The 227,125-nt window shown below is 72.8% G+C and carries 212 protein-coding genes, 4 tRNA genes and 1 riboswitch (1 of these 217 running past the window's edge); of the genes, 128 read left to right on the forward strand and 88 right to left on the reverse strand.

Going from position 1 to position 227,125, the window contains the following annotated elements:
* Positions 1 to 105 precede the first annotated feature (105 nt).
* Positions 106 to 888 carry a deoxyribonuclease IV gene (locus OG767_RS01050; RefSeq protein ID WP_405091766.1) on the forward strand — a complete coding sequence of 261 codons (783 nt, stop codon included), beginning with the start codon at positions 106 to 108 and terminating at the stop codon, positions 886 to 888.
* Positions 885 to 3,116 carry a hypothetical protein gene (locus tag OG767_RS01055; protein ID WP_405091767.1) on the forward strand — a complete coding sequence of 744 codons (2,232 nt, stop codon included), beginning with the start codon at positions 885 to 887 and terminating at the stop codon, positions 3,114 to 3,116. The genes OG767_RS01050 and OG767_RS01055 overlap by 4 nt, the downstream gene beginning before the upstream one ends.
* Positions 3,117 to 3,132: 16 nt before the next feature.
* Here the strand turns inward: OG767_RS01055 and OG767_RS01060 are convergent, their stop codons facing one another.
* From OG767_RS01060 to OG767_RS01070, 3 genes are all read right to left on the reverse strand, one after another.
* Positions 3,133 to 4,698 (reverse strand): glycosyltransferase family 87 protein, encoded by a 1,566-nt coding sequence (locus OG767_RS01060; protein WP_405091768.1) that lies wholly within the window; start codon positions 4,696 to 4,698, stop codon positions 3,133 to 3,135.
* 121 nt (positions 4,699 to 4,819) lie between these two features.
* Positions 4,820 to 7,645 (reverse strand): transglycosylase domain-containing protein, encoded by a 2,826-nt coding sequence (locus OG767_RS01065; protein WP_405091769.1) that lies wholly within the window; start codon positions 7,643 to 7,645, stop codon positions 4,820 to 4,822.
* Positions 7,646 to 7,839: 194 nt separating this feature from the next.
* Positions 7,840 to 8,286, reverse strand: coding sequence for a DUF5318 domain-containing protein (locus OG767_RS01070; RefSeq protein ID WP_107162012.1), 447 nt, complete (start codon positions 8,284 to 8,286; stop codon positions 7,840 to 7,842).
* Between the two features lie 176 nt (positions 8,287 to 8,462).
* Here OG767_RS01070 and OG767_RS01075 point away from each other — a divergent pair, with 176 nt between their 5' ends.
* Complete coding sequence (locus tag OG767_RS01075) at positions 8,463 to 9,101, forward strand: PadR family transcriptional regulator (protein ID WP_281934636.1); 639 nt, start codon at positions 8,463 to 8,465, stop codon at positions 9,099 to 9,101.
* A gap of 23 nt (positions 9,102 to 9,124) precedes the next feature.
* Positions 9,125 to 10,204: an inositol-3-phosphate synthase gene (locus OG767_RS01080; protein WP_107162010.1), complete on the forward strand. Its 1,080-nt coding sequence runs from the start codon at positions 9,125 to 9,127 to the stop codon at positions 10,202 to 10,204.
* A gap of 61 nt (positions 10,205 to 10,265) precedes the next feature.
* On the opposite strand, the gene OG767_RS01085 is transcribed toward OG767_RS01080, so the two are convergent.
* Together OG767_RS01085 and OG767_RS01090 are read right to left on the reverse strand one after the other, a co-directional pair.
* A complete protein-coding gene (locus OG767_RS01085; RefSeq protein WP_405091770.1) occupies positions 10,266 to 10,454 on the reverse strand; it encodes a hypothetical protein in 189 nt (62 codons plus the stop codon).
* Between the two features lie 258 nt (positions 10,455 to 10,712).
* Positions 10,713 to 11,192 (reverse strand): methylated-DNA--[protein]-cysteine S-methyltransferase, encoded by a 480-nt coding sequence (locus tag OG767_RS01090; RefSeq protein WP_107162008.1) that lies wholly within the window; start codon positions 11,190 to 11,192, stop codon positions 10,713 to 10,715.
* Positions 11,193 to 11,259: 67 nt separating this feature from the next.
* On the opposite strand from OG767_RS01090, the gene OG767_RS01095 reads away from it, so the two are divergent.
* Genes OG767_RS01095 through OG767_RS01110 form a run of 4 tightly spaced genes read left to right on the forward strand, consistent with a single transcriptional unit; the run spans position 11,260 to position 14,941 of the window.
* Complete coding sequence (locus OG767_RS01095) at positions 11,260 to 11,769, forward strand: SigE family RNA polymerase sigma factor (protein ID WP_107162006.1); 510 nt, start codon at positions 11,260 to 11,262, stop codon at positions 11,767 to 11,769.
* Complete coding sequence (locus OG767_RS01100) at positions 11,766 to 12,857, forward strand: TolB family protein (RefSeq protein ID WP_405091771.1); 1,092 nt, start codon at positions 11,766 to 11,768, stop codon at positions 12,855 to 12,857. The genes OG767_RS01095 and OG767_RS01100 overlap by 4 nt, the downstream gene beginning before the upstream one ends.
* A gap of 31 nt (positions 12,858 to 12,888) precedes the next feature.
* Positions 12,889 to 13,410, forward strand: a complete 522-nt coding sequence (locus tag OG767_RS01105; RefSeq protein WP_281933951.1) for an NfeD family protein — start codon at positions 12,889 to 12,891, stop codon at positions 13,408 to 13,410.
* A gap of 25 nt (positions 13,411 to 13,435) precedes the next feature.
* Positions 13,436 to 14,941, forward strand: a complete 1,506-nt coding sequence (locus tag OG767_RS01110; RefSeq protein ID WP_107162002.1) for a flotillin family protein — start codon at positions 13,436 to 13,438, stop codon at positions 14,939 to 14,941.
* A gap of 58 nt (positions 14,942 to 14,999) precedes the next feature.
* Here OG767_RS01110 and OG767_RS01115 read toward each other — a convergent pair whose 3' ends face one another.
* The gene (locus tag OG767_RS01115; protein WP_405091772.1) at positions 15,000 to 17,039 is read right to left on the reverse strand and encodes a S8 family serine peptidase; all 2,040 of its coding nucleotides are present in this window, start codon (positions 17,037 to 17,039) and stop codon (positions 15,000 to 15,002) included.
* Positions 17,040 to 17,221: 182 nt separating this feature from the next.
* The gene (locus tag OG767_RS01120) at positions 17,222 to 18,679 is read right to left on the reverse strand and encodes a CCA tRNA nucleotidyltransferase (RefSeq protein WP_405091773.1); all 1,458 of its coding nucleotides are present in this window, start codon (positions 18,677 to 18,679) and stop codon (positions 17,222 to 17,224) included.
* A gap of 132 nt (positions 18,680 to 18,811) precedes the next feature.
* On the opposite strand from OG767_RS01120, the gene murJ reads away from it, so the two are divergent.
* From murJ to OG767_RS01155, 7 genes are all read left to right on the forward strand, one after another.
* Entirely contained in the window at positions 18,812 to 20,557 is a 1,746-nt protein-coding gene (gene murJ, locus OG767_RS01125) for a murein biosynthesis integral membrane protein MurJ (protein ID WP_405091774.1), read from the forward strand.
* 373 nt (positions 20,558 to 20,930) lie between these two features.
* Positions 20,931 to 22,550 (forward strand): protein kinase family protein, encoded by a 1,620-nt coding sequence (locus OG767_RS01130; protein ID WP_405091775.1) that lies wholly within the window; start codon positions 20,931 to 20,933, stop codon positions 22,548 to 22,550.
* On the forward strand, positions 22,547 to 23,257 hold the full coding sequence (gene sigM, locus OG767_RS01135) for an RNA polymerase sigma factor SigM (RefSeq protein WP_405091776.1): 711 nt from the start codon (positions 22,547 to 22,549) through the stop codon (positions 23,255 to 23,257). Before OG767_RS01130 ends, sigM begins: the two co-directional genes overlap by 4 nt.
* Complete coding sequence (locus OG767_RS01140) at positions 23,254 to 24,222, forward strand: hypothetical protein (protein WP_405091777.1); 969 nt, start codon at positions 23,254 to 23,256, stop codon at positions 24,220 to 24,222. The genes sigM and OG767_RS01140 overlap by 4 nt, the downstream gene beginning before the upstream one ends.
* Positions 24,223 to 24,399: 177 nt before the next feature.
* Positions 24,400 to 25,353, forward strand: coding sequence for a thioredoxin-disulfide reductase (trxB, locus tag OG767_RS01145; RefSeq protein ID WP_405091778.1), 954 nt, complete (start codon positions 24,400 to 24,402; stop codon positions 25,351 to 25,353).
* 30 nt (positions 25,354 to 25,383) lie between these two features.
* Positions 25,384 to 25,707: a thioredoxin gene (gene trxA, locus OG767_RS01150; RefSeq protein WP_281933936.1), complete on the forward strand. Its 324-nt coding sequence runs from the start codon at positions 25,384 to 25,386 to the stop codon at positions 25,705 to 25,707.
* A gap of 165 nt (positions 25,708 to 25,872) precedes the next feature.
* Positions 25,873 to 27,033, forward strand: a complete 1,161-nt coding sequence (locus tag OG767_RS01155) for an N-acetylmuramoyl-L-alanine amidase (protein WP_405091779.1) — start codon at positions 25,873 to 25,875, stop codon at positions 27,031 to 27,033.
* 5 nt (positions 27,034 to 27,038) lie between these two features.
* On the opposite strand, the gene OG767_RS01160 is transcribed toward OG767_RS01155, so the two are convergent.
* Entirely contained in the window at positions 27,039 to 27,704 is a 666-nt protein-coding gene (locus tag OG767_RS01160; protein WP_405091780.1) for a GNAT family N-acetyltransferase, read from the reverse strand.
* Positions 27,705 to 27,995: 291 nt separating this feature from the next.
* Here OG767_RS01160 and OG767_RS01165 point away from each other — a divergent pair, with 291 nt between their 5' ends.
* Together OG767_RS01165 and OG767_RS01170 are read left to right on the forward strand one after the other, a co-directional pair.
* Positions 27,996 to 29,309: a PLP-dependent aminotransferase family protein gene (locus OG767_RS01165; protein ID WP_405091781.1), complete on the forward strand. Its 1,314-nt coding sequence runs from the start codon at positions 27,996 to 27,998 to the stop codon at positions 29,307 to 29,309.
* A 7-nt stretch (positions 29,310 to 29,316) separates the two neighbouring features.
* Positions 29,317 to 30,309, forward strand: a complete 993-nt coding sequence (locus OG767_RS01170) for a D-alanine--D-alanine ligase (protein ID WP_405091782.1) — start codon at positions 29,317 to 29,319, stop codon at positions 30,307 to 30,309.
* A gap of 25 nt (positions 30,310 to 30,334) precedes the next feature.
* On the opposite strand, the gene OG767_RS01175 is transcribed toward OG767_RS01170, so the two are convergent.
* The 9 genes from OG767_RS01175 to rpmH all read right to left on the reverse strand — a co-directional run bounded on the left by OG767_RS01175 (position 30,335) and on the right by rpmH (position 39,520).
* Positions 30,335 to 31,186 (reverse strand): hypothetical protein, encoded by an 852-nt coding sequence (locus OG767_RS01175; protein ID WP_405091783.1) that lies wholly within the window; start codon positions 31,184 to 31,186, stop codon positions 30,335 to 30,337.
* Between the two features lie 1,890 nt (positions 31,187 to 33,076).
* Positions 33,077 to 34,117 (reverse strand): ParB/RepB/Spo0J family partition protein, encoded by a 1,041-nt coding sequence (locus OG767_RS01180; protein WP_405091784.1) that lies wholly within the window; start codon positions 34,115 to 34,117, stop codon positions 33,077 to 33,079.
* Positions 34,118 to 34,144: 27 nt separating this feature from the next.
* Positions 34,145 to 35,476, reverse strand: a complete 1,332-nt coding sequence (locus tag OG767_RS01185; protein WP_405091785.1) for an AAA family ATPase — start codon at positions 35,474 to 35,476, stop codon at positions 34,145 to 34,147.
* Between the two features lie 242 nt (positions 35,477 to 35,718).
* The gene (gene rsmG, locus OG767_RS01190; RefSeq protein ID WP_405094100.1) at positions 35,719 to 36,492 is read right to left on the reverse strand and encodes a 16S rRNA (guanine(527)-N(7))-methyltransferase RsmG; all 774 of its coding nucleotides are present in this window, start codon (positions 36,490 to 36,492) and stop codon (positions 35,719 to 35,721) included.
* 374 nt (positions 36,493 to 36,866) lie between these two features.
* On the reverse strand, positions 36,867 to 37,457 hold the full coding sequence (locus OG767_RS01195; RefSeq protein ID WP_405091786.1) for a protein jag: 591 nt from the start codon (positions 37,455 to 37,457) through the stop codon (positions 36,867 to 36,869).
* Between the two features lie 208 nt (positions 37,458 to 37,665).
* On the reverse strand, positions 37,666 to 38,655 hold the full coding sequence (yidC, locus tag OG767_RS01200) for a membrane protein insertase YidC (protein ID WP_405091787.1): 990 nt from the start codon (positions 38,653 to 38,655) through the stop codon (positions 37,666 to 37,668).
* A 3-nt stretch (positions 38,656 to 38,658) separates the two neighbouring features.
* A complete protein-coding gene (yidD, locus tag OG767_RS01205) occupies positions 38,659 to 38,898 on the reverse strand; it encodes a membrane protein insertion efficiency factor YidD (RefSeq protein WP_233220212.1) in 240 nt (79 codons plus the stop codon).
* Positions 38,899 to 38,939: 41 nt separating this feature from the next.
* Positions 38,940 to 39,353, reverse strand: coding sequence for a ribonuclease P protein component (gene rnpA, locus OG767_RS01210; RefSeq protein WP_405091788.1), 414 nt, complete (start codon positions 39,351 to 39,353; stop codon positions 38,940 to 38,942).
* Between the two features lie 29 nt (positions 39,354 to 39,382).
* The gene (rpmH, locus tag OG767_RS01215; protein WP_091061882.1) at positions 39,383 to 39,520 is read right to left on the reverse strand and encodes a 50S ribosomal protein L34; all 138 of its coding nucleotides are present in this window, start codon (positions 39,518 to 39,520) and stop codon (positions 39,383 to 39,385) included.
* 575 nt (positions 39,521 to 40,095) lie between these two features.
* Here rpmH and dnaA point away from each other — a divergent pair.
* The 5 genes from dnaA (at position 40,096) to OG767_RS01240 (ending at position 46,597) form a co-directional block, all read left to right on the forward strand.
* Positions 40,096 to 41,964, forward strand: coding sequence for a chromosomal replication initiator protein DnaA (gene dnaA / locus OG767_RS01220; protein WP_405091789.1), 1,869 nt, complete (start codon positions 40,096 to 40,098; stop codon positions 41,962 to 41,964).
* Between the two features lie 805 nt (positions 41,965 to 42,769).
* The gene (gene dnaN, locus OG767_RS01225; RefSeq protein ID WP_396772397.1) at positions 42,770 to 43,903 is read left to right on the forward strand and encodes a DNA polymerase III subunit beta; all 1,134 of its coding nucleotides are present in this window, start codon (positions 42,770 to 42,772) and stop codon (positions 43,901 to 43,903) included.
* Positions 43,904 to 43,943: 40 nt separating this feature from the next.
* Positions 43,944 to 44,816, forward strand: coding sequence for a phosphogluconate dehydrogenase (NAD(+)-dependent, decarboxylating) (gene gnd, locus OG767_RS01230; protein ID WP_405091790.1), 873 nt, complete (start codon positions 43,944 to 43,946; stop codon positions 44,814 to 44,816).
* 16 nt (positions 44,817 to 44,832) lie between these two features.
* A complete protein-coding gene (recF, locus tag OG767_RS01235; protein WP_405091791.1) occupies positions 44,833 to 45,966 on the forward strand; it encodes a DNA replication/repair protein RecF in 1,134 nt (377 codons plus the stop codon).
* The gene (locus OG767_RS01240; RefSeq protein ID WP_405091792.1) at positions 45,956 to 46,597 is read left to right on the forward strand and encodes a DUF721 domain-containing protein; all 642 of its coding nucleotides are present in this window, start codon (positions 45,956 to 45,958) and stop codon (positions 46,595 to 46,597) included. The genes recF and OG767_RS01240 overlap by 11 nt, the downstream gene beginning before the upstream one ends.
* Before the next feature lie 13 nt (positions 46,598 to 46,610).
* Here the strand turns inward: OG767_RS01240 and OG767_RS01245 are convergent, their stop codons facing one another.
* Positions 46,611 to 47,165 (reverse strand): hypothetical protein, encoded by a 555-nt coding sequence (locus OG767_RS01245; protein ID WP_281933903.1) that lies wholly within the window; start codon positions 47,163 to 47,165, stop codon positions 46,611 to 46,613.
* 547 nt (positions 47,166 to 47,712) lie between these two features.
* Here OG767_RS01245 and gyrB point away from each other — a divergent pair.
* The 9 genes from gyrB to OG767_RS01290 all read left to right on the forward strand — a co-directional run bounded on the left by gyrB (position 47,713) and on the right by OG767_RS01290 (position 57,341).
* A complete protein-coding gene (gyrB, locus tag OG767_RS01250; protein WP_405091793.1) occupies positions 47,713 to 49,659 on the forward strand; it encodes a DNA topoisomerase (ATP-hydrolyzing) subunit B in 1,947 nt (648 codons plus the stop codon).
* A 132-nt stretch (positions 49,660 to 49,791) separates the two neighbouring features.
* A complete protein-coding gene (gene gyrA / locus OG767_RS01255; protein WP_405091794.1) occupies positions 49,792 to 53,571 on the forward strand; it encodes an intein-containing DNA gyrase subunit A in 3,780 nt (1,259 codons plus the stop codon).
* A 3-nt stretch (positions 53,572 to 53,574) separates the two neighbouring features.
* On the forward strand, positions 53,575 to 54,489 hold the full coding sequence (locus OG767_RS01260) for a DUF3566 domain-containing protein (RefSeq protein WP_405091795.1): 915 nt from the start codon (positions 53,575 to 53,577) through the stop codon (positions 54,487 to 54,489).
* Between the two features lie 145 nt (positions 54,490 to 54,634).
* Positions 54,635 to 54,708, forward strand: a tRNA-Ile gene (locus tag OG767_RS01265).
* 43 nt (positions 54,709 to 54,751) lie between these two features.
* Positions 54,752 to 54,880, forward strand: a complete 129-nt coding sequence (locus OG767_RS01270) for a DLW-39 family protein (RefSeq protein WP_013283222.1) — start codon at positions 54,752 to 54,754, stop codon at positions 54,878 to 54,880.
* Between the two features lie 10 nt (positions 54,881 to 54,890).
* A tRNA-Ala gene (locus OG767_RS01275) sits at positions 54,891 to 54,966 on the forward strand.
* A 785-nt stretch (positions 54,967 to 55,751) separates the two neighbouring features.
* Complete coding sequence (locus OG767_RS01280) at positions 55,752 to 56,441, forward strand: hypothetical protein (protein WP_405091796.1); 690 nt, start codon at positions 55,752 to 55,754, stop codon at positions 56,439 to 56,441.
* 214 nt (positions 56,442 to 56,655) lie between these two features.
* On the forward strand, positions 56,656 to 56,958 hold the full coding sequence (locus OG767_RS01285) for an ArsR/SmtB family transcription factor (RefSeq protein ID WP_405091797.1): 303 nt from the start codon (positions 56,656 to 56,658) through the stop codon (positions 56,956 to 56,958).
* Positions 56,955 to 57,341: a VOC family protein gene (locus OG767_RS01290; protein ID WP_405091798.1), complete on the forward strand. Its 387-nt coding sequence runs from the start codon at positions 56,955 to 56,957 to the stop codon at positions 57,339 to 57,341. The genes OG767_RS01285 and OG767_RS01290 overlap by 4 nt, the downstream gene beginning before the upstream one ends.
* 11 nt (positions 57,342 to 57,352) lie before the next feature.
* Here OG767_RS01290 and OG767_RS01295 read toward each other — a convergent pair whose 3' ends face one another.
* Positions 57,353 to 57,943, reverse strand: coding sequence for a dienelactone hydrolase family protein (locus tag OG767_RS01295; protein ID WP_405091799.1), 591 nt, complete (start codon positions 57,941 to 57,943; stop codon positions 57,353 to 57,355).
* A 64-nt stretch (positions 57,944 to 58,007) separates the two neighbouring features.
* Between OG767_RS01295 and OG767_RS01300 the strand changes: the two genes are divergently transcribed.
* Both OG767_RS01300 and OG767_RS01305 read left to right on the forward strand, forming a co-directional pair.
* Positions 58,008 to 58,589, forward strand: a complete 582-nt coding sequence (locus OG767_RS01300) for a helix-turn-helix domain-containing protein (RefSeq protein ID WP_405091800.1) — start codon at positions 58,008 to 58,010, stop codon at positions 58,587 to 58,589.
* 161 nt (positions 58,590 to 58,750) lie between these two features.
* Positions 58,751 to 59,698, forward strand: coding sequence for an L-threonylcarbamoyladenylate synthase (locus OG767_RS01305; protein ID WP_405094101.1), 948 nt, complete (start codon positions 58,751 to 58,753; stop codon positions 59,696 to 59,698).
* Positions 59,699 to 59,705: 7 nt separating this feature from the next.
* Here the strand turns inward: OG767_RS01305 and OG767_RS01310 are convergent, their stop codons facing one another.
* Positions 59,706 to 64,178, reverse strand: a complete 4,473-nt coding sequence (locus OG767_RS01310; protein WP_405091801.1) for an HAD-IC family P-type ATPase — start codon at positions 64,176 to 64,178, stop codon at positions 59,706 to 59,708.
* Positions 64,179 to 64,335: 157 nt separating this feature from the next.
* Here OG767_RS01310 and OG767_RS01315 point away from each other — a divergent pair, with 157 nt between their 5' ends.
* The 4 genes from OG767_RS01315 (at position 64,336) to OG767_RS01330 (ending at position 66,890) form a co-directional block, all read left to right on the forward strand.
* Positions 64,336 to 64,596 (forward strand): hypothetical protein, encoded by a 261-nt coding sequence (locus tag OG767_RS01315; protein ID WP_405091802.1) that lies wholly within the window; start codon positions 64,336 to 64,338, stop codon positions 64,594 to 64,596.
* Between the two features lie 54 nt (positions 64,597 to 64,650).
* On the forward strand, positions 64,651 to 66,024 hold the full coding sequence (locus OG767_RS01320; protein ID WP_405091803.1) for an MFS transporter: 1,374 nt from the start codon (positions 64,651 to 64,653) through the stop codon (positions 66,022 to 66,024).
* Positions 66,025 to 66,094: 70 nt separating this feature from the next.
* Positions 66,095 to 66,244: a hypothetical protein gene (locus OG767_RS01325; RefSeq protein ID WP_396772583.1), complete on the forward strand. Its 150-nt coding sequence runs from the start codon at positions 66,095 to 66,097 to the stop codon at positions 66,242 to 66,244.
* Between the two features lie 97 nt (positions 66,245 to 66,341).
* Positions 66,342 to 66,890: a YbaK/EbsC family protein gene (locus OG767_RS01330; RefSeq protein ID WP_396772569.1), complete on the forward strand. Its 549-nt coding sequence runs from the start codon at positions 66,342 to 66,344 to the stop codon at positions 66,888 to 66,890.
* A gap of 36 nt (positions 66,891 to 66,926) precedes the next feature.
* On the opposite strand, the gene OG767_RS01335 is transcribed toward OG767_RS01330, so the two are convergent.
* The 4 genes from OG767_RS01335 to OG767_RS01350 form a co-directional block, all read right to left on the reverse strand.
* Positions 66,927 to 67,559, reverse strand: coding sequence for a DsbA family protein (locus tag OG767_RS01335; RefSeq protein WP_405091804.1), 633 nt, complete (start codon positions 67,557 to 67,559; stop codon positions 66,927 to 66,929).
* Between the two features lie 20 nt (positions 67,560 to 67,579).
* Positions 67,580 to 68,005 carry a SufE family protein gene (locus tag OG767_RS01340; RefSeq protein WP_405091805.1) on the reverse strand — a complete coding sequence of 142 codons (426 nt, stop codon included), beginning with the start codon at positions 68,003 to 68,005 and terminating at the stop codon, positions 67,580 to 67,582.
* Between the two features lie 78 nt (positions 68,006 to 68,083).
* On the reverse strand, positions 68,084 to 68,503 hold the full coding sequence (locus tag OG767_RS01345; protein WP_405091806.1) for a CBS domain-containing protein: 420 nt from the start codon (positions 68,501 to 68,503) through the stop codon (positions 68,084 to 68,086).
* Positions 68,504 to 68,558: 55 nt separating this feature from the next.
* The gene (locus tag OG767_RS01350; protein ID WP_405091807.1) at positions 68,559 to 70,328 is read right to left on the reverse strand and encodes a proline--tRNA ligase; all 1,770 of its coding nucleotides are present in this window, start codon (positions 70,326 to 70,328) and stop codon (positions 68,559 to 68,561) included.
* Between the two features lie 107 nt (positions 70,329 to 70,435).
* Between OG767_RS01350 and OG767_RS01355 the strand changes: the two genes are divergently transcribed.
* Positions 70,436 to 70,810 (forward strand): VOC family protein, encoded by a 375-nt coding sequence (locus OG767_RS01355; RefSeq protein WP_281933871.1) that lies wholly within the window; start codon positions 70,436 to 70,438, stop codon positions 70,808 to 70,810.
* On the forward strand, positions 70,807 to 71,013 hold the full coding sequence (locus OG767_RS01360; protein WP_405091808.1) for a hypothetical protein: 207 nt from the start codon (positions 70,807 to 70,809) through the stop codon (positions 71,011 to 71,013). The genes OG767_RS01355 and OG767_RS01360 overlap by 4 nt, the downstream gene beginning before the upstream one ends.
* A 78-nt stretch (positions 71,014 to 71,091) precedes the next feature.
* On the opposite strand, the gene OG767_RS01365 is transcribed toward OG767_RS01360, so the two are convergent.
* The 3 genes from OG767_RS01365 to OG767_RS01375 form a co-directional block, all read right to left on the reverse strand.
* Complete coding sequence (locus tag OG767_RS01365; RefSeq protein ID WP_405091809.1) at positions 71,092 to 71,286, reverse strand: DUF397 domain-containing protein; 195 nt, start codon at positions 71,284 to 71,286, stop codon at positions 71,092 to 71,094.
* Between the two features lie 61 nt (positions 71,287 to 71,347).
* Entirely contained in the window at positions 71,348 to 71,554 is a 207-nt protein-coding gene (locus tag OG767_RS01370) for a DUF397 domain-containing protein (RefSeq protein ID WP_405091810.1), read from the reverse strand.
* A complete protein-coding gene (locus OG767_RS01375) occupies positions 71,545 to 72,348 on the reverse strand; it encodes a helix-turn-helix transcriptional regulator (RefSeq protein WP_405091811.1) in 804 nt (267 codons plus the stop codon). The genes OG767_RS01370 and OG767_RS01375 overlap by 10 nt, the downstream gene beginning before the upstream one ends.
* A gap of 95 nt (positions 72,349 to 72,443) precedes the next feature.
* On the opposite strand from OG767_RS01375, the gene OG767_RS01380 reads away from it, so the two are divergent.
* From OG767_RS01380 to OG767_RS01415, 8 genes are all read left to right on the forward strand, one after another.
* On the forward strand, positions 72,444 to 72,794 hold the full coding sequence (locus OG767_RS01380; protein ID WP_405091812.1) for a hypothetical protein: 351 nt from the start codon (positions 72,444 to 72,446) through the stop codon (positions 72,792 to 72,794).
* On the forward strand, positions 72,791 to 73,357 hold the full coding sequence (locus tag OG767_RS01385; protein ID WP_405091813.1) for a putative immunity protein: 567 nt from the start codon (positions 72,791 to 72,793) through the stop codon (positions 73,355 to 73,357). The genes OG767_RS01380 and OG767_RS01385 overlap by 4 nt, the downstream gene beginning before the upstream one ends.
* Positions 73,354 to 73,869, forward strand: coding sequence for a putative immunity protein (locus OG767_RS01390; RefSeq protein ID WP_405091814.1), 516 nt, complete (start codon positions 73,354 to 73,356; stop codon positions 73,867 to 73,869). Before OG767_RS01385 ends, OG767_RS01390 begins: the two co-directional genes overlap by 4 nt.
* Positions 73,870 to 73,971: 102 nt before the next feature.
* Positions 73,972 to 74,502: a SigE family RNA polymerase sigma factor gene (locus tag OG767_RS01395; protein ID WP_107158158.1), complete on the forward strand. Its 531-nt coding sequence runs from the start codon at positions 73,972 to 73,974 to the stop codon at positions 74,500 to 74,502.
* The gene (locus tag OG767_RS01400) at positions 74,499 to 75,629 is read left to right on the forward strand and encodes a TolB family protein (protein ID WP_405091815.1); all 1,131 of its coding nucleotides are present in this window, start codon (positions 74,499 to 74,501) and stop codon (positions 75,627 to 75,629) included. The genes OG767_RS01395 and OG767_RS01400 overlap by 4 nt, the downstream gene beginning before the upstream one ends.
* A 105-nt stretch (positions 75,630 to 75,734) precedes the next feature.
* Positions 75,735 to 76,751: a hypothetical protein gene (locus OG767_RS01405; protein ID WP_405091816.1), complete on the forward strand. Its 1,017-nt coding sequence runs from the start codon at positions 75,735 to 75,737 to the stop codon at positions 76,749 to 76,751.
* Positions 76,752 to 76,896: 145 nt separating this feature from the next.
* The gene (locus tag OG767_RS01410) at positions 76,897 to 77,667 is read left to right on the forward strand and encodes an SGNH/GDSL hydrolase family protein (protein WP_405091817.1); all 771 of its coding nucleotides are present in this window, start codon (positions 76,897 to 76,899) and stop codon (positions 77,665 to 77,667) included.
* Between the two features lie 3 nt (positions 77,668 to 77,670).
* A complete protein-coding gene (locus OG767_RS01415) occupies positions 77,671 to 78,117 on the forward strand; it encodes a hypothetical protein (protein WP_405091818.1) in 447 nt (148 codons plus the stop codon).
* Between the two features lie 23 nt (positions 78,118 to 78,140).
* Here OG767_RS01415 and OG767_RS01420 read toward each other — a convergent pair whose 3' ends face one another.
* Positions 78,141 to 79,346: a WD40/YVTN/BNR-like repeat-containing protein gene (locus tag OG767_RS01420; protein ID WP_405091819.1), complete on the reverse strand. Its 1,206-nt coding sequence runs from the start codon at positions 79,344 to 79,346 to the stop codon at positions 78,141 to 78,143.
* Complete coding sequence (locus tag OG767_RS01425) at positions 79,339 to 79,869, reverse strand: RNA polymerase sigma factor (RefSeq protein WP_107158163.1); 531 nt, start codon at positions 79,867 to 79,869, stop codon at positions 79,339 to 79,341. Before OG767_RS01425 ends, OG767_RS01420 begins: the two co-directional genes overlap by 8 nt.
* 242 nt (positions 79,870 to 80,111) lie before the next feature.
* Here OG767_RS01425 and OG767_RS01430 point away from each other — a divergent pair, with 242 nt between their 5' ends.
* Together OG767_RS01430 and OG767_RS01435 are read left to right on the forward strand one after the other, a co-directional pair.
* The gene (locus OG767_RS01430) at positions 80,112 to 83,051 is read left to right on the forward strand and encodes a hypothetical protein (protein WP_405091820.1); all 2,940 of its coding nucleotides are present in this window, start codon (positions 80,112 to 80,114) and stop codon (positions 83,049 to 83,051) included.
* A gap of 94 nt (positions 83,052 to 83,145) precedes the next feature.
* Positions 83,146 to 84,048: a sulfurtransferase gene (locus tag OG767_RS01435; RefSeq protein ID WP_107158164.1), complete on the forward strand. Its 903-nt coding sequence runs from the start codon at positions 83,146 to 83,148 to the stop codon at positions 84,046 to 84,048.
* 34 nt (positions 84,049 to 84,082) lie between these two features.
* Here OG767_RS01435 and OG767_RS01440 read toward each other — a convergent pair whose 3' ends face one another.
* Positions 84,083 to 84,670 carry a TetR family transcriptional regulator gene (locus OG767_RS01440; RefSeq protein ID WP_405091821.1) on the reverse strand — a complete coding sequence of 196 codons (588 nt, stop codon included), beginning with the start codon at positions 84,668 to 84,670 and terminating at the stop codon, positions 84,083 to 84,085.
* A gap of 93 nt (positions 84,671 to 84,763) precedes the next feature.
* Between OG767_RS01440 and OG767_RS01445 the strand changes: the two genes are divergently transcribed.
* From OG767_RS01445 to OG767_RS01475, 7 genes are all read left to right on the forward strand, one after another.
* Positions 84,764 to 85,942, forward strand: coding sequence for an FAD-dependent monooxygenase (locus OG767_RS01445; protein ID WP_405091822.1), 1,179 nt, complete (start codon positions 84,764 to 84,766; stop codon positions 85,940 to 85,942).
* Positions 85,943 to 86,085: 143 nt separating this feature from the next.
* The gene (locus OG767_RS01450; RefSeq protein WP_357298874.1) at positions 86,086 to 86,727 is read left to right on the forward strand and encodes a TetR/AcrR family transcriptional regulator; all 642 of its coding nucleotides are present in this window, start codon (positions 86,086 to 86,088) and stop codon (positions 86,725 to 86,727) included.
* A 59-nt stretch (positions 86,728 to 86,786) separates the two neighbouring features.
* Positions 86,787 to 88,124, forward strand: coding sequence for an acetyl/propionyl/methylcrotonyl-CoA carboxylase subunit alpha (locus OG767_RS01455; RefSeq protein WP_405091823.1), 1,338 nt, complete (start codon positions 86,787 to 86,789; stop codon positions 88,122 to 88,124).
* Positions 88,125 to 88,159: 35 nt separating this feature from the next.
* Positions 88,160 to 89,071 (forward strand): hydroxymethylglutaryl-CoA lyase, encoded by a 912-nt coding sequence (locus tag OG767_RS01460; protein ID WP_405094102.1) that lies wholly within the window; start codon positions 88,160 to 88,162, stop codon positions 89,069 to 89,071.
* A gap of 221 nt (positions 89,072 to 89,292) precedes the next feature.
* Complete coding sequence (locus OG767_RS01465; RefSeq protein WP_405091824.1) at positions 89,293 to 90,825, forward strand: acyl-CoA carboxylase subunit beta; 1,533 nt, start codon at positions 89,293 to 89,295, stop codon at positions 90,823 to 90,825.
* 118 nt (positions 90,826 to 90,943) lie between these two features.
* Entirely contained in the window at positions 90,944 to 92,092 is a 1,149-nt protein-coding gene (locus OG767_RS01470; RefSeq protein WP_281933805.1) for an acyl-CoA dehydrogenase family protein, read from the forward strand.
* A 101-nt stretch (positions 92,093 to 92,193) separates the two neighbouring features.
* A complete protein-coding gene (locus OG767_RS01475) occupies positions 92,194 to 94,749 on the forward strand; it encodes an ATP-binding protein (protein WP_405091825.1) in 2,556 nt (851 codons plus the stop codon).
* A gap of 221 nt (positions 94,750 to 94,970) precedes the next feature.
* Here the strand turns inward: OG767_RS01475 and OG767_RS01480 are convergent, their stop codons facing one another.
* Positions 94,971 to 95,465 (reverse strand): MarR family winged helix-turn-helix transcriptional regulator, encoded by a 495-nt coding sequence (locus tag OG767_RS01480; RefSeq protein WP_107158170.1) that lies wholly within the window; start codon positions 95,463 to 95,465, stop codon positions 94,971 to 94,973.
* Positions 95,466 to 95,566: 101 nt separating this feature from the next.
* Here OG767_RS01480 and OG767_RS01485 point away from each other — a divergent pair, with 101 nt between their 5' ends.
* Together OG767_RS01485 and OG767_RS01490 are read left to right on the forward strand one after the other, a co-directional pair.
* A complete protein-coding gene (locus OG767_RS01485; RefSeq protein WP_107158171.1) occupies positions 95,567 to 96,148 on the forward strand; it encodes a YceI family protein in 582 nt (193 codons plus the stop codon).
* Between the two features lie 261 nt (positions 96,149 to 96,409).
* On the forward strand, positions 96,410 to 97,888 hold the full coding sequence (locus tag OG767_RS01490) for a glutamate--cysteine ligase (RefSeq protein ID WP_405091826.1): 1,479 nt from the start codon (positions 96,410 to 96,412) through the stop codon (positions 97,886 to 97,888).
* A 195-nt stretch (positions 97,889 to 98,083) separates the two neighbouring features.
* Here the strand turns inward: OG767_RS01490 and OG767_RS01495 are convergent, their stop codons facing one another.
* A complete protein-coding gene (locus tag OG767_RS01495) occupies positions 98,084 to 99,388 on the reverse strand; it encodes a hypothetical protein (protein ID WP_405091827.1) in 1,305 nt (434 codons plus the stop codon).
* A 114-nt stretch (positions 99,389 to 99,502) separates the two neighbouring features.
* Here OG767_RS01495 and OG767_RS01500 point away from each other — a divergent pair, with 114 nt between their 5' ends.
* Together OG767_RS01500 and OG767_RS01505 are read left to right on the forward strand one after the other, a co-directional pair.
* Positions 99,503 to 100,183: a PASTA domain-containing protein gene (locus tag OG767_RS01500; RefSeq protein WP_405091828.1), complete on the forward strand. Its 681-nt coding sequence runs from the start codon at positions 99,503 to 99,505 to the stop codon at positions 100,181 to 100,183.
* A gap of 100 nt (positions 100,184 to 100,283) precedes the next feature.
* Positions 100,284 to 101,081, forward strand: a complete 798-nt coding sequence (locus OG767_RS01505; protein ID WP_405091829.1) for a PASTA domain-containing protein — start codon at positions 100,284 to 100,286, stop codon at positions 101,079 to 101,081.
* A gap of 7 nt (positions 101,082 to 101,088) precedes the next feature.
* On the opposite strand, the gene OG767_RS01510 is transcribed toward OG767_RS01505, so the two are convergent.
* Positions 101,089 to 101,517, reverse strand: a complete 429-nt coding sequence (locus OG767_RS01510; RefSeq protein WP_405091830.1) for a hypothetical protein — start codon at positions 101,515 to 101,517, stop codon at positions 101,089 to 101,091.
* A 103-nt stretch (positions 101,518 to 101,620) separates the two neighbouring features.
* Complete coding sequence (locus OG767_RS01515; protein ID WP_405091831.1) at positions 101,621 to 101,908, reverse strand: hypothetical protein; 288 nt, start codon at positions 101,906 to 101,908, stop codon at positions 101,621 to 101,623.
* Between the two features lie 595 nt (positions 101,909 to 102,503).
* Here OG767_RS01515 and OG767_RS01520 point away from each other — a divergent pair.
* From OG767_RS01520 to OG767_RS01530, 3 genes are all read left to right on the forward strand, one after another.
* On the forward strand, positions 102,504 to 103,385 hold the full coding sequence (locus tag OG767_RS01520) for a helix-turn-helix transcriptional regulator (protein ID WP_107158177.1): 882 nt from the start codon (positions 102,504 to 102,506) through the stop codon (positions 103,383 to 103,385).
* Positions 103,355 to 103,576, forward strand: a complete 222-nt coding sequence (locus OG767_RS01525; RefSeq protein WP_107158178.1) for a DUF397 domain-containing protein — start codon at positions 103,355 to 103,357, stop codon at positions 103,574 to 103,576. Before OG767_RS01520 ends, OG767_RS01525 begins: the two co-directional genes overlap by 31 nt.
* 151 nt (positions 103,577 to 103,727) lie before the next feature.
* Positions 103,728 to 104,132, forward strand: a complete 405-nt coding sequence (locus OG767_RS01530; protein WP_405091832.1) for a hypothetical protein — start codon at positions 103,728 to 103,730, stop codon at positions 104,130 to 104,132.
* Here the strand turns inward: OG767_RS01530 and OG767_RS01535 are convergent.
* The 4 genes from OG767_RS01535 to OG767_RS01550 form a co-directional block, all read right to left on the reverse strand.
* A complete protein-coding gene (locus OG767_RS01535) occupies positions 104,100 to 104,702 on the reverse strand; it encodes a hypothetical protein (protein ID WP_405091833.1) in 603 nt (200 codons plus the stop codon). The two genes, OG767_RS01530 and OG767_RS01535, sit on opposite strands and share 33 nt — an antisense overlap.
* Before the next feature lie 89 nt (positions 104,703 to 104,791).
* The gene (locus OG767_RS01540; protein WP_405091834.1) at positions 104,792 to 105,598 is read right to left on the reverse strand and encodes a WecB/TagA/CpsF family glycosyltransferase; all 807 of its coding nucleotides are present in this window, start codon (positions 105,596 to 105,598) and stop codon (positions 104,792 to 104,794) included.
* Complete coding sequence (locus tag OG767_RS01545) at positions 105,595 to 106,704, reverse strand: NAD-dependent epimerase/dehydratase family protein (protein WP_405091835.1); 1,110 nt, start codon at positions 106,702 to 106,704, stop codon at positions 105,595 to 105,597. The genes OG767_RS01540 and OG767_RS01545 overlap by 4 nt, the downstream gene beginning before the upstream one ends.
* Before the next feature lie 71 nt (positions 106,705 to 106,775).
* Positions 106,776 to 106,861, reverse strand: a tRNA-Leu gene (locus tag OG767_RS01550).
* Positions 106,862 to 107,070: 209 nt separating this feature from the next.
* On the opposite strand from OG767_RS01550, the gene OG767_RS01555 reads away from it, so the two are divergent.
* From OG767_RS01555 to pknB, 7 genes are read left to right on the forward strand one after another with little or no spacing between them, the layout of a single operon-like run.
* Complete coding sequence (locus OG767_RS01555; RefSeq protein WP_107158181.1) at positions 107,071 to 107,874, forward strand: DUF3662 and FHA domain-containing protein; 804 nt, start codon at positions 107,071 to 107,073, stop codon at positions 107,872 to 107,874.
* A 6-nt stretch (positions 107,875 to 107,880) separates the two neighbouring features.
* Entirely contained in the window at positions 107,881 to 108,375 is a 495-nt protein-coding gene (locus OG767_RS01560; RefSeq protein WP_107158182.1) for an FHA domain-containing protein, read from the forward strand.
* On the forward strand, positions 108,372 to 109,817 hold the full coding sequence (locus OG767_RS01565) for a PP2C family protein-serine/threonine phosphatase (RefSeq protein ID WP_405091836.1): 1,446 nt from the start codon (positions 108,372 to 108,374) through the stop codon (positions 109,815 to 109,817). Before OG767_RS01560 ends, OG767_RS01565 begins: the two co-directional genes overlap by 4 nt.
* 28 nt (positions 109,818 to 109,845) lie before the next feature.
* The gene (locus OG767_RS01570) at positions 109,846 to 111,336 is read left to right on the forward strand and encodes an FtsW/RodA/SpoVE family cell cycle protein (protein WP_405091837.1); all 1,491 of its coding nucleotides are present in this window, start codon (positions 109,846 to 109,848) and stop codon (positions 111,334 to 111,336) included.
* Positions 111,333 to 112,838: a peptidoglycan D,D-transpeptidase FtsI family protein gene (locus OG767_RS01575; RefSeq protein ID WP_405091838.1), complete on the forward strand. Its 1,506-nt coding sequence runs from the start codon at positions 111,333 to 111,335 to the stop codon at positions 112,836 to 112,838. Before OG767_RS01570 ends, OG767_RS01575 begins: the two co-directional genes overlap by 4 nt.
* Position 112,839: 1 nt before the next feature.
* Complete coding sequence (locus OG767_RS01580) at positions 112,840 to 114,216, forward strand: serine/threonine-protein kinase (RefSeq protein ID WP_405091839.1); 1,377 nt, start codon at positions 112,840 to 112,842, stop codon at positions 114,214 to 114,216.
* On the forward strand, positions 114,213 to 116,030 hold the full coding sequence (pknB, locus tag OG767_RS01585) for a Stk1 family PASTA domain-containing Ser/Thr kinase (RefSeq protein ID WP_405091840.1): 1,818 nt from the start codon (positions 114,213 to 114,215) through the stop codon (positions 116,028 to 116,030). The genes OG767_RS01580 and pknB overlap by 4 nt, the downstream gene beginning before the upstream one ends.
* A gap of 89 nt (positions 116,031 to 116,119) precedes the next feature.
* Here pknB and OG767_RS01590 read toward each other — a convergent pair whose 3' ends face one another.
* Genes OG767_RS01590 through OG767_RS01605 form a run of 4 tightly spaced genes read right to left on the reverse strand, consistent with a single transcriptional unit; the run spans position 116,120 to position 119,657 of the window.
* Entirely contained in the window at positions 116,120 to 116,770 is a 651-nt protein-coding gene (locus OG767_RS01590) for an aminodeoxychorismate/anthranilate synthase component II (protein ID WP_405091841.1), read from the reverse strand.
* Between the two features lie 5 nt (positions 116,771 to 116,775).
* The gene (locus OG767_RS01595) at positions 116,776 to 117,060 is read right to left on the reverse strand and encodes a hypothetical protein (protein WP_405091842.1); all 285 of its coding nucleotides are present in this window, start codon (positions 117,058 to 117,060) and stop codon (positions 116,776 to 116,778) included.
* 3 nt (positions 117,061 to 117,063) lie between these two features.
* On the reverse strand, positions 117,064 to 118,854 hold the full coding sequence (locus OG767_RS01600; protein ID WP_405091843.1) for a class E sortase: 1,791 nt from the start codon (positions 118,852 to 118,854) through the stop codon (positions 117,064 to 117,066).
* Positions 118,851 to 119,657, reverse strand: coding sequence for a DUF881 domain-containing protein (locus tag OG767_RS01605; RefSeq protein WP_405091844.1), 807 nt, complete (start codon positions 119,655 to 119,657; stop codon positions 118,851 to 118,853). The genes OG767_RS01600 and OG767_RS01605 overlap by 4 nt, the downstream gene beginning before the upstream one ends.
* 231 nt (positions 119,658 to 119,888) lie before the next feature.
* Here OG767_RS01605 and OG767_RS01610 point away from each other — a divergent pair, with 231 nt between their 5' ends.
* Together OG767_RS01610 and OG767_RS01615 are read left to right on the forward strand one after the other, a co-directional pair.
* Positions 119,889 to 120,152, forward strand: coding sequence for a cell division protein CrgA (locus tag OG767_RS01610; RefSeq protein WP_405091845.1), 264 nt, complete (start codon positions 119,889 to 119,891; stop codon positions 120,150 to 120,152).
* A gap of 176 nt (positions 120,153 to 120,328) precedes the next feature.
* Entirely contained in the window at positions 120,329 to 122,527 is a 2,199-nt protein-coding gene (locus OG767_RS01615) for a (Fe-S)-binding protein (RefSeq protein ID WP_405091846.1), read from the forward strand.
* Positions 122,528 to 122,592: 65 nt separating this feature from the next.
* Here the strand turns inward: OG767_RS01615 and OG767_RS01620 are convergent, their stop codons facing one another.
* Entirely contained in the window at positions 122,593 to 123,264 is a 672-nt protein-coding gene (locus OG767_RS01620; protein WP_405091847.1) for a GPP34 family phosphoprotein, read from the reverse strand.
* 82 nt (positions 123,265 to 123,346) lie between these two features.
* On the opposite strand from OG767_RS01620, the gene OG767_RS01625 reads away from it, so the two are divergent.
* The 3 genes from OG767_RS01625 (at position 123,347) to OG767_RS01635 (ending at position 126,832) form a co-directional block, all read left to right on the forward strand.
* Positions 123,347 to 124,654, forward strand: a complete 1,308-nt coding sequence (locus OG767_RS01625) for a hemolysin family protein (protein ID WP_405094103.1) — start codon at positions 123,347 to 123,349, stop codon at positions 124,652 to 124,654.
* Positions 124,647 to 125,651: a hemolysin family protein gene (locus OG767_RS01630; protein ID WP_281933732.1), complete on the forward strand. Its 1,005-nt coding sequence runs from the start codon at positions 124,647 to 124,649 to the stop codon at positions 125,649 to 125,651. Before OG767_RS01625 ends, OG767_RS01630 begins: the two co-directional genes overlap by 8 nt.
* A 179-nt stretch (positions 125,652 to 125,830) precedes the next feature.
* On the forward strand, positions 125,831 to 126,832 hold the full coding sequence (locus tag OG767_RS01635) for an NlpC/P60 family protein (RefSeq protein ID WP_405091848.1): 1,002 nt from the start codon (positions 125,831 to 125,833) through the stop codon (positions 126,830 to 126,832).
* Between the two features lie 65 nt (positions 126,833 to 126,897).
* Here the strand turns inward: OG767_RS01635 and OG767_RS01640 are convergent, their stop codons facing one another.
* Positions 126,898 to 128,931 (reverse strand): N-acetylmuramoyl-L-alanine amidase, encoded by a 2,034-nt coding sequence (locus OG767_RS01640; protein ID WP_405091849.1) that lies wholly within the window; start codon positions 128,929 to 128,931, stop codon positions 126,898 to 126,900.
* 231 nt (positions 128,932 to 129,162) lie between these two features.
* A riboswitch (cyclic di-AMP (ydaO/yuaA leader) is annotated at positions 129,163 to 129,298 on the forward strand.
* Between the two features lie 13 nt (positions 129,299 to 129,311).
* Here OG767_RS01640 and OG767_RS01645 point away from each other — a divergent pair.
* Positions 129,312 to 130,346, forward strand: coding sequence for an NlpC/P60 family protein (locus OG767_RS01645; protein ID WP_405091850.1), 1,035 nt, complete (start codon positions 129,312 to 129,314; stop codon positions 130,344 to 130,346).
* A 71-nt stretch (positions 130,347 to 130,417) separates the two neighbouring features.
* On the opposite strand, the gene dcd is transcribed toward OG767_RS01645, so the two are convergent.
* The gene (gene dcd, locus OG767_RS01650; RefSeq protein ID WP_278108718.1) at positions 130,418 to 130,996 is read right to left on the reverse strand and encodes a dCTP deaminase; all 579 of its coding nucleotides are present in this window, start codon (positions 130,994 to 130,996) and stop codon (positions 130,418 to 130,420) included.
* Between the two features lie 78 nt (positions 130,997 to 131,074).
* Between dcd and OG767_RS01655 the strand changes: the two genes are divergently transcribed.
* Positions 131,075 to 131,656 (forward strand): pyridoxamine 5'-phosphate oxidase family protein, encoded by a 582-nt coding sequence (locus OG767_RS01655; RefSeq protein WP_405091851.1) that lies wholly within the window; start codon positions 131,075 to 131,077, stop codon positions 131,654 to 131,656.
* 72 nt (positions 131,657 to 131,728) lie between these two features.
* Here OG767_RS01655 and OG767_RS01660 read toward each other — a convergent pair whose 3' ends face one another.
* Complete coding sequence (locus tag OG767_RS01660) at positions 131,729 to 132,709, reverse strand: zinc metalloprotease (protein WP_281933720.1); 981 nt, start codon at positions 132,707 to 132,709, stop codon at positions 131,729 to 131,731.
* Positions 132,710 to 132,911: 202 nt separating this feature from the next.
* On the opposite strand from OG767_RS01660, the gene OG767_RS01665 reads away from it, so the two are divergent.
* Both OG767_RS01665 and OG767_RS01670 read left to right on the forward strand, forming a co-directional pair.
* Positions 132,912 to 132,985: transfer RNA gene (locus OG767_RS01665), tRNA-Gly, on the forward strand.
* Positions 132,986 to 133,112: 127 nt separating this feature from the next.
* The gene (locus OG767_RS01670) at positions 133,113 to 133,778 is read left to right on the forward strand and encodes a Type 1 glutamine amidotransferase-like domain-containing protein (RefSeq protein ID WP_405094104.1); all 666 of its coding nucleotides are present in this window, start codon (positions 133,113 to 133,115) and stop codon (positions 133,776 to 133,778) included.
* Positions 133,779 to 133,817: 39 nt separating this feature from the next.
* Here the strand turns inward: OG767_RS01670 and OG767_RS01675 are convergent, their stop codons facing one another.
* Both OG767_RS01675 and OG767_RS01680 read right to left on the reverse strand, forming a co-directional pair.
* On the reverse strand, positions 133,818 to 134,144 hold the full coding sequence (locus OG767_RS01675; RefSeq protein ID WP_405091852.1) for a DUF6331 family protein: 327 nt from the start codon (positions 134,142 to 134,144) through the stop codon (positions 133,818 to 133,820).
* Positions 134,141 to 134,677 carry a GNAT family N-acetyltransferase gene (locus OG767_RS01680; RefSeq protein WP_405091853.1) on the reverse strand — a complete coding sequence of 179 codons (537 nt, stop codon included), beginning with the start codon at positions 134,675 to 134,677 and terminating at the stop codon, positions 134,141 to 134,143. The genes OG767_RS01675 and OG767_RS01680 overlap by 4 nt, the downstream gene beginning before the upstream one ends.
* A 52-nt stretch (positions 134,678 to 134,729) precedes the next feature.
* Between OG767_RS01680 and OG767_RS01685 the strand changes: the two genes are divergently transcribed.
* Complete coding sequence (locus OG767_RS01685) at positions 134,730 to 135,290, forward strand: NUDIX hydrolase (protein WP_405091854.1); 561 nt, start codon at positions 134,730 to 134,732, stop codon at positions 135,288 to 135,290.
* Here OG767_RS01685 and OG767_RS01690 read toward each other — a convergent pair.
* Together OG767_RS01690 and OG767_RS01695 are read right to left on the reverse strand one after the other, a co-directional pair.
* Positions 135,277 to 136,350 carry a hypothetical protein gene (locus tag OG767_RS01690; protein ID WP_405091855.1) on the reverse strand — a complete coding sequence of 358 codons (1,074 nt, stop codon included), beginning with the start codon at positions 136,348 to 136,350 and terminating at the stop codon, positions 135,277 to 135,279. The two genes, OG767_RS01685 and OG767_RS01690, sit on opposite strands and share 14 nt — an antisense overlap.
* 39 nt (positions 136,351 to 136,389) lie before the next feature.
* The gene (locus OG767_RS01695) at positions 136,390 to 136,710 is read right to left on the reverse strand and encodes a PadR family transcriptional regulator (RefSeq protein ID WP_281934620.1); all 321 of its coding nucleotides are present in this window, start codon (positions 136,708 to 136,710) and stop codon (positions 136,390 to 136,392) included.
* A gap of 125 nt (positions 136,711 to 136,835) precedes the next feature.
* On the opposite strand from OG767_RS01695, the gene OG767_RS01700 reads away from it, so the two are divergent.
* Both OG767_RS01700 and OG767_RS01705 read left to right on the forward strand, forming a co-directional pair.
* Positions 136,836 to 137,891: a MerR family transcriptional regulator gene (locus OG767_RS01700; protein WP_405091856.1), complete on the forward strand. Its 1,056-nt coding sequence runs from the start codon at positions 136,836 to 136,838 to the stop codon at positions 137,889 to 137,891.
* 30 nt (positions 137,892 to 137,921) lie between these two features.
* Entirely contained in the window at positions 137,922 to 138,803 is an 882-nt protein-coding gene (locus OG767_RS01705; RefSeq protein ID WP_405091857.1) for an LLM class flavin-dependent oxidoreductase, read from the forward strand.
* 67 nt (positions 138,804 to 138,870) lie between these two features.
* On the opposite strand, the gene OG767_RS01710 is transcribed toward OG767_RS01705, so the two are convergent.
* Both OG767_RS01710 and OG767_RS01715 read right to left on the reverse strand, forming a co-directional pair.
* Complete coding sequence (locus OG767_RS01710) at positions 138,871 to 139,893, reverse strand: questin oxidase family protein (RefSeq protein WP_405091858.1); 1,023 nt, start codon at positions 139,891 to 139,893, stop codon at positions 138,871 to 138,873.
* Positions 139,894 to 139,935: 42 nt separating this feature from the next.
* Complete coding sequence (locus tag OG767_RS01715; protein ID WP_405091859.1) at positions 139,936 to 140,475, reverse strand: phosphoribosyltransferase family protein; 540 nt, start codon at positions 140,473 to 140,475, stop codon at positions 139,936 to 139,938.
* Positions 140,476 to 140,642: 167 nt separating this feature from the next.
* Here OG767_RS01715 and OG767_RS01720 point away from each other — a divergent pair, with 167 nt between their 5' ends.
* From OG767_RS01720 to OG767_RS01735, 4 genes are all read left to right on the forward strand, one after another.
* On the forward strand, positions 140,643 to 141,278 hold the full coding sequence (locus tag OG767_RS01720) for a septal ring lytic transglycosylase RlpA family protein (protein ID WP_281933705.1): 636 nt from the start codon (positions 140,643 to 140,645) through the stop codon (positions 141,276 to 141,278).
* Between the two features lie 67 nt (positions 141,279 to 141,345).
* A complete protein-coding gene (locus tag OG767_RS01725; protein WP_405091860.1) occupies positions 141,346 to 142,473 on the forward strand; it encodes a PP2C family protein-serine/threonine phosphatase in 1,128 nt (375 codons plus the stop codon).
* Positions 142,474 to 142,589: 116 nt separating this feature from the next.
* Positions 142,590 to 144,446: an acyl-CoA dehydrogenase gene (locus OG767_RS01730; RefSeq protein ID WP_107158210.1), complete on the forward strand. Its 1,857-nt coding sequence runs from the start codon at positions 142,590 to 142,592 to the stop codon at positions 144,444 to 144,446.
* 170 nt (positions 144,447 to 144,616) lie between these two features.
* Positions 144,617 to 144,886 carry a DUF6458 family protein gene (locus OG767_RS01735; protein ID WP_013283345.1) on the forward strand — a complete coding sequence of 90 codons (270 nt, stop codon included), beginning with the start codon at positions 144,617 to 144,619 and terminating at the stop codon, positions 144,884 to 144,886.
* Positions 144,887 to 144,960: 74 nt separating this feature from the next.
* Here the strand turns inward: OG767_RS01735 and OG767_RS01740 are convergent, their stop codons facing one another.
* Complete coding sequence (locus OG767_RS01740) at positions 144,961 to 145,491, reverse strand: SixA phosphatase family protein (RefSeq protein ID WP_405091861.1); 531 nt, start codon at positions 145,489 to 145,491, stop codon at positions 144,961 to 144,963.
* 115 nt (positions 145,492 to 145,606) lie between these two features.
* Here OG767_RS01740 and OG767_RS01745 point away from each other — a divergent pair, with 115 nt between their 5' ends.
* Positions 145,607 to 145,897, forward strand: a complete 291-nt coding sequence (locus OG767_RS01745) for a DUF6458 family protein (RefSeq protein ID WP_396855788.1) — start codon at positions 145,607 to 145,609, stop codon at positions 145,895 to 145,897.
* A gap of 91 nt (positions 145,898 to 145,988) precedes the next feature.
* Here the strand turns inward: OG767_RS01745 and OG767_RS01750 are convergent, their stop codons facing one another.
* Entirely contained in the window at positions 145,989 to 146,666 is a 678-nt protein-coding gene (locus OG767_RS01750; protein ID WP_107158213.1) for a hemolysin III family protein, read from the reverse strand.
* 75 nt (positions 146,667 to 146,741) lie between these two features.
* On the opposite strand from OG767_RS01750, the gene OG767_RS01755 reads away from it, so the two are divergent.
* From OG767_RS01755 to OG767_RS01765, 3 genes are read left to right on the forward strand one after another with little or no spacing between them, the layout of a single operon-like run.
* The gene (locus tag OG767_RS01755; RefSeq protein WP_405091862.1) at positions 146,742 to 147,356 is read left to right on the forward strand and encodes an allophanate hydrolase subunit 1; all 615 of its coding nucleotides are present in this window, start codon (positions 146,742 to 146,744) and stop codon (positions 147,354 to 147,356) included.
* On the forward strand, positions 147,353 to 148,282 hold the full coding sequence (locus OG767_RS01760) for a biotin-dependent carboxyltransferase family protein (RefSeq protein WP_405091863.1): 930 nt from the start codon (positions 147,353 to 147,355) through the stop codon (positions 148,280 to 148,282). The genes OG767_RS01755 and OG767_RS01760 overlap by 4 nt, the downstream gene beginning before the upstream one ends.
* Positions 148,257 to 149,006 carry a LamB/YcsF family protein gene (locus OG767_RS01765; RefSeq protein ID WP_281933690.1) on the forward strand — a complete coding sequence of 250 codons (750 nt, stop codon included), beginning with the start codon at positions 148,257 to 148,259 and terminating at the stop codon, positions 149,004 to 149,006. The genes OG767_RS01760 and OG767_RS01765 overlap by 26 nt, the downstream gene beginning before the upstream one ends.
* A 62-nt stretch (positions 149,007 to 149,068) precedes the next feature.
* On the opposite strand, the gene OG767_RS01770 is transcribed toward OG767_RS01765, so the two are convergent.
* Positions 149,069 to 150,904 carry a thioredoxin-like domain-containing protein gene (locus tag OG767_RS01770; protein WP_405091864.1) on the reverse strand — a complete coding sequence of 612 codons (1,836 nt, stop codon included), beginning with the start codon at positions 150,902 to 150,904 and terminating at the stop codon, positions 149,069 to 149,071.
* Positions 150,905 to 151,248: 344 nt separating this feature from the next.
* Positions 151,249 to 151,566 (reverse strand): hypothetical protein, encoded by a 318-nt coding sequence (locus tag OG767_RS01775; RefSeq protein ID WP_405091865.1) that lies wholly within the window; start codon positions 151,564 to 151,566, stop codon positions 151,249 to 151,251.
* 463 nt (positions 151,567 to 152,029) lie between these two features.
* Here OG767_RS01775 and OG767_RS01780 point away from each other — a divergent pair, with 463 nt between their 5' ends.
* Entirely contained in the window at positions 152,030 to 152,776 is a 747-nt protein-coding gene (locus tag OG767_RS01780; protein WP_405091866.1) for a Scr1 family TA system antitoxin-like transcriptional regulator, read from the forward strand.
* Positions 152,764 to 152,958, forward strand: coding sequence for a DUF397 domain-containing protein (locus OG767_RS01785; RefSeq protein WP_405091867.1), 195 nt, complete (start codon positions 152,764 to 152,766; stop codon positions 152,956 to 152,958). The genes OG767_RS01780 and OG767_RS01785 overlap by 13 nt, the downstream gene beginning before the upstream one ends.
* Before the next feature lie 383 nt (positions 152,959 to 153,341).
* Here OG767_RS01785 and OG767_RS01790 read toward each other — a convergent pair whose 3' ends face one another.
* The 5 genes from OG767_RS01790 to pdhA all read right to left on the reverse strand — a co-directional run bounded on the left by OG767_RS01790 (position 153,342) and on the right by pdhA (position 161,158).
* Entirely contained in the window at positions 153,342 to 156,752 is a 3,411-nt protein-coding gene (locus OG767_RS01790; RefSeq protein ID WP_405091868.1) for a hypothetical protein, read from the reverse strand.
* 345 nt (positions 156,753 to 157,097) lie between these two features.
* A complete protein-coding gene (locus OG767_RS01795) occupies positions 157,098 to 157,235 on the reverse strand; it encodes a hypothetical protein (RefSeq protein ID WP_405091869.1) in 138 nt (45 codons plus the stop codon).
* A 220-nt stretch (positions 157,236 to 157,455) separates the two neighbouring features.
* Positions 157,456 to 158,985 (reverse strand): dihydrolipoamide acetyltransferase family protein, encoded by a 1,530-nt coding sequence (locus OG767_RS01800; RefSeq protein WP_405094105.1) that lies wholly within the window; start codon positions 158,983 to 158,985, stop codon positions 157,456 to 157,458.
* Positions 158,986 to 158,990: 5 nt separating this feature from the next.
* On the reverse strand, positions 158,991 to 159,980 hold the full coding sequence (locus tag OG767_RS01805; protein ID WP_405091870.1) for an alpha-ketoacid dehydrogenase subunit beta: 990 nt from the start codon (positions 159,978 to 159,980) through the stop codon (positions 158,991 to 158,993).
* Positions 159,980 to 161,158, reverse strand: coding sequence for a pyruvate dehydrogenase (acetyl-transferring) E1 component subunit alpha (gene pdhA, locus OG767_RS01810; RefSeq protein ID WP_405091871.1), 1,179 nt, complete (start codon positions 161,156 to 161,158; stop codon positions 159,980 to 159,982). The genes OG767_RS01805 and pdhA overlap by 1 nt, the downstream gene beginning before the upstream one ends.
* A 484-nt stretch (positions 161,159 to 161,642) precedes the next feature.
* On the opposite strand from pdhA, the gene OG767_RS01815 reads away from it, so the two are divergent.
* Positions 161,643 to 162,425 carry a hypothetical protein gene (locus OG767_RS01815; RefSeq protein ID WP_405091872.1) on the forward strand — a complete coding sequence of 261 codons (783 nt, stop codon included), beginning with the start codon at positions 161,643 to 161,645 and terminating at the stop codon, positions 162,423 to 162,425.
* On the opposite strand, the gene OG767_RS01820 is transcribed toward OG767_RS01815, so the two are convergent.
* Genes OG767_RS01820 through OG767_RS01830 form a run of 3 tightly spaced genes read right to left on the reverse strand, consistent with a single transcriptional unit; the run spans position 162,406 to position 167,267 of the window.
* Positions 162,406 to 163,632 carry a hypothetical protein gene (locus OG767_RS01820; protein WP_405091873.1) on the reverse strand — a complete coding sequence of 409 codons (1,227 nt, stop codon included), beginning with the start codon at positions 163,630 to 163,632 and terminating at the stop codon, positions 162,406 to 162,408. The genes OG767_RS01815 and OG767_RS01820 overlap by 20 nt on opposite strands.
* Positions 163,633 to 163,684: 52 nt before the next feature.
* On the reverse strand, positions 163,685 to 165,364 hold the full coding sequence (locus OG767_RS01825) for a GTPase (protein WP_405091874.1): 1,680 nt from the start codon (positions 165,362 to 165,364) through the stop codon (positions 163,685 to 163,687).
* A gap of 55 nt (positions 165,365 to 165,419) precedes the next feature.
* The gene (locus tag OG767_RS01830) at positions 165,420 to 167,267 is read right to left on the reverse strand and encodes an ABC transporter (protein WP_405091875.1); all 1,848 of its coding nucleotides are present in this window, start codon (positions 167,265 to 167,267) and stop codon (positions 165,420 to 165,422) included.
* Between the two features lie 212 nt (positions 167,268 to 167,479).
* Here OG767_RS01830 and dnaK point away from each other — a divergent pair, with 212 nt between their 5' ends.
* The 5 genes from dnaK (at position 167,480) to OG767_RS01855 (ending at position 172,354) form a co-directional block, all read left to right on the forward strand.
* Positions 167,480 to 169,348, forward strand: a complete 1,869-nt coding sequence (gene dnaK / locus OG767_RS01835) for a molecular chaperone DnaK (protein ID WP_405091876.1) — start codon at positions 167,480 to 167,482, stop codon at positions 169,346 to 169,348.
* Positions 169,349 to 169,396: 48 nt separating this feature from the next.
* Entirely contained in the window at positions 169,397 to 170,143 is a 747-nt protein-coding gene (gene grpE, locus OG767_RS01840; protein ID WP_281933660.1) for a nucleotide exchange factor GrpE, read from the forward strand.
* Between the two features lie 79 nt (positions 170,144 to 170,222).
* Positions 170,223 to 171,413 (forward strand): molecular chaperone DnaJ, encoded by a 1,191-nt coding sequence (gene dnaJ, locus OG767_RS01845; RefSeq protein ID WP_405091877.1) that lies wholly within the window; start codon positions 170,223 to 170,225, stop codon positions 171,411 to 171,413.
* Between the two features lie 24 nt (positions 171,414 to 171,437).
* Positions 171,438 to 171,878 carry a heat shock protein transcriptional repressor HspR gene (locus OG767_RS01850; protein WP_107158228.1) on the forward strand — a complete coding sequence of 147 codons (441 nt, stop codon included), beginning with the start codon at positions 171,438 to 171,440 and terminating at the stop codon, positions 171,876 to 171,878.
* Positions 171,879 to 172,147: 269 nt separating this feature from the next.
* Positions 172,148 to 172,354 carry a hypothetical protein gene (locus OG767_RS01855; RefSeq protein ID WP_107158247.1) on the forward strand — a complete coding sequence of 69 codons (207 nt, stop codon included), beginning with the start codon at positions 172,148 to 172,150 and terminating at the stop codon, positions 172,352 to 172,354.
* A 193-nt stretch (positions 172,355 to 172,547) separates the two neighbouring features.
* Here OG767_RS01855 and OG767_RS01860 read toward each other — a convergent pair whose 3' ends face one another.
* From OG767_RS01860 to OG767_RS01875, 4 genes are all read right to left on the reverse strand, one after another.
* Positions 172,548 to 172,976 (reverse strand): hypothetical protein, encoded by a 429-nt coding sequence (locus tag OG767_RS01860; RefSeq protein ID WP_107158229.1) that lies wholly within the window; start codon positions 172,974 to 172,976, stop codon positions 172,548 to 172,550.
* A gap of 171 nt (positions 172,977 to 173,147) precedes the next feature.
* A complete protein-coding gene (locus tag OG767_RS01865; protein WP_405091878.1) occupies positions 173,148 to 174,356 on the reverse strand; it encodes a cation:proton antiporter in 1,209 nt (402 codons plus the stop codon).
* A gap of 5 nt (positions 174,357 to 174,361) precedes the next feature.
* Positions 174,362 to 174,862 (reverse strand): cation:proton antiporter regulatory subunit, encoded by a 501-nt coding sequence (locus OG767_RS01870; protein ID WP_107158231.1) that lies wholly within the window; start codon positions 174,860 to 174,862, stop codon positions 174,362 to 174,364.
* 70 nt (positions 174,863 to 174,932) lie between these two features.
* The gene (locus tag OG767_RS01875; RefSeq protein ID WP_405091879.1) at positions 174,933 to 175,163 is read right to left on the reverse strand and encodes a winged helix-turn-helix domain-containing protein; all 231 of its coding nucleotides are present in this window, start codon (positions 175,161 to 175,163) and stop codon (positions 174,933 to 174,935) included.
* 250 nt (positions 175,164 to 175,413) lie between these two features.
* On the opposite strand from OG767_RS01875, the gene OG767_RS01880 reads away from it, so the two are divergent.
* The 15 genes from OG767_RS01880 (at position 175,414) to OG767_RS01950 (ending at position 188,156) form a co-directional block, all read left to right on the forward strand.
* On the forward strand, positions 175,414 to 175,677 hold the full coding sequence (locus OG767_RS01880; protein WP_405091880.1) for a hypothetical protein: 264 nt from the start codon (positions 175,414 to 175,416) through the stop codon (positions 175,675 to 175,677).
* A gap of 104 nt (positions 175,678 to 175,781) precedes the next feature.
* Complete coding sequence (gene clpB, locus OG767_RS01885; protein WP_405091881.1) at positions 175,782 to 178,373, forward strand: ATP-dependent chaperone ClpB; 2,592 nt, start codon at positions 175,782 to 175,784, stop codon at positions 178,371 to 178,373.
* Between the two features lie 201 nt (positions 178,374 to 178,574).
* The gene (locus tag OG767_RS01890; protein ID WP_405091882.1) at positions 178,575 to 178,952 is read left to right on the forward strand and encodes a hypothetical protein; all 378 of its coding nucleotides are present in this window, start codon (positions 178,575 to 178,577) and stop codon (positions 178,950 to 178,952) included.
* A gap of 83 nt (positions 178,953 to 179,035) precedes the next feature.
* Positions 179,036 to 179,668, forward strand: coding sequence for a DUF4178 domain-containing protein (locus tag OG767_RS01895; protein ID WP_405091883.1), 633 nt, complete (start codon positions 179,036 to 179,038; stop codon positions 179,666 to 179,668).
* Positions 179,669 to 179,670: 2 nt separating this feature from the next.
* Positions 179,671 to 180,165: a DUF2617 family protein gene (locus tag OG767_RS01900; RefSeq protein WP_107162655.1), complete on the forward strand. Its 495-nt coding sequence runs from the start codon at positions 179,671 to 179,673 to the stop codon at positions 180,163 to 180,165.
* On the forward strand, positions 180,162 to 180,587 hold the full coding sequence (locus tag OG767_RS01905) for a DUF4247 domain-containing protein (RefSeq protein ID WP_281933638.1): 426 nt from the start codon (positions 180,162 to 180,164) through the stop codon (positions 180,585 to 180,587). Before OG767_RS01900 ends, OG767_RS01905 begins: the two co-directional genes overlap by 4 nt.
* 33 nt (positions 180,588 to 180,620) lie before the next feature.
* Positions 180,621 to 181,043: a DUF350 domain-containing protein gene (locus OG767_RS01910; protein WP_405091884.1), complete on the forward strand. Its 423-nt coding sequence runs from the start codon at positions 180,621 to 180,623 to the stop codon at positions 181,041 to 181,043.
* Complete coding sequence (locus OG767_RS01915; protein WP_405091885.1) at positions 181,043 to 181,819, forward strand: hypothetical protein; 777 nt, start codon at positions 181,043 to 181,045, stop codon at positions 181,817 to 181,819. Before OG767_RS01910 ends, OG767_RS01915 begins: the two co-directional genes overlap by 1 nt.
* The gene (locus OG767_RS01920; RefSeq protein ID WP_405091886.1) at positions 181,816 to 183,384 is read left to right on the forward strand and encodes a polyamine aminopropyltransferase; all 1,569 of its coding nucleotides are present in this window, start codon (positions 181,816 to 181,818) and stop codon (positions 183,382 to 183,384) included. Before OG767_RS01915 ends, OG767_RS01920 begins: the two co-directional genes overlap by 4 nt.
* A 40-nt stretch (positions 183,385 to 183,424) precedes the next feature.
* Complete coding sequence (locus OG767_RS01925; protein WP_405094106.1) at positions 183,425 to 184,423, forward strand: hypothetical protein; 999 nt, start codon at positions 183,425 to 183,427, stop codon at positions 184,421 to 184,423.
* A 67-nt stretch (positions 184,424 to 184,490) separates the two neighbouring features.
* Positions 184,491 to 185,273, forward strand: a complete 783-nt coding sequence (locus OG767_RS01930; protein ID WP_405091887.1) for a hypothetical protein — start codon at positions 184,491 to 184,493, stop codon at positions 185,271 to 185,273.
* 72 nt (positions 185,274 to 185,345) lie between these two features.
* Positions 185,346 to 186,218: a hypothetical protein gene (locus OG767_RS01935; protein ID WP_405091888.1), complete on the forward strand. Its 873-nt coding sequence runs from the start codon at positions 185,346 to 185,348 to the stop codon at positions 186,216 to 186,218.
* Positions 186,215 to 187,024 carry an SDR family NAD(P)-dependent oxidoreductase gene (locus OG767_RS01940; RefSeq protein WP_405091889.1) on the forward strand — a complete coding sequence of 270 codons (810 nt, stop codon included), beginning with the start codon at positions 186,215 to 186,217 and terminating at the stop codon, positions 187,022 to 187,024. Before OG767_RS01935 ends, OG767_RS01940 begins: the two co-directional genes overlap by 4 nt.
* A gap of 157 nt (positions 187,025 to 187,181) precedes the next feature.
* On the forward strand, positions 187,182 to 187,721 hold the full coding sequence (pyrE, locus tag OG767_RS01945; RefSeq protein WP_107162644.1) for an orotate phosphoribosyltransferase: 540 nt from the start codon (positions 187,182 to 187,184) through the stop codon (positions 187,719 to 187,721).
* Between the two features lie 57 nt (positions 187,722 to 187,778).
* Complete coding sequence (locus tag OG767_RS01950; protein ID WP_007073957.1) at positions 187,779 to 188,156, forward strand: helix-turn-helix transcriptional regulator; 378 nt, start codon at positions 187,779 to 187,781, stop codon at positions 188,154 to 188,156.
* A gap of 229 nt (positions 188,157 to 188,385) precedes the next feature.
* Here OG767_RS01950 and OG767_RS01955 read toward each other — a convergent pair whose 3' ends face one another.
* The 4 genes from OG767_RS01955 to OG767_RS01970 all read right to left on the reverse strand — a co-directional run bounded on the left by OG767_RS01955 (position 188,386) and on the right by OG767_RS01970 (position 195,075).
* Positions 188,386 to 189,168, reverse strand: coding sequence for a DedA family protein (locus OG767_RS01955; protein ID WP_405094107.1), 783 nt, complete (start codon positions 189,166 to 189,168; stop codon positions 188,386 to 188,388).
* A gap of 134 nt (positions 189,169 to 189,302) precedes the next feature.
* Positions 189,303 to 191,819 carry a polynucleotide kinase-phosphatase gene (locus tag OG767_RS01960; RefSeq protein WP_405091890.1) on the reverse strand — a complete coding sequence of 839 codons (2,517 nt, stop codon included), beginning with the start codon at positions 191,817 to 191,819 and terminating at the stop codon, positions 189,303 to 189,305.
* Positions 191,816 to 193,273 carry a 3' terminal RNA ribose 2'-O-methyltransferase Hen1 gene (locus OG767_RS01965; RefSeq protein ID WP_405091891.1) on the reverse strand — a complete coding sequence of 486 codons (1,458 nt, stop codon included), beginning with the start codon at positions 193,271 to 193,273 and terminating at the stop codon, positions 191,816 to 191,818. Before OG767_RS01965 ends, OG767_RS01960 begins: the two co-directional genes overlap by 4 nt.
* 230 nt (positions 193,274 to 193,503) lie before the next feature.
* Entirely contained in the window at positions 193,504 to 195,075 is a 1,572-nt protein-coding gene (locus OG767_RS01970; protein ID WP_405091892.1) for an LPXTG cell wall anchor domain-containing protein, read from the reverse strand.
* 168 nt (positions 195,076 to 195,243) lie between these two features.
* On the opposite strand from OG767_RS01970, the gene OG767_RS01975 reads away from it, so the two are divergent.
* Both OG767_RS01975 and OG767_RS01980 read left to right on the forward strand, forming a co-directional pair.
* Complete coding sequence (locus OG767_RS01975; RefSeq protein WP_281933618.1) at positions 195,244 to 195,729, forward strand: SigE family RNA polymerase sigma factor; 486 nt, start codon at positions 195,244 to 195,246, stop codon at positions 195,727 to 195,729.
* Complete coding sequence (locus OG767_RS01980; RefSeq protein ID WP_405091893.1) at positions 195,726 to 196,772, forward strand: LCP family protein; 1,047 nt, start codon at positions 195,726 to 195,728, stop codon at positions 196,770 to 196,772. Before OG767_RS01975 ends, OG767_RS01980 begins: the two co-directional genes overlap by 4 nt.
* Before the next feature lie 6 nt (positions 196,773 to 196,778).
* Here OG767_RS01980 and OG767_RS01985 read toward each other — a convergent pair whose 3' ends face one another.
* Positions 196,779 to 196,991, reverse strand: a complete 213-nt coding sequence (locus OG767_RS01985; protein WP_405091894.1) for a hypothetical protein — start codon at positions 196,989 to 196,991, stop codon at positions 196,779 to 196,781.
* Between the two features lie 136 nt (positions 196,992 to 197,127).
* On the opposite strand from OG767_RS01985, the gene OG767_RS01990 reads away from it, so the two are divergent.
* Together OG767_RS01990 and fbaA are read left to right on the forward strand one after the other, a co-directional pair.
* Positions 197,128 to 197,511 (forward strand): phage holin family protein, encoded by a 384-nt coding sequence (locus OG767_RS01990; protein ID WP_396855825.1) that lies wholly within the window; start codon positions 197,128 to 197,130, stop codon positions 197,509 to 197,511.
* Between the two features lie 132 nt (positions 197,512 to 197,643).
* Positions 197,644 to 198,666: a class II fructose-bisphosphate aldolase gene (fbaA, locus tag OG767_RS01995; protein ID WP_107162635.1), complete on the forward strand. Its 1,023-nt coding sequence runs from the start codon at positions 197,644 to 197,646 to the stop codon at positions 198,664 to 198,666.
* Between the two features lie 99 nt (positions 198,667 to 198,765).
* Here the strand turns inward: fbaA and OG767_RS02000 are convergent, their stop codons facing one another.
* The gene (locus OG767_RS02000) at positions 198,766 to 199,977 is read right to left on the reverse strand and encodes an LOG family protein (RefSeq protein ID WP_405091895.1); all 1,212 of its coding nucleotides are present in this window, start codon (positions 199,975 to 199,977) and stop codon (positions 198,766 to 198,768) included.
* A 259-nt stretch (positions 199,978 to 200,236) separates the two neighbouring features.
* On the opposite strand from OG767_RS02000, the gene OG767_RS02005 reads away from it, so the two are divergent.
* The gene (locus tag OG767_RS02005) at positions 200,237 to 200,665 is read left to right on the forward strand and encodes a DUF3151 domain-containing protein (RefSeq protein WP_107162633.1); all 429 of its coding nucleotides are present in this window, start codon (positions 200,237 to 200,239) and stop codon (positions 200,663 to 200,665) included.
* Positions 200,666 to 200,714: 49 nt separating this feature from the next.
* Here the strand turns inward: OG767_RS02005 and OG767_RS02010 are convergent, their stop codons facing one another.
* Together OG767_RS02010 and OG767_RS02015 are read right to left on the reverse strand one after the other, a co-directional pair.
* The gene (locus tag OG767_RS02010; protein ID WP_405091896.1) at positions 200,715 to 202,916 is read right to left on the reverse strand and encodes a chromosome partitioning protein; all 2,202 of its coding nucleotides are present in this window, start codon (positions 202,914 to 202,916) and stop codon (positions 200,715 to 200,717) included.
* Positions 202,917 to 202,993: 77 nt separating this feature from the next.
* Entirely contained in the window at positions 202,994 to 203,992 is a 999-nt protein-coding gene (locus OG767_RS02015) for a diacylglycerol kinase family protein (protein ID WP_405091897.1), read from the reverse strand.
* A 122-nt stretch (positions 203,993 to 204,114) separates the two neighbouring features.
* Here OG767_RS02015 and OG767_RS02020 point away from each other — a divergent pair, with 122 nt between their 5' ends.
* The 3 genes from OG767_RS02020 to purD all read left to right on the forward strand — a co-directional run bounded on the left by OG767_RS02020 (position 204,115) and on the right by purD (position 207,888).
* Positions 204,115 to 205,404: an adenylosuccinate synthase gene (locus tag OG767_RS02020; RefSeq protein ID WP_405091898.1), complete on the forward strand. Its 1,290-nt coding sequence runs from the start codon at positions 204,115 to 204,117 to the stop codon at positions 205,402 to 205,404.
* 213 nt (positions 205,405 to 205,617) lie between these two features.
* The gene (locus tag OG767_RS02025) at positions 205,618 to 206,556 is read left to right on the forward strand and encodes a type IV toxin-antitoxin system AbiEi family antitoxin domain-containing protein (RefSeq protein ID WP_405091899.1); all 939 of its coding nucleotides are present in this window, start codon (positions 205,618 to 205,620) and stop codon (positions 206,554 to 206,556) included.
* 84 nt (positions 206,557 to 206,640) lie between these two features.
* The gene (gene purD, locus OG767_RS02030; RefSeq protein ID WP_405091900.1) at positions 206,641 to 207,888 is read left to right on the forward strand and encodes a phosphoribosylamine--glycine ligase; all 1,248 of its coding nucleotides are present in this window, start codon (positions 206,641 to 206,643) and stop codon (positions 207,886 to 207,888) included.
* A gap of 84 nt (positions 207,889 to 207,972) precedes the next feature.
* On the opposite strand, the gene OG767_RS02035 is transcribed toward purD, so the two are convergent.
* The 4 genes from OG767_RS02035 to OG767_RS02050 form a co-directional block, all read right to left on the reverse strand.
* Positions 207,973 to 209,466: a N,N-dimethylformamidase beta subunit family domain-containing protein gene (locus OG767_RS02035; RefSeq protein ID WP_405091901.1), complete on the reverse strand. Its 1,494-nt coding sequence runs from the start codon at positions 209,464 to 209,466 to the stop codon at positions 207,973 to 207,975.
* Positions 209,467 to 209,539: 73 nt separating this feature from the next.
* Complete coding sequence (locus OG767_RS02040) at positions 209,540 to 211,105, reverse strand: AMP-binding protein (RefSeq protein ID WP_405091902.1); 1,566 nt, start codon at positions 211,103 to 211,105, stop codon at positions 209,540 to 209,542.
* A gap of 165 nt (positions 211,106 to 211,270) precedes the next feature.
* A complete protein-coding gene (locus OG767_RS02045; protein ID WP_281933594.1) occupies positions 211,271 to 212,485 on the reverse strand; it encodes an acyl-CoA dehydrogenase family protein in 1,215 nt (404 codons plus the stop codon).
* 2 nt (positions 212,486 to 212,487) lie between these two features.
* A complete protein-coding gene (locus OG767_RS02050) occupies positions 212,488 to 212,940 on the reverse strand; it encodes an SCP2 sterol-binding domain-containing protein (protein WP_343444160.1) in 453 nt (150 codons plus the stop codon).
* Positions 212,941 to 213,006: 66 nt separating this feature from the next.
* Here OG767_RS02050 and OG767_RS02055 point away from each other — a divergent pair, with 66 nt between their 5' ends.
* Positions 213,007 to 213,645, forward strand: a complete 639-nt coding sequence (locus OG767_RS02055; RefSeq protein ID WP_357304213.1) for a TetR/AcrR family transcriptional regulator — start codon at positions 213,007 to 213,009, stop codon at positions 213,643 to 213,645.
* Between the two features lie 45 nt (positions 213,646 to 213,690).
* Here OG767_RS02055 and OG767_RS02060 read toward each other — a convergent pair whose 3' ends face one another.
* From OG767_RS02060 to OG767_RS02090, 7 genes are all read right to left on the reverse strand, one after another.
* A complete protein-coding gene (locus OG767_RS02060) occupies positions 213,691 to 214,317 on the reverse strand; it encodes a DedA family protein (RefSeq protein ID WP_405091903.1) in 627 nt (208 codons plus the stop codon).
* A gap of 23 nt (positions 214,318 to 214,340) precedes the next feature.
* On the reverse strand, positions 214,341 to 215,603 hold the full coding sequence (locus OG767_RS02065; protein ID WP_405091904.1) for an adenylosuccinate synthetase: 1,263 nt from the start codon (positions 215,601 to 215,603) through the stop codon (positions 214,341 to 214,343).
* Positions 215,600 to 216,559, reverse strand: a complete 960-nt coding sequence (locus tag OG767_RS02070) for a hypothetical protein (protein ID WP_281933589.1) — start codon at positions 216,557 to 216,559, stop codon at positions 215,600 to 215,602. The genes OG767_RS02065 and OG767_RS02070 overlap by 4 nt, the downstream gene beginning before the upstream one ends.
* A gap of 10 nt (positions 216,560 to 216,569) precedes the next feature.
* Positions 216,570 to 217,220 carry a serine/threonine protein kinase gene (locus OG767_RS02075; protein WP_405091905.1) on the reverse strand — a complete coding sequence of 217 codons (651 nt, stop codon included), beginning with the start codon at positions 217,218 to 217,220 and terminating at the stop codon, positions 216,570 to 216,572.
* A gap of 98 nt (positions 217,221 to 217,318) precedes the next feature.
* Complete coding sequence (locus OG767_RS02080) at positions 217,319 to 218,071, reverse strand: NUDIX domain-containing protein (RefSeq protein ID WP_405094108.1); 753 nt, start codon at positions 218,069 to 218,071, stop codon at positions 217,319 to 217,321.
* Between the two features lie 83 nt (positions 218,072 to 218,154).
* On the reverse strand, positions 218,155 to 219,237 hold the full coding sequence (locus tag OG767_RS02085) for a MaoC/PaaZ C-terminal domain-containing protein (RefSeq protein WP_405094109.1): 1,083 nt from the start codon (positions 219,235 to 219,237) through the stop codon (positions 218,155 to 218,157).
* Entirely contained in the window at positions 219,237 to 220,592 is a 1,356-nt protein-coding gene (locus tag OG767_RS02090) for a 3-oxoacyl-ACP reductase (RefSeq protein ID WP_405091907.1), read from the reverse strand. The genes OG767_RS02085 and OG767_RS02090 overlap by 1 nt, the downstream gene beginning before the upstream one ends.
* A gap of 53 nt (positions 220,593 to 220,645) precedes the next feature.
* Between OG767_RS02090 and OG767_RS02095 the strand changes: the two genes are divergently transcribed.
* From OG767_RS02095 to OG767_RS02120, 6 genes are all read left to right on the forward strand, one after another.
* Positions 220,646 to 221,938, forward strand: coding sequence for an acetyl-CoA C-acetyltransferase (locus OG767_RS02095; RefSeq protein WP_405091908.1), 1,293 nt, complete (start codon positions 220,646 to 220,648; stop codon positions 221,936 to 221,938).
* Positions 221,939 to 222,062: 124 nt separating this feature from the next.
* Positions 222,063 to 223,061, forward strand: a complete 999-nt coding sequence (locus OG767_RS02100; protein WP_405094110.1) for an IS481 family transposase — start codon at positions 222,063 to 222,065, stop codon at positions 223,059 to 223,061.
* Between the two features lie 94 nt (positions 223,062 to 223,155).
* On the forward strand, positions 223,156 to 223,917 hold the full coding sequence (locus OG767_RS02105) for a TNT domain-containing protein (protein WP_405091909.1): 762 nt from the start codon (positions 223,156 to 223,158) through the stop codon (positions 223,915 to 223,917).
* 44 nt (positions 223,918 to 223,961) lie between these two features.
* The gene (locus OG767_RS02110; RefSeq protein ID WP_405091910.1) at positions 223,962 to 224,210 is read left to right on the forward strand and encodes a hypothetical protein; all 249 of its coding nucleotides are present in this window, start codon (positions 223,962 to 223,964) and stop codon (positions 224,208 to 224,210) included.
* Between the two features lie 99 nt (positions 224,211 to 224,309).
* The gene (locus OG767_RS02115; protein ID WP_405091911.1) at positions 224,310 to 224,825 is read left to right on the forward strand and encodes a SigE family RNA polymerase sigma factor; all 516 of its coding nucleotides are present in this window, start codon (positions 224,310 to 224,312) and stop codon (positions 224,823 to 224,825) included.
* The gene (locus OG767_RS02120) at positions 224,822 to 225,574 is read left to right on the forward strand and encodes a hypothetical protein (protein ID WP_405091912.1); all 753 of its coding nucleotides are present in this window, start codon (positions 224,822 to 224,824) and stop codon (positions 225,572 to 225,574) included. The genes OG767_RS02115 and OG767_RS02120 overlap by 4 nt, the downstream gene beginning before the upstream one ends.
* A gap of 99 nt (positions 225,575 to 225,673) precedes the next feature.
* Here OG767_RS02120 and OG767_RS02125 read toward each other — a convergent pair whose 3' ends face one another.
* Positions 225,674 to 227,125, reverse strand: the 3' end of a protein-coding gene (locus OG767_RS02125; protein WP_405091913.1) for a caspase family protein. The gene runs 3,387 nt beyond the window's last position; only the last 1,452 of its 4,839 coding nucleotides appear in the window; the start codon falls outside the window, past its right edge; the stop codon is at positions 225,674 to 225,676.

Here is a 227,125-nt window from a genome sequence, read left to right on the forward strand (position 1 = left end):
TCCCACCTCGGACAACGACCGCCGGGCCGGGCGGTGACGCGCCCGCCCGTCGGAACCCGCGCGCGTGCGCACCACGCGTCGTAGGCGCGACGTAGGCTGCCCTGCATGCGAATCGGAGCCCACGTCGACGCGACCGACCCACTGGCTGAGGCGGCCACCCGGGAGGCCGAGGCGGTGCAGTTCTTCCTCGCCGACCCGCAGGGTTGGAAGGCCCCGAAGCCGCGGGAGGACGCCGAGCGCCTGCGCGCCGCCGACGTCGACCTCTACGTCCACGCGCCCTACGTGATCAACGTGGCCACGCCCAACAACCGGATCCGCATCCCGAGCCGCAAGCTGCTGCTCGCCCACGCCACCGCCGCGGCGGCTGTCGGGGCCCGCGGGCTGATCGTGCACGGCGGCCACGTCAACGCCGGGGGCGACCTCGCCGCCGGCTTCGACAACTGGCGCAAGACCTTCGCGTACGCGGCGGACTCCGGCGGCTTCCCGCTGCCGGTGCTGATCGAGAACACCGCCGGCGGTGACAACGCCTGCGCCCGGCACCTGGACGCGCTGGCCCGGCTCTGGGACGCGCTCGGCGACCACGAGGTCGGCTTCTGCCTCGACACCTGTCACGCCCACGCCGGCGGCGAGGAGCTGCTGGGTCTGGTCGACCGGGTCAAGGCGATCACCGGCCGGATCGACCTGATCCACGCGAACAACTCGAAGGGCGCCTTCAACTCCGGCCAGGACCGCCACGACAACCTCACCGGCGGCACCATCGAGCCGGAGTTGCTGGTGGCGGTGATCCGGGCGGCCGGAGCACCGGTGATCGTCGAGACCCCGGGCGGCGTCGAGGGGCAGGCCGCCGACATCGCGTTCCTGCGCGCCCAGTTGGGCGCCACGGCATGACCACGGAGCAGTCCGGCGCGACCGGTCGTTCCGGCACCGACCCGCGACCGGCCCCGAAGGGCTCCCCGGCCGACGGGGCAGAGCCCGCACCGGGCCGAGCCACCGGTGAGGTGGAGAGCACGGGCGCGTCGGCCGGCACGAGCGGGTCCCGGGCCGACAGCGACGCATCCGCCGACGCGGGGGACGGCGACGGCAAGGACAGCGCCGGCGACGGCGGCAAGAGCTGGCGCAGGTCCGGCCGGAGCAGGCGCGACGGCAGGCGCAAGACCGCCGACGCCGGCAAGAACGGGCGCGGTGCCACCGGGCCGGACCAGACCACCGGCCCGGACCAGACCGGCGACCCGGGGTCGGACCAGACCGCCGGCACGAACAAGACCACCGACACGGACCCGACCGGCAGCGCCGGCACGAACAAGACCTCGAACACGGACCAGACCGCCGGTACGGACGGTGCGGAGCCGGCGGATCCCTGGACCGCGTTCGGGCCGGCACCCGAGCCGGTGCTCGGCCGGGCCCGCCGGACGGTCCGCGCGGTGGGCCGGTTCCTGGTGCACGAGTGGACGCTCGCCGCCGTCGCCGCGCTGGCCCTGGCCGCGGCGATGACCTGGCCCACGCTGCGCTATCCGCGCTACACCCTGCCGCAGGACTACTGGGACCCGAGCCTCCAGGCGTGGCAGATGGCGTGGTCCGGCCACATCCTGCGTACCGACCCGGCGATGCTCTGGCACTCCAACACGTTCTTCCCGGAGAACTGGAGCTTCGCGTTCTCCGACACGCTGCTCGGGTACGCGCCGGCCGGCCTGATCGGCGTCGGTCCGGAGCACGCCGTGCTGCGCTACAACATCATGTTCGTGCTGGCCCACGCGCTCGCCGCGTTCGGGGCGTACGCGCTGGCCCGGCAGCTCGGCGCGGGCCGGATCGGCGGCGCGGTGGCCGGGGCGGGCTTCGCGTACGCGCCGTGGCTGCTGGCCCAGGCCGGGCACCTGCACATCATCTCCAACGGGGGCATCCCGTTGGCGCTGGCCATGCTCGCCCGCGGTCACGGCTGGTCGCTGCGGTACGGCTACCGCCCGCGCCGCCGGCACGCGGGCTGGGCGCTCGCCGGTTGGCTGGTGGCCGCCTGGCAGCTCAGTCTCGGCTTCGGCATCGGGCTGCCGTTCGCGTACCTGCTGGCCGGGGTGGTGCTGGTCTCGGCGGTGCTGTGGTTCGTCAGGCGCCGGCGGGTGAAGCGCCCGTTCGGCCGCCGGCTGTTCCTGGCCGACCTGTTCGGCGGGCTGGTGTTCGCCGCGGTGGGTGGCCTGCTGGCGATTCCCTTCTTCAAGGTCGCCGAGCTGCACCCCAACGCGGCCCGCACGCTCGCCGAGATCCAGCTCTACTCGCCGCCGGCCAGTGGCCTGTTCACCGCGCCGGGTGAGTCCCGGGTCTGGGGCGAGCTGCACGAGGGGGCGCGGGCGGCACTGCCCTGGCCTCCGGAGATGACGCTGCTGCCGGGTTTCGCGCTCTACGCGCTGGCCGCCGGCGGGTTGTTCTTCTCGGTCTGGCGGGTCCGCCACCGGCTCTTCCTGCTCGCCGGCGTGCTGGTGACGATGGCGTTGGCGATGGGCACCCGGTTCCTCGACGGCCGGTTCACCTACGTGCCGCTCTTCGACTACCTGCCGGGCTGGAACGGGCTGCGTACGCCGGGTCGGATGATGCTCTGGGCCACGCTGCTGCTCGGCCTGCTCGCGGCCGGCGCGGTCACCGCGTTCTGCGCCCGGGTGCGGGAGCTCGCCGCCGAGCGGGTGCCGCCGTGGCCCGGCCCGTGGCTGCGGCTGGCCACGCTGCTGCCGTTGGCGCTGGTGCTGGCCGAGGGGTTGAATGTCACCCCGCATCCGGTGGTGCCGCAGCAGCCGGCCGTGATGCGGACCGTCGACGGGCCGTTGCTGGTGCTGCCCAGCAGCCAGAACCTGGACCAGCCGGTGATGCTCTGGTCGACCGACCGGTTCCAGCAGATGGTCAACGGCGGCAGCGGCTTCACCCCGGCGTCCCAGGCGCGGACCCGCGAGGCCACGGTCAGCTTCCCCGACTACGCCAGCGTCGACTACCTACGGCAGATCGGCGTCCGGAACGTGGTGGTGCTCCGGGACCAGTTGGACGGCACCCCGTGGGAGGGGATGCTGGACCGGCCGGTCGAGGGGCTGGGGGTGACCCGGGAGCAGGTCGGCGACGCGGTCGTCTACCGACTGTGACGTCCGCCGCCCGGTCTCAGGCGGGCACGGGTTCGACGGGGTGGTCGGTGGCGCCGGAGCGGGCGCGCCAGCGCTGGTGCCAGAGCGCGTCCGGCGCGCCGTCGAGCACTCCGCCGTCGGGGTCGTCGGCGTAGGTCTGGCGCACCGCGTCCTGATCGGATCGCAGGATGTCCCGGACGATGAAGCCGCAGAGCACCGCCACGGTGATCAGGCGGAGGCTGGAGGCCAGCACGAACACGCCCTCCGGGAAGACCGGCCGCGAGGTGGCGGTGCCGAGCAGTTCGCCGTAGAACGCGACGAAGTAGCAGACCTCGGCGAACTGCCAGGCCAGGAACGCGCCCCACCGGGGCCGGGCGAGCACCGCGAGCGGCAGCAGCCAGAGCACGAACTGCTGCGACCAGACCTTGCTGAAGATCAGGAAGGCGGCGACCACCAGGAACGCGACGGACGCGAGGCGGGGCCGGCGCGGGGCGAGCAGCGCGAGCGCGGCCACGCCGAGGCAGGCCAGCCCGAACAGCAGGTACGACACCCAGTTGAGGGTGGGGATGTTCGCGTTGAGCCACTCGAACGGGCCGAGTTCGCCGGGCGCAGACGGGCTGATCCGGCCGTCCAGGTAGCGGCCGATGTACCAGAGCGTGCCCCAGTCGATGGGACGGGTGGTGTTCAGGTCGAAGAACCGGCCCCAGCTCTCCCGGTACGGGATCGCCACCGGCAGGTTGACCGCGACCAGCGTCACCAGCGCGGTGGCCGTGGCGACGAGCCCGGCGAGCAGCCGGCCGGCGCGCAGCGTGAGGATCAGGATCGGGCCGAGCAGGAACAGCGGCCACATCTTCGCCGCGCCGCCGAGGCCGATCAGCAGGCCCGCCAGCCCGGGCATCAGCATGCCGAGCCGGTCGGGTCGGCTGCGCGCCCAGGCCAGCAGCCCGAACGCGGCGAGGCCGACGGCGAGCAGGTCCCAGTTGACGGTGGCGGTGAGCACCAGCGCCGGCGAGAGGGCGAACAGCGCCGCGTCCCAGGGTCGTCGTCGGCGCAGGCTGAGGATGACCGCGACGGTGGCGACCGCGAGCGCGCCGAGCACCAGCGCGTTGAGGTTGTAGAACCACTGCCCCTGGTTGATGGCGGGGTTGTCCACGCCGAGGGCGTGCACCGGGAGGCCGAGCGCGCCCATGAAGTAGCCGGTCAGCACCGGGTACTCCACCGGGTGGTCGGCGTAGGGCACCTTGCCCTCGTTGAGGCCCTCGGCGTAGTAGAGCGCCAGCACGTCGGTGTAGCACATCCGGGTGTACTGGACGTTGTTCTGCCAGGCGCCGTCCTGGCAGGGGGACTTCTGCACCCAGTGCAGCGCGAGTGTGAGGCAGATCAGGGCCAGCACGATCCGCGCCGCGCTCCAGAACCGGCTGTCGCGGCCGGCCGGCCGGTCCAGGGCGGCGGCGTGGTCACCGAGCGGTCCGCCGATCAGGCCGGACGTGCCCCGGACGAACCAGTCCGAGCGGGACGGGTGGTCCTCGGTCGCTCCGGGCCGGGGCGTCTGCTCCCCGGACGTGCCGGGTTCATCGATGCCTGCGGTCGACTGGGTGCTCATGGAGAGGCATCCTGCCGTACGTCGGGGCCGTCCGTCCCGCCGCGCGCGCAGAAATTCCGGTACGCGAAACGCGGCGGCGGCCGGACCGCTCGGTCCGGCCGCCGCCGTCGGGTGGTACGCGTCAGTTGGTCTGGCGGGTGGGTGGGGTGCTGGGCAGCACGCCGCCGCCTCGACCACCACCGCCGGGGAGGCCGCCGCCGGGGTTGCCGCCGCCCTGGTCGCCGCCGCCGGGGTTACCGCCGCCGCCCGGGTTGCCACCGCCGGGGTTGTTGCCGCCGGGGCAGAACAGGCCGAGCGGGTCACAGGCCGGCCCGCCGGGCTCGTTCGGGGCCGGCGGCGGGGGTGCGGGCATCTCGCCGTTGCCGGTGTCGTCCTTGCCGACGTTCGCGGCCGGCGGGAAGTCTTCCTTGTCCTTGCCCTTGAGCGCGTCGTTCATGAAGCGCTGGAAGATCTCGCCGGGCATCTTGGCGCCGCTGATGTCCGCGCCGCCCTTGTACTTGATCGCCTTGCGGGCACCCTTGTTGCCGACCCAGACGGCGGTGGCGAGTTGCGGCGTGTAGCCGATCATCCAGGCGTCGCCGTTGCGGGTGCTGCCGTCGCCGAGTTCCCAGGTGCCGGTCTTCTCGGCGGCCTTGCGGCCGTCGTCGAGCCGGCGGTTCACCTGGCCCGGGTACTGCTCGAGCACGGAGGTGACGTCGGCGACGATGTCCTTGTCGATCCGCCGCTGCGGCTTGAGCTTCTCGCCGCCGACCGTGTCCCACTTGCCGGTGCTCGGGTTCTGCTTCTCGACCTTCCGGATGAAGTGCGCCTTGTTGTAGACGCCCTCGTTGGCGAAGGTGGCCACGCCGTTGGCGTGGTCGAGCACCGTGATCGGGTACTGGCCGTAGCCGATCACGTGGAAGAACGGATTCGGCGCGAGGTCCTTCGGGTCGGCCTTGGTCAGGTCGTGCGGCTTGGCCGGGTTGGTGTCGGTCTGCCACATGGTGGTGACGCCGGCCTGCTTGGCCATGTCGAGGACCTTGTCCGGGCCGATCTTCTCGGTGATGTAGTAGAACGGCACGTTGAGCGACTTGAGCGTGGACAGCTCCAGCGTGCAGGAGTCGCCACAGGAGACCTTGTCGGCGCCGGCGTTGCTGACCTTGAACTTCGTGTCCTTCGGTGTGAACGCCGAGCCCTTCCAGCGGGACTTGATGGAGATGCCCTCCTTCAGCGCCGCCGCCAGCGTGTAGATCTTGAAACTCGAACCCGGCGAGTGGCCACCGCTGACCACGCCGTTCTCGATGTTCTTGCCGGCGTAGTCGGTGCCGGTGCCGTTGTCACCGCCGTAGTAGGCGAGCACCCGGCCGGTCTTCGGTTCGACGGACACCATGGCGGCCATCAGGTTCGACGGCTGCCCGGCGAGCGCGGAGCCCTTCTTGGCCCGCTGGGCGGCATCGAGCGCCGCCTCCTGCATCTTGGCGTTGATGGTCGTGGTGATCTTGTAACCACCACGGCTGAGCGCCTTCGAGCAGAGCGGCTTCGCGTCGGTCGCCTCGGCCTCGTTGTCGGTGCAGAGGTTCATCTCGCGCAGTTCCTGCGAGACGTAGTTGACGACGTTGCCGTACGGCGTGTCGATGCCGAAGCCGCCGGCGCTGTTCTTCGTCGGCTTCGCGATGTTCTTCGGGTATTCGGTGGGGTGATCCGGCATGTTCGGCGCGTCCAGCCACTTCTCGGTGATCATGCCGTTGATGACGTAGTTCCACCGGTCCAGCGCGGCCTGCGGGTTGATCGCCGGGTCGTAGCCCTGGTGCGTGGAGCTCGGCTCGGGCTGCTTGATCAGCGCGGCCAGCACCGCCGCCTCGGCGACGGTCAGCTTGTTGACGTCCTTGCCGAAGTACGTCCGCGCCGCCGACTGGATGCCGTACGCGCCCCGGCCGAAGTAGATCACGTTCAGGTAGTGCTGCATGATCGTCCGCTTGTCGTAGCGGTCGTTCAGCTTGGAGGCGAGGACCGCTTCCTTCACCTTGCGGCCGTACGTGTCCTGGTTCAGGTTCTCGAACGCGTTGCGGGCGTACTGCTGGGTGATCGTCGAGGCGCCCTGCTTGTCGCCGCCGCTGATGTTGTTCCAGGCGGCCCGCGCGATGCCCTTGTAGTCCACGCCGGAGTGACGGTAGAAGTTGCGGTCCTCCGCCGCCGCGACCGCGTGCTGGACGTGTTCCGGGATCTGGTCGATGGTGACCAACTGCCGGTTCTGGTCGCCGATCCGGGCGATGGGGGTCTTGCCGGTGGAGTCGTAGATGGTGGTCGACAGCGGCGGGATGGTGTCCTCCGGGAGCACCACCTTGGTGGAGTACCAGGTGAAGCTGACCACGCCGATGCCGGCGAGCATGATGAACACGGCGAAGCCGGCGATCAGCATGTTGAGCCGGCGCCGCTTCTTCGCCCGGCCCGGATCCCCACCGCGGCCGGCGCGACCGGGGCCGGTCGGACCACCCGGGCCACCCGGACCGCCGGGTCCGCCGCTGAAGCCGGGCACCCCGGCCCGGGCCACCGCGGCACGGCCGCCGACGGGTGCCGCGCCGACGCTCGCCCGTCCGGAGCCGCCCACGCTCGCCGCGCCGACCGGGGCACGCCCGGCCGGTCCGGCCGGGGAGACCGGGACGGACGCCCGGCCCGCGCCCGCGCGCCCGGCGACACCGGGTGCCGGCGAGACCGGCACCGAGGCGCGTCCCGCGCCGGCGCGGCCCACCGAGGCCGAGCCCGAGGCCCCACGGGGCACCGGGGCGACGCCGCCGACCGGGGCCCGGCCGCCGACACCGCCCGGGGTGACCGAGGCACGCGCCGAGGCGCCACCCTCGGGGGCGCCGGACCAACCGTTCCCGCGCGAGCTCCGCTCGGAGCCGGGGTCGCCGTTCGGGCCCGGGATCTGGGCCCGCCCACGCGAAGAACTGGAATCGCCGTAGTTCATTCCTCACACCCTGCCGGTCGCGGTGGGGCGCGGGGGCGCCGCCACCGGGTTGCCGTGAGCTGGAACACGGAAGATTACCGGCCCGCCGCGCCGGTCCGTGTCCGTCAAATCCGACCTAATCGGACTAATTACGCTTACCGGCTGTCGCGCGTGCCGCCCGGGTAACGGGCCGGCAGTGGTCGGGACAGCCGAGTTCACCGTTGCGCCTCTCGCCTTCGCCGGGCGGTGGAGCCGTCGGCCGCGGCCGACGCGGTCGCATCCGTCGCCTCGCCCGCGAGACCGTCCCGGCCGAGCAGGAACTGCTCGACGAGGTGGTTCCAGTCACAGCCGGGGCAGACCTCCACCACGAACACCTGGAACTCACGCAGCGTCATGGCCAGCACGGGCAACTCGGCCCGGGTACGCGCCTGACCCGCCGACTGCTTGAGTTCGTCACCGTAAATGTAGTGGACGTGGGTGAGGTTCTCGCTGCGGCAGATGGGGCAGCGGTGATCGGTCGGCTCGCCGTGGAAACGGGCGGCGTTCTTCAGGTACGGCGAGGCGTCGCAGACGTCGTACGTGCCGATCCGCCCGGCGAGGAGTTCACGCAGCACCGCTCGCTTCTGGAGCGAGTAGTCGACGACCTGGCGCTGCGTACGCATGCGGCAAAGGGTACGCGCTCCGAGGAACCGAGGCGACCATGGTCACGATCAGTGAGGATCGCGTCGCGTAACCAGAGGTTTGCCCTGGCCACCCGTCTCGGCTACCGTTCGATGTATCGGCCCGATACATCGCGGCGGTTAAGCCCTCCGCGCAGGGGGAAAGAAGGGATGGCGCCGTGCTCGAGTTCGCCATCCTGGGCCTCCTGCAGGAGGCTCCGATGCACGGTTACGAGCTGCGCAAGGAGTTGACCGCCAAGCTCGGCGCCATCCGGGCGGCGATCAGCTACGGCTCGCTCTACCCGACCCTGCGACGGTTGCAGGCGGCGGGGTGGATCACCGAAGCCGCCGAGACACCCGCGACCGCCGAGGAGGTTCCCGCGCTGACCAGCCGACGCGGTCGGGTGGTCTACACCATTACCGCGGAGGGCAAGGAACGCTTCGCCCAGCTCATAGCGCAGGCTGGACCCGAGACGTACGACGACACGGGCTTCGGCGTGCACTTCGCGTTCTTCGCCCGGACCGACCAGGCCACCCGGCTCCGGATCCTGGAAGGTCGCCGTCGCAAGATCGAGGAGCGCCGCGAAGGTCTTCGTGACGTGCTCGGCCGGGCAGCCGAGCGCCTCGACGCGTACACCCTGGAACTGCAGCGCCACGGGCTCGACGCCTGCGAGCGCGAGGTCCGCTGGCTGGAGGAGCTCATCGCCAACGAGCGCTCCGGCCGGGCCCCGACCGCCCCGGATTCCCGGACGGTCGGCGGCCGAGGAGACAACGACAGCCCGCCCACGCCTGGAAAGTCCAGGACAGAGCGGCCGTGATGAAGAAGAAGGAGGCAGACGCTATGGGCTCCGTCCGCGTCGCCATCGTCGGTGTGGGTAACTGCGCCTCGTCCCTCGTACAGGGCGTGGAGTATTACCGGAACGCCGACCCGAACGACCGCGTCCCGGGTCTCATGCACGTCACCTTCGGCGACTACCACGTCTCGGACGTGGAGTTTGTCGCGGCGTTCGACGTGGACGCCAAGAAGGTGGGCATGGACCTCGCGGAGGCGATCGTCGCCAGCGAGAACAACACGATCAAGCTCTGCGACGTGCCGCCGACCGGCGTCAGCGTGCAGCGCGGCCCGACCTTCGACGGCCTGGGCCAGTACTACCGCGAGATCGTCGAGGAGTCGGACGCCACGCCGGTCGACGTGGCCCAGGCGCTGCGCGACGCGCAGGTCGACGTGGTGGTCTCCTACCTGCCGGTGGGCTCCGAGCAGGCCGACAAGTTCTACGCCCAGGCCGCGATCGACGCCGGTTGCGCGTTCGTCAACGCCCTCCCGGTCTTCATCGCCTCCGACCCGGAGTGGGCCAAGAAGTTCGAGGACGCGGGCCTGCCGATCGTCGGTGACGACATCAAGAGCCAGGTCGGCGCCACCATCGTGCACCGCGCGCTGGCGAAGCTCTTCGAGGACCGCGGGGTGGAGCTGCTGCGCACGTACCAGCTCAACTTCGGCGGCAACATGGACTTCATGAACATGCTGGAGCGCAACCGCCTGGTCTCGAAGAAGATCTCGAAGACCCAGTCGGTGACCTCCCAGATCCCGCACGAGATGCAGAAGAGCGACGTGCACATCGGCCCGTCCGACCACGTGCCGTGGCTGGACGACCGCAAGTGGGCGTACATCCGCCTGGAGGGCCGCTCCTTCGGCGACACCCCGCTCAACGCGGAGCTGAAGCTCGAGGTGTGGGACTCGCCGAACTCGGCCGGTGTCATCATCGACGCCGTCCGCGCCGCGAAGATCGCGCTGGACCGGAAGATCGGTGGCCCGATCCTCTCCGCCTCCTCGTACTTCATGAAGTCCCCGCCGCAGCAGTACGCCGACCACGACGCGCACGCCGCCGTCGAGTCCTTCATCAAGGGCGAGATCGAGCGCTGACACGCTGACCTCAGCACATCGCGAGGGCCGGGTCCGTCGGGACCCGGCCCTCCGTGGCCGTTCAGGCCGTCGCCCGCAAGCCCGCCGGGCGTACGACGATCGTCCGCCGGTCGACCGCGTCGCCCCTCGCGTCGAGCTGGTAGACGTCGAGCCAGCACCAGCCGTCATGGGTAACGAGGTCGTCCCGCACCCGGATGACCCGCGCCATGATCGATCGGCTGACGAACTGGACGCTGGCCGTTCCGGTCACGTGAACCACGTCCCCGGCCCTGACTCGACGCTCACGAGCCGAACCGCCGCCAAGCCGTGATCCGGGCCCGCGCCACCTTGACGGCCGGACAACTCCTCCCGACGTGACACACCCGACAACGCCACAAACCCCTTGATCACACCCAAGAGGCGTCCGAGGAGCGGGATAGGGAACGATCATGAGGTTGGCGGCGACAAATCGGACGGCGAGCGCCGCCAACTTCATGATCACCGCACCAGGGGTGGGGTGGGGTGGAGGTCAGGACCAGGCGCGGCGCAGGGCGACGCCCGCCTCCAACTCCAGCAGCGTCACCTTGCGCGGCAGCCCGCCGCCGAAGCCGACCAGCTTGCCGCCCGCGCCGACGATCCGGTGACAGGGCACGATCACCGGCACCGGGTTGCGGTTGCACGCCACCCCCACCGCCCGGGCCGCGCCCGGGTCACCGAGCGCGCGGGCCACCTCGCCGTAGGTGGTCGTCTCGCCGTAGGGGATGCGGGTCATCTCCCGCCAGACCGCGCGCTCGAACTCCGAGCCGCGCGGCGCCGCCACCGGCACGCCGAACTCGGTCAGCTCGCCGGCGAAGTAGGCCCGCAACTCGGCCACCGCCCGCCGGGCCAGGTCGTCGCCGGGTTCGTCGGACGCCGACGCCACCCGGCCGAAGTGTGCGCCGCGTACGGCGTCGGCGTCGGTGCCGACGGAGAACTCCCCGATCGGCGAGTCGAGCACGGTCCAGCGCATGCCACCCATTGTCGCGCGGCGGGCAAAGTTTCCCCCGCCCCGGGCGTCTGAGACACGGAGGTGGACGGTGGCGGAGGTCGACGGGGAGTTCACCGCGTTCGTCAACGAACGAGGGCCGGTCCTGCTGCGGGTCGCGTACGCGCTCGCCGGCAACCAGCACGCGGCCGAGGACCTGCTCCAGAACGCGCTGGCCAAGGCGTACGCCCGGTGGCCCCGGATCCGCGGCGACGCGGAGCCGTACGTGAAACGGATCCTCTACCACGACCAGGTCTCCGGCTGGCGGCGGCGGGCGCGGCGCGCGGAGGTGCCGGTGGCGGACGTGCCGGAGCGGCCGGCGGTCGGGGACGACAGTGACCTGCGGATGCTGCTGCGGGACGCGCTCCGGGCACTGCCACCCCGGCAGCGCGCGGTGCTGACGCTGCGCTACCTGGAGGACCTGAGCGTCGAGCAGACGGCCGCGCTGCTCGGCTGCCGGCCGGGCACGGTGGCCAGCCAGAGCGCCAAGGCACTGGCCCGGCTGCGGCAACTGGTGCCGGCCCTCGACGAGCTGACCACCCGGGCGGAGGTGACCCGATGAGCACGTCGCTGGAGGAGACGCTCCGGACGGCCGTACGCGATCTGGCCGACGGCGTCGCGCCCGCGCCGGACCTGGCGCTGCGGGCGCTCGGGCGGGGCCGACGGCTGCGTCGCCGCCGACGGGTCGCCGCGACCGCCGCCGCGCTGGTCGCGGTGGTGGCGGTGACGCTGCCGTTCGTGCTGTTGCGTCCCCGTTCCGCCCCGCCGCCCACGACCCCACCGGTCACCGTCTCCCCCTCGCCGGCGCTCCGGGCCGAACCCGGCGCGAACTGGGCGGACCGGCCGCTGGTGCTGCCCGGTGAGTGGGTGGTCACCCGCGCCCAGGTGATGGGCGGCTCCGGCAGCGGGTTCCTGCTCGACCGCGGGCGCGGGCGCTACTTCGCCACCGACAAGTACGACGGCATCTTTCCGGCGCCGACCGGCTCCCTCGTCGCGGTCCGCGACGACGGTCGTCCCCGGGACGTCGGTCTGTTCGATCTGGCCACCGGAAAGACCCGCTGGTACGAGGTGGGCCGGGCGCTCTCCACGCCGAGCTGGTCCCCGGACGGACGGCGGCTGCTGTTCACCACCAGCCAGCTCGACCACTTCGGTTTCATCGTGCTGGATCTGAACGGGACGAAGAAGACCCATCCGGTGGGGCGGCTCGGCTGGCCCTGCGCCGACGCGTGCGAATTCACCTGGATGCCGGACGGCCGATCGGTCGCGTTGACGTTGAGCAGGCAGAAGTCGGAGTCGTGGCCCCGGGACCTCGCCAAGGGGGTGCAACTCCTGTCGGTCGACGACGGCCGGCCCATCCGACTGGTCGAGCTGCCGGGCGGGCCGGTCGGCCCGGACGCCTGGTCGCCGGACGGCACGTTGGTGGTCGTCCAGGGGCATCAGGAGCCGCTGCTGGTGGAGACCGCGACCGGCCGGGTGGTGAACCCGCTGCCCAGCGCCGACGTCGCCTGGGTCACCGGCGACCGGTTGCTCTACCGCCGGCCGTTCGGCGCGGGGGACTTCGTGCTCGCCGACCGCACCGGCCGGGAACTGGTCCGTCAGCCGCTGCCGAAGCAACTTGTCGACCTGGCGGTGACGATCGCGCCGTACTGAGCGCCTGTGGACCTTGCACCCTCTCGATACCGTGCAGGTCGTGGCCACGGGGACGCTCATTTTCCTGATCATCGGCGGAGTGGGCGTCGGCGTGCTGACGCTGGCCCTGCTCGGCTCGGGAGTACTGCACCTCGGTCACCCGGACGTCGACGGCCCGGTGTCGCTGGAGGCGGTCGCCGGGTTCATCGGCGCGTTCGGGTTCGGCGGCGCGATCGTCAACGAGATGCTCGGGGCGCGTACCCCCGGCATGATCGCGGCGGCGGTGGCCGGCGGCGCGCTCGCCGCCGTGCCCACCGGCTGGCTGGCGGCCCGGTTGAGCCGCGCGGCCCGCGACATGCGCACCGACCCCACCCCCACCCGGGACCACCTGGCCGGCGCGATCGGTCTGGTGGTGACCCCGATCCCCAGCGACGGCTACGGCGAGGTCCGGGTCCGCCTCGCCGGCCAGCCGGTCAAACTCAACGCCCGGTCCGACCGGCCGATCCCGGTCGGCGCCCGGATCTTCGTGGTCGAAGCGCTCAGCGAGACCAGCGTGCACGTCGAGACCTACTGATCCCTCCGCACAGACGGGAACCCCCATGCCCCTGCTCGTCGCCATCGGCGGCGCGGTCCTCCTCGCCGTCCTGCTCGTCTTCTTCGTGCTCTCCCGGATCAAGGTGGCCGGGCCCAACGAGGCGTTCATCGTCACCGGCCGCAAGGGCCGCACCACCCAGACCGCCGACGGCATCCGGTCCACCGACATGTCCGGGCAGAAGGTCGTGCTCGGCGCCTCGGTGTTCGTGCTGCCGGTGGTGCAGAAGCTCCAGTCGCTCGACCTGTCCAGCCGGCGCATCGACGTCGGCATCCGGGGCGCGGTGAGCAAGCAGGGCATCCGCGCCGACCTGCACGGCGTCGCGATCGTCAAGGTCGGCGGCACCGAGGACGCCATCCGGGCCGCCGCCCAGCGCTTCCTGCACCAGCAGGACGAGATCGACAACTTCACCCGTGAGGTGCTGGCCGGCGCGCTGCGTTCGATCGTCGGCCGGCTCACCGTCGAGGAGGTCATCCGGGACCGGGCCGCGTTCGCCAGCGCGGTGGCCGAGGAGGCCGAGCACTCGATGACCAACCAGGGCCTGGTGCTGGACACGTTCCAGCTCCAGGACATCCTGGCCGAGGGGTCCTACCTGGCCGACCTGGGCCGGCCCGAGGCCGCCCGGGTGCTCAAGGACGCCGCCATCGCCGAGGCCCGCGCCCGGCAGGCCGCCGAGCAGGAGCGGCTGCTCGCCGAGGAGGCGATCGCCGAGGCGAACCGGAACCTGTCGCTCAAGCAGGCCGGCATCCAGGCCGAGATCGACGCGGCGAAGGCGAAGTCAGCCGCGGCCGGGCCGCTCGCCCAGGCCGAGCGGGACCAGGCGATCCTCTCCGAGCAGCAGAAGGTGGCCGAGCGCAACGCCGAGCTGAAGCAGCGCCAGCTCGACACCGAGGTCCGCAAGCCGGCCGACGCGCAGCGGTACAAGGTGGAGCAGGAGGCCGAGGCGGCCCGCAACGCGGCGGTGCTGCGCGCCGACGCCGAGCGGCAGGCCACCATCGCCGCCGCCCAGGCCATCGCCGAGCAGTCCCGGCTCACCGGTGAGGGTGAGCGGGCCCGCCGCGCCGCGCTGGCCGAGGCGAACGCGATCGAGGGCGCCAAGGAAGGTGAGGCGGAGCAGCGCCGGCGGTCCGCGATCGCCGAGGCGGTCGAGCGGGAGGGCCAGGCCGAGGCCGCGGCCATCCTGGCCAAGGGACAGGCGGAGGCCGACGCGATGGCCCGCAAGGCCGAGGCGTTCGCCGCGTACGGCGAGGCGGCCGTGCTGGACCTGCTGGTGAAGGTGCTGCCCGAGGTGGTCGGTGCGGCGAGCGCCCCGATCGGCGCGATCGACAAGATGACCGTCATCTCCACCGACGGCGCCTCGTCGCTGACCAAGTCGGTGGCCGGCAACGTCGCCCAGGGCCTCCAGCTCGGCAGCGACCTGACCGGCATCGACCTGGCCGGCCTGCTCGCCCGGCTGGGCAGCGCGCACACCAACGGCAAGAACGCGGTGGACGGCAGCACCGTCACCCCGTGAACGACGGCGCCCGCCGGTTCCCCTCGGGGAGCCGGCGGGCGCCGTGCGGTGGTACGGGTCAGAGCACGGCGAGGACGAACTTCTCGCCGGCGCCCAGGCCGAGGGTGTCGCTGTCCCAGTCGATGACGCGGCTCGCGACGAGCTGGCTGGTGCCGGCGCTGCCGGCGGTGACCGCCTTGCCGTTGGCGTTGGCGTAGAGGCTCACCGAGCCGTCACCGTAGTAGTCGAGGAAGACGAACGCCTCCCACGCGCCGATCGAGGTGCTGCGCGCGATCAGCGGCTTCGCCCCGGCGCTCTCCGCCGCCACGAACTTGCCGTTGGCCAGCGCCTTCAGGCCGAAGAAGCCGTCGCCGTCGCTGACCACCTCGTACTTCTCCCAGGCGCCGACCGTCGTCGAGCGGGGGATCAGCGGCTTCGCGCCGCCGCTCTCCGCCGTGACGTACCGGCCGCCGGCCACCGCCTTGATGCCGACGATCGGGGCCGGCGCGTCGAAGTCGAACTTCTCCGCGGCGCCGATCGAGGTCTTGCTGGCGATCAGCGGGGAGGTGGCGCTCGGCGCGGTGACGTACCGGCCGTTGACCGTGGCCTTCAGGCTGACCGTGCCGTCGGTGTTGTCGACGATCTGGAACTTCTCCCAGGCGCCGATGGTGGTGCCGCGCGCGATCAACGGCTTCGCGCCGGCGCTCTCCGCGGTGACGAACTTGTTGGTGACCCGGGCGCGCAGGCCGTACAGGCCACCGCCGGCGTCGACCACGTCGAACTTCTCCCAGGCGCCGATGGTGGTGCCGCGCGCGATCAGCGGCTTCGTCCCGGCGCTCTCCGCCACGACGTAGCGGCCGTTGGCCCGGGCCTTGAGCCCGTACGAGCCCCGGGCGGTGGGCACCGCGCCGAGGTGCAGGAGCCGGTCCAGCGAGCCCATGCTGTCGTGCACCGCGCCGCCGATGCCGGTGGTGACGACGGAGTCGCGCACCTGCTGCGGCGTCCAGGTCGGGTGTGCCTCCAGCAGCAGCGCGGCGGCGCCCGCCACGTGCGGGGACGCCATCGAGGTGCCGCTCATCGCCACCGAACCGTCGGTGGTGCCCTGCTCCGCCGAGACGATGCCGGCGCCCGGCGCGAACGTGTCCAGGCAGGAGCCGTAGTTGGAGAACCGGGCCCGGAAGTCGAGCCGGTCGGTGGCCCCGACCGTGATCGCCGTCGGCACGCTCGCCGGCGAGACCGTGCAGGCGTCCGCCGACTCGTTGCCGGCCGCGACCGCGTACGTGACGCCGGCGGCGATCGAACGGGCGACCGCGTCGTTGATCGCCTGGTCGACCCGGTCGGAACCCAGGCTCATGTTGGCCACCGCCGGCTTGACCGCGTTGGCGGTGACCCACTCGATGCCGGCCAGCACCTGGTCGGTACGACCGCTGCCGTCGCAGTCGAGCACCCGCACGGCGACGAGCTCGACGTCCTTGGCCACGCCGTACTTCGTTCCGCCGAGCGTGCCGGCCACGTGCGTGCCGTGGCCGTTGCAGTCCTGCGCGACGTCGTCGCCGTCGACGGCGTCGTAGCCGTAGCTCGCCCGCCCGCCGAAGTCGTCGTGGTCGATGTCGATGCCGGTGTCGATGACGTAGGCGGTGACCCCGGCGCCGGTCGCCGGATACGTGTACCGGCCGTCGGTCTTCGGCTTGAGCTGGTCGATCCGGTCCAGCCCCCAGGGCGGCGTGGTCTGGCTGCCGGAGGTCTTCCAACGCTGGACCTGCTGGACGTACGCGACGGCCGGGTCGGCGGCGAGCCGCTCCGCCTGCCGGCGGTCCATGGCGGCGGAGTAGCCGTGCAGGGCCCGGCTGTACACGTGTCGGACGGATCCGCCGTGCTCGCCGGCGAGGGCCGACGCGGTGGACCGCACCTTGGCCGGGCTGGCCTTGCCGTCCTTCAGGACGACGATGTAGCTGCCCGGCACGGCGCTGGCCGTGCCGGCGCCCCGGATGTCGCCACGTGGCGGGGCGACCGGATCGGCCAGGGCGGCGCCGCCGGTGGCGGCGCAGATGATCGAGGTGGCGGAGGTGAGGGCGAGCCCCACCAGCGCGGAGCGGCGCAGCGCGCCGGGACGTGACACCGAATTGTCTCCCCGTGTCCAGCGACCGTCCGGACCGGACGGGCGGATGAGATCAGGACAGCCGCGCCCGTCGAGCGGGGGGCTGGCGATGACCAACATCATGCGGCAGAGATCGATCGGAACGCGTCAACCGTTCGGTCGACACGCCGGCGTATCGTCGTCGCTTTTTCCCGGCCGGCGGATCAGCCGACGATGCCCTCGCCGCGGGCCCAGCGCAGTAGCTCCGCCTCGGCCTCGTCCCGGTCCAGCGGGCCACGCTCCAAACGCAGCTCCTTGAGGTGCGCCCAGGCGCGGCCGACCACCGGGCCCGGCGGCACGCCGAGCAGCTCCATGATCGCGTTGCCGTCCAGGTCGGGCCGGACCCGGGCCAGGTCCTCCTCGGCGGCGATCCGGGCGATCCGCTCCTCCAACGCGTCATAGTCGGCCGCGAGCTGGGCCGCCTTGCGCCGGTTGCGGGTGGTGCAGTCGGAACGGGTCAGCTTGTGCAGCCGGGACAGCAGGTCACCGGCGTCGGTGACGTACCGGCGGACCGCCGAGTCGGTCCACTCGCCCCGGCCGTACCCGTAGAAGCGCAGGTGCAGCCCGACCAGCTTGACCACCTGGGAGGTGACGTCCTTGGGGTAGCGCATCGCCTTCATCCGGGCCTTGGTCAGCCGCGCACCGACCACCTCGTGGTGGTGGAAGCTGACCCGGCCGTCCGCGCCGACCGCCTTGGTGCCGGGCTTGCCGACGTCGTGCATCAGCGCGGCCATCCGCAGCACGAAGTCGCAGCCCTCCTCCTCCATCGACATGGCGTTGAGGACCACGGTGAGGGTGTGCTCGTAGACGTCCTTGTGCTGGGCGTGCTCGTCGATGGTGAGCTTCAGCCCGGTCAGCTCCGGCAGGAAGCGCTCGGCCAGGCCGGTGTCGACAAGCAGGCGCAGCCCGGTCACCGGGTCGACGCCGCACAGCAGCTTGGTGAACTCGTCCCGGATCCGCTCGGCGGTGATCCGGTCGAGGTCGGACGCCATCCGGGTCATCGCGTCCCGGACGTCGGGGTGGACGGCGAAGCGGAGCTGGGCGGCGAACCGGGCCGCCCGCAGCATCCGCAGCGGATCGTCGCGGAACGACTCCTGCGGCGTCCCGGGGGTACGGATGACCTTGGCGCCGAGGTCGGCCAGGCCGCCGTACGGGTCGGTGAACCGGTGGTCCGGGAGGCTCACCGCCATCGCGTTGACGGTGAAGTCGCGACGCTTCAGGTCATCGGCCAGGTTGGTGCCGTACTGCACCACCGGGTTGCGGCTCATCTGGTCGTAGACCTCGGCCCGGAAGGTGGTGATCTCCAGGGTGAGCCCGTCGCGCTGGCAGGCGATGGTGCCGAACTCCCGCCCGGTCTCCCAGATCGACTCGGCCCAGCCCCGGATGACCTTGACGGTCTCGTCCGGGTGGGCGTCGGTGCAGAAGTCGAGGTCGTTGCCGAGCCGGCCGAGCAACGCGTCCCGCACCGATCCGCCCACCAGGTGCAGTTCGTGACCGGCACGGGCGAAGCGCCGACCCAGCTCGTCGGCGACCGGGGACACGCGGAGCAGCTCGGCGACGGCGTTGCGCTGCGCGGCGGTCAGCTCACGGCGATCGGCGGCGGAGGCGGAGGCTTCGGACATGGGATCGCCAGCCTAGCGGGCCGAGGGTGGATCGACCGCGCCGGGCGTGGGTAACCGGGCGAGGTTGACTAAGGTTCCGGTGGTGCGGGGCCGTCGGGGCCCGGTTCCGACATCCCCCTGGGAGGCTGGAAGATGAGCGGCGGCGGGCTCTACCGCAGCGCGAACGCGCATGGCGGCGGCCTGCCGCCGGACGACGGCGCGACCTTCATCTCGGCGGAGCCGCTGAACCAGCCGGGCGTCGAGTCGGTGGCGCCGCCGCAGGAGGTGGTCGCCGAGACCAGCGCCGCGGCGAACAGCGCGGTGATGGCGATCGGCAGCCTGGTCAGCCGCGGCACCGGCTTCATCCGCAACCTGATGATCGGCGCGGCGCTGGGCGGCGCGCTTGTCGGTGACGCGTTCACCACCGCGATCTTCCTGCCGAACCAGGTGTACGAGTTCCTGCTCGGCGGCGTGCTCACCAGCGTGCTGATCCCGGTGCTGGTCCGGCGGCGCAAGTCCGACCCGGACCGGGGCGAGGCGTACTCCCAGCGGCTGCTCACGCTCGCGGTGCTGGCGCTGGCCGCCACCGTGCTGCTCGCCCTCATCGCGGCGCCGGTGCTGACCGCCATCTACGCCGGCGGCAAGGACGCCGACTACCGCGGTCTGGTCACCAGCCTGTCGTACCTGATGCTGCCGATGCTGTTCTTCACCGGCGTCAGCGCGCTGATCGCCGCGGTGCTGAACACCCGCGGGCACTTCGCCGCGCCGATGTGGGCGCCCATCCTCAACAACCTGGTGGTCATCGGCGTCTGCGCGCTCTACATCGCGGTCTTCGGCGCCAACATCGTCCAGCCCGGCGAGATGAGCTGGGAACGGATCCTGCTGATCGGCGGCGGCACGCTGCTCGGTGTCGCGGTGCAGACCGCCGGCCTGCTGCCGGCGCTGCGCAAGGTGGGCTTCCGGTGGAGGTGGCGGTTCGACTTCCGGGCGCTCGGCCTGGCCGAGCTGGCCCGGCTCGGTGGCTGGATGTTCTGCTACGTCGGGGTGAACCAGCTCGGTCTCTTCGTGGTGGTCAACCTGCTCACCCGCGCCGCCGGCGGCAACAACGCCGGTCTGCTGATCTACAACAACGTCTTCCTGCTGCTGATGATGGCGCACGGCATCATCGCGGTCTCGATCATCACCGCGCTGATGCCCCGGATGAGCGCCGCTGCCGCCGAGGGCCGGTTCGACGAGGTCACCGCCGACCTGTCCCGGGGCACCCGGATGGTCACCGCGGTGCTGGCCCCGATCGCGGTCTGCTACGCGGTGCTGGCCGCGCCGATCTCCGTGGTGGTGTTCCGGTACGGCGCGTTCACCGGCGACAACGCGGTGGCCACCTCGACCGTGCTGCTGGTCGCGGCGCTCGGCCTGGTGCCGTTCGCGGTCAGCCAGCTCTTCACGTTCGCGTTCTACGCGCTGCCCGACACGCGCACCCCGGCGCTGATCAACATTCCGGTGGTGATCCTGCGGGTGCTGCTCCAGGTCGGCCTCTTCCTGATCTTCTCGAACACGTTCGCGGCGGCCGGGATGATGCTCGGCAACGCGGTGTCGTACCTGGCCGCGGCCATCATCTCGGCGATGCTGCTGCGCCCCCGGGTGGGCCGGATCGGGTTGGGCCGGATCATGCGCACGCTCGGCCGGGTCGTGGTGGCCGCGCTCGGCGCCGCGCTGGTCGGGCTGCTCGTGCTCGCGGTGCTCCCGGGCGACCCGGCGAAGCTGAGCTGGTTCGCCGCCGCGGTGCAACTGGTGGTCGGCGGCTCGGCGATCGGCGGCACGTACCTCGGGCTGGCCATGCTGCTGCGGATCGGGGAGATCACCGAGGTGGTCGGCATGGTGCGACGGCGGCTCGGGCGCTGAACGCCCACCCGTGACCGACGGTGAACGAGGATCACCAGGCTGGGGATACGGCTGTGGATAACTCGGGATTCCGCCGTCCAGTGGGCCTCTCGGCCTGTGGACAACCAACCGTACGGACGAGGGTGCCCAGGCCGGGACGGGGAAAGCACCGGCACGCCACACCGGTACGCCCCTGCGCCGATCACTTGCCGTCAACCTCTAGATTGGCGGTGCGTGTTCGCTGCGACTGGCTTCCCGCCCGCCGCAGCGGGAAGATGACATGTCGGAGAACCGGGCATCCCGGGTAAGGTCGCTCTCGACGGGTACGTCCGGCGTCGACGTGGGCGTCGACGCCGACCGTGCCGGTTCCACCGAAGCCAGAGCGGGAAGCCACATGCCCAGCAGCACGGGTCCATCGATCGACACGATCACCGAGGGAGGACGGGTGACCCAGGTCGGCGAGGGTCAGGAAGCGGAGGAAAGTTCTCCCGCGGTCGTGACCCTCGGTGCTCCCACGGTCGGTGAGCTCCTCGCCGAGCGCTACGAACTGGTCGAGCACATCAACAACGACAGTGCCGGCCGGCTGGTCTGGCGCGGGGTCGACGTGGTGCTGCGCCGGCCCGTCGCGGTGGTCCTCCGCTACCCCGGCGGCGACTCCGCCACCGAGATGCTCCAGGCCGCGGTCGCGGCCAGTCGGGTCATCCACCCCAACCTGGTCGGCGTCTACGACGCCATCGACGAGGACGACCGGGCCTACGTGGTCCGCGAGTGGGTGGACGGCCAGTCGCTGCGGGAGATGGTCGCCGCCGACGGGCCGCTGGACCCGGCCCGCGCGACCGCGATCGGCAACGCCGTCGCCAGCGCCCTGGCCGCGGTGCACGCCACCGGCATGGTGCACGGCAACCTCCACCCCGGCACCGTGATGATCAGCGACGACGGCCGGGTGGTGCTGGCCGACGCGCGCACCGACGGGGCGGACAGCCAGGAGAACGACCTGCGGGCCGTCGGCGGGGTGCTCTACTTCGCGCTGACCGGGCACTGGCCGCACGGTGAGGCCCCGCTGCACGGCGCCACCGCCGGGCACGGCCGGGCCGCCCTGCCGGACGCCGTCCGGGACGCCAGCGGCAGCATCGCCGCGCCCCGGCAGGTCCGCGCCGGGGTGCCGGCGTACCTCGACGACCTCACCATGGACCTGCTCGACCCGGAGATCGCCCCGCCCTCGTCGGACGTGCTGTCCGCCGAGCTGAGCCGGCTCGACATCCCGGCCGACGAGCAGTTCCTGGAGCAGGCCGGCCCGCTGCGCTTCACCGCCGACCCCGGCGAGGAGCCGTCGTCCCCGCTGGCCGCGGCCGGCGGGCGCAAGGTCGCCCTGGGCATCGCCGGCCTGCTGGTGGTGGCGCTTGTCGGTCTGCTCGTCGGGATCAGCGTGCTCGGGGGCGGTGACGACGACACCAAGGAGCCGGTGGCCCAGCCCACCAACAGCGCCCCCGCCGCGGGCGGCAGCACCGAGGCGGCCGCGCCGGTCCGCAAGCTCACCGTCTCCGACGTCCGGATCATCGACCCGGAGAGCGGGGACCGCGCCGAGGTGCGGAACGCCGAGAAGGTCATCGACGGCAGCGACGACGAGGGCTGGGAGACCCAGACCTACCGGAACAACGGCAAGTTCGGCGGCCTGAAGAAGGGCATGGGCGTCTGGATCGACCTGGGCGCCCCGCACACGGTCAAGTCGCTCCAGGCCACGCTCTCGTCCACCGGCGCCTCGGCCGAGCTGCGCGCCGGCACCAACGGTGAGTTCCCCTCCACCTCCAAGGGCGACAAGGACCTCGTCGCGGCGTACCCCACCGTGATCGGGCAGCCGTTCGAGGACCACGACGGCACCAAGATGACGTTCAACGGGTTCGACCCCGCCCAGAAGTACCAGTACCTCCTCTTCTGGATCACCGAGCTGCCGAAGAAGGACGACGGCAGCGGCTGGAAGATCGGGGTCCAGGAGATCACGGTCCAGGGCTCGTGAGCCGCTGGTCGGCGCCCGGTGACGGCCCGCCGGCCGGCTCCGACCTGGAGCTGCTCCGGGCCCACGTCGCGGGTGACCGGGACGCCTTCACCGAGCTGTTCCACCGGCACCGCGACCGCCTCTGGGCGGTGGCGCTGCGGACCATCGGGGACCGCGAGGAGGCGGCCGACGCGCTCCAGGACGCGATGCTGTCGGCGCACCGCGCCGCGGCCCGTTTCCGGGGCGACTCGGCGGTCACCACCTGGCTGCACCGGATCGTGGTGAACGCGTGCCTGGACCGGATGCGGCGACGCCAGACCCACGCCACCGTCCCGCTGCCCGACGGGGTGCACACCGACGGGGAGCCGGGACGCCACACCGGCGGCGTCGAACCGGCCGCGCCCGCCCCCGACCACGACACCGCGCTGGTGGTCCGGCAGGCGCTCGCGGCCTTGCCGGCGGAGCAGCGGGCCGCGCTGGTCCTGGTGGACGTGCAGGGCTACCCGGTGGCCGAGGTGGCCCGGATCCTCGACGTCGCCGAGGGGACGGTGAAGAGCCGGTGCGCCCGGGGTCGGGCGCGGCTCGCCGTGCTGCTGGGGCACCTGCGCACCGGCGCCGACGACGCCGTGCACGTGCCGCGGGTCACCGCAGGGAACCGCCGGCGGCCCGAGGGCGTCGGATCCTCGTCGGGACTTCCCCGGCCGGACGCCAGCCAGGAGGAGCCGTGAGTTCGCGGGAGTTCAGCGAGGTCGACCACGACCTCCTCGCCGACTACCTCGGCGGGGCGCTGGACGGCACCTCCGAGCAGGCCACCGTGGCCCGGCTGGTCGAGCAGGACCCGGCCTGGCGCGCGGCGTACGCGGCCCTGGCCGGCGCGCTCGACCTGGTGCACGCCGACCTGGCCGACTGGGCGTCGTCGCCCGCGCCGGAGCTGCCGGTGGCGGTCTCCGACCGGATCACGGCCGCGCTCGCCGGCGCCGGTCCCGCCCCGGCCGCCGACCACGTGCCCGAGCACGCCGGTCGGGATGCGACGCCGGTCACCGTGCCGGCGCAGCCCGGCCGGACGACCCGCCCACCCGGCACGGTCGCCCGTCCCGACCGGCACACCGGGCCGGGGCGACGTTCCCGGCGCTGGGCCCGGGTCGCCGGGCCGGTGGCGCTGGCCGCCGCCTCGGTCGCCGCGGTCAGTCTCGGCGTCGGCCGGCTGGCGGACACGGGTGGGGACAGCAGCACCGTCGGTCGACCGGCCGGGGAGGCGGCGCCGGCGGCGGGCGCGCCGTACCGGACCACCGGGCCGGCCGTACGCAGCGGCACGGACTGGACCCCGGAGCGCCTCGGCCGGGGCGCCAAGGCGGCGTCGGTCCGACCGGACATGGCCGGGCCGTCGGGCGCGGCGGGTAGCGGCCGGGAGACACCCCTGGCTGCCGACAAGAACCGCCTCGGCGCCGTGGGCGGGTTGGACCGGCTCGCCCGCCCGGAGGCGCTGGCCGCCTGCCTGACCGCGATCGGCGCCGAGCACGGCGCGGCACCGCTCACCGTCGAACTGGTCGACTACGCCCGGTTCCAGGGCAGCCCGGCGCTGGTGGTGACGTTCTCGGACGCCGGCGGCGCCCGCTGGGGCTGGGTGAGCGGGCCGGAATGCGGCGTACCCGGGTCCGGAGCGGACACCCGGTTCCGCACGCGGGTAGGGTGAAACCGCGGTCAGGGGTCCTGTCCCGCCACGTGACGTGACCCACCGGATGACCGGCTCGGGAATCCCCGCTTCGTACGATGACGTTCTGGAAGTCAGGCGCCGGCGCCTCTGCGCGGTCGGCACTCGAGATCGACATCGGTGCGTACCGGTGACGAACACACACATCGGGAGACGGCAGTGGACGAGGTCCGCAACCTGATCATCATCGGCTCCGGGCCGGCCGGCTACACCGCGGCGGTCTACGCCGCGCGCGCCAACCTCAAGCCGCTGGTGATCGAGGGCGTGCAGTCCGGTGGCGCGCTGATGACCACCACCGAGGTGGAGAACTTCCCCGGTTTCGCGGACGGGATCCTCGGCCCCGAGCTGATGGACAACATGCGCAAGCAGGCCGAGCGGTTCGGCGCGGAGTTCCTCACCGACGACGTGACCCGGGTCGAGCTGAAGGACACCGGCGAGATCGGTTCGGACGCGGTGAGCACGGTCTGGGTGGGCGAGACCGCCTACCGGGCCCGCGCCGTCATCCTCTCCACGGGTTCGGCGTGGCGTCCGCTGGGCGTGCCGGGCGAGCAGGAATACCTCGGCCACGGCGTGTCGTCCTGCGCCACCTGTGACGGCTTCTTCTTCCGTAACCAGCACATCGTGGTGGTCGGCGGCGGCGACTCGGCCATGGAGGAGGCGAGCTTCCTCACCCGTTTCGCCGAGTCGGTGACGATCATCCACCGCCGCGACTCGTTCCGGGCCAGCAAGATCATGGCGGAGCGGGCGCTGGGCAACGAGAAGATCAAGGTGGAGTGGAACACCACGGTCGAGGAGATCATCGGCGAGGACGGCAAGGTCACCGGCGTACGGGTGCGCGACGTGCACACCGGCCAGACCAAGATGCTCGACGTCACCGGCGTGTTCGTGGCGATCGGCCACGACCCGCGCAGCGAGCTGTTCCGCGACCAGGTGGAGCTGGACGACGAGGGTTACGTGAAGGTGCAGGCGCCGAGCACCCGCACCAACGTGCCGGGCGTGTTCGCCGCCGGCGACGTGGTCGACCACACCTACCGGCAGGCCATCACGGCGGCCGGCACCGGATGTGCGGCCGCGCTGGACGCCGAGCGGTTCATCGCCACCCTGCAGGGCTGAGAATTTCACCAAAGGGAGAAGGGGTTCATCGTGGGAGCAACCAAGGCGGTCACGGACGCGAGCTTCGCGAGCGACGTGCTGAAGTCCGACAAGCCGGTCCTGGTCGACTTCTGGGCGGAGTGGTGCAGTCCGTGCCGCAAGGTCTCGCCGCTCCTGGAGGAGATCGCGGGCGAGATGAGTGACCAGGTCACCATCGTCAAGCTCAACATCGACGAGAACCCCGAGACGGCGCGCGCCTACCGGGTGATGTCCGTGCCGACGCTGACCATCTTCAAGAACGGCGAGCCGGTGCAGTCGATCGCCGGCGCCAAGCCGAAGGGCGAGCTGCTCAAGCTCATCGAGTCGGCGCTCTGACCGACCCGACACCGCCGGAGCCCCCGTCACCCCACCCGGGTGTCGGGGGCTCCGGCGTTCCTGACCTGCGCGAACCCGAACCCGCCAGGTAACCGGCCACGGTACGCTCCGTAAGCGTCCGTCGGAGCTACCGCCTCCGCCAGCGCCCGTGCAGAGGGGGTCGTCGTGCGTCCGATCCGACCCGGTGACCGGGGCCCCGCGGTGGCCGAGATCCGAACCGTGCTCGCCGGCCTGGAACTGCTGCCCACCGACGGTCGCGCCGACGACTACGACGCCGCGACGGAACGCGCGGTCCGCGCCTTCCAGCAGTCCCGCGGCCTGAGCGTCGACGGGCGGGTGGGCGCGGAGACCTGGCGGGCGCTGGACGCGGCCCGCTGGCGGTTCGGCGCCCGCGCGCTCTACCACTCGGTGCCCGAGCCACTGATTGGCGAGGACGTCCGTTCGCTCCAGGAACGCCTGCTGGAGATGGGGTACGACGTGGGCCGCGCCGATGCCATCTACGGCATCCGCACCTCCCGCGCGGTGGCCCAGTTCCAACGCGAGATGGGGCTGAAGCCGGACGGGTCGTGCGGCCCGCACACCGTCAACGCGCTGCGCCGGCTCGGCCGCAAGGTGGTCGGCGGGCGCCCGCAGTGGCTACGCGAGTCCGACGCCATCCGGCAGGCCGGGCCGACGCTCGTCGGCCGGACCGTGGTGATCGATCCGGGCCACGGCGGCACCGACAGCGGCGTGGTGGTGCCCGACGGCTCGCTGCGCTGGACCGAGGCGGACCTCGTGCACGACCTCGCCAGCCGGCTGGAGGGGCGGCTCGCGGCGGCCGGCGTACGGGTGCAGCTCACCCGGGGCCCGTCGTCCCCGACCTGCCTGCCGGACGCGGACCGGGCCCAGCTCGCCAACTCGCTCGGCGCGGACGTGTTCATCTCGCTGCACACCGACGGGCACGCCAACCCGGCGGCCGACGGCGTCGCCACCTACCACTACGGCACCGACAACGGCGTCACCTCGGCCACCGGGGAGCGCCTGGCCGGGCTGGTGCAGCGGGAGATCGTGGCCCGCACCGGGCTTCGTGACTGCCGCACCCACGCCAAGGCGTGGGACCTGCTCCGGCTCACCCGGATGCCGGCGGTCCGCGTCGAGGTGGGCTACCTGACCTCCCCCACCGACCGGGGCCGGCTGATCGGCCCGCGCTTCCGCGACCGGGTGGTCGAGGCGATCGTGGCCGGGGTGCAGCGGATGTACCTGCCGATCGAACGGGACGTGCCGACCGGCTCGATCGACGTCAGCGAGCTGCGGGCGATCGTGGCCGCCGGCACCGTGGTCGACTGAGCCGGTCAGCTCGTCGAGCGGGTGGCCGGCGCCGGCCGTACCGGCCGCAGCAGCGTCTCCGGGCTCATCGAGCCGAGCAGCTTCTCCAACGCGTACTCGACGTCGGACTTCCAGCTCAGCGCCGTGCGCAGCTCCAGCCGCAGGCGCGGGTAGCGGGGGTGCGGGCGGACCGTCTTGAAGCCCACCGAGAGGAAGAAGTCGGCCGGCGCGACACACGCCCGGGTGGGGCCGTCCGGCTCGTCACCGAACTTGGCGTCGCCGAACGCCTCGATGGCCTTGATGCCGCGCTTGGTGAGGTCCCGCGCCACGCCCTGCACCAGCATCCGGCCCAGACCGCCGTCGGCGAACGCGGGCACCACGTGCGCGGTCATCAGCAGCGCCGCGTCCGCCGAGACCGGCGACGTCGGAAACGCCATCGAACGCGGGACGTACGCCGGCGGGGCGTACATGACGAAACCGGCCGGCATGCCGTCGACGTAGACCAACTTGCCGCAGGAGCCCCACTCCAGCAGCGTCTGGGAGACCCACGCCTCCTTCTCCAGGCCCGGGTCGCCGGCCGCGCAGGCCTGCTCCGCGGAGACCGGATCCAGCTCCCAGTAGACGCACCGCCGGCAGGATCGGGGAAGGTCCTCCAGGGTGTCAAGCGTCAGGCTGACCAGACGTCGCGACATGAGCGCACCCCACCAACAGTCTCGGAGCGTCGGTCACCGCGGTGTCCCGCCGCCTCCTGCTCCCGACGAGCGATCGTACGCTTCCGCCCGCCGGCGCGGGAGGGGACGCGCGAACGCCCACCCGGGCGACGGACCCGGCAGTCCGGGATGTGGACGTGTCCACACGGCGGGTTCCGCGCCGGTCACCAGGGACTACGATCGACCAATCGGCCGCGCGCCGCCATTGGATGCCGGCATCGCGGGTACCACACCGGGCGGCAGCCCCGCCGACACCCCGACCGAGGTGATGTCATGACCGGCACGACGCTCGACGACTACACCGACCGGTACGCCCGCCGCGTCCGGGGGATGACCGCCTCCGAGATCCGGGCGCTCTTCGCGGTCGCCAGCCGGCCGGAGGTCGTCTCGCTCGCCGGCGGAGCGCCCTACATCGCCGCGCTGCCGCTCGACGCGGTGGGCGAGATGCTCGGCCGGCTCGGCGCCGAGCACGGCGCCACCACCCTCCAGTACGGCATCGGCCAGGGCACCCTGGAACTGCGCGAGCGGATCTGCGAGGTGATGGCCCTCTCCGGGATCGACGCCTCCTGCGGGGCCTCCCCGGAGGACGTGGTGGTGACCGTCGGCGGGCAGCAGGCGCTCGACCTGGTGGCCCGCCTCTTCCTGGACCCGGGTGACGTGGTGCTCGCCGAGGGCCCGACCTACGTCGGCGCGCTCGGGGTGTTCCAGGCCGCCCAGGCGCAGGTGACCCACGTGCCGATGGACGACCAGGGCCTGATCCCGGAGGCGCTGGAGGTGGCCATCGCCGATATGGCCCGGGCCGGCCGGCGGGTGAAGTTCCTCTACACCATCCCGACGTACCAGAACCCGGCCGGCGTGACGTTGAGCGAGGAGCGGCGCGAACGGGTGCTCGACATCTGCGAGCGCGCCGGCCTGCTGGTGGTGGAGGACGACCCGTACGGTCAGCTCGGTTTCGAGGGGGAGGCGCCGGCGCCGCTGCGGGCCCGGCGGCGCGACGGGGTCTTCTACCTGAGCACGTTCTCCAAGACGTTCGCCCCCGGCCTGCGGGTGGGCTGGATCCTCGCCCCGCACGCGGTGCGCGACAAGCTGGTCATCGCCAGCGAGGCGCAGATCCTCTGCCCCAGCGTCTTCGCGCAGTCCGCCGTCTCGACGTACCTCGGCACCATGCCGTGGCGGGAGCAGCTCAAGACCTACCGGGAGGTCTACCGCGAGCGGCGGGACGCGCTCCTCGGCGCGCTGACCGACCTGATGCCGGCCGGCACCACCTGGACCACCCCGACCGGCGGCCTCTTCGTGTGGGCCACCCTGCCGGAGGGGCTGGACGCCAAGGCGATGATGCCGCGGGCCGTCTCCGCCCGGGTCGCGTACGTGCCCGGCACCGGCTTCTACGCCGACGGGACGGGCACGTCCAACATGCGGCTCAACTACTCCTTCCCGCCGCCGGAGCGGATCCGGGAGGGCGTGCGCCGGCTGGCCGGCGTGATGGAGCAGGAGATCGCCATGCGGAAGGTCTTCGGAGCGGTCGGCAACGCCGGGCCACGCCGACGCCAGGGCGGCTCCGACGCGCCCGGCCCCGACTTGGCATGATGCCGGCATGGCCGTCACCCCCGCCGAACCGACACCCGTGACCGGATCCTCCGCCGACGAGCTGCACGTGCTCGTGCTCGCCGGCGGTCTCTCCTACGAGCGGGACGTCTCCCTGCGGTCCGGCCGTCGCGTGCTGGACGCGCTGCGCGCGGTCGGTGTACAGGCGGAGCTGCGGGATGCCGACGTCGCGCTGCTGCCCGCGCTGGCCGCCGACCCGCCGGACGCGGTGGTGATCGCCCTGCACGGCGCCACCGGCGAGGACGGCTCCTTGCGCGGCGTGCTCGACCTGTGTGACGTGCCCTACGTCGGCTGCGACGCCCGCTCCTCCCGGCTGGCCTGGGACAAGCCATCCGCCAAGGCCGTCCTGCGCGAGGCCGGCATTCCCACGCCCGACTGGGTGGCGCTGCCGCACGACCGCTTCTCCGAGCTGGGCGCGGTCGCCGTCCTGGACCGGATCGTCGACCGCCTCGGGCTGCCGTTGATGGTCAAGCCGGCGCAGGGCGGCTCCGGGCTGGGCGCCGCCGTGGTCCGGGACGCCGCGTCGCTGCCGGCCGCGATGGTCGGCTGTTTCGCGTACGACCAGACGGCGCTGGTGGAGCGCTACGTGCCCGGAATGGACGTGGCAGTGTCCGTGCTCGACCTGGGCGACGGCCCGCAGGCCCTGCCGCCGGTCGAGATCGTGCCCCGCAACGGCGTCTACGACTACGCGGCCCGCTACACGGCGGGGCGTACCACCTGGCACGCGCCCGCCCGGCTCGACGCCGCCACGACCGCGCAGGTGACCGACGTGGCGCTCGCCGCGCACACGGCGCTCGGGCTGCGGGACGTGTCCCGCGTCGACCTGATCGTCGACGCGGAGGGCCGGCCGCACGTGCTGGAGGTCAACGTCTCGCCGGGCATGACGGAGACGTCACTGCTGCCGCTGGCGATCCAGGCGGCCGGGCTCGACTTCGGTCGCGTCCTGGGCTCGCTGGTGGGCCGGGCCGCCGCCCGCCGCTGAGCTGACCCGGCCGGCCCCACCACTTTCACTCCCGGTTCGGACCGGCCGATCCTGTCGCCGGCTCCGCGCCGCCGTCCAACGCCGTGGGCCCGGCGTCGCCGGTCGCGGGCTCGCCATCCCCGTCGCGGGGGCCGCCGTCCGGCGTGCGCACGGAAGGCGTGTCATCGTCGGCGTCGTCGGCCGGCCCGACCGGCTCGGCCTCCGGGATCTCGTCCGCCGCTTCGATCACCGACGCCGTCTCCTCGTCGGGTTCCTCGGTGGTGTCCGCCGGCGCCGGCGAGGAGAGACTCGACGGCGCCTGCCACCGGATGCGCGGCGGCTCGGCGAGCGGTCGGCCACCGAACTCGGCCAGCCACGCCGCCACCATGGCGAGGTTCTCCCGCCACTGCTCCTCGGAGATCGGCGGCAGGATCGAGTCCCACAGCGACAGGAACGTGCCCCGCAGTTGCAGCCGCCCGTACGGGCGGGCCAGGAACCACATGTGCAGGTGCGCCGACCCGTCGCCCCAGCGGTTGACGTGCACCCGGGCGACCCCGTCCAGCGAGCGGATGGCCCGTTCCAGCCGGACGGTCATCACCCCCAGCTCGGCGGCGAGCAGGTTCGGCAGGTCACCGAGGTCCAGGTGGGAGCGGGACTCCAGGATCAGCACCATCGGCAGGCCGGTGGGTCGGTCCATGGTGCGGACCCGCCACCGCTCACCAACCCAGATGTACGCCTCGTCAGGCGCGTTGCAGGCGGTGCACTCCCGGTCCTCCTCGCCCCGACGGGGAGGTTCGACCGGCACGGGATCGTCGAGCTGCTTGACGCGAAGATCGCCCTCGAAGGGGAAGGAGGGCCACTGGGTGAAGTCCGGGACTGAGGGAGGGGTGTCCTGCACGACGCTGACCCTAACGGAGTTGGCGACGCCTGTCCCTCCCCGTTCCCACCGGAGTCGAGCCCGCTTCGACGATCCACAGCACGTTGTCCACCACGTTGTCCACAGGCCGCCGAGATCACCACCACAGTGCGTCATCCACAGCTCAGCAAGGGTTTCCGGGTGTTGTTTCACGTGAAACGGAGTGAGCCTGTGGACAACGGCTGTGGATAACTTCCGCGGTCGTGAGGCCTCCCGTCGACCCTTCCATTCAACGAGCGGAGGGCTCCGACGCAGCGGCTCAAAGAGGGCTCAGTCCCGCCGCGTGGGTTGGCTCGTTTCACGTGAAACGGAGCGCTCCATGATTCCTGGCTGCGCGGGGCACCCGTCGCGGTTCAGCCTGGAGGAGGCACGCGCTCGATTGGGCGCGGCCCTCTTCTCCGTTTCACGTGAAACGGGCTACGGAATCCCGCAGGGGGCGGGACGCCGCCACGAACATGCTCGCCCGATTGCCGTGAGGACCGAACTCATCCACTCGAACGAGGAAGCCCTTCCATCGCCGCTCAGGGATCCATTCCGGACATGGGTGCCCGCTGGCGTATACCCGGCGATGGGCTGCGGGGGGCGGTCGCACCGACGGTCCTCCCGGGACGGCACTACCGGGCATCGTTGTCGAGTCCCAGTGGCTACCTCCAGGACGCGGCTCGGACTGCGCGCGGCGGGACCCCACGGGCGGCGACAATCGGCGCGCCGGAGCGCTGCGAGCGGACTCGCGCTGCCCCAGACCACGACCTCGACGACGAACTCGTCCCACCGGTGTCGGCTCACGCCTGAAGCGCCCCGGCCCGGCCGCGCCGCGCGGTCGGATCCGCTCGGTCCCTCTCAGCGGTCCGTGGGAACGGCACCGCATCTGCGCCGGGTGGAGACCTCATTCCGGAGCCGCTGCCCGATGCCGGCCCAAGCACGAGTGCGGCGGGCAGGATGTGCGGCTTGAGCGCGACGCTCGCCTCCGTCGTCGCGCGACACCGGAGTCCGCTGGGTTTGCTGCGCCGGTGACTCGGCCGGGCTGAGTCGGTGACCGGGCCAGGATGTGGTGGGGATCGCCGCGAGGGCTGCGGGATGACTGCCTTTAGCCGCGCGCCGTGCCCGAAGCCGTGCACGCGTACCGCGCACCCCGTCTGTCGCGCCGTGCATGCCGTCATGGGCAGCATCGCGAGGCCCGCCCGGTGATCGATCGGGTGAGGGCCCGGGCTCACCGCGCATGCCGTGACGGGACAGCACGGCGGGCAAGGCCGACGACCAGCCGGGTCGAGGCAGCTCGGCTCAGCGGCACGGCGAGCCTGTGTCGGGGAGAGGAGCCGACCGAACAACTCCGGCGACAGACAAGCCGCCCGTCGCCACGGCTCAATCGCATGCGACGAGCAAGCGCAAGGACACCGCTCCCGCCCCGCAGGCCGAACACCCGCCTATCCGGGTCGAGATGCTCAAGGCTTATGGGGAACCTCTTGCGGGCCCCTGGCAAGCCCAGGCCGTTTCACGTGAAACCGCACCGCCAGCCCTACCGCCTCACGGCCCACGCGCCGCCCCGGCCCGGCGCGTCCCACGGTAGGGGGTGCCGGCGGCCGACGGTCCTCGCGTCGAACGCGGTACGACCAGCGAACGGCAAACGGTGGCAGCGCGGCACGCCCGGGTGATCCGCACGGTCGGGGCGCGTCACGTCCGACGAACAACAACGGGAGCGAGGCACCGCACGTCGGGCGTAACGACAACGGGAGCGAGGCACAGCACGTCGGGCGAGTGACAACGGGGCGCGAGGCACGGCACCGTGGGCGAACCGCAGCGGTGGACGGGTGCCGGAATGCCACCGGCCGCACCCCCTCAACGGGAATGCGGCCGGTCGGGTCGAGCAGTGAGTCACTCCTCGGGCTGCTCCTCCTGGCCCACGCCGATGATGCCGACGATCCGCTCCAGGTCGTCGACGGTCGCGAACTCGATCGTGATCTTGCCCTTGCTCCGGCCGATGTCGACCTTCACCCGGGTGTCGAAGCGGTCCGAGAGCCGGTCGGCGAGATCGGAGAGCGCGGGAGCATGCGCCTTGGTCCGGCGCTTGGCCGCAGGGGGCTTCGCCGGACCCTCAGCCAGCGCCAGAGCCACCAACTCCTCGGTGCCGCGTACTGATATGCCCTCGGCGACGATCCGCGTGGCGAGCTTCTCCTGGGCCTCACCGTCGTCGAGGCTGAGCAGCGCCCGGGCATGGCCGGCGGAGAGCACCCCGGCGGCGACCCGCCGCTGCACGGCGCCGGGGAGGTTCATCAGGCGAATGGTGTTGGAGATCTGCGGTCGGCTGCGGCCGATCCGGCGTGCCAGTTCCTCGTGGGTGGCACCGAACTCCTCCAGCAACTGCTGGTAGGCCGCGGCCTCTTCGAGCGGGTTCAGGTTGGCGCGGTGGATGTTCTCCAGCAGCGCGTCCCGGAGCATCGCATCGTCCTTGGTCTCCCGGACGATGGCGGGAATGCTCTCCCGCCCGACCGCCTGGGCGGCACGCCAGCGCCGCTCACCCATGACGAGTTCGTACTTCTCGCCGTCGAGCTGCCGCACGACGATCGGCTGGAGGAAGCCGACCTCCTGGATCGAGGTCTTCAGCTCCTCCAACGCCTCCTCGTCGAAGACGTGCCGCGGCTGCTTCGGGTTCGGCACGATGGTGTCGACCGGGATCTCGGCGAAGCGGGCACCCGGCACCGGGCTCAGCTCGAACTCCGGCTCGGCGACCGGCGTTCCACGGTCGAGGACCGCGCCGGGCCCGGCAGGGGGCGGGTCCGCGACGGGAGAAGCCGGGGTGGCCACCGTCGGGACGGATGCCTCATCGGCCTCCGGCGGGGCGACGCCCGGCGCCGGCCCGGTGGGAATGAGGGCGCCGAGCCCTCGGCCCAGACCGCCGCGGGGACGGTTCTTCATGCGACGCCTCCCAGCGACTTCTCCGCACTACGCATTCCGGCTCACCGGCTCCTTGACCCCTCGTTCGGCGATCTCCTGGGCGGCCTCGAAGTAGCTCGTGGCCCCCCGCGAACCGGGATCGTAGGTCATGACCGACTGGCCGTAGCTCGGTGCCTCGGAGACACGCACGTTGCGGGGGATGACGGCCTGGAGCACCTTGTCCCCGAAGTGGTTCCGGACGTCCTGCTCCACCGCGTCGGCCAGCCGGGTACGCCGGTCGTACATGGTCAACAGGATGGTGGAGACGTCGAGCTTCGGGTTGAGGTGCTGGCGTACCAGGTTGATGTTGTTGATCAGCTGGTTGAGCCCTTCCAGCGCGTAGTACTCGCACTGGATGGGGATCAGCACCTCCTGCGCGGCCACCAACGCGTTGACGGTCAGCAGGCCGAGCGAGGGCGGGCAGTCGATGAAGACGTAGTCGAAGTGGCCCGGGTACGCCTCGATGGCGCGTGACAGGCGGGACTCCCGGGCGACCACCGAGACCAGCTCGATCTCGGCGCCGGCCAGGTCGATGGTCGCCGGCACGCACCACAGGTTGGGGATGCCTTCGACCGCCTGGGCCACCTCCTCCAGCGGCACGCTGTCGATGAGGCAGTCGTAGACGTCCGGCACACCGGTGTGGTGTGGCACGTTCAGCCCGGTGGACGCGTTGCCCTGCGGGTCGAGGTCGACCACGAGCACGCGGTTGCCGTGCAGCGCGAGCGCCACCGCCAGGTTCACGGTGGTGGTGGTCTTGCCCACGCCACCCTTCTGGTTGGCGACGCACATCACCCGGGTCCGGTCGGGGCGGGGCATGTTGACCTCGCCACTGGGATTCAGGATCTGCACGGCGCGCATCGCCTCCATAGCCAACGGTGGGTCATCCTCTTCGCGCGTCGGGGTTTCACGTGAAACGTACGTGTCGGCCGCGGCCTCGGCCCCGTATCCGGCGACCGGTGGCGTGTCGGCCGACACCGGGTCCGGGACAGGCTGGTGCGGTACGGCGGAGACCGGCGGTTGCGGTTCGTAACGGGCGGGGATCGCGACGTTCGCCCGCACCGATGCCGGTCGCGGGGACGGGGCGTTCACCGGGCCGTCGCTCGGGTCGTGCGGTTCGCGGGCCGGGGGGACGTTGGCCGGTGCGGACGAGACCGGCCGGAGAGCGCCCGCCACCGACGCCTCCGGCCGGTGGGCCGGGTCGACCGGAGAAGGCGGTGAGGCGTCACGGGAATCGTTCACCGCCCACTCCTGGTAGCTGGTTTCACGTGAAACGGAACCGTCCGGGGCTCGCCCGCCGGCGCCGGTCAGCCGTGGCTCGTCGTACCTGCCGTCGTCATGCACCTGTCATCCCTACCCGCTCCGGATGGTCGGTTCGCACCGTCGATCGGGCCTCCGCTGTGCGCGGCGTCACCGGCCGGCGGAAACGGTCGGGTCGGGTGCCGCCCGGCACCGCCGCTCCACACTATCGACGCGCGGTCAGCCTACGGCCGACGGGCGTGGCGGGTCCATGTCGGGTTGTGATCGATCCGGTCACGCCCCACCGGTCCAACGACCCGGTGGGGCATCCGGAAAGCCTGCTCCACTCAGCGATCCCGGTTACGGTCGCCACGTCGGCGACCGCCACGCGAGCGCTTGGGCCCCTTCGGCTTCTTCGGGTTGACCACCCGTTCCCGGACCACCTCGACCACAGTTGCCGCCGGTTCGATCAATCCGGTCCCGCACCGGTGCAGCATGGGCTCCCCGCCGCCGAGACGAGTCACCGCATCGGCGTGCTCGGCGATCTCCTCGGCGGCGGAGGCGCCCTTGAGCGCCAGCAACCGGCCGCCCGGCACGGTCAGCGGGAGACACCAGCCGGCGAGCCGGTCCAGCGGGGCCACGGCCCGTGCGGTGACGATGTCGGCGGAGAGCGGCTCGCGGTCCCGGGAACCGGCCGCCGCCTCGTCGGCCCGCCCCCGGAACACCCGGACGGACCGGGTCAGGCCGAGGCGCTGCACCGCTTCCACCAGGAAGGCGACCCGCCGGGCGAGCGGCTCGACAAGGGTCACGGTGAGATCCGGCCGGGCGATCGCCAACACCAGGCCGGGGAGCCCGGCACCGGAACCGACGTCGATCACGCGGGCGTCCGCCGGGATCCGCTCCGCCACCACGGCGCAGTTGAGCAGATGCCGGTCCCAGAGCCGGGGCGTCTCGCGGGGCCCGATCAGGCCCCGGAGCACACCCTCGGTGGCCAGGAGTTCGGCGTACGCGGCGGCGAGGTCGAGCCGGTCGCCGAAGAGTGCACGCGCGGCCTCCGCCAGCTCCGGCGGCAACGTGGCGTCGGCCGGGTCGGGTGCGGCACCCGCGACGGGCCCGTCCACCGTGGATGGCTCGGAAACGGCTGCCGGATCCGCGAAGGCCGGCACCGCCACCACGTCCGGTTCGGCGAAGAACGGGTCGACCGTCCCGGCCGGAGCGTCGGTGTCGACGGGCTCGGCCGCTGCCGGCACGTCACCGGAGAAGGCCGGTGTCACCTCGGTGTCGGCGGGAGGCTCGACGCCGTCCACCGTCGTGGTGTCGCCGGAGAACTCGGGATCGACCGCAGCCCCGGGCGCGTACGCCGGATCAGCCGGCCGGTCCTCGTCGGAGCGGAACGGGTCGGGGGTCGTTTCGGGCCGCACAGCCGGCGGCCCGGGTGGCGTACCACCCGGGCCGGCCACGGCGTCCGCCGTCGTGTCGTCGGAGGCCACTGACCTCAGTCCGCAACCGGCCGGACGACGATGCGGCGGTTCGGCTCCACGCCTTCGGACTCGCTCTCCACGCCGCTCATCGCGTTGACCACGTCGTGCACGCACTTGCGCTCGAACGCCGACATCGGCTCCAGGCGCACCGGCTCGCCGTGCTCCTTGACCTTCTCGACCGCGTTCTTGGCGACCGCGGCCAGTTCCTTGCGCCGGGCGGCCCGGTAGCCGCCGACGTCCAGCAGCAGGCGGCTCGGCGTGCCGGTCTGCCGGAACACCGCCAGGCGGGCCAACTCCTGGAGCGCCTCCAGGGTGGCGCCCCGCTGGCCGACCAGGCTCTGCAGTCGGCCGCCGACCACCTCGACGACCGGCCGGCCACCGGAGACCAACTCGTCGATGTCGCCGTCGTAGTCGAGGATGTCCAGCAGGCCCTCGACGTAGTCGGCGGCGATCTCGCTCTGCCGGAACAGGTCGCTGTCGGCCGGGGCCTTCTTCTCCCGGGTTACGGCCGTGCCCTCGTCGGTCTCGGTGGCGGCAGCCGCAGGGGTCTCCTCGTCCACGGACTGGTCAGCGCTGGGGATGCTGGTGTCGGTCACGGGTCTCATCTCCGTACTCGCTCGGCCGGACCGTCGAGGTCCGCTTGTCTCCCGGGGGCCGGCGGGAGGTTCGCCGGATGCCCCTCGGGCACGTCCGTACGGGCCAGTGTCGCCCGTGACCGCGCGTCGCGCGGCGGTTCCGGCCCGGCGCCGACTCCTCGGGTGCTGCTCGGGTCCGGAAGGGCCGCCACCGGTCGCGGCGACGGCCCGGTGCGGCTCAGCCCTGCCGCTTGGCGGGGCGGCTGCCGCCCTTCTTCGGGTTGGTGGGCTTGGCGCCCGGCTTCGGACCGGCCACCTTCGGCGCGGCGGCCGGGGCCTTGGCCACCGGCGGGGCGGCCTTGCGACCGAACAGGCCACTCGTCCTGGCCGGCTGGGCGGCGGTCTTGCCGGCGGTGGCGGTGGCCTTCTTCGGCGGCACCAGCGGCGGGAACTTCCGCAGCACCCACTGCTGCTGGCCGAGCGTGAAGAGGTTGTTGGTGACCCAGTAGATGATCACACCGATCGGGAAGATCGAGCCCGAGACCAGCAGCGAGACCGGGATGCCGTAGAGCATCAGCCGCTGCACCATGCGCTGCTGCGGGTCCTCCGCCCAACCGGTCTTGAGGATCATCTGCCGGCTGGTGAGGTAGGTCGTGGCGATCATGATGAGCACCAGGATGCCGGCGATCAGCTTCACGGTGCCGGTGTTCGCGCCCAGCGGCGCCAGGTCGGCGGCGGTGGAGCCGAACCGGCCGGAGATCGGGGCGGTGAAGAGCTTCGCGCTGGAGGCGCTGTTGAACTGGTCGGCCGTCCAGCCGTAGAGCGTCTTGCCGGGGTTCGTCGGGTTGAGCCGCTTGAGGGTGTGGAACAGGCCCAGGAAGACCGGGATCTGGAGGAACATCGGAAGGCAGCCCATCAGGGGGTTGGCCTTTTCCTTCCGGTAGAGCTCCATCATCTCCTTCTGGAGCGTCTCCCGGTCACCCTTGTGCTTCTCCTGGAGCTCCTTCACCTTCGGCTGGAGCGCCTGCATGGCCCGTTGCGACTTGATCTGCTTGACGAAGACCGGGAACAGGATCACCCGGACCGTCACCACCAGGAAGATGATGGCGAGGATCCAGGCCCAGTTCGTGCCGATGACCGCGCCGACCGGCACCCCGATGGCGTCCCAGGCCGAGTGCCAGGTCAGCAGGATCCACGAGATCGCGTAGTAGATCCAGTCGAGACTCAATTCTCAGGCTCCAGTCACGTCGGCACGGCGGCGACCGCCCGGCTCCGGCACCGGGTCGTGTCCACCTGGGTGAAAGGGGTGGCAGCGCGACAGCCGCCGGACCGTCAGCCAGGCTCCCCGCAACGCGCCGTGCCGGGACACCGCCTCCACGGCGTAGGCACTGCACGACGGGTAGAACCGGCAGCGGGCCGGCAGTGCCGGACTTATCCACCGACGGTACGCGATGATGGGTACCAGCAGCATGCGGGCACCGGTTGTCGGCGAGGGGGGCGTGGGGCCGCCGTTCATCGCGACCGCCGTCCCCGGGGGGCCCGTGCGGCGGCGAGCGCGGCGTCCAGGTCGGCCCCGAGTCGGGCGTACGCCGCGTCGGCGGCCGGAGGCAGGGCGCGTACCACCAGGGTGGTGCCGGCGGGCAGCTCGGCCAGGCGTTCCCGGACCAGGTGCCGCAGCCGGCGGCGGACCTTGTTGCGCACCACCGCGCCGCCGACGGCCTTGGACACGACGAAGCCGGCGCGGCGCGGTGCGGAGATCTCCGCACCGCTGCTCCGCGCCGGCTCCGGCGAAGGTGTCGCGGTGGACCCGGTCGGCTCGGGGAGCGTCAGGTGGACCACGACGGCGCCACGGCCGACGCGTCGGCCACCACGAACCGCTACGGCGAAGTCGCTACTGCGCCGCAGTCGCTGTGCGGCGGCCAGCACGACTGCCCACGTCCCCGGACCGGTCGGCCTCAGGCCGCCAGGCGGGTGCGGCCCTTGGCGCGACGGGTCGAAAGGATGGCGCGGCCGGCACGGGTGCGCATGCGCAGCCGGAAGCCGTGGGTCTTCGCGCGCCGGCGGTTGTTCGGCTGGTAGGTGCGCTTGCTCACGTCAGGCTCTCCGTTGTCGTACGCCCCGCGCGGCGGATCGCCCGGGGTCCTGTGCGGGTCCCGATCACCTGGACGGTGACCGCTGATCGACGCTGCCCGGCGAGCCGGCCTCCGGTGGTGCTGGGGAGGTGGCCGCAGGCAACGAGCATCCATCACCCTAGCAGAGGGCGAGAGAGCATCCGCTCCAGCCTACGCAGCACCGCAATGACCGTCAAACCCTTCCCGCCCGGCCCCGACCTGCGCCGCGACGGCAGCCGACGGGGTCGTTTCCGGTGCGGTCGTCACCGCCTCAAGGGTGTCGGCGGTTGATGGCGCGGGGTCCGCGCTGTTAGCGTGCGCGATTGCGGTCGGCGTCGGGTGCCCGGGTTTGTCGCCGACCGGCAAGACCGGACAAGCTGTTGAATCGTTCGGCACGGTGAACCCGCTTCAGCGCCTCCGCCAATCAGGGGGCAGGTCCGACCCGCGTCCGGTGGGCGGCCACAATCGGTCGGTACACAGGCTGTGGATAACTTGTGGATGACGACCGGTCAGCCGTCCGGGCGGGCGTGAGGATCAGGCGAGGGGGTGGCACGACGGTGACCGGAGCGACAGACCTTGCCGCGGTGTGGGCGGCGGCCACCGAGGAACTCGCCGACGAGATCATCTCCGCCCAGCAGCGGGCGTACCTCCGGCTCACCCGGCTCCGCGCGATCGTCGAGGACACCGCGCTGCTCTCCGTGCCGGACGCGTTCACCCGCGACGTGATCGAGTCCCGGCTCCGCCCGGCCATCACCGAGGCGTTGAGCCGCAGGCTCGGCCGACCGATCCAGGTGGCCGTCACCGTACGGGTCCCCGACGACCCGAGCGGGCGACCGGCCGGCACGGTGTACCGCAGCGGCCCGGAACCGCTCTCCGACCGGGACGGCGCGGTCGGTCTGCTCCCCGGATTCGACCGGGCGGGTCCGCCGCCCGAGTCCGCCTACCCCGCGTCCCGCCCGGATCCCCAGTACGCGGCGGACGCCCGGCCGGAGCATCCGATGGAGGAGCCCGCGCCACGGCAGCGGAACGCGGACGGCGGCCGGCCGCACCTGATCCCCGCCGGCCGGGACGGACAGGACACGCTCTTCGGCGCCGCGTTCGCCGAGCCGCTGCGCGCCGCGCCCGACCGCCGGTCCTTCGACGACCGCCACGGCCTGGAGCCGCCCGCCCCGGAGCAGGGATACGAGCCCCGCTACCGGGAGGCTCCGGGGCCGGTCGACTCCCCGCCGCTGCGCGGACTGCCCCGCGACGGTGTCACCGACAACGGTCCGGGGCGCGGCGCCACCGACAACGGTCCGGGCCGTGGTGCCACCGACAACGGCCCCGGCCGCAGTGCACCCGATCACCACCGGCCGGGCGGGCAGGCCGACCGCCGGCTGCCCGGCGTGGAGAGCGGCGGCAACCGGCTCAACCCGAAGTACATGTTCGAGACGTTCGTCATCGGCTCGTCCAACCGCTTCGCGCACGCGGCGAGCGTCGCGGTGGCCGAGTCGCCGGCCAAGGCGTACAACCCGCTGTTCATCTACGGCAGCTCCGGGCTGGGCAAGACCCACCTGCTGCACGCCATCGGGCACTACGCCACCACGTTGGGCAACGCCCGCTCGGTCCGGTACGTCTCGACCGAGGAGTTCACCAACGACTTCATCAACTCGTTGCGGGACGACAAGACCAGCGCGTTCCAGCGCCGCTACCGGGACGTGGACATCCTCCTGATCGACGACATCCAGTTCCTGGAGAACCGGGAACGGACGCAGGAGGAGTTCTTCCACACGTTCAACACGCTGCACAACGCCAACAAGCAGATCGTGATCACCTCCGACCGCTCGCCAAAGCAGCTGGCGACGTTGGAGGACCGGCTCCGGACCCGGTTCGAGTGGGGCCTGCTCGCCGACATCCAGCCGCCCGACCTGGAGACCCGGATCGCGATCCTTCAGAAGAAGGCGGCGCAGGAGCGGCTCTACGCCCCGCCGGACGTGCTGGAGTTCATCGCCTCCCGGGTGTCGAACTCGATCCGGGAACTCGAGGGCGCGTTGATCCGGGTCACCGCGTTCGCCAGCCTCACCCGGTCCTCGGTCGAGCTGTCCCTGGCCGAGGAGGTGCTGCGCGACTTCATCCCGGACGGCGCCGGCCCGGAGATCACCGCGGACCAGATCATGGTCTCGACCTCCGAGTACTTCGGCGTGAGCCTGGAGGACCTGCGCGGTCATTCCCGGTCCCGGGTGCTCGTCAATGCCCGCCAGGTGGCCATGTACCTGTGCCGCGAGCTGACCGACCTGTCGCTGCCCCGGATCGGCCAGGCGTTCGGCGGACGCGACCACACCACGGTGATGCACGCCGACCGGAAGATCCGGCAGCAGATGGCGGAGCGGCGCTCGCTCTACAACCAGATCGCCGAGCTGACGAACCGGATCAAGCAGAACACCTGAGACGCTCGTCTCGTACCCGACACGACAGCCCGGCCGGACGACGTTCCCGGCCGGGCTTCTTCGTGCCCGTCGGGCACCGCGTGGACGCCGCCGGGCCACCCGAGGACGCCGCCGGTTGACCCTCGACCCGGTGGAGGGCCCAGAATCGGCGTCGTGGTTGTCCACAGCTCGTACCGGTTGTCCACATCCCCTGTGTCACAGGCGGTGGAAAACCACCCTGTGCACCCGACCGGTTACCCACAGACTGTGGACAACTCCTGGGGACGAGCCTGTGGACGCCTGGGGACAACGGTCACGTTGTCCACCGACGACGGCCCGCCTGTGGGGATCCTGTTGAAGGTTCTGGGGACGACGGGGGTTCGGACCGTCGGCGTTGTCCACAGCGCTGGGGAGAAAACCGGTGGATTACCGGTGGACAACCGGTGGACAGCGGTGGAAAACCCGGCGGCCGACGGGGCCTGTGGACCGGGACCCGGGTTGTACCCCGGGTTATCCACCGGAAACCCACCTGTGGAAAACGTGATTGACCTGCGCAAACGCCGGTTCTCCACAGTTTGCACAGGTGCGATGAAGACGATGAGTTATCTCTTCTAAACAACAAAAACCAATCATCACCGTTGGACTTCCTGTGGATCGGGCCGCAGCGCTGCCGTCGGCAGTCGGCCGGGCACCTGGATCCACGGGGTCGGGCGCACAGCCGATGCCCACGCGCCCTAAGGTGCGATGGGTACCCGCACGGTCGGGCGGGACGGGTGGCAGCGGTCGGCATGAGAGAGTTGTCGCTGACGTCGACGCGGAGGCATTGATGAAGTTCCGAGTGGAGCGCGACGCGCTCGCCGAGGCGGTCGCGTGGACCGCCAAGAGCCTGCCCAACCGACCCTCCGTGCCGGTGCTGGCCGGGGTGATGCTCCGGGTGACCGACGGCAACCTCCAGGTCTCCGGCTTCGACTACGAGGTCTCCAGCCAGGTGACCGTCGAGGTGCAGGGTGACGCGGACGGCGCGGCACTGGTCTCCGGTCGACTGCTCGCCGAGATCACCAAGGCGCTGCCGGCCAAGCCGGTGGACATCGCCGCCGTCGGCTCCCACCTGGAGCTGGTCTGCGGCAGCGCCCGGTTCACGCTGCCCACCATGCCGGTGGAGGACTACCCGACCCTGCCGGAGATGCCGGAGAGCGCCGGCACCGTCGACGCCGCCGCCTTCGCCGCCGCCGTGGCCCAGGTGGCCGTGGCCGCCGGCCGCGACGAGACGCTGCCGATGATGACCGGCGTCCGGATCGAGCTGTCCGGCGGCACCATGGCCATGCTCGCCACCGACCGCTACCGTCTCGCACTGCGCGAGATGGAGTGGCACCCGGACGACCCGGAGATCAGCCTCAACGCGCTGGTGCCGGCCCGCACGCTCAACGACACCGCGAAGGCGCTCGGCCCGCTCGGCGGGCACGTCACCATGGCGCTCTCCGCCGGCGGCGCCGGCGAGGGCATGATCGGCTTCTCCGGCGGCACCCGCCGGACCACCAGCCGCCTGCTCGACGGCGCCAACTACCCGCCGGTGCGCTCGCTGTTCCCGGCCGCCCACAACGCCGAGGCCCGGGTCGCGGTCGCCACCCTCATCGAGGTGGTCAAGCGGGTGGCGCTGGTCGCCGAGCGCACCACCCCGGTGCTGCTCAGCTTCAGCGCCGACGGCTTGGTCGTGGAGGCCGGCGGCACCGAGGAGGCCCGGGCCAGCGAGGCCATGGAGGCCACCTTCAGCGGTGACCCGCTCACCATCGGCTTCAACCCGCAGTACCTGATCGACGGCCTGTCCAACCTGGGTGCCCAGCACGTCCTGCTGCGGTTCGTCGACGCCTTCAAGCCCGCGGTCCTTTCTCCGGCCGGCGAGGATGGCGAGGTCATTCCGGGGTACCGGTACCTCATCATGCCGATCCGCGTCTCCCGCTGATCGCCGGCAGCACCACCCTGACGTACGGAGGTAGCAGCACATGCAGCTCGGCCTGGTAGGACTCGGCCGGATGGGCGGCAACATGCGCGAACGGCTGCGCGCCGCCGGGCACGAGGTGGTCGGCTACGACCGCAACCCGGAGCTCAGCGACGCCGCGAGCCTCGCGGAGCTGGCCGAGAAGCTCGACGCACCGCGCGCCATCTGGGTCATGGTCCCGGCCGGTGTCACCGACGCCACCATCGACGAACTCGCCGGCGTGCTCGGCGAGGGCGACATCATCATCGACGGCGGCAACTCGCGGTTCAGCGACGACGCCCCGCGCGCCGAGCGGCTCAACGAGCACGGCATCGGCTACGTCGACGTCGGCGTCTCCGGCGGCGTCTGGGGCCGGCAGAACGGCTACGGCCTGATGGTCGGCGGCGCGCAGGAGCACGTCGAACGGCTCATGCCGATCTTCGACGCGCTCCGGCCCGAGGGCGAGTTCGGCTTCGTGCACGCCGGCCCGGTCGGCGCCGGCCACTACGCCAAGATGGTGCACAACGGCATCGAGTACGGCCTGATGCACGCCTACGCGGAGGGCTTCGAGCTGCTCTCGGCGTCCGAGCTGGTGACGAACGTCCCCGGCGTGGTCAAGTCGTGGCGCAAGGGCACCGTCGTCCAGTCCTGGCTGCTCGACCTGCTCGACCGGGCCCTCGACGAGGACCCGGAGCTGGCCGAGCTGAGCGACTACACCGAGGACACCGGCGAGGGCCGGTGGACGGTCGACGAGGCGGTCCGGCTCGCCGTGCCGCTCAACGTGATCACCGCCGCGCTGTTCGCCCGGTTCGCCTCCCGGCAGGACGAATCACCCGCCCTGAAGGCCGTCTCCGCGCTGCGCCAGCAGTTCGGCGGGCACGCCGTCCACAAGCGCTGACCGGCGTCCACAGCCTGTGTACGTCCGCCGGCTCGAACTGGTCGACTTCCGCTCGTACGAGCGGGTCGGCGTCGACCTGGAGCCGGGTCCGAGCGTGCTCGTCGGCGCCAACGGCGTCGGCAAGACGAACCTGGTCGAGGCGTTGGGCTACGTGGCGACCCTGGACTCGCACCGGGTCGCCACGGACGCCCCGCTGGTCCGGATGGGTGCCACCTCGGCGGTGATCCGGTGCGCGGTGGTGCACGACGGCCGGGAACTGCTCGTCGAGCTGGAGATCGTGCCGGGCAAGGCGAACCGGGCCCGGCTCGGCCGTTCCCCGGCCCGCCGCGCCCGGGACGTGCTCGGCGCGCTGCGGCTGGTGCTCTTCGCGCCGGAGGACCTGGAACTCGTCCGCGGGGACCCGGCCGAACGCCGCCGCTACCTGGACGACCTGCTGGTCAGCCGCCAACCCCGCTACGCCGGTGTCCGCGCCGACTACGAGCGGGTGGTGAAGCAGCGCAACGCGCTGCTGCGTTCCGCGTACCTGGCCCGCAAGACCGGCGGCTCCCGTGGCGGTGACCTGTCCACGCTCACCGTCTGGGACGCCCACCTCGCGCAGCACGGGGCCGACCTGCTCGCCGGCCGGCTGGAACTGGTCGCCGCGCTCACCCCGCACGTGGCCAAGGCGTACGACGCGGTGGCGGCCGGCCGGGGTGCGGCCGGGATCACCTACCGGCCGTCGGTCGACCTGCCCGAACCGGCCGTCGACCGACCGGCGCTGGCCGAGGCGTTGACCGCCGCGCTCGCCGCGGGCCGCGCCGCCGAGATCGAACGCGGCACCACGCTGGTCGGTCCGCACCGCGACGACCTGGCCCTCACCCTGGGCCCGTTGCCGGTCAAGGGGTACGCCAGCCACGGCGAGTCCTGGTCCTACGCGCTGGCGCTGCGGCTGGCCGGGTACGACCTGCTGCGCGCCGACGGGATCGAGCCGGTGCTGGTGCTCGACGACGTCTTCGCCGAGCTGGACACCGGCCGGCGGGAACGCCTGGCCGAGCTGGTCGGCGGCGCCAGCCAGCTCCTGGTCACCTGCGCGGTGGACGACGACGTGCCGGTGACGCTGCGCGGTGCTCGTTACACGGTTGGCGAGGGGACGGTGCGACGTGCCGGATGACGACGAGGTCCGGCTCCCGCCCGCACGGCTGGGGCCGGGGCGAGACGGGGGAACGTCTGGCCGGGGTGGGCCCGCCGCGCGTACCCCGGGGAAGCCGGCGGACGGCGAGCCGGGCGCGGCGGCGACGGAGGGCGCGGCCGGGCCGGAGCTGGCCCGGGCGGTGCTGGACGCGGCGAAGGCCCGGCGCCAGGCCGCGGCCGGCCCTCGACGACGCAGCGCGGTCCGTGGCGACGGTGAGAAGCGGCTGCGCGGCTACTCCGGGCCCGGCCCGGATCCGCGTGACCCGCAGCCGCTCGGCGCGGTGCTCGACAAGTTGGTCAAGGCGCGCGGCTGGCAGCAGCCGGCGGCCGAGGCGACCGTCTTCGGCGCGTGGGAGAAGGTGGTCGGCGCGGAGGTCGCCCAGCACAGCCGCCCGGTGAAGCTGGAGAACGGCGAGCTGACCGTGGAGGCCCGCTCGACGGCCTGGGCCACCCAGTTGCGGCTGCTGGCCGGCTCGCTGCTCAAGCAGATCGCCAGCGAGGTCGGCCACAACGTGGTGCGCAAGCTGCACATCCACGGCCCGGCCGCGCCGTCCTGGTCGCGCGGCCCCCGGCGGGTACGCGGCCGTGGCCCCCGGGACACCTACGGCTGACCCTGAGCGGCTGCTACACGTCGGCGTAGACCGCGAAGCCCCGCTCCGCGCAGCGCCGGTAGAACGCGGCCAGCACGCTCAGCTCGGCGCAGGTGAAGTTCCACTGCGGCGGATCGCCGCTGTCGTCGCGCAGCTTGTCGAGCCGGCTCTCCAGCCAGCGGAGCTGCTGCTCGGCCAGCCGCCCGTCGCCGAGCAGCGCGCGCAGCACCTCGCTGACCGACTCGAACGTGACCGCCTCGCCGTACGGCCGGTGCCGGGCGATGAACTTCTCCACGCCCTCGGCGATCCAGGCGCAGCCGTCCGGGTCGATCACCGGGTCCTCGTCCTCGGCCGCGTTCTCCGTGGCGTAGAGCACATTCTCCAGCCCGAGGATCAGGTCGACCAGCTCGGTGTACGCGGTCGCCCGCACCGTGCCGGTCTTCGCGATCAACTCGGCGAGCGCGGCGGTCGGGGCGGAGATGCGTGGCATGTCCACGATTTCGCCGAAGTCCACGAACTCAGCCGGCGCTACCGGATCGTAGAAGCGGCCGGTACGCGGCCAGTGCACCGCGACGTTGTCCAGCCCCATCTGGCGTCACCTCTCACCAAGCGTCTGTCGGACCATCCCAGGCGATGGTCCCCGGTCCGAGCGCGAAAGATCAAGACCGCAACGGCGGCGCCGCAAAAGGTACGGCACGTCGCGTTCCACCGCGACCCCCGGCCCGCGAACCGTCGGTTACCGGCCCGGCGGCCCGGACCGGTCGCGGTGGCCGATGGCACGGCGGGTGCCGGTGGCGTGTAGGGGGAGTCGCGGGCAGCGAGGTTCGTCCGGCTACGGCATTCTCAGCCGCCTCTCCAGGGGTGCCGAGTGGCGGTTTGGTCGGCTGCGCACAGTAAGATTGGGGGCGAGACGAAAGACCCGGCACGGAGCGATCGACATGGGCCCCCAGGGCCCTTGATCATTGTGCCGCATCGGGTCCGAGCCGATCGCGATCCGCGGGCAACCGCGGCGCCCGGCGTACCCGATCCGTTACCTGGTGATCCCGGGGAGCGGCCCGGGCACGCCGACGTCGCGTCCTGTCCGCCGAACCCGCGCCCCGCGCCCACGCGCGGCCGGTGCGAGAAAGTGGCCGAGCGTGGCAGCGGAGGACAACAAGAAGTACGGCGCCGAGTCCATCACCGTGCTGGAGGGCCTGGAAGCGGTCCGGAAGCGGCCCGGTATGTACATCGGGTCCACCGGCGAGCGCGGTCTGCACCACCTGGTGTGGGAGGTCGTCGACAACGCGGTGGACGAGGCCATGGCCGGTTACTGCGACACCATCGACGTGGTGCTGCTGGCCGACGGGGGCGTCCGGGTCACCGACAACGGCCGGGGCTTCCCGGTCGACCTGCACCCCAAGCTGAAGAAGCCGGGCGTCGAGGTGGCGCTGACCGTGCTGCACGCGGGCGGCAAGTTCGACGGCAAGGCGTACGCGGTCTCCGGCGGCCTGCACGGTGTCGGCGTCTCGGTGGTCAACGCGCTCTCCACCCGGATGGCCGTGGAGATCCACAAGGACGGCTTCGTCTGGCGGCAGCGCTACAACCAGTCGAAGCCGACGCCGCTGGAGAAGGGCGAGCCGACCGACCGGACCGGCTCCGCGGTCTCCTTCTGGCCCGACCCGGACGTCTTCGAGACCGTCGACTTCGACTTCCACACCATCTACCGGCGCCTCCAGGAGATGGCCTTCCTCACCCGCGGCCTCACCATCCACCTGCTGGACGAGCGGGTGCCGGAGGACGAGGAGGGCAAGCCCCGCGAGGTCACGTTCCACTACGACGGCGGCATCGCCGACTTCGTCCGGCACCTCAACGCCTCGAAGAGCCCGATCCACAAGACGGTGGTCGAGTTCGGGGCCGAGGAGACCGGCATGTCGGCCGAGATCGCCATGCAGTGGAACGAGTCGTACGGCGAGTCGGTCTACACCTTCGCCAACAACATCAACACCCACGAGGGCGGCACCCACGAGGAGGGCTTCCGGGCCGCGTTGACCAGCGTGGTCAACCGCTACGGCGCGGAGAAGAAGCTGCTCAAGGGCGACGAGCGGCTCTCCGGGGAGGACATCCGTGAGGGTCTGGCCGCGATCATCTCGGTCAAGCTGACCGACCCGCAGTTCGAGGGGCAGACCAAGACCAAACTGGGCAACACCCCGGTGAAGGGCTTCGTCCAGCGGGTCTGCAACGAGTCGCTTGTCGACTGGTTCGACCGCAACCCCGCCGAGGCGAAGATCATCATCACCAAGGCGTCCCAGGCCGCCCGGGCCCGCATCGCCGCGCAGCAGGCGCGCAAGCTGGCCCGGCGCAAGTCGCTGCTGGAGTCCGGCTCGATGCCGGGCAAGCTGGCCGACTGCCAGTCCACCGACCCGCGCGAGTCCGAGGTCTTCATCGTCGAGGGCGACTCGGCCGGCGGCTCGGCCAAGCAGGGCCGTGACCCGCGTACCCAGGCGATCCTGCCGATCCGCGGCAAGATCCTGAACGTGGAGAAGGCCCGGATCGACCGGGTGCTGAAGAACAACGAGGTGCAGGCGCTGATCACCGCGCTCGGCACCGGCATCCACGACGACTTCGACATGGAGAAGTTGCGGTACCACAAGGTGGTGCTGATGGCCGACGCCGACGTCGACGGCCAGCACATCCAGACGCTGCTGCTCACCTTGCTGTTCCGCTTCATGCGACCGCTCGTCGAGCTGGGCCACGTCTACCTGGCCGCCCCGCCGCTCTACAAGATCAAGTGGAACAAGAAGGGCGACGACGCCCAGTACGCGTACTCCGACCGGGAGCGGGACGGGCTGATCGCGCTGCGCCAGCAGAAGAAGGCCAATGCCAAGCCGGATGACATCCAGCGGTTCAAGGGCCTCGGCGAGATGAACTACCCGGAGCTGTGGGAGACCACGATGAACCCGGCCACCCGTACGCTGCGCCAGGTCACGCTCGACGACGCCGCCACCGCGGACGAGCTGTTCAGCGTCCTGATGGGTGAAGACGTCGAGGCGCGCCGGTCGTTCATCCAGCGCAACGCCAAGGACGTGCGGTTCCTGGACATCTGACGGACGCGTGCCCGGGCCGGCCGGAGATCCACCGACCGGCCCGGCAGTCCACAGAGTTATCCACAGCCTGGCCGCTTTCCACAGCCGTTATCCACAGCTAGATCACGACTCTGAGTCTGATAAGGGTTAACAGTGACCGATCTTCCCGAGTCCACCCCGAACGAGCCGGAGGCCCCGGAGACACTGGCCGCGGTCGTCCAGCACGACCGCATCGAGCCGGTCGGCCTCGAGGTCGAGATGCAGCGCTCGTACCTCGACTACGCGATGAGCGTCATCGTCGGGCGCGCCCTGCCGGACGTGCGGGACGGGCTCAAGCCGGTCCACCGCAAGATCCTTTACGCCATGTTCGACTCCGGCTACCGGCCGGACCGTGGCTACGTGAAGTGCTCCCGCGTCGTCGGCGACGTGATGGGCCAGTTCCACCCGCACGGTGACTCGGCCATCTACGACGCGCTGGTCCGGATGGCGCAGCCGTGGTCGCTGCGTTACCCGCTTGTCGACGGCAACGGCAACTTCGGCTCGCCCGGAAACGACCCGGCCGCCGCGATGCGCTACTGCCTTACCGCAGATGTCCGTATTCGCACCGTCGAGGGCAGTGTTCGGATCGGCGACATCGTCCCTGGTGCCGCGCCGAGCAGCGAGACCGACATTGAGCTCAAGGTCCGCGATCGCAACGGCGACCTGGTTCGCGCCTCGAAGTTCTTCCACTCCGGTGAGCACCCCACGCTGCGGCTGCGCACCCGCGAGGGGTACGAGCTGACCGGCACCCACAACCACCCGGTGCTCTGCCTGGTGAACGTGGCCGGCGTGCCGACCCTGCTGTGGAAGCTGCTCGCCGAGGTTTCCCCCGGTGACCGCGTGGTCCTCCAGCGCACCGTGCCGGACGAGATCGGCTACCCGATGCTGGAGCACGTCGAGGCGGCCGTCCTCGCCGGCGCGTTCGTGTCCGAGGGCTGGGTGTCCGAGGGCCGGGCCGGCTTCAACAACGTGGATCGGGAGTTCTTCGTCCGGGTCCTCGCCGCCTACGATCTCGCGGTCGGCGGCCCTCGGTATGTTTCCGAGCGGGTCATCGCGTCCGGCAGCACGCTGCACGAACTCGACGTGCAGAACCTTTCCGCGCTTCGGGCGAGCGTGCTCGGTGAACTGACCGGGGCGCGCAGCGCCGCCAAGTTCGTACCGGAGTTCGTCTGGCGCGGAACGGCGGCGGTCAAACGGGCCTTCCTCCAGGCGCTGTTCGAGGGCGACGGTTCGTCGTCGCTACTGCCGCGCCACACCATCCAGGTCTCGTACTCCACCCGCAGCGAGCGCCTGGCCCGCGAGGTGCAGCAGCTCCTGCTGGAGTTCGGCGTCATCAGCCGGCAGTGCCGGTACGAGGACGGCGAGATCAAGGTCGTGATCACCAACCGCCGGGACGCCCGGATCTTCGCCGCTCACGTCGGCTTCCTCGGCCGCAAGCAGGCCAAGCTGAAGTCCGAGCTGGCCCAGGTGCCGGCGAGCAGCACGGCGCTCTCCGGCGACATGGTGCCGTTCGTCGGCGACTTCATTTGGGAGCACGGCGCCACGCGGTGGACCGAACGCGACTGGCTGCGCCGGCACAACGTGGACCGGGTCGAGCGGTGGGAGCGGGATCGCGACGAGATCGCGGCCCGGATCACCGAGCCGGGAATCCTCGACGTGGTCGAGCCGTTGGTCGACGGCCGGTTCTACTACGCCGAAGTGACCGAGGTCACCGATTCGGGTACGCGCCCGGTCTACAGCATTCGGGTCGACACCGACGACCACTCCTTCATCTCTGACGGCTTCGTCAGCCACAACACCGAGTGCAAGCTCGATCCGCTGGCCATGGAGATGCTGCGGGACATCGACGAGGACACCGTCGACCTCCAGGACAACTACGACGGCCGGGCCAAGGAGCCCACCATCCTGCCGTCGCGGATCCCGAACCTGTTGATCAACGGCTCCGAGGGCATCGCGGTCGGCATGGCCACCAAGATCCCGCCGCACAACCTGCGGGAGATCGGCGCGGCGGTGCAGTGGTGCCTGGAGCACCCGGAGGCCGACGAGGCGACCACGCTGGAAGCGCTGCTGGAGATCGTCAAGGGCCCGGACTTCCCGACCTACGGTCTGATCGTCGGGCAGCAGGCCATTCAGGACGCGTACCGGACCGGGCGCGGCTCGATCCGGATGCGCGCCGTGGTCGAGGTGGAGGAGGACAAGCGGGGCCGGCCGGCGCTCGTGGTCAGCGAGCTGCCCTACCAGGTCAACCCGGACAACCTCGCCGAGCGGATCGCCGAGCTGATCAAGGAGGGCAAGCTCGCCGGCATCGCCGACATCCGGGACGAGTCCTCCGGGCGTACCGGCATGCGGATCGTGCTGGTGCTCAAGCGCGACGCGGTCGCCAAGGTGGTGCTGAACAACCTCTACAAGCACACCCAGCTCCAGGAGACGTTCGGCGCCAACATGCTGGCGTTGGTTGACGGCGTGCCGCGCACGCTGAACCTGGCGCAGTTCATCCGCTACTACGTCGAGCACCAGATCGAGGTGATCCGCCGGCGGACCGCGTTCCGGCTGCGCAAGGCGGAGGAGCGGGCGCACATCCTGCGCGGCCTGAGCAAGGCGCTGGACGCGCTGGACGAGGTGATCGCGCTGATCCGGCGTTCGCCGACGGTGGAGGACGCCCGACAGGGGCTGATCCGGCTGCTGGAGATCGACGAGGTTCAGGCGACCGCGATCCTGGACATGCAGCTGCGCCGGCTGGCCGCGCTGGAGCGGCAGCGGATCCTGGACGACCTGGCCAAGCTCGAGGTGGAGATCGCCGACCTCAAGGACATCCTGGCGAAGCCGGAGCGGCAGCGGAAGATCGTCTCCGACGAGCTGGGCGAGATCGTCGCGAAGTGGGGCGACGAGCGGCGCACCAAGATCGTGCCGTTCGACGGCGAGGTCTCGATGGAGGACCTCATCGCCCGCGAGGACGTGGTCGTGACGATCACCCGCACCGGGTACGCGAAGCGGACCAAGGTCGACCTGTACCGGTCGCAGCGGCGTGGCGGCAAGGGCGTGAGCGGGGCGACGCTCCGGCAGGACGACATCGTGAGCCACTTCTTCGTATGCTCTACCCACGACTGGATCCTGTTCTTCACGAACAAGGGTCGGGTCTACCGGGCGAAGGCGTACGAGCTTCCCGAGGCCAGTAGGGTGGCCAAGGGCCAGCACGTGGCCAACCTGCTCGCGTTCCAACCGGACGAGCAGATCGCGCAGATCATCGAAATCCCGAACTACCAGGTGGCGCCCTACCTGGTACTGGCCACGAAGAACGGCCTGGTGAAGAAGACGCGGCTCGAGGAGTTCGACTCCAACCGTTCCGGCGGCATCATCGCGGTCAACCTGCGCGATGAGGACGAGCTGGTCGGTGCGGTGCTGGTGGCGCCGGAGGACGACCTGTTGCTGGTTTCCAAGAACGCGCAGGCGATCCGCTTCAACGCCACCGACGAGGCGCTGCGTCCGATGGGCCGGGCCACCTCGGGGGTGATCGGCATGCGCTTCAGCGGTGAGGACGAGCTGCTCGCCGTCGAGGTCGTCCGGGAGGGCCTGGACGTGCTGGTGGCGACGAACGGGGGGTTCGCGAAACGTACCCCGATCGAGGAATACCCGGTCCAGGGCCGGGGAGGTAAGGGCGTGTTGACTGCGAAGATCACCGAGCGACGCGGTGGTCTGGTCGGCGCGGTCGTGATCGATCCGGAGGACGAGCTGTTCGCCATCACGAGCAACGGCGGCGTCATCCGGACTCCGGTGAAGCCTGTACGCCGTACGCGTGACCGGAACACAATGGGGGTCAAGCTGATGGACCTCCCGGACGGCGTGACTATCGTGGCGATTGCTCGCAATGCCGACGAGCCTGACGAACAGGACTAGTTGATGACGGAGACACAGGCGAAGTCGGGGAACAAGGGGACCTCGGCCACCCCGGTCGACGAGGAGGCCGCGCAGGGCGGCACACCAGCGACCGGCCGCGCGGCCGTGGGTCGGGCCACGGTCCCCGCCGACGCGCCTGCCCCGAAGTTCACCCGGGCCCCCGGCATGGCTCCGCCTCCCGACAAGCCGACCGACGGTTCGGAATCCCGCGACTCGACCGAGACCAAGGTCGACGCGCCGACGTCGGCCGAGGGCTTCGCGGCTCTCGGCGCGCCGAAACCCGCCACGAGCACACCGCCGGCCAGGCCGACAGCGACCGCCCGGGCCTCCACCGGCACCACCGGCACGCAGCCGCGCATCGGCGCCGGCCTGGGCACCGCCCCGAAGGGGGCACCCGAGGCCACCGGTCCGGCCGGCGGCAACCCGGGGCGTCCCGCCAACGGGGGCGGCCTGCCGCCGGGCATCAGCGGCGCGGCGGCGGTCGGCGCCGCGCGCGTGGGTGAGGCGGTACGCGCCGCGCGTACCTCGGTCGGTTCGGCCGCTTCGCGCGGGCCGCGCCGGGCCCGGCTGAACCTGAAGCGCATCGACCCGTGGTCCGTGATGAAGTTCGCCTTCGCGGTCTCGGTGGTGCTCTTCATCGTGGTGGTGGTGGCCACGTCGGTGCTCTACCTCGCGCTCGACGCGATGGGTGTGTTCAAGAGCGTCAACGACAGCCTGACCGACCTGGTGAACGCCGGCGGCGGTTCGGGCGGCGGCGGGTTCCGCATCACCGCGAAGGGCGTGATCCTCACGTCCGCACTGATCGGCCTGGTGAACGTGGTGCTGTTCACCGCGCTGGCCACGCTGAGCGCGTTCGTCTACAACGTCTGCGCCGACCTGGTCGGCGGGATCGAGCTGACGCTCGCCGAGCGGGACTGACTCGACGACGCCGGGGCACCGCGTAAAGCGGTCGCCCCGGCGTCGCGCGTCCGGGTAGGTTCGGGACGGCACGGGTACTTCCGCCACGGGCCCCCCCGATTTGGGCGCGCTGGCGGGCATGGGTTAACCTTGCTCGTCGCCACGCGGGGCTATAGCTCAGTCGGTTAGAGCGCAGAGCTGATAACTCTGAGGTCGCTGGTTCGATTCCAGCTAGCCCCACCGCACATCGTCCGACGGTAGTCGAGCGCGAGGGGTCAATCCCATGTTCAAGAAGCTCCTGATCCTGGCCGGCATCGTCGGGGTGGCCGCCGTCGTGGCCAAGAAGGTCAAGGCGTCGAACGACGAGCGCGCCCTGTGGCACGAGGCGACCACCGCTCCCGACCTGCGCTGAGCGCCGTCTCGGGGCCCTAGCTCAACTGGCAGAGCACTGCCTTTGCAAGGCAGGGGTTAGGGGTTCGAGTCCCCTGGGCTCCACCAGCACGTTCCTCGGCTGATCTCGGTCCCGAGTACAGCCATCCGTACAGCCAAGCAGTCACGCTGTCCTCTCCTCACCGGGGCTCGGGTCGATGGCAGAGGCAGCCTGACGAACCCGCGCCGGCAGGACGTGCCCGTAGGTGTCGGCCGTCATCCGGATCGTGGAGTGCCCGAGCACCTGACCCTGATCCCGAACCAATGGCTGCACCTCACCATGCAGGGCATCGGCTCCATGACCGTCGCGGACGAAGCGATCGTCATGCTCTGCCGAGTGTTCCGGAGCACCGCGGACGGACTCAGCGCCCTACATCGAGACGGTTAGCCGCGTCGAGGCCGAGAAGCTCCGTGTGACGATCACCCATGTCGACCTCATCGAGACGCACCGCGATCGGCAGATGTACGAGTGGCAGACGGTCGAGGGGCTTCCACCGAGCCAGGCGGGTTGGTCAGGTAGAACGATGCCGCGAGTAGGTCGCTTGCTCTGCGGCCTACTCCACGCGGCGGGCCGGAGAGGTGAGCGACCTTTCCGGCCCCGTGCTTAGAGAAAGATCTTCGCGACTTCGGCCAACAGGGCGGCAAGTCCAGCCAACAAGGCAGTCAGAGCACCGAGAATAGGGACCAGCTTCGATCCATGAACGGGTCGTTCCGGCTGGCGGCGAATAGCAGCGGCACATTCCCGACGGTCATGACTGCCTGGATCTTTCACACCCCGGCGACCGGGCCCGGGAGCCGCTCTCAGTTGCCGGCGATTGCTATTCTCGCGGCCACGATCGCTTTGGGGAGCATGGATGAACACGGTGGTACGTGAGGCCGCAAGCCTGCTGATCGGTTTGACCGGCATCGTGCTGCTGGCCATCGGGCTCAACCAGGTCATCGACATTGGCAGCTGCGTTTCCGGCGGCTCGTACGAGGTCGCACGTCCCTGCCCCGAAGGCTCGGACACCCTGTTCTGGCTGTCCTTCGCCGGTGCGATCATGTGGATCGCGGGCATGCTGGTGAGCACGCGGATCTTCACACCGGGTGCCGGACAGGTGCTGTGGGTCGTCGGCTTCGCCGGTGGCGGCGCCGCCATGCTCATCAAGGCGTTCACCCAGTCGTCGCTGCCACCGGACGCGAAGCTCGGCGCCACCATCGCCGGCGCGACATTCCTGGCCAACGGCCTGGTCCTCGGCGTCGTCGGCATCGTGCAGCTGGTCAACCGACGGCGCCGCCCAGCGCCGCCGGAGAAGCGCGCGACCGGCGGCACGCGACACTCGGATCCGTGGACCCGGCTGAAAGGGCTCAACGATCTGCGCAGCACCGGGGCCCTGACTCGCGCCGAGTACGACGTCCTCAAGGCCGAGCTCGACGGATCGCCAGCCGACGGCAACCGCTTCACCGTGATCCGGCAGCTGGCCGCGAAGCGGAACGCGGGGGCGCTGAGCACCGAGCAATTCGAGGCCGCGAAAGGCCGCGTCATGCGGGGTGAGCAGGCGTAGTCGGCTCCGCCCGGGAAACCGGACCTCGATCTGCGTGACTGCTGGGCACAAGCGCATCAGTCTTCCCTGATCACTGTCCGTGAGCCTGGGACCCTCGCAGCGGCGCCGGCTCTGGACGGGGCATCACGTTCCGCAGCGGAGCCGATGGCACGTCGACGAGGTCGAATCCACCTGGCGGCAGGTGGTCCCTTGATAGGTAAGCCATGACTTGCCTATGGTGGTCGACGTGGGTGATCTGTACCAGGCGCTGGCCGACCACACCCGCCGCCTGATCCTCGACGAGCTGACCGAGCGCGACGGTCAGACGCTGTTCGAGATCTGCGGCCGGTTGGCCACCAAGCACCAGGTCGGCTCGTCCCGGCAGGCGATCTCCCAGCACCTCGACGTGCTGGAGGCCGCCGGCCTGATCGTCACGCGCCGGCAGGGCCGGTACAAGTTCCACCACCTCGACACCCGGCCGCTGCGCGCCATCACCGAGCGGTGGCTCGGGCCCGAACCCACCCGGGAGACCCCATGAGAATCAACCTGACCAGCGTGTACGTCGACGACCAGGAGAAGGCTCTGCGCTTCTACACCGACGTGCTGGGCTTCCTCAAGAAGACGGACGTGCCGACCGGCGAGCACCGCTGGCTGACCGTCGTCTCGCCGGACGCTCCCGACGGGGTCGAGCTGCTGCTGGAACCGGAGGCCCACCCGGCCGCCAAGGCGTTCAAGGAAGCCTTGGCGGCCGACGGTATTCCCTTCACCCAGTTCGCGGTGGACGACGCGGCGGCCGAGCACGAGCGGCTGCGACAGCTCGGTGTGCTGTTCACGCAGGAGCCGGTGGACATGGGGCCGGTGGTGACCGCCGTCTTCGACGACACCTGCGGCAACCTCATCCAGATCGCCCAGTACCGGTAGCGGGCGAGCGGTCAGCCCAACCGGTCGAGGAGGTCGCGGCTGCGGGTCACCACCAGCGCGGTCGCCTCCGCGTCGTACGACGGGAGCGAGCTGTCGGTGAACAGGTGCCGGTCACCGGGGTAGACGAACAGCTCTCCCCGGTCCGGGCCGACGATCGAGACCAGTTCGCGGGCGGCATCGACGTCACCCTCGAGCCCGAAGAACGGGTCCCGCTCCATGCCGTGCACCTGCACCGCCACGCCGTCGGGCCAGGGGCCGATCGCCCATTCGCCGGTGACCGGCAGGCAGGCTTCGTAGAGCAGGGCGGCCCGTGCGCCGGGCCGGGTCTGGGCGAGTCGTTGGGCGATGGCGGCGCCCCAGGAGACGCCGGCGTGGACCAGGTCGGGGCGCAGGTCCGCGGCGATCCGGTCGGCACGCTGGTCGAGGACGTCCCTTCCGATGCGTTTGACCAGCGCCGAGCCCTCCTCGACGCTGGCCGGGCGCTCGCCGTCGAAGAGGTCGGGGAGGTGCACGGTGTGCCCGCCGGCGCCGAGGGCGTCGGCGAGGGCGCGTACGCCGTCGGTGAGCCCCTGCAGGTGGTGGAAGAGGAGGATCTCGGCCATCTCTAGACTCCCGATTGTCGGACCGGAATCATCGAACGAACCAGAATATTAGAACGGTCGAGAAATGTCGGTCAATAAGCGGGTCCCAGACTACGACCTCGACGACCTGCTCGTGGTCACCGCGCCCGAGCAGTTGCGTGCGCTCGCCGACCCCCTGCGCGGCACCCTGCTGGAGCTACTGCTGGAGCGCGCGGCCACGGTCAACGAGCTGGCCAGCGCCGTGGGCCGGCCGAAGAGCAGCGTGGCCTACCACGTGAATCAGCTCGTCGACGCCGGGCTGCTGCGGGTGGTGCGTACCCGCCGGGTCCGGGCCATCGAGGAACGCTTCTACGGCCGGGTCGCGCGCACGTTCTACGTCGGCGTGCTCAACCGGCCCGAGGACAAGCAGGTCGTCGCCCGGATCAACGGGCTGGCCGAGGCCGCGGCGGAGGCCGCCGCCGCGCACGCCGCCGACGAGCTGCGGTGCACGCTGGTGCACGCGCGCATCCCGATCGAGGACGTGCGGGAGTTCTGGACGGAGGTGCAGGCGCTGGCCCGGCGGTTCGCCCAGATCCCCCGCGCCGGTGACCAGGTCTACGGCTTCGCCGCCGGCCTGTACCCCACCGACGCCCCCACCCTTCCCGACCCGGACCACCCCGCCGACTGACCCCCGCCTGCGTCAGGACGGTGGTGATCATGAAGTTGGCGGCGGTGAAACGGACGAAACGCGCGGCCAACTTCATGATCGCCGCAGTGCGGCGGGGCCGGGACGGGACGGGGAGCGGGGCAGGCTAGCGTCGCAGCGTGAGCAACGGATCCCCGCGTGTCCTGCCGGCCGGCAGCGGCATCGACGAGGCCGCCGCCGTCCTACGCGCCGGCGGGCTGGTCGCGTTCCCCACCGAGACGGTCTACGGGCTGGGCGCGAACGCACTCGACGCCCGGGCCGCGGCGCGGATCTTCGAGGCGAAGGCGCGGCCCAGCTTCGACCCGCTGATCAGCCACCTGGCCGACGCCGCCGACCTGCCCGCGCTGGTCGGCGCCGTGCCGCCGGCCGTGGACGCGCTGGTGCGGCGGTTCTGGCCGGGTCCGCTCACGCTGATCGTGGACCGGCCGGCGACCATTCCGCCGATCGTCACGTCCGGCCTGGACACGATGGCCGTCCGGGTGCCCGACGAGCCGGCCGCCCGGGCGCTGATCGCCGCCGCCGGTGTGCCGGTGGCCGCGCCGAGCGCCAACCGGTTCGGCCAGCTCAGCCCCACCCGGGCCGAGCACGTGGTGGCCGGGCTGGGCGGCGCGGTGGACGTGGTGCTCGACGGCGGGCCCACCCGCTGCGGCATCGAGTCGACGATCGTGGACGCCCGGGGCGAGCGGCCGGTGGTGCTGCGGTTGGGCGCGCTGCCGGTCGAGGCGCTGGTCGAGGCCGTCGGGCCGGTCGAGGTCCGCCAGGGCAGCTCCGGTCAGCCGGTCGCGCCCGGGACGCTGGCCGCGCACTACGCCCCGCGTACCCCGTTGCGGTTGGGTGCGGCGGACGCGCGCGACGGCGGCCGGCGGGGATTCCTGGCCTTCCGGGAGCCACCGGCGGACGGCGACTGGGCGGCGGTGGAGGTGCTGTCGCCCTCCGGTGACCTGACGGCGGCCGCCGCGCGCCTCTTCGACGCGCTGCACCGGCTCGACGCGGCCGGGGTGACCGAGATCGTCGCCGAGCCGGTGCCCGACGAGGGGGTCGGGCGGGCGATCAACGACCGGCTGCGCCGGGCGGCCGCCACCTGGCAGTAGGGCCCCGTCAGGACGAGCCGGGCTGCGGCAGGCGGTCCACCAGCCGGGTCAGCGCGCCGTTGGCGAACGTCGCGCCGAGCGCGGAACCGGTGGCGATGGTCCAGCCCACCGGGCCCAGCGGGGTGCAGCCGAAGAACTGGCTGACCCCGGGCGTCTGCACCACCAGGACCAGCACCCCGACGGACGCGGCGGTGGCGGCCAGCACGGTCGGGCTGGTGCCGCCGGCCAGCACGGTCTGGCCGAGCTGGGTGCCGATCAGCGAGGCGAGCGCGACCGTACCGGCCCGGCGTTGCGTGCCGGTCCACCGGGCCAGCGTCCAGCCGGCGGTCGCGCCCAGCGTGGTCGCCGCCGCACGCAGCCCGATCTCCCGGGTCATGGTGGCGCCGAGCGACGAGTCGGGGCCCTCCCGCAGCAGGTGGTCGGCGCGGTCGTCGGCCGGTGGCCGGACCGCGATGGCGAGCGCCGGCGCGAGGTCGGTGAGCAGGTTGACCAGCAGCAGTTGCCGCCCGGTCAGCGCGGACCGGCCGGTCGAGGCGGCGGTCAGCACACTGAACGCGATCTCGCCGAGGTTGCCGCCGACCAGGATGCTCAACGCGTGCCGGACGGACGACCACATGGCCCGCCCCTCGACCAGCGTGGCGATGATCGTCTCCAGCCGGTCGTCGGTGACCACCAGGTCGGCGGCGGCGCGGGCGGCCGGAGTCCCCCGCTGGCCGAGCGCGATGCCCACGTCGGCCAGCCGGATCGCCGGGGCGTCGTTGGCGCCGTCGCCGGTCATCGCCACGGTCCGGCCCCGCTGCTGCAACGCCTGGATGATCCGGACCTTGTGCGCGGGCGTGCAGCGGGCCACCACGTCGGTGGCCATCAGCCGCTCGGCGAGCGCGCCGTCGTCGAGCCGGTCCAGGTCGGTCGCGGTCACCACCCGCTGCTGGCCGTGGTCGGGGCTGATGGTGGCCGCGATCGCCTCGGCGGTGGCCGGATGGTCACCGGTGATCATGATGGTGTGCACGCCGGCCGCCCGGATCCGCTCCACCGCCGGCCGGGCGCTCTCCCGCACCCCGTCCGCCAGCGTCAGGAAACCCACGAAGACCAGCCCGTCGACCTGCTCGTCGGTGACCGCGTCGGTGGACACCCGGCACTCGGCCACGGCGAGGATCCGGTGCCCGGCGCCGGCCCGGTCGGCCAGCATGGCCTGCACCTCGTCCCGGCCGGCCGGGTCCAACGGCCGGTCACCGGTGGCGGTCCGCCGGGACGCGCAGCGCGGCAGCACCGACTCGGGCGCGCCCTTCACGCTGAGCAGCGACCCGTCGGCGGTGCGACCGACCGTGGCGCTGTAGCCCCGGGACGGCTCGAACGGCAGCCCACCGGTCGCGGTCCACTCCGCCGCGCCGGTGCGCTCGGTCACCCCGGCCTTGTTCGCGCCCCGGCGTACCGCGCGGTCGGTCTGCTGCGGCAACTCGTCCGGGTCGGCCGCGGCCGGAGTGGCCCGCAGCGCCGCGGCCAGCGTCGACCGGAGCGGCTCGTCGTCGAGGCGGTCCGCCGGGGCGTACCGGCCGTCGCCGGTGCCCACGCCGGCCAGCAGCAGCTTCCCCTCGGTCAGCGTGCCGGTCTTGTCGAAGCAGAGCACGTCGACCCGGCCCAGCGCCTCGATCGTGCGCGGGTTGCGGACCAGCGCGCCGTGCGCGGCCAGCCGCCGCGCCGCCGCCAACTGCGCGGCGCTGACCAGGAACGGCAGCCCCTCCGGCACCGACGCCACGGCCAGGTTCGCGGCGGTCGCCGCCGTCTCGGCCAGGGGTACGCCCCGGAGCAGCCCCGCCCCGGCCACCGCGATCGCCGAGCCGGCCGCCAGCGGTACGGCGCTGTTCGTCAGCTTCCCCAGTCGCGCCTCCACGCCGCTGACCGGCGGGGCCTGCCGGGCCAGCGCCAGGCTCCGCCCCGACTCGGTCTCCGCGCCGGTGGCCACCACCACGACGGTGCCGTGCCCGGCGGCCACCGTGGTGCCCTCGAACAGCATCGAGTGCCGCTCGGCGATCGCCGCCGCGACCACCGGGTCGGGGCTCTTCGCCACCGGCAGCGACTCGCCGGTCAGGGACGACTCGTCGGCCTCCAGGCCGTCACTTGTCAGCACCCGGCAGTCGGCCGGTACGGCGTCCCCGGAGGAGATGCTCACCACGTCGCCCGGCACCAGGTCCTCGGCGGGCACCACCCGTTCCACGCCGTCCCGCCGTACCCGTGCGGTGACCGCCGAGCGGGACAGCAGCTCGGCCAGCGACCGTTCGGTGTTGCGCTGGTGCACGGCGCCGATCAGCGCGGAACTGCCGACCAGACCGCCGACCAGCGCCGCGTCGACGAGGGAGCCGAACGCGGCGGAGAGCACCGCGCCGGCGGCCAGCACCGGGGTGAGCGGGTTGGACAGCTCGTCGACGAACGCGCGGAGCAGCCCGGCGGGCCCGTGGCCGTCGCCGGGACCGGCACCCCGCCGACGGTCCGCCTCCTCGTCGGTCAGCCCGCCGGAGTGCGTGCCGAGCTGGTCGAGGACGGTCTCCACCGGCATGAGATGCCAGGCGGTGAGCGCGGGCACCGGGGTGCCGGTGCGGTCCGGCAGCCGGTGCGCCCGGAACACGCCGTGCGCGAACGCGACAGCGGCGGCGCCGTTCACCGCCGCCATGGTCCGGCCGGGCAGTTGCCGCCGGTCGGCGGTGAACGCGCCGAGCGCGCCGAGCCCGCTGCCGGCCATGGCGATCCGGATGTTCTGCCGGGTCATCCGGCGGGCCACCCCGGCGGCGTCGACGAGCAGGGCCGGGACGCGCAGGTCGTCGCCGACCAGTAGGTGCGCGCCCCACGGGGGCAGGTCGTCGGGCGCGGCCACGCCGAGACCGCAGTCGGCAGCCGCGAGCGCCGACCGCTCGCCGGAGACCACCAGCACCACGGCGCCCTCGCGTTGCAGGTCGCGTACCGCGTCGGCGAGTCGGGTCCCACCCGGTACGCGACGGTCGCCCACGTCGTACCGGCCGTCCTCGGCGCCACCGACGACGAGCCGGAACCCAGCCTGGCGGGTGGCGGACACCAGCGCGTCCACCCCGGGGGCGGGTTCCGGCTCGACCCGCAGCACGGCGGCGAGCCGCCCGTCCCGGGCCAGCCCGAGCAGCCGTCCGCCGTCGGCGCGCAACCGCTCGCTGTCCGGAGTGTCCCCCGGGTCCTCGGCGGCCAGCCGGTCCAGGGGCCCGATCCGCCAGCCGTCGTCGGCGCGTACCGCGTCCGGTTCGGCCGGGTCGAAGAGGGCGAACGCCCGGGCGGCCACCTGGCCGGTGTCGGCGCCGGGCAGCGGCGCCAGGTCGGCCAGTACGCCCCGGTCCGAGCCGAGCACCGCCGCGTCCAGCAGCACCGTGTCGATCCGGTCCAGCTCGCGCAGCACGCTGCGGTCCATCGCGATCACGCCGCGCCGGGCCAGCATTCGGCCGAGCTGCGCCGCGTACCCCTCGCGACCGCTGCCGGGCGCCTTGGACAGCGCGGAGAGCGCCAGCGCGGCGGCCCGCTTGCCGCCGGCGAACGGAACCGCCGCCGCGCCGGCCGCCGCGCCCGCCGCGAGCATCCGCTGGACGTAACGCTCGGCCTGGCCGTCCGGGACCGGGCAGGGACGCTCACCGTCCGGCACCCGGGCGACCGCCCGGTCCGGGTCGCCGGTCAGCCGCGGTTCGGCGCGACTCCAGGCGGCGAGCTGGGCGCGCGCCTCACCCCACTGCACCACCCGCTGCGCGCCGTCGAGCACGATGCCGGCCCACCCTCCGGTGAGGCCCTGCACCACCGCCTCGGCCAGCGGAAAGACGACCTCGGCGCGGGGGTCGGCGCGGAGACCCCGGTCGGCCAGCGCGTGCAGCTTCGGGTGCAGGTCGACCGCGTTCAGCAGTCCCGCGACCTCCCCGGGGACCGGGGTGAACGGCAGGATCCGGGTGGCCGCCGAGATGGTCAGGCCGAGCGCGTCGGAGGCCAACGCGCCGAGCGTACGGGGGGTGCGCGGCCCTTCCTCGGGTGGATGCGGCGGCGGGATCTCCGGGTCCGGCTCGTACGGGCAGGTGTGCTCGGCGCGCGCCACCGTGTCGATCAGGTCCCGCAGCTTCGGCGCCGGCTCCCGGGTCGCCACCACCACCCGGCCGGACGGCGCGTTCACCCGCGCCCAGGCCACGCCGGGCACCGCCTCCAGCGCCGCCTCGACCTGCCGGGCCAGCCGGTCCCCGCCGTCCTGACAGACACCGTGCACCTCGATGTGGTGCCGGCGGTCGGCGGACCACACCCGACGGCGGGTCAGGCCGGCCACCCGGGCCAGCCGGGTGGCGGCGGCGCCGACAGTGCCCGCCGCCTCGGTGATCGACGGCGGCACGGGGGTGCCGGGCAGGACCGAACCGACGGTACGGGCGACCCGCGCGACCGCGTCCGGTACGGCGGCCGGCGACAGCAGGAGACCGGCGAAGCCGTACGCCATCTCGCCTCCCGGACTCGTCCCGGCGGCCCGACTTCCCGGCGTGGCGTCCGTTATGCCCTTCGGGAGGGGGAAGTTTCCCCCCTGCCCGGGGCATGGACGACGGGGGCGGTGGAATGCCGGTCGGGTCGATGCCGTCGTCGCAACCGGGGAGGCTGGGATGAGCACGCTGACACGACATCTGAGCGGTTCGCGGGAGATGGTCCGGGCGTACAGCCGGCGGGTGGACGTTCCGTTCCTGGGTGAGGTGGCGGTGCCCCCGCCGGACAAGCTGGCCTACTACGCCGGCATCGGGGTGCTCACCGCGTTGCAGGTCATCGAGTGGCCGTTGGCCCTGGTCATCACCGCCGGGCACATCCTGGCCGACCAGCACTTCTCCGGCCTGGTGAAGGGCGTGGGCGAGGCGCTGGAGACCGCCTGACGAGACCGGGCCCACAGTTGACCTCAACCCTGGTTGAGGTCCCAGGCTGGGCCCATGACGATCGCCGCTCCCGCCGCAGCGGAGGACCGGGGCCTCTGGGCACCACGCCTGCGGGCGATGACCGTGGGCAGCGTCGCCCTGGTGTCGCTGCTCGCGTTCGAGGCGCTCGCGGTGGGCACCGCCATGCCGACGGTCGCGCGCAGCCTGAACGGGCTCGGCCTGTACGCGCTGGCCTTCGGCGGCCCGTTCGCGTCCGGCGTGGTGGCGATGGTGGCGTCCGGCATCTGGTGCGACGCGCGCGGCCCCCGGCCGGCGATGTGGCACGGGGTCGCCTGGTTCGTCACCGGGCTGGCGGTGGCGGGCGCCGCCACCAGCATGGGGACGCTTGTCGTCGGGCGGGTGGTGCAGGGCTTCGGCTCCGGTCTGCTCTCCGTGGCGCTCTACGTGATCGTCGGGCACGCGTACCCGGAGCGGCTGCGGCGGCGGATGTTCGCCGCCTTCGCGGCGGCCTGGGTGGTGCCGTCGCTCGTCGGTCCGGCGCTGGCCGGCCTGATCGTCGAGTACCTGGGCTGGCGCTGGGTGTTCCTCGCGGTGCCGGCGGTCGCGGTGCCGGCGGTGCTGCTGATCCAGCCGGGCCTGCGGACGCTGGCCGGCGCCGCGTCGACCCGGCCGCCGGTCGGCGCGCTGGCCCGTGTGGGTTGGGCCTGCGGCGCCGGGGCGAGCGCCGCGCTGCTGCACTACGGGGGGCAGCAGCGCGGCGCGTACGCCGTCGGCCTGATCGGCGTGGCGCTGGCCGGGATGCTCGCCTGCGTACCCCGGTTGCTGCCGCCCGGGTTCCTGCGGGCGGCGCGCGGGCTGCCGACGGTGATCGGCCTGCGCGGGCTGGCGTCGGCGGCGTTCGTCGGCGCGGAGGTGGTGATCCCGCTGATGCTCTCCCGGGAACGCGGGTTCACGCCCACGGGTGCCGGTCTGGTGCTCACCGTCGGGGCGCTCTCCTGGTCGGTGGGCTCCTGGTTCCAGGGGCGGATCGCCGCGCCCCGGTCCGCCGCCAGCCTGCCCCGGGCCGGGCTGGCCTGCATCGCGGTCGGCACGGCGGGTGTCGCGTCGGCGCTGCTGCCGGGAGTGCCGGTGGCGTTCGCGGTGTCCGCCTGGGCGGTCGCCGGCCTCGGCATGGGGCTGCTCTATCCCTCGCTGTCGGTGCTCACGCTGGAGCTGTCCGCCCCGGCCGAACAGGGCCGGAACTCCTCGGCGCTGCAACTGGGCGACTCGCTGGCGGCGGCCACCGTGCTGGCGCTGACCGGGGCGGTGCTGGCCGCCGGTTCGTCGCCCGGGCCGGCCAGCTACGCGGCCACGCTCGCCGTCGCGGCCGGCTGCGGCCTGTTCGGTCTGGTGCTCGCCGGCCGGGTGACCCCGTCGGCGGCGGGCTGACCGGACCCGTACGGGGGAACGGGGCGAAGACGAGAGCCGGTCGCGTCCGCCGTCGACCTACCGTGATCCCATGCTGGTCTTCGTCGCCACCGTGGTGCTCTACGTCTTCGGCTTCGTCTTCCTCTACGGCGTGATCCGGGTCGGTGTCCGGCACGGCATCCAGGACGCCGAGGCGAACCGCCCGGAGCCGCTGCAACGCCGCCACCTCACCGAGGTGTAAGGAGGGGCCCCCTGTTAACGGATTCTGCATAGCAGGGGGCCCCTCTTAACGCGCTGGCGAGCGGATTCTCCGCACAGGTGCGAGGATCGCACCCGTGATGGGGACGCTGAAGACCGAGCCGGCCCGCCTCCGGCTGGACCTGCTGGCTCCGCCGGTCGCCGCGGCGGTGGAGCGGTGGCCGGACGAGGCGCCTGTCGACGTGGCCGAGGTGCTGGTCGCCCCGATCGACGCCGAGTTGGCCGACACCGCGGCCTTCTGCGCGGCGTACGAGGTGGAGTTGGCGGAGTCGGCCAACTGTGTGGTGGTCGCCGGCAAGCGTGGCGGTGAGACCCGGTACGCCGCCTGCATCGTGCTCGCCACCACCCGCGCCGACGTGAACGGCGTGGTCCGCAAGCTGCTCGACGTCCGCAAGGCGAGCTTCGCGCCGATGGCCGAGGCGGTGGAGCTGACCGGGATGGAGTACGGCGGGATCACCCCGATCGGGCTGCCCGAGGAATGGCCGATCCTGGTCGACGCGCGGGTGATCGCCACGCCGCACGTGATCATCGGATCGGGCGTACGCCACAGCAAGATCGCCCTGCCCGGGCCGGCGCTCGGCGCGCTGCCCGGAGCGCAGGTGGTGGACGGGCTGGCCCGACCGGCCTAGCCGCTCACTGGCATCGATCTTGTTCCACGTGAAACATCACCCGGCCGCCTCGCGCTGCTCGACCTCGCGCAACGCGGCGAGCAGCGTCTCCGGCTCCTGGGCGCCGGTGACCGCGTACTTCCCGGCCAGCACGAACGTCGGCACGCTGGAGACGCCGAGCTGGTGCGCGGCGCTCAGGTCGGCGGCCACCTCGCGGCGACCGAGGTTCGACGTCAGGTAGCGGCGCGCCTCGGTCTCGTCCAGCCCGACCTCGCTGGCGAGTGTGACGAGCACGTCGATCGAGCCGACGTCCAGGCCGTCGAAGAAGTGCGCCCGGTAGAGCCGCTCGACCGTCTCGGCGGCCCGACCGTGCTCGGTGGCGAACCGCACCAGTCGGTGCGCGTCGAACGTGTTCGCCGCCACCGCGCGGTCGAACCGCAGGTCGAGCCCCGCGCCGGCGGCGACGCCGGAGACGTGGGCGGCCATGCCCTCGGCCTTGTCCCGGCCGCCGAACTTGTCGCCCAGCGCGTCCAGCAGCGGCTTCGGCTCGGTGACCGGCGTCGGGTCGAGCTGGAACGGCCGGAACCGGACGGTCACCTCGCCGTCGTACGAGTCGAGTGCCTGTTCGAGTCGGCGCTTGCCGATCCAGCACCAGGGGCAGACGACGTCGGCGTAGATCTCGATCTCCATGACCAGCGACAACCCGCCGGTCAGGCGATCTGTTCCCGGACCTGCCGCTTCAGTCGGGCCAGGATGGCCGTGCCGCCGCGCACCCGGAGCGGGCTGATCGCCTGGGCCAGGCCCATCCGTTGGTAGAGGTCGTCCGGTACGGCCAGCACCTGCTCGGCGCTTGCCCCGGCCAGCCCGTCGGCGAGGATGCCGGCGAACGCCCGGGTGGTCGGCGCCTCCGGCGGGCAGTCGAAGACCGTGTTCACCGTGCGGTCCGGGTTCACCTCGGCGCGCAGGAAGAACGCGGTCTGGCACTCGGGGACCTGCTCCAGCTCCTCCCGGTCGACTCCCTCCGGCAGGGGCGGGATCACGTCGGCGAACTCCAGCAGCATCTCCAACACGACGTCGCGCGGGGCGGCGGCGAACTCGTCGACGATCTCGGCCAGCTTGGTCGGCATCTCGGGCATGGGTCGAGGCTATCCGCCCTTCTGGTGGTGAGAAGGGGCCCCTTCTCTACCAGAGGCGTTAAGAAGGGGCCCCGCCTTTCACGCGTTCGGGGCGGCTTCGCTGATGTCGCTGAGGGCCGACTGGGGGTCCAGCTGCATCGCCAGGTCGCCCAGGGAGACGATGCCGACCAGTTTTCGGTCGCTGTCACACACCAGCACGCGCCGGATGTTGCGCTCGCGCATCAGCGCGGCCGCCTCGTTCGCGGTGCAGTGCTGCTCGATCATGACGACCTCGCGGGTGATGATCGACCCGATCGTGGTGGTGCCCGGGTCGGCGCGCTCGGCCACGGCGCGTACCACGATGTCGCGGTCGGTCAGCATGCCGGCGAGCGTGGCGCCGTCGGTCACCACCACGTCGCCGATGTCCGACTCCTTCATCACCCGGGCCGCCTCGTCCAACGGGGTCTCTGCGGGAAGATAGACGACCTGCTTGGTCATCACGTCACTGACGCGGTACATGAGAGCCTCCGAAACGCCTCGGTCGATCCAATTGCGGTACCCGGTGGCACGATCGCTACACCCGGTTGCGGCGCGTCGCGGCAAGCTCGTCGCGCAGGCGCTCGACGACCGCCTCGACCGGCAGCTCGGTGCGCTCACCGGTGGCCCGGTCGCGCAGTTCGGCGTACCCGTCGGCCACCCGGCGGCCGAGCACGACGGCGCGCGGGATGCCGATCAGCTCGGCGTCGGTGAACTTCACCCCGGCGGAGACGATGGCCCGGTCGTCGACGAGCACCCGCAGGCCGGCGTCGGCCAGCCGCCCGCCGAGGTCGAGCGCCGCGTCGAGCTGCGGCCCCTTCCCGGCCACCACCAGGTGTACGTCGCACGGCGCGACAGCGGCCGGCCAGACCAGCCCCCGGTCGTCGTGGTGCTGCTCGGCCACAGCGGCGACCGCCCGGGACACGCCGATGCCGTAGCAGCCCATGACGGGCCGGACCGGCCTGCCCTCGCGGCCGAGCACGTCCACCGCGAACACGTCGGTGTACCGGCGGCCGAGTTGGAAGACGTGCCCCACCTCGATGCCGCGCCGCATGGTCAGCTCACCGTCGGCACAGAACGGGCAGGGGTCGCCGGGCCGCACCTCGGCCGCCTCGATGGTGCCGTCGGGCACGAAGTCGCGCCCGCACACCGCGTCGGTGGCGTGCTGCCCCGGCTCGTTGGCCCCGGTCAGCCATGTGGTGCCGGCGACCACCCGGGGGTCGACCAGGTAACGGATGCCGTGCTTGGCCAGGATCTGCGGCCCCAGGTAGCCCCGGACCAGCTCCGGATGCGCGGCCCAGTCGTCGAACACGGTCACGGTGGCCGGCGCCAGCACCGCCCCGACCCGTCTCAGGTCCACCTCGCGGTCTCCGGGCAGGCCGACGACCAGCAGGTCGGCCCGCTCGGCACCGGGCCGGCGAACGGCCAGCACCACGTTCTTCAGCGTGTCCGCCGCGGTCCAATCGGTTCGGCCGGCGAGCGCGCGGGTGTTCGCCACCTCCACCACAGCCGCGATGGTCGGCGTCTCCGGAGTGTCGTGCACCGCCGTGGCGGGATGCGCGTCCGGGTCACCGGCGGCCGGGGCACGGGTCACCACCGCCTCGGTGTTGGCCGCGTAGTCGCAGGCCGTGCAGCCGACGTAGGTGTCCTCCCCGGCCGGCGTGGCGGCCAGGAACTCCTCGGACGCCGAGCCGCCCATCGCGCCGGACGTCGCGCGCACCACCGTGAAGTCCAGCCCGAGCCGGGTGAAGATCCGCTGGTACGCCTCGCGGTGCCGGGCGTAGGTAGCCGCCAGCCCGGCCGGATCCAGATCGAAGGAGTAGGCGTCCTTCATCAGGAACTCGCGCCCGCGCAGCACGCCGGCCCGGGGGCGGGCCTCGTCCCGGAACTTCGTCTGGATCTGGAACAGCGTCACCGGGAAGTCCCGGTACGAGGTGAACAGATCCTTCACCAGCAGCGCGGCCATCTCCTCGTGGGTCGGCGCGAGCAGGTGCTCGGCGCCCCGGCGGTCGGCGAGCGTGAAGATGTCGTCCCCGTACTCCGTCCACCGCCCGCTGGTCCGGTACGGCTCGGCCGGCAGCAGCGCCGGGAAGTGCACCTCCTGGTCGCCGATCGCGACCATCTCGTCCCGGACGATCGCGGTGATCCGGTCCAGCACCAGCTTGCCCAGCGGCAGCCAGGTGTAGCCGCCCGGTGCGGCCCGGCGGACGTAGCCGGCGCGGAGCAGCAGCCGGTGGCTCGGCACCTCCGCGTCGGCCGGGTCCTCGCGCAGGGTCCGGAGCAGCAGGGTCGACATGCGCAGCAGCATTGCCGCAGCGTACGGCGACCAGCCGGAACCGGGCGATCCGTTTCGATGCTGCCGCACCGACACCCGGAGTCGGGTGACCGTCGTAGGCGTCGGGTAGGAAGACCGCCATGAGTGAGCGACCGCGTTTCTCGTTGACGTCCACCGTGCTCGACGCGCCCTCCGCCCAGGAACTCGCCGGCTTCTACGAGCGGCTGCTCGACTGGCCGCGAAGCGAGGACGAGCCGGAGTGGGTGGTGCTGGCCGCGCCGGGCGGCGGGGCCACGCTGGCGTTCCAGGACGAGCCGGCGTACGTGCGTCCGGTGTGGCCGGCCGGCCCGGGGGACCCGCCGATGATGCTCCACCTCGACATCAAGGTCGACGACCTGGAGGCCGCCTCGGCGTACGCGGTGTCGCTCGGGGCCACGCTGGCCGACCACCAGCCGCAGGACGACGTACGGGTGCACCTCGACCCGGCCGGCCACCCGTTCTGCCTCTACCTGTGACCGCCACCGCCCGGATGGCGCTGCACGCCTGCGGCACCAACCCGCAGGACTGGTTCACCTGGCTCGGCGAGCGGCTGCCGCTGGCCGGGGACGTGCTGGAGGTGGGCGCCGGCACCGGTGAGCTGTGGCGTCGGGTGGAGCGGCCCGCAACCGGCCTCCGGCTGACGCTCACCGACCTCTCGCCGCCCGCTTCACCGACGTGACGGTGGAGCGTTACCCGGATGAGCGGGCCCGCATCGAGGCGGAGGGCGCCTTCCGGGTACGCAAGCACTCGGTGCTGATCAGCGCGACCCGCGGCCCTCGCTGACCCGGACGAAGGCTCGCCAGGCGTCGGCGGTGAAGGTGAGCACGGGACCGGTCGGGTCCTTGCTGTCCCGCACCCCGACCACCCCGACCAGGTTGCCCGCCACCTCGACGCAGTCGCCCTGCGTGCCGCTGCGGGTGGACTTCCGCCAGATCGCGCCGGTCAGCTCCATGACTCGACCACCTTCATCAGCTCGATCGAAACATGGGCGAGATCTTAATCGTTGAGCGGCCCTATGAACTTGATGGCGTAAACGGGTCACGGTCGACACCGACCCGGACGAAGGCTCGCCAGGCGTCGGCGGTGAAGGTGAGCACGGGACCGGTCGGGTCCTTGCTGTCCCGCACCCCGACCACCCCGACCAGGTTGCCGGCCACCTCGACGCACTCACTCTGACCACTACGGCTCGACTTCCGCCAGATCGCGCCGGTCAGCTCCATGACTCGACCACTTCCTTCATCAGCTCGATCGACTGGCGGCGGGACAGCGCGTCGCTCCGGACGCTCTCCCATCTGGACAGCAGGATAGCCACGTCCTCATCGCGGTCGATCACCGTTCCGCCGAGCTGGTTCTCCAGGTAGCCGATCCACCCACCGTCGCCGCCCCGGGCGAGCGTGAACGGGCCGGTCAGTCCGATGTGGAGGCTGACGTCGGTCGGAACGACATGGACAGCGACATGACGCAGCTCGCTCGCCGCTATCAGATGCGTGAGCTGCTGGCTCATCACCGCACGAAAGGACTCGTCCGCGCGCCGCAGCACGGCTTCCTCGATCACCGCCACGAACTTGGGTGGGTCGGCCCTGGTGAGCACGGATTGCCGGTCGAGCCGGACCGCCAGCCGGCGATCGGCGTCCTCGGTGCCGAGCATGTCGTCCGTACCGATCATGGCGCGGGCGTAGTTCTCGGTCTGCAACAGGCCCGGAATCAGGCTCGGTGGGTAGCAGCGCAGCTGTTGGGCCTGGCGTTCGGCGTCCAGCCAGGGGCGGAACCAGCTCGGCTGGCCGTCCCGCTCGGCGAGCTTCAGCAGCGACGTCAACAGCCCGCCGGTGCCCAGCACCTCGTCGGCCCGTCTCAGGAAGAACCGGTCCAGCGGACGCTGGCCCAACTCCACGGCCGACACCTGCGAGTTGGAGAAGTGCACGAGTTTCCCGAACTCCTCCTGACTCAGCTCGGCCTTCAGCCGCAGCCGGCGGAGTTGTGCGCGGATCAGTTCGGCGGTCGGCTCGTTCTCCACCCGTCGTCCTCGATCGGCCGTGCGGTTCCCGGATCCGCCCCGCCCCGGCCGTGGCGACTTCCGAGCGTAGTGGTCTGATCAGCACACTGTCACGCATGAACCTGCCCGTACCCCGGCTCGGGCCGTACCCGGACCGACCGCGTCCCTGCCCGCCGGGCCACCCGGCGCACCTGCCGATCCGACCACTGTGGCTCTGCCGCGCCTGCGGCGCACCGTGGCCCTGCGCCCAGGCCCGCCTGCTGCTCACCGCCGAGTACGCCGACCACCCGGTCGATCTGGCCGTCTACCTCTCCGGGCTCTACCACGAGGCCACCCACGACCTGTTCCGGCTCGCCCCGCACGACGGCCCGACCCCACGCGACCTGTTCGACAGGTTCGTCGGCTGGGGGCCCTACCGTCGAGGCGCTGCCGGGCGCGCCGTCGAGGGATACGATCCACCGACGTGACCACCCGCAGGAATGTCGTGTCCGGGGACTTCGACCTGACCATGGACGAGCTGCGTGTCGTGGCGCATTACGTGGTCCGGCACGCCGAGGACGTCCTGCCGGTCTTCGAGCACGCCGTACCCGATGATCCCCGGCCCCGGGCGGCGATCGACGCGGCCCGCGCGTTCGTCGACGGCGCCGACCGGACGCGACGGCAACGCGTGACGGCCGTGGACGCCCACCGGGCCGCCCGGTCCGCGCCCACCGAGGCCGCGCGCCTGGCCGCGCGGTCCGCCGGCGATGCCGCCGCCGCCGCGTACCTGCATCCGCTCGCGCAGGCCAGCCAGGTCGGCCACATCCTGCGGGCCGCGGCGAGCGCGGCGCGGATCGGGGAGCTGACCGCCGGCGGTGACCCGGCGGTCGGTGACGCGCTGCTGGACCGTTCGCGGCGGTGGGCCACCCCGGTGCTCGTCGACGTGCTCCGCCGCTACCCGCCGGCGACCGGCGGCAGCAGCCGGGCCGCCCGGCTGATGAGCAAACTGGACGATGCCCTGCGCACGGACGGAACGGAGCGCCCGTCGTGATCCTGTCGAAGGTCCGGGACCCCCGCTTCGTGACGATCCGCCGGGGCGGGACGCTCACCGACGACGACCACCGGCTGCTCGCGCTCTGGGCCGCCTCGTGCGCGGAACACGTCCTCGGTCTGTTCGAGACGGTCCGACCCGACGATCCGCGACCGCGCCAGGCGATCGAACACATCCGGGCCTGGGTACGCGGCGACATCACGATGATGGTGTCCCGCGCGGCCGGCGGTCACGCCATGGGGGCGGCCCGGGACCTGCGGGGAGCCGCGCGGCACGCGGCGTACGCGGCCGGCCAGGCCGGGGCCGTCGCCCACGTCGCCGCGCACGAACTCGGCGCCGCCGCGTACGCCATCAAGGCGGTGCGGGCCGCCGCGCCGCCGGAGGAGGCCGACGCGGCGGGCCGACGCGAGTGCCGCTGGCAGCGCGACCAGCTCCCGCCGGCGATCCGTGAGCTGGTCCTCGACGACCAGCGGCTGCGCAACGCCATCTGCTGGTCGGTGTTCGAGGACTGAGCCGCCGGGACCGACCACCCGACGGCGGCAACCATCGAGCGGCGGGGCGACGTCTGGGGAGGCATCAGACCGACGCACCACTGACCCGAAGGATCGGCTCGTGTGGACCCTCTCCTGAGTGAGTTCGACTCGTTCGTGCGCACCCGCACACCGGCGCTGCTGCGCTCGGCCTACCTGCTCACCGGTGACCAGCACCTGGCCGAGGATCTCGTCCAGTCCGCCCTCGCCCGTACCCACCGCTCCTGGAGCCGGCTGCACGACAGCGGCAACGCGGAGGCGTACACCCGGAAGATCATGTACCACCTCCAGGTCTCCTGGTGGCGACGCCGCCGGGTGGCCGAGTCGATGACGGGCGACCTGCCCGAGCCACGCGGAGGCGACTCGGCCCCCGACCACGCCCAGCAGACCACGCTCCGGCTCACGCTCCGGGCCGCGCTGGCCCGGCTGTCCGCGAAACAGCGGGCCGTGCTGGTGCTGCGGTTCTTCGAGGACCGCACCGAGACCGAGGCCGCCGACCTGCTCGGCGTCACCGTCGGCACGGTCAAGAGCCAGACCTCGAAGGCGCTCGCCAAGCTGCGCACCGTCGCCCCGGAACTCGCCGACCTGTACGCCACGGAAGGAACCGTCCGATGAACCAGGATCGCCTGCGCTTCGACCTGGCCGACCTGGCCGACGAGGTCACCCCGGTCGACCTGCGGGACCGGGCCCTGCGTACCTCCCGCCGGCTCGGCATCCGGCGGGCCGTCGCCACCTCCGCCGCCGTACTGCTGGCGCTGGCCGCCGCGACCGGGACCGCGCTCGCGATCCGGCCGGACGGTTCGGCGCCCGCGCCGGCCCTCCCGTCGGTGACCAGCACTCCGCCGCCGGTGCAGCCCACCTCGACGCCGTCCGTCGAGCCGTCCCGCTCGCCGTCGAAGGGGCCGAGCGTGGGCCCCGGCCAGCCGTCGTCGGCATTGGCCGGCACGCGCTACTACCTGGAGCAGACGTCCGCCCGGTCCCGGATCCACGCGGTCCGTGGCACCCAGGACCGGGTGGTCCACGAGGTCGTCCACTCCGGTGGCGGTTGCGAGGCCAACACCGTCAGCGTCTCGCCGGACGGCAAGCGGGTGGTGTGGGTGCAGGACAGCACCGACAACAACATGAGCGGCGTCCTGCTGATCGCCACCGTCGGGGACGACGGGGCGAGGACGCTGGCCGAGGGGATCAGCTGCCTCGGCAGTCGGCCGTTGCGTTGGCAGAGCGACGACCTGCTGATGGTGCAGCGGAAGAACGGGCAGTCCGTGCTCTACGACGCGCAGGCCCAGCGGCAGATCATCGGCGACCCCGGCCAGGAGACGGATCGCTGCTGGTCCTCCGACGGCACCTGGCTGGCCGCGGTGGCGGACGGCAAGCCGTACGTCACGAACGGCACCCGGACGCGGCAGTACACCTACACGCCGCCGAAGCAGGAGGCCGACAAGTGGGGCGGCTGGGAGGCGCGCAGCGTCTCCATGGACGGCCGGTACGTGGCGGTGGGCTGGATCGGCACCGACCCGTCCCGTCGGGACGGCAGCTTCGCGGTGGTCGACACCACCACCAGCAAAGTCGTCGACCTGCCCGGCACGGGCGAGGTGCGCAGCGTCCTGTTCAGCGCCGACGGCACCGTGCTGCTGCGGCGGGGAACCGGCATCACGGTCCTCGACAGCGCGTTCGAGCCACTCGGGACGGTGGCCGAGCCGGCCCCGGCCCGGAACCGGGCCCTGCTGGCGTACGTGCCGTGACGGTTTGCCGACACCTGTGAGGAGCATGCGCGGCAACCATCCGCACCGAAACCGACGTCTGGCACTGCGTCAGACCCACGCCTCACCGAAGCCGGGGACCCGATTGTGAACGTCATCCACACCGCTCGCGGACTGCGTACCGTTGCCGCCCTCGCCGCCGTGTTCGTCACGGCAGGGACGAGCGCCTGCGGCGAGACCGGAACCACGCCGTCCGCGCCCACCACCGCGCGGTCGTTCGCCTCCGCCGCCGCCGACGGAACTCCGACCGCCGTTCCCGCCACCCCGGCGGCCTCGTCGGCCACCCTGGCCGGCACTCGCTACTACCTGGCGTTCGGCGACCGGGCGGCGGAGATCCACGCGGTCCGGGGCGACACCGACCGGGTGACCACGAGCGTGCCGTACGGCACCGGCGACTGCGTCCGGAACACGATCACCATCTCCCCGTACGGCGAGCGGTTGGCCTGGGTGGAGGCCACGGCCGGGGCGGAGACCGGCACGCTCGTGACCGCACTGGTCGACGGCACCGGCCGGGCCACGATCGGGAAGCGGACGCCGTACTCCGGCAGGACCGCCTGCGTCGGCGACGAACCGCTCGTGTGGAACACCAACGACCGGCTGCTGGTGCAGCAGGAGGGGCACGCCGCGCTCCTCGACCTGTCCACCCGTCGGCCGGTCGTCGGGGACGCCGGGAACGAGACCCTGAAGTGGTGGACCCCGGACGGGCGGAACTGGGCTGCCGTCTCCGAGGGTCGGCCGTACGCGACAGACGGCCGGAGGGCCACCTTCTATCGCTACACGCCGCCGAAGGCCGAAGCTGCGCGGCACGATGGCTGGCGGGTCCGCAGCGTCTCCCCGGACGGCCGGTTCGTGGCGGTCGGCTGGATCAACACCGACACGTCCCGCAACGACGGGAGCTTCGCGGTGGTCGACACCACCACCAGCAAGGTGGTCGAGTTGCCCGGCGACGGTGCGGTCCGCAGCATCCTCTTCACCACCGACGGCACCGTACTGGTCCGGAGGGCCGCCGGGATCACCGTCCTGGACCAGCGGTTCCGGCCGGTCGGCACGGTGACCGAGCCGGCCGGGCTGGGCCGGGCGACACTGCTGGCTTACGTGCCGTGAGTAGATCTCGGCGCCGGGCGGTCCATCCGATGAACCGCCCGGCGCCGAGACGTCCACCACGTCCGGGCCCGGGGGGCGAGCGGGAGCGCACCGGGCGGTGACAGACTGGGCGACGCTTCTGCGGGGGACGTCGGAGGGAGGCGCCGTGCGCTGGCGCAGCTTCGTGGCGGTGGGCGACAGCTTCACCGAGGGCATGGACGACGCATATCCGGACGGCAGCTACCGGGGGTGGGCCGACCTGGTCGCCACCCGGCTCGCCGCCGAGGCCGGCCCCGACTTCCGCTACGCCAACCTGGCCATCCGGGGCCGGCTGTTCCCGAACGTCGTGGCCGAGCAGGTGCCGGCCGCGCTGGCCATGAAGCCCGACCTGATCAGTTTCGCGGCCGGCGGCAACGACGTGCTGCGCCGCAGCTTCGACCCGGACGTCTTCGTCCCGCGCTTCGACGCGGTGGTCGGGCGGCTGCGGTCCGGCGGCAGCGACGTGGTGCTGTTCCGGTTCGCCGACGTGATGGCCCGGCTGCCCGGTCAACGGCTGGTGGCGCCCCGGGTGACGCTGCTCAACCGGGCCGTCGGTGAGGTCGCCGAGCGGCACGGCGCGATCCTGGTCGACCTCTACGCCGACGAGGCGTACCTCAACCCGATGCTGTGGAGCACCGACCGGCTGCACCTGTCGGCGGCCGGGCACCGGCGGGTCGCCGCGCAGGTGCTCAGCGCGCTCGGCGTGGGCTGCGAGGAGGAGTGGCTGATGGTGCCACCGCACCCGGCGCCCAGCCCGTGGCTCGCCGCCCGCCGCGCCGACCTGCGCTGGGCCGGCCGGCACCTGGCGCCGTGGATCAAGCGTCGGCTGACCGGCCGCTCCTCCGGCGACTTCGTCACCGCCAAGCGGCCCGTGCTCGGCCCGGTCGACGCCGGCTGAGCGGTGCGCACCGTCCACGTCGCGGCCCTGCTGCGGCTCACCCTCGACGACGAGCCCCGCGCCGGGCTGGCGGTCCTGGTGGGCGGCGACCGCGTCGAGGCGGTCGCGCCGCTGGGCGAGCTGACCGGCGCGTACCCCGAGGTGCGGGTGCGGCGGTGGGCCGGCACGCTCGGGCCGGCGCGGGTGCACGACGGCCCGCTGCCGCCCGCGCCGACGCCGCGTGAACGGGTGCACGCGCTGTTCCGGCGCGGCGTCGCCGCGGTGCTCGACGCGCACGTCACCGATCCGGCGCTACGCGCCGCCGCGACCCGCAACGGGATGGCGGTGCTGCCCGCCGCCCGGCCCCCGACGCTGGTGGCCGGTGGCCGGGCCGACCTCGCCGTGTTCGACGCCGACGGCTCCTGCCGGGCCACCGTGGTCGCCGGGCGGCTGGTGCACCGCCGCGCCTGACCACCGTCGGCCACCTGGGCGGGTCAGGAGAACCGCACCCACGTCCGGTCCGTCCCCCGACCGACGCCGAGGAACCACGACGGCCCGTGCCGGACCGTGATCGTGCCGTCCGGCAGGACGCCCAGCGCCGTGTCCGGTGCCGGCGTCCGCAACGCCTCGCGCAGCTCGGGCACCTCGGCGTAGCGACCGCCGGTCACGAACCCCAACCCGCCGTACGCGTTGGCGACCACCAGGAGACCGTCGCCGGGCGCGGCTACCGTCGCGGTGTCGTCCGGCAGGTCCGCCCCGGGCTGCCAACCTTCGCCGGCCGGTCGCCACGTGCCGTTCGGCCGGTCGGTCCGGATCAGCCAGACGTCCCGCCCGTCCGGGGCGAGCGCGAGCTGCCGGGCGCCCGCGACCGTCGGCAGCTTCCGCCAGGTGGAACCCTGGTCGGAGCTGGTGACGACGGTCAGTCTCCCGTCGGACCAGACGGTCAGCCAGAGCCGGCCGTCCGCGCCCTCGACCAGGGTGTCCTCCGTGTCCGACCGCATCGTGACCGGTGGCTGCCGGAAGTGCTGGCCACCGCTCACCCGGAGCACGCGTCGTCGCTCGCAGTCCGGTTGGACGCCGTCCGGGGGACAGCCGAGGTAGAGCCCGCTCGGGGTGGCGAAGACGCGCCGGACGGCGGCCGGCGGCGCGTCGTACGGGTGGCTGGTGAACGTGCGCCCGCCGTCGGTCGTGACCAGGTATCCGCCGCGCGTCGTCACGGCCAGCGTGTCCGCGTCCAGGGGCAGGATCTGCACCAGGCCGTCGGGCACCGCCGGCAGGTCGGTGGGCCGCCAGGTCACGCCGCCGTCGGTGGTCCGCGCGACGGTACGCCGGCAGCCACTCACCGACTCGTCGGCCGGACAGGTGTCGAAGAGCGCCCAACCGGCCCGGGAGGAGACGAAGCGCAGGTCGGCCAGCGCACCGCGTACCCCGGGAAGGGTGACCGTGCGGACGGTGAGCCGGCCGGTCGCCTCGCTCGGCGTGACCGACGGCGTGGGCAGCGGTCCCGGCCGGTCACCGCGATGGGCGACCGCGAGCGCCGAGGCCGGCCCGGCCAGCGCCACGGCGAGCAGGCCGGCCAGCAGGCCGCGCCGCCGCCGGCGCTCCCGGATGCGACGCTGCGCGTCGGCCACGCCGGGCGGCAGGAAGGTCGGTGCCGCCGCGGTCTCGAACTCGACGAACAGTTCCTCCAGGTCAGGCACGGCGCAGCTCCGATCCGGTCTCGGTGAGGTGACGGGCGAGCGCGGCCCGGCCCCGGGACAGCCGGGACCGGACGGTGCCTTCCGGCGCACCGACCTGCTGGGCGATCTCGGCGACGCTCAGGTGCGCCAGGTGGTGCAACACGATCGCGCGGCGCTGGTCGGCGGGCAGGACGGCCAGCGCGTCGAGCAACGCCACCCGGTCCGGCTCCGGGCCGGGCACGTGCTCCTCCCGCTGCCGGGCCAGGTGCCGCACGGCGGTACGCATCCGGCGCAGCCGACTGGTGGCCAGGTTCCAGGCCACCCGACGGACGAACGCGGACGGATCGTCGTACCCGGCGATGCGGGGCCAGCGCTCCAGCGCCCGGCAGAACGCCTCCTGGGTCAGGTCCTGCGCCTCGCCGTGGTCACCCAGGTACGCGTAGAGCTGCACCGCGATGCGGTGGAAGTGGGCCCGGTAGAACTCGGTGAAGTCCGCCGGTGCGGTCCCGGCCCGGGGCGGCCCGGTCTGTTGCCGTGGGGTCATCGCGGTCCTCCGCGGTCGGGGGCGTTCGCAACTGTCACGTACGACCAGCCGGATCCGCTGCATCCCGATCCTCCCGACGGCGTGATCATCCGTACGGTCCGGTCGGCCTGACCGTTCCGTCCGGGGTGGCCGCATCCGGCGAATCGGGATCGCCCGATGTCCGCCCGGCTGGATAGCATCCGCTGCCCCCGTCGATCGAGTACGGGGTGAGATCGGGGAAAGGTGGATGAGGGATGACCCTCATGCCTGACAGAAATCCACTGCGGACCGGCCGGCGCAAGCTGCTCGCCGTCGCGCTGTCCACGGTGGTCGCGGCCGGAACGGTGACCGCCACCGCGGCGCCGGCCGCCGCGTACGACGTCCGCTACGAGACCAACACGTCCTGGGGCTGGACCGACTCCAAGACGCCGGACAAGAACAACCTGAAGCGGGCCGGCGACCTGCCGGTCGGCACCTGGATGGACGCCCAGGGCAAACCGCACACGTCGCGGGCCTACCTCACGTTCGACATCTCCCGTTACCAGGGCGCCGACATCACCTCCGCGATCCTCGACGTCAAGGAGACCGCCGGCGCGGACTGCACGAAGCGTCCGAGGATCGAGCTGTGGCGTACCGCCGCCTACACCGCGAAGTCGAGCTGGCGGAACGCCCCGGCCGACCGGGGTCTGGTCGACAGCCGCCAGCTCAGCGACCAGACCGTCTGCCCGGCGCCCCGGGTGGAGTTCGACGCGGTCGCAGCGCTGCGCCAGGCGCTCGCCGAGGGCCGGTCGACGCTGACCCTGTCGCTGCGCCTGCCGGCCGCCCTGGAGCAGGACCCCACGCTCGCGCGGAAGTACGCCAGCCGGGCCGGCATCTCCATCGACTACAACTTCCGCCCCGGCGTGCCGACCGGCCTGGAGACGACGAGCGGCACGGCGTGCACCACCGCCGCGCCGTACCAGGTGGTGCGCAACCCGACGCTGTCCGGCGTGGTGCACGACCGGGACCGTAACGACACCGGCGGCACCGACCAGCTCACCGTGTCCTTCGCGGCCTGGCCGGTCGACCAGCCGGACGCGCGGATCGAGCGGACGGACTACGCCCGCGACGGCGAGCGCGCCCTCGGCCGGTTCGACCAGATGTACCCGCGCCCGTTCGAGCACGACCGGACGTACGCCTGGCAGATGCGGGCCGCCGACAGCCGGGCAACCGGCGAGTGGAGCCCGGTCTGCTACTTCCGGACCGACTTCCAGGGCCCGGCGTCGCCGCCGGCGGTCACCTCGACCGACTTCCCGGACGACCGCGAGTACCACCCCGGCGTGCCGGGCGCCTTCACCTTCTCGGCGAACGGCGCGTCGGACGTCGTGTCGTTCAGCTACTCGCTGAACTACGGCGGCGAGAAGACGGTCACCGCCGACCGGGCGGGTGGATCGGCGACGGTCACGCTCACCCCCCGGCCCGGCATCAACACGGTGCGGGTCACGAGCTTCGACGTCGTCGGCAATCGCTCGGCGAGCACCGACTACACGTTCTTCGCCCGGGACGTGTCGCCGATCGTCGACGGGACGCTGAGCGAGATCGGGGTGCCCACCACGTTCCAGGTGCGGCCGCGGATGGACGGGGTGGTGCGCTACCGCTACGGCCTGGACGGCGACCCGGAGCGGACCGTCGACGCCGCCGCCGACGGCACCGCCACGTTCACCGTCACCGCGACCCGGGGCGGTTACCGCACGGTCGCCGTCACCGGCGTCACGGCCGCCGGTGTGGAGGTCACCGCCACCCGGCAGTTCTCGCTGCCCACCGAGCCGAAGATCTCGGCGACGGTGTACGAGGAGTACGGCTTCGGCGGCGGTCAGGGCGTGCCGGGCGTCTTCACGTTCACCCCGCGCCTGCCGGACACGGTCAGCTACCGCTACCGCTTCAACGACGAGGAGGCCACGGTCCAGGCCGACGACGCCGGAGTCGCCTCGGTGACCTGGACGCCGACGCAGGCGGGTTGGACCAACCTCGCGGTCTGGAGCGTCAGCCGCGACGGCACCGAGTCGGACGTGGCGACCTGGTCGTTCACGGTGCGGGACCTGCTGCCCACCATCTCCGGCGACCCGTACCGGTCCGACCTGTGGGCCGGTGGCCCGGGGCAGGCCGGCCAGTTCCGGTTCGGCTCCGAGGCGCCCGACACGGTGGCCTACCGCTACCGGTTCGACGGTGGCGCCGAGCAGAGCGTCGACGCCGACACCAACGGCAACGCCGCCGTCACCTGGACGCCCGAGCAGGGCGGCCCGCACGAGCTGACGGTGCGCGGGGTCGGCGCCGACGGCACCGTGTCGGCCGAGCGGGCATACCCGTTCCTGGTGAACGACGCGCCGCTGGTCGCGTCCGTGCAGTATCCGAAGGAGACGAACAGCGGGCTGCCCGGCGTGGCCGGCGTCTTCACCGTCACCCCGCAGCGGGCCGGGATGGTGAAGTACCACTACACGTTCTGGGGCGAGGAGACGAAGACGGTCGACGCGGCGGCCGACGGCACCGCCTCGATCACCTGGACGCCGGAGCAGGCCGGCTGGCGGCAGCTCACCGTGGTCGGGGAGACCGCGGACGGCACCACCACCCAGCCGCGGGAGTACACCTTCAGCGTCCGCGAGCCGAAGCCGACGATCATCTCGTACCTCTACAACGAGTACGACCCGCAGGGCGGCGTCGGCGTGGCGGGCGCGTTCCGGTTCGACTCGGAGCTGCCGGACACGGTCGCGTTCGTGTACCGGCTCAACGGCGGGCCGGAGCAGACCGTGGCGGTCACCGACGGCACCGCCGCCGAGCTGACCGTCACCCCGGACCGGGGCTTCCGCAACACGCTCACCGTCCGGGCCCGCTCGGCGACCGGCGAGCTGTCCCCGGAGGCGAGCTACTCCTTCATGGTGAGCACCGCGCCGACGGTCAGCTCCACGACCTACCCGGCCGGTGAGTCGGGCGGCGGCGTGGGCGTGCCCGGTGTCTTCACGTTCACGCCGCGCATGCCCGACGTCGAGAAGTACGTCTACCAGTTCGACAACGGCCCGGAGGTCACCGTTCCGGCGGGCGCGGACGGATCCGCCTCGGTGACGCTGACGCCGACCGAGGCGCGCTGGTACCCGATCTCGGTGTACGCGGTGGACCAGGCCGGCAACCGGTCGGACTACGCGTACCACTGGTTCGTGGTCCAGGGCTGACGAGCCCGGCGGACGTCCCGGCCCCACCACCTCCGTCGAGGTGGTGGGGCCGGTGTCACATCCGGCGCGTCCGATCCGGCGTACCTTGGGGCTCATGCCTGTGCCGAGTGATCCGCATCCCCGCCTCCAGTCGTACGCCGACCCGCAGCGCCTGGTCACCACGGAGTGGTTGGCCGAGCACCTGGGCGACGAGGGCCTCGTGGTGGTCGAGTCGGACGAGGACGTGCTCCTCTACGACACCGGTCACCTCCCCGGCGCCGTCAAGGTCGACTGGCACACCGAGCTGAACGACCAGGTCACCCGCGACTACCTGGACGCCGCCAGCTTCGCCGAGCTGTGCGCGGCCAAGGGCATCGGCCGCGACGACACGGTCGTCTTCTACGGCGACAACTTCAACTGGTGGGCCGCGTACGCCCTCTGGGTCTTCTCCCTGTTCGGCCACGCCGACGTGCGGCTGCTCGACGGCGGCCGGCAGAAGTGGATCGCCGAGGGGCGGGAGCTGACCCGGGACAAGGTCAGCCGGCCCCGCGCCTCCTACCCGGTGCCGGAGCGCGACGACGCGCCGATCCGGGCGTACCGGGAGCAGGTCATGGCGCACGTGGCGGCCGGCCGGCCGCTCGTCGACGTGCGGTCGCCGGGTGAGTACACCGGCGAGATGCTGCACATGCCGGACTATCCGCAGGAGGGCGCGCTGCGCGGCGGGCACATCCCGGGCGCGGTGAGCAAGCCGTGGAAGTCCGCCGCGAACGACGACGGCACGTTCAAGTCGGCCGACGAGCTGCGCGCCATCTACGCCGACCAGCTCGGGCTGAGCCCGGCCGACGACGTGGTGGCGTACTGCCGGATCGGCGAGCGGTCCAGCCACACCTGGTTCGTGTTGCACCACCTGCTCGGGTTCCCGCAGGTGCGCAACTACGACGGCTCGTGGACCGAGTGGGGCAACCTGGTCCGGGCGCCCGTCGTCAAGGGCGACCAGCCCGGCGGCCTGACCCGCTGAGTGTTCCCGGCCGGCTCCGGTCGGGGCCGGCCGGTCACCCCTCGATCGCCTCGGGGGACGGCTGGGTCAGGTAGCGCTGGATCGTCGGGCCGACCCACCCGGCCAGCTCGTCCGCGTCGAGGTCGACCACCGGGGGCAGCCGGATCACGTACCGGGTCAGGGCGAGGCCGAGGATCTGGCTGGCCACCAGTCCGGCGCGGCGGGCGGCGGTCCCCCGGTCGACGCCGGACCGTGCCACCGCGGTGGCGAGCTGGTCGGCGAAGATGCCGCGCATGCGGTCGGCCGCGCCCGGGTTGGTGTGGGCGGCCCGGAGCAGCGCGACGAGCGTGCCGTCGGCCTCCCAGCGGCGCAGGAAGTGCCGGGTCAGGGTCTCGCCGAGCCGTTCCGGGGGCACCTGGGCGAGGTCGGGCAGGCGCAGGTCGAACTCGGCCGCCGCCGCGAAGAGTCCCTCTTTGCTGCCGTAGTAGCGCATCACCATGGACGGGTCGATCCGGGCGTCGGCGGCGATGGCGCGGATGGTGGCCCGGTCGTAGCCGTCGGCGGCGAAGCGTTCCCGGGCGGCGTGCAGGATGGCCGCCCGGGTGGCGTCCGAGCGGCGGGCGGGGGAGGCCGGTGCGGTCATGTCCACGACTGTAGGCCAACAAGCGTTGACAGTGCTCCGGAGTGATGTCAACAATCGTTGGCAAACAGTTGTTGACCGCATCGGAGGTGGGCGATGCTGCCCGAACGCACCGACGTGCTCGTGGTGGGCGCCGGACCCACCGGCCTGGCCGTGGCCGTCACGCTGGCCGGGCACGGCGTGACCACCACAGTGGTCGACCGGCTGGCCGTGCCGCCGGTCACCTCGCGGGCCGCGGTGGTGCACGCCGGCACGCTGGAGGTGCTGGACCGGATCGGGGTCGCGGACCCGCTCGCCGCCCGCGGGCTGCGCTCGGCCCGGTTCAGCGTCCGGGACCGGGACCGGCTGCTGCTCACCGTCCGTTTCGACAGGTTGCCGTCCCGCTATCCGTACGCGCTGCTGATCTCGCAGGCGGAGACCGAGGCGGTGCTCGCCGACCGGCTCACCGCGCTCGGCGGGCGGGTGCTGCGGTCGTACGAGCTGACCGGGCTGGACCTCGACGGCGACGGCGCGACCGCCCGCTTCGCCGATGGCGGCGCGGTCCGGGCCCGCTGGGTGGTCGGCGCGGACGGGATGCACAGTCGGGTCCGCGAGCTGGCCGGCATCGGTTTCGGCGGCCCGGCCGACCCCGGCGAGTCGTTCCTGCTCGCCGACGTGCGGGTGGACAGCGCGCTCCCGCGCGACCAGGTCAGCCTGTTCCTGTCGCGCGGCGGTCCGCTGGTCTGGGCGCCGCTGCCCGACGGCACGGTCCGGCTGGTCGCCACCGTCGACGCCGCGCCGCGCGAGCCGCGGGCGCACCATTTTCAGGCCCTGCTCGACGAACGCGGCCCGGTCCGGCGGCCGGACCGGGTCACCGAGGTGGTGTGGGCGTCCCGGTTCCGGATCCACCACCGGATCGCCAGCCGGTACCGGTCCGGCCCGGTGCTGCTCGCCGGCGACGCGGCGCACGTGCACAGCCCGGCCGGTGGGCAGGGGATGAACCTCGGGCTGCGCGACGCGGTCACCCTCGGTGAGGCGCTCGCCGCCGGCCCGGAGGCCCTCGACCGGTACGCCGCCGACCGTCGCCCCCGGGCCGAGGAGGTGCTCGGCTTCGCCGCCGGGCTCACCCGGCTCGCCGCTGCCCCGCCGGCCCTCCGGCCGTTGCGTGACCTGCTGCTCCGGACCGCCTCGGCGCTGCCACCGGCCCGCCAACGGCTGGCCGTCCGCCTGGCCGGCTTCGAGCCCGCTCCCCTCCCACCCGCCCTCCCACCCGACCCGCCGCCCCGGCGATCATGAAGTTGGCGGCGACAAGTCAGACGTGATTCCCGGCCAACTTCATGATCGCCGCACGGGGTCGACGGAGTGGGGTCCTTGGTTCGGCGTTGACCGGCGGGTAACCACGGGTCCCCCACCTCGGAGGTGAGGTCTAGGCTGGCCCGGTGGCGGTGGAACAGCAGGCGCGGGGGGCGACGGGCGGGGCCCGACGCCGGTCCCGGCGGGACGAGATCCTGGAGATCGCGGTCGGCCTCTTCGCCCAACGGGGCTATCACGGCGTGTCGATGGACGACATCGGTGCGGCGGCCGGGGTCACCGGTCCGGCGCTCTACCATCACTTCGCCGGCAAGGAGGCGATGCTGGTCGCGGCGCTGGTGCCCGTCAGTGAGGGGCTGCTCGCCGGTGGCCGGGAGCGGGCCGCCGGCCGCCCGGGCGACCCGCGCGGCGCGCTGGAGTCGCTGATCGACTTCCACGTCGAGTTCGCGCTGGCGAACCCCGCGGTGATCGCGCTGCACCTGCACGAGCTGGACCGCCTCCCGGACGAGCCGCGCCGCCGGATCCGCCGGCTCCAGCGGATGTACGTCGAGGAGTGGGTCACGGTGCTGACCGCGCTGCACCCGGGCCTGCCGGACGGCGCCGCCCGGGTGCTCGCGCACGCCGCGTTCGGCCTGATGAACTCCACTCCGTTCCTCGGTGGCGAGGTGGATCGTCGACGCCGGGCCGAACTGCTGCGCGGCGCGACCCTGGCGGCCCTGCTGGCCCCCACCGACCCCGCGACCCCACCTGACACGCCGCACGCGCCTTAACGCATGTTAAGAAGGGGCCTACACCTCAGGCGTCGAGAAGGGGCCCTTCCTTGCCGAACATGTTTGATTCGCTGCTGGTGGCCAACCGTGGGGAGATCGCGCGCCGGGTCATCCGCACGGCCCGACGGCTCGGGGTGCGGGCGATCGCGGTGCACTCGGAGGCGGACGCCGACCTGCCGTTCGTGACCGAGGCCGACGAGGCGGTCTGCGTCGGCCCGGCCAACCCGGCGCTGAGCTACCGCAACGTGGAGGCGATCCTCGACGCGGCCCGGAGCACCGGCGCGCAGGCGATCCACCCCGGCTACGGCTTCCTGTCGGAGAACGCCGACTTCGCCCGTACCGTCGAGGGGGCCGGCCTGGTCTGGGTCGGGCCCGGCGCGGACGCGATCACCGCGATGGGCGACAAGATCAACGCTCGGAACCTGATGGCGGCGGCCGGCGTCCCGGTCGCGCCCGGCACCACCGAGCCGGCGGCCGACCTGGACGCGGCGGTCACCGCCGCCGCCGAGATCGGCTACCCGGTGATGGTCAAGGCCGCGGCCGGTGGCGGCGGCATGGGCATGGGCGTGGCCGTCGACGAGGCCGCGCTGCGCACCGAGTACGACAAGGTCCGCGCGTTCGCCGAGCGCATGTTCGGCGACGGCTCGGTGCTGATCGAGCGGTACTTCCCCCGGGTCCGCCACGTCGAGGTGCAGATCCTCGGCCTGGCCGACGGCCGGGTGGTGGCGCTCGGCGAGCGCGAGTGCTCGGTGCAGCGGCGCAACCAGAAGCTGGTCGAGGAGTCCCCCTCCCCGGCGGTCTCGGCGGAGCTGCGGGCACGGTTCCTGGCGGCGGCCGTCCGGGCGGGCGAGGCGGTGAACTACCGCAACGCGGGCACCGTCGAATGTCTGCTCGACCCCACCACGCAGGAGTTCTTCTTCCTGGAGATGAACACGCGGCTCCAGGTCGAGCACCCGGTCACCGAGTACGTCTACGGCGTCGACCTGGTCGAGGAGCAGTTGCGGGTGGCCGCCGGCCTGCCGCCGACGTTCGACCCGGACGCGCTCACCCCGCGCGGGCACGCCATCGAGCTGCGGATCAACGCGGAGGACCCGAAGCGCTTCCTGCCCGGACCGGGCGCGATCACCACCTGGAACGAGCCGTCCGGCACCGGCGTACGGGTCGATTCCGGTTACGTCGCCGGCAACACGGTCACCCCGTTCTACGACAGCCTGCTGGCCAAGCTGATCGTCAGCGGTGACACCCGGGAGGAGGCCGTCGAGCGGGCTCGGGCGGCGGTCGCGCAGTTCGAGGTCGCCGGCCCGAAGTGCAACCTGCCGTTCTTCGCCGAGCTGCTGGAGAACCCGGAGTTCCGCTCCGGCGACTACGACACCGGCATCGTCTCCCGAATGCGCTGACCTTCGACACGAGTGAGGTGAACCTGATGACGGAACTGCCCACGTCGGTGAGCATCCGCGAGGTCGGTCCCCGGGACGGGCTCCAGAACGAGGAACCGATCCCCACCGACTCGAAGGTGAAGCTGCTCGACGCGTTGTCCCGGACCGGGGTCCGCCGCATCGAGGCCGTCTCCTTCGTGCACCCGAAGGCCATCCCGCAGATGGCCGACGCCGACGAGGTGTGGCAGCGGGCCGAGAAGGTCGACGGCGTGCGCTACTCGGCGCTGGTGCCGAACACCCGGGGCGCGCAGCGGGCCCTGGCCGCCGGCTTCACCGAGATCGAGGTGGTGGTGTCGGCCAGCGACACGCACAACCGGCGCAACGTCAACCGCTCGACCGACGAGTCGCTCGACGACATCGCCGAGCTGATCGCGCTGCTGCACGACGCGGGCGCGACCGCCGAGGTGATCGTGGCGACCAGCTTCGGCTGCCCCTACGAGGGTGACGTCGACCCGACGCGGGTGGCCGCCATCGTGGACCGGGTGGTCCGGGACGGCGCGGACCGCGTCGCCTTCGGCGACACCACCGGCATGGGTACGCCCCGGCGGGTCCGCGAGCTGGTCACCGCCGTACGCGACCGCAACGCTCAGGTGCCGGTGCTGCTGCACTTCCACAACACCCGGGGCACCGCCCTGGCGAACATGCTGACCGCCATGGAGCTGGGGGTCACCGAGTTCGACGCCAGCGTCGGTGGCCTCGGCGGCTGCCCGTACGCCCCGGGGGCGAGCGGCAACCTGGCCACCGAGGAGGCGGTGCACATGCTGCACGACATGGGCATCGAGACCGGCATCGACCTGGACGCCCTGATCGAGGCGGCCGAGCTGGCCGAGCACCTGCTCGACAAGAAGCTCCCCTCCGGCGTCCTCCGAGCCGGCCCCCGAACCCGTCTGACCCCCCGCCCCTCCTGACCCCTCCCTCCCGTCCCCGCCCCCTCTCCCCGTTGATCTTGCACTTCGGGCCCTCGCCATGCGTCTTTTGTGCCGCATGTCGGGGCCGGAAGTGCAAGATCGCGCGGGTGGGGGTGGGGTGGGGTGGGGTGGGGGTGGGGTGGGGCGGTGGGTCGCCGGAGGGGGTGGGGGTGGGGTAGCCTAACGATCGTTCAGGTTGGTGGGTGGCAGAGGGAGTCGGCGTGACGCTCGACGGTGAGGCACTGGAGCAGCTGCGCAAGCGCGCCCGCGCCGGCGGTGCGGACAAATACCACGCGGCCAACGCCGCCAAGGGCAAGCTCTTCGCCCGTGAGCGGGTGGCCTACCTGGTCGACGAGGGCTCCTTCGTCGAGGACGGGCTCTACGCCAACGCGATGGCCGACGGCCTGCCCGCCGACGGCGTGGTGACCGGCACCGCGACCATCGACGGCCGGCCGGTCTGCCTGATGGCGAACGACTCCACGGTCAAGGCCGGCAGTTGGGGCGCGCGTACCGTCGAGAAGATCATCCGGATCATCGAGCGGGCCTACTCGACAAGCGTCCCGATGGTCTACCTGGTCGACTCCGCCGGCGCCCGGATCACCGACCAGGTCGACCTCTTCCCGGGCCGGCGCGGCGCCGGGAAGATCTTCTGGAACCAGGTCCGCGCCTCGGGTTCGATCCCGCAGGTCTGCGCGCTGTTCGGGCCGAGCGCGGCGGGCGGGGCCTACATCCCGGCGTTCTGCGACGTGGTGGCCATGGTCGAGGGCAACGCCAGCATGTATCTCGGCTCCGACCGCATGGTCGAGATGGTCACCGGCGAGAAGACCACCCTCGAAGCGATGGGTGGCGCCAAGGTGCACTGCGCCGAGTCCGGCGTGGGGCACTTCCTCTGCAAGACCGAGAACGACGCGCTCGACGTGGTGCGGACCTACCTGTCGTACCTGCCGTCGAACTGGCAGCAGGACCCGCCGGCCACCGAGGCGAAGCCGGCGCCGGAGAAGGCCGACCTGGCCGCGCTGGTCCCGGCCAGCGAGCGGCAGGCGTTCGACATGCGCCGGTACGTCAAGGGCCTGCTCGACGAGGGCAGCTTCTTCGAGATCCAGGCGCTCTGGGCCAAGGAGCTGACCATCGGCTTCGGCCGGTTGAACGGCCAGGTCGTCGGCGTGGTCGGCAACAACTCGATGTTCAAGGGCGGCGTGCTCTTCGTCGACTCGGCCGACAAGGCGACCCGGTTCGTGCAGCTCTGCGACGCGTTCAACGTGCCGCTGCTGTTCCTGAGCGACGTGCCCGGCTTCATGGTCGGCAGCGCGGTGGAGAAGCAGGGCATCATCCGGCACGGCGCGAAGATGATCACGGCGATCTCCGAGGCCACCGTACCCAAGATCTGCGTGGTGGTCCGCAAGGCGTACGGCGCGGGTCTCTATGCGATGGCCGGCCCCGGCTTCGAGCCCGACGCCACGATCGCGCTGCCCACCGCGAAGATCGCGGTGATGGGCGCGGAGGCCGCGGTCAACGCGGTCTACGCCAACAAGATCGCCGCCATCGCCGACGCCGACGAGCGGGCCGCGTTCGTCGCCACCAAGCGCGAGGAGTACGAGCGCGACATCGACGTCGTCCGGCTCGCCAGCGAGCTGGTGGTGGACACGATCATCGAGCCGCACGAACTGCGCGCCGAGCTGGTCCGCCGGTACGCCGCCGCCCGCACCAAGTCCCGCCACTTCTCCACCCGCCGCCACGGCGTCACCCCCGTCTGACCGGTAAGGACGGGCCCCCTCTTAACGCCTGGTGCAGAGGACGGGGACCCTTCTGACGCTTCCGCCGCTCCCGGCGTCACGAGCGCCCGGCGGCCCGCCCCCTTCCAGGAGGATCGACATGGACTTCCGGCTCGACGAGGAGCAGCAGGCGCTGCGGGAGAGCGTGCGGGACTTCGCGCGCGAGGTGGTCGCCCCGGTGATCGGCGAGCACTACGAGAACCACACCTTCCCGTACGAGGTCGTCCGCCAGATGGGCAAGATGGGGCTGTTCGGGCTCCCGTTCCCGGAGGAGCACGGCGGCATGGGCGGCGACTACTTCGCGCTCTGCCTCGCGTTGGAGGAGCTGGCCCGGGTCGACTCCAGCGTGGCCATCACGCTGGAGGCGGCGGTCTCGCTCGGCGCGATGCCGATCCACCGGTTCGGCACCGCGGAGCAGAAGGAGCGGTGGCTGCCGAAGCTGCTCAGCGGCGAGGCGCTGGCCGGCTTCGGGCTCACCGAGCCGGGCACCGGCTCGGACGCGGGCGGCACCCAGACCCGGGCGGTGCTGGACGGCGACGAGTGGGTGATCAACGGCTCGAAGGCGTTCATCACCAACTCCGGCACCGACATCACCGCGCTGGTCACGGTCACCGCGGTCACCGGCACCAAGCCGGACGGCAGCAAGGAGCTGTCCACCATCATCGTGCCGTCGGGCACGCCCGGCTTCACGGTCGCGCCCGGCTACTCCAAGGTCGGCTGGAACGCCTCGGACACCCACGAGCTGACGTTCGACGACTGCCGGGTGCCGGCGGGCAACCTGCTCGGTGAGCGCGGCCGGGGCTTCGCCCAGTTCCTGCGCATCCTCGACGAGGGCCGGATCGCCATCGCCGCGCTGGCGGTCGGGCTGGCCCAGGGCTGCGTCGACGAGTCGATCAAGTACGCCAAGGAGCGTCAGGCGTTCGGCCAGCCGATCGGCAACTACCAGGCGATCCAGTTCAAGATCGCCGACATGGAGCTGAAGGCGCACACCGCCCGACTGGCCTACTACGACGCCGCCGCCCGGATGCTCGCCGGTGAGCCGTTCAAGCGGCAGGCGGCGATCGCGAAGTTGCACGCCAGCACCGTCGCGGTGGACAACGCGCGGGAGGCGACCCAGATCCACGGCGGCTACGGCTTCATGAACGAGTACCCGGTGGCCCGCTTCTGGCGCGACTCCAAGATCCTGGAGATCGGCGAGGGCACCAGCGAGGTGCAGCGCATGATCATCGCGCGCGACCTCGGCATGTGACCGAGGCCCGCCTCGGCCGTCTGTCGGATATCGGCGTCGGACGGTCGGGTGGTTGACGGTGGACTGTGGAGCGTCGGATCCCCTCCGTACTCTTCCTGCCCATGACTCCCGAACATGATCGTTCGCGGAGCCCGGGGGGTCGGGCGGCGCTGTCCGATCTGTTGCGCGGGCACCGGCTCGCCGTCGGCCTGACCCAGGCCGAGCTGGCGGGCCGGGCCGGCGTGGGCGTGCGGACCGTTCGCGATCTGGAGCGGGGGCATGCGACCCGACCCCAACGCACCACCGTCGACCTGCTCGCCGACGCGCTCGGCCTGACCGGCTCGGCCCGCCGGGAGTTCGTCGCCACCGCCCGGCCCGCGCCGGCCGCCGTGCCGCCCGCCGCGCCGGTCGAGGCCGATCGGGGTACGCCGGTCGCGCTGCCCCAGCCCGTACCGCTGCTCGGCCGGGACCGCGACGTGGCCGAGGTGACCGCCCTGCTCGACGCGCACCCGCTGGTGAGCCTGGTCGGGCTCGCCGGCGTCGGCAAGACCGCGCTCGCGCTCACCGTCGCCCACGCGGTCGCGGCCCGACACCCGGGCGGCGTGGTCGGCGTGCTGGTCGGCGACGGCTCGGACGCCGCCGACGTGCTCGCCGCCTCGGTGACGGTGTTCGGCGTGAGCCGCCTCGCCGACCTGCCCTGCCGGCTCGCCGGCCGACCGGCGCTGCTGCTCGTCGACGCCGTCGAGCGGGCGCCCGGGCCGGTGGCCGAGGCGGTGCGGACGCTGACCGCCGCCGCGCCGACCGTACGGATCCTGGCGACCGGCCGTCGTCCGGTCGGGCTGCCCGGCGAACTGGTCCGGCCGGTGGCCCCGCTCGACGTGCCACCCGCCGGCGCCGAGCCGGCGGACCGGGCCGACCTGGACCGCTGGCCCGCCGCGGCGCTCTTCGCCGCCCGGTTCACCCAGGCCCGGCACGCGCCGCCCGCCCCGGCCGAGCTGCCGGCGCTCGCGGCGCTGGTCCGCCGCCTCGGCGGCCTGCCGCTGGCGATCGAGCTGATGGCGGCGCGGGGCCGCATCCTCGACGTCCCCGAGCTGCTGGACCGGTACGGCGACCGGGTCCTCGACCTGGCCGGCGGGCGTCCCGGCTGGGCACCCGCCGACCGGGTCGCCGGCACGGTGACGCTGCGGGAGGCGGTCGCGACCAGCTACCACCTGCTCGCCCCGGCCGAACGCGCCGCGCTGCGCCGGCTCGCCGCCTTCCGTAACCGCTGGTCGGTCGCGCTGGCCGAGGAACTGCTCGCCGACGGCGACGACCGGTGGGACGCGGTGCCGCTGCTGGACCGGCTCAGCGAGCTGGGCCTGCTGAGCGTCCGGGGCGCCGGCCCGTTCCGGTTCCGGCTGCTCGACGCGGTCCGCGACTTCGCCGCCGAGCAGGCCGACCTGGCGGGCGAGACGGCGGCGATCCGGCTCCGGCACGCGTCGGTGATCGCCGCGCTGGTCCGGCGTACCGCACCCGGCCTGGTCGGCGCGGACCTGCCCGGCACCGTGCACCTGCTCGACGAGGCGACCGGTGACATCATCGCCGCGTTGGCGTACGCCGCCGAGGAGGCGCCGGCCACCGCGCTGCTGCTGGCCGCCGCGTTGCCCCGGTGGTGGCGGTTGCGCGGACGGGACGTCTCCGGCCGTCGGTGGCTGCGACGGCTGCTGGCCGATCCGCGTACCGCCGACGCCCGCCCGGTGCTGCGGGCCTGGGCGCTGCTCGGGTCGGCGCGGCTGGCCGCGGAGCACGGTGCGGGGCCGGAGGAGCTGCCGGCGGCCCGGGCGGCGCTGGCCGTCTTCGCCGAGGTCGGCGACGTGACCGGGGAACTGTCCGCCCGGTCGGTGCTCTGCGCGGTGCTGCGCGGCCTCGGGGCCCACGACGAGGCCCGTGCGCAGGCCGAGGCGGCGCTGACGCTGGCCACCCGGCACGGCCGGGTACGCGAGATGGCGGTGGCGCAGCACCACCTGACCTGGCACGACGTACGCGTGGGGGAGCTGGCCGACGCCCGGCGGCGGCTGGCCACGGTGGACCGGTTGGCGGCGCAGTGCGGCGACCAGCGGCTCCGCCTGCTGGCGCGGGCCGATCTGGCCGAGCTGACCCGGTTGGAGGGTCGTTACGCCGAGGCGGTCGAGCAGGGCCGGCGGGCGGCGTCCGCGCTCGTGGAGCTGGGTGATCCGGGGCGGCGTCGCCGAACCATCGGTACGGTCGGGTTGGCGCTCGCACTCCAGGGGCGGGACGACGAGGCGCTCGCGGTGGTGACCGAGCTGTGGCCGTCCGGCCCGGTGCCGGCCCCGCGTCGCGCACCGGCCGTCGAGCGGTGGGAACCGGCCGGTACGGGCCGGGACGCCCACACCGAGGACGCGCTCCGCGCGTTGATCGAGGGCCAGGTGGCGCTGCACCGGGGCGACCGCGAGCTGGCGGCGGAGTGGTTCGCCACGGCGGCGGAAGCGGCGGCCGGGGGCGCGGACCGGCGGGATCTGGTCGAGGCGCTGGTGGGGTTGGCGGCCAGCACCGGCGATCCGGCTTTGCTGGACCGACTGGACCGGGCGCGGCAGATCACCGGCGTGAATCTGCTGCCCCGTGAGGAGGAGTTGCTCTACGCGCTGGCTGCGCAGCGGGGACGCCCGGGCCGGACCTGATGCCGGGCCGCTGTGGCGGAGGGCGCGGGGGTGGCGCGAGCGAAGTAGCCCCCTGGTGCTGCCCCTCGCTCCACGCTCGCGCCGGCACCCCCCGGTGCTCCCCCGCGTCGAAAGCTTATCCAGCCACCCCGACGGCTTTGGGCGTTATTGATCGCTTTTGCCCAGGCGTACCGGCGGTTCTGCCGGTCTTTCTGCCGGTGACCGGCGGGTAGCGACCGGCCTCAGCAGGCGGCGTTCCCGGCCGGTTCGGTGCTGCCGGCCGTGGCGCCCGGGTGGACCGCGTCCCGGACCCGGCGCAACCCGTCCAGAAGCCCGTCGAGCTGGGCCGGTTCGAGCTGGCCGGTGAACCACTGCTCGATGATCTTCAGGTGGCCGGGCAGGATCTCGTCCAGCCGGCCCAGGCCCGCGGCGGTCACCACCGCGAACGAGCTGCGTCGGTCGGAGGGGCAGGCCCGCCGACGGATCAGGCCGTCCCGCTCCATCCGGTCCACCACCCGGGTCACCCCGCTGGTGGAGAGCGAGGTCTGGGCCGCCAGGTCGGTCATCCGGAGCTGGTTGTTGGGGGAGCGGGCCAGTCGGGTGAGCACCTCGAACTCGACCGGGGAGAGTCCGTGCTCCTCGAACTGGGCCGCGAACCGGGCGGAGAGCCCGGCGTGCGCCTCGACGAGCAGGCCGACGGCGGTGATCCGGGGGTCGTCGAACACGTTCTGATCCACGTCACCATCCTAGCAACACTTGACACAGGGAATATTGCTGTGGCTATAGTTGCTCAGTCAGTCGTTGGGCTACTAAACAATCTTCTCCGGAGGAGCGCATCATGACCAGCAGCACCGAGGCGACTACCCGCGACTGGGAGGGTCTCACCATCCCCGCCCCCGGCACGTACCTCCTGGACGCCGCGCACAAGCGCGTCGGCTTCGTCGCCCGGCACATGATGGTCAGCAAGGTACGCGGCGAGTTCGCCGACGCCACCGCCACCATCACCGTCACCGACGACCCGCTGCAGTCCTCGGTCACCGCCAGCATCCAGGCGGCCAGCATCAACACCGCGCAGGCGGACCGGGACGGGCACCTGCGCAGCCCGGAGTTCCTCGACGCCGAGCAGTTCCCGACGCTGGAGTTCCGCAGCACCGGCGTGAAGTCCCGCGAGGGCAACGAGTTCGTGCTCGCCGGTGAGCTGACCGTGAAGGGCGTGACCCGTCCGGTGGACCTCCAGGTCGAGTTCGAGGGCGTCGGCCGCAGCCCCTTCGGGCAGGACATCTTCGGCTTCTCCGCGCACACCGAGATCGACCGGGAGGACTTCGGTCTCACCTGGAACGTGGCGCTGGAGACCGGTGGCGTCCTGGTCGGCCGCAAGGTCAAGATCGAGATCGAGGGCGAGGCCATCCGCCAGGGCTGAGCCCCTCGCCGGACCCACGGGCCCGCACCGTCCACCGACGGTGCGGGCCCGTCCCCGTCTCCCACCCCGCCGCGCCGGGTGCGGATTGTCACGCGTTGTTCGCTGGTTAACGGCGCTGGGCGGGGCGGTGGCGGGGTACAGGTGCAGACCTGCGCCCGGTCGGCAGTTCACGAGCCGGGCGCTCTTACGCACACCACGTGAATGGTTCACAATGCGTTGCGGAACGCCAACGGTTCCGTGGCACCGGCGCCGGGAGGACACATGGGCAGGGACGTCGAGCAGGGCGCCTTCTCCCGGGAGGATCGGGTCCGCTACCGGCAGAAGGTCCGGCGATGCCTGGACGTCTTCGCGCTGATGCTCGACGACTTCGGCTTCGACGCCGACCGGCCGATGACCGGGCTGGAGATCGAGCTGAACCTGGTCGACGCCGCCGCCGAACCGGCCATGCGCAACGACCAGATCCTGGCCGACATCGCCGACCCGCTCTTCCAGACCGAGCTGGGGCAGTTCAACCTCGAACTGAACGCCTCGCCCCGGCTGATCGAGGGCACCGGGTTCAGCGACTACGAGCAGGATCTGCGCGGCAGCCTCAGCCGCGCCGACGAGCGGGCCGCCAAGTCCGACGCCACCATTCTGATGGTCGGCATCCTGCCCACCCTCACCGAGGGGCACCTGGTCGCCGACAACCTCTCCACCGACGAGCGCTACCGGGTGCTCAACGACCAGATCGTCGGTGCCCGCGGCGAGGACATCGAGCTGGACATCAACGGCATCGAGCGGCTGCGGACGCACACCGACTCGATCGCACCGGAGGCCGCCTGCACCAGCCTCCAGTTCCACCTCCAGGTCGCCCCGGACAGCTTCGCCGACCACTGGAACGCCTCCCAGGCGATCGCCGGCGTGCAGGTGGCCGTCGGGGCCAACTCGCCGTTCCTCTACGGCCGGCAGCTCTGGGCGGAGACCCGCATCGCGCTCTTCGAGCAGGCCACCGACACCCGGCCCGACGAGCTGAAGGCCCAGGGCGTACGCCCGCGGGTCTGGTTCGGCGAACGCTGGATCACCTCGATCTTCGATCTGTTCGAGGAGAACGTCCGCTACTTCCCGCCGCTGCTGCCGATCTGCGAGGAGGAGGACCCGGTCGAGGTGCTGCACGCCGGCGGCGTGCCCCAGCTCGGCGAGCTGCGGTTGCACAACGGCACCGTCTACCGCTGGAACCGGCCGGTCTACGACATCATGAACGGCCGCCCGCACCTGCGGGTGGAGAACCGGGTGCTGCCCGCCGGCCCGACCGTGGTGGACATGCTCGCCAACGCGGCGCTCTACTTCGGCCTTGCCCGTGGCCTCGCCGAGTCGGACCGGCCCATCTGGAGCCAGCTCACGTTCAGCTCGGCGGAGGAGAACTTCCACGCCGCCGCCCGGCGCGGCATCGACGCGGTGCTGCACTGGCCCAAGCTCGGCGACGTGCCGGTCACCACGCTCGTCCTCGACACGCTGCTGCCGGTGGCCGCGCAGGGGCTGGACCGGTTCGGCGTCGCCCCGGCCGAGCGGGACCGCCTCCTCGGCGTCATCGAGGGGCGCTGCCGTACCGGCCGTAACGGGGCGGTCTGGCAGACCGAGACGGTGTGGGCGGCCGAGCGGCACCGGGACATGGACCGGAAGGCCGCGCTGCACCACATGGTCCAGCGCTACGCCGAGTTGCAACGCACCAACGAGCCCGTCCACACCTGGCCCGTCGACTGATCGTCGCCGGCCCGGCTGTTCGCTGGCCACCCGGGCGTGTCGCCGTCAGGAAGGAAGTTGGTCCGGAGCGGTATGACACAGAGGCATAAATATGCCCTGGAGGTATATCGCTCCTAGGCGGTGGTTTTCCGCGCAGACATCACTGAGCGTGTCGCCGGTCAGCCGGAGCGGCCCGGGCGTCGGGGTGGAGCGGGATCAGCGGGCGCGGCGGCGCGTCTTCGGTTCGACGGTCGGGGACGCCGACTCGGGCTGTGGCCCGGCCGGCGTGTCCTCGGTGCCCGACTCGCCCGGGCCCGGCTCCTCGTCGCGGCTGCCGGCGGGCCGGTCCGGCACCACCTCGGGCTGCCGCTGCTGCGGCACCGTCCGGCCCCGACGATCGGCACCGGTCCGGGCGGCGCGACTCGGCGACGCCTGCCGCTCGCCGGCGCGTCCGGGTGACGCGTCCGGCTTCTCCGCGGTCGTCGGCGGCGAACCGGGGTCGGCCTCGCCGGCCGGCTCGGTGCCCGGCGTGCTCTCCGGCTCCGGCTCGACGGACCTCGGCGACGTGGACCCGGCCGACTCCGCCGGTTCGGGGCCGGTCGGCGTCGCGGTCGTGTCGATCGGCGGTTCCGCCTCCGTGCCGCCCCGACGGTCGGCCCGCTGGGCCAGCGCGGCCATCAGCATCGAGCCGCCCACCCCGGCGATCACCGCGTACGGGGCGATCAGGTGGGCCGACAACTGCTCGGCGGCGATCCCGGCCAGTCGCGGAACGGCCAGCAGGTACGCCAGCGCCACCAGCAGCGGCCCGGCCGCGCCGGAGGCGGCCGCACCCACCCGCACCCGCGGTGACCGGGTCGCGCGCCGGGCGGCCAGCACCCCGATCACCAGCGCGGAGCCCAGCGAGAGCAGCGCCCCCGGCCAGTAGAAGTAGTCACGGATCCAGAAGCGGGCGCTGTCCGCGCTGATCTGCCAGATGCCGAGTTGGGCGGTGGTCAGGCCCCGGCCGGAGAGCACCCCGTCCACCACCGACACCACGGCGAGCAGCCAGAGCCAGCCGGTGGTGGCGATCAGGTTGGTGGCGGCGGCACGGGTGTGCAACGCCCAGGTCGCCAGCAGCACGCCGAGCACCAGCCCCGCCGCCGCGTACGCGGCGGCGACGGTCTGCGGCGCGGTGGTGTCCGGCACCCGCGCGGCCCGGGCCGGCACCGCCACCAACAGCACGGTGACCAGCGCGCCGACACCGGCGGCCAGGGCGAGCCCGAGCCGGGGCAGCACACCCACCGGCTCGTCCCCACCACCGCGCAGGCGCTGGGCGCAGACCGCACCGGCGATGACCGAGGTCGCGGCGATCCAGGTGGCCCAGGCGAGGCTCGCCACCCACGCCGACTCGACGCGTACGGTGCCGGTGGGCGCCCAGTTGATGATGCCCAGCCCGTAGCCGAAGCCGAGCTGAGCGGCGCCCGCGCCGGCAGCGACGCCGAGCGCCGCAGCGGTCGATCCTCCCCAGCCCCGTCTGGCCATGCCGGGCAGCGTAGCGTCCCGAGGTCGGCCCGGCGAGTCGTGGGAGCGGCCGGCCGGGCCCGGACGGCTTGGCGGCACCGGCTACGGTCGCCGATGACTGAGGCGGGAGACGCGATGACGGACGAACAGCAGCCGGTACGCGACGAGACCGGTCCGGACCGGACCCGGCTGCTCGTCGGAGGCGGACTGGCGGCGGTCCTGCTGGCCGTGATCGGAGCCAGCGGTGGCTGGATCCTGGCCGGTGGCCCGGACCGGCCCACCGCCTCGTCCGAGGCCGTCTCGCCGCCGGCCGCCCCGCCGCCCGTTCCGACCGGGGCGGCTCCCACGACGGACCGCCCGGGCGAGGACCGCCCCACCGGTACCCGTTCGCGCACCCCGGCCGGCCTCACCGTGCCGGAGCTGGTGGGTACTGACTTCGAGCGGGCCCGGCAGCAGTTGCGCGACCGTCGACTCGGTTGGCGCTTGGTGTTCGGCAGCGGCTCGGGACGCGCCGTGGAGCGCACGTCGCCCCGGCCGGGGACGCCGGTGAAGCGCGGGGTCACCGTCACCGTCTGGGTCGCCGGGCCGGCGCCCGAGGTCACCGTGCCCGACGTGGGCGGCGAGTCCTGCTCCGACGCCGCCGACGACCTGGTGGAGGCGGGGCTCTATCCCCGTTACCCGGCCGGTCGGCAGGGGCCGGTCAGCGGGCAGGACCCGGTCGCCGGGGGCACCGCCCACTGGAACGACCAGGTGTCGTTGACCTGCGGGAACGAGCCCTCGAGCACGCCGAGCGACGGCCCGCCGCCGACGCCCTGACGCCGTCCGGCGCGCTGATCCCGGCCGGCCCGGCCGTGGCCCGCTACCGTGGACGTCCGAGGGCCGCGAGCCCCGTCCCGGTGCGGGAAGGACGAGTGTCATGAGCGACGACCGTCAGGAACCACCCGCCGACGACGGGGACGCCACCCGGGCCCTGCCCCGGAACGCGGCCGGGGCGGGCGAGGACGTCGACGCCACCCGGGCCATGCCGCGGAACGCGGCGGGGGCGGACGCGACCCGGCCGTTGCCCGGCGGGGCCCCTCGACCCCTCGACGCCACCAGCCGGCAGGAGCCGGTCGGTGACGCGCCCTGGTCCGGCCGGGCCGGCGTGCCGCCGCCACGGTCGGCGGCCTATCCGGAGCCGGGCGCCGAGTGGTACGCCGACGAGCAGGCCGGACGTCGCTGGTGGATGCCGATCCTGCTGGGCGTCCTGGCCCTGATCCTGATCGGGCTGATCGCGGCCGGGGTGTGGCTGGCGTTGCGGGCCGCCGACCGCGACTCCGGTCCGGGCACGCCGTCGGCGACGCCCAGCGCGTCCGCGCCGGCCAGTGCCAGCTCGGCCAGTGCCACCCCGAGCAGCGCGTCCCCGTCGGCTTCCCCGTCCGGCACGCCGCCGACCACGGCGGTGGAGGTGCCGATGCCACCGCTGGTGGGGCTGCCGGAGTCGGCCGCCCGGACGGTGCTGGACCGGCTCGGCATCGACTACCGCGTCCAGCGCCGAGCGTCGGACCGGCCGGCCGGGACGGTGATCGCCACGAATCCGGAGGCCGGTTACGCCGTGGGCGAGGGCGAGCGGGTCACCCTGGTGGTGGCCGCGTCCGCCGCGCCCACCACCGGCGCGCCGACGACCGGGACGACCACTCCGGGCTCCGCGCCGGCCACCTCCGCCACGCCCTGACGCGTACTCACCACTGTCGGCGGCGGGCGCCGACCAGGCCGAGCCCGGCCAGCGAGATGGCGAGGCCGAGCAGACCGGAGTAGAACAGCGGCCGGCTGAGGTCCGTCGGCTCGATGGGGCGGTCGGCGAGCATGCCGCCGCCGGCCCCGCTGCCCGCCGCACCGGACGGGGGCGACACGTCGGCCCCGTCCGCCGCCGACGGCTGCTCGATCTCGTCCGGCTCTGCGTCGTCCGGTTCGACGGTCGGGCGGGCGTCCGCGCCGGCCACGGTGATCTCCGGGGCCGGTACGGGTTCGGCCAGTTGCTGGGTGGTGGAGAAGGCCGGGTGGCGGACCACGAGCGCGAGCGCGGTCGCGACCCCGAGGAAGACGAAGAGCCCGAGGGCGTAGCCGGTGCGGGACCTGTGGTGCCGCCGCGCGGTGGGCAGATTGACCATGACCATCCCTGGTTCAGGGTCCGTGGCGCGCGGGGTGGAACGTGCCGGGGTGGGCGTACCGATTCTATGGCGGCGGCACGCCCACGGGCCGGGAATCGTGAGGTCAGCCCACCCGGACCGGGGTCCGGGTGACCGGACGGCGGGCTGTCCGGACGGTGTGCTGCCGGGGGACCGGCGCGGCCTGGATCTGCCGCAGCCCCTCCTGCTGTACGAAGATCGACCGTCGGTTGACCGCGTCCCCCGCCGCGTTCAACTCGTAGCCGTCGAGCCAGAGCCAACCGTCGTAGGCCGGCCAGTCGAGCACCCGGATCACCCGGAACATGATCGGTCGGAAGAACTGGACACTCGCCGCGCGCGTCACGTGCAGTACGTCACCGGAGCGGGGAAGCACATGGGCTCCTGGGAGGGTTCGGCCGGCACGGGGCCGGCGAGCTGAACGGGTCGGTGCGGTCCGGCGACGGGGGGTCTACCTCGTGGACCGGCGGTCGGTCGGTGCTGGTCGGGCCGTACCCACGGTGGCGAGCCGCCACCCGACCATCACCCGGCTGCTCCCGGTTACCGCTCCCGCCGCCGCAGCCGAGACGGCGTGCAGCGGCGGGGTCTTCTACTCCGGGGCAGGTCGCACGGCGCGGGACGGCTCCCCTCCGGCCGTCCCGCGGACCGTGGTGTCACCACGCGCGGAGATCAAGCGAAGACGGTGAGTAACCCGTGCCATACGGACAGAGTGCATCAGCGAGGTGCGACATGCAAGTTGCACGTCGACTTTTGCCGTTAGGTGAGCGGGACACGTGAACCGGACGCTTGAAGCCTCAGGTGCCGGGCCGGCACACTGGACGCCGGTTTCGCCCGTCGCGGCCGGTCGACGACCGGCACCACCCCCGCCGCGAACGCTTGCCCGCCGCCCGCCGGTCGCGCCCACGGCGGGTGTGGAACCGGGCGCGACCGACCGGAGGTAGCCGGGTGACTGCGAGTCCTGGAGCCGCGTCGTGAGCGAACGGCGCAGCCCGACCATCCGTCGGCGCCGACTCGGCGCCGAACTCCGCCGGCAACGGGAAGCCGCCGGCATCACCATCGAGGTGGTCGCCGAGCAGTTGGAGTGCTCGGCGTCCAAGGTCTCCCGGATCGAGACCGGCCACACCACCGCGACACCCCGCGACGTGCGGGACATGCTCCGCATCTACGGGGTGGTCGGCGCGGAGAGCGACGAGCTGGTGCAGATCGCCCGCGAGGCACGGCAGAAGGGGTGGTGGCATCCGTACAGCACGGTGCTGGTGGGCGCGTACGTCGGCCTGGAGGCCGCGGCCAGCCAGATCCGGGCGTACGAGCAGCAGGTCGTGCCTGGCCTGTTGGAGACCGAGGAGTACGCCGGGGCGATGATCCGCGCCGCCCGTCCGGACTTCACCGCCGATCAGATCGACCAACGGGTCCGTGTCCGATTGGGCCGGCAGTCGTTGTTGACCCAGGATGATCCGGTCGATCTGTGGGTGGTGCTCGATGAAGCGGTGCTGAGTCGGCCGGTTGGCGGCGACGCGGTGATGCGTAGTCAGCTCAAGCGGCTGGTGGAGGTGGCCCAACTGCCGAACGTGACGGTGCAGGTCCTCCCTTTCGAGGTGGGGGCCCACGCCGGTATGGATGGCACCTTCACGATCCTCAGCTTCCCCGAACCGAGTGATCCCGATGTCGTGTACGCGGAGAACGCCACGGGTGGGCTCTTCCTGGAGAAGAGCGACGAGCTTCAGAAGTACAGCTTCATCTTCGATCACATTCGAGCAGCGGCCATTCGACCGGAGGAGTCCGTCGCACACATCGCGAGACTGGCAGAGGAGCCGCTGTGGAAATGGCGACCAAGGAGTTCCCCGTGGACCTGACGCAGGCGACGTGGTTCAAAAGCTCGAAGAGCGGGCCGAACTGCGACAACTGCGTGGAGGTCGCGTACGTGACCGGGGCGGTCGGCGTCCGGGACTCGAAGGACAAGGCGGGCCCCGCCCTGGTCTTCGCCCCCGGTGACTGGCACGCATTCGTCGCCCGGGCCCGGGGCGGAGCCTTCGGCCAAAGCTGATCGGTATCCCCGAGAAACGGTCCCGCCCGCCAGCGTCGTCGGGCGGGACCGTTGCACGTCCACCGGCCGCCGACGCCGGGCACCCGTCGCCTGTTCCGTTCCGCCTCGTTGAACCGCACGGATCGGCAACCGAACGAGGCAGGCGAGACTGATGACGACGATCGGTTCAGAGAATCTCACCAACGGCCCGGGCAAGCCCGAGCGGTTCGGTGGCAAGTACCGTGGGGCCCGCCGGGACACCGTCCTGACCGAGGTGGTCTCCACCGACGGCGAGGACCTCACCGCCCGGGACACGGGCGCGCCGGAGCCGTCCGCGCCGACGCTCTCCCTGCCGTCGCTGGACCCGAACCCGCTGACCGAGCCGTCGTTTCCGCCCACCGGGTGGCCGATGGAGCAGCAGGAGTCCCTGGTGGACCACCCGCTGCTGCGCGGGCTGCTGCTGGAGTTGCCGCCCAGGGGGAGCGTGCCCCCGCCCGGCTGGCTGGACCGCTGGTTCGAAGCGACCCGGGCGATCCTCGAACTGCTATACGTGCAGGGCACCGGCCGGACGCGTTGACACCGCGGTCGCCCGGGGCATCGCCCGCTCGGCGAGCCGGTTGTGCCGCAGCGCGTGGCGTACCCCGATCGTGGCCACGCCGAGCACCGCGACGGTGATCGCCGGGCCGGCCACCCCCGGCGCGGCGAACAGGTCGACCCCGACGGCCGGCAGCACCGCCACCAGCGCCGCGAGCGCGGTCGCCTGGATCGGGAGCACGATCAGCGGGTGCGCGGCGGCGGCCCGCAGCCCGTGCGGCGCCGGGGTGCCCGGCGCCGCGGTGAAGGCGCTCGCGCCGGCCCGCAGTCGCCGGAGCCGGCGTACCGTGCAGACCGCGACGAGAGCCGTCGGGGCCGCCGCGACCGCGAGCCCGGCGGCGGCCCGGTCGAGCGCCGTGTCGCCGCCGCTCTGCAGGCCCGCGACGAGGACCGCCGCGGTGAGCGTGAGGCCGGTCAGCACCAGTGCGGACAACCATCCGGTACGCCGGCGCAGCGCGCGGGCGCGGCGCAGCCGGGGCAGGCCCTCCGCGACCAGGCCGGCGGCCAGCCAGACGGCGGCGACGGGGAGCAGCAGAGCGAGACGGTCATCCATGGGCTCAGCCTTGCCCAGTTCGGCATCCACCGAATCCGGGACGGCACCCCGGTCGACCCGGAACGTCGTCCCGTAGGGGGCGGGCCGGATCAGACGTCGAAGGTGGACGGACGCCTGGTGGCCGGCGCCGGCGGGGTGGCCTTCCACAGGCCGGTCTTCTGCGCCGCGAGCCGGGCCAGGTAGGCCGGGTTGAGGATGACGTACCGGCGCCAGAGCCGCTTGGGCTCCAGGCCGAGCCGCCAGAACCACTCCAGCCCGGCGCGCTGCATCCACGGCGGCGGGTTGCGCAGCAGGCCGGCGTGGTAGTCGAACGCCGCGCCGACCGCCATCAGCGGCATGTCCAGCAGCGGTCGCATGGCGTACGCGAAGACCTCCTGGCGGGGGCAGCCCAGCCCGACCAGGACGAGGCGCGCGCCACTGCTCCGGATCCGGTCGGCGATCTCGGCGTCCTCGCCCGGCTGGACGGCCCGGAACTTGGACGGCTCGACGCCGGCGATCTTCAGCGCCGGGAACTTGCGCTCCAGCGCCGGGATCAGCCGGGACAGCGTCTCCTCGGTGGAGCCGTAGAGGTAGACCGGCAGCCCCTCGTCGGCGAACCGGGCGAGCACCCGCAGGGTCAGCTCCGGCCCGTAGACGCGGTCGGTGAGGCCGGCGCCGTGCAGCAGGTTGAGCGCCCAGCGCACCGGCTGGCCGTCCGGGGTCACCACGTCGAACGCGTTGAGCCGGGCGTTGTGCGCCGGGTCGAGCACCCCGGTCATCACGCCGTGCACGGCCAGCGCGGTCAGCGCCAGGGGCCGGCGTTCCCGGGCGGCGTCGACCACCGCCTCGGTGGCCCGGGCGTAGTCGGTCGCGTCGACGCCGACGCCGAGCACGTTGCGCTTCGTGCCGCCGTTCATGCCTGCGGCACCCACTTGTCGACGTTCGCCTCGTGGATCTCGCGGAGGATCATCGGCACGTCGTATGTGATCTTCCAGGCCGGGTAGTGCTCCTCGAACCGGGCCATGCTGCTGACGTACCACTGGTGGTCGCCGGTGCGGGCCTGCTCGACGTAGTTGATCCGCGCCTCGCGGCCGGTGATCTCCTGGGCGATCCGGAACGCCTCGATGTGCGAGGTGTTCGAGTGCCGGCCACCGCCGAGGTTGTAGACCTGGGCGGACCGCGGCTCCCGGAAGAACGCCTCGAACGCGGTGAGCACGTCGTGGGAGTGGATCGCGTCCCGGACCATCTTCCCCTTGTAGCCGAAGAGGTTGTACGTCCGGCCCTCCATCACGCACCGCATCAGGTAGGCGAGGAAGCCGTGCAGCTCGGCCGCGGAGTGCGCCGGGCCGGTCAGCGTGCCGCCCCGGAAGCAGGCGGTCTTCATGTCGAAGTACCGGCCGTACTCCTGGACCATCACGTCCGAGGCCACCTTCGAGGCGCCGAAGATCGAGTGCAGCGACTCGTCGATCGACATGTCCTCGGTGATGCCGCCGTACCAGTGGTGGTCCTCGGGCAGCTCGTAGCGCGTCTCCAGCTCGATCAGCGGGAGCGAGTTGGGCCGGTCGCCGTAGACCTTGTTGGTGGAACAGTGGATGAACGGCGCGTCGATCGCGTGCCGCCGGGTGTTCTCCAGCACGTTGAGCGTGCCGCCGGCGTTCACGTCGAAGTCCGTGAACGGCTCCTTGGCGGCCCAGTCGTGGCTCGGCTGGGCGGCGCTGTGGATCACCACGGCGATGTGCCGGCCGTACCGGGTGAAGACCTGCTCCAGGCCGTCCCGGTCCCGGATGTCCACGGCGTGGTGGGTGTACGCGGAGCCGAGGTCGGCGGCGAGCCGGTCGAGGCTCCACGCGGTCGAGCCGTCCTCGCCGAAGAAGTACCGCCGCATGTCGTTGTCGATGCCGACCACGTCGAGACCGAGGCCGGCGAAGTGCCGGGCCGCCTCGGAGCCGATCAGACCGCCGGAACCGGTCACCAACGCGACACTCACACGCCACTCCTGGTCCATGGGAGGCAGGGAAACCATCGGAGCATAGCGTGACGTCCGGTACGCCCCGATACGGCGCGAGGGCCCCGCAGCCTGCGGAGCCCTCGTTCTGGTGGGGATGGGGGGAGTTGAACCCCCACGTCCTTTCGGACACACGGACCTGAACCGTGCGCGTCTGCCATTCCGCCACATCCCCGTGGCACGACCCGGAACACCATATCGCATCCCTCGCCCGCCATCTGCGGCGGGTGTCGGGACAGATTACGCTGTCCACTGGTCAGGCCACGAACGATCACCGCTCGTGGCGGGCGAAACTTTAGCACGTCCGCGGGCCTGGTCACGAACGGGTCGACGGTAGCCGGCCGAGCGGCGTGTGAGCTGCGGAGGCGGTGTCCGGATACCATCATTGCCTCGGGACCCGAGGAGGAGCCGGTGAGCGTGCTGCAACGCTTCGAGAAGCGTCTGGAAGGCCTGGTCGAGGGGGCCTTCGCCAAGGTCTTCAAAGGGGTGGTCCACCCCGTGGAGATCCTCAACGCCATGCAGCGGGAGGCCGAGGCGCACAAGGCGATCCTGGCCGGTGGGCGCACGTTGGTGCCCAACCGCTACGTGATCGATCTCTCGCCGTACGACCACAGTCGGTTGGCGCCGTACGCCGCCGCGCTGGCCCAGGAGCTGGCCCAGTCGCAGGCGGAGTTCATCGGCGAGCAGGCCTGGACGGTCTACGGCGACGTGATCGTCGAGGTCGAACGCGGTGAGGGGCTGGACACCGGCATGTTCCGGGTCACCGCCGAGGTCTACACCGGTGGCGACGTCGCGCCGGTCTCCGCGCCGGGCGGCTACGACCAGGGCGGCTACGACGCCGGCCCGGCGTACCCGGCCTACGACCAGGGTGGCGGCTACGGTCCGCCGCCCGGCCACGGCGGCGGTCGCAACGTCCGCCTGGTCTCCGGCGACGGGCGCACCTACCCGCTCCAGATGGGCTCGACCGTGATCGGTCGCGGTGACCAGGCCAACCTGCGTCTGCCCGACGTCGGCATCTCCCGGCGCCACGCCCGGCTGGACTTCGACGGCGGCCAGGTCGTGCTGACCGACCTCGGCTCCACGAACGGCACGATGGTCAACGGCCAGCGGGTCTCCGCGGTCGCCCTCAACCCGGGCGACATGATCCAGCTCGGCACCACGACGCTGACCTTCCGCGTGGACGGCTGATCCCCGTTGCCGGAGCTCGTCATCACCGTCGCCCGGTTCGGGTTCCTCATCCTGCTGTGGATCTTCGTCTTCACGGTGGTCGGCGTGATTCGCCGGGACCTCTTCGCCGGGGCCCGGTCGAGTCGCCTGGTGGCCGCGCCACGCGGGGTCGGCGCGTCGACAAACCAGCCCGCCCCACCCGGCAAGCCGGCGAAGGCCAAGCGGGGCCGCGCCGCCCACCAGATGGTGGTCACCGCCGGTCAACTCGCCGGCACCCGGATCACGCTGGGGGAAGCGCAGATCACCATCGGTCGGGCGGAGGACTCGACGCTGGTGATCACCGACGACTACGCCTCGGCGCGACACGCCCGGCTCGTGCCGCGTGACGGGCAGTGGTACGTCGAGGACCTCGGATCAACTAACGGCACCTACCTGGATCGCGCTAAGGTCACCGGACCAACCCCCGTCCCCCTCGGCGTGCCGATCCGGATCGGCCGCACTTCCCTCGAATTACGGCCATGACTCTGACCCTGCGCTACGCGGCCCACAGTGACCGCGGTCTGATCCGAGACGGCAATCAGGATTCCGTCTACGCCGGACCGCGGCTGCTCGCCGTTGCCGACGGCATGGGCGGCATGGCCGCCGGTGACGTCGCCAGCAACATCGTCATCGGTGCCATGGCGCCGCTCGACGAGGACGTCCCCGGTGACGCCCTGGTCGACGCGCTCCGATCCGCCGTGGGCACCGCCAACCAGCAACTCCGCGACACCGTGGACGCCAACCCGCAGCTGGAGGGGATGGGCACGACGCTCACCGCGACCCTCTTCTCCGGCAGCAAGCTCGGCATGGTCCACATCGGTGACTCGCGGGCCTACCTCCTGCGCAACGGCGAGTTCGCGCAGATCACCAAGGACGACACCTACGTCCAGATGCTCGTCGACGAGGGCCGGATCAGCGCGGAGGAGGCGAGCAGCCACCCCCAGCGTTCGCTGCTCACCCGCGCGCTCGACGGCCGGGACATCGACCCGGAGTACAGCGTCCGCCAGGTGCTGCCCGGCGACCGGTACCTGATCTGCTCCGACGGCCTCTCCGGCGTGGTCAGCGCGGACACCATCGGCGACACCCTGCGCGAGTACCCCGACCCGCAGCAGTGCGTGGAACGCCTGGTGCAGCTCGCGCTGCGCGGCGGCGGGCCGGACAACATCACGGTGATCATCGCCGACGCGACCGACCAGGACATCGTCGAGGCGTCCCCGATCGTCGGCGGCGCCGCCGCCCGCGACCGGGGCATGGCGACATCGGCCGACGACTCCACCCCGGCGGCCCGCGCCTCGGCGCTGTCCGCCCCCCGGGCGCCCGTGCCCGAGGAGCCGGCCGACAACCGTGACGACGAGCCCGAGCCGCGTCGGCGACGGCCGCTGCGGACCGTGGCCATGGCGCTCGCGCTGGCGGTCATCGTCGCCGGCGCCGTCTTCGGCGGCTGGACGTACACCCAGCGGCAGTACTACGTCGGCGCCACCGACGACGGTCAGCTCGCGGTGTTCCGTGGGGTGCCCGGCCAGGTCGCCGGCCTCGACCTGTCGGACGTGCACGCCCGCAGCGAGTCCCGCCTCGACGACCTGACCCTGGCCGCCCAGGAGCGGGTGAAGCAGGGCATCCAGGCCAAGAGCGAGCCGGACGCCGAGCGCCGACTGGCGGAACTGACAAGCGACGACCCGGCCAACCCGAACCTCAAGCCGCTCTGCCCGCCGAGTCCGGCGCCCGGCACGGCGCCGGCCACGCCCAGCCCGACGCCGGTGGCGACGGGCGGTGCGCTGTCCCCGGCGGCCACCGGCAGCGCCGTCCCGCCGACCCCGTCGCCCGGCCCGCCGACGCCCACACCGACGTTGACCATCACGCCCGACGCCGTAGTCTCCGACACCGTTCCGCCGGCCGATCCCGCCGGTTGCCGGTCGCCGGAGTGAGCGCCGGCTCGATCCCGAGGACGCATCCGTGACCGCAGCCGCCGCACCGGCCGCCTCGCCCGCTTCGACGGGCGAGCAGTCCGGCGTACGCCTGGCCCGGTCCCGGCGTAACGCCGAGCTGTCCCTGCTCCTGCTCGCCATGGTGCTGGTGGCGGCGTACGCGGCGATGATCGAGGCCAAGGCGCTGGACACCATCACGTCGGATTTCTGGGTTCCGGCCGCCGCGCTGGGGCTGGTCTTCCTGGGCCTGCACCTGGTGATCCGGTGGCTGGCGCCGTACGCCGATCCGGCGCTGCTGCCGGCGGTGGCGCTGCTCAACGGCATCGGGGTCGGCTTCCTGCGCCGCTACGACCTGGCCCAGGCCGCGCCGGCGGAGCGGGCCGACCTGGCCATCTTCGCCGGCACCGGGGGCCGGCAACTGGCGTGGACGCTGGCCGCGGTGGCGCTCGCCGCCGGGCTGCTGGCGATCCTGCGCGACCACCGCACGCTCTCCCGGTACGCGTACACGCTGGGGCTGGCCGGCATCGTGCTGGTGATGATCCCGGCGGTGCTGCCCGGCCGGTTCTCCGAGATCAACGGCGCCAAGCTGTGGATCCGGGTCGGCGGGTTCCAGATCCAGCCGGGTGAGTTCGCCAAGCTCGCGCTGCTCACGTTCTTCGCGTACTACCTGGTGCGCAAGCGGGAGGTGCTGTCGCTGGCCAGCCGGCGGGTGCTCGGCATCGACTTCCCGCGCGGCCGGGACCTCGGGCCGGTGCTGGTGGTCTGGCTGGTCAGCATCCTGGTCCTGGTCTTCGAGAAGGACCTGGGCACCTCGCTGCTCTACTTCGGCATGTTCGTGGTGACGCTCTACGTCGCCACCGAGCGGGTGAGCTGGCTGCTCATCGGTCTGATCCTGTTCTTCGGCGGCGCCTACCTGGCCTACCTGCTGGGCAGCACCGTGGGTGGCCCGTTCGCCAACTTCTACGACCGGGCGCAGATCTGGCTCGACCCGTTCGCCGAGCCGTACGACCGCGGCTACCAGCTCGTCCAGGGCCTGCTCACGCTCGGCACCGGTGGCCTGTTCGGGGCCGGGCCGGGCGGCGGCCAGCCGACGCTGCTGCCCGAGGTGCAGACCGACTTCATCTTCGCCGGCATCGGTGAGGAGATCGGCCTGTTCGGTCTCTCCGCGCTGCTCGTGGTCTACCTGCTGATCGTCGAGCGGGGCCTGCGGGCCGCGCTGGCGGTGCGCGACTCGTTCGGCAAGCTGCTCGCCGGCGGCCTGGCGTTCACGCTGGGCCTCCAGGTCTTCGTCATCGTCGGCGGCATCAGCAAGCTCATCCCGCTCACCGGTCAGACCACGCCGTTCCTCTCCGCCGGTGGTTCCTCGCTGATGGCGAACTGGCTGTTGATCGCCGTGCTGCTGCGGGTCTCCGACGGTGCCCGCCGGCCGGTCACCGGCGGTCGCGGCCCGGCGGCCCGGCCCGGCGGCGGCCCGCCCGACCAGCTGCACGGTGCTCCCACGGAGGTGATCCGGCCGTGAACGCACCCCTGCGCCGCGTCGGTGTGGTCGTGATGATCCTGTTCGGCCTGCTCTTCGCGAACCTGAACTGGATCCAGGCGTACAAGGCCGACGAGTACCGCACCAGCGACTACAACGGCCGGGTCCAGGTCGCCGAGTACGACCGCAAGCGCGGCAACATCGAGGTCGGCGGCACCGCGTACGCGCTCAGCAAGGAGACCGGCGGGGAGCTGAAGTACCTGCGCACCTACCCCCAGGGGGAGATGTACGCGCACGTGCTCGGCTGGAAGCCGGTGAACGGCAGCGCGAGCGGCATCGAGCGGGTGGAGAACGACTTCCTCGCCGGCACCAGCGACGCGCTCATCGCCAGCCGGATCAAGGACATGTTCACCGGGGACGAGACCGGTGGCGGCAACGTGCTGCTGACCCTCTCCAAGCGGGCCCAGGAAACGGCGTTCAAGCAGCTCAACGACAACCAGGTCGGGGCGAAGAAGGGCGCGGCCGTCGCGATCGACCCGCGTACCGGCGCGGTGCAGGCGCTGGTCTCCATGCCGAGCTTCGACCCGAATCCGCTGGCCAGCCACTCCAGCACGGAGGCCGACCGGGCCTACAACGCGTTGGAGAAGGACAAGGACCGGCCGCTGGCCAACCGCGCGCTCGCCGAGGTGCTGCCCCCGGGCTCCACCTTCAAGGTCATCATGGCCGCCGCCGCGTTGGAGAACGGCGTCGGGCAGCAGACGCAGATCCCGGCCGGGCCGAGCTACACCGCGCCGGGCGCCGGCGTGCCGATCCGGAACGCGGCGCCGTCGATCTGCCCCGAGTCCCAGGTGACGCTGCGGGAGGCGGTGACCGAGTCGTGCAACACCGGCTTCGCCCAGCTCGGCGTGCGGCTCGGCGCGGAGAAGGTCAAGGAGAAGGCGAAGCAGTTCGGCTTCGAGCAGGAGGACCTCACGGTCGGGCAGAACGGTGACGGCGGTCTGCCGGTCGCGGCCAGCCGCACCGGTGACATGCAGAACCCGGACGGCAGCACCGACCAGGCCGCGCTGGCCCAGTCGTCGATCGGCCAGAACAACGTGCGGATGACGCCGTTGCAGGGCGCGCTGATCGCCGCCGCGGTGGCCAACAACGGCAGCCAGATGCGCCCGTACCTGGTGAAGCAGCTGCTCGGGCCGGACCGCACCACGGTCTACGACGCGGCCAAGCCGCGTGAGCTGCGCCGCCCGGTCAGCAGTCAGGTCTCCGCCGACCTGCGTTCGATGATGCAGAACGTGGTGAAGGAGGGCACCGGTCGCCGGGCAGCCATCGACGGGTACGTGGTCGGCGGCAAGACCGGCACCGCGCAGTCCGGCCCGGACACGCCGGACCACGGCTGGTTCATCGGCTTCGCGATGGACAAGGACGGCACGCCGCTCTCCGCGGTCTGCGTCGAGCTGGAGCAGGCCGGCAGCGGCGGCAGCGCGGAGGCGGCCCGGATCGCCGGCCGGATCATGGCGGCGGCCATCGCGGACTCCGGGAGGCGCTGACGTGCTGAGCCCGGGGGTGCAGCTCGGCAACCGCTACCGTCTCGACGAGCGGATCGCCAGCGGTGGCATGGGTGACGTCTGGCGCGGCACCGACCAGGTGCTGGGCCGGACGGTCGCGGTCAAGAGCCTGCTGCCCGCGTTGCTCGACGAGCCGGGTTTCGCCGAGCGGTTCCGGGGCGAGGCGCGGACCATGGCCACCATCAACCACCCCGGCGTCGTGGACGTCTACGACTTCGGCAGCGACCAGCACATCGCGTTCCTGGTCATGGAATACGTGGAGGGCGACGCGCTCTCCGCCACGCTCGGCCGGGTCGGCCGGCTCACCCCGGCCCGCACCATGGCGTTGCTGGCCCAGGCCGCCGACGCACTGCACGCCGCGCACGAGAAGGGCATCGTGCACCGCGACGTGAAGCCGGGCAACCTGCTGGTCCGGCCGAACGGCACGCTGGTGCTCACCGACTTCGGCATCGCCCGGTCGGAGCTGGTCGGCCAGCTCACCGCCGCCGGCTCGGTGCTCGGCACCGCCTCCTACATCTCGCCCGAGCAGGCCACCGGCGCGGTCGCCACCCCGGCCTCGGACGTGTACGCGCTCGGCGTGGTCGCCTACCAGTGCCTGGCCGGCCGGCGGCCGTTCGAGGGCGACAACCCGCTCGAGATCGCCATGAAGCACGTGCGGGACACGCCCCGCGCGCTCCCCGCCGACATCCCGCCGCAGGTGCGGGCGATCGTCGAGCGGGCCATGGCGAAGGACCCGGCGGCCCGCTGGTCCAGCGCCGCCGCGTTGGCCGGGATCGCCCGGCAGGCCAAGCAGACGCTCTCCCAGCAGGCGCGCGGCGGGCGGCCGATCTCCGGCGTACCGGCCTCGCCGGCCGCACCGGTCGCGCGGGCGCAGGTGCCGAACGCCGCGCCCCGCCCGCAGCCCCGCCCGCCGGTCACGCCGCCCCGACCGCCGGTGACGCCGGCCCGCCCACCGGCGGCGCCGCGCCCGACCATGGTCGCGCACCCGGCCCCGCAGGCCCGCCCGCCGGTGGGTCCGCGTGGTGCGGCACCCGTCCCGCAACCCCGGCCCCCGCACAACCCGCTGGGGTACGCTCGTCCGCCCGTCGCGCCGCCGCCGGCACCCCGCCGCTCCCGGTCCGGGCTCTGGACGACCGCGATCCTGGTGGCGGTGCTGGTCATCCTCTGCTCGGGCGTGATCTCGTTCTGGTACCGGAAGTACGGTTCGGCCGCCCCCGGTCCGGCGAGTGTGAGCGTGACCTCCGGCGCGGTGCGCGCGTACGGGGGCGACTATCCGGTCCGCACGTCGTACCGTCGTGAGGTACGCCTCCAGCCGGCCGGCGGCGGTACGACGACGAGCGAAGGACGAGAGACGCGATGACAGCGCAGGCCCGCCTGCTCGGTGGCAGGTACCAGGTCGGCGAGCTGCTGGGCTACGGCGGCATGGCGGAGGTGCACCGCGGTCGCGATCTCCGGCTCGGGCGGGACGTCGCGATCAAGATGCTTCGTGCCGATCTGGCCCGCGACGCGACGTTCCAGATGCGGTTCCGCCGGGAGGCGCAGAACGCCGCCTCGCTCAACCACCCGGCCATCGTCGCCGTCTACGACACCGGCGAGGAGACCGCCCCGACCGGCGAGACACTGCCGTTCATCGTGATGGAGTTCGTCAACGGGCGGACCCTGAAGGAGGTCCTCGGCGTCGAGGGGCGGCTCCAGCCGCGCCGGGCGCTGGAGATCTGCGCCGACATGTGCGCCGCGCTGGAGTTCAGCCACCGGCACGGCATCATCCACCGGGACATCAAGCCCGGCAACGTGATGCTCACCCAGACCGGCCAGGTCAAGGTGATGGACTTCGGCATCGCCCGCGCGCTGGCCAGCGGCGCCACCACGATGACGCAGACCAGCGCGGTCATCGGCACCGCACAGTATCTTTCCCCGGAGCAGGCGCGCGGCGAGGCGGTCGACGCCCGCTCCGACGTCTACGCGGCCGGCTGCGTGCTGTTCGAGCTGCTCTGCGGGCATCCGCCGTTCGTCGGGGACAGCCCGGTCAGCGTCGCCTACCAGCACGTGCGGGAGCAGCCGCCGACGCCGAGCACGATCAACCCGGACGTCAACCCCGCGGTCGACGCCATCGTGCTCAAGGCGCTCTCCAAGAACCCGCTCAACCGCTACCAGAGCGCCGGTGAGATGCGGGCGGACCTGCTCCGCGCCGCGGCCGGCCGACCGGTGCTGGCCACCCCGGTGATGCCGGCCGAGGAGACCATGCCGATGGCGGCCGCCGCGGGCGGCTACCAGGCGGCGCAGCAGACCCAGATGATGGGCCCGCAGACCCGCCAGCAGCCGCCGGCCCGGGTCGGGGATCCGCGCAAGCGCAGGAGTTCCTCCTGGGTCATCGCCACGTTCGCCGCGCTCGGCGTGCTCGCGGTGATCGCGCTGGGCACCGCGCTCTGGCTCAACCAGGCCGGCAACGAGAAGGTCTCCGTCCCGCAGTTGGGCGACCGGACCCAGGCCGACGCGCAGGCCGCGCTCACCCAGGCCGGGCTGCGGTTCGTCCCCGGCACGCCGGTGAAGAACGCCGAGTGCAAGAAGGGCACGGTGGTGGGGCAGAACCCCGGGCCGGGCCTCCGGGTGGACAAGAACACCCCGGTCACGGTGCAGGTCTGCGCCGGCCCGGACGACGTCACCATCCCGCAGAGCCTGGTGGGTGGCACCTACACCAGCGTGAAGGGCCAACTGGAGAGCCTTGGGCTGACCGTCGAGCGCAAGGAAGTCACCAGCGGTGCCCCGCAGGACCAGGTCACCAAGGTGACGCCCAAGGAGGGCAGCACCGTGCCCCCGAACACCAAGGTGACGCTCGAAGTGTCCAAGGGCAACCTGAACGAGGTGCCGGACGTTCGTGGCTACACCGAGGACCAGGCGAAGGCGCGCCTGAAGGACGCCGGCTACGACGTCGAGGTCCGGGACGGCAAAGAGGTCGATCCGGCCCAGGCGGGCAAGGTGAGCAGCCAGTCCCCGTCCCCCGGCAAGAAGCTGGCCAAGGGCGAGACCGTGACCATCGCGGTCGACGTGCCGATCGAGGAGCAGAGCGAGAGCCCGTCGCCGAGCCCGACCCCGACCGCGTCGCCGAGCACCCCGGGTGCCGGTGGCGGTGGCGGCTTCCCGGTTCCGTCGATCCCGCCGACGCGCAACCGCTGACCTGTGCTCCCGGGGCGCGGCCCCGGCGCCGTGACCACGGACGTGGCGGTGTCCCACCGGGGGCGCCGCCACGTGGCGTGTCCGGAGAGTCAGGCGGTGGCGAACGCGGCCCGGCGTCGCGCGTCGACCTCGGCGGCCAGCTCCGGGGCCCGCTCCTGCGCCTCCGGATGGCCGCAGGCGGCCAGCCAGTTCGCCAGCATGAGGTGACCGCCCTCGGTCAGCACCGACTCGGGGTGGAACTGGACGCCCTCGATCGGCAGCGTGCGGTGCCGCATCGCCATCACCACGCCGGAGCCGGTCCAGCCGGTGACCTCCAGCTCGTCGGGGAGCGTCTCGGGCAGCACGGCGAGCGAGTGGTAGCGGGTGGCGGTGAACGGGTCGGGCAGGCCGGCGAGCACGCCGTCACCGCGGTGGCGCACCTCGGAGGTCTTGCCGTGCAGCAGCTCCGGCGCGCGGGTCACGGTCGCGCCGAACGCCGCGCCGATGGCCTGGTGGCCGAGGCAGACGCCGAGGATCGGGAGCCGGCCGGAGTACTCGCGGATGACGTCCAGGCAGATGCCGGCGCGGTCCGGGCGGCCCGGGCCGGGCGACAGCAGGATGCCGGCCGCCCCGACCCGTCCCACCTCGGCGACGTCGATCTCGTCGTTGCGGCGGACCTCGCAGTCCGCGCCGAGCTGGCCGAGATACTGCACGAGGTTGAAGACGAACGAGTCGTGGTTGTCGATCACCAGGACGCGCATCGGAGTCACCCGCCCGGAGCGGTGGGCGGGGCGTTGTTCGTCTCGGTGCTGTAGGGGAGTTCCTCGTCCTGTTCGGGCTGCCCGGTCGGGTCGGTGAGGCCGCCGCCGGGGGCGTCGCCGGGCACGCCGGAGTCCTGCGTGACCTGCACGTCGTCGAAGGGCAGCAGCGGCTCGGCCCACGGGAAGACCACGAACCAGAGCAGGGCCACGGTGGCGGTGGCCAGCAGCACCGACCCGATCAGCTTGCCGGGCAGGCCCAGGGGCAGCTTCCGCCAGATCCACGCGTACACGGTTCAGCCCTCCAGCTCGGCCGGTCGGCCCGTCGACTTGGCCTGGGCCCGGTCGAAGCGGGCGTGGATGATCAGCCGCTGGTAGTTGTCGAACTTGGGGTTGCAGGTGGTCAGCGTGAGCAGCTTCTCGGTGGCCCGGCCACCCGGCTTGCCCGGCACCGGCGCGACCACCTCGACCTGGGACGGCTTGACGATGCGCTGCTGGTAGACCCGGTAGACCAGCCACTCGCCCTTGGTCTCGACCACGATGGCGTCGCCGGGGGACAGCTCGTCCAGTCGCCAGAACGTGGACCGGATGCGGTGTCCGGCGACGGAGAAGTTGCCGACCTCGCCGGGCATGGCGCTGTCCGGGTAGTGGCCCGGGGCGTACCGGATGTCGTCCGGGGTGACGCCCTCGACCACCACCCAGTGCTTGTCGAGCTTCGGAATGTAGAGGCCGGCGACCGGCTTGCCCTCGGCCGGCGGTTTCGGTTTCGTGCTCGGGCCGGGGGTCGGGCCGACCGTCGGGTCCGCCGCCCACTCCTGGGCGAGCTGACCGGTCAGGTCGTTCTGGTGGGCGTCGACGATGACCGACTTGCCCCAGATCTCGTAGCCGGCGAAGAGGAGCACCACCAGGCCGAACGTGATCAGCAGCTCGCCCGCGCCACGGACCGCCGTGCGTAGCCGGGAGCCGGTGGTGGGCCGCGTCAGCTCGGAGTAGACGCTGCGGTATCCCTCGCCGGTCTGTTCCGGCCGGAGCTGCACCACCCGCTCGCCGCGCCGTGGCCGTGGCGGCTCGGCGGGCGGCTCGCCGTCGTCGCCGCCGGGGTCCGGCGCCGGAGGCACCGCGCCCATCAGGCCGGTGGCGTCCAACCGGGGGTCGGCCGGCCGCCGGGTGACGGCGGGCAGCACCGCTGTCGCGCCGGGGTCGGCCGGCGGGGCCGGGTCCGGGCCGCGCCCGGTCGGGCCACCCGACCGGGGTACGCCGTGTCGCTCGGGTCCGACAGCGTGGCGCTCGGGTGCGCCGGGGTGCCGCTCGGGACCACTGGCGTGGCGCTCGGGTGCGCCGGGGTGCCGTTGTGGTGCGCCGGCGTGCTGCGGGGCTGCGGTGGAGCGCCGCTCGGGCCGGCCGGCCACCGGCGGGATGAAGTCGGTCGGCCCGTCACCCGGCGCGGCCGGTCGCACGCCGACACCGGGCCCTCCGCCGGCACCGGGCCCTCTGCCAGGACCGGACATCCCGCCGGCACCGGGCATCCCGCCGGGACGGCCGGTCGGGGCGTCGGAGGGGTCCAGGCCGGCGCGGCGGTCGTGGGGGGCCTCGGCGGACGGGCGGGAGTGCGGTCCCCGACCCGGCGGGTCGAACCGTCGGGGGTCGGTGGGAGTCGTCGGACCGGCGTACCGCCGGCTGTCGACGCCGGGCGTCTCCGCGGTTCGGCCGGCGGGCGGGCCGCTGGGCGGTGGGGTGCCGAGCCCGTTGCGGACCTCCGGCGACCGCCCCTCGGGGCCGGCGGCGGGCCGGCCGGGTCGGCGGGACGGCGGGTACGCCTCGGCGCGCGAGGCGGCGGCCGGCGGGCGGGCCGGATTGCCCGGCCAGGCCGGCGGTGGGTCGGCGGGGCGGGCGGCCGGCGGGGTGACCGGGCGGGCGGTGGGGCCGCGCCGTGCCGGGGCGGAGTGGGCCGGGCCGTCGTCCGGCCACGGCAGGTCGACCCGGGCCGGGGCGGGCGCCGGACGCTCGACCTTCCGGAGGAACGCGGTCGGCTCCTCAGACTCGGCGCGACGTCGATCGTCGCGTTCCCGGGGTTCGTCGCCGGTCACCGGGGCACCGTCGCCGATTGCAGCGCGGTGGAGTCCTCGAACGCCGGCACCGTCACGGTGGAGGTCTGCTCGCTGTAGCCGAGTTGGTAGTGGTCGGCCACTTCCTTGAACACCCGGACTCCCTCAGACGCGGCGAGCGCCCGCTGGAACTGGGCGGGGTCGCCGATGGCCACGATCTTGAAAGGAGGGGAGTAAACCCGGCCGTGCAGCAGCAGGGTGTTACCGACGCAGCGTACCGCGCTGGTGCTGAGCACGCGGACGTTCATGATTGACATGGCCTCCGCGCCTCCGGCCCACAGCGCGTTCACCACCGCCTGCACGTCGCCCTGGTGCACGACCAGGTCGTCGTTGCTGGCGCCCTTGGGCAGCGGCTGGCCGGGGCCCCAGTCGGCGTCGTTCAGCTCGATCGTGATGCCGGTGCCGGTGAGCGCGGTGAACCCGGCGGCCTGCCGGATCGCGGCGGCCCGGTCCCGCTGCGTCTTCACCGGCCCGTCGGTGCCGGCCAGCGCCTCGGTCTGCTCCTCGACCTCGTCGCGCAGCCGTGCGGCCTTCGCCTCGCTGGCCGCGACCTGCTCGCGGCGGTCCTCGATGAGCTGGGTGAGCTGGGGCCGCCGGTCCTCGCGCAGCGGGGTACCGCCGGCGGTGGTCGCGGTGGTGGTGAACAGCAGCCCGGCCGCGGCGGCGATCAGCGGCACGCCGATCGACCAGCCGGGGCGGCGCTGGCGTGCCCGCCGGGGCAGCAGACCGGCGACCGCGCGGCGAAGGACCTTCTGCCAGGAGGCGGCGCCGGACGTGTACTCCACCGGGCGTTCCCTTTCCCGTCGTCTCGTTCCGGCCCGCGCCGATGCGAACCGACCTGCTCGACCCGAAAAGTCCGCTCTTTTCGGTAACTCCGTGCACCGGCCCGACCCCATTCGTGGCCTGGACGGTCCGTCGGGACTACGCTAGCTGTCGACACATTATTGGCCATGGACCGTCGCCCCCGCGCCCGGTTGTCAGGCCGGACGAGGTCGTACCCCCCTCTGGAGAGCGTCGTGCCCAAGTCTCAGGTCCGCAAGAAGAAGGTGTACACCCCGCCGACGGACGTCCGTCCGACGGCGACGGCGTCGACGCGCAAGCCTAGCCCGATCTGGCTGCCGTTCACCGCCGTCGCGCTGATCGTGGTGGGCATCGCCTGGCTGGTGGTCTACTACCTTTCCGAGCAGGCGTATCCGGTCGCCTCGTGGGGTTACTGGAACCTCGCGGTGGGCTTCGGCGCGATGGTCTCCTCGCTGATCCTGCTCTCCCGCTGGCGCTGACCGGCTGGTTTTCGCCTCGCGCACGTCACGCCACGCCGCCCCTGCCCGGCGCCTGGGCTCCGGCCCACCTAAGGTGTCCGCAGGGCGGCGTGGCCGATGCGAGAAGATTCACGTTACTGCTGAGTAACCTTCCGCGTAGGCTGCACTGACAAGCAGCAGACCGGGAGGCCAACTCGATGGGCAGCGTCCAGATCGTCACCACGATCCTCGCGGCCGCCATCACCGCCGTGGCGGTGTGGCTTGCGGTACGCGCGGTCATGAAGATGACGGCCGTCATCCGGCTCGGGCAGCCCGCGCCCGAGCGGTTCGCCGACAAGGGCGCGCGCACCACCAAGATGCTGGTGGAGACCGCCGGCCACACCCGCATGCTCAAGTGGAGCGTGGTCGGGGCCGCCCACTGGTTCGTGATGGTCGGCTTCATCGTGCTGTCGCTGCTGGTGCTGGAGGCCTACTTCGAGGTGGTCTCGACCGGCGGCGGGCTGCCGATCGTCGGGCACTGGACCGTCTTCGGGCTGGTCACCGAGTGGATCGGCATCCTCGGCCTGGTCGGCATCCTGGTGCTGATGGCGATCCGGCTGCGCAACCGGCCCAACCGGCCGGAGAACCGCTCCCGCTTCACCGGCTCGACGATGTGGCAGGGCTACTTCGTCGAGTGGGTCGTGCTGCTGGTCCTGATCTTCGGCTTCGTCATCCGGGGCTTCAAGGTCGCCACCGACCACTTCGAGTACCCGGTCTGGGCCACCCCGCTCAGCCACGCGGTCGGTTCGGTGCTCCCCGACTGGGCGGCCGGCGTCAGCGTGGCCGCCCTCATCAAGATCGTCATCTCGATGACCTGGCTCATCGTGATCTCGCTGAACGTCACCATGGGTGTCGCCTGGCACCGCTTCCTGGCCTTCCCCAACATCTTCTTCAAGCGCGACCCGCAGAAGGCGGCCGGCTCCGGCCTGGGCCCGCTGCGGCCGATGACGAGCGAGGGCAAGCCGCTCGACTTCGAGGAGGCCGACCCGGAGAAGGACCAGTTCGGCGTCGCCCAGGTCGAGCAGTTCACCTGGAAGGGCCTGCTCGACTTCAGCACCTGCACCGAGTGCGGTCGCTGCCAGTCGCAGTGCCCGGCCTGGAACACCGGCAAGCCGCTGTCGCCGAAGCTGCTGGTGCTGAGCCTGCGCGACCACGCGTACGCCAAGGCGCCCTACCTGCTGGCCGGCGGCGGCAAGGACCTGACCGGCGAGGAGAAGGCCACCGAGGCGCAGCTCGCCCACATGGACGTGCTGGCCCTGGCCGAGGCCGACCGGCCGCTGATCGGCACCGCCGAGGAAGGCGGCGTCATCGACCCGGACGTGCTCTGGTCCTGCACCACCTGTGGCGCCTGCGTCGAGCAGTGCCCGGTGGACATCGAGCACGTCGACCACATCGTCGACATGCGCCGCTACCAGGTGCTGATCGAGTCGAGCTTCCCGTCCGAGGCCGGCGTGATGCTGCGCAACCTGGAGAACAAGGGCAACCCGTGGGGTGCGCCGCAGAACACCCGCGAGGACTGGACCAAGGGGCTCGACTTCGAGGTGCCCCGGGTCGGCGAGGTCGAGGACTTCGAGTACCTCTTCTGGGTCGGCTGCGCCGGCGCGTTCGAGGACCGGGCCAAGAAGACCACCCGCGCGGTCGCCACGCTGCTCAACGAGGCCGGCGTGAGCTTCGCCATCCTCGGCGAGGGCGAGACCTGCTCCGGTGACCCGGCCCGCCGGATCGGCAACGAGTTCGTGTTCCAGATGCTCGCCCAGCAGAACGTGGAGACGCTGAACGAGGCGTTCGACGGCCGGGAGAAGAGCAAGCGGAAGATCGTCGCCACCTGCCCGCACTGCTTCAACACGCTGGGCAACGAGTACGGCCAGCTCGGCGGCGAGTTCGAGGTGGTGCACCACACCCAGTTGCTGGCCCACCTGGTCAGCGCCGGCAAGCTCACCCCGGTGCAGCCGGTCGACGGGGGCGTCACCTACCACGACCCCTGCTACCTGGGCCGGCACAACCGGATCTTCGCCGCGCCCCGCGAGGTGCTCGGCGACTCGATGCAGGGCGAGCTGACCGAGATGCCGCGCAACAGCGAGCGCTCCTTCTGCTGCGGCGCCGGCGGCGCCCGGATGTGGATGGAGGAGAAGATCGGCAAGCGGATCAACGTGGACCGGGTCGAGGAGGCCATGTCCACCGGCGCGAAGACCATCGCGGTCGGCTGCCCGTTCTGCTCGACGATGCTCAACGACGGGGTGAACGGCAAGGGCGCCGGCGAGGACGTCGAGGTGGTCGACGTGGCGAGCGTGCTGCTGCGCTCGGTCAAGCCCGACGCGCCGGCCGGCGAGAAGGAGACCGCGCCGACGGCTGGCTGAGGCGTACCCCGGCACGAGCCGGACCACGACGGCGGCGGCACCCGGACGGTGCCGCCGCCGTCGTCTCAGCTCGCTGTGGTGACCGCGATGGCGGCCGTGGTGGTGGTTGCGATCATCACCGCCGCCTGCATCTCCTCGATCGCCTTCTTCGTCGCGGCGGAGGCCCAGTCACCGGCGGCGATCTCGCTCAGCCGGGCCTTGACCCGCTCCTTCGGCAGCTCGCGGAAGAGCTTGCGGTCCAGACCGACCGCGCCGGTCAGGGTGAGCAGCGCCGCGGTCCGCGCGTCGACCGGGCCGTCGCCGACCAGCGCGTCCGTCATCCGGTGCCGGGCCGCGGTCTCCGCCGCCGGCTCCGCGCCGGTCGGCGAGGGGTAGCGGGTACGCGGAAAGACCAACAGCACCCGGTCGGACTCCCGACGCAGCACCCCGGCGTCGACCAGCCCGTCGAGCACCCGGTCCGGCAGCCCCTTGGCCAGCTTCCCGATCCAGTCCTTCGGCTTGCGGGGCCGCCCGTCCCCGACGGCGGCCAGCGCCTCGTCGAGCAGTGGCACGCCGGTCGGGGCGGGATCGGTCACCACCAGTCGCTTGTCCGCGACCTCCACCCGGCGGGCCAGCGCCAACTCCAGCAGCACCGCGCCGGCGAGGCCGTAGTCCAGGTGCGGACGGCCGAGCCGGTTCGCGCCGGCGTCGTCGTAGGCGAGCAGGACCAGTTCGTCGGTGAGCAGCAGACCGTCCATATCCGCCACGCTACGGGTGGCGCGCCATCGGCGCCCGCATGCCACAATCACGCCCATCGACGGCCTTTTGGTTCTGACGCTGTTGCCCCTGGTCGGCTTCGTGCTGCTGACCGCGGGCAACGCCTTCTTCGTCGCGGCCGAGTTCGCCCTGGTCACGGTGGACCGGGCGGAGATCGACAGGCGGGCCGGCGAGGGGGACGCCCGGGCCGCCACGGTCCGCCGTGCGCTGCGCGACCTGTCCTTCCAGCTCTCCGGCGCGCAGCTCGGCATCACCATCACCGCGCTGCTCACCGGCTACCTGGCCGAGCCCGCCCTGGCCCGGCTCGTCGCGCCGGTGCTGCGCCCGTTCGGCGGGGCGGACCACCTCTCCGGGCTGCTCGCCCTGGCGCTGGCCACGCTGCTCTCGATGCTCTTCGGTGAGCTGGTGCCGAAGAACCTCGCGCTGGCCCGGCCGATGCCGGCGGCGCTGGCCACCGCCGCGCCGATGCGCGCCTTCTCCCGCACCTTCGGCTGGCTGATCCGGCTGCTCAACGACTCCGCCAACCGGTTGGTCCGCTGGCTCGGCGTGGAGCCGCAGGAGGAGCTGGCCAGCGCCCGCTCACCGGAGGAGCTGGGGCTGCTGGCCGCGATCTCGGCGCGGGCCGGCGCGCTGCCACCGGACACCGCGATGCTGCTGCGACGCACCATCCGGTTCGGCGACAAGCGGGCCGCCGAGGCGATGACCCCCCGGGTGGACGTGATCGCGTTGCGCGCCACCGCCTCCGTCGCCGAGCTGCTCGATCTGTCCCGGCGGACCGGCCGCACCCGGTTCCCGGTCTACGAGGAGACGCTCGACCTGGTCACCGGTGTCGTCGGGGTGCCCGACGCGCTCGGGGTGCCGCTGGCCCGGCGGCCCGCCACCACCGTCGCCTCGGTCGCCCGGGAACCGGTGTACGTGCCGGAGAGCCTGGACCTGGACGGCGTGCTGGCGGCGCTGAAGGACGCCGGCGCGGACCTGGCCATCGTGGTCGACGAGTACGGCGGCACGGACGGCGTGGTGACCGTCGAGGACCTGGTCGAGGAGCTGGTCGGGGAGATCGCCGACGAGTTCGACCCGGCCGCGGTGGACGACCTCGGGCCGGCGGAGCTGACCGTGCCGGGCGGGGAACGGACCGTCCTGGTCGACGGCCTGCTGCGCGCCGACGAGCTGGTCGAGCAGACCGGCTTCCGGCTGCCCGAGGGGCCGTACGAGACGTTGGGCGGGTTCCTGATGGCCCGCCTCGGGCACATCCCGGTCGCCTGCGAGACGGTCGACGAGGCGGGCTACGAGTTCACCGTGGTGGAGGTGGACCGGCACCGGATCGAGCAGGTCCGCGTGCTGCGCCCCGAGGAGCCCGACGACGGTGCCTGAGCTGCTGGTGGCCCTGGTGTTGCTGCTCGGCAACGCCTTCTTCGTGGGCAGCGAGTTCGCGTTGATCGCGTCCCGCCGTACCGTGCTCGAACCGCTCACGGCGACGTCGAAGCGGGCCCGCTGGGCGCTGTCCGCGATGAACCAGATCCCGCTGATGATCGCCGGCGCGCAACTCGGCATCACGGTCTGCTCGCTCGGCCTGGGCGCGATCGCCGAGCCGGCGTTGGCGCACCTGCTGGAGGTGCCCTTCACCGCGGTCGGGCTGCCCGCCTCGGCGGTACACCCGGTGGCGTTCGTGATCGCGCTGGCCGTGGTGGTGTTCCTGCACACCGTGGTCGGCGAGATGGTGCCGAAGAACATCACGCTGGCCGGCCCGGAGCCGTCGGCGCTCTGGCTCGGCCCGGCCATGCTCGCGTTCTGCCTGGCCACGAAGCCGCTGCTGCTGGCGATGAAGTGGTCGGCCCGGCAGGTGCTGCGGTGGTGGCGGGTGGAGGCGACGGACGCGGTGAAGACCGTGTTCACCGCCGAGGAGTTGGCCGGGCTGGTCTCCCAGGCCCGCACCGAGGGATTGCTGGACGCCGAGGAGCACGCCCGGATCACCGGTGCGCTCGCCCTGCACAGCCGTACCGCCGCGGACGCGTTGCAGCCGTGGTCGACGGTGACCACGGTGGCGGAGGACGTCTCACCGGCCTCGCTGGAGGTGCTGGCGACCCGCACCGGCCGGTCCCGGTTCCCGGTGGTGCAGCGGGCCACCCGCCGGGTGCTCGGCTTCGTCCACGTCAAGGACGTGCTCGGGTACGCCGGCGCGAGCCGACGGGCCCCGGTGCCGGCCGAGGTCTACCGGCCGCTGGCGGTGGTGCCCCCGGACCGTACGCTCGCCGATCTGCTGCTGGCGATGCGTCGCGAGCGCCGGCACATGGTGCTGGTCAGCGACGGTCGACGGCCCCTCGGTGTGGTGACGCTCGACGACGTATTGACGGCCATTGTCGGCACGTGAATGAATACCCTTGGTGTGCAAGCGATTGCGGACGCGTGATTGAACAGACGGCCGCCTTGATTCCACCCCGGTGCCTTCCCTAATGTGATGCACCGACCGCCGTGGGTCGTCCGCCTCGATCTTCCCTCTCGCGAGGCGCCCGCCGGTCGGTTGCAAAGGAGTCCGTGCCGGTGGCAACCATGCCCCCTCAACGTCACGTCCCGAGCGCTTCCTCCGGCCGGCCGGCCGGGGTCCACCGGGTGGTACGCCGTCTCCTCACCCTGGTCGCGGCCGTCGCGGTCGGCGCCGGGATGCTGGCTGCCCCGGCGCACGCGGCGCCCTCGGTGGACGAGATCGACGCGCAGATCGACAAGCAGTGGGAGCAGCTCGAACCCACGATCGAGCAGTACAACAAGGTCAGCGCCCAGCTCAAGGCCGACCAGAAGAAGTCGGTCGAGCTGAAGAAGAAGATGGTCCCGCTGGAGCTGGCCTCGACGCTGGCGATGAACAAGGTCGGCGACATCGCCTCCCGCTACTACATGCGCGGCCCGTCCCAGGAGATGGGCGCGCTGCTGGTGAGCACCAAGCCGGGGACGCTGGCCGAACAGCTCGTCATGCTGGACCGGATCGCCGACGACCAGCGCCGGCAGATCGCCGGTGTGCTCGCGGCCCGCGACAAGTACAACGCGCAGAAGCAGAAGCTGGACGCGTTGATCGCCACCGAGGTCAAGCGGAAGAACGACCTGGCGGCGAAGAAGAAGCAGATCGACTCCGAGATCAAGCGGCTGACCGGGATGCTGCCGGTGACCTCGATCCGCCCGGAGGGCTGCCCCTCGATCGACGGGGTGGTGAGCAGCGCCGCGCGGACCGCGATCAAGACGGCGTGCGCCCAGGTCGGCGACCCGTACGTGTGGGGCGCCACCGGCCCGAACTCGTTCGACTGCTCCGGCCTGACGCAGTACGCGTACAAGGCGGCGGGCATCTCGCTGACCCACTTCACCGGCGCGCAGTGGAACGAGGGCCGGAAGATCTCGGCGAGCGAGGCCCGCCCCGGTGACCTGGTCTTCTTCTTCAGCGACCTGCACCATGTCGGGCTCTACCTGGGCAACGGCCTGATGGTGCACGCGCCACGGACCGGCAAACCGGTCCAGGTGGCCAAGGTGCAGTACATGCCGGTCGCGGGCTACCGCCGACCGTACTGACCCCCGTCCCGGCGAAGGCCCCCGGTCCTCATCGGACCGGGGGCCTTCCTCCGTCTGGTGGGCCGTCAGCGCGGCGCGCCGAGCGGCGACGGCAGGATCAGCACGTCGTCGAGGTTCACGAACATGATCCGGTGGCCGAACTGGACCTGCACGTAGCGGTTCTCGCCACGGACCACGGTGCGGTCACCGGGGACGGAGCCGTCGTAGGAGACCGCCCGGTAGTACTCGCCCGGCAGCACACCGCCGACCGCGTACCGCTGGCCGGCCGCGAACGTGTACTGGAGCGGGGAGATGGCCTGGTACGGGATGGTCTCCGGGTAGGCGGCCTGCTCCGGGTAGGCGCGGCCGTACACCGGGATGGTGGCCTTGCCGGGACGCGGCGTCACCACGAAGCCGGTGGCCCACTTCGCGGTGGGCGCGGCGGCCGGGTTGTGGAACCACGCCTTCTGGCCGAGGTACCAGATCGCGGTCCAGTCGCCCTGGCGGCCGGCCACCGCGTACGTCTGTCCGGCGGAGGCGCGGGCGCCGTGGTCGGAGATGTACATCGTGTCCGGCGTGCCGTCCGGGCGCAGCCCGAGGTCGTTGACCAGCGGGGCGTCCGCGCTCGGCGCGGTGCGCAGCACCACCGCCGAGGAGCCGCGCGACGGGCAGGGCGCGGCCGGCGGGGTGGGCGTCGGGACGCCCGGCGGCTGCTGGTTGCAGCCGACGAACGCGGGCCGGTTGGTGGCGAAGTCCGGGTCGATGGTGACCAGCCCGGTACGCGACGTGCCGGTGGTCCGGAACGGGGCCTTCATCAGGTCGAAGTAGTGCGACCAGTCCCAGTAGGGGCCCGGGTCCCAGTGCATGCCCCGCACGTTCGGGGCGGTGATGCCGGGCACGTTGTCGTGGCCGATGATGTGCTGCCGGTCCATCGGGATGCCGAACTTTTGCGCCAGGTAGCGGACCAGCTTGGCCGAGCTGCGGTACATCGCCTCGGTGTACCAGGTGCCCTGGCCGGCGAAGCCCTCGTGCTCCAGGCCGATGGACTTGGCGTTGACGTACCAGTTCCCGGCGTGCCAGCCGACGTCCTTGGCCTTGATGTGCTGCGCGACGTAGCCGTCCACCGACCGCAGCGTGTAGTGCCAGCCCAGGTAGTCGGCCCGCTTCACCAGGTCGACGCTGGGGGCGAAGTAGCCCTCGGTGTCGTGGATGACGATGTATTCGATCTTCTGCTGCTTCGGCCGGTCGCCCAGGTCGTGGTTGCCGTAGTCGCCCGGGTCGGCGCTGAGCTGCTCGTAGGGGGCGGGAATCCACTCGCAGGCCAGCCGCACCGGGCACTCCAGCCCGTCCGGCCGCGCGGCGTGACGCAGCCCGAGCCGGGCCAGCCCGGCCCGGTCCGGCCGGATGGCGCTGGCGGCCAGCGTGACCCGCTGCCCGTCGTCGGTGGTCCGGGCCGCGCCCTGGCCGAGCTGGTCGTAGACCTCGTCGGCGAAGGCCGCCGCCGCGTCGGACGTGTCCGCGCCGGAGTAGCGGGCCACCGCGCCGTACCAGGCCGCGACGTCGCTGCCGGCGCCGACCGGCCCACCCAGTGCCTTCTGGTACGACGCCAGCAGTGCCGCGCCACCGCGGATGTTCGCCGCCGGGTCGGTGCGCAGCGTCTGCGCGTCCAGCCCGGTGAGCGTGGCGGCGGCGTCGAGCGTCTGGAGCGAGGCGGTCGGCAGCGGCGTCTCCCGGGTCGGCGCGGCGGCGGTGGCCGGGTCGAGCCGGAGCGGGCGGGCGTCGTCGCCGCGCGGGTCCTCGTCCTCGTCGACGTGCGCGCTGCCCGGCGTGGCCAGGACGTGCGTGGCGTCGGTCAGGTGCATCGGGCCGTAGCCGCCGCTGGTGCTGGGCTGGCCCGGGTGGGTGTCCCACCTCGACTCCAGGTAGGAGACACCGAGCAGCACGTTCTGCGGTACGCCGTACTCGGCCGCCGCGGCAGCGTACTGCTGCTGGCGGTCGCCGGTGGGCCGGCTGGCCTGGGGCGCGGCGCTCACCGGGCCGATGGTGGCCAGCGCGGTGGCCGTCGCCACGGCGGCGGCGAGCAGGATCCGTCTGCTCGACGGCGGGGCTGAGAGGTGCATCGAACCTCCTGGACAGGGATGGGGGTCACTGCGTTCCACCCTCACTCCGCCCACCCACAAGGGTCAATACCTTTCCGGGCAGTAATCCGACATGAAAGAAAGCTTCATTCGCGCTCGTGTGGCGCATCCGGTACGGAGTGTCACGGCCGTTCGGGTTGCGGATCGATAACGGGAATCCTTACTCTGGTCAATCGTCGGCCGCACGTTTCACCGTCCAACCCGGTCGGTGACGGCCCGACACCGCCGAGTCGCCCACGGGCGAACCGGGGACCCAGGTACCTGGGGTGAATCCGCAGCCACTGTGGTAGGGCGCTTCCCTTCCCGCCCGAACCCGTCAGCTAACCCGGTAGGCGGTCAGGCAGAAGGAGTACGGACGCCCGGTGGCCCACCATGCCCCGCGGCCGACGTCGAGCCGGTCCGTCGACCGGTCCGCCGCCGTGCCGCGTTTCCGCTGGTCCCGCTTCACCACCACACTCGCCGCCCTGGTCGGCGCCGCGGTCGTCCTGACCGGTGGCGCGACGGCGGCGCACGCGGAACCCTCGGTCGCCGAGATCGAGGCCCAGATCGACCGCGACTGGAACAAGCTCGAACCCGTCATCGAACAGGTCAACGCCGTCCGCGCGCAGCTCGCGGTGCGCCGCAAGCAGGCCGACGCGCTCGGCAAGCAGATCGCCCCGCTCCAGGCCCGGGTGGACGCCGCGCTCGGCCAGGTCGGCGGGCTCGCCGCCGACGCGTACAAGGGCGACAACCTCTCCACCGTCAACGCGCTGCTGGGCAGCCGTTCGCCGAGTGAGCTGGTCGCCGGCCTGGAAATGCTCGACCGCTTCGCGCACCACCAGCAGGAGCAGGTCCGCGACATCGCCGCGCTGCGCGACGAGCTGGCCGCGAAGAAGAAGCCGCTGGACGCGATGGTCGCCGACCTGAGCCGCACCGAGGCCCAGCTCGCGGCGAAGAAGAAGCAGATCGACGCCGAGATCGCCAAGCTCCAGAAGCTGCGGCTCAAGGTGTACGGCAACGGTGGCGGCGGCCCGCTGCGCCCGGCTCCCTGTCCCGCCGGATACCCGGGCGGCGCGGCCGGGGTGGCGGTCAAGTTCGCCTGCGCCCAGATCGGCAAGATCTACGTGTGGGGCGCGGCCGGCCCGGACCACTTCGACTGCTCGGGCCTGACCATGGCCGCCTGGGCGAAGGCCGGGGTCTCGCTGCCGCACAACGCCCGCCAGCAGCACGACGTGACGAGGCGGGTCAGCCGCGCCGAGCTGCGCGCCGGTGACCTGGTCTTCTACTACGGCGACCTGCACCACGTGGGCATGTACGTCGGGGACGGCTGGGTGGTGCACGCCTCCCAGTCCGGCAAGCCCATCACCATGAAGCGCGTCGACGACGGCGACATCAACAGCTACGGCCGCCCCGGCTGAGGTGCAAGGAGGGGCCCCCTGTTAACGCATTCCGCATAACAGGGGGCCCCTCTTAACAACCACGCTCGGCGTCAGCGGGTCGGCCAGGTGCGCCAGCTCTGCCAGGACCGACTCGGCGTCGGGCCGCGCTGACCCTGGTAGCGCGAGCCGTAGACGGCCGAGCCGTACGGGTGCTCGGCCGGCGACGAGAGCCGGAAGATGCAGAGCTGGCCGATCTTCATGCCCGGCCAGAGCGTGATCGGTAGATTCGCCACGTTGGACAGCTCCAGCGTGACGTGGCCGGAGAAGCCCGGGTCGATGAAGCCGGCCGTGGAGTGGGTGAGCAGACCGAGCCGCCCCAGCGACGACTTGCCCTCCAGTCGGCCGGCCAGCTCCTCGCCCAGTGAGATCACCTCCAGCGTGGAGGCGAGCACGAACTCGCCCGGGTGCAGCACGAACGGCTGCCCCTCGGGAACCTCCACCATCGACGTCAGGTCGTCCTGCTGCACCGACGGGTCGATGTGGGTGTAGAGATGGTTGTTGAAGACCCGGAACAGCCGGTCCAGGCGTACGTCGATGCTGGACGGCTGCACCAGCGTGGGCTCGAAGGGCTCCAGCGCGAGCGTGCCCGCCTTGATCTCGGAGACCAGGTCGCGGTCGGAGAGCAGCATCGGAACACTCTAGCGACAGACGGTGGTGACCAGCGTGTCGGACTACTTCTTCGTACACGTGTTCGATAGGATGTCGGCATGGCTTCCTGGTCCGAATTCGCCGCCGACGAACCCCGACTCGCGGCCGAGATCCGCCTTCTGATGCAGCAGTACGGGCCGGGCTTCGGCTACCTCGCCACGGTCCGCGCCGACGGTGGCCCACGGGTGCACCCGGTCTCGCCGCTGATCACCGACGACGGTCTCTGGTGCTTCGTCATCGACTCGCCGAAGCGCCGCGACCTCGAACGCGACGGCCGTTACGCGCTGCACTCCTTCCCGCCGGAGGAGAGCGACGACGAGGCTTACCTGGCCGGTCGGGCCCGCCCGGTGACCGATCCGGTGACGGTGGACCGGCTGACCCGGATCGGCCGGGCGGCGCCGCAGGGTGACTGGCGCCTTTTCGAGTTCTCCGTCGACGTGGCGATGCTGACCCGCCGTGACCCGGTCACCCAGATCGGTGCCGGCCGCCCGGAGATGCGGCTCTGGCTCGACCCGGGGGAGGTCGCACCCCTGTCCGCCACTCCGGCGTCGCCACCCCCGGCCGCGGCCCGGCGTGACGTGCTCGTCCCGGACGGCCGCCGTGGTCGGCACGGCTTCGACACCCGCCGGCCGGCTGCCTGACCGGGCCCGGAAAACGACGGTGCCGGCCCCGTCCGCAGACGGGGCCGGCACCGGTACGTGGTGCGGTGGCGATCAGGCCGCGCGGTAGGCGTTCCACGCGGTCAGCATGCGGCTCGCCTGGCCGGCGGTGAACTGGTACATGCAGGAGTCGTAGGTGTAGTCCATGAAGTTGGTGATCGGGTCCTTGCCGGTCGTGGAGCAGGTGTCCCGACCGGTCGGGCACTCGTACGCCGGGGAGGCCTCGGCCGGGGTGTCGGAGACGCTGTCACCCGAGCCCGAGCAGCCGCCCTGGAAGGTGTGGTAGAGGTTCAGCCAGTGGCCGATCTCGTGGGTGCCGGTGTCGCCCTGGTTGTAGTTGGTCGCGGTGCCGCCGGGCAGCGACTCGCCGAGCACGACCACGCCGTCCATCTTGTCCAGCGTCCGCTTCGGGAAGGTCGCCCAGCCCAGCAGGCCGTCGCTGAGCTCACCGAGGTACATGTTCAGCGTGTTCTTGCCGCCCGTGCGCAGCGAGGTCTTCATCGACCGCTCCGCCGAGGAGCCCTGCACGATCGGGTACCACGACGCGTTGGTCACCCGGTTGATCTTCGTGAGCTGGAAGCTGAACGCGGTGGCCGCGCCGCCGGTCGAGCCCGCGTACGCCTGGTTGAGCACGCTGATCTGCTGGGTGATCAGCGAGTCCGGGATGTTGCCGCCGGCGCGGGTGCTGTTCTCCTGGATGACGTGCACGACGACCGGGATGGTCACGGTCGCCAGCGGGGCGACGGCGCCGGTCCGGAAGTTGGCCCGCTCGCGCTGCGCGGCGGCGAGGTCGGCCTCACGGTCGCGAACCTGCTTGGCGGTCAGGTGGTTCGGGTCGAGCTTGGCGTGGCCACCCTTGGCGACACGGGCGTCGGCGTGAGCGTCGGCCGGCTCGGCGCACACGCCGGCCGGGGCGGCCGAGAAGGCCGAAGCAGCGGGGACGACGCCGACGGCGGCGGTGCTGAGCAGCAGCGCGAGGGTCGACGTCGCGACACCGGCGGTACGCCGGGTCAGCAGGTTGGGACGGAGTCCCATGGGCCCACCTCTTTCTGACGGCGTGCCAGGGGGTGTGTCACGCCGAGTCGGAAACGTGTGGCAGACGTTACATCCCATCGAGGGATTTGAGAACGGCCATATGTTGCCGGCGTGCAACATCCTTGATCAACTCGGCTGGCCCTCGCGGGCGGGGGTACCTGGGTGCACGGGGGTGGTGACCTCAGGTACAGTGGTGCCGCTCGCGGGTGTAGTTCAATGGCAGAACATCAGCTTCCCAAGCTGACAGTGCGGGTTCGATTCCCGTCACCCGCTCCACGATCGAGGCCCTGGTGAGGACGACAGTCCCGCCGGGGCCTTCGACGTTGCGGGGGCGAGCGGACGCCGAACTCGCGGTCAGGGGACTATTCTCCGGGGACTGACGAAGATCCATCGGGGGATGATCTTGAAGCTTCTTCTCACGTCCGCGGGCATCAGGAACGCGAGCATTCAGGACGAGCTGGTCGGCCTCCTGGGCAAACCGATTGCCGACGCCAACGCCCTCTGCATTCCGACCGCCGGATACGCCATGGGCGGTCCCGCCGGGGCGTGGCGCTTCATCACCGGTCAATCCGTCATACCGATGTGCGAGTTGGGGTGGAAGTCGTTGGGGGTGCTGGAACTCACCGCGTTGCCCAGCGTCGGGGAAGATCGCTGGGTGCCCTGGGTCCAGGAGGCGGACGCCCTGCTGGTGGGCGGCGGGGACGCCCTGTATCTGAGCCACTGGATGCGGCAGTCCGGCTTGGCGGAGTTGCTGCCGTCGCTGGATGCGGTCTGGGTGGGGGCGAGCGCCGGCAGCATGGTGATGGCTCCCCGGGTCGGGGCCGAATTCGTCGCGTGGACCCCGCCCGGCGGGACCGATGAAACGTTGGGCGTGGTCGACTTCTCGATTTTCCCGCACCTGGATCACCCGAACCTGCCGGAGAACACCATGGCCGAGGCCGAGAAGTGGGCCGCCGGCATGTCGGGTCCGGCATACGCGATCGACGATTCAACAGCCATCACGGTGATCGACGGCAGCGTCGAGGTCGTCACCGAAGGGCACTGGAAGCTGTTCCCGGCACAGTCGTGACGAAAGGCGATCGGCACACCGCGGGGCCGGATCGCCTTCTCAGGACCGGTTTCCGCGTGCCAATCCCGCCTCCAACTCGGCCAGGAGGTCCAGCAACTCACCCCGCGCCGCGTCGTCGTGCGTGCGGTGGTTCAGGAACGTCGACGTGACGACGTGCGAGCGGTCCCGGACGACCTCGACCAACGCGGCGAGCTGACGCCGGGCCTCGGCCACCGCGTCCGGCCCCACCTGACGGCACCACGCCGCGACGAGGGCGGGATCGGTGGAGATGGCGTCGATCCCGCAGCACAGGCGGACGCACTCGACCTCGCAGTGGTCGAGGCAGCCGCTCAGGGGCGACGGGATGCCGACCGACACCTCCCTCACCGCTGATCCCCCGGGTGGGTGCCGCCGACCTGAGGGTGCTGTTCCGGGGCCGGGTGCAGGTCGAGGACGTGCCGCAGGCCGGGCTCCCCACCCAGATCCACCTCCCCGGTCGGCACGAACCCGGTCCGCCGGAGCACCGCCAGGGACGCCGGGTTCGCCAGCGTCGCGTCGGCGACCAGGCGGCGCAGCCCGTACCCGTCGCGGGCCAGCTCGCTGACCCGCCGCACGCCGTGCTGCGCGAGGCCGCGTCCGGCGGCGCGTTCGGCCACCCGGTAGCCCAGCTCGGCGCTGCCGTCGGCCACGTCGACCAGGTTGAACCGCCCGAGCACGAAACCGTCGTCGTCGACCAGCACGTGGAAGTGGCAGATGCCGCGGTCCTGCTCGTCCAGCAGGGCGGCGAGCCGGTCGGCGAACAGGTCGAAGTAGTCGTCGCCGCGGTCGGGCACGTAGCGGGCGAAGTAGGCCCGGTTCTCCCGCTCGAACCGGTACAGCACGTAGGCGTGATGGGTGGCGAGTCGTTCGAGTTCCGGCACCGGGCCAGGCTAGTCGCCGACGCCCGTCGTACCCGGATGGCAGCATCGCGGGATGCGCGACGAGATCCGGGCCCTGGTCGAGGCGTTGACGCCGGGCGACGAGCAGGAGGCCCGGCACCGGGCGGCGGCGTTGGTCTGGCTGGCCGGCACGGAGGACATCTTCCGCCGGGCCAAACCGCGCACCCCGTCGCCGCACCTGGTCGCCTACTTCCTGCTCCGCGACCCGTCCGACGGCGCGGTGCTGCTGGTCGACCACCGCAACGCCGGCAGGTGGCTGCCCAGCGGCGGCCACGTCGAGCCGGGCGAGCACCCCGTGCACACCGTGCGCCGCGAGCTGCGGGAGGAGCTGGGCGTACCAGCGGTCTTCGCACCGCCGTTCGGCGAGCGACCGGCGTTCCTCACCGTCACCGAGACGGTCGGCCCGCCTGCGCAGCGGCACACCGACGTCAGCCTCTGGTACGTGTTGGACGCCCACCGCGAGCAGCGGTTCACCCCCGACCCGGTCGAGTTCCGGGGCGTCCGCTGGTGGACGCCGGCCGAGGTGGGCGACGCGCCGGCCGGCACGGTCGAGCCGCACCTGGGCCGGATGCTGGCCAAGCTCACCCGGGGCTGAGCGTCAGCGGATGCGGCTCGCGGCGCGGCACGAGCGCGATGGCCGACAGCGTCGCCGCGCCGGCCAGGCCGACCAGGAAGAACAGCGACAGCGCCGGCTGACCGAGCCACTCCCAGAGGGGATGCCAGCTCGGATGCGGCTCGTTCAGGTGGTGCCCGACCACGGAGGGGGTGGCGAGCACCGCGGGCGTCCACCAGAGGACGAGGGTGATGCCGAGCAGCAGTGGCACGCCACGTCGACCGTCGGTGCGCCGGCTCGCCCAGCCGAAGACCAGCCAGCCCAGGGCGCCGCCGACCAGCGCGGCGAGAGCGGCGGCGGGGAGCACGGCGGGCGGCGTCGCCCGCTGAACCTCCACGTAGAGGTACGAACCGTAGATGTCGGGGTCGTTGAAGGTGGCCCGCAGGACGGTGTCGCCGCGCCGGGCGACCAGCACGGTCTCGACCGGCTCGCCGGCCCGCTCGCACCTGGCGTTATCGCAGGTCTGGAGCACTGTCGAGGTCGGCTCGGGCACCTGCCAGCCGTCGGCCTCCAGCCGATGTACGGCCGTCGTCAGCGTGCGGTCCGGGGGCGTCGGCATCGGGCCGGATGCTGATCCGGATGCCGAGCCCTCATGGTATTCACCACCGTCACCGAGGACGAGCCCACGCCACTGGCTGAGTCGTAGCGGCTGGTTGTAGTAGACGAAGAGTGCGGGCGCGGTCGACACGTCGTCGCTCAGCCGGTGGCCGGGGAACGCCTCGGTGAAGACCGCGGCGAACTCGGCCCGGTCCGGCTGCGGCCGGGACGTCTCCCAGGTGAGCCGGGCGGCGAGCGCGGCGGTGAACAGTCCGCAGATCAGCGCCGTCAGCGCCGCCCAGACGACGACGGTGCGGCTCGCGGGCCGGCCGAGCCGGCAGCGGAGCCCGCCGCGGACCAGGTCGGCGGCCTCGCGGAGCGTGGGTCGGGTTCGCCCGGGTGGCGCCGAGTCCAGCAGGAGTCCCAGGATCTCCGGGCCGCGTTCCCGCCGGTAGGGGCGGGGGTAGGCGAGGAGCAACCGCCGGTACTGGTGGGCGAGCGACATGGTCTCCCCTACGGTCTGCGGGTGCGGGCGGGAGGCGGTTCAGGCGGTGCGGGGGCGCAGGGCCCGCAGCCGGGTCTCGGCGACGGTGGCGAGTTGGCGTAGCCGGACGGTCTCGGCCGTGAGCGCGTCGAGGCCGGCCGCGGTGAGGCGGTAGTAGCGACGCAGCCGGCCGTCCACCACCTCTTCGCGGTCCGGTTCGACGAGGCGCTGGGCGGTGAGCCGGTCCAGCGCGGTGTAGAGCGTGCCCGGCAGCAGGCTCACCCGCCCGGCGGAGAGCGTGGCGACCTCCTGGGTGATGCCGTAGCCGTGCCTCGGCCCGCCGGCGAGCGAGGTGAGGATCAGGAACGTCGGCTCCCGCATCTGGGTCATGTCGACAACATATATAAGTCTTCGATATATGGTCAATGCTCTTGACCCGTCCCCTGCGGCAAGCCGCAACGTTGTCCGGGCCGGCCCACCCGGGCCGGCGCGAGGAGGAGAGCGACGTGCGGCTGCTGACCATCGGGGCGTTCGCCCGCGCGGCCGGACTGACCGCCAAGGCGCTGCGCGTCTACGACGACTGCGGGCTGCTGCCGCCGGCCGCCGTGGATCCACACTCCGGTTACCGCTACTACGCGCCGGAGCAGCTCGACCGGGCGCGGCTGATCGCCGCGCTGCGCCGGGCCGGCATGCCGTTGGCCGAGATCCGGGCCGTCAGCGCGCTGCCGTCGCCGGCCGCCGCCGAGGCGCTGGACGCCTGGTGGCGGCGGGTCAGCGCGGACACCGAGGCCCGTGGCCGGGCCGTCGCACTCCTCGTCGACCAGCTCACCGAGAGGGGCACCACCATGTCCGAACACACCTTCCGGTACGCGGCGCGCTGCGAGACCGGCACGGTCCGCGACTCCAACGAGGACGTCGCGTACGCCAGCGACACGCTGCTCGCGGTCGCCGACGGCGTACGCGGTCCGGGTGGGTCGACCGCCAGCGCGGCGGCGGTGGACGCGCTGCGGCCGTTGGCGGCGGCCGACGCGTCGGCGGGCGACCTGCTCGCCGCGCTGGGCGACGCGGTGAGCCGGGCCGACCGGGCGGTACGCGCGCAGGCCACCGCCGCGGACCGACCGGCCAGCACGCTCACCGCGATCGTCCGGCGGGGCACCCGGCTCGCCCTGGTGCACGTCGGGGACACCCGGGCCTACCTGCTGCGGGGCGGCGAGCTGTCCCGGCTCACCCAGGACCACACGTACGTGCAGACGCTCGTCGACCAGGGGCGGCTCACGCCGGCCGAGGCCGGGGCGCACCCGCAGCGGGCGCTGCTGGCCCGGGCGCTGGGCGCGGGCGGCGAGGTGGAGGCGGACCTGGCGCTGCGGACCGCGCTGCCCGGTGACCGCTACCTGCTCTGCTCGGACGGCCTCGCCGCAGTGGTCGACCCGGGCGCGCTGCACGCCGCGCTGGCCGGGGCGGACGACCCGGAGACCGCCGTCGGGCACCTGGTCGAGCTGGCGTACGCGGCGGGCGCGCCGGACAACATCGCCTGTGTGGTGGCCGATCTGGTGACGACGTAGCGGAACGGCCCGGGCCGTACGCTGGGGATCATGCGGATTGGCATCGTGATCCTGCCGGACCAACGCTGGTCGGAGGCGCGCCGGCGGTGGGCGCAGGCGGACGAGTGGGGCTTCGACCACGCCTGGACGTACGACCACCTGGGCTGGCGTGACCTGGTCGACGGGCCCTGGTTCGACTCCTGGACGACCCTGACCGCGGCGGCCTCGGTGACCTCCCGGGTCCGGCTCGGCACGCTGGTGGCCTCGCCGAACTTCCGCCACCCGGCGGCGTTCGCCCGGCAGGTGACCGCGTTGGACGACGTGTCCGGCGGGCGGGTGCTGCTCGGGCTGGGCGCGGGCGGCATCGGCTTCGACTCGGCCGTGCTCGGTGGCGAGACGCTGCCGCCCCGGCAACGGGTCGACCGGTTCGCCGAGTTCACCGAGCTGCTCGACCTGATCCTGCGCGAGGACGGCACGACCTGGCGCGGGGAGTGGTTCGCGGCGGTGGACGCCCGCAACAACCCCGGCTGCGTCCAGCAGCCCCGGGTGCCGTTCGTGCTGGCCGCGAACGGTCCCCGGTCGATGCGCCTGGTCGCCCGGTTCGGGCAGGGGTGGGTGACCACCGGCCTCGCCGGTGACGACCTGGCGGGCTGGTGGGACACGGTGGCGGAGCTGTCCGACCGAATGACGCGGGCGCTGGAACAGGCCGGCCGGGACCCGGCCACCCTGGACCGTTACCTCTCGCTCGACTCGGCTCCGGTCTTCTCGCTGACCAGCGCGGACTTCCTCGCGGAGCAGGCGGCCCGGGCGGCCCGGCTGGGCTTCACCGACGTGATCACGCACTGGCCCCGGGCCAGCAGTTGGTACGCCGGCGACGAGGCGGTGCTGACCGAGGCGGCGGCGCTGCTGCCGGAGCTGCGCCGGGTCGGCTAGAGGCGTTAGGAGGGGCCCCTTGTTATGCAGAATGCGTTAACAGGGGGCCCCTCCTTCACGGCACCGGTCAGATCAGGCGGCCGGCGTGGGCGGGGGCGGCCAACACCCGCTGGTCACCTGTGGCGGCGTACGCCTCCAGCGCCGCGTCGGCCAGCTTCACCACGTGTTCGTCGCCGTGCCGGGCCGCCCGGGCGAACACCTCGGCCGGATCGGTGGGCCCGTCGACAGGAGTGGCGGCGGTCGGCGCGGGTGCGGCGTACACCGAGGTCACGGCCGCCGTCGCGGCCCAGGCCGCGGCGACGCTCGGCGCCCGCAGCGCCGGGTCCAGGGCCGGCAGGGTACGCAGCACCGCGGTCGGCGCGGTGACCGCGTGCACCAGCATCACCGGCTCGCCGTGCCCGAACCGCAGGTAGTCCAGCGCGGCGCGGTGCACCACCTCGGTGAGCGTGCGGGCCGCCCGGTCCGGGTCGGCCGGCGGACGCAGCGCCGTGACCGCTGTCGACCATCCGGGCTCCCCGGTCAGCCGGCCCAGCCGCTCCCGGATGCCGCCGCTGCGGTCCGCGATCCGGGGCACCCCGGCCAGCGCCGCCGCGACGTCGGCGTGACCGGTGAGCGGGCCGGCGCCGGGGACCGGCTGCCAGCGGGCCGCCCAGTAGCCGAGCGCCTGGCCCAGCTCGGCGCGGCGCTCCGGGGTCTCCCCGTCGGTGTGCAGCACCCGCACCGCGTGTCCGACCCGGATCACACCGTGGGTGGCACCGGCCGCGATCCCGGGGAGCAGCCGGGGCCACCATTCGCCGAGCACCTCCCGCCACGGCCGGTTGCGCAGCTCGCGGTCGAAGTGATCGAGCCAGTCGCCGGCCCGCTTCGGGTCACCGAGCGCGGCCCGCCAGTCGTCGATCGGCCGCAGCCCTCGCGGCAGGTCGTCGAGCCGGCGCAGGTAGCCGTCGAGCCAGCGGTGCACGCGGGCGCCCTGGCCGTGCCGGACCAGCGCCTCGGCGGCCATCGGCCCGTGGTTGGAGAGCCAGCCTTCGAACTCGGGGCCGGTGCGGTGCAGTCGGTGGTACGCCTCGTCGAGGATGCCGTCGTCCATCCACCGATCGTCGGGGTTGAAGCGTGCTTGAGGTCAACCCCCTCAGGGCAGGTCGTCCCCGGTGAGCAGCGCGCGGACCCGCAGTCGCGCGCGGACGACCGGCGGGCAGGTGGCGACCAGCGCGGCGGCGCCGACCGGCTCGGCGTCGGCGTCGCGCACCAGCCGGCACAGCGCGTCCAGTTGCGCGCCGGTGTCGACCCAGTCGTCCACCAGCAGCACCCGGTCGCCGGGGCCGAGCCGCCGGCCGTCCACGCCGATCCGGAGCCGCTGCCCCCGGTGGTCCGGCGGGGTCCCGGCCCACCGCGTCGGCCCGATCCGGCGTCGCTCGCCACCGTCCTTGTACGCGGGCAGGAACCCGGCGCCGGCGGCCACCGCGACCAGCGGGCCGAGCAGCAGCCCGGTCACCTCGGGGGCGACCACCACGGTCGGGCGCGCGTCGGGGAAGAGGCCGGCCAGCGCCGGCCCGACCTCGGCGAGCACCTCGGGGTCACGCCACCAGCCGGAGAGGTCGCTGACCAGGTGGCTGCTGTCCGGCCCGGGGTCGGCCCAGCGGAACAGTTCGACCAGGCGACGGTTCAGCACGCCTCCATCCTGCCCACCCGTCCACCGTTCGGCCCAACGGCCGTGGCTTGATCGGCTACACGTACCACGGCAAATGCGGGCATACCACCATGATCACGTTGACGTCGGAAGTGCTTCTCTCGTTACGGTCCGGGCCGGTTTGTTGAGTTGACGAAAGGACCGGCCCGGTGGCTGCTAGGCACCTTCGTACCCGCAGATTGTTCTCCTCGCCGGCTGGCATCGCCGCCACCGCGGCGGTCGGCGTGGCGCTCGCGGTCGGCGGCACCGTCGGCGCGGTGCAGCTCACCGCCGCCGAGCCGCCCGCCGCGCCGGCCCTGGTCGAGGCACCGCCCAGCACGGCGGCCCCCACCTCGGCCGCGCCGTCGCCGAGTGCCTCCGCCACCGCGAGCCGGAGCCCGTCGCCGAAGGCCACCCCGAGCCCGAAGCCGACCCGCACCCAGCCGGCGTCCCGGGGCAAGACCCGGACCGCGGCGCCTAAGCCGACCGCGACGAAGAAGAAGACCGCCGCCCCGAAGGTGGTGGAGAGCGGCTCCTGCGGCGCGTCCTTCTACGACGAGGGCCAGATGACCGCGAACGGCGAGACGTTCGACCCGGACGCGCTGACCGCGGCGCACAAGACGCTGCCGTTCAACACCCGGGTCCGGGTCACCAACCCGGCCAACGGCAAGTCCGTGGTGGTCCGGATCAACGACCGGGGCCCGTACATCGACGGTCGGTGCATCGACCTGTCCCGCGCCGCGTTCGCGGCCATCGCCTCGACCGGTCTCGGCGAGGTGGACGTCCGCTACGAGGTGCTCGGCTGACAGCCGGTCCGACAGAACTTCCGCGACGGACGGGCCGCGTTCGTTCTCCGGTTCACATCTATCAGGCATGCTGTCCGATGTACGTACGCAACCCTTCCAGCCGGGCCGCGGCCCGCTGAGCCCCGGATCCCGCGCCGGCCTCGGCGCGGCCCTCGCGCTGCTCGCGATCGTGTCGGCGGCGGAGGCGGCCGACGGTCGGCCGGTGCACTACCTCGCGCTGATGGCCGCCGCGCCCGTCCTCGCCGCCGCGCTGGCCTCCTGGCGGGTGGTGCTGGCCGTGGGGGCGCTGGCCACCGCGGCCGGGGTCGCCTTCGCCGCGGCCGAGAAGGGCATGCCGCTGGTGACCGCCGTCAGCGTGGCCGCCATCGTGCTGGCCACCGCGATCTCCGCCGCCACGGCGGCCGTGCGGCAGCGTCAGACGGAGCGGATCGCCGAGCTGACCCGGCTCGCCGCGGTCGCCCAGCAGGCGGTGCTGCGTCCGCTCGGTCCGCAGGTCGGCACGCTGGCGGTGGCCGCGCGCTACATCTCCTCCACGGCCACCGCCGAGATCGGCGGCGACCTGTACGAGGTGATGGACACCCCGTACGGCGTCCGAATGATCATCGGGGACGTCCGCGGGAAGGGGCTGGATGCGGTCCGGCTGGCCAGCATCGTGCTCGGTTCCTACCGGCACGTGGCCTACGAGCGGGCCGACCTGCGCGCGGTGGTGACCGACCTGGACCGGGCGGTGGCCCGCAACGTCGGCGACGAGGACTTCGTCACCGCCGCGCTGGTCGAGGAGCGCGGCGGCACGCTCACCATCGTCAACTGTGGACACCCGTCGCCGCTGTTGCTGCGTCGCGGCGCGGTGATCCCGCTGGAGCCGCCGGCCCCGGCGCCGCCGCTGGGCTTCATGCCGGTGGTCCGGCCCCGGGTGGAGCGGCTGGAGCCGGGCGACCGGCTGCTGCTGTTCACCGACGGGCTGGGCGAGGCCCGGCGGGACGGCGAGTTCTTCCCGACCGCCGACCGCGCCTGGCGTCTGCTCGGCCACGGGACGGTCGGCGACGGGCTCGCCTCGCTGGAGACCGCCCTGGTCGAGTGGGTGCAGGACCGGCTCGACGACGACATCGCGCTGGTCCTGATGGAGTACACCGGCCCGCGCAGCGCGGCGGCGGCCCCGGTGCCGAGCTGGGAGGTCGGCGCCGCCGACGGGTGAACCGGACGTGTGTAATCGCTGTCACTTCGGCGATCGGGTTGTCGTTGCCTACCGGCGAGTAATACAGTCTGGAGTTACTGATCGGTAACACCTGTCCGGAAGCGGGGCCAGCGAGCATGACCCACTACAAGAGCAACCTTCGGGACCTCGAGTTCAACCTGTTCGAGGTGTTCGGGGCGGACCGGACGTTCGGCCAGGAGCCGTACACGGACCTGGACGTCGACACCGCCCGTAGCTTCCTCTCCGAGGTCGACCGCCTGGCCCGCGAGGACCTCGCCGCCAGCTATTCCGACAGCGACCGCAACCCGCCGGTCTTCGACCCGGCCACGCACACCGCGCCGCTGCCCGAGTCGTTCAAGAAGTCGTACCAGGCGTTCATGGACTCCGAGTTCTGGCGCCTCGACCTGCCGGAGGCGCTCGGCGGCACGAACGCCCCCCGCGCGCTCTGGTGGTCCCTGGCCGAGCTGGTGCTCGGCGCCAACGCCCCGGTCTGGATGTACGCCTCCGGCCCGTCCTTCGCGCACGTGCTGCACGTCGAGGGCACCGAGGAGCAGCGGAAGTGGGCCCGGCTGTTCATCGAGAAGCAGTGGGGCTCGACCATGGTGCTGACCGAGCCGGACGCCGGCTCGGACGTGGGCGCTGGCCGCACCCGGGCGGTCCAGCAGCCGGACGGCACGTGGCACATCGAGGGCGTCAAGCGCTTCATCACCTCCGGTGAGCACGACCTGAGCGACAACATCGTCCACTACGTGCTGGCCCGTCCGGTCGGCGTGGAGGGTGTCGGCGGCCCCGGCACGAAGGGCCTGTCCCTCTTCGTGGTGCCGAAGTTCCACTTCGACGCCGAGACCGGTGAGCTGGGCGAGCGCAACGGCGTCTACGCCACCAACGTCGAGCACAAGATGGGCCTGAAGGTCTCCAACACCTGCGAGGTGACCTTCGGCGAGCACGGCGTACCGGCCAAGGGCTGGCTGCTGGGCGAGAAGCACGACGGCATTCGCCAGATGTTCATGATTATCGAGTACGCCCGGATGATGGTCGGCACCAAGGCCATCGCCACGCTCTCCACCGGCTACCTGAACGCGCTGGAGTACGCCAAGAACCGCGTACAGGGCGCCGACCTGATCCAGCAGGCCGACAAGACCGCGCCGAGGGTGACCATCACCCACCACCCGGACGTGCGCCGCTCGCTGCTGATGCAGAAGTCGTACGCCGAGGGCCTGCGCGCGCTGGTCTGCTACACCGCGAGCTGGCAGGACAAGGTCGCGCTCGCCGAGGCGGCCGGCGACGAGAAGGCCACCAGGCTGGCCAAGCGGGTCAACGACCTGCTGCTGCCGCTGGTCAAGGGCGTCGGCTCGGAGCGGGCGTACGAGCTGCTCGGGCACGAGTCGCTCCAGACGTTCGGCGGCTCCGGCTTCCTCCAGGACTACCCGTTGGAGCAGTACGTCCGGGACGCCAAGATCGACACTCTGTACGAGGGCACCACGGCCATCCAGAGCCTCGACCTGATCTTCCGGAAGATCGTCCGGGACAACGGCAAGGCGCTGATGGCGGTCGCCGGTGAGATCCAGGAGCACATCGCCTCCGAGGCCGGCAACGGCCAGCTCAAGGAGGAGCGGCAGGCGCTCGGCAAGGCGCTCGCCGAGATCCAGAACATGATCGGTGTGATGACCGGCTGGCTGGGTGAGGCCCAGGCCGGTGACGCCCGCGCGCTCTACAAGGTCGGCCTGAGCAGCCGCCGGTTCCTGCTCGCGATCGGCGACCTGGTGGTCGGCTGGCTGCTCCAGAAGCAGGCGGACGTGGCGTTGAAGGCGCTGGCCGGTGAGGTCTCCGCCAGCGACAAGGCGTTCTACACCGGCAAGGTGGCCGCCGCCCGGTTCTTCGCCCGCGAGGTGCTGCCCCGCATCGGCGCCGACCGGCGGATCATCGAGGGTGCTGACCTGGAGATCATGGACCTTCCGGAGGAGGCGTTCTAAGCCCTCGCGGGCACTTCCTCCCTTTCACCTCGACGGCCGGTGGGCGACAGCCCGCCGGCCGCCGTCGTTGGTGGCGCCGGAGGTGGATAGGCCGGCCGGTGGGTGGGTAACCGTCGCGGACCACGACCGGAGTACGCCCAAGGGCCACCGCACGGGGGAGTGCAGCGCACATGGGCATTGGCAGCGCCATCTTTCTCATCGCGCTCGGCGCGATCATGACCTTCGCCATCCGGGCCAACGTCTGGTGGATCGACCTGCGTGCGGTCGGCTGGGTCTTCATCCTGGCCGGGCTGGGCGTCCTGCTGACCACGTTGTGGTTCTGGCAGGACCGTCGCAAGCGGGCCCGCACGCTCATCGTGGAGGAGAACCGGCTCTCCCACCCGACCGCGATGATGCCGCCGCCGCCCGACCCGCCGCCGCCCACCGCCCCGCCGTCCTGACGCGCCCCGCCCGCACAGTCAAGCGGGGCGCTCACCTCTACCGAATGCGTTAAGAAGGGGCCCTTCCTTGCACCTCAGCCGCGGGCGGTGTGGCGGGTGGTTAGCGGGGCACGCGAGAGCGTGGCCCACTCGGTGGTCGGGTGGTGCACCACCAGGTCGGTGGTGCGCAGGCCCTCGGGGTCCGCCCGCTCGGGGTCGAGCAGCGCCGAGAGCAGTGAGATGCCCGGGTTGTGCGCGACCAGCAGCACCGTGCCGGCCGCCGGGTCCACCGACCGGACCAGCGCCAGCAGCTCGTCCGGGTGCGCCTCGTACGCGGTCGGCTCGTAGCGGACGGCGGGGGCCGGACCCGCCGGGCCGCCCTCCGGCGGGGACCCGGCCAGGCCCAGCGCCACCCCGTGCCAGGTCTGCCGGGTGCGTCGGGCCGGCGAGCAGAGCACCACGTCGGGGAGCAGTCCGTGCCGGGCCAGCCAGGCGCCGGCCGCCGCGGCGTCGGCGTGCCCCCGCGCGGTCAGTGGTCGTTCCGCGTCCGGGGCGTCCCGGGACTGCTCGGCCTTGGCGTGCCGCAACAGCACCAACGTCCGCTGCCGGTTCCTGCCGTCCGTCATCCGCCCAGCTTGCCTGATTGGTGATCGGAGCGCGTGGGTATGTCGATGTGTGCCGCTACCTCATCCATGGCCGCGGCGGGCAGAAACGCCAGCAGGACGCCAAGGAGGCGACGTCATGGGCATCGGTGCCAGCATCTTCCTCATCGCGCTCGGCGCGATCTTCGCGTTCGCCATCGACGCCGACCTGGGATGGCTGAACCTCAACGTGGTGGGCTGGGTGCTCATGCTCGCCGGTCTCGCCGGTCTGCTCACGACGCTCTACTTCTGGAACAGCCGCCGCCGCGTGGTCGCCGCGCCGGTGCGTCAGCAGGTCGTCGCCGAGCCGGTGGTGCCGGTGCAGGGCGACCGGGTCGTGCGCGAGGAGTACCGCGAGGTGCGCCGCCCGGGCTCGGGCTACCCGGCCTGACCCACCCCGAGACCCGAGGGCCCCGCAACGGCGCGGGGCCCTCGTGCATGTCCGGGCCGGCTTCGTCCGGGCCGGCCTCGTCCGGGCCGGCTCAGGCGAACAGCGCGAAGTAGATCGCGATGTGGTGGCAGATCGCCGCGACCAGCGTGCACGCGTGGAAGAACTCGTGGTGGCCGAAGACGGTGGGCCACGGGTTCGGCCGGCGCAGCGCGTAGAACACCGCGCCCACGCTGTAGATCGCGCCGCCCACGCTCAGCAGCACCAGCGCGGTGACGCCGCCGGAGTGCAGGATCTCCGGCAGCATCGCCACCGCCACCCAGCCGAGCGCCAGATAGAGCGGGGCGGAGACCCAGCGGGGCGCGTGCGGCCAGATCAGCTTGACCGCCACGCCGGCCAGCGCGCCGCCCCAGACCAGGCTGAGCATGATCGTGGCGTGTCGGGTGTCCAGCAGCAGCGCACAGAACGGGGTGTAGGTGCCGGCGATGAACACGAAGATCATCGAGTGGTCCATCCGGCGCATGATCTGGTAGCCGCGCTCGGACCAGACCCGCCGGTGGTACAGCGCGCTGGTGCCGAAGAGCCCGCACACGGTGAGGCTGTAGATCAGGCAGCTCACCAGCGGCGCCCAGCCGGGCCGGGTGGCGGCGATCGAACAGAGGACGATGCCGCAGACGAGCGCGGCGAAGAACGCGTACGCGTGGAGCCAGCCGCGCATGCGCGGCTTTCCGATGTCGACCGGCCGGAGCCGGAGCGGTGCGGAGGTGGTCACCTCATCAGGTTACGACACCGTAGGTTACTTGCAAGTAGTGTGGACCGTCACGCCTGACGACGCGAGGATGACCGGATGCGGATCCGACCCGTCGGGGCGCACGCCCTGCTGCTCGACTGCGACGACCCCGACCAGGTCGAGGCGTGGCGCGCCGAGCTGTGGCACCGGCGCGCAGCCGGCGAACTGGCCGCCGTCGAGATCGTCCCCGCCGCGGTCACCGTCCTGCTCGACGGCGTACCCGACCCGGCGGCCACCGCCGCGCGGATCGCCGGCTGGCACCTCCGGAACACCACCGACCGCTCCACCGCGGCCGAGGTCCGGGTGCCCGTCACGTACGACGGGGAAGACCTGCCCACCGTCGCCGGCCACTGGGGCGTCGACGTGCCGACAGTGGTCGACCGGCTGCGGCGTACCGAGTTCCGCGTCGCGTTCTGCGGCTTCGCGCCCGGGTTCGCCTATCTCACCGGGCTGCCGCCCGAGCTGGCCGTGCCGCGCCTCACCACCCCGCGTACCCGGGTGCCGGCCGGCTCGGTCGCGCTGGCCGGCCCGTACGCGGGCATCTACCCCGCCGCCTCACCCGGCGGCTGGCTGCTGGTCGGGCGGACCGAGCTGATCCTCTTCGACGTGCGTGCCGACCCGCCGGCCCGGCTCACGCCCGGCACCCGGGTCCGGTTCGTCGACGCGCCATGATCGAGGTGCTGCGGGCCGGGGCGCTCACCACCGTCCAGGACCAGGGCCGGCCCGGCTGGGCGCACCTCGGCGTGCCCCGGTCCGGCGCGCTCGACCCGGCCGCCCTGCGCCTGGCCAACCGCCTCGCCGGCAACCCGGAGCACGCCGCCGGCCTGGAGATCACCCTGACCGGGTGCCTGCTGCGCGTCACCCGGGCGGTCACCGTGGCGCTCACCGGCGCCCCCGCCGACGTGCTCGTCGAGCAGCGTTCACGGACCGCCGGCCCGGGGCCCGCCGAGGTGCGCCCAACCGGGCCCCGCCCCGGCGAGGTCGAGCGACGCCCCGGCGACGTCGGGCGACCGCTGTCGTTGCCGGCCGGCGCGGTGCTGCGGATCGGTCCGGCCCGCGCCGGGGTCCGGACCTGGCTGGCCGTCAGCGGCGGGATCACCGTCGAACCGGTGCTCGGCAGCCGGTCCACCGACACGCTCTCCGGCCTCGGGCCGCCGCCGCTGCGCGACGGGGACCGGCTGCCGCTGGGCGCACCGACCGGCCCGCCGCCCCCGGTGGACCTCACCGTCACCCCGCCGGTGCCGGCCGAGGTGTCGCTTGCCGTACGACCCGGCCCCCGGCAGGACTGGTTCACGCCCGCCGCGCTCGACCTGCTGCACGGCAGCGCGTACACCGTCGGGTCGGACAGCAACCGGGTCGGCGCGCGGCTGGCCGGCGCCGCCCTGCCCCGCGCGGTGGCCGGCGAACTGCCGAGCGAGGGCCTGGTGCTCGGCGCGGTGCAGGTGCCACCGGACGGCCAACCGCTGATCTTCCTGGCCGACCACCCCACCACCGGTGGCTACCCGGTCATCGGGGTGGTGGACGACGTGACAGCGCTCGCCCAGGCCCGCCCGGGGACTACGGTGAGGTTCCATGGACCTGAACGCGGACCTCGGTGAGGGATTCGGCAGCTGGCGGCTCGGCGACGACGAGGCGCTGCTCGGGCTGATCAGCTCCGCCAACGTGGCCTGCGGCTTCCACGCCGGGGACGCGGCCACCATGCACCGGGTGTGCGCCGCCGCCGCCGAACGCGGCGTCGCGGTCGGCGCGCAGGTCGGCTACCGGGACCTCGCCGGCTTCGGCCGCCGGCACATCGCCTACGACTTCGCCGAGCTGCGGGACGAGACGATCTACCAGCTCGGGGCGCTTGACGCGTTCTGCCGGCTCTACCGGACCCGGGTGCGCTACCTCAAGCCGCACGGCGCGCTCTACCACGCGGCGGCGTGCGACGAGGCGCAGGCCGCCGCGCTGGTGGCGGCGATCAGCGGGTACGACCACGAGCTGCCGGTGCTCTGCCAGCCCGGCACCGTGCTCGCCCAGCTCGCGGTCGGCGCCGGCCTGCGGGTGGTGGCCGAGGGCTTCGCCGACCGCAACTACCTGCCCAACGGGGCGCTGGTGCCGCGCGGCGCCCCGAACGCGCTGGTGACCGACCCGGACCAGGTCGCCGTGCGGGCCGTCCGGATGGCCGTCGAGCGGACCGTGGTCGCGGTCGACGGCAGCGTGGTCTCCTGCCCCGTCGAGTCGATCTGCCTGCACGGCGACACACCCGGCGCGGTGCGGTGCGCGGAGCTGGTCCGCGCCGCACTCGTCGACGCGGGGGTCACGCTCACTCCGTTCGCGTGAAAGGAGGGGCCCCCTGTTAACGCCTGACGCATAACAGGGGGCCCCTCCTAACGCTCGTCGGCTCAGGACTCGTCGAGGCCGCGCAGCACCAGCGGGAGACGGGTGGCGCCGCCGGTGACCACCCGGACCGGTACGCCCCAGTCCTGCCGGGTCAGGTGGCAGGCGGCGTGCTCGATGTCGGCGTCACAGGTCGCCGCCTGGGCGGTCACCTGCAACACTCCCTGCGCCACGTCCCCGCTGACCACCAGCCGCCGGGACAGGTCGGTGGTCGTGCCCGCGCCGTCGACCAGCAGCTCCGGCGGGGACGCCGAGACCACCAGCCGGGTCGACGGCCCGTACGTGTCGTCGAGCTTCTGCCCCGGTGCCGGCGTGAAGATCACGTCAAGCGTCAGCTCCCCGGCCGCCACGTCCGTGGGCTTGCGCTCCATCCGGTGCCGCGCGCCCGCCACCGTGCTCGCGCCGGCCGCCGTCAACGCGCCGGGTGCCAGCCGGGTCAACCGGTGCGCGGCCGACTCGACCACCAGCACCTCGCCCGCCGGAGTGACCACCAGGTCGCTCGGCTCGGCCAACCCGTCGGCCACGGTCGCGACCTGGCCGGTCGCCGGATCGAAGCGGCGCACCGCGCCGTTGTACGTGTCCGCGATCAGCACCGAGCCGTCCGGCAGCGCGCACACGCCCAGCGGATGCTGGAGCAACGCCTGATCGGCCGGGCCGTCGACGTGCCCGAAGTCGAACAGCCCCTGACCCACGGCGGTGTGCATCTCGCCCGCCTCGACCCAGCGGACCGCGCTGGTCTCGCTGTCGGCGATCCAGAGCCGGGAACCGTCCGCCGAGACGGACAACCCGGACGGTTGGGCCATCCAGACGTCCGGCAGTGGACCGTCCCGCAGCGCCTCGACCGTGGTGCCGGCGTACATGCCGGCGGTCCGCTTGATCGGGTCGAACCACCAGAGCTGGTGGATGCCGGCCATCGCCACGACCACCCGGTCGTCGTACCAGGCCACGTCCCAGGGGGAGGAGAGGTCGACGGCGCGCGCGTCGTGCGCGTGGTCGTCGACCGTCGAGCGCCACTGCCGCCCGGTGCCGGCCACGGTGACCACCTCGCCGGTCTCCAGCCGTACGCCGCGCAGCAGGTGGTTGACCGTGTCCGCGACGACCAGGTCGTAGCCGGCCACCTCGGCCACGTGCGGGGGCAGCAGGCAGAGCCCTTGCGGCTCGGCGAACGTCGCGCCGGCCGCCGGGCCGTCGGTGCGGCCACGGGTGCCCGCGCCGATCCGGCGCACCACGGTCTCCGCGTCCGGCGCCAGCTCGACCAGGGAGTGCCGGGCCGAGTCGGAGACCAGCAGGTTGCCGCCGTCGAGCGGGACGACCTTGCCGGGGAAGCGCAACGCCGTCTCCGGCGCGGCCGGCGGGACGTACGGGCCCTCGCCCCGGTGCAGCGTGCCCTTCGCCTCGTGCGTGGCGATCAGGTCGTCGACCAGCCGGGCCAGCCCTTCGGCGTGCCCCTCGCCGGCCATGGTGGCCACCACGTAACCCTCCGGGTCGACCACCGACAGCGTCGGCCAGGCCTTCGCCGCGTACTGCTGCCACATGTCCATCTCGGGGTCGTCGAGCACCGGGTGGTGCACGCCGTACCGCTCGACGGCCGCGGCCAGCGCGTCCGGGTCCTTCTCGTGCTCGAACTTCGGCGAGTGCACCCCGATCACGACCAGCACGTCGCCGTACTTCTCCTCGAGCGGGCGCAGCTCGTCCAGCACGTGCAGGCAGTTGATGCAGCAGAAGGTCCAGAAATCCAGCAAAACGATCTTGCCCCGCAGGTCGGCCAGCGTGACGGCTCTGCCGCCGGTGTTCAGCCAGGCCCGGCCCCGTAGTTCGGGGGCGCGTACGCGTGCGCTCATCACCCCATCGTGCCGCATCAACGGAGCCCAGTCGGCGCGACGGGGCGGCGGGAGAGGCGTACGTGACACTGACTCTCCCGGGTAGGCACAGCCGACGCGCCTGCGGGCCAGAGCCCAACCCATGAACCGGTCTGTCAGGCTTGGCGGTATCTCGCCCGAATCCTGGGCCGCGTAGTCGTCGATCGCATCGGCGAGCTGCGCGCCGAGGTGGAGGATCAACCCCTGGCGGTCGTCCGCGAACCTCGCGCGGAGGGCCGTCCGGGCAACCGAGCACGGCCACGGGCTACCGGTGGCGCGGCACGTCCACGCCGGGCGGACCGGGGAGTGATCGTCGGTGGGAGGTTTCATGCGCCCACCTGTACGGGCGTACGCCGGCTCGGGGCGCGGCGCGCTGGAGACGGGATCGTCGGCGCGGTCAGGAGGCGAACGCCGGCTAGCTGGACGAACAGTTCGCGGCGGGCGACCGCACTCCCGTCCGGGCCGAGCTGGTAGCCGTCCAGCCAGCACCACCCGTCGAACGTTGGCCACTCCAGTGTGCGAATGACGCGAACGGCGATGGGACGGGCGAACTGTGGGGACGCCGCGCGGGTCAGGCGGAGCACGTCGCCAGACCGAAACGGCGCCGAGGTGGCCGGGCTAACCGTGCGGCGGGGCGCGGTCACCTCTGCTCCCCGCTGCGCCGGAAGACGGTCGTCGTCGCGGGAGCGGACGACCAAGCGTGCCCGTTCGGGGGGCGTGAGGCCGGTGGCGGGGATGGGGGAGCGGCGGCCCGGCGGCGCAGCTTGAGGCAGTAGCGCCAGGTCATCAGGCCGCACGAACAGCTCAGGCCGGGCGGGGACAGCCGCAGGCGGGGGCGGTGAAATCGGGAGGACAGGACGGCAATCCAATTGAGCTTCGGCTTCTCTCTGGGCACGGCTTCGCCTCCTTTCGTGAGGACCGGGAAGGGGGTCGCCCCGCGTGGTGCCTGCCCGGCGAGGCAACCCCGGGACTGACACGACCTCCGCCGGGTCTCGGGTTCCCGCCGGCCGTGCCATCCATACAGCACCCTCGCGTGCTGAAGCTGGACGACTACACCCCGTAGATATATGTTCTGGAGACGTCATAGACGTTCATCAGGAGGCGACCGTGAACCAGGCGCTACGGGTGGCTCTGGCGGACAGCGGTCAGACCGTTGAAAGCCTCGCCGAGCAGGTCGGGGTAGACCCGAAGACGGTCGCGCGGTGGGTCACACCTGGCCGCATCCCGCACCCTCGGCACCGCGCAGCCGCAGCCGTCGCGCTCGGTCGTGAAGTGGAGGACATTTGGCCGGACGTTTTGAAACGACGAGAGCCGGCGTGGCTCCAGCCCTGGGTTGAGACGGAGCTTCAGGCGACCGCGCTCCGGTCCTTTCAGGTCGCCGTGGTTCCCGGTCTACTCCAGACGCCGGAGTATGCGGCGGTAGTGCTGGCTAGCGGCCTACTGGGGCCGGAAGATGTTGCGGGCTACGTAGAGACGCGAATGAAGCGACAGGCGGCGGTCCTCGACCGGCGGAACCCGCCGCTTTTCGTTGCGGTGATTGACGAGTTCGCGCTGCGTCGCGGCGATCCGGCCGTCATGCATCCTCAGCTGGACCATCTGGCGATGATGGCGCGGCGGCCGAACGTCCTCGTCCACGTTATTCCGCTGGACGCCGGCATTCACGCCGGCCAGGCCGGGCCGTTCGTCCTCGCGACAACCGATGACGGTAGCGTTGCGTACCTCGACGATCAGGCCGCGGGACGGCTGACAAATGACACCGCCCCCCTGTGGGCCATCTGGGATACGCTGCGATCGGTGGCACTTCCGCGCCGCCAGACCATCGACTTCCTAGAGGCGCGATCATGGCTGACCTGACCGGCGCACTTTGGCGCAAGAGCATCCGAAGCAGCTCCAATGGGGGCGACTGCGTCGAGGTCGCCGACAACCTTCCCGGCGTCGTCGGCGTGCGGGACTCGAAGGACCCGACCGGCCCGGCGCTCGCTTTTGAGCCGGCTTCCTGGCGGGCGTTCGTCGCCCAGGTCGCCGACCGCAGCTGACACGACCAACGAAGCGCCCGTCCCGTGGTGGGGCGGGCGCTTCACTGTGTGGGCGAGGGCCGGGCGCGTGTCAGCCGAGAGGCGGGCGGGCTGCCTACTCGAGAGTCTGGGCGTACGCCCAGCTGACACCCGGGCCGCTCGGGCGAGGGCTGCACGTGGGCAAGCATCGCGGCGACGTCGGACCGAAAAACGCGAACTCAAGGTCGTATGCCTTCTCCCGAAGCGCCTCAGCGCCAGACCCCCCGACCTTCCGACGATCATGAAGTTGGCGGTGACGAATCGGACCGGACGCGCCGTCAACTTCATGATCGACGGGCCGCGGGGGCTGGCCGGGACAGCGTGAAGCGCCCGCCCCCATCGGGGACGGGCGCCTCACGTGAGAGTTACTGGCCGGCCGGCTTCAGGCAGAGCACCCGGTTGGTGCCGCCGCCCTGGAGGACGACAGTGGGCTGGGACAGGTCGGCGCACTTGTCCTTGTTGTCCACCTTCGACACCACGGTGAACGCGCCCTGCTCGCCGCAGTCCGCAGGCGCGGCGGTCGTGCCGGTCTGCTTGATGCAGGAGCCGACCGCCGGGTCGAAGCCCGCCGGCTTGTCGTCACCGCCGATCTTGCCGAGCAGCGTGAGCAGGCCGAGCGGCACGGCGAGGATCAGCACGGCCGCGATGAGCACCAGGGCCAGCACCCGGCCGTTGCGCACCTTCGGCGCGGGCGCCTCGGTCTTCGGCTCGGCGTCCGGCTTGAACGCGTCGAAGCGGCCCTGATCCGATTCGTCGGCCGGACCCTCCGGGGACCAGGCCGGCGGGGCCTGCGGGGACGGCGGCGGGAACGCGGGCGGGAAGCCGCCCGGCTCACCCCCGGGACCCTGACCCGGTACGGCGACCGAGGCACGCCCACCGGCCGTCGGACCGTACGCGTCCTGCTGGCCACCCGGACCGCCGAACGGGTCGGGACGGCCACCGGGACCGCCGTACGCGTCCTGACGGCCACCCGGGCCCCCGAACGCGTCCTGGTGGCCGCCCGGACCGCCGAACGGGTTCTGCTGGCCGCCGGGGCCGCCGAAGGAGTCGCGTGACCCGCCGGGCTGCTCGTCGTCCTGCGGGTGCACCCCGTTGGCGGGGCGGTTGTTGCCGGGCGGGTCCACGAAGGACGGCACCCCGACCGGGAACGGCGGCGGGCCGGCCGGCGAGGACGGCCGGTCGCCGTATCCGCGTGGGTCGTCGTCGGACCGGGACTGCGGCCCGCCGTAGCCGGGCGGACCGTCCTGGCCGGGGTAGCCGTGCGGACCGTCGGACCGGGACTGTGGCCCACCGAAGCCGGGGGGACCGTCCTGGCCGGGGTAGCCGTGCGGACCGTCGGACCGGGACTGCGGACCACCGAAGGCGGGTGCGTCGTCCGGCCGGGAGTGCGGTCCGCCGAAGCCGGGTGCGTCGTCGGAGCGGGACTGCTGGCCGGCGAAGTTGGGTGCGTCGTCAGCACGCCCCTGCGGCCCGGCGAAGCCGTGTCCGTCGTCGCCACGGGACGGGGATCCGAAGCTGTGTCCGTCGTCGCCGCGGGACGGGGACCCGCCGTAGCCGGGTCCGTCGTCGGCCCGGGAGGGGGATCCGAAGCCGGGTCCGTCGTCCGGTCGGGCCTGCGGGCCGGCGAAGGCGGACGGAGCATCCTGGCCGGGGTAGCCGTGCGCGTCGTCCGCCTCCGGGGCGTCCTCGGGCTCCGGTCGGGTCGGCCGGCCGTACACCCGGGGCTGCGGCGTGGACGCGCCGGTCGGATGTGCCGGCTGGTCGGCGGGCGGGGTGACCCGGCTGGCCACCGGGACGGAGGCGCTGGCCGAGACCGGACCGGCGGTGCCGGCCTCGGGCGAGGTGCGTGGGCCGGGAAGGACCGGACCGGCCGGCGACTGCGGCTCCTCAGGTGCGGACCGGGCGGCGCCCCAGCCGGCGTCACCGCGCTCCGGCTCGTACGCCTGGGGTGCACGCTCGGCCGGGCCGAACTGCGCGGCGGCATGGTCGGCGGGCGGTGAGGCCGCCAGTGCGGCCCCCGGCACCCGCTGGCTCTGGGCGGGCAGCGGTACCGCGTGGCCGGGTGAGATGCCCGGTGCGGGCGCGGGCTGGTAGACCGGTCCGTCCTCGGCGGGCTGCCAGCCGCGCGACGGTGCCGGCGGAGCCTCGTCGGCGTGGCCCCACGCCTCGGCGGGCGACCAGGGTTCGGCGGACGCCCGCTCGTCCTGGTTGCCGCCCCATCCGGGCCGGACCGGCTCCTCCGCCGGCCGCTCGGTCTCCCGCTGCTGCGGCCCGGCTGCGGCGCCGCCCCAACCGCCGGCCGGTCCCTCGCCGCCACGCTGCGGCAACGCCGGAGCGTCGTGCCAGCCGGCGGACTGGTCATCGGCGTCACGTTGCGGCATCGCGGGGGCATCGTTCCAGCCACCGGCCTGGTCGTCGCCGTCGCGCCGAGGTCGGGCGGGGGCGTCGTTCCAGCCCGCGGGGTGGGGGTGATTCGACTCGCCCCAACCGGCCGGCTGCGGGACCTCGGCCGCGCCGGCGGCGCGCCCGCCGGCGGCCCAACCGCCGGAGCGGTCCGGGTCGTCGTCCCGAGTGGAACCGTCCCGGCCGCCCACCCGGTTCTCTCCCTGCGGGGCGGGCCAGCCGCCGGATCGGGCCGGTTCGTCGTGCTGCTGCCCGCCGGCCGCCTGCCAACCGCCGGAGCGGTGCGGGTCGTCCTCAGTGCGGGTGGAGCGGCTGTCCTGGTCGGACTGCTCCGGAGTGGACCACGCCTGCTCGGGCCGGACGGCGCCGGGCACGGAGACCTTGGCGGCGGCCCGGGCGGTCGGCTCGGGCGGAGGCCAGGTGGCCCCGCTCTGCTGGCCGGGCGGAACCCAGGCCGGCTGGGTGTCGCGCGGGGTCCAACCGCCGGACCGGTCGTCCGGCTGCGCGCCGGGCTGCCCGTCGCGGCGGTTCCAACCGCCGGAACGGTTCGGGTCGTCCGACTGGGCGGCGGGCTGCTCGTCGCGGCGGTTCCAGCCGCCGGAGCGGTTCGGGTCGTCCGACTGGGGGGTGGTGCCGACGGCCCAGCCGCCGGAGTGGCCGGCGTCGTCACCCTGCTGCGCGGCAGGGGTGAACCCGCCGGAGCGGTGCGGGTCGTCCGAGCCGGCGGGGGTGACCCAGGACTCGTTCGGCACGGTGGCCGGCGCCGGGACGTAGCCGGTGCCCCGCGCGCCCGTCTCGGGCTGCGCCCAGGCGGGCTGCTCCCCGGCGGCGCCGCGGGCGGGACGGTGCTGCTCGGCGGCCCAGGCGGGCGGCGCCGGCTCGGCGGGACCGCCCGACGTCGGGGCCCAGGCCGGCGGCGCCGGCTCGCCGGAGGCGTCCGGGCGGCTCGACTCGCCCGGCCCCCACGCGGGAGCACCCGGACCGGAGCCGGCCCAGGCCGGTGCGCCCTGCTCGGGGCCACGGTCGCCGGAGGCGGCCCAGGCCGGCGCGCCCTGCTCGGAGCCGGCCCAGGCGGGCTGTGCGCCCCGGCCGCCCGAGTCGGCGGGCGGGGGCACCTGGGCGGTGGCGCGACCGGTGACGTGCTGGCCGGCGGGCGGGGCCCAGGCGGGCGGCTGGTCGTCGGCCGCGGCCCAGGCCGGAGCCGGCGGGGCGGGCCGACCGGCCGGCGGGGGCGGGGCCCAGCCGAGGTCGGGTGTGCCGTTGTACCCGTTGTCCTGCTGCGCCGGCTGGTCGCCGTACGGCACCGGTCCGCCGGTGCCCGGCGACACCTCGCCCGGCTCCTGGCCGGGGTGGTGCGGAGCCTCGGACGTCATGGGTGCTCCTCCTCCATCACAGGTCGACCGCCGATGCCGGCCGGGGACCGTCGGCATGGCTGCCGGCGTCGCCGGCGGGTACCGGCCGTGCGGGCTCCCCGCACCGTATCCGGTGGCCGCCCGGGGACGCTCGGGGAGCATCGGCCGTCACCGAAAGTCACCGGTCGACGTCGATGAGTTTCACTCTCCACGTCGGTCCGGAGCAGCCGGTTGGCGACCGTGCCAACCGTACCGGGCGGTGCGGCGGGGTGGAATCCCGGTGCCGGACGACGGGGAACGCGGAAGACCCGCCCGGGGTGCCGGGCGGGTCTTCCGCACTGGAGGAGGTGAGGAACGTCGGTGGCGTCAGCTCAGGTGACGCTGGGCGATGGCGAGAAGCTCTGCGCGGACCGCGGGCGAATTGGCGGAACGCAGGGCGTGCTCGATGGCACGGGCCCGGCGGTTGGCGTCGCGGCGGGTGCGGATTCGCTCGATCATGCTCATCTTGGGTCTCTCCTCCTGGCTATTCGGTTGTCAGCCCTTGATGTCTCTATTTAAGCGCACCGCACGCATGATCGCCATCGATTACAAGGTGAGCTGAGCCACCTGCCTAAGGATCGTAGGCATCTTCATCGCCGAGCCGATGATTCCTTCATCAACGGCAACGGCCGGTGTGCCGGGCGTTCACCCGTGGCACACCGGCCGTTGCCGGAGCGGTGGTACGTCAGGTCCAGGCGAGCAGCGCCGCCTCCGGATCGGCCAGGAAGTCCCCGATGTCGCGCAGGAACTTGGACCCCAGCTCGCCGTCGATGATCCGGTGGTCGAAGGAGAGGCCGAGCGTGGTGACCAGACGGGCCTTCACCTTGCCCTTGTGCACCCACGGCTGCTCGCGCACCGCGCCGAAGGCGAGGATCGCCGACTCGCCCGGGGGCAGGATCGGCGTACCGGTGTCGACGCCGAAGACGCCGACGTTGGTGATGGTGAGCGTGCCGCCGGACATGTCCGCCGGGGACGTCCTCCCCGACTTCGCGGTCTGCACCAGCGCCGTCATCGCGTCCGCCAGCTCACGCAGCGTCAGCCGGCCGGCGTCCTTGATGTTCGGCACGATCAGGCCGCGCTCGGTGGCCGCCGCGATGCCCAGGTTGACGTACTCCTTGACCACGATCTCGTCGCCGGCCCAGGTCGAGTTGACCATCGGGTACCGCTTGACCGCCAGCAGCACCGCCTTGGCGACCAGCAGCAGCGGGGAGACCCGCACGTCGCGCCACTCGCGCCGGTCGCGGAGCCGGTCCAGCGCCTTCATCGCCCGGGTCACGTCGACGGTCAGGAACTCCGTCACGTGCGGGGCGGTGAACGCCGAGCGGGCCATGTTCTCCGCGGTGAGCTTGCGTACCCCCTTGACCGGGATGCGCTGCTCGCGGTCCGCGCCGAAGCTCGCGGCCGACGCGGCCGACGTCGTCGGCGCGGTGACCGTCAGCGGCTCGGCCGCCGCCGGGGTCCCACTCGCCGCCCGCTGTACGTCCTCGCGGGTGATCGAGCCGAGCGGACCGGAACCGGTCAGCGCGGCCAGGTCGACCCCGAGGTCCTTGGCGAGCTTGCGGACCGGCGGCTTGGCCAGCACCGGGCCGCCGCCCGCCCGGCCGTTGCCGTTCAGCGCGGGCGTCGGGGCCGCCGGGGTCGCCGCCGGAGCCGGCACCGGCGCGGCCTGGACCGGCGCGACCGGGGCCGGGGCCGCCTGGGTCGGGGCCGCCTGGGCCGGGGCCGCCTGGGCCGGGGCGGCCGGCGCCGGGGCGGCGCCCTTGCGCGGGCGGCGCTTTGCCGGCGCGTTGCGCGGGCCGTAGCCGACCAGCACGGCGGTACGCCCACCCGGCGCCACGCCACCGATCAGGCCCGGCTCGACCATGCCCTCCTCGGGCGCCACCTCGACGGCGGCCAGCGAGGCCGCCGACGGGGTGGGCAGGTCGGCGGTGGGCGTGCCGGTCGTCGACTGCTCCACCGGCCCGGCGTTCGGGTCGGTGTCGATCGCGATGATCGGCACGCCGACCTCGACCGTCGAACCCTCCGGGTGGAAGATCGCCTGCACCCGGCCGGCCCACTTCGCCGGGATCTCGACCGCTGCCTTCGCGGTCTCCACCTCGACGATCGGCTGGTTCAGCTCGATGTCGTCGCCCACCTTGACCAGCCAGGCGAGGATCTCGCCCTCGGTCAGGCCCTCGCCCAGGTCGGGCAGGTTGAACTCCTTGATCCGGGACATGCCGCTCACCAGCCGAAGGTGCGGTCGACGGCGTCGAGCACCCGGTCGAGGTCCGGCAGGTACTCCTCCTCCACCCGGGCGGCCGGGTAGGGGATGTCAAAACCGGTCACCCGCAGCACCGGGGACTCCAGGGAGTAGAAGCACTCCTCGGTGATCCGGGCCGCGATCTCCGACCCGAGGCCCAGGTTGCCCGGCGCCTCGTGCACGACCACGCAGCGGCCGGTGCGCTTCACCGACTCGTACGCGGCGGTCAGGTCCAGCGGCGACAGCGTCCGCAGGTCGATGACCTCCAGCTCCCGGCCGTCCTCGGCGGCGGCGGTGGCCGCGTCCAGCGCGGTGCGCACCATCGGGCCGTACGCCAGCACGGTGGCGTCCGTGCCCGGCCGGGCGACCCGCGCGCTGTGCAGCGGGTACGCGTCGGTGAGCGGGGCGTCCAGGTCGACCTGACCCTTCTCCCAGTAGCGCCGCTTCGGCTCCAGGAACACGATCGGGTCGTCCGACGCGATGGCCTGCTGGATCATCACGTACGCGTCCTGCGGGTTCGCGCAGGTGACCACCTTGAGACCGGCGGTGTGCGCGAAGTACGCCTCGGGCGACTCCGAGTGGTGCTCGACCGCGCCGATGCCGCCGCCGTAGGGGATCCGGATGACCATCGGGATCCGCACCTTGCCCTGCGAGCGGTAGTGCATCTTCGCCACCTGCGACACGATCTGGTCGTACGCGGGGTAGACGAAGCCGTCGAACTGGATCTCGCAGACCGGCCGGAAGCCGCGGATGGCCAGGCCGACCGCGGTGCCGATGATGCCGGACTCGGCCAGCGGGGTGTCGATCACCCGCTGGTCGCCGAAGTCCTTCTGGAGGCCGTCGGTGATCCGGAACACGCCGCCGAGCTTGCCGACGTCCTCGCCCATGATGACGACCTTCTGGTCGTTCTCCAGGGCCCGCCGCAGACCGGTGTTGAGTGCCTTGCCGAGCGTGAGCGTCTCCGTGGCCATCAGTGCGCGCTCCCCTCGAACGACTCCATGTACTGCGAGAACCGGGCCCGCTGCTCGTCCAGCTCCGGGGAGCCGTGCGGGTAGACGTGGTCGAACATGCTGACCGGCTGCGGGTCGGGCATGTTGAGCACCCGCTCGCGCAGGTGCACCGACTCGGTACGGGCCTGCTCGTCGATCTCGGTGAAGAACGACTCGTCGACGATCTGCTGCTTGAGCAGGAACGCCTTCATCCGGGCGATCGGGTCCTTGGCCTGCCAGGCCTCGACCTCGCTGGCGATCCGGTAACGCGTCGGGTCGTCCGAGGTGGTGTGCGCGCCCATCCGGTAGGTGTACGCCTCGATCAGGGACGGGCCCTGACCGTTGCGCGCGGTGTCCAGCGCATGCCGGGTCACCGCGTACGAGGCGAGCACGTCGTTGCCGTCCACCCGGACGCCGGGGAAGCCGAAACCGCCGGCCCGCCGGTACAGCGGGACGCGGGTCTGCCGCTCCAGCGGCTCGGAGATGGCGTACTGGTTGTTCTGGCAGAAGAAGACCAACGGCGCGTTGAACACGCTGGCCCAGACGAACGACTCGTTGACGTCGCCCTGGCTGGTGGCGCCGTCACCGAAGTAGGCGATCACCGCCTCGCCGTCCTCGCCGCCGGTCTTGCCGTCCATGGCGACGCCCATGGCGTACCCGGTCGCGTGCAGGGTCTGCGCCCCGATGACGATCGTGTACATGTTGAACTTGAACTCGTTCGGGTCCCAGCCGCCCTGGTCGACGCCGCGGAACAGGCCGAGCGGCATGATCGGGTCGATGCCGCGGCAGTAGAGGACGCCGTGCTCCCGGTAGGTCGGGAACGCCATGTCCTGCGCGCGCAGCGCCCGGCCGGAGCCCACCTGCGCGGCCTCCTGGCCCAGCAGGCTCGCCCACAGGCCCAGCTCGCCCTGGCGTTGCAGGGCGGTCGCCTCGGCGTCGAGCTTGCGGACCAGCACGAGGTCGCGGTAGAGCCCGCGGTACTCCTCGTCGGTGAAGTCGACGCGGTACTCGGTCCCGTCCGGGCCGAGCGCGGTCTCGATCCGCTCGCCTTCCGGCGTGAGCAGCTGTACGAGTTCCGGTTCGCCGGTCGCGGCGGCGCGCCTGGTACGGGGTGCGGCCCGCTTGCTGCGGGTGGCGGCCCCGGGGTCGCCCTTTGCCATCGGTCTCTCCCTGTCTGTCTGCGCCGCCGGGGGTGACCCGAGCCGCGCACCTCGTGCGCCCGCCCGGCTGCTGCCGGGTCGGTCCCTGGCGACCGCGCCTAGCCCCGGTGAGGGTTGCCGCGCGGCGTGAGCCGGGGTCCGTCGGGGGACCCAGGCCCGGGAGCGCCGGCGCCGTTCCGCACCAGCCGCGGGGTGCGCGGAGGTAGCGGCTGCGTTGCCGTCGTGCCTGAATGATTGCAGAGGAGGTGAGCGGGCCCACAGTATGGCCTCCCCCGTCGGTGAGCTTCCATCGGCTTCGCGACGGATGAGCGCTTTTGTCCCGACAGGTGACGGGCCCTCGGCGGACAAAATGTGTGTCGACACGCGGTTGCGGCTGGTGAACTGACTGTCACTCGGTCAAGCTGGCGATGAGCGCTCACGCGGCTTTTGTCCGGATATTCGGGCGTGCTGTTCCGTTCCGTCGACGTGTACGAGGAGTGTGCCGGTGTCCGAACCAGAGGGTCCTCCCGGAGCCCCCTTCCTGGGCCGGCACCGGGCCCTGCCCGCCGCCCGCTACCGCCGGGTGGTCGGCGCGCACCGCGCCCCCGGCGTCGGTGGCCCGAGCCGCGGCTACCTGCTGACCGTGGCGCTGCTCGCCGGCACCGCCTCGATGCCGATCCTGGCCGCGATCAGCACCGGCTCGGCGACCGTGGGGAACAGCGCCCTGCCCGACGCCGGCACGCCGTTCATCCCGACGCCCTCGGTCGGGCCGGTGGTCATCCCGCTGCCCCGGACCACGCCGGCCCCGGTGCTGACGGCGTCCACGCCCGCGGTCGACGCCGTCACCACCACCGCGCCGCCGCGACCGGCGTTCCCGGCCGCCCCGATCCCGCCCGACAAGAGCGACCTCGGCTCCGCGCGTCGGTCCCGGCCGGCCACCGCGCCGGTGGCCCCGCCCGAACCGCCCCGGCCCTCACCGGTCCGGCCGCCGCGACCGTCGCCGGTGCCCTCGCCCACGCCCTCGGCGTCCGACCCGGCGCAGGAGCCGGTCCCGGTGCCCGAGCCCACCACCACCTCCTCCGCGCCCACCCCCGAGCCGACCGGCACCTCGTCCGGACCGACCGCCGAGCCGACGTCCGGGCCAACCTCGGAGCCGTCGTCCGGGCCGACCGCCGAGCCGTCGTCGTCCGGGCCCACCTCGGCGCCGACCTCCGGGCCCACGGCGGAGCCGAGCCAGGGGCCGTCGCCGAGTGGCGAGCCGGACCGGCTCAGGCGGGGTCGTCGGTGAGGCGGTGCCGGTTCGCCTCGATCCAGGCGTCCAGCGCCGCCGGGTCGTCCGGGTCCACCCCGTCCGCCATCAACTGCGCCACCGCCGCGGTGGCCGCGCTACGCCGCTCACCGGTGCTGTAGAGCCGGGCGAACTCGGGGACCATCTCGGTGATCGCCTCGTCCGTCCGGGCGGTCGCGGGTGGCGCCAGCCCACGCTGTCGGCCCGCGTACGCCGCCCAGGACCGCAACACCCGGGGCAGCATCGCGGCGTCGTCCATGTCCAGCACGGCACGACGGTGCACCCAGTCGAGCAGGAACAGCTCGACGACCATCGGGCTCCACCGCATCGGGTCGGCGTCCGGGAAGCTCGCCGCGTGATCCAGCAGCAGACCCAGGCAGAAGTGCAGCGAGGCCAGCTCGCCGTCGGCCACCTCGGGCAGGCCGAAACGGGCGGCCTCGGGCGAGTCGAGGAAGGCGCGTACCAGCCTGGTCCGCTCCTCGTCGGTGGCCGGCGGCACGACCTCCGGCCCGGTCGGCGGTCGCGGCCCGGGCAGGGCCGCCAGGCGGGCGCCCACCAGGGCCCGGTCGGTGGCGAGCGAACCCTGGGCGGGCAACTCGCCGAGGTCGTCGGTGACCGCCAGGTGGCGGCCCACCTCCGCGTGCATCCGGGCCGGGTCCTCGGCACGGAACCAGGTCAGCTCGTCCTCGGTGCAGATCTCCCGAGCCTGCTCGACGATCCGGGCCGCCGGACCGCCGACGAACACGTCCTTGGTGATGCCGATGTTGTGGTCGACGAGGGCCACCAGGGCGTGCTCCGGCCCGCCCTGCTCCTCGTCCTCGTAGGCGAACGTGGCCAGGTAGGAGGTCTGGTCGCCGTACACGTCGCCGTACGCCCAGGTGCCGGTGAGGCGCACCCGGCCGAGCTGGCCGGCCCACGCCGGGGCGTACGCGCCGGGCCGGACCCGGGCGGCGCCCTCGGCGTCCGGCACCAGGGCGGCGAAGACGGCGCGGATGGTGGTCGCGGCGGCACTGCGCCGGCGTGACGTGGCGGCGAGGAAGCCGGCCACGAACTCGTGGACGGCTCGCTGTCGGTCGTGCTCCGCGACGGCGTAGACGCTGCCCAGCAACGCGGCGCCGAGCATCTCCGCGTCCAGGGCGGAGTCGAGCCTCGTCACGTCGCGCGCGGCGTGCAGCACCGCGTCGTAGGGGGTCTGTGGCGTGGCCATGCATCGACCCTACGCCGCGTCGACGGCCGTCACACCGCTCTGCGCACCCGATTCAGCGCCGGCCGGCCTCGTGCAGCGCGTCCCGTGCCGCGCCGTACCGCGCCAGCAACGCCCAGACCGGATCCAGCACGTACTTCTCGCCGACGCTGCCGACCGAGGTGAGCAGGCGCTGCTCGGCCCGGTCGCGGGCCCGCCGGGCCGCCCACCCGACCACCGGCCGGGTCAGCGCCGCCACCAGCAGCCCGGCCAGCAGGCCGCCGAGCAGCAGCACGGTGGGCCAGGGCACCTCGCCGAGCTTCGGGTGTTCCAGCGGTGGCAGGCCGAGGAAGCGCAGCGCGTACCCCAGGACCAGCCAGACCAGGCCGCCCACCGCCGCGAGCGTGACCAGCCACTGGATCGCGCCGACCACCCGCCACCAGGCCGGTCGCCGGTCCATGCCGAGGTCGGTGGCGGCGACCGCGTGGTCGAGCGCGCCCGGCAGCTCGGCCAGCCGGGACCGGGCCGCGGCGGTCACCGCGGTCGGCCACGGCGCCGGCAGGTCGGCGCCGGACCGGTCGGCCACCGCCCGGATGGCCAGGTTCAGCGCCGAGCGCTGCGCGGCGGTCGGATCGGGTACGGAGGTGGCCGAGATCAGGCTCTCGGCCGGCGCGTCCGGGTCCCGCCCCGGCAGGTGCAACCGGCGCAGCGGATCCGGGCGCAGCTTCCGCCAGCTCCGCACCAGCGGCCAGCCGGTGCTGCTCACCGCCCGGTGCCGGTACGCGCCCTGGACGGCCTGCGCCACGGTCGGCACGCCGGCCGCCCCGGCCAGCGCCCGGGTGAGTTCCCGGGCCGAGGCGTCACCCGGCCGGGTGCGTGGCGGCTCCGGCCCGACCAGCGGTTCGAGGTCGGTCACCACGGCGTCCACGTCGCCGGAGAGCCGGCGCAGCGCGGCCTGCCGCTCGGCGACCGTCTTCTCCAACTCGGCCCGCAGCCCGGCCAGCCCGGCCGGGTCCGTGGCCACGGTGGGCAGCAGCGGCACCCCGCCCAGCCCGTCGGCGTCGAGCAGCCGGCGCAGGTCGTCGAGGACGGTGGGCAGCGCGGTCGGGTGCAACCGGTCGGCCTGGTTGAGCACCACCACTGTCACGTCCCGGTGCCGGTGGAACTCGCGCAGGTAGCCGGTGTGGATCACGCGGTCGGCGTACTTCTGCGGGTCGACCACCCAGACCACCAGGTCGACCAGGCCGAGCAGCCGGTCGACCTCCAGCCGGTGGTGGTGCTGCACCGAGTCGAAGTCGGGCAGGTCCAGCAGGACGAGACCGTGCAGGTTGGACTCGTCGTCGCCGTCCAGCGGGCTCTCCCGGACGAACCGGTGCCGGGGCAGCACCCCGACCCAGTCGAGCAGGCGTACCGCGCCGTCGAGCGGGCCCCACACGCAGGCGTGGGCCACGCCGGTGGTCGGCCGGCGCACGCCGACCGGGGAGAGGTCCATCCGGGCCAGCGCGTTGAACAGGCTCGACTTGCCGCTGCCGGTGGCGCCGGCGAGCGCGACCACGGTGTGCCGGCCGGAGAGGGCGAGCCGGTCGCCGGCCCGCTCGACCACGGTGTGCGCGGCCACCAGTTGGGCGTCCGGCACCTGGCCGTCCACCGCGCCGAGGAACCGCTGGACCGCCTGGAGGCGCGCGATCAGGACGTCCGGGTCGATCCGTTGGTCGGTTCGGAACGCCTCGCGCATCCGTCCCACGAGGTTCGTCATGATGCCGTCCTTGTTCGCGACTGCGGGGCTCGCAGGCCCGGCTCGCTCCTCGCGCTCACGGGTGGTGGCGTCCGTCCTGGTCGGTGTCGGTGGGCGACGGGGCGCCGTCGGCGGTGGTGAGGCCGCTGCGGTGCCGGGCCCGCTCGACCGTCACCGCCGCCTGGCGCAACGCCGCACCGGCGTCGGTGGCCGGGCGGGCGGCCTCGGTGCGGGCCAGGAAGCGGGCGGCCTCCTCGGTGAGCAGCGCGCCGACCCGGTCGAGCAGGTCCACCCGCGCCTTGCGGGACAGGTTACGCACCGCCTGGTCGCCGAAGATGGCCTGGAGCACGGTCTGCCCGGCGACCGCGGTGCCGGTGCCGGCGGCGACCTCCAGGCCGGTCGGGATGAACGCGGTGGAGGCGAAGACGCCGATCATGACGGCCAGGCCGGTGGCGTTGACCGCGTACGCCGCGGTGCGGGCCACGAACCGCCGGTCGCCGCCCTCGACGCGGACCAGCTCCAGCACCGCGCGCTGCCAGTCGCGGACCAGTTGCTCGCCGCGCGCCGGCAGGTCGGCCGACGCGTACGCCAGCTCCGGTTCGAGCAGCGCCGCGCCGGCCGGGTGCGCCTTCCAACCGGTGTACGCGTTCTCGGCCGCCTCGGCGGCCACCCCGCGCAGCAGCGTGACCAGTTGGGACTCGATCGCGGTCCGCAGCTCCGCCGCCGGGGCGGGCCGACCGGTGACCGCCGCGACCATCCGGTCCCGCAGCCGGCCGATCCGTGCCTCCAGGCTGCGGAAGAACTCGCCGGTGCCGACGAACTCCTGCCAGCGGGCCAGCACCTCGCCCCGGAGCAGCCGGCCGTCCCGGAGCCCCTGGTCGACGGTGCGCTCCGCGCCCCGGTAGGCGGCCCGGACCCGTTCGTCGAGCGCCTCGGCGGCGGCCATCTGTTCGTCGGCGGCGTCGGCCAACCCCTCGACCACCGGATGCAGGGCGGCCAGCGCGCCGTCGAGCGTCTGCCGGACCACCGCGGAGCGGGCCTCCGCGTCGCCGGCGAGCCGGGCGAACCAGCCGCTCAGCGGCGCGGTCATCCGGTCCGGCAGCAGGCCCTGCCCGTCCACCCAGGTCTCCGGCAGCACGAACAGCGGCGCGGCGCCCAGATCCTGCGAGGCGAGCATCTCGGACAGGTGGGCGGCGATCTCGTCGGCCGCCTCGGGCGGGACCCGGTCGAGCACCATGGCGACGGCGGTGCCCCGGGCCCGGGCGCTGCGCAGCAGCTCCCAGGGCACGGCGTCGGCGTAGCGCGCGGCGGTGGTGACGAACAACCACAGGTCGGCGGCGGCGAGCAGTTGCCCGGCGAGCGCCCGGTTGGCGTCCACCACCGAGTCGATGTCGGGGGCGTCGAGGAAGGCCAGCCCGGCCGGCAGCGCCGGGGCGGTGACCAGTTGGAGGGTGCCCGGGTGCTCGCTCGGCTCGGTGGTGCGGGTCAGGCCGGGCAGCAGCTCGCCCTGGCGGAACCAGGCGGCGTCGGCCGGATTGCAGACCAGCACCGGGGAACGGGTGGTGGGCCGGAGCACCCCGGCCGCGCTGACCCGCGCCTGGACCAGGCTGTTGACGAGCGTCGACTTGCCGGCGCCGGTCGAGCCGCCGACCACCACGAGCAGCGGGGCGTCGAGTCGGGCCAACCTCGGCAGCAGGTAGTCGTCGAGCTGGTCGGTGAGGCTCCGGGCGGCGTGCCGGGCCGACTCGGCCGAGGGCAGGGCGAGCGGGAAGCGAGCCGCGTCGATCGCGGCCCGCAGGTCGGTGAGCGCGGCGGACAGGCCCGCCGTGGCTTCGGCGGGCTGGTCGTCGCCGGTGGGGGTTCCGGTGCGGGCTGCGACGGCGGGCGCGCCGGCACGGGTGGCGGAATCGCCATGCGTCGTCACCGCTAAAGCGTGCCCGACCGACGCAAGGTAAGACAACCGGACGGTAATAACGGTCAGGTTGCGTCGAGTCGACTCAACCCCGACTTGCGGTTTGCCGATCGCGTGGCACTATTGAGTCAAGTTCACTCAACTTGTGGCGCGGCTGCCTTCCGGGCGACCCCGCCGGGCAGGCCAACCGACCTGCTCACCCGTTATGAAGCGAGGAAGCGAACATGGCACGTGCGGTCGGCATCGACCTCGGCACGACGAACTCCTGCGTCAGCGTTCTCGAGGGCGGTGAGCCCACCGTCATCGCCAACGCTGAGGGCTCGCGTACGACTCCCTCGATCGTCGCGTTCGCCCGCAACGGCGAGGTGCTCGTCGGTGAGGTCGCCAAGCGCCAGGCGGTGACCAACCCCGACCGGACCATCCGCTCGGTCAAGCGGGAGATCGGCACCAACTGGACCGTCGACATCGACGGCAAGAAGTACACCCCGCAGGAGATCTCCGCGCGGACGCTGATGAAGCTCAAGCGGGACGCCGAGGCGTACCTGGGTGAGCAGATCGCCGACGCGGTGATCACCGTCCCGGCCTACTTCAACGACGGGCAGCGCCAGGCCACCAAGGAGGCCGGTGAGATCGCCGGCTTCAACGTGCTGCGGATCGTGAACGAGCCGACCGCGGCCGCCCTGGCGTACGGCCTGGACAAGGGCTCCAAGGAGCAGACCGTCCTGGTCTTCGACCTCGGTGGCGGCACGTTCGACGTGTCCCTGCTGGAGCTGGCCGAGGGCGTCGTCGAGGTGAAGTCGACGAGCGGTGACAACCAGCTCGGCGGCGACGACTGGGACCAGCGGATCATCGACCACCTGGTCAAGACGTTCCGCGGCGAGCACGGCATCGACCTGTCGCAGGACAAGATGGCCATGCAGCGGCTCAAGGAGGCGGCCGAGAAGGCCAAGATCGAGCTGTCCGCGGCCACCACCAGCAACATCAACCTGCCGTACATCACCGCCGGCGCGGCCGGCCCGCTGCACCTCGACGTGACGCTGAGCCGCGCCGAGTTCCAGCGCATGACGCAGGATCTGCTGGACCGCTGCAAGGGCCCGTTCGAGCAGGCCGTCAAGGACGCCGGGATCAAGGTCGCCGACGTCGACCACGTCATCCTGGTCGGCGGCTCGACCCGGATGCCGTCCGTCACCGACCTGGTCAAGCAGCTCACCGGCCGCGACCCGAACAAGGGCGTCAACCCGGACGAGGTCGTCGCCGTCGGCGCCGCGCTCCAGGCCGGCGTGCTCAAGGGCGAGGTCAAGGACGTCCTGCTGCTCGACGTGACGCCGCTGAGCCTCGGCATCGAGACCAAGGGCGGCATCTTCACCAAGCTCATCGAGCGCAACACCACCATCCCGACCAAGCGCTCCGAGGTCTTCACCACGGCCGACGACAACCAGCCGTCGGTGCTGATCCAGGTGTTCCAGGGCGAGCGGGAGATCGCGGCCTACAACAAGAAGCTCGGCACGTTCGAGCTGACCGGCCTCCCGCCGGCGCCGCGCGGCGTGCCGCAGATCGAGGTCACGTTCGACATCGATGCCAACGGCATCGTCAACGTGCACGCCAAGGACCTGGGCACCGGCAAGGAACAGAAGATGACGATCACCGGCGGCTCCTCGCTGCCGAAGGACGACATCGAGCGCATGCGCCGGGACGCCGAGGAGCACGCGGACGAGGACAAGCGCCGCCGCGAGGAGGCGGAGACCCGCAACGTCGCCGAGGCGCTCCAGTGGCAGACCGAGAAGTTCCTCGCCGAGAGCGGCGACAAGCTGCCGGCCGAGAACCGGGACCAGCTCAACGAGGCGCTCGGCGAGCTGCGCAGCGCCCTCGGCGGGCAGGACATCGAGAAGATCAAGGCCGCGCACGAGAAGCTGGCCCAGGTCTCCCAGCAGGCCGGCTCGCTGCTCTACGCGCAGCAGCAGGAGGGTGAGCCGGGCGCTCCCGGTGCGGGTGCGGCCGGGCCGGGTGCCGGCGCGGGTGCGACCGGCGGTCCGCAGGCCGGCGGTGCCGACGACGTGGTCGACGCGGAGATCGTGGACGAGGACAAGAAGTGACAGTCGGTCCCCGGCACGATCCGCACCGCAGAGGGATGAGGTGACCGCATGACGGACACGCCACGAGCGGCCGACCCGGGTTCCACCGGGTCGGCGCCGGGTGGCTCCGCGGGCGCCGGCAAGGACGCCGGCGACGAGCCGCGGGTCGTCATCCGCGACAAGCGCAAGCTCGGCAAGGTGACCGAGGAGCCGGCGAACGACCCGTCCGCCGCCGACGCCGCCGCCGACGCGCCCGCCGAAGGGCTGGTCGAGGAGGCCGAGGTCGTGGTCGACGAGATCGGCGGCGACGCCGACGTCGCCGGGCCCCCCGTGGTCGACGCGCCGGCCGAGCCGAGCGACGAGACCGGCAAGGCGCCGCTCGGCGCCGAGCTGGAGTCGCTCCGCTCCGACCTGGAGGAGCGCACCCGGGACCTCCAGCGGGTGTCGGCGGAGTACGCCAACTACCGCAAGCGGGTCGACCGCGACCGCAACCTGGTGCAGGAGCAGGCGACCGGCGGGGTGCTCACCGCACTCCTGCCGATCCTCGACGACCTGGACCGGGCCCGTGAGCACGGCGACCTGGTGGGTCCGTTCGGCAGTGTGGCCGACCAGCTCACCGCCGCGCTGGGCAAGTTCGGCCTGACCGCGTTCGGCGAGCAGGGCGACCCGTTCGACCCGACCCGGCACGAGGCGGTGGCGCACCAGACCTCCGCCGACGTGACCGAGCCGACCTGCGTGCAGGTCATGCGCCGGGGCTACCAACTCGGCGAGCGTCTGCTGCGGCCGGCTCTGGTCGCGGTCGCGGACCCGGAGTAGTGCCGACCCGTGACGTCCCGCCCGCCCGCACCGGGCGGGCGGGACGACCGGGATTCGACCCGTGGAAGGGGGTGGACCGGTGAGTTCCAAGGACTGGATCGAGAAGGACTACTACGCCGCGTTGGGCGTGGACAAGTCCGCCTCCTCGGACGAGATCAAGAAGTCGTACCGGAAGCTGGCCCGGGAGTCGCATCCGGACCACAACCCCGGTGATGCCGGGGCCGAGGAGCGGTTCAAGACCGTCTCCGAGGCGTACGCGGTGCTCGGCGACGAGAAGAAGCGTCGCGAGTACGACGAGATGCGGTCGCTGTTCGGCTCGGGCGCGTTCCGGCGCGGCGCCCGCGGCGCGGGCCAGTCCGGGGGCGCGCCGTTCGACGTCTCCGACCTGTTCGGCGGTGGCGGTGCCGGCGGTGGTGGCGACGCCCGGTTCGGTGGCGGCGGCTTCACCGACCTGTTCAGCACGATCTTCTCCGGTGGCGGTGCCGGCGGCGGGGCACGCCCGCGCGGTCCGGCCCGGGGCCGGGACGTCGAGGCCGAGGTGGCGCTGGACTTCTCCGACGCGGTCCGCGGCGTCACCCTGCCGCTGACCCTGCGCGCACCAGGGGTCTGCGACACCTGCCACGGCAACGGCGCGAAGCCGGGTACCACGCCGGTGGCCTGCCCGGTCTGCCACGGCGCCGGGGTGACCACCCGCAACCAGGGGTCGTTCAGCTTCTCCGAGCCGTGCCGCAACTGCCAGGGCGTCGGCACGATCGTCGAGGAGAAGTGCCCGGAGTGCCACGGCACCGGCGGGGTCACCAAGACCCGCACGCTGACCGTGCGCTTCCCGGCCGGGGTGGCCGACGGCCAGCGGATCCGACTGGCCGGTCGCGGCGAACCCGGCGACCGGGGCGGCCCGGCGGGAGATCTGTTCGTGCACGTGAAGGTGCGCCCGGACGAGCTGTTCGGACGCACCGGGGACGATCTGACCCTGAACGTCCCGATCACGTACGCCGAGGCGGTGCTCGGCACCGACCTGCGGGTGCCGACCCTGGACGGCACGGTGACGTTGCGGGTGCCACCGGGTACCCCCGCCGGGCGGGTGCTGCGGGCCCGCGGCAAGGGCGTCGTACGCAACGACGGCCGCGCCGGTGACCTGCTGGTCACGCTCGACGTGGTGGTCCCGGCGAAGGTGTCGGACGAGGCGCGGGCGGCGCTGGAGACCTTCGCGGCACAGACCCCGCCCGCCGCGCGGGAACATCTCGACGCGCGGGTACGTCGATTCAGTTGACGGCGGCAGCGGAGGTGAGCGGGCATGTCGGAGGAGTACGTCGGCTCGGGTGACCCGGCCTACGAAGCCAAGATTCTGATGATCTCGGTGGCGGCGCGGATGGCGGGCATGCACCCCCAGACGCTGCGCCAGTACGACCGGCTGGGCCTGGTGCAGCCCGGCCGGGCGGCCGGCGGCGGTCGCCGGTACAGCGTCCGGGACGTGGTGCTGCTGCGCGAGGTGCAGCGGCTCAGTCAGGACGACGGGATCAACCTGGCCGGGGTCAAGCGGATCATCGGGCTGGAGCGGCTGCTGGAGGAGGCGCAGCAGCGGGTGGCCCGGCTGGAGGCGGAGCTGGACGCCGCGTACCGGCGGATCGCCGAGCTGGAGTCGCTGGGTGGCTTCCCCCGCGGCGACCTGGTGCCCACCAACCGCACCTCCACCGCGCTCGTGGTCTGGCGTCCCCGCCGTACCCCCGATCGCTGACACCTGCTGCTCGCGCTCGTTCGAGGGCCGGCACGTCCCCGCTGTTCCCGGGGCCGTTGCCGGCCTTCCGTCGTCTCTCCCCTTGCCCCCATGGCTGCAGAGCAAGTGGGTGGAACGCCATGGGTGTCTCCCGGCCGCGGAGGGCTCCATGGCGTTCCACCGGTGCCGGCCGGAGGTTGCGGAAGTGGGAGTGCGGCGGAGTGGATTCCACTAGGCTTCCGATCAGGGATGAAAGCCCTGAAACGGAATCCGGGCTGGCGGGGGGAGCCATGGCGGAACCGGCGAAGAAAGTGGCGGAACGCGCGGAGGAACGCCTCGAGAAGGTGGCCGAGAACGTCAAGGAGCGGTTCGACCGGGTCACCGAGGGCCGCTTCAGCGACAAGGTCAAGGAAGGGCGCTTCGCCGACCAGACCGACCACGGTGTGGACCGCGCCAGGGACGACGAACGGCGCAAGAAGCAGGGCGGATCGACCTGACCGATCCGTCGACGTGCGGGCCGGGACCCACGGGGGGTCCCGGCCCGTTCGCCATTTCGTGCGGGCCGGACGCCACTCGGCCCACCCTGACCGGCGATCATGAAGTTGGCGGCATCGGTGGAGATCGACACCGCCGTCAACTTCATGATCACGGCGGAGGTGGGGTCGGGGGTTGGGGGTTGGGCGGGGTGGGTCAGAGGCGGCGGTTCTCGCGGACCAGGCCGCCCTCGCACCAGTCGCGGTAGACGAAGAGATCCGGGCGGGCGAGCAGCACCCGGCTGTTGTGCGCCCAGTTGCGCATCAGGTCGTCGCCGGTCCGTTCGGCCTGCTCGACCAGCTTGCGGAAGCGGCGTTTCGGGTGCGCGCGGAAGTTCGTCCGGATGCCGTCGGCGGCGTAGATGTAGAGGCAGTGCAGCGCGAACCGGCGGGCCGGGCAGGACCGGTCCATGGCCAGGTCGAACAGCGTCTGCACCAGGTGGTCACCGGCGACCAGCAGGTCCCAGTCCGGCGGCATGGAGGCCAGTGGCACCGAGTCCGGTTGGTACGCCCAGGCCCGCAGCTCGGCGGGGGAGGGATCGACCGGGTTGGCGAAGCCGTGGAACGTCTCTTCCCGCACGTTCACCGGCCGACCTTCCGCTGACGCTGACGGGGGCTCCGGCCACCCGCGGACCCTGGCTGCTGGGGCGACACGTTAACGCGCTTCGGCGGAGCAGTGGTAGACCTTCCCGGAACCAATTTGACAACCGTTGGTCGGGCCGGACCGGCTGAGCAGCCGATCAGGCCCGGCCTCGGGTCAGTCGCCCACCGGCACCGTGACCGGTCGGGTGGCGGCGGCGCGTCGGCGCAGCCACTGCTTGAACCACGGAGTGTCCGGCAACCGGGCGAGCAGCGGACCGGTCACCACCGTGATCAGCACGTACGCGGTGGCGAGCGCGGCCAGCTTCGGCTCCACCGGGTAGACGGCCGACACGGCCAACCCGGCGATGACGATGGAGAACTCACCGCGCGGGGTGAGCGCCAGGCCGGCCCGCCAGCGTCCGGGCTCGGCGATCCCGGCCCGACGAGCGGCCAGGTAGCCGGTGGCCACCTTCGTCGCCATGGTCACCACGGCCAGCAGGAACGCGGGCAGCAGCACCGGCGGCATGTCCAGCGGGTTGGTGACCAGCCCGAAGAACACGAAGAAGACCGCGGCGAAGAGGTCCCGCAGCGGCGACAGCAGCTGGGTGGCGTGGTGCGCGACCGGCCCGGACAGCGCGATGCCGACCAGGAACGCGCCGACCGCGGCGGAGACCTGGAGCTTGGCCGCGATACCGGCGACCAGCAGGGTCAGGCCGAGCACGCCGAGCAGCAGCGCCTCCGGATCCTTGGCGGAGAGCGCGGTGGAGATCAGGTGCCCGTACCGGATCGCCACGGCCAGCACGACGACCACGGTGAACACCGCGATGGCGAGCGCGATGCCGCCCTTCACCAGGCCGACCCCGGCGAGCAGCGCGGTGACCAGCGGCAGGTAGAGCGCCATCGCCAGGTCCTCGATCACCAGGACGGAGAGGACCACCGGGGTCTCCCGGTTACCGACCCGGCCCAGGTCGCCGAGCACCTTGGCGATCACGCCCGAGGACGACACCCAGGTGACGCCGGCGAGCACCACGGCGGCGACCCAGCCCCAGCCGAGCAGCATTGCGAAGGCGAAGCCGGGCAGCGCGTTGAACACCGCGTCGATGAGCCCGGCGGGCGCGGCCGAGCGGAGGTTGCCGACCAGCTCGTTCGCGCTGTACTCCAGGCCGAGCATGACCAGCAGCAGGATCACGCCGATCTCCGCGCCGACGGCGAAGAACTCCTCGCTGGCGTTGAGCGGCAGCAGGCCGCCGTGCCCGAAGGCGAGGCCGGCCAGCAGGTAGAGCGGGATGGGCGAGACGCCGACGCGACGGCTGAGCCGGCCGAGCAGGCCGAGCAGGAGCAGCAGCGCGCCGACCTCGACGAGCAGGATTTGGGTTTCGTGCATACGCGTCAGCCGTCCGGGTCGGTCTCGGCGAGGATGGAGGTGACGCCGTCGAGCCCCTGTCGGGTGCCGACCACGACGACCACGTCGCCGGATTCGAACCGGAAGGTGGGGTCGGGCGAGACGTTCACCTCGCCCTGACGCAGCACGGCCACGATGGACGCGCTGGTCCGGGTGCGGGCCTTCGTGTCGCCGAGCCGCCGACCGACGTACTTCGAGCCGGCCGGGATCACGATCTGCTCGGTCAGCAGCCCGGCGGCCTGCTCGCGCAGCCCGGAGAGCTGACCCAGCATCAGCGACGCGCCGAGGATGTCGGCCAGCGCCTCCGCCTCGTCGTCGGTCAGCGGTATGTCGTGCTGACAGGAGTCGGGATCGTCCGGGTCGTAGAGGACCAGGTCGCGGCGGCCATTGCGATGGGAGACCACGCCGAGCCGGCGGCCGGATTCCGTCATCAGGTCATGACGTACGCCGATTCCCGGTAAGGCGGTCTGTTCGACACGTACTCGCACGCCGGTGAGGCTACCTCTGCCAGGCACATGCTGCTCCCGGAGCCGAGCCACGGCCCGGATGCTCGTGGAATCAGGAGGCGTTGCCGCGGGGGGTGACATAGGTGCCCTTGCCCTGGTGCCCCTCGACCAGCCCTTCGGCCTGGAGGATCAGCAGCGCCGAGCGGACCGGCTCTGCGGAGACCTGGTAATGGGCGATCAGCTCGCGCAGCGAGGGCAGCTTGGCGCCCGGGGCGTACTCGCCCGAGGCGATCTTGTCCCTGATGTCCTGCGCGATTCTCTGGCGGTCCGAAACTCGGGGCATGCGGCGGCTCCTGGTAGGCCCCAAGATCTTCCCACGAGTCACACCCACTGACCAACACTTTGCGTGGTAAGCATGCTCACCCATTGTCATGCAATGCTTTGCATTGTATGTTGTCGGTGCGGACGCCATCGGCGAAATGCCTGGTAGGCAACCGGCCTCTCGGGTGGCGGCCGTGGTCGGCACGGCTGGTCGCGCGGCCAGTCGTGCCGGCTTCCGCTCATCTCCGTAGGCCCGGAAGAAGGGGAACACGATGACCGGGCGATATGTGATCCACCTGCCGGTGCGGGCGTCGGACCTGGCGCGGGCCAAGATGCTCGGCCGCACGGCCGGCCGGTCGTTGGGGTTCCTCGCGGCGGTGGAGTTGGGCGGGATCACCGTCTCGGCCGAGGACGACCAGGGCGTACGCCACTCGGTGTTCTGCGACCGCAAGCTCGACGGCGGCCGGCGCTGCGTGCTGCGCGCTGACCACGTGACGCCCTGCACCGCACATCTCCCCGGCCGCCGCGGTCGCTGACGACCGGGTGAAGAGTGACCCGGGTCACATGCCCGGAGTTGAGCGGAATAGACTCAACTCTGGTTGTGTCATGTCCAGTGGACACGCCGATCCCGGGGGAGCCCATGAACACGGAACGCCTCACCACCAAGAGCCGCGAGACCATCACCGGTGCCGTCGCGCTGGCGAACCAGCGCGGTCACGCCACCGTGGAGCCCTGGCACCTGCTGCTGGCCCTGCTGGACACCGACGGCTCGACCGCCGCCGGCCTGCTGCGCGCCGTCGGCGCCGACGCCGCCGAACTGCGCCGGGTCGCCCAGCGCTCGGTCGACGCGCTGCCCGCCGCGCGCGGCTCCAGCCTGGCCGAGCCGACGTTGGCCCGGGAGTTCGTCAACGCCATCGGCGCCGCCGAGCAGATCGCCCGGCCGCTCGGCGACGAGTACACCTCGACCGAGCACCTGCTGGCCGGGCTGGCCCGGGTCGGCGGCGCGGTCTCGGTCGCGCTGAAGAACGCCGGCGCCACTGAGGAGAACCTGGTCGCCGCGTTCCCGACCGTCCGGGGCGGGGACCGTCGGGTCACCACCGCCGATCCGGAGCAGACCTACCAGGCGCTGGCCAAGTACGGCGTCGACCTGACCGCCAGCGCCCGCGACGGCAAGATCGACCCGGTGATCGGCCGGGACTCGGAGATCCGCCGCGTGATCCAGGTGCTGTCCCGGCGTACCAAGAACAACCCGGTGCTGATCGGTGAGCCGGGCGTCGGCAAGACCGCCATCGTCGAGGGCCTGGCCCAGCGCATTGTCGCCGGTGACGTGCCCGAGTCGCTGCGGGACAAGAAGCTGGTCTCGCTGGACCTGGGCGCGATGGTGGCCGGCGCGCAGTACCGCGGCCAGTTCGAGGAGCGGCTCAAGTCCGTGCTGGAGGAGATCAAGAACTCCGACGGGCAGGTCATCACGTTCCTCGACGAGCTGCACACCGTGGTCGGCGCCGGCAAGGGCGAGGGCTCGATGGACGCCGGCAACATGCTCAAGCCGATGCTGGCCCGCGGCGAGCTGCGGATGGTCGGCGCGACCACGCTCGACGAGTACCGCGAGCACATCGAGAAGGACCCGGCGCTGGAGCGCCGCTTCCAGCCGGTGCTGGTCGGCGAGCCGACCATCGAGGACACCATCGGCATCCTGCGCGGGCTCAAGGAGCGCTACGAGGTGCACCACGGCGTACGCATCACCGACGCCGCGCTGGTCGCCGCCGCCGCGCTCTCCGACCGCTACATCACCGACCGGTTCCTGCCGGACAAGGCGATCGACCTGGTCGACGAGTCCGCGTCCCGGCTGCGCATGGAGATCGACTCCCGCCCGGTCGAGGTCGACGAGATCGAGCGGGCGGTGCGCCGGCTGGAGATCGAGGAGATGGCGCTGGCCAAGGAGCCCGACGCCGCCTCCGCCGAGCGCCTGGCGCGGCTGCGCAAGGAGCTGGCCGACAAGCGTGAGCAGCTCACCGCGCTCTCCGAGCGTTGGCAGACCGAGAAGAGCCACATCACCAAGCTCTCCACCGCCAAGGAGGAGCTGGAGCGCCTCGGCGGCGAGGCCGAGCGGGCCGAGCGCGACGGCGAGCTGGAACGCGCCGCCGAGCTGCGCTACGGCCGGATCCCCACGCTCAAGGGTGAGCTGAAGCAGGCCGAGGAGGAGCTGGCCCGGCTCCAGGCCGACGGCGCGATGCTCAAGGAGGAGGTCGGCGCGGACGACATCGCCGCCGTGGTCGCCTCCTGGACCGGCATCCCGGCCGGCCGGCTGCTGGAGGGCGAGACCGCCAAGCTGCTCCGGATGGAGGAGTCGCTGCGGGCCCGCGTGGTCGGCCAGGCCGAGGCGGTCGGCGCGGTCTCCGACGCGGTCCGCCGCGCCCGGGCCGGCGTCGCCGACCCGGACCGCCCGACCGGCAGCTTCCTCTTCCTCGGCCCGACCGGCGTCGGCAAGACCGAGCTGGCCAAGGCGCTCGCCGAGTTCCTCTTCGACGACGAGCGGGCCATGGTCCGCATCGACATGAGCGAGTACGGCGAGAAGCACTCGGTGGCCCGTCTGGTCGGCGCCCCGCCCGGTTACGTCGGGTACGAGGAGGGCGGCCAGCTCACCGAGGCGGTGCGCCGCCGGCCGTACTCGGTGATCCTGCTGGACGAGGTGGAGAAGGCCCACCCGGACGTCTTCGACATCCTGCTCCAGGTGCTCGACGACGGCCGGCTCACCGACGGCCAGGGCCGGACGGTGGACTTCCGCAACGCCATCCTGATCCTCACCTCGAACCTGGGGTCGTCGGTGATCAGCGACCTCACGCTCGGCGAGGAGGAGCGCCGGGAGGGGGTGCTCGCGGTGGTCCGGTCGCACTTCAAGCCGGAGTTCCTCAACCGCCTCGACGACATCGTGGTGTTCGCCGCGCTCCAGGGCGAGGACCTGCGGGCCATCGTCGACATCCAGCTCGACCGGCTGCGGCGCCGGCTGGCGGACCGTCGGCTCGGCATGGACGTCACCGACGCGGCCCGCACCTGGCTGGCCGACCACGGGTACGACCCGATCTACGGCGCGCGCCCGCTGCGCCGGTTGGTGCAGTCGGCCATCGGTGACCGCCTCGCGAAGGCGCTCCTGGCCGGCGAGATCCGCGACGGCGACACGGTCCAGGTCGACCTGGCCGACACGAAGGACGCCCTGACCGTAACCGCAGCCTGACCCGCACCCCCCGCCCCCACCCACCCACCCACCCCGGGGCCCCGCCCACCCACCCCGGGGCCCCGCCCACCCGGCCGGGGCCCCGCCCCCCTTCCGGCGATCATGAGGTTGGCGGTGCGACACGCCGTCGTGGTGCCGGACAACTTCATGGTCAACAGCGTCGGGTCGGGGCGGAGCGGGCAATAGGAGGGCATGGTGGGGATGGGGAAGAAGGACCGGGAACTGGACGCCGCCGTCCGGCAGCTCGCCGAGGCGGACACGCTGGCGTTCGGCGGGGTGGGGTTCGCGGGGCAGATCCTGCCGGCCACGGACGCGTACCGGCACATCGAGCGGGCACTCGCCGACCATTCCGAACACGCCCGGAAAGAGGTGGATCGGCTGCTCCGGAAGGGCTCGCCGGCCGGGAAGGCGTACGCGGCGACACTGCTGGAAGCCGTCGATCCGGCGGCCGGGCGGGACGCCTGGGAACGGCTGCGCGACGACGACGGCGAGTTCACCACGTTCCACGGTTGCGTGATGGGACGGACGACGCTGGGTGAGTACGCCGCCGAGCGGCTCGCGGCGGCAGACCGTAGCTGACCCCACACTCAGCGAACAGCGCTTCGGCCGAGGTGCGCGGGGTTGTTACCGTCTCCGCCAATGCAGGTTGGGGGGAGGCGGTCATGAACGGTTCGGTGGCGTACGTGGTGGCCACGCTGGGGTGCCTGCTGGGGGTGGCCGGCGTGGTGATCGCCGTGATCGCGCTGCGCAGGTCCCGCTCGGCGCCACGCCCGAAGGCGGCACCCGGTGACCCGTTCCGGGACCGGGACTCGGACGCGCTGCGCGGCGACCCGCGCGCGCTCAAGCCCGGCGACATCGTCGAGATCCGCCAGGTGCCGTACACCGTGCGCGGCTCGGTGCACCTGGTCGAGGGCGGCTGGAGCTGGGCGGAACACCTGCTCGACGACGCCGGCGGCGTGAAGCGCTGGCTCTCCGTCGAGGCGGAGCCGGACCTGGAGATGGTGCTCTGGGCCAGTGAGCCGGGGGCCACGGTGACGCCGGGCGCCCCGACGCTGGAGATCGCCGGTCGCCGCTACAACTGGGACGAGTCCGGCCAGGCGCGCTACACCGCGACCGAGGGCACCGGCCTCGACCCACGCGGCACCATGCGCTACCACGACTACCAGGCACCCGGCGGGGCCCGGTTGTCGTTCGAGGCGTACGGCGAGGCCGGCTGGGAGGTGAACCTCGGCGAGGAACTGCGCCGCGCCGAGGTGATGATCTACCCGCAGGGCGGCCCGGACCAGGTGAAGTGAGCGTGCTCGTCGCCCTGCAGACCCCGTACGTCGACAGCCGCGCCGCCGACCTGAGCCTGACGCTCGGTGGCCCGGAGCTGCCGGCGCTGGCCGTCCGCGACGTCGACCTGCCCGGCGGGACCCGACTGCGGCTGCGCCTGCTCGGCGCCTCCCACCAGGTGGTCCTCGGCGGGCTGACCGAGACGGTCGCCTGCCTGCCCGGCCGCCGGCCGCACCTGCCGGACACGCTGCACGACGCGACCGCCGGCTACCGGTTCACCGCCACCGTGCTGCGGCCGGCCGGCGACGGCCTGCGTACCCGGGTCGCGGCGCTCCGCGCCGAACTGGCCGGCGACCCGTTCGCCCTGGTCGGGGTGTTTCCCGGCGACGAGGACGCGGTCACCGCGCTCGCCGTCCGACCCGACCCGCCGGGCGGCCCGGTCGCCTGGCGCACCTGGCACGCCTACCCCCAGACAAACGAGCTGGTCCTGACCGAGACGGTGGTGGAGGAGCTGTGACGTACCGACGGTGGTTCGTGGTGGGCGTGGCGGTCGCCGTGGTCGGTGCCCTGGTCGCCGCCTTCGCGATCTTCTACGGCAACTTCTCGCCGCGCGGCTACGTGCAGGACCACTACTCCCGGGCGTCCGGGCGGGACATCGGCTCGCAGGCCGTCGCGTACACCTCGAACCGGTCGCCGAGCCAGGTGTCGAAGGAGATCACCGACACCTGGCAGCCGGCCGACCAGTACGTCGACGGCAGCGGCGTGTACCTGCGCTACGACGACGACTCGGTGGTGATCCTCCCGCTCGCCGTCGGCTCGGTGATCCTGCTGGAGCGGATGTCCACCGCGTACCCCCGGTACCACAGCGTCGTCGGCAACAGCTGGGGCTGGGGCCGAGGCAGCACCGTCCGGGGCGGCGGCCCCGGCGCCGGCAAGTAGCCCGTCCGACCCCCTCACCCTGGAGTAGTCCCTGTGCAGCATCTCGTCACCGATCTGCTGGTCACCCTCGCCTACGGCGTGGTCGGCGTGGTTCTGATGGCCGTCGGCTACCTGCTTGTCGACCTGGCCACCCCCGGCAAGCTCCACGAGCTGATCTGGGCCGAGCGCAACCGCAACGCCACGCTGCTGCTCGCCTCCAACCTGGTCGGCGTCGGCACCGTCGTGGTCGCCGCGATCGTGGCCAGCGCCGACGACTTCATGCTCGGGCTGGTCGGCGCCGCCGCGTACGGGTTCCTCGGTCTGGTGATCATGGCGGCGGCCTTCGTGCTGCTCGACGTGGCCACCCCCGGCAAGCTCGGCGAGCTGCTGGTCGACCCGGACCCGCACCCGGCGGTCTGGATCTCCGCCACCGTGCACGTCGCCACCGGCGCGATCATCGCCGCCGCCATCAGCTGATGACCAACAGCAAGACCACCGCGACGGGCGCGCAGAAAAAGCGCCAACAGGTGCTGATCTGGACGGTGATCATCGGGGTCACGGTCGGTGCCTGCGTCCTCGGGGCGATCACCGGCGACTCGGACACCACCGTTCCCGCGCCGGCCGCCGACGAGCGCTCCGGCACCGTGCCGATCCTCCAGGCCGCCGCCGACAGCCAGGGCATCTGCTACGGGTGGCGACTGCTCGACGGGTACGACCCGGTGAGCGTCGGCTCCAACCTCGGCGACGGCACCCCGGTCGAGGACGCGGCCGGCTGCGCGCGCTGGATCGAGGTGACCGCCAACGTCTTCTACACGTCGTCCAGCAGCGAGTCGAACGACTCCGCCGCGATCCGGGTCCGAGGCTCGTCGGACATCGAGTTCTCCGACCTCTCCGCGATCGAGTCGGGGCTGGGCCGCTTCGGGCTGGACGAGGACGCGTTCGTCGACGAACCGGGTTGGGCCGTCACCCGGGCCGCCACGATGCTGCCGCTGCTCGCCACCGAGCGAGGGCTGGCCGACCCGGCCGCCGTCCCCACCGCCGAGCCGGCCACCCCGGCCGCACCGCTACCGGACGCCGGCAGCGACTTCTGGCGGGACCGGTGGGTCCTGCTGCTCACCACGGTCGGGCTGTTCCTGGCCGCCGCGCTGTTCATCGCCGTGGGCGTGCGACAGCGAAACCGGCAGCGCCGGGAAGCCGGGCCCGCGCAGCGCGCCGGGGCGGGACCCGCCGGGCGTACCCGGGAGAACGCGTGACCGTCGACGTGCCCGCGCGGCCGCGGTGGCGCGCGGCCCGCGCGGCGGTCCTGCTCGCGGTCTTCGTCTGCGCGGCCTGCGGCCTGGTGTACGAGCTGGCGCTGGTCGCGCTCGGCAGCTACCTGATCGGCGACGCGGTCGGGCAGGCGTCGATCGTGCTCGGCGTGATGGTCTTCGCGATGGGCGTCGGCGCGCTGGTCGCGAAGCCGTTGCAGTCCCGGGCCGCGCCCGCGTTCGCCGTGATCGAGCTGACGCTCGCGCTGCTCGGCGGCCTCTCCGTGCTCGGCCTCTACGCGGCGTTCGCCTGGCTGGACCTCTACGGCCCGGCGCTGGTCGGCACCGCGTTCGTGCTCGGGCTGCTGATCGGCGCGGAGATCCCGCTGCTGATGGTGATGCTGCAACGCATCCGCGAGCAGTCCGCCGGCAGCGCGGTGGCCGACCTGTTCGCCGCCGACTACGTGGGCGCGCTGCTCGGCGGGCTGGCCTTCCCGTTCCTGCTGATGCCGATCTTCGGCCAGCTCAAGGGCGCGCTCGTGGTCGGCGCGGTGAACGCCGTGGCCGGGGTGGTGCTGGTCTTCACGGTGTTCCGCGACGAACTGAGCCGCCGGGCGCGGGTCGGCCTCGGCGCCGGCTCCGTCGTGGTCGCGCTCCTGCTCGGGTACGCCTGGGTGACCGCCCACGACTTCGAGGTGACCGCCCGCCAGCAGCTCTACCGCGACCCGGTGGTGCACGCCGAGCGCAGCCGCTACCAGGAGATCGTGCTGACCCGCTCGGTGCGGGAGGTCGGCCACACCGACACCGACCTGCGGCTCTTCCTCAACGGTGACCTCCAGTTCAGCTCCGTCGACGAGTACCGCTACCACGAGGCGCTGGTGCACCCGGCGATGCGCGGGCCGCACGGTGACGTGCTGGTGCTCGGCGCCGGCGACGGGCTGGCCGCGCGGGAGATCCTGAAGTACCCGGACGTGCGCTCGGTGACGCTCGTCGACCTCGACCCGGCCGTGGTGACGTTGGCGCGCAGCGAGCCGCAACTGCGCGACCTCAACCACGCCTCGCTCACCGACCCCCGGGTACGGGTGCTCAACCTGGACGCGTTCGGCTGGCTGCGGACCGCCACGCAACGCTTCGACGTGGTGATCGCCGACCTGCCCGACCCGGACGAGACGGCCACCGCGAAGCTCTACACGGTCGAGTTCTACGCGCTGGTCCGGCCGGTGCTGGCCCCGGGCGGGCGGCTGGTGGTGCAGTCCGGCTCGCCCTACTTCGCGCCCCGGTCGTACTGGTCGATCGAGCGGTCGGTGCGGGAGGCGGGATTCGCCACCGTGCCGTACCACGTCGACGTGCCGAGCTTCGGCGACTGGGGGTTCGTGCTCGCCGCGCCCGGCGACGCCGCGCCGGAGCTGGCCCTGCCGGCCGACGCGCCGCCGCTGCGTTTCCTCACCCCGGCCGTGCTCGCCGCCGCCGCCACGTTCCCCGCCGACCGTGGCCGGGTGGACGTGCCCGCCTCCACGCTGTTGCAGCCCAGGGTGCTGGAGTACGCCCGCGAGGAGTGGCGCGGCTACTAGGTTTCGGAGCATGCGGGCACACCACCGGCTGGTCCGCCGGCTGCCGACCCGGGCGATCGGCGCCGCCGCGTACCTCCAGGCGTTCGTGCTCTCCGGTGTGGTCACCGTGCTGGCCGTCCGGGCCTACCTCCAGGCCACCAACTATCCACAGCTCGGCGGCGGTGGGCTGCACATCGCGCACGTGCTCTGGGGTGGCCTGCTGCTCGTCGTCGGCCTGGGCATCGCGCTGGTGTTCCTCGGTGGTGGGCCGCGCACCGCCGGCGCGGTGGTCGGCGGCGTCGGGTTCGGGCTCTTCATCGACGAGGTCGGCAAGTTCGTCACCGCTCGCACCGACTACTTCTACGCGCCCGCCGCGGCCATCATCTACGTCGCGTTCGCCCTGCTGGTGCTGCTCACCCAGGCGGTACGCGGGCGCACCGGCCGGGCCCGGCTGACCCCGGCCGAACGCACCGCCAACGCGCTGGACCTGGTGCTCAGCGGCCTGCCCGGTGGGCTGACCGACAGGCGTCGGATCGCGGTGCTGCGCCTGGTGCAGGGCACCGGGCCGGCCACCGAGGCGGCCCTGGCCCAGGTGCTGGACGCGGTGCCCCGCCGGGAACCGCCGCCGGTGCGATTCTGGCAGCGCGGGGCGGCGTGGGCCCGACGCCTCGCCACCTGGGCGGTGGGCCGGCGCTGGCTGGTCTGGCCGGTGGTGGTCTGGCTGGTGGTGGAGCCGGTGGTGACCGTGGTGGCGGTGGTCGTCGACGGCGTGACCGGCGCGCTGGACCAGGAACGGGAGTGGGGCGCGGTGCTCGGGGTGAGCGCCACCGCGCTGGTCACCGCCGTGCTCAGCCTGCGCGCGGCCTGGCTGCTGCGCCGGGACCGGACCGAGGCGTTCCGCCTGTTCAAACTGGCCATCCTGGTCGACCTGCTGTTCGGGCAGGTCTTCAACTTCACGGTCAACCAGTTCGGCGCGGTCTCCGCGGTCGCGCTCGACCTCGCGCTGCTCGGCGTGGTCACCGCCGAGCACCGGCGGCTGCGCCGCGCCGCCGACCGCTGAGCCCTTCTGCCGTGCTCACCTGGCCCGGGATCGCTACGGTGGTGATCTCATCCAGGGAGGGAGAATCATGGTCGATGCTCCGGGCACCTCGCCCCGCGCGCGTCCCAGTGTGGTGACGCTTTCCAGTTGGCTGCTCATTCTCGTCGCCGCGATCCAGGTGCTGAACCTGATCGTGACGCTGTCCGTCATCGGCAAGATCCGGGACGTGCTGAAAGACGCGTACGCCGGCACCTCGGCCGAGTCGGCCGGCGACATCGCGTACGCCTTCACCATCGGCACGTCGATCCTGTCGCTGCTGCTGGCGGCCGGTCTCGTCGTGTTGGCGCTGCTGAACAACCGGGGCAAGAACGCCTCCCGCATCACCACCTGGGTGGTGGGCGGCATCCTGTTCTGCTGCACCGGCGGCAGCCTGCTCAACGGCGTCTCCGGCGGCACCATGGGCGGCGGCAACACCAGCGGCGACCTGCCCAGCGGGCAGGAGATCCAGCGCCGGCTGGAGGACGCGCTGCCGTCCTGGTTCGCCCCGGTCAGCACGCTGCTCGGCGTCGTCGCGCTGCTCGCGCTGCTGGGCGCGCTGATCCTGCTGGCGCTGCCGAAGTCGAACGAGTTCTTCCGCAAGCCGAAGGCGGGCTGGGAGCCGCCGGTGCCGGGTGGCGCCTACCCGGCGTACCCGTCGGCACCGGGCCAGTCGGCCGACCCCGGCTACCCGTCGGCCACGGGGCAGTCGGGCGACCCGTCGTACCCGGCGTACCCGTCGACCCCCGACCAGCCGCCGACCACGCCGCCGCCGGCCGGGCCGACCGGTCAGCCGGGCGAGCGCCGTGACCCGGAGCCGCCTTCCGGAAACTGACGTCCGGATATCAGCGACGCCGACGGTCCCTCCGAGTAGGTTGCAAGCCGACGCCTACCGGAGGGACCTGTCGTGTCGTACCCCGATCGGGTCACGCCCCGCCGGCCGGGCGCGGTCGTCGCGGCGGTGGCCGTGCTGCTGCTGATGGCGGTCGGCGCCGTGGCGTACGCGGCGACGAACCTGGTGATCGCCGGCGGCACGGTGGACCGGTTCCGGGCCGCCGCGGCGGGCACCGACGCGGGCGGTGACGACATCGACCGGGTCGCCGGCCTGCTGCGCGGCTCGACCGTGCTGACCGCCGTGCTCGGCGTGCTGGCCGCGCTGCTGCTGGTCGGGCTCGCGCTCGGGCTGCGCGCCGGCCGCCCCGGCGCACGGGTGGCCACCTGGGCGGTCGCCGGGCTGGGGCTGCTCTGCGGCTGCTGCGGGTTCGCGACGCTGGTCGGGCAGCGGGCCGCCCCGCTGCGGCTGGGCGCCGACGACCGGGTCACCGCCGATCTGCTCGGGCTGGTCGGTGACGCGTACCCGGACTTCTGGATCGCGGCGAACGCGGCCATGTTGGTCGCGCAGATCATCGGGTACCTGGTGGTCGTCGCGCTGCTCGCGGCGCCCTCGGCGAACGCCTTCCTGCGCCGTCCGGCCCCGGCGCGGTCCGGCCCGGCCACCGGCTACGGCGCGACCGTGTCCGGCGGGCCCGCCTCCGGGCCGACGCCCTGGGGCCCGCCACCCGGCCTGACCGCACCGACCGGGCCGGCCGCGACCGCACCGACAGGGCCCTCGACGCCACCCGCGTCCACGCCGCCGTCCCCTCCGTCCGCGTCCCCGTCGTTGTCGTCGCCGCCGTCCGCGCCACCCGCGTCCGCGCCACCCGCGTCCGCGTCGCCGATGCCGCCGTCCGCGCCGCCGTCGTCCCCGTCCGGCCCGCCCCCTCCGGAGGATCGTCCATGACCGACGCCGCCGTACCCGTCCGTCGCCGGGCCCTCATCACCGGCGCCAGCCTGGGGATCGGCGAGGCGTTCGCCCGCCGGCTCGCCGCCGACGGGTGGGACCTGGTGCTGGTGGCCCGGGACGCCGCCCGGCTCGGCGCGTTGGCGGCCGAGCTGACCGGCCGGCACGGCGGCGCGGCGGAGACGCTCCCGGCCGATCTGTCCACCGACGACGGTTGGGCGATGGTCGAGCGCCGGCTGACCGCCGGCTCGCCGGTGGAACTGCTGGTGAACAACGCCGGGATCAGTCTGGACACCCCGTTCGTCAGGTCGGCCGTCCCGGACGAGGTGCGGTTGGTCCGGCTCAACGTGCTGGCGGTGCTCCGGCTCACCCACGCGGCTCTCGGTCCGATGATCGAACGAGGTCACGGGGCAGTGATAAATGTCTCTTCGGTTGCGGGGTTCGGGGTGCCCATGCCCGGATCGACATACTCCGCCAGCAAGGCGTGGGTGACCAATTTCAGTGAGTCGGTCGGTCAGTCGGTGGCTCCGCTCGGTGTACGTGTGATGGCGCTCTGCCCCGGTTACACGCGCACCGGAATTCACGAGCGAACCGGCATCGACATGTCCCGACTGCCCGCCTGGGCCTGGCTGCGGGCCGACTCCGTCGTCGATGAAGGGCTGCGTGACCTGGGCAAAGGCAAATTGGTGAGCGTTCCGGACTGGAAGTACAAGCTGGCCGTGGCCGGGCTGCGGCACGCGCCGAAACGGCTGTTGCGCGGCTTCACGCGCGACACCCGGGGAGTTGTCGACCGGGCTGGTGGGTGACCGGGCGGTGCTCCCGGCGATCGGGTCGATCCGTCGCCTGACCGGGATGGACGGTCGCACAGCGTAGCCGGGCACAGCCACTCATCGGTCGCCCACAGGGTTGACCGCGGTGGACCCCACAGACGGCGTACAGACTCGGGAAGTACGCTCTATCGCCATGGGGGACCACGACGACCTGCGTAAATTCATCACTGACCTGGCTGTGGTCCACGGTCGGGTGGTGCTCTCGTCGGGCCGTGAAGCGGACTGGTACGTCGATCTGCGTCGCGTCACGCTCCATCACCAGGCCGCTCCACTGATCGGACGGGTGATGCGCGACCTCACCGCGGACTGGGCGTACGACGCGGTCGGCGGCCTGACCCTGGGCGCCGATCCGGTGGCCGTCGCGATGCTGCACGCCTCGGCCGGCACCGACCGCCCGTTGGACGCCTTCGTGGTCCGGAAGGCGGGCAAGGCGCACGGCCTCCAGCGCCGGATCGAGGGCCCGGACGTGTCCGGTCGTCGGGTGTTGGCGGTGGAGGACACCTCGACCACGGGCGGAAGTGTGTTGACCGCCATCGAGGCGTTGCGTGAGGCGGGGGCGGAAGTCGTGGGCGTGGCGGTTATTGTTGATCGAGGCGCCGGCGACGCGGTGCGAGCCGCCGGACTGCCTTATCGGGCGGCCTATACGTTGGCTGACCTCGGCCTTGTGGCCTAAAAGTTTGCCGATTCGGATCTGCTGATATGCAGGCGGATCGATGCTGCTGGTGGAAGGATGGAATACGTGGGAACTGCGTTGGCTGAAATGACCATGCCTCAGATCTCGCCGCTTGCCGGCGAGCCGATCGAACGCGCCGACGCCGAGCGGCTGGCGGGGGTCCTCAAGGCCCTCGCCGACCCTGCCCGGCTGCGGCTGCTCAGCCTGATCCAGTCGGCTCCCGAGGGGGAGGCGTGCGTGTGTGACCTCACCGCGCCGCTCGGCCTCTCGCAGCCGACGGTCAGTCACCACCTGCGTATCCTCACCGAGGCCGGCTTGCTGGAGCGGGAGAAGCGCGGTGTCTGGGCGTACTACCGGCTGGTGCCGACCGCGATCGCCACGATCGCGGATCTGCTCACCCCGCCGCGGAAGCGGGCCACCAAGAAGGCTCGCTGACACCACGGCCCGTTTGTGGACGGGTCGGCCGGTCGAGGCCCGGCGCGCTGACACGCGCGTCGAACCCGACAGGCCGTTCCGCCCGGATGCGGGTGACCGGTGGCGTGCCAGGGGTGGCGCCATCGACGCACGGTGACGGCTGCCGTCATCCGTGTCACCCGCGACCCGACAGGTCAGACGCGAAGGCCGGCCCCCGCCCGGGGGCCGGCCTTCGGTGTGTCCGAACCGGTCAGCGGCGGTGCTGGCCGCCGTGCCCGTGCGGGTGGTCGTCGCCGTCGAGGGCGTCCCGGGCGGCGTCCACGGCGCCGGCCGCGGTCGCCGCGGCGATCACCGCGACCGCCTCGCCGCGCTTGCGCGCCCTCCGGTCGCGGAGGAACTCGAAGAAGATCGGCAGCACCGAGATCAGGATGATCAACGCGACGACCGGCAGGATGTACCTGTCGATCTTGTCGCCGATGGCGTCGTAGATCTGGCGGGCCAGCAGGTAGCCGATCAGCAGGATGCCGTCCACCCAGAGGACCGCGCCCACCACGTTCCACACGAAGAACTGCCGGGCCGGCATGCCGAGCACCCCGGCCACCGGGTTCAGGAACGTCCGCACGATCGGGATGAACCGGGCCAGAACCACGGCCTTGGCCGGGCCGAACTTCTGGAAGTAGTGCTCCGCCTTCGCCACGTACTCCCGCTTGAACAGCCGGGAGTTGGGCTTGTCGAACATGCGTCGGCCGTAGCGGGCGCCGAGCCAGTGCCCGAGCTGCGCGCCGGCGATCGCGCAGATCGGGCCGCCGATCATCAGCCCGGCCAGCGACAACCGGGTGCCGTCACCGAAGATGGCGTCGGCCACCGGCGAGGCGGCCACCCCGGCCAGGAAGAGCAGCGAGTCACCCGGGAAGAAGAAGCCGACCAGCAGACCGGTCTCGGCGAACAGGATCGCCCAGACGCCGATCATCCCGAAGGTGTGGATGAGGTCCTTCGGGTCGAGCGGATTCAACGCCACGTTCTCGGAGATCATCCGGGTCTTCTCTGCTGTGTCCACGGCCACATAGGGTACCCGTCCGCCCCCCACCCCCGGCCCACCCCCGCGCTTTCACGGAAAGTGGGCCCATCCCCGCGCGAATGGGCCCACTTTCCGTGAAACAGCAGGGGCTACAGGCGCGGGTCGACCGGCTCGGACTCGCAGGCGAGGATCGCGAACACCAGCTCGTGACGACGCCAGAGCGGAGCGTCCTCGGCGAGCGCGTCCAGGGCGGCCAGGCCCAGGCCGTGCTCGCGCAGGGCCAGGCCGCGCTTGCGACCCAGCGAACGGCGGCGCAGCGCGGCGAGCTGCGCCGGCTCGGTGTACCCGGGACCGTAGATGATCCGCAGGTACTCCCGGCCCCGGCACTTGATCCCGGGCTGGAGCAACGAGCCCTTCGGCGACCGGGCGGCCAGGCCGGCGTACGGCTTGACCACCATGCCCTCGCCGCCGGCCGCGGTCAGCGCCAGCCACCAGTCGGTGGCCGCCGACACCGCCGCCTCGTCGGCCAGCTCCACCACCAGCCGCCGGGTCGGTGTGAAGAACTCCGGGTCGGCCGCGCGGAGCCGGTCCGCCAGCGCCAGATGCCAGCCGTGGTCGCGGTCCGCGTAGCTCGTCCCGGCACCGGCCAGCACCGCGAACGGGGCCAGCGTGACGCCGCGCAACCCGTCCGTCGGACCGACGTACGCCCGGTACGCCGCCGAGTACGCCGTCACCTCGGCGGCCCGCTCGGCCATCCGCGCCCGCAACCCGTCCACCGGCAGCCCGCGCCCGGCCGCGGCGTCCAGCGTGGCCAGCACCGCCGGCAGCGCCGCCCGACCGGCCGCGCCCACGCTGGCGTACTGCTCGCGGATCAGGCCGCCCGCCTTCGCCGACCAGGGCAGCAGCTCCGTGTCGAGCAGCAGCCAGTCGGTGTCCAACTCGGCCCAGAGACCGGCGGTGGTGACCGCGGCGCGCACCCGGGCCAGCAGCTCGTCGTCGAGCGGCGGGGAGAAGAACGGCCGGCCGGTACGCGTGTGCACCGCCCCGCCGCCGAACCGGCCCGGCTCCCGTTCCACAAGCACCACGGCGCGGGAGCCCATGTGCTTCTCCTCGCACACCACCCGGTCGACACCGGCCGCGCGGTAGTCGGCGAACGCCTGCGCCGGGTGCTCCAGGAACCCCGCCACGGTCGACGTGGAGCAGGGCGCCATGGTCGGCGGCAGCCACACCAGCCGACCCGGGTCCAGCGCGTACCGGCTCATCACCTCCAGCGCGGCGGCGGCGTTCTCGGCCGGCACGGTCAGCGACCCGTACGCGTGGGTCAGGTGCCGTCGACCGGTCACGTCCGCCACGTCCAGCACGGTGTCCGGCCGCGCCGGGGCGGGCGGGACCAGCGGGCGGGCCGGGGCGTACCACTCCCGCTCCGCCGGGACCGCCACCAGCTCCTTCTCCGGGTAGCGCAGCGCGGTCAGCTTGCCGCCGAACACGCAGCCGGTGTCCAGGCAGATCGTGTTGTTGACCCACTCCGGCTCCGGCGTCGGGGTGTGCCCGTACACGACCATGGCCGAACCCCGGTAGTCGCGCGCCCACGGGTAACGCACCGGCAGGCCGTACTCGTCGGTCTCACCGGTCGTCTCGCCGTAGAGCGCGAACGACCGCACCCGGCCGGACGCCCGGCCGTGGTACGCCTCCTTCAGACCGGCGTGCGCCACCACCAGCCGGCCGCCGTCCAGCACGTAGTGGCTGACCAGGCCGTCGATGAACGCCTCCGCCCCGGCGACGAACTCCGCCGGCTCCGCGGCGAGCTGCGCCATCGTCTCGGCCAGGCCGTGGGTGAGCCGCACGTCCCGGCCGCGCAGCTTGCGCAGCAGCTTCTGCTCGTGGTTGCCCGGCACGCAGATCGCGTGCCCGGCCGCCACCATGCCCATCACCAGGCGGAGCACGCCCGGCGAGTCCGGGCCGCGGTCCACCAGGTCACCCACGAAGACCGCGGTACGCCCCGACGGGTGCGACGCGTCCACCGGGCGGCCCGCGTCGTCGCGGCGCAGCGCGTAACCGAGCCGGCACAGGAGCGCCTCCAGCTCGGCGCGGCAGCCGTGCACGTCCCCGACGATGTCGAACGGGCCGGTCAGCTCGCGCCGGTCGTTGAACAGCTTCTCGTAGCGGACCTCGGCCGCGTCGATCTCCTCGACCCCGTGCAGCACGTGCACCCTGCGGAAGCCCTCCCGGGCCAGCCGCCCGTACGACTGCCGCAGGTCACGCCGCATCCGGGTGAGGACCTGCCGGCCGTGCGTCCGGTCGGCGCGCGCCTCGGTGCGCTCCCAGGCCACCGTCTCTGGCACGTCCAGCACGATCGCCACCGGCAGCACGTCGTGCTCCCGGGCCACCCGGATCAGCCCGGCCCGGGCGTGCGGCTGGAGGTTCGTGGCGTCCACCACGGTCAGCCGACCGCGCCGCAGCCGGATGCCGGCCACGTGGTGCAGCGCGTCGAACGCGTCGGCGGACGCCGACTGGTCGTTCTCGTCGTCGGCGACGAGGCCACGGAACATGTCCGAGGAGAGCACCTGGCTGGGCGCGAAGTGCCGGCGGGCGAACGTGGACTTGCCGGCGCCGGAGACGCCGACCAGCGCCACCAGCGCCAGCTCGGGAATGTCCAGGACGGTCATCGGCTCGTCTCCTCCTTCCGGTCGTCGCGGGTGAAAATCGCAAGCTGGGTCGGGGTGCCCACCTCGGGGTCGTCGTCGCCGACGCCGCCGAGCGCGGCGGTGTAGCCGTGCGCCGCCGCGACCCGGGCCACCCAGGTCGTGAACTCCGCCCGGGTCCACTCGAACCGGTGGTCGGCGTGCCGGAACCGGCCCGGCCCGAGCCCCTCGTAGCGGACGTTGTACTCCACGTTCGGGGTGGTCACCACCACCGTGCCCGGCCGGGCGTGGCCGAACACCGCGTCCTCCAGCGCCGGCAGCCGGGGCGGGTCGAGATGCTCGACCACCTCCATCAACACCGCCGCGTCGTACCCGCGCAGCCGGTCGTCCCGGTACGTCAGCGCCGACTGCCGCAGGTGGATGCGGTCCCGCTGCCGCTCCGGCAGCCGGTCCAGCCGCAGCCGACGGGCCGCCATGGCGAGCGACCGGTCGGCCACGTCGACGCCCACCACCTCGGTGAACCGCCGGTCGGCGGCCAGCGCGGTGAGCAGCGCACCACCACCGCAGCCCAGGTCCAGCACCCGGCTCGCGCCACTGTCGCGCAACGCGGCGAGCACCGCCTCCCGCCGGCGTACCGCCAGCGAGGCGCGACGCGGGTCGGCGTCCCCGGCCGGCGCGTCCTCGGCGGCACCCGGGTCGACGCTGTCGTCGGCGGGCGGCTCGTCGGCCAGGCGCAGCTCGGCCAGGCGGGCCAGCGCCGCGCCGGCCAGGGCCCGGCGGTGCGCCAGGTAGCGGCGGGTGATCAGACCCCGCTCCGGGTGGTCGGCCAGCCAGCCGGAGCCGGCCCGTAGCAGTTTGTCCACCTCGTCCGGGGCGACCCAGTAGTGCTTGGCGTCGTCCAGCACCGGCAGCAGCACGTACAGGTGGTTGAGGGCGTCGGCGAGTCGCAGCGTCCCGGTCAGCGTCAGGTCGACGTAGCGGCTGTCACCCCATTCCGGGTACGTCTCGTCGAGCGGGACCGGGGTGGCCGTCACGGTCCAGCCGAGCGGGGCGAAGACGCGTACCGCCAGCTCGGCGCCGCCCCGGCAGCGCAGCACCGGCACCCGTACGGTCAGCGGGAGGTCGGTGGCGGCCAGTTCGGGGCGGTCCCGGGACTCGCCGCGCAGCGCCGAACGGAACACCTTGGTCAGCGCCGAGGAGAGCAGGCTGGAGGCGGCGTACGGGCGGTCGTTGACGTACTGCCCGAGCGTGAAGCCCTCCGGGGAGGTCGACTGCCGGCGGCCCCGGCCCCCGCCCAGCTTCAGCGGGTCCACCTCGACCAGCAGCGCCGCCGTGCACCGCGACTCGTCCGCCTCCGGGTAGAACACGTGCGCGGTGCCGGCGGGCAGGTCGAAGCTCTGCACGCGGTCCGGGTGCTTGACGAGGAGGTGGCCGAGGTCGGTGGCGGGGTGGTGGGTCGTGGTGAGGGTCAGCAGCACTTGGTTGATGTTCCTTGATCTTTGCCCTGGTGTCGTGGGGGTTTCCGGGGGAGCCCGACCCGCTCCGGGCGGTCAGGCTTGATCCCTGCGCGGGTCGGGCTCCCCCGGAAACCTGTCGTGGTCGGTCTCCGTCGGACCGTGCTGCTTCTGGGGTCTTTCTTTCGGGGTGCTCTGGATGTGGCGGTGCCCCGCCGACCGGTGTGGTCGGCGGGGCACCCGGGGTGGTTCGGTCAGGCGACGAAGCGGGTCTTGCGGCGGCGGGCCACCACGTAGCCGCCGAAGCCGGCGGCGAGCAGCAGCGCGCCGATGCCGGCGATCAGGCCGGTGGAGGAACCGGTGATCGGCAGCGTGCCGCCGTCACCGCCACCCTGGCCGCCGTCGCCGCCAGCCGGAGCGGCGTTCACGACGAGCTTCGCGGCGTCGTTGGCCTTGTTGGTGTCGTCCTGGAAGCCCTCGCACTCGCACTTGGCGTTGATGACCACCGCGCCGGTCGCGTTCGGCACGACCTTGTCGATGCGCAGGCCCAGCTCGACGGTCTGCTCCTCGCCGGCCTGGATGAAGATGTCCGGGTAGCAGCGGTAGGCCTTGGCGCCCGGCGTGCCCGGCTCCTGCCAGTCGCCGTCGTTGCCGTTGAGCGGCATGCAGTTGTCGGGCACCTCGACCGCGGTGGTGCCGGTCGGAACGGTGACGTCGATCTTGGTGACCGGCGAGCCGCTGCGGCCGAAGTCGAGCGTGGCCGGACCGTTGTTGCGGACGCCCACGGTCGCCTTGACCACGTCGCCCTTCTTGCCGGTCACCGAGTCGCCGATGGCGGCCAGGTCGACACCGTTCTTGCCGGTGACCTTGACCTCCATGCCGGACCAGTTGTTCTCCGGGTTCGGGTCGGCCTGGAAGGAGCGGGCCTGCACGGCGGACTGCTTGGTGAGCACCAGCGGCCCCTCGGTGCCCGGCTTGCCGACCGAGACGCCGTGGTTGTCCAGGTAGTCGGTGAAGTCGTCGAACTCCGCGACCGTCATCCAGTTGTGGTAGGCGTAGTCGGCGCCCGGCGCGTACGCGTCCTTGGCCACCGTGTAGGGCACGGTCGCGGCGAACGTCTCGCCGCCGGCCACGGTCAGGTCCGGGAAGGAGCAGGTACGCAGCCAGTCCTCCACGTAGGTGCAGTTGCTGTAGTGCTTGCTCGTACGGATGCCGTAGTCTTGGTCGAAGACGACCACGGCGCCTTTCGCGGTGGTCTCACCCGCGTTGCGCACGGCCAGCGGCGCGGTGAAGGAACCACCCGGGGCGGCGCTGCGGGTCACCTCGGGGCCGCCCGCCAGGTCGACGCCCTCACCGATCTTCACGGTGGCGGTGTGGCTGGCCGACGTCACGCCGTCGGCGCTGACGGTGACCTTCAGGTCGCCGGAGTCGCCGTCCTTCGCGCCGGCGGCCGGTGCGATGTTGATGTTGAGCAGGCCGGCGATGCCCCACTCGTCGATGCCGACCTCGAAGTGCTCCTGGCAGAGCAGGACGTTCTTGGCCGGGGTGGTGCAGTCGCCGTCGATCTCCGGGGTGATCTTCGCCTTGCCGGCGAGCCCGGAGTAGTCGTAGCGGACGGTCAGGTTGTTCACCACGACCGGCTCGTTGGCGTACACGTAGGGCGTCTCGATCTTGCCCTCACTGCCCAGGGCGACAGTGGTGTTCGGGAAGTAGAGCGCGAGCTGGACGGCCGGATCCGCGGCCGACGCGGGGATGGCGGAGGCGGCGACGAACGCGCCTGCGACGCCCAACCCGGCGAGCCAGCGCCGGGTGGAGTTGCTGAGCATGTAGGGGGTCCTCCCGTGGGGATGATCAGGTGGAGCCCGTGGAGCTTAAAGATTCCTTAAGCCGGGCCGGTGCCCCGAACGGCGAACATTGACCGAACGGTTGATCACCACCGCCGCAATGTTCGGTGCCCCCGTGCCCGTCTATCGAGCGGGACACCGGGAGGTGCAGTGACGTACGAGGAGTTCGTCGACGCGCGGCTGGGCGCGCTGCTGCGGTACGCGGTCATGTTGACCGGCGACCCGCACCAGGCCCAGGACCTGGTGCAGGAGACCATGGTCCGGGTCCAGCTCCACTGGCGACGGGTGGCCCGCGCCGACGCGCCGGAACGGTACGTGCGCCGGATGCTCACCAACCAGTTCGTGGACTGGCGGCGCGGCTCGTGGGCCCGCCGGGTGCTGCTGCGTGGCGAGCCGGACGACGCGGTGCCCGCGCCCGCCGACCACGCCCAGTCCGCGGTGGACCGGGACCAGGTCTGGTCCTGGCTGTCCCGGCTGCCCCGACGGCAGCGCGCCGCGCTGGTGCTGCGCTACTACGAGGACCTGTCCGACGCGGAGATCGCCGACGTGCTCGGCTGCGCCGTCGGCACCGTCCGGTCCAGCATCTCGCGCGCCCTGGCCACGCTCCGAGCCGAACACGTGGAGGTCTGCTCATGATCGAGGACGAGCTGCGGGCCGCGTTCGCCCGGTACGAGGCGCTGACGCCGTCCACCGGCCCGGTCCGGGCCGCCATCGACCGGGCGGTGGCCCGTCGACGTCGACGCCGTCGGCGGGTACGCCTGGCCGGCACCGCGCTGGCGGTGGCCGCCGTCGCGCTCGTCGGCTTCACCGTGGTGGCGCCCCGACCACCGCAGCCCACGCCGCTCGCCACCGCCGCGCCGTCGCCGCCCCCCGGCACCGCGCTGAACGTGCTGCTGCTCGGCCTGGACCAGGCGGACGCCAGCCGGCGGGCCGACTCGATCGTGCTGGTGCACGTGCCGGCCGACCGGAGCCGGCTCTACCTCGTGTCCATCCCGCGTGACCTGCTCGTGCCGATGCCCGAGGGCGGGACGGACAAGCTCAGCGCGACCTTCGCCCTGGGCGCCGGGTCGGGCGACCTGGCGGCCGGCTACCGGGCCACCCGTCAGGCGGTCACCCGGCTGACCGGGGTGCCGGTGGACGCCGGGGCGGTGCTCACCTACCAGGCCACCCGGACGCTCACCGACGCGGTCGGCGGCGTACCGGTCTGCCTGCCGGCGGCGGTGCGCTCGGTGCACACCGACCGGCGCTTCCCGGCCGGCTGTCAGCGGCTCGACGGCGCGCAGGCGGTGGACCTGCTGCGACAGCGGTACGGCCTGCGCGAGGCCGTGCTGGACCGGGAACGCAACGCGCTCCGGTACGCGGCCGGCCTGCTCCGCCAGATACGCGAGCAGGGGATCACGAGCGATCCGGTACGCCTCGGCCGGCTGGTCGGCCAGGTCGGACCGGCCCTGACCACGGACACCGGTGACCTGTCCCTGCCGGCGCTGCTCTCCGTGGCCGTTCGGGCGGGCACCGCCGACCCGGTCGCGCTCGGCCTGCCGGTCCGCTACCAGGAGTGGACGGCGCGCGGCTTCGAACCGGACCCGACACTCGTCGACGGCTTCCTGGACGCGTTGCGTGGCGACCGGCTGGCCGGCTGGACCGCCGCCCACCCGGCGCAGGTCGTCAGCCTGCGCTGACCAGCGTCAGCGGTAGTCGTCCTCGTCGGCGCTCACCACGCGGGCCTGCTCCATGGCGTCCCAGTCGGCGACCTCCAGGCCCCGGTGCGGCTCACCGTCGGTGTCGTCGAGGGTGGCCGGGGCGGCCTGCTCGACCGCGTCGGCCGGCTCCGCCTCGGGGTCCCGTTCCTCCGGAGCGAGGTGGTCGCTCGGGGCGAAGTCCTCGTCGGGCTGTCCCATCGTCCCTCCCTGCGTCTCGTTCCGACCGTGTCCCCACCACCGTACGGGCTGGTCCGGGCCACCGCTCGGAGCCGGGCGAAGCGCGGAGTCGGCGATTGCGCCTCCCCGGGCGCGCGGCCGGTGCCAGGATGGAGGCGTGGGCTTCCTCATCCGGCTGGCGATCACCGCGGTCGCGCTGTGGGTGACCACGCTGATCGTGCCCGGGGTGCAGGTCACCGGCCGCAACGGCGGCAACACGGTGTTCACGCTGATCGTGGTGGCGCTCGTCTTCGGCGTGGTCAACGCGGTGCTCAAGCCGCTCATCAAGGTGTTCGGCTGTGTGTTCTACCTGCTCACGCTCGGTCTGTTCGCGCTCGTGGTGAACGCGCTGCTGTTCCTGCTGACCGACTGGATCGCCGGCGTGCTGCGCCTGCCGTTCCACGTCGACGGCTTCTGGGCCGCCTTCTGGGGGGCCATCGTGGTGTCGGTGGTGAGCTGGCTGATCAGCGTCGCCGTGCCGGACCGTCTGGAGGAACGGTGAGCGGTGCCCGGGTCGGTTGTGTCCCGCGTTCGCTTCTACGGGATACTGCCCGCGGTGGACAGCGCGGTCCGGCGCACCCGAGGAAAGACGACGGCCTGTACGGCCGAGAGCGGTAAGTAAGGAGCGTTCGACATGCCCATCGCTTCCCCCGAGGCTTACGCGGAGATGCTGGACCGGGCCAAGGCCGGCCGGTACGCGTACCCCGCGATCAACGTGACCTCCTCCCAGACGCTGAACGCGGCGCTCAAGGGCTTCGCCGACGCGGAGAGCGACGGCATCATCCAGGTCTCCACCGGTGGCGCGGAATACCTGTCCGGCCCGTCGGTCAAGGACATGGTGACCGGCGCGACCGCGTTCGCCGCGTACGCGCACGAGGTGGCCAAGAAGTACCCGGTGAACATCGCGCTGCACACCGATCACTGCCCGAAGGACAAGCTGGACAAGTTCGTCCGGCCGCTGATGGCCATCTCCCAGGAGCGGGTCAAGAACGGCCAGGAGCCGCTGTTCCAGTCGCACATGTGGGACGGCTCGGCCGTGCCGGTGGCGGAGAACCTGGAGATCGCCGAGCAGCTCCTCGCCGAGGCCGCCAAGGGCAAGATCGTCCTGGAGATCGAGGTCGGCGTCGTCGGTGGCGAGGAGGACGGCGTCGAGAACGCCATCAACGACAAGCTCTACACCACCGTGGACGACGGACTGGCCATGGTCGAGGCGCTCGGCCTGGGCGAGAAGGGCCGCTACATGGCGGCGCTGACCTTCGGCAACGTGCACGGCGTCTACAAGCCGGGCAACGTGAAGCTCCGTCCCGAGGTGCTCAAGCAGATCCAGGACGCGGTCGGCGCCAAGTACGGCAAGGACAAGCCGCTCAGCCTGGTCTTCCACGGCGGCTCCGGCTCGCTGCTGGAGGAGATCCGGGAGGCGCTGGACTACGGCGTGGTGAAGATGAACATCGACACCGACACGCAGTACGCGTTCACCCGCCCGGTCGCGGACCACATGCTGCGCAACTACGACGGCGTGCTGAAGATCGACGGCGAGGTCGGCAACAAGAAGCAGTACGACCCGCGGGCGTGGGGCAAGCTGGCCGAGGCCGGCCTGGCCGCCCGCGTGGTCGAGGCCTGCGAGCACCTGCGCTCCACCGGCACCCGAATGAAGTAACGCCCCGCATGTAAGGAGGGGCCCCTTGTTAACAGGCGTCTGTTGACAAGGGGCCCCTTCTCTACCGCAGGCGTTAAGAGGGGGCCCCTCCTTGCACGGTCAGCGCACGAGGAGCGCGACCGCCTCGCGGACGTCGTCCGTGAGGTGGATCGTGCGGGACAGGTCGCCGAACGGGGACGCGGCGAACAACGGCCGCAGCAGCGACTCCACCGGCAGTTCCGTGGTCCAGAACGCGCGGTCGAGGAAGACGTACGCGCCGCTGGCCCCGTCGGTGCCGTAGAACGTCTTGGTGGCGGCCTGGAACACCTCCTGCACGGTGCCGGCCCGGCCGGGCGCGAACACGATGCCGCCCCGAGACAGGCGCAGGATGGTGTCCTCCCGGATGGCGTTGGAGAAATACTTGGCGACCCGGCCGGCGAACAGGTTCGCCGGTTCGTGGCCGTACAGCCAGGTGGGGATGGCCAGGCCGCCGGAGCGGGCCCACCCGGTGTCCGGCGCGGCCGGCCGGGGCGAGGGCAGCGACGGGCCGTCCGCGTACCGCTTGCGTACCGTCAGCGCCGCCGCCGTGTAGCGGTCGTGGTCGGTGAAGTCCGGCGCGGCGGCCAGCACGTCGATCGCGGCCGACAGTTCCTCGGCCGGCCAGGCCGCCAGGAACGCGCCGAGGTTCGCCGCCTCCATCACCCCCGGACCGCCGCCGGTCACCACCAGGCGGTCGGCCCGCGCCAGCTCCCAGCCCAGCACCGCCGCCATCCGGTACGCGGCGCTGCCGCGCGGCACCGCGTGCCCACCCATTACGCCCACCACGGACTGCGGCCCGTGCACGGCCAGCCACGCCCGGGTCGCGTCGGCGAGCGCGTTGTCCACGCCGTGGTCGTGCAGCCGCTGACCGAGCGCCTCGCGGACGTCCGGCAGCGCGCCGCCGTGCGCCCGGAAGTGCGCGTACACCCGGGTGTCGTACATCTCGGCGAACCCGCCCTCGGCGAAGCCGGCGGCCAGGTCGTCGGCGGTGTAGAGGTGCGACGGCTGGGTCGGGTAGGGCAGCCCGGAGAACGGCGGCACGACGTTGGCGCCCCGGCGGACCAGGTCCGCGCCCACCTCACGGTCGGCGAACCGGCAGCCCACGAAGAGCGTGCCGGCGACGTCGACGTCGCGTAGGTCCGGAACCGGATCAAGGTCGAGGCGGAGACCCTGCACGGTCAGGCCGGCGAGGGTCCCCCCGGCCAGCCGGTGATCGAACTCGGTCCGGGTCTGCACCTCGTCGACGTGGGGCGCGTGCGGCTCGATGACGTCCGCGGGTGGTGGGGTCGGCACCAGATCATCCTGCCCCGGCCGGGCAACCTCGCAAACCCGGGCGGTACGGACAGGAGCCCGGCGGGTGCGCCGCCGGGCTCCTGCGTAACCGGTCCTGGGGAGGCTCCGGACCTGTAGTTGTAGTGCAAGAACCACGGCGGCGGCATGGGCCGCGGGTACGTGTGGTCCCGCCGAGGCGTGACGAAACCCTCAGCCGTTCAGCCGACCGGCCGGCCGGCCCCCCTCGCGCGCGCCAGGGCGAAGCGGGTTGAATGGGGCGATGCAGAACCTGTTGCCAGAGCCACCGGCCACCCTGCTCCCGGTTTCCGAGGAGGCCGACGCCGCGCTCGCCGCCGCGGTCGAGCAGGGCACCGAAGAGGCGTACGCCGAGGTCGCAGCCCGCTTCCCGACCTACAGTGCGGCCTGGGCGTCGCTGGCCGGCCGCGCGCTCGCCGCGGGCCAGGTCGTCCCGGCGTACGCGTACGCCCGCACCGGCTACCACCGGGGCCTGGACCAGCTGCGCCGCAGCGGCTGGAAGGGCCACGGTCCGGTGCCCTGGTCGCACGCGCCCAACCAGGGCTTCCTCCGCTGCCTCTACGTGCTCTCCCGGGCCGCCGGTGAGATCGGCGAGGCGGACGAGGCGGCCCGCTGCGCCCAGTTCCTCCGCGACTGCGACCCGGCCGCCGGGGATGCGCTGGCCAGCGACTGATCCGTCCCGCGACGGCCGGCCCCGGACCCGGGCCGGCCGTCGCGCCGTCCTACAGCCCTTCCGCCACCGACGCGGCGATCTTCAGCCAGGCGTCGCGGGTGGCGGCCGAGAGTTGGCCGTAGCGCAACGGCTCGCCGGTGTCGATGAGCCGCTCGTACGGCGCCAGCAGCACCGCCCGGGTGCGGGCGGCGAAGTGGGCCTGGATGGCCGGCAGGTCGATCTCCTTGCGTGACGGTGGCATCGAGACGACCGTGACCGCCTGCCGGACCAGCCGCTGCCGGCCGCTCTGCTCCAGGTGGTCCAGCATCCGGGCGGCGGTCTCGGCCGAGTCGTTCCGCGCCGACATGGTGACCACCAACTGGTCGGTGGCGTCCATGGCGGCCTGCCAGTTCTGCGCCCGGACGTTGTTCCCGGTGTCCACGAAGATCAGCTTGTAGAAGCGGCTGACCACGTCCCGGATCTCGGCGAACGCGGCGGCGGTCAGCATCTCACCGCCGGTCGCCGACTCGTCCGAGGCGAGCACGTCGAACATCCCCTCGCCCTGCGAGCGGACGTACTGCGACAGGTCGCCGACGCGTCCCTGCGCACCCTGGAACTGGCCCAGGTCGCGCAGCATGTCCCGCACCGTACGGGCGTGGAAGTCCTGCTGCGCCCGCATGCCGAGGGTGCCCTGGGTCTCGTTGTTGTCCCAGGCCAGCACGTAGCCACCGCGCTTCTGGCCGAACGTCATGGCGAGCAGCAGGATGGCCACCGTCTTGCCGGCGCCGCCCTTCGGGTTGACCACGGTCACCTGGCGCAGCCCGCCGAAGTTGCGGCGGACCATCTCGATGTCGCGCTTCATCTCCTGCTCGTGCCGGCCGGGCGCGAGCCGGACCAGCCCGATCCGGTTCACCACCGCGCGGACGCCCATGGTGGCCACCGGGTCGACCGGCCGGACCTGACGCCGCCGGGCGAAGTCCTCCGCCGTCGGCGGCACCACCTGCGGTGCAGGCCAGCCCTGCTCCGGGTACACCCCGGGCGGCACGGCCGGCTGACGCGCCGGCCCCGGCAACGGCGGGTACGCCGTCCCGGTCGCCGGCGGCCCGGACGCCTGCGGGTACGCCGTCCCGACTGCCGGTGGGCCGGGCACCGGCGGGTACGTCGCCCCGACTGCCGGTTGGCCGGGCACCGGCGGGTAAGCCGTCCCGGTCGCCGGTGGGCCGGACGCCGGCGGCTGCGGCGGCTGTGCCGGCACACCCGGTTGCGGCATCCCGGCCTGTGGCGGCATCCCCGCGTGCGGCGGCACCCCGGCGTGGGCCGACCTGACCGCCTGTGGCGGTACGCCGCCGTGTGGCGGTGCTCCCGCCTCGACCGGTCCGCCGGCCGGGGATGGTCCGCTCGCCTCCTGTGGCGCACCCGGCTGCGGCGGCGGCCATCCCGGCGGGTACCAACCCGGCTGGCCGGGCTGCGGCGGGTAGGTGACCGGCGGGTAGACCGAGCCGGTGCCGGTGCCGGACGGCTGCTGCGGCAGGGGCATGCCCGGCGACGGCGGGAACGGGCCGAGCCGGGGCGGGGACTCCTCGGCCGGTACGCCCGGCCCGGCCGCCGGCTGCGGACCGTCCACGGGTGCCGAACCGACCGGAGCGGTGGCGGCCTCGACGGTGGCGCGCTGCGGTGGCTGCGCCCACGGTGACTCGGTCCGGCCGTTCGCCGGGGCGTCACCGCCACTGTTCACCCGCGTCGGGATCGGGGTTGGACCGGCGTCGTCCACGGGCGCGGCGGTGGCCCCGGGGCCGGTCGCCGGAGCGGCGGGCCGGTCGTGCAGCGTCGCCGGCCGGTACGGATGCGCCGCCGGTCCGGCACGATCGACGTCGGCTGTCGAGGCGGCCCACGCCGGAGCCGGCGGTCCACTCCGGCCCGGAACGGCCATCGGGCCGGCCTGCGGCGACGGGACCGGCGTGGCCTGTGGCGACGGGGTCGGGGTGGCCTGTGGTGACGGGGTCGGCGTGGCCTGTGGCGACGGGGTCGGGGTGGCCTGTGGTGACGGGACCAGGGTGGCCTGCGGCGACGGGGCCGGCGTGGCCTGCGGCGACGGAACCGGGGCGTCGGCCGGCGGGAGGGGCCAAGGCGGCACGGCCGGCTGGGCCGGGGCCGCCCACGGCGGCGCGGTGACCACCCCGTCGATCTCCTCGGGCGGCCAGAGCGGCTCGATGTCCCGCTCCGGCACCTGCGGTCGGCCCGGTACGTGGGCCCGGTCGTCGTTCTCGTGCACCACGGTTCCTCCAGATCCCTCCCGCCGAGGATAGGCGGTCCGGCCAGCGGCGTGGCCCGGGCACGGATCGATCAGGGTCAGCCCGTCCAGACCGCCCAGGCGCCCGGCTCGGTCCACCAGGACCGTTTCCGGCTCAGTTCACCCTCGACGCCGTCGTCGAGGAAGGGCACCCGATCGTCCCGGGGCACGACCGCCACGGCCCGGCCCCGGGCCCGGCGTACCTCGAGCCGGACCTTCTTCCGGCCCAACGCGGATCGGGTGACCACGGGCACGGCCACGCCCACCGCGATCCGGCCGTCGGTCGGATCGGGGTCGGCCAGCAGCGTCACCTCGCCGAGGCGCGCGTACCCGCCCGCGTTGCCGATCGCGCACGCGGTGATCGGCTCGGAGCCGTCGCTGAGCACCGCGCCGTCGACCTCGACACGGGCCCGCCAGTGCAGTGGCCGCCCGGCGTCGTCGGCGGCGCCGAGCAGCGCGCCGTCGAGCGTCACCGAGCCACCGTCGTTGCGCAGCAGGTCCAGTCGGCGTGCCGTGCCGTCCAGCACCGCCGTGGCCACCGCCGCCGGGTCACGCGGCAGCCCGAGCTGCGCGGCCAGGTCCCGCGCCGTCCCGGACCGGGCCGGATCGAGCGGGAGTACGCCGACCGGGGGCAGGTCGGGCAGCGTGCGGTTCTCCGGCAGGTCGGCGGGGCGGCGGCTGGGCGGCGGAGCGTACCGGCGGACCAGCCGACGCAGCACGGCGCGCAACTGACCGTCACTGGCCGTGGCGACGATCAGCCGGGTCTTGCCGTCGGGGTCCGGCCAGGTGAGGCCGTCGGGGCGGGGCGGGCCGTCGAGGCGGGCCAGCACCTCGTCGATCTCCGCATCTGACCGGGCGGTCACCGTGGTCACCCGCGCGCCCCGGGCGGTCAGCGCGTCCGCGCAGGCCAGCACCGGTACGCGCGGCGTCTCGCAGCGCTCCTCGCCGGCTGCCTCGACGGTCTCGTCCGCGCCACCACAGCAGGCCCCGCCGCTGCCGCAGCCCGCACCGGGAGCGTCCCGCTCCGAGCCGAGGGTGAGCAGCACCACGTCGTACACGAACGAGCCTCCTGCTTCTCGACGAACCCCTGCCGGTCCCGCCGTCACTACTTGTTAGCCTGACACCCCGGGCTCGCCGACCGGTCGCCACCTGGCACCCGAGCCTTCTGGAGGCGGAGAAGATGCCAGCGATCGTGCTCCTCGGCGCCCAATGGGGCGACGAGGGCAAGGGCAAGGTTACCGACCTGCTGGGTGAGCGGGTCGACTACGTCGTGCGCTACTCCGGCGGGAACAACGCCGGCCACACCGTGATCACGCCGGACGGCCAGAAGTACGCGCTGCACCTGATGCCGTCCGGCGCGCTCTCGCCGAGCGCGATGATCGTCATCGGCAACGGCGTGGTGGTCGACCCGAAGGTGCTGCTGCAGGAGATCGACGGGCTCGCCGAGCGCGGCGTGGACGTCTCCCGGCTGCGCATCTCCGGCGACGCGCACCTGATCATGCCGCACCACCGGGCGCTGGACCGGGTGGTCGAGCGCTACCTGGGCAGCTCCCGGATCGGCACCACCGGCCGGGGCATCGGCCCGGCGTACGGCGACAAGGTCGCCCGGATGGGCATCCGGCTCCAGGATCTGCTCGACCCGGGCATCCTGCGCAAGAAGCTGGAGCTGGCGCTCCGGGAGAAGAACCAGACGCTGTTCAAGGTCTACAACCGCAAGGCGATCGACGTCGACGAGACCGTCGAGGAGTACCTCGCGTACGCCGAGCGGCTGCGGCCCTACATCGCCGAGACCCGGGTGATGCTCTGGGACGCGCTCGACCGCGGCGAGACCGTGCTGCTGGAGGGTGCCCAGGCCACCATGCTCGACATGGACCACGGCACGTATCCGTTCGTCACCTCGTCGAACCCGACCGCCGGTGGGGCGTGCGTGGGCGCCGGCATCCCGCCGACCGCGATCACCAAGGTCATCGCGGTGAGCAAGGCGTACACCACCCGGGTCGGCTCCGGCCCGTTCCCGACCGAGCTGTTCGACGACAACGGGCAGCACCTGCGCAAGGTCGGCCACGAGTACGGCACCACCACCGGTCGGGAGCGCCGGTGCGGCTGGTTCGACGCCGTGGTGGCCCGGTACGCCTGCCGCCTGAACGGCGTCACCGACCTGGTGGTGACCAAGCTGGACGTGTTGACCGGCCTGCCCAAGGTGCCGATCTGCGTCGGGTACGAGATCAACGGCGAGCGTTTCGACGACATGCCGATGACGCAGACCGACTTCCACCACGCCACGCCGATCTACGAAGAGCTCGACGGCTGGTGGGAGGACATCACCAAGGCGAGGACCGAGGACGAGCTCCCCGAGAACGCGAGGCGCTACATAGCCCGCATCGAGGAACTCACCAACACCCGGGTGAGCGTCGTAGGCGTAGGCCCCGGCCGCGAGGAAAACGTCCTCCGCCACCCCCTCCTCCCCTAACCCCCCCCACCCCCACCCCACCCCACCCCACCCCACCCCGCCCCCACTGCGTCGATCATGAAGTTAGCGGCCGATTTGTAGATCCACATCGCCGCCAACTTCATGATCGACGGGGCGGGGGGAGCGAAGTCGGCGACCGGTGGTTGTCCACAGGGTGGGGAGGGTTTTCCACAGGGGCTTTTCGCGGGGTGTGGTCGCCGGGAGGCTCGGTGGGTGGAACGTGAGTCGGTGCTCGGGCGAATTGCCGGGGAACAGGGTGGCGTCGTCACTCGGGAGCAGGCGCTGCGTGTCGGCTTCAGTCGACATGAGATCGACAATCTCCTCACCTCCGGTCGATGGCGACGGCTGGCACGCGCGACGTATGCCGTGCGGCCCTCCTCCGGGTCGGCCACCCGGGAACGACATTGCGCGATTCGGGCTGCGGTGCTGTCGTCGGGGCCGGAGGCGCACGCCGTCCTCGCTACCGCCGCGGAACTGCACGGGATCGCGGGCCTCCCGCGAACGCCTGCCATCCACGTCGCCTTACCAGGCGACGCCGCCCGACCGGCGCGCGTCCGGGATCGCGTCGTCGTCCTGCACCAGTTCGAGCATGCCGCCGGCGACCTGACGTCGGTCGACGGCATCCCGGTGACCGTCCCCGTGCGGACACTTGCGGATCTGATCCGCCGGGAGCGCCGATACGCCGCCGTCGCGCTGCTCGACTCGGCGCTGAACCGCGGGAAGCTCAGCGAGGACGAGTTCGGTTCCATCCCTGCCCTGATCGCGGGTCGGCGAGGTGCGGTGGCTGCACGCACCTACCTGGCCGAGGCGAACGGCGCGGCGCAGTCGCCGCTCGAGACACGCACCCGGCTCCGCTGTGTCGACGGCGGCGTCCCACCGGACGCCCTCCAGGTCGAGGTGCGTGACACCGACGGCTATCTGCTCGGCATCGGAGACATGGGCTGGCGGGCCGCCCGGGTGATCGCCGAGGCGGACGGCCGGGAGCCGCACAGCGCTCCCGACGCGCTCTTCGACGATCGGCGACGCCAGAACCGCCTGGCCAACGCCGGGTGGGCCGTGCTCCGTTTCACCTGGCCCGACACCCTCCGCCCCGACTACATCCCGGAGGTGGTCCGCCAGGCCCTGACCGCCCGGATTACGCGTCGATCATGAGGTTGGCGGCATTTTCGATCTCACATCCTGCCGCCAACCTCATGATCAACGGGGTGGGGTGGTGGGGTCAGTAGGATGCCGGTCGTGCGGGTTCTTCTTGTGGGTGGTGGGGGGCGGGAGCATGCGCTCGCGCTCGGGTTGGCCGGCGACCCGGCCGTCGAGGCGCTTGTCGCGGCACCGGGGAATCCGGGGATCGCGGAGGTCGCCGCGCTGCGGGAGGTGACCCCCACCGATCCGGCCGCGGTGTCCGCGCTCGCCGTCGAACTGGCGGCCGACCTGGTGATCATCGGTCCGGAGGCGCCGCTGGTGGCCGGCGTCGCCGACGCGGTACGCGCCAAGGGCATCGCGGTGTTCGGCCCCGGCGCGGAGGCGGCCCGGCTGGAGGGCTCGAAGACGTTCGCGAAGGACGTGATGACCGCCGCCGGCGTGCCGACCGCCCGCGCGTACACCTGCGTCGACGCGGCCGAGGTGGCGCGGGCGCTGGACGAGTTCGGCGCGCCCTACGTGGTGAAGGACGACGGGCTCGCCGCCGGCAAGGGCGTGGTGGTCACCGACGACCGGGCGCTCGCCGAACGGCACGCCGCCGAGTGCGGCCGGGTGGTGATCGAGGAGTTCCTCGACGGTCCCGAGGTCTCGCTCTTCGTGGTCACCGACGGCGACGCGGCGCTGCCGCTGCTGCCGGCGCAGGACTTCAAGCGCGTCGGCGACGGCGACACCGGGCCGAACACCGGCGGCATGGGCGCGTACGCGCCGCTGCCGTGGGCGCCGGTGGGCCTGGTCGACGACGTGATGCGTGATGTGGTGCACCCGACGCTGGCCGAGTTGCGCCGCCGGGGCACCCCGTTCGCCGGCCTGCTCTACGTGGGTCTGGCGATCACCGCGAAGGGTCCCCGCGTGATCGAGTTCAACGCGCGCTTCGGCGACCCGGAGACGCAGGTGGTGCTCGCCCTGCTGGAGACGCCGTTGGCCGGGCTGCTGCACGCCGCCGCCACCGGCACGCTTGGCGCGCACCCGCCGCTGCGGTGGCGCGACGGCGCGGCGGTCACCGTCGTGGTCGCGGCCGAGGGCTACCCGGCGGGCCCGCGTACCGGTGATGTGATCACCGGCGCGGACCGCGCCGGGATCATCCACGCCGGCACCCGCCGCGACGCCGACGGCACGTTGCGCTCCGCGGGCGGCCGGGTCCTCTGCGGTACGGCCACCGGCCCGGACCTGGCCGCCGCGCGCGACGCCGCCTACGCGCTGGTACGCGGCGTCGAGCTGGCCGGCGCCCACCACCGCACCGACATCGCGGCGGCGGCGGTGGACGGCCGGATCACGATCCCGGGCTGACCGCGGGCGGCACCATGGCGAGCGCCGCGCGGACCACCGCACCGCACCGTGGTCGGTCCTGGGTGGAAATTTCGTAGGTGGCCGTCAGGCGGGCGCGGACCGGTCCCGGGCGACCATCCGGTCGAGCACGTTGGCGGTGGCCCGCTCGATCCGTGGATCGCGGTGGCCGCGCCGGTCCAGTGCCATGGTCCAGCCGAGCGTGCCGGTGGCGAACACGACCGCGCCCTGCGGCGTCTCGTGGACGTGGGTGCCCTGGAGCCGTCGGCCACCCTGCTGCGCCGGGTACGGCGACGAGCTGAGCATCGTCCCGCCGGGGCGGGGGACGCCCGCGTTCAGGCCGTCCGCCTCACCGGCCACCACGCCGGGGATGCGGTCCCCGTCGGCCACGCCGGTGCCGGCCCACACCCAGTGGTCGGCCGAGCGCACCACGAGCGGCTGCGGGGTCAGCACGATGCCGTTGTACTGCACGCCGAGCAGCGCCTGCTCCGGCCGGTCGAGGTCGCGCCAGGTGACCGTCGGGCCGGCGGCGTCCTCGCCCGGGTCGGGGCGGGTCTTGGCGCACTCGACCAGGCGTTCCGGGCGACCGTCCGCCGCGGTGCCCACGCGTACGTGCCAGTAGACGCTGTTCGCGCCGAAGAAGGCGAGGCTGGTGCCGCCGGCCAGCCCGGCCTCCACGGCCCGGCGCATCTCCGCCGACCAGTACTCGTCGTGCCCGCAGAACACCAGCCCCCGGTGCCGGGCCGGGTCGAGGCGACCGGAGTGCAGGTCGAAACTGGTCGCGTAGCTGACGTCGTAGCGGTTGCGTTCCAGCCACCGGATCGCGTCCTGGTCGCGGTCGGCCTGGGTGGGCAGGCCCGCGCCGGCGTACGGGCGGTCGAAGGAGACCGCCCGGGCCCGCAGCCCGGGATCGCGTCGGCCGTTCGGGCGGTAGCCGTTGTAGAGGCTCCGGCCGGCCCGCCGGTCGCGGGGCCACTGGTTGTACGCCTGCCAGGTGGTCACCGGCAGCACCACGCAGAGCGCGGCGGCCCGCCGGTCGTCGCGTACCACGAAGGGGGTGGCTGCCCGCCAGCCGGCGGCCGAGGTGAAGACCGCCTGGTAGAGGCCGGAGGCCCAGCCCTCGGGCACGCGCAGGCGCCAGGAGCGCGGCCACCGGCAGTCGAGCGCGCCGGTGTCCGGGTCGGCGGGCGGCACCGGCTGCGGCTCGCCGGCCAGTTCGGGGCTGGTCAGCAGCGTGCGGGCACCGGCGCCGGCGTACCAGCCGATCCGGTGCACGGTGATCCGGAACGGGCCGGCCGGGTCGACCGCGACGTGGAAGTCGATCGTCTCGCCGGGGGCGACGCTCGTCGTCGAGGCGTACCCCTGGATCTGACGTCGCCGGTCGTCGGCGGCCCGGCCGCCGTCCGCCGGCCACCAGGGCGCGCCGGCCGCGCGGTTCTCGATCTCGACCGGCGGGAGCTGCCGGGGGACCGGAGCGCTCTCGCGGTGCTCGCCGCGCACCGGTTCGAGGGGGCCGAGCGCGGAGGCGGACGCGCCGCCGAGGAGGAGGCCGAGCGCGGTTCGTCGGCGGAGTCGGACCATGGTGTTTTTCCCCGTTCACCCACTGAAACGCGGGCAAAGGTAGCACCATGCTCCGTCCTCTGTGGTCAGCCGATCAGTCGAAGTACCGGCGTAGTTCCCGACTCAGCACCTTGCCGGTGGCGTTACGGGGCAGGTACTTGACGAAGATCACATCGCGGGGCACCGAGAAGCGGGCCAGGTAGCGCCGGACGTACTCGCGGACCGCCTCCGGGTCGAGCGTCTCGCCGGGGCGCAGCGCCAGGAACGCGGCCAGCCGCTGCCCGTACTCCGGGTCCGGCACGCCGAGCACGGCCACCTCGCGGACCTGCGGCAACCGGGCGATCAGATCCTCCACCTCGGAGGGAAAGACGTTCTCGCCACCCGAGACGATCATGTCGTCGGCCCGCCCGTCCACGAAGAGCAGGCCCTCCGGGCTCAGTCGGCCCAGGTCGCCGGTGTCGAGCAGCCCGTCGCGGCTCTCCCGGCCGGCGCCCGACGTGTAGCCCTCGAAGAGCATCTCGTTGCCGACGAAGATCCGGCCGACCCGACCGTCCCGGACCGGCCGGCCCTCCTCGTCCACGATCTCCAGCCGGGTGCCGTGCGGCGGCCGGCCGGCCGTGGTGGGCGCGGCGCGCAGCTCGGCCGGGCCGGCGATGGACGCCCAGGAGACCTCGGTCGAGCCGTACAGGTTGTAGAGCACGTCGCCGTAGCGGTCCATGAACGCCGTGGCCAGGTTGCCCGGCAGCGCGGAGCCGCTGACCGCGACCACCTTGAGCGGCGGCCGGTGCGCCGGCGGCGCGACCTCCATCAGCCGTTGCAGCATCACCGGTACGGCGAAGAGCGCGTCGCACGGCTGGTCGGACAGCGCGGCCAGCGTGGCGGCCGGGTCGAAGCGGCGGTGCAGCACGACCGTGGCGCGCAGCGCGAACGAGACCTGGAGGGCGGCGTACCCCCAGGTGTGGAAGATCGGGGCGGCGATCATGACGACGTCCCGCGCGTGCAGCGGAATCCGGTCGATGATGGACACCAGCGGGCCGAAGCCGTGCGGGGTGGGCCGGCGGGCGCCCTTGGGCGTGCCGGTGGTGCCGGAGGTCAGCACGATGGTCCGGCCGTCGCGTTCCGGCGGCTGGAGCTTGTCGCCGGGCACCGCGCCGGCGATCAGCTCCTCCTGCCGTCGCTCGTCGACCCGGTGCAGTTCGGCCGGGAGGCCGAGCACCCGGTCGGCGAACTCGGCGTCGTGCACCAGCACGCGCAGGCCCTGCTCGTCGGCGACGGTGACCAGTTGGGCCGCGGAGAGGCCGGTGTTGACCAGGACGGCGTCCGCGCCGAGCAGCATCGACGCGACGATCGCCTCGATCAGCCCGTGGTGGTTACGGCAGAGCAGCCCCACCCGGTCGCCTGCCCGCACGCCGAGGCCGGAGCGCAGCGACCGGGCCAACCGTTCCGAGCGGTCCAGCAGCTCCTGGTAGGTCAGCGCGGCGCCGTGCTCGTCCACCACGGCGACCCGGCCGGGGTCGCGGGCGGCGGCCTGGCGCAGCTCGCCGGCGAGACTCCAGCCCCACCGGCGCAGCGCGTTCAGTTGCGAGGCCACCCGGATCGGGCGGCCCGGGGTGAGCAGTCCGCGTCGGGTCAGCGTGGCGACGATGAACGGCAGGTCCACGGCGCAACCTCCTTCGCGTTCGAGGTCTCCCGATCATGCATCCGGCCTGGTCGGTCGCGCGAGGGGGCCCGGCCCGCGACGGCGCCGACGGCGACCAGGTGGACCCCGGCCGCGCATCGGTACGCCCGGCACGGCGTGCCGTCGCGGGCCGTCCTCCGGCGGCGATCAGCGGATCTGCATCCCGGAGATGGCCCGGGAGATGACCAGCCGCTGGATCTCGGAGGTGCCCTCGAAGATGGTGTAGATCTTGGCGTCCCGGTACCACCGCTCGACCGGGTGGTCGCGCAGGAAGCCCGCGCCGCCGAGGAGCTGGACCGCCTTGTCGGTCACCGAGACCGCCACCTCGCCGGCCTTGAGCTTCGACATCGAGCCCTCGCCGGCGGTGAACGGCCGGTTGTTGCGGCCCATCCAGGACGCCCGCCAGACCAGCAGCCGGGCGGCGTCGATCTCCATCCGCATGTCGGCGAGCGCGAACGCGACCGCCTGGTTCTCGATGATCGGCCGCCCGAACTGCACCCGCTCCTTGGCGTAGTCGAGCGCGTACTCGTACGCGGCGCGGGCCACGCCGAGCGCCTGCGCGCCGACGGTCGGCCGGGACAGCTCGAACGTGCGCATCGCCGCCTGGCCGGAGGCGCGTTGGCCGGCGCGGGCCCGGGCCAGCCGCTCGTCGAGCGCGTCCCGGCCGCCGAGCAGGCAGCGGCCCGGCACCCGGACGTCGTCGAGGAAGACGTCGGCGGTGTGCGAGGCGCGCAGCCCGAGCTTGCGCAGCTTGCGGGTGGCGCTGAGGCCGGGCGTGCCCGGCGGTACGACGAACGCGGCCTGCCCGCGCGAGCCCAGCTCCGGCGCGACGGAGGCGGTGACCACGTGCACCCCGGCGATGCCGCCGTTGGTGGCGTACGCCTTCTGGCCGTTGAGCACCCACTCGTCGGTGGCCTCGTGGTAGACGGCGCGGGTCCGCATCGACCCGACGTCGGAGCCGGCCTCCGGCTCGGTGGTGCAGAACGCGGCGACGGCCGGCTGGTCGGTGTCGCCGAAGCACTGCGGCACCCACTCGACGAGCTGGTCCGGGGTGCCGGCGCCGTAGATGCCGGCGACCGCGAGGGCGGTGCCGAAGATGCTCAGGCCGATGCCGGCGTCGCCCCAGAAGAGCTCTTCGCTGGCGATCGGCAGGGAGAGGCCGGTGGGATCGGCCCAGCAGGTGGCGAGGAACTCGAACCCGTACAGGCCGACCTTCGCCGCCTCCTGGATGACCGGCCAGGGAGTCTCCTCCCGGGCGTCCCACTCGGCCGCGGCCGGGCGCACGACCTCGGCGGCGAAGCCGTGCACCCAGTCGCGAAGGTCCCGCTGTTCCTCGTTCAGGTCGAGCGAGAACTCGGCCATGGTCAGGCCTTGGGGATGTCGAACAGGTTGGCGATGTTGGCCGCCAGGCCGAGATCGCCCTTGGCCTTCAGCTTGCCGGTCATGAACATCATCACCGGGTTGGCGCCGCCGGAGACGATCTTCAGGAACTCGACCGGGCCCATGGTGAGGCTGAGCTTCGGGTCCCGGGTCGGGGTGTCCGAGACGGTGCAGGTGCCGTTCTCGATGACGATCTCGTAGGTGTCGGTGCCGCCGTCCGGACGACCGGTGATGTTCCAGTGGATGACCGCGTTGGTGGAGCCGGCGCGGTCGGCCCGGAACAGCGTGGGCATCCGGTTGAAGACCTCGCTGAGGATCTTGCCGCGCGCGTCACCGGACATGATCTCGGCGATCTTGTCGTCCGGCGTGGACTTGACCAGCTGCGCGAACTCCTTCGGGCCGACGTTCGCGAAGGTGGCCGGGTCGAAGTCAGTCATGGAAGACACCTCTCGATTTTGGTTACTCCGGCGTAACCTTACGCACGAGTAGGTATGCTTGCAAGGGTGTCCAGCACACCGACGTTCAAGCGCCTTCCCCGCGCCGTACGCGAGCAGCAGATGCTCGACGCGGCGGTCAAGGTCTTCTCCCGACGCGGCTTCCACGCCGCCAGCATGGACGAGATCGCCGACGACGCCGGCATCTCCAAGCCGATGGTCTACGCCTACCTCGGCACCAAGGAGGAACTCTTCGTCGCCTGCCTGCACCGCGAGGGCACCCGGATGATGGAGGCCATCGCCGGCGCCGCCGCCCCCGACCTGCCGGCCGACGAGCGGCTCTGGCGCGGGCTGCGCGCGTTCTTCGGCTTCGTCGGCGCGCACCGGGACGGCTGGGCGGTGCTCTACCGGCAGGCCCGGGGCTCCCAGCCGTTCGCCGCCGAGCTGGCCACCATGCGCGGCCGGCTGGTCGAGGTGGTCGCCGGCATGCTCGACCACGCGCTGCGCGCCTCCGGCCGCGAGGTCGGCGCCACCGACCTGGAGGTGGTGGCGTACGCGCTGGTCGGCGCGTCCGAGTCGTTGGCCGACTGGCTGGCCGACCACCCCGAGGCCGATGCCGAGAAGACCGCCACCCGGATGATGAACGTCGCCTGGCTGGGCGCCGACCAACTCCTACGCGGCATCACCTGGCGCCCGGGTGCGGTGTAAGGAGGGGCCCCCTGTTAACGCCTGCGGTATAGGTGGGGCCCCCTCTCAACAACCGCCGCGTCGCGCCGCGGCCCGGGCGCGCGCCCGGCGACGGGCCCAGCGGGCGGCCTCGAACAGGCCGGTGACCGCCACCGAGATGCCGATGCCGGCGAGCAGCCCGGTGACCGGGTTGTGCTCGAACGCCAGCCCGCCGAAGTAGCCGAGCAGCCCGCAGTAGATCCCCCAGGTGCCGCACGCCAACGCGTCGTAGAGCAGGAACGAGCGCAGCGGATAGCGGACCGCGCCCATGGTGAGCGTGACCGCGGTACGGCCGCCGGGCACGTAGCGCGCGGTCGTCAGGATCATCCCGCCGCGCCTGTCGACCGCCCGGCGGGCCCACTCGGAACTCGCCCGCCGCCGGCTGTCGGCGGGCAACCGGGCCAGCCGGTGCGCGCCCCCGCCGCGCCCGATGGCGTACGAGACGTGGTCGCCGACCAGTGCGCCGAGCGCGGCGGTCACGATCACCGCCACCAGGTTCGGCTCGCCGCTCGCCGCGAACACGCCAGCGGTGATCACCACGGTTTCACCCGGCACCGCCGGGAAGAACGCGTCGACCGCGGTGACCGCGACGATCACCAGGTACACCCACGGTGAGGTCACCGTCTGGTGCAGCAGGCCGAGCACGTCCCCCATGCCCCCATGCTCGACGCTGGGCGTTAAGCGGGGGCCCTTCCTATACAAAATGCGTTAACAAGGGGCCCCTCCTTCTCCTCAGCGGTGGGGCCGTGCGACGTCAGCAGGACGGGGGTGGCGAGCGCCTCCGACACCGCCGCCGGCCAGTCGGTGGGCGACTCGTCCAGCACCGGCCGGGCAAGCATCAGCCGGGTGGTGAGCGCGGCCTGCCGGTCCAGGTCCCCGGGTGGGCCGGGCACGAGCCGGTCGAGCCCGTCCGCGTACCGCCGGCACATGCGCAGGCGAGGGCCGGCCAGGTCGAGGTGGGTCAGCGCCAGCCCGTCCACGCCGCCCGCCACGTCGAGGGCGTACCGGTGGGCGACGGCGTCGAAGTGCCCGAACCGGAATCGGCCCTGCCATTCATTTGTCGGGTTGCGCGGGTCGGTGAACGGCAGCGCCGGGTCCTCGGTGACGAGCGGGCCGGGGCCGTGCCGGGTGGTGGTCACCCGCAGCACCCCGAGCCGCTGCGCGGTCCCGGCCATCCCGGCCTCGGCGAGCAGCGTCTCGGCGTTGGCGAACGTCGTGGTGCTCCACGTCGTGTACGGGTGGAAGCCGTGCCACTCGTCCAGCAGTACGCCCTGCGCGCCCTCGAACACGCAGGTGCCGGCGCGCAGCGCCCCGGCGAGCCAGCTCCGGTCGACGATCGCCACCCGGTCGGCGAACGCCGCGTACGCGGGCAGGCAGTCGTCGACCGGCGGTGCGTCCAGCGCCCCCAGTTCGGCGGTGAGCCGGTCGCGCAGCGCGGTGAGCCGGCGGCGCAGCACCGCCGGCCGGCGGCAGTCCGCGATCCGGGGCGCCTCGTCGGGGTGGGCGAGGCCGTACGCGACCGCCTCGCCCACCCCGAGCCCGCAGGAGCCGTGCCGGTCGGCTCCCCGGGCGATCTCCCGGGCCCGGTTGGCGGCCCGGTGGTACGGCGTGGCCAGCAACGCCTCCCCGTCCACGGTCAGCCGGTCGAACGCGTCGGGCACGCCGACCGACGCGAGGTGGTCGGCCTCGGCGGCCAGCGCCAGCGGGTCCACCACCACGTGCCGCGCCAGGTGCGTCCGCACGCCGGGACGGAACGTGCCGGCGCCGAACTGCGCGAACGTGTGCGCCCGCCCGTCGCGCAGCACCACGTTGTGCGCCGCCTGCGCGCCGCCGTTGAAGCGGACCACGGTGTGCACCGGCCGGGTCGCGCAGAGCGCGTCGACGACGGTGCCCTTGCCGGCGTCGCCGTAGCCGAGGTCGACCACCAGCACGTGGTTCACAGCCGGGTGACCCCGTTCCCGCCGTCGGTCGGGGCGAACGGCAGCGCCGCGACCGCGCGCCGGCCGCCGCCGAGCCCGGCGAGCGCCCGGGAGACGGTCCGGGCGGCGGTCGAGCCGGCCCGGTCCAGGTCGCTGAGCCCGGCGTCCAGGTCGATGGCCTGTTCGCCGAGGCCGACGGTGAGCGCGATGGTCTCGCAGACCGCGTCCAGGTCGTCCAGCTCGACCGCGTTCTGCCCGAGCAGGCCGCGCCAGAAGTCGAGCACCTTGCGGTTGCCGGCGTAGTGGCTGCCGGCCGGGAGCAGGTAGTAGGTGTCCCACCGCGCGGTCACCTCGTCCACCACCTGCCGGATCGGCAGGTCCTCGGCCAGGCCACCGCCGATCAGCCGGGTCACCTCACGCGCCTTCACCCGGGGGTACGCCAGCTCGTCGCCGATGATGAACAGGTAGCCGCGTCGGCCCCGCTTCTCCCAACTGTCGGTGGCGGTGTGCCGGGCCATGAAGTGCAGCGCCAGCTCGTACGACTCCATCATCTGGCCGCCCCCGCCGCCTTCCAGCACGATCCGGCCGAGGTCGTCGTCCATCCGGTTGTCGGACTCGAACTGCCCGATCTGGAGCGGCACCCGGTCGCAGGTGGCGTCGCCGATCGCGCCGAACAGCACCTGCGGGTCGCGGGCGTACCCCTGGCGGAGCAGCAGGCCGAGCAGTTGCGGCAGCTTGCGTTGGAGCACCCGGGGCACGTGTCCCATCGAGCCGGTGACGTCGAAGAGCACCGCGATCGGCGTCGACTGCGGGTGTTCGGCGGAGTCGCGGCTCTCCCGCGTCGCGTCGCGCGGGTCGAGTGCGGGGTGCACCTGCCGGGCCCCGCTGTCGCTGTAGGAGAACGCGCTCTTGCCGGTCCGGCGCCGGTAACGGTCGGCGGCGTCGTACACGTCGGTGGACCAGATTCCGCTGCCCATGGCAGCCTCCCTAGGGGTTGAGGGTGAAGGGTCGGAAGGTGCGCGGCCCGTAGAGCCGCTCCAGCACCTCGTCGAGTTCGCGGAGCAGCCGCCAGGCGTCGTCCGGCCGGGCGGTCAGCGCGGGTTGCCGACAGCCGGCCGCGAACGCGCGCAGCTCGCGTGGCGCGCGGTCGGCCATCAGCCAGTCCAGGCAGCGGGCCGCCAGCGCGATGTCGGTGCCGGGGCCGCAGGGCCGCTTCCCGGTGACCTCCGGCGGGTACCAGTCGGCCATGCCGGTGACCAGGGCCGGCACCAGCCCGCCGGGCTCGGTGGAGAAGCACCAGTCGACGAGCACCAGGCCGTGCGCATCCGGCTCGATCAGCACGTTCCGGGGGAGCACCGCGCCGTGCACCACGCCGGCCCGGTGGGCCAGGCCGAGCGCGACCAGCAGCCGTCGCCACATCCAGGCCGCGTCGCGGGGGTCGACCCCATCGGGGTACGCCCGGCGCACGTCCTCCAGGCTGTGCAGCCCGGGGACCGTCTCCAACTCGTTGACCAGCAGTTCCGCGCCGGTCGACGGGTCGCGCACCGGATAGGAGTCGACCAGCCGGGGCACGTACGCCAGGTGGCGGGCGTCGCCCCCCGCGGCGATCCGTCGCAGCGCGCGCGCCTCCCGCCTCATCAGGTCGTTGTCACTCGGATGCTGCGGCGCCTTGAGCTGCCGGTGAGAGGGGAGCCCTTCTCTACCGGAGGCGTTAAGCGGGGGCCCGTCCTTGCACCTCATCGGAGTTGCTCCTCGCGGGCGGGGCGCAGCAGGGCGGGGTGCAGGAGGCGGGCGTCGCCGGGGCGGTAGAGCTTGGCGCGAGGGCCGCCGCGTGCGCCGCCGCGCTCGGTGCTGGCGCCGGTGCTCTCCACGAAGCCCGGCACGGAGAGCACCTTGCGGTGGAAGTTGCCGGCGTGCAGCGGGTGGCCCCAGACCGTCTCGTAGACCGCGCGCAGCTCGGTGACGGTGAACTCGGGCGCGAGGAACCGGGTGGCCAGCGGCGTGTACTCCAGCTTGGAGCGGGCCCGCTCCAACCCGTCGTCGATGATCCGGCCGTGGTCGAAGGCGAGCTGTCGGCTGGTCAGCGCCGTCACCGGCAGCCAGATCGCCTCGTCGGCGTCGCTGTCGGCGACCGGGTCGGGCAGGTCGGGCGCGAACGCCAGGTGGGCGACGGAGACCACCCGCATGCGCGGGTCCCGGTCGGGTGCGCCGTAGCTGCCGAGCTGCTCCAGGTGCACCCGGCGCAGCCGTTCGCCGCCGAGCCCGGTCTCCTCGGCCAGCTCGCGCCGCGCGCCGGCGGCCAGGTCCTCGTCGGGGTGGACGAAGCCGCCGGGCAGTGCCCAGTGCCCCTCGTACGGCGGCGCGCCCCGGCGGATCAGCAGCAGGTGGAGCGCGTCCTCGCGGATGGTCAGCGCCACCACGTCGACGGTGACCGCGACCGCCGGGTAGTCGCGGGGGTCGTATCCGGCGAGGAAGTCCTGCTCGTTCACGGCGCTCACTCTCTCAGGTTGAGAACAACTCAATCTGAGAACAACTTAACGCACGAGAGAGGGGGCCGGCAAGCCCCCTCTCCTCAGCGGACGGTGCCGACCAGGTGCGGTCGTCCGTCCCGCGCGCCGTGCAGCCCGAAGTCCCAACCCGCGCCGTCGGTGGCAGCCCGGAACGCCACCGTGGACGGCAGCGGCACCGGCAGCTTGAACGCCACGTCCACCGTGTACGCGTCCGGCAGCCGGGCCTCCAACGCGGCCAGGCAACGCGCCTTGCTCCACATGCCGTGCGCGATCGGGCGCGGGAAGCCGAACAGCCGGGCGCCCAGCTTCGAGGTGTGGATCGGGTTGTGGTCGCCGGAGACCCGCGCGTAGTCCGTACCGACCCGCGGCGTCACCCGCCACTGCGCCGTGGTGGCCGGCGGCGCCGGGCGGTCACCCCGGTCGCGCCGCGGGCCACCGCCGGCCGCACGCTCCTTCCCGAGGTACGTCGACACGCCGCGCCACACCTCCGTGCCGTCGATCGAGCCGACCAGCACCACGTCGAGCTGCCGGCCCCGCTCGTGCGGACGCAGGTTCTCCGCGTACGTCTGGAAGTCGACGGTCTCGCCGACCCGGACCGGTCGGTGCACGGTGATCCGGTTGGCCACGTGCACCACGCCGGTGAGCGGGATCGGGAAGTCGGCGGCGGTCATCAGCCGCAGCGACAGCGGGAACCCGAGCACGTGCAGGTACGTGGCGGGCAGCCGGTCGGCCAGCCGGAACCCGCAGACCCGGTCGTAGGCGGCCAGGTGCGCCGGATCCACCGGCACCCCGGCGACGGTCAGCTCGACGGCCGGCAGCTCCCGCCCCCGCCCCCGCCGCCCGCCCAGACCGGGCACCGCTCCCAGCAGCGCCCGCCGGTACAGCCCGCCGGCCGCCGGCAGCCGCCCCAGCACTTCCTGACGTCGCCCACCCGGCCCCCCACCCGGCCCCCCACCCGGCTCCCCGCTCGCCCCGCGCAGTTGATCATGAAGTTGGCTGCCTTGTGGATCTCTTGAAGTGCCGTCAACTTCATGATCGTCGGAGTGGGCCAGCGCGGCGGCGCGGGCCGAGGTGAGGTCCCGGGTGGGGCCCTCGATCAGGTCGGGCAGGGTCAGGTCCTCGCGGTCGTGGTCGTGGGGTGCCATCACGCCCCCAGCAGGCTCTGGCCGCAGACCCGGACCACGTTGCCGCTGACCGCGCCGGTCGCCGGCCAGGAGAGCCAGCCGATCGTCTCGGCCACGTCCAGCGGCAGGCCGCCCTGGGCCATGCTGTTCATCCGGCGGCCCGCCTCCCGGATGGTCAGCGGGATGCGCGCGGTCAACCGGGTCTCGATGAACCCGGGCGCGACCGCGTTCAGGCTGATCCCGCGCTCACGCAGCACCGGGGCCAGCGAGTCGACCAGACCGATCACGCCGGCCTTGCTGGTCGCGTAGTTGGTCTGCCCCCGGTTGCCGGCGATCCCGGCGATCGAGGAGACCGCGACGATCCGCCCGCCGGTCGGGATCAGGTCGCGTTCCAGCAGCACGTCGTTGATCCGCTCCTGGCTGGACAGGTTGACGTCGATCACCGAGTCCCAGCGGTCGGCGTCCATCCGGCCGAGCGTCCTGTCCCGGGTGATGCCCGCGTTGTGCACCACCACGTCGACCCGGCCGTGCCGGGACGCCAGGTGCTCGGCCAGCCGGGCCGGCGCGTCCGGCGCGGTCAGGTCGAGCTGCACGGCGCTGCCGCCGACGTCGTTGGCCACCGCGGCCAGCTCGTCGCCGGCCGCCGGCACGTCGAGTGCCACCACCCGGGCGCCGTCGCGGGCCAGCACCTTCGCCAGCGCCGCGCCGATGCCCCGGGCCGCGCCGGTGACCAGCACCACCTGCCCGTCCAACGGCCGGTTCCAGTCGGCCGGCACGACGGCGGTGCCGGTGCCGACCCGGACGACCTGCCCCGAGACGTACGCGGAGCGACCGGAGAGCAGGAAGCGCAGCGTGGACTCCAGGCTCACCGGGGTGCTGGGGTCGCGGTGCCGGGTGACGTACACGAGCTGGGCGGTGACACCCCGGCCGAACTCCTTGCCGATGCTGCGGGTCAGCCCCTCCAGCGCGCGCTGGGCGGTCGCCTGTCGGGGCGAGTCGCACTCGGCCGGCGGCGTGCCCAGCACGATCACCCGACCGCTGGGCAGCAGCGACCGGGCCTGCGGATGGAAGAAGTCGTAGAGCTGGCGCAGCTCGGTGGAGTCGGTGACGCCGCTGGCGTCGTACACCAGGGCGGCGAAGCGGCTGTCGGCGGCGGTGGCGGCCGGGTCGGCCAGCTCGACCCCGGCGGCGGCCAGGCGTTGGCGGACCGGCTCGGTGAGCTGGCCGCCGGTCGAGGAGCCGAGCAGGACCGGCCCGGGGGCGAGCGGGTCGCCCGGCGTGTGCCGGCGCAGTCGGGGTGGGTCGGGCAGCCCGAGGCGCTTGACCAGCGCGCGACCGGCCCCTGTCTGGACGAAGCTCGCGTACCTGTCGGTCATAGGCGTAGCCTACTGGCGAGTAGGGTTCGGCGACAGCTTCGAGGAGGCCGATCGTGCAGAGTGTCCGGCGGGTCGCAGTGGTCGGCGGCAACCGCATCCCCTTCGCCCGGTCCAACTCGCGCTACGCGCACGCGTCCAACGCCGACATGCTCGGCGCGGCGCTCGACGGGCTGGTCGCCCGGTTCGGGCTGGCCGGCGAGCGGCTCGGCGAGGTGGCGGCCGGTGCGGTGCTGAAGCACTCCCGGGACTTCAACCTCACCCGTGAGGTGGTGCTCGGCTCCCGGCTCGACCCGCACACCCCGGCGTACGACGTCCAGCAGGCGTGCGGCACCGGGCTGGAGGCCGCCATCGGCGTCGCCAACAAGATCGCCCTCGGGCAGATCGACGTCGGCGTGGCCGGCGGCGTGGACACCACCTCGGACGCGCCGCTGGCGGTCAACGAGGACCTACGCCGCACGCTGATCCAGCTCAACTCCGCCCGGACCCTCGGCGAGCGGCTCAGGCTGGCCACGAAGCTGCGCCCGCTCCAGCCGTTCAAGCCGGAGATCCCGCGCAACGCCGAGCCGCGTACCGGGCTGTCCATGGGCGAGCACGCCGCCCGGAGCGCGCTGCGCTGGAACATCGACCGGGCTGCCCAGGACGAGCTGGCGCTCCGCTCGCACCAGCGGCTCGCCGCCGCGTACGAGGGCGGGTTCTTCGACGACCTGATCACCCCCTACCTGGGGTTGACCCGCGACCAGAACCTCCGCCCGGACACCTCCCTGGAGAAACTCGGCTCGCTCAAGCCGATCTTCGGCACCACCGGCCCGGACGCCGACCGGGCGACCATGACCGCCGGCAACTCCTCGCCGCTCACCGACGGCGCGTCGACCGTGCTGCTGGCCTCGGAGGAGTGGGCGCGGGCGCACAACCTGCCGGTGCTCGCCTGGTTCTCCTGGTCCGAGACGGCCGCGGTCGACTTCGTGCACGGTGACGAGGGCCTGCTGATGGCCCCCGCGTACGCGGTGCCCCGGATGCTGTCGCGGGCCGGCCTCACGCTCCAGGACTTCGACTTCTACGAGATCCACGAGGCGTTCGCCTCGCAGGTGCTGGCCACCCTGGCCGCCTGGGAGTCGCCGGAGTTCTGCAAGGAACGCCTCGGCCTGGACGCGCCGCTCGGCCCGATCGACCGGGACAGGTTGAACGTCAACGGCTCCTCGCTGGCCGCCGGGCACCCGTTCGCCGCCACCGGTGGCCGGATCGTCGCGTCGCTGGCCAAGCTGCTCGACCGGAAGGGGAGCGGACGCGGCCTGATCTCCATCTGCGCGGCCGGTGGGCAGGGCGTGACCGCCATCCTGGAGCGCTAGCTGTACTGCCCAGGGACGTTGGTTGAGGTTGTGTGACGACACGACGTAGATAGACGTGATGACGAAGGCCTCCGGTTGTGGAGTGGAGCTGTCTAGGAACCGCTCCGCCAACCAGGAGGCCTTCGTGTCCCACGCTAACGCCGCTTTGACCCCGCGTGCACGTCTTCGCCTGGCGCGTCTGATCGTGGACCAGGGGTGGCCGGTCGCCCGGGCCGCGGAACGCTATGACGTGTCCTGGCCAACGGCGAAACGGTGGGCGGCACGCTACGCCGAACTCGGCGCCGATGGCATGGCCGACCGGTCATCCCGGCCGAGTCACAGCCCGAACCGCACCTGCCAGCCGCTGGTGCGCAAAGTGGTGCACCTGCGGTGTAAGCAGCGGCTGGGGCCGGTGCAGATCGCCGGCCGTCTCGGCATGCCCGCCTCGACCGTGCACGCCGTCCTGACCCGTTGCCGGATCAACCGGCTGTCGCACCTCGACCGGCGCACCGGGGAGCCCGTGCGCCGCTACGAACACGACCACCCCGGCGCCATGCTGCACATCGACGTCAAGAAGCTCGGCCAGATCCCCGACGGCGGCGGGTGGCGCTATGTCGGCCGCGCCCAGGGCAAACACAACAGGCAGGCCACCGCCCGCCGCACCGGCGCCCGCAACCACCATCGGGATCCGCGGATCGGGACCGCGTTCGTGCACACCGTCGTCGATGACCACTCACGGGTCGCCTACGCCGAGATCCACCAGGACGAGAAAGCCGCCACCGCCACCGCCGTGCTCCACCGCGCGGTCGCCTGGTTCACCACCAGGGGCGTCACCGTCGAGCGAGTGTTGACCGACAACGGCTCCGCCTACAGGTCCCACGCCTGGCGCAACGCCTGCACGGAACTCGGCATCACCCCGAAGAAGACCCGTCCTTACCGGCCCCAGACCAACGGCAAGGTCGAGCGCTTCCACCGAACCCTGACCGACGGCTGGGCCTTCGGCCGGTGCTACACATCCGAAGCCGCCCGCCGCAAGGCCCTACCCGCCTGGCTCCATCACTACAATCACCACCGCCCCCACACCGCAACCGACGGCAAACCGCCCGTCACCAGGTTGACCAACCTCCCTGGGCAGTACAGCTAGCTCGATCAGGTAGCTAAACGGACAAATCCTCATATTGATGCCGAGAACCTCTCAGGATGGATCGTACTGATCCAGCCCAATTTGGAGGTTTTCGGTGAAAACACGCCGTTGGTTGCTCGCCCTCGTCTCCGGGGCGGCATTCGTTCTCGCACCCGGCGCCGCCCAACCGGTCGGTGCGGTCGCCGCCACCACGCTCGCCGCCCGGACGGTCGCCCTCGCCCCGGCCGGCGACACGTCCGAACAGCCGCAACCCCCACCCACGCAGAGCCTCTGCCGGCCGGGCACCCCGCCCACCGCGCCGCCGACCACCGAGTTCTACGACAACAACCCGATGCTCGGCCCGGCCACGCTGCCGTTCGCCTCGCCGGTCGGGCCGCTGCTCGCCGGCTACCAGCGGTTCGGGGCGCTGACCGAGAGCGAGTTCCTGGCGCAGTACACCACCGGGACCCCGGCGGCGTACGTCTACCCGCCGGCCAACGGGTTCGTCATCGCCCCCGACGGCCGCCCGCTCAAGCAGGCGCAGAGCCTGCTGGCCGGCTACCGGCTCGACCGCTTCGGCTTCACCGGTGGCTCGTTCCTCGCTCCGCTCGGCACGCCGTTCAGCTCGCGCGCGCTCACCCCGCAGAGCCTGAACACGCCGGCGAACGCGCCGCTGGCCAACTATCACGTCTACTGCGTGGTCAAGCCGTTCACTGTCGACTCCGGCCCGATCGCGTCGTGGTTCGCCCAGCCCGGCATGGGCACCCAGTTCCAGCTCAACCTCGCATACCTGCCGCAGGCCGGGGCCACGCTGACCGTGCAGTGGCTGCTCGACAACGGTTTCCTGGTGGAAGAGGATCTGACCGCCGGGGCGTGAGCACAGGCCACGGCCGGATCTTGGCACGAGACGGGAGGTCGGGCGTGGACCGGCACCAGGTACGCGCCGCGCTGCTGGCGGCCGGGCTGTCCCCGGACGCGTTCGCGCTGGAGGGCGTGCACGAACACGTGCCGGTCCCGCCCGACTTCTGGTTCCTGCGCCGGGCCCGCGCCGGCGGCTGGGAGATCGGCGCCTACGAGCGCGGGACGTACGACGTCCGGCAGCGCTTCGACACCGAGGAGGAGGCGGGCGACGGGCTCTGGCGCGCACTCACCGGCCGGCCCGCGCCGTGAGGCGTCCGGGGCGCACTGATGCGACATCCGTGAGCCGGGCAACCTGATCGGTCCCGGCTTCCGTCCCCTGGGCATGAGGCGAGCGACGGGTGCTGTTCCGTGACCGGGCGCGACGACGAGTTCCGTGACTACGTGTCCGCCCGGCTGGAGCCGTTACGCCGTACCGCGTACCTGTTCTGCCGGGACTGGCACACGGCGGACGACCTGGTGTCGATCACGTTGAGCAAGCTCTACCGGAACTGGCGGCGGGCCCGCGACGCGGACAACCTCGACGCGTACGTCCGGGGGATGCTCACCAACGCCTGGCTGGACGAGCGGCGACGGCCGTGGCGGCGCGAGCGCAGCACCGACGACGTGCCGGACCGGGCGGACCTGGCCGCCGGGGAGCCGGACATCGGTGAGCGGGAGGTGCTGCTCGACCTGCTCGGGCGGCTCGCCCCGCGGCGACGCGCGGTGGTGGTGCTCCGGTTCTACTGCGACCTCTCGGTCGAGGAGACCGCCCAGGTGCTCGGCGTCAGCAGCGGGACCGTGAAGAGTCAGGCCGCCCGGGCGTTGGAGACGCTCCGCCTGCTCGCCTCATCGGACTCGGCAGTGGAGAGCGGGAGGCAGAGATGACGTACCGGCAGATCTTCGACGAGGCGATCGGCGCGGCACCACCGACGGCCGTGGACGTCGACACCCTGGTGACCCGGGAGGGCCGACGGCACCGACGGCGCACCACCGCGTACACGGCCTCGGCGGCGACCGCAGTGCTGGCGCTGGCACTCGGCGCCGGCACACTGGTCGGAGCGGGCTCGGGCACCGGGCCCGCCCCCGCCTACTCGGCGGCGTCCGCCACGGCGGTGGACCCCGCGGGGCGCCTCCGCTCCGCGATGCTGGCCGCGCTCGACCGGGAGGCGCCGGACCTGCGGTGGGTACGCGGTGCCGGTCCGGTCACCGACGGGGCCACCTGGGGCGGCCCGCTCACCGGCACGCCCCAGTGGTCGGTGCAGCCGTTCCAGTGGGAGTCCATGACCGGCTGGTCCGGGGTCGGCGTGGCGGCGCGCGGCGACGTCCGCTCCTACCTGGGCGTCTTCGTGGGTCGACCCCGGCCCGGCCAGATCGCCGGTCCCCAGCGCTGCACCCCTGGCCCGCTGAAGTGCCGATCCTTCACCGGCCCCGACGGCGAGCGGGTGGTCGTGGCGGACTTCGAGGGCCGGCGCACCGTGCCGGGGCCCGTCGTCCGGATCGTCGAACGGTTCGTGACAGTCGTGCGCACGGACGGGACCTGGGTGCAGGTCGAGACGCACCCCGCTGCCGACCGGCACCTGCTGACGGCCGAGGAGATGATCGACGTCGCGCTGGACCCGGCGATCCGGCTGTAGCCGACCGCCCGTCCCGGCCCGGTCATCCGGGCCGGGGCGGCTCTCGTGAGGCCACCGCGAAGGATCGTATTGTTCCAGATGGAGGTGCGCCGGAGTCCCTCAGGCACGGGGCGGCGGCGCCTCCTGTGGGACGAGTCGGATGACGGCGCCTTCGGGCAGACCGACCGAAGGCGGTACGTGCCACTCGTCGAAGCCCTGGAAGCCGAGTTCTTCGAGTCGTCGCGACACCCCTGCCGGGCTGAGCCCGGTCGCCTCGGCGGCGAGCACGAGGCGACCGAGAGAGAGCGGCTCAGCCGGGTCCACCCACGGTGGCTCGCTGGCAAGGGACTCGCTGACGAGCACGACGTCGTCGGCCGAGACGTAGTACGGCAGGGAGTGCTCGGGCGGCGTGTGGCCGAGTTCCCGGAGCCGCTCGGCCACCCGGGTCGGGGTGAGGCCCGTGCGGTGCGCCGCGGCGACGAGGTGGCCGACCGGCACCGTGCTCTCCACGGCGAGCCAGGAAGGATCGCCGTCCAGCTCGAGACTGAGGATGATCAGATCCGCCGAGGTGGTGTCGTCGGGCGGAAGGTCGGCCCGGGTGGTGAGTCCGAAGCGCTGAAGTCGTACGTACACCTGGGCCGGGGTGAGCCCGGTCCGTCGCGCGCCGAGCAGGATGTGTCCGGGCGGGACGACGGCTTCTTCGTCCAGCCAGGGCGCGTTCCCGTCCAGGTCCCGACTGAGCAGGGCGAGATCCGTGAGGGTGATGGCGTCCGGGAGCGACCGTGCCGAGATCGAGTAGCCGTACTCCGCCAGCCGCGCTGCCGCCTGCGCGGGAGTCAGCCCGACGGCGCGGGCCGCGACGAGGAGATGAGAGGACGGGACGGCGGTGTCCTGATCCCGCCACGCCCGCTGCCGGTCGCGGTCCCGGCTGAGGAGACGGAGATCGTCCGCGGCCACGGCGTCGGGAAATCTCCAGCCCACTATCTGGTAGCCGAGCTCCCGTAACCGTTCGGCGGCCCGGCGCGGGCTCAGCCTGCTACGCAATGCGCCCCCGACGAGCGCATACGAGCTGACAGGCTCGGACACGTCCAGTAGCGAGGCACCGGCGTACCGGCGATAGCGCCAGTCGATTCCGGCAGGGAGAAGTCCCTTCGACTCCTCCGCCTCGTCCCAGCGGCGCCGCGGGACGTCGGCGGAGGAAAGTAGTCTCATCTCCACATCGGCAGGCAGGTCGCTGGGAGGTGGCACCGCCGCGACGTACCCGAGCCGTCGCAGCCGATCGACGACGTTCTCGGCGGGAATGCCGGCCACACTCGCAGCGACGAGGACGTGTCCACCGGAAGCTGTCTGGCCTGGCCGGAGCCACGGACGCTGACCATTCACGTGCAGGCTGGCGAGGAGAAGGTCGATCTGATCGAGTCCGCCCGGCGGTACGGCGCGAACGGCGAAGCCGAGCTGGCGGAGCCGGCCCGCAGCGGAGTCGACGTCGATGTCCGCCTTCGCCGCCACCGTCGCGACATGCCCGACCGGAAGTTCGTCGTCCTGGCTCAACCAGGGCGCCCTCCCGTCGAG

The sequence above is a fragment of the Micromonospora sp. NBC_01392 genome (genome assembly GCF_045040125.1).
Lineage (GTDB): Bacteria > Actinomycetota > Actinomycetes > Mycobacteriales > Micromonosporaceae > Micromonospora.

Excerpts from the sequence above, each read along its gene's own strand:
- OG767_RS01050 (WP_405091766.1), top strand. The coding sequence starts at position 106 with ATGCGAATCGGAGCCCACGTCGACGCGACCGACCCACTGGCTGAGGCG.
- OG767_RS01055 (WP_405091767.1), top strand. The coding sequence starts at position 885 with ATGACCACGGAGCAGTCCGGCGCGACCGGTCGTTCCGGCACCGACCCG.
- OG767_RS01060 (WP_405091768.1), bottom strand. The coding sequence starts at position 4,698 with ATGAGCACCCAGTCGACCGCAGGCATCGATGAACCCGGCACGTCCGGG.
- OG767_RS01065 (WP_405091769.1), bottom strand. The coding sequence starts at position 7,645 with ATGAACTACGGCGATTCCAGTTCTTCGCGTGGGCGGGCCCAGATCCCG.
- OG767_RS01070 (WP_107162012.1), bottom strand. The coding sequence starts at position 8,286 with ATGCGTACGCAGCGCCAGGTCGTCGACTACTCGCTCCAGAAGCGAGCG.
- OG767_RS01080 (WP_107162010.1), top strand. The coding sequence starts at position 9,125 with ATGGGCTCCGTCCGCGTCGCCATCGTCGGTGTGGGTAACTGCGCCTCG.
- OG767_RS01090 (WP_107162008.1), bottom strand. The coding sequence starts at position 11,192 with ATGCGCTGGACCGTGCTCGACTCGCCGATCGGGGAGTTCTCCGTCGGC.
- OG767_RS01100 (WP_405091771.1), top strand. The coding sequence starts at position 11,766 with ATGAGCACGTCGCTGGAGGAGACGCTCCGGACGGCCGTACGCGATCTG.
- OG767_RS01110 (WP_107162002.1), top strand. The coding sequence starts at position 13,436 with ATGCCCCTGCTCGTCGCCATCGGCGGCGCGGTCCTCCTCGCCGTCCTG.
- OG767_RS01120 (WP_405091773.1), bottom strand. The coding sequence starts at position 18,679 with ATGTCCGAAGCCTCCGCCTCCGCCGCCGATCGCCGTGAGCTGACCGCC.
- murJ (WP_405091774.1), top strand. The coding sequence starts at position 18,812 with ATGAGCGGCGGCGGGCTCTACCGCAGCGCGAACGCGCATGGCGGCGGC.
- OG767_RS01130 (WP_405091775.1), top strand. The coding sequence starts at position 20,931 with ATGCCCAGCAGCACGGGTCCATCGATCGACACGATCACCGAGGGAGGA.
- OG767_RS01160 (WP_405091780.1), bottom strand. The coding sequence starts at position 27,704 with ATGTCGCGACGTCTGGTCAGCCTGACGCTTGACACCCTGGAGGACCTT.
- OG767_RS01165 (WP_405091781.1), top strand. The coding sequence starts at position 27,996 with ATGACCGGCACGACGCTCGACGACTACACCGACCGGTACGCCCGCCGC.
- OG767_RS01170 (WP_405091782.1), top strand. The coding sequence starts at position 29,317 with ATGGCCGTCACCCCCGCCGAACCGACACCCGTGACCGGATCCTCCGCC.
- OG767_RS01180 (WP_405091784.1), bottom strand. The coding sequence starts at position 34,117 with ATGAAGAACCGTCCCCGCGGCGGTCTGGGCCGAGGGCTCGGCGCCCTC.
- OG767_RS01195 (WP_405091786.1), bottom strand. The coding sequence starts at position 37,457 with ATGAGACCCGTGACCGACACCAGCATCCCCAGCGCTGACCAGTCCGTG.
- yidD (WP_233220212.1), bottom strand. The coding sequence starts at position 38,898 with ATGCTGCTGGTACCCATCATCGCGTACCGTCGGTGGATAAGTCCGGCA.
- dnaN (WP_396772397.1), top strand. The coding sequence starts at position 42,770 with ATGAAGTTCCGAGTGGAGCGCGACGCGCTCGCCGAGGCGGTCGCGTGG.
- gnd (WP_405091790.1), top strand. The coding sequence starts at position 43,944 with ATGCAGCTCGGCCTGGTAGGACTCGGCCGGATGGGCGGCAACATGCGC.
- OG767_RS01245 (WP_281933903.1), bottom strand. The coding sequence starts at position 47,165 with ATGGGGCTGGACAACGTCGCGGTGCACTGGCCGCGTACCGGCCGCTTC.
- OG767_RS01260 (WP_405091795.1), top strand. The coding sequence starts at position 53,575 with ATGACGGAGACACAGGCGAAGTCGGGGAACAAGGGGACCTCGGCCACC.
- OG767_RS01270 (WP_013283222.1), top strand. The coding sequence starts at position 54,752 with ATGTTCAAGAAGCTCCTGATCCTGGCCGGCATCGTCGGGGTGGCCGCC.
- OG767_RS01280 (WP_405091796.1), top strand. The coding sequence starts at position 55,752 with ATGAACACGGTGGTACGTGAGGCCGCAAGCCTGCTGATCGGTTTGACC.
- OG767_RS01285 (WP_405091797.1), top strand. The coding sequence starts at position 56,656 with ATGGTGGTCGACGTGGGTGATCTGTACCAGGCGCTGGCCGACCACACC.
- OG767_RS01290 (WP_405091798.1), top strand. The coding sequence starts at position 56,955 with ATGAGAATCAACCTGACCAGCGTGTACGTCGACGACCAGGAGAAGGCT.
- OG767_RS01295 (WP_405091799.1), bottom strand. The coding sequence starts at position 57,943 with ATGGCCGAGATCCTCCTCTTCCACCACCTGCAGGGGCTCACCGACGGC.
- OG767_RS01300 (WP_405091800.1), top strand. The coding sequence starts at position 58,008 with ATGTCGGTCAATAAGCGGGTCCCAGACTACGACCTCGACGACCTGCTC.
- OG767_RS01310 (WP_405091801.1), bottom strand. The coding sequence starts at position 64,178 with ATGGCGTACGGCTTCGCCGGTCTCCTGCTGTCGCCGGCCGCCGTACCG.
- OG767_RS01315 (WP_405091802.1), top strand. The coding sequence starts at position 64,336 with ATGAGCACGCTGACACGACATCTGAGCGGTTCGCGGGAGATGGTCCGG.
- OG767_RS01320 (WP_405091803.1), top strand. The coding sequence starts at position 64,651 with ATGACGATCGCCGCTCCCGCCGCAGCGGAGGACCGGGGCCTCTGGGCA.
- OG767_RS01325 (WP_396772583.1), top strand. The coding sequence starts at position 66,095 with ATGCTGGTCTTCGTCGCCACCGTGGTGCTCTACGTCTTCGGCTTCGTC.
- OG767_RS01330 (WP_396772569.1), top strand. The coding sequence starts at position 66,342 with ATGGGGACGCTGAAGACCGAGCCGGCCCGCCTCCGGCTGGACCTGCTG.
- OG767_RS01335 (WP_405091804.1), bottom strand. The coding sequence starts at position 67,559 with ATGGAGATCGAGATCTACGCCGACGTCGTCTGCCCCTGGTGCTGGATC.
- OG767_RS01340 (WP_405091805.1), bottom strand. The coding sequence starts at position 68,005 with ATGCCCGAGATGCCGACCAAGCTGGCCGAGATCGTCGACGAGTTCGCC.
- OG767_RS01345 (WP_405091806.1), bottom strand. The coding sequence starts at position 68,503 with ATGTACCGCGTCAGTGACGTGATGACCAAGCAGGTCGTCTATCTTCCC.
- OG767_RS01350 (WP_405091807.1), bottom strand. The coding sequence starts at position 70,328 with ATGCTGCTGCGCATGTCGACCCTGCTGCTCCGGACCCTGCGCGAGGAC.
- OG767_RS01355 (WP_281933871.1), top strand. The coding sequence starts at position 70,436 with ATGAGTGAGCGACCGCGTTTCTCGTTGACGTCCACCGTGCTCGACGCG.
- OG767_RS01365 (WP_405091809.1), bottom strand. The coding sequence starts at position 71,286 with ATGGAGCTGACCGGCGCGATCTGGCGGAAGTCCACCCGCAGCGGCACG.
- OG767_RS01370 (WP_405091810.1), bottom strand. The coding sequence starts at position 71,554 with ATGGAGCTGACCGGCGCGATCTGGCGGAAGTCGAGCCGTAGTGGTCAG.
- OG767_RS01380 (WP_405091812.1), top strand. The coding sequence starts at position 72,444 with ATGAACCTGCCCGTACCCCGGCTCGGGCCGTACCCGGACCGACCGCGT.
- OG767_RS01400 (WP_405091815.1), top strand. The coding sequence starts at position 74,499 with ATGAACCAGGATCGCCTGCGCTTCGACCTGGCCGACCTGGCCGACGAG.
- OG767_RS01425 (WP_107158163.1), bottom strand. The coding sequence starts at position 79,869 with ATGACCCCACGGCAACAGACCGGGCCGCCCCGGGCCGGGACCGCACCG.
- OG767_RS01430 (WP_405091820.1), top strand. The coding sequence starts at position 80,112 with ATGCCTGACAGAAATCCACTGCGGACCGGCCGGCGCAAGCTGCTCGCC.
- OG767_RS01435 (WP_107158164.1), top strand. The coding sequence starts at position 83,146 with ATGCCTGTGCCGAGTGATCCGCATCCCCGCCTCCAGTCGTACGCCGAC.
- OG767_RS01440 (WP_405091821.1), bottom strand. The coding sequence starts at position 84,670 with ATGACCGCACCGGCCTCCCCCGCCCGCCGCTCGGACGCCACCCGGGCG.
- OG767_RS01445 (WP_405091822.1), top strand. The coding sequence starts at position 84,764 with ATGCTGCCCGAACGCACCGACGTGCTCGTGGTGGGCGCCGGACCCACC.
- OG767_RS01455 (WP_405091823.1), top strand. The coding sequence starts at position 86,787 with ATGTTTGATTCGCTGCTGGTGGCCAACCGTGGGGAGATCGCGCGCCGG.
- OG767_RS01470 (WP_281933805.1), top strand. The coding sequence starts at position 90,944 with ATGGACTTCCGGCTCGACGAGGAGCAGCAGGCGCTGCGGGAGAGCGTG.
- OG767_RS01475 (WP_405091825.1), top strand. The coding sequence starts at position 92,194 with ATGACTCCCGAACATGATCGTTCGCGGAGCCCGGGGGGTCGGGCGGCG.
- OG767_RS01485 (WP_107158171.1), top strand. The coding sequence starts at position 95,567 with ATGACCAGCAGCACCGAGGCGACTACCCGCGACTGGGAGGGTCTCACC.
- OG767_RS01490 (WP_405091826.1), top strand. The coding sequence starts at position 96,410 with ATGGGCAGGGACGTCGAGCAGGGCGCCTTCTCCCGGGAGGATCGGGTC.
- OG767_RS01495 (WP_405091827.1), bottom strand. The coding sequence starts at position 99,388 with ATGGCCAGACGGGGCTGGGGAGGATCGACCGCTGCGGCGCTCGGCGTC.
- OG767_RS01500 (WP_405091828.1), top strand. The coding sequence starts at position 99,503 with ATGACGGACGAACAGCAGCCGGTACGCGACGAGACCGGTCCGGACCGG.
- OG767_RS01505 (WP_405091829.1), top strand. The coding sequence starts at position 100,284 with ATGAGCGACGACCGTCAGGAACCACCCGCCGACGACGGGGACGCCACC.
- OG767_RS01510 (WP_405091830.1), bottom strand. The coding sequence starts at position 101,517 with ATGGTCAATCTGCCCACCGCGCGGCGGCACCACAGGTCCCGCACCGGC.
- OG767_RS01525 (WP_107158178.1), top strand. The coding sequence starts at position 103,355 with ATGGCGACCAAGGAGTTCCCCGTGGACCTGACGCAGGCGACGTGGTTC.
- OG767_RS01530 (WP_405091832.1), top strand. The coding sequence starts at position 103,728 with ATGACGACGATCGGTTCAGAGAATCTCACCAACGGCCCGGGCAAGCCC.
- OG767_RS01535 (WP_405091833.1), bottom strand. The coding sequence starts at position 104,702 with ATGGATGACCGTCTCGCTCTGCTGCTCCCCGTCGCCGCCGTCTGGCTG.
- OG767_RS01540 (WP_405091834.1), bottom strand. The coding sequence starts at position 105,598 with ATGAACGGCGGCACGAAGCGCAACGTGCTCGGCGTCGGCGTCGACGCG.
- OG767_RS01545 (WP_405091835.1), bottom strand. The coding sequence starts at position 106,704 with ATGGTTTCCCTGCCTCCCATGGACCAGGAGTGGCGTGTGAGTGTCGCG.
- OG767_RS01565 (WP_405091836.1), top strand. The coding sequence starts at position 108,372 with ATGACTCTGACCCTGCGCTACGCGGCCCACAGTGACCGCGGTCTGATC.
- pknB (WP_405091840.1), top strand. The coding sequence starts at position 114,213 with ATGACAGCGCAGGCCCGCCTGCTCGGTGGCAGGTACCAGGTCGGCGAG.
- OG767_RS01590 (WP_405091841.1), bottom strand. The coding sequence starts at position 116,770 with ATGCGCGTCCTGGTGATCGACAACCACGACTCGTTCGTCTTCAACCTC.
- OG767_RS01615 (WP_405091846.1), top strand. The coding sequence starts at position 120,329 with ATGGGCAGCGTCCAGATCGTCACCACGATCCTCGCGGCCGCCATCACC.
- OG767_RS01620 (WP_405091847.1), bottom strand. The coding sequence starts at position 123,264 with ATGGACGGTCTGCTGCTCACCGACGAACTGGTCCTGCTCGCCTACGAC.
- OG767_RS01635 (WP_405091848.1), top strand. The coding sequence starts at position 125,831 with ATGCCCCCTCAACGTCACGTCCCGAGCGCTTCCTCCGGCCGGCCGGCC.
- OG767_RS01640 (WP_405091849.1), bottom strand. The coding sequence starts at position 128,931 with ATGCACCTCTCAGCCCCGCCGTCGAGCAGACGGATCCTGCTCGCCGCC.
- dcd (WP_278108718.1), bottom strand. The coding sequence starts at position 130,996 with ATGCTGCTCTCCGACCGCGACCTGGTCTCCGAGATCAAGGCGGGCACG.
- OG767_RS01655 (WP_405091851.1), top strand. The coding sequence starts at position 131,075 with ATGGCTTCCTGGTCCGAATTCGCCGCCGACGAACCCCGACTCGCGGCC.
- OG767_RS01660 (WP_281933720.1), bottom strand. The coding sequence starts at position 132,709 with ATGGGACTCCGTCCCAACCTGCTGACCCGGCGTACCGCCGGTGTCGCG.
- OG767_RS01685 (WP_405091854.1), top strand. The coding sequence starts at position 134,730 with ATGCGCGACGAGATCCGGGCCCTGGTCGAGGCGTTGACGCCGGGCGAC.
- OG767_RS01690 (WP_405091855.1), bottom strand. The coding sequence starts at position 136,350 with ATGTCGCTCGCCCACCAGTACCGGCGGTTGCTCCTCGCCTACCCCCGC.
- OG767_RS01695 (WP_281934620.1), bottom strand. The coding sequence starts at position 136,710 with ATGCGGGAGCCGACGTTCCTGATCCTCACCTCGCTCGCCGGCGGGCCG.
- OG767_RS01705 (WP_405091857.1), top strand. The coding sequence starts at position 137,922 with ATGCGGATTGGCATCGTGATCCTGCCGGACCAACGCTGGTCGGAGGCG.
- OG767_RS01710 (WP_405091858.1), bottom strand. The coding sequence starts at position 139,893 with ATGGACGACGGCATCCTCGACGAGGCGTACCACCGACTGCACCGCACC.
- OG767_RS01725 (WP_405091860.1), top strand. The coding sequence starts at position 141,346 with ATGCTGTCCGATGTACGTACGCAACCCTTCCAGCCGGGCCGCGGCCCG.
- OG767_RS01730 (WP_107158210.1), top strand. The coding sequence starts at position 142,590 with ATGACCCACTACAAGAGCAACCTTCGGGACCTCGAGTTCAACCTGTTC.
- OG767_RS01735 (WP_013283345.1), top strand. The coding sequence starts at position 144,617 with ATGGGCATTGGCAGCGCCATCTTTCTCATCGCGCTCGGCGCGATCATG.
- OG767_RS01740 (WP_405091861.1), bottom strand. The coding sequence starts at position 145,491 with ATGACGGACGGCAGGAACCGGCAGCGGACGTTGGTGCTGTTGCGGCAC.
- OG767_RS01745 (WP_396855788.1), top strand. The coding sequence starts at position 145,607 with ATGGGCATCGGTGCCAGCATCTTCCTCATCGCGCTCGGCGCGATCTTC.
- OG767_RS01755 (WP_405091862.1), top strand. The coding sequence starts at position 146,742 with ATGCGGATCCGACCCGTCGGGGCGCACGCCCTGCTGCTCGACTGCGAC.
- OG767_RS01760 (WP_405091863.1), top strand. The coding sequence starts at position 147,353 with ATGATCGAGGTGCTGCGGGCCGGGGCGCTCACCACCGTCCAGGACCAG.
- OG767_RS01765 (WP_281933690.1), top strand. The coding sequence starts at position 148,257 with ATGGACCTGAACGCGGACCTCGGTGAGGGATTCGGCAGCTGGCGGCTC.
- OG767_RS01770 (WP_405091864.1), bottom strand. The coding sequence starts at position 150,904 with ATGAGCGCACGCGTACGCGCCCCCGAACTACGGGGCCGGGCCTGGCTG.
- OG767_RS01785 (WP_405091867.1), top strand. The coding sequence starts at position 152,764 with ATGGCTGACCTGACCGGCGCACTTTGGCGCAAGAGCATCCGAAGCAGC.
- OG767_RS01790 (WP_405091868.1), bottom strand. The coding sequence starts at position 156,752 with ATGACGTCCGAGGCTCCGCACCACCCCGGCCAGGAGCCGGGCGAGGTG.
- OG767_RS01795 (WP_405091869.1), bottom strand. The coding sequence starts at position 157,235 with ATGAGCATGATCGAGCGAATCCGCACCCGCCGCGACGCCAACCGCCGG.
- OG767_RS01800 (WP_405094105.1), bottom strand. The coding sequence starts at position 158,985 with ATGTCCCGGATCAAGGAGTTCAACCTGCCCGACCTGGGCGAGGGCCTG.
- OG767_RS01805 (WP_405091870.1), bottom strand. The coding sequence starts at position 159,980 with ATGGCCACGGAGACGCTCACGCTCGGCAAGGCACTCAACACCGGTCTG.
- pdhA (WP_405091871.1), bottom strand. The coding sequence starts at position 161,158 with ATGGCAAAGGGCGACCCCGGGGCCGCCACCCGCAGCAAGCGGGCCGCA.
- OG767_RS01820 (WP_405091873.1), bottom strand. The coding sequence starts at position 163,632 with ATGGCCACGCCACAGACCCCCTACGACGCGGTGCTGCACGCCGCGCGC.
- OG767_RS01825 (WP_405091874.1), bottom strand. The coding sequence starts at position 165,364 with ATGACGAACCTCGTGGGACGGATGCGCGAGGCGTTCCGAACCGACCAA.
- dnaK (WP_405091876.1), top strand. The coding sequence starts at position 167,480 with ATGGCACGTGCGGTCGGCATCGACCTCGGCACGACGAACTCCTGCGTC.
- grpE (WP_281933660.1), top strand. The coding sequence starts at position 169,397 with ATGACGGACACGCCACGAGCGGCCGACCCGGGTTCCACCGGGTCGGCG.
- OG767_RS01850 (WP_107158228.1), top strand. The coding sequence starts at position 171,438 with ATGTCGGAGGAGTACGTCGGCTCGGGTGACCCGGCCTACGAAGCCAAG.
- OG767_RS01855 (WP_107158247.1), top strand. The coding sequence starts at position 172,148 with ATGGCGGAACCGGCGAAGAAAGTGGCGGAACGCGCGGAGGAACGCCTC.
- OG767_RS01865 (WP_405091878.1), bottom strand. The coding sequence starts at position 174,356 with ATGCACGAAACCCAAATCCTGCTCGTCGAGGTCGGCGCGCTGCTGCTC.
- OG767_RS01875 (WP_405091879.1), bottom strand. The coding sequence starts at position 175,163 with ATGCCCCGAGTTTCGGACCGCCAGAGAATCGCGCAGGACATCAGGGAC.
- OG767_RS01880 (WP_405091880.1), top strand. The coding sequence starts at position 175,414 with ATGACCGGGCGATATGTGATCCACCTGCCGGTGCGGGCGTCGGACCTG.
- clpB (WP_405091881.1), top strand. The coding sequence starts at position 175,782 with ATGAACACGGAACGCCTCACCACCAAGAGCCGCGAGACCATCACCGGT.
- OG767_RS01890 (WP_405091882.1), top strand. The coding sequence starts at position 178,575 with ATGGGGAAGAAGGACCGGGAACTGGACGCCGCCGTCCGGCAGCTCGCC.
- OG767_RS01895 (WP_405091883.1), top strand. The coding sequence starts at position 179,036 with ATGAACGGTTCGGTGGCGTACGTGGTGGCCACGCTGGGGTGCCTGCTG.
- OG767_RS01915 (WP_405091885.1), top strand. The coding sequence starts at position 181,043 with ATGACCAACAGCAAGACCACCGCGACGGGCGCGCAGAAAAAGCGCCAA.
- OG767_RS01930 (WP_405091887.1), top strand. The coding sequence starts at position 184,491 with ATGGTCGATGCTCCGGGCACCTCGCCCCGCGCGCGTCCCAGTGTGGTG.
- OG767_RS01940 (WP_405091889.1), top strand. The coding sequence starts at position 186,215 with ATGACCGACGCCGCCGTACCCGTCCGTCGCCGGGCCCTCATCACCGGC.
- pyrE (WP_107162644.1), top strand. The coding sequence starts at position 187,182 with ATGGGGGACCACGACGACCTGCGTAAATTCATCACTGACCTGGCTGTG.
- OG767_RS01950 (WP_007073957.1), top strand. The coding sequence starts at position 187,779 with ATGGAATACGTGGGAACTGCGTTGGCTGAAATGACCATGCCTCAGATC.
- OG767_RS01955 (WP_405094107.1), bottom strand. The coding sequence starts at position 189,168 with ATGATCTCCGAGAACGTGGCGTTGAATCCGCTCGACCCGAAGGACCTC.
- OG767_RS01960 (WP_405091890.1), bottom strand. The coding sequence starts at position 191,819 with ATGACCGTCCTGGACATTCCCGAGCTGGCGCTGGTGGCGCTGGTCGGC.
- OG767_RS01970 (WP_405091892.1), bottom strand. The coding sequence starts at position 195,075 with ATGCTCAGCAACTCCACCCGGCGCTGGCTCGCCGGGTTGGGCGTCGCA.
- OG767_RS01980 (WP_405091893.1), top strand. The coding sequence starts at position 195,726 with ATGATCGAGGACGAGCTGCGGGCCGCGTTCGCCCGGTACGAGGCGCTG.
- OG767_RS01985 (WP_405091894.1), bottom strand. The coding sequence starts at position 196,991 with ATGGGACAGCCCGACGAGGACTTCGCCCCGAGCGACCACCTCGCTCCG.
- fbaA (WP_107162635.1), top strand. The coding sequence starts at position 197,644 with ATGCCCATCGCTTCCCCCGAGGCTTACGCGGAGATGCTGGACCGGGCC.
- OG767_RS02005 (WP_107162633.1), top strand. The coding sequence starts at position 200,237 with ATGCAGAACCTGTTGCCAGAGCCACCGGCCACCCTGCTCCCGGTTTCC.
- OG767_RS02020 (WP_405091898.1), top strand. The coding sequence starts at position 204,115 with ATGCCAGCGATCGTGCTCCTCGGCGCCCAATGGGGCGACGAGGGCAAG.
- OG767_RS02035 (WP_405091901.1), bottom strand. The coding sequence starts at position 209,466 with ATGGTCCGACTCCGCCGACGAACCGCGCTCGGCCTCCTCCTCGGCGGC.
- OG767_RS02045 (WP_281933594.1), bottom strand. The coding sequence starts at position 212,485 with ATGGCCGAGTTCTCGCTCGACCTGAACGAGGAACAGCGGGACCTTCGC.
- OG767_RS02050 (WP_343444160.1), bottom strand. The coding sequence starts at position 212,940 with ATGACTGACTTCGACCCGGCCACCTTCGCGAACGTCGGCCCGAAGGAG.
- OG767_RS02060 (WP_405091903.1), bottom strand. The coding sequence starts at position 214,317 with ATGGGGGACGTGCTCGGCCTGCTGCACCAGACGGTGACCTCACCGTGG.
- OG767_RS02070 (WP_281933589.1), bottom strand. The coding sequence starts at position 216,559 with ATGGGCAGCGGAATCTGGTCCACCGACGTGTACGACGCCGCCGACCGT.
- OG767_RS02075 (WP_405091905.1), bottom strand. The coding sequence starts at position 217,220 with ATGAGGCGGGAGGCGCGCGCGCTGCGACGGATCGCCGCGGGGGGCGAC.
- OG767_RS02085 (WP_405094109.1), bottom strand. The coding sequence starts at position 219,237 with ATGGCACCCCACGACCACGACCGCGAGGACCTGACCCTGCCCGACCTG.
- OG767_RS02090 (WP_405091907.1), bottom strand. The coding sequence starts at position 220,592 with ATGACCGACAGGTACGCGAGCTTCGTCCAGACAGGGGCCGGTCGCGCG.
- OG767_RS02120 (WP_405091912.1), top strand. The coding sequence starts at position 224,822 with ATGACGTACCGGCAGATCTTCGACGAGGCGATCGGCGCGGCACCACCG.